The organism is Litorimonas haliclonae (assembly GCF_965138505.1).
In the GTDB taxonomy this organism is placed as follows: domain Bacteria; phylum Pseudomonadota; class Alphaproteobacteria; order Caulobacterales; family Maricaulaceae; genus Litorimonas; species Litorimonas haliclonae.
Genome location: NZ_CBCSCO010000004.1, coordinates 114,557 through 282,098 on the forward strand (window position 1 = coordinate 114,557; position 167,542 = coordinate 282,098).

Consider the following 167,542-nt stretch of genomic DNA (forward strand, 5'->3'; position numbering starts at 1 on the left):
GTTGCGGCTCTCTCTGTCCTTGCGCCCTATTTGAATCTTGATTCCGAAGCCGAGCCGCCAACAGCAAGATTGTGCCAATTAGCCGGGCAGATTGAAGAGCGTCTTGGAAATATGTCGGATGCGCGCCTATGGTATGAGCGCGCAGCGACGGCGCCGCTTGAGGCAGATTGGTCTGATCTGGATCCCCAAAGCGACAGCTTTGATTATTCTGATGCGGATTGGCGTCGTCTGACCTTTAGCTTCGGCGAAACCGGAGCGCTTATTCATCCTCGCCACGAAGCAGGCGCCCCTCGACGTAGGCCCGGCCTGCCCGAGCCTCTCCCGTTGGAATCTGAAGCCGTCGTGAAACGCGATTTTGAGGATGTTACTCAAACGCCGCCGCGAACGATGCCGGAGACACCGCCGGGAGAGTCGACCAAAAAAGATTTATCCCAACGCCTGGACAAACTTTTGGATAAGCCAAAGGAATAGCGCAAATACGTTACGCCTAATTGGCAGCTGAATGTTTATTCGGCTAAAGAAGCCGTAAATTCGTCAAAGCCACTTTGGCGGTTTATCTCGGCAATGATGTTCGGCTGATCTGCGTAATGGGCGCTCATGGCCTTGTGATCCCGAATAAGCGCATCCATGTCGCCCAATACAATTCGTGACCGGATCAAACGGGCCCAGCCTTGCGGATTGTCAGGATCAGACTTTAAACGCTCTGCGAGACCTTCGACCATGGCGTTGATGTCCGGCATCTGCGTGGTGGCTTGCGGCTGCGGCGGAGGAGGCGACGGCGTTCCCAGCAAGGCATAGAGGCCAAGCGAAGAAGCTATAACGCCTCCCATCAAGAGTAATATCAATACAGGCTTTTTGTTTGAGCTGGTGAGCGGACCAATCAAAGCGAGGGCCGTTCCCAAGGCCAGTATAAGCAGGATGAGCCAAATCATGACGGCCGCCTTCCGACGCGTAGAAACCAGACTAAGCCGCCGAGCAACAGAAGAAACGGCACGGCCCACAATATGTAAGTATTGGTCTGTACAGGCGGCTTAAGGAGAACATAATCTCCGTATTTATCCCGCATAAAATTGATGACGTCCTCATTGCTATCCCCGGCTTCGAGTCGGCTGCGGACGAGCTTTCTCATGTCTTGAGCAAGGGGTGCGTCGCTCTCATCAATGGACTGGTTTTGACACACGACGCATCGCAGAGATTGGGCGATTTCACGGGCGCGGTCTTCTAGGACGGGGTCCGTGCTTGCGGCGGGCGCGGCCACTTGAGCCATAGCGGGCATCGCCCAAAAGAAAAAAAGGAGAAGAATGGCGCGCATCACTCAGCCTCTAATTTTTTCAGTAGCGGAAGAAAAGTCTTCTCCCAATCTTCGAAACTAATCGCGCCGGAATGTTTATAGCGGATGCGCCCGGTTTCGTCGGTCACGAAAGTTTCGGGCGCGCCGCTGACGCCGAGGGGAATGGCCAGCTCGCTATCAGGGTCAAAGACAATCACATCATAAGGGTCGCCGCGCTTGTCGAGCCAATCTCTCGCTTTCTCGCGGCCGTCGCGCCAGTTCAAACCGACTAAGCGGATGCTTTCGTCTTTGGTGATGTCCATCAAAATGGGGTGTTCGACATTGCAGGTGACGCACCAGGACCCGAACACATTGACCACACTAATTTGACCTTTAACGGTTTGTTCCGTCAAAATCGCGTCCGGGTCGTCAAGTGAACTCAGAGAAAACTCAGGAAAGGGTTGATCAATCAGTGCCGCTTCGAGACGCCGCGGGTCTTTGGTCAGGCTGATAGCCAGCGCGATCCCAAGGCCGATAAAGATGATTATGGGAAGAAAGCCGCGCATCATGTACTTGTCACCAATTCAGACTCCCTTACAGGGCGTTTTGCGGGCGAGCGCATACCTATCAAAGACAGAAACCCTGCAATAGACATGAGAAGCGCGCCGATCCAAATCCAGATAACGGCGGGATGATAATTAGCCCGCAAGATATATCCGTCTTCCGGTGTGCCTTCGCCGAGACCGGCAAATAAGGTGGCAGTCGGGCTGAACCGAAAACCCGCTTCCGTGGTGATCATTTCGCGCACTGGATAGAAGCGCTGTTCCGTTTGAAGGGTTTTTATCTCTCGGCCCCCTTTAGACACGCTGACTTCGCCCCGGCGGAAGGAGTAATTGCGGGTTTCCCCTCCTGTCACGTCCGTCAAGGTGAAGGTGTAACCGGCGACCTCTAGCGACTCGCCCGGTTTGACTCGGCCTATCGTATCATCGGCCCAGACGCTCATTGTGACCGCACCGGCGGTCAAAACGGCAACGCCGAGATGGGCGAGAGTGAAACTCATCAGGTGGTATTTGGCCTGTCTGGGCAGCGATGAAAGAGGGCCCTTTTTTCGGAAGGCTTTGAGTGCGCCATAAGCGAGGTAGGCCGCTAAGGCCAAGCCAAATCCGCCTAGAATGGAGCGTCCAAAAATATAGGTGAGGGCCATGATTGCCAGCGCGCCGAGACCGCTCAACAGGAGGAATTTTTTCAAGGTAGAAAGCGAATCTTTTTGCCATCTCAATAAAGGCGCGGCGCCCATGAAAATAATCAGAACCGCCATGATGGGCGCAAACGTCAGATCAAAATAAGGCTTGCCGACGCTGATCTTATCTCCGGTCACAGCGTCCATTATCAGCGGGTAGAACGTGCCGAGAAAAACCGTCGCCGTGGCCGTCGCAAGAAGAAGGTTATTCAGGACCAGGCCGCCTTCGCGAGACACTTGATCAAACTCGGCCCGCTGGACAAGGGTTTTGGCGCGCATCGCATAAAGCGACAGTGCGCCGCCTGTCGCCAAGAGGAGCAAAGCGAGAATGAAGACGCCGCGTTCCGGATCGACGGCAAAGGCGTGGACGCTGACCAAAACGCCCGAGCGAACAATGAACGTTCCGATTAGGCTAAGAGAGAAGGCGGTAATTGCCAAAAGGACCGTCCAATGCGCCAGGTTCTGGCGCCGTTCCATCACCATAATCGAATGCAGAAGAGCTGTACCAATCAACCATGGCATGAAGGACACGTTTTCAACCGGATCCCACATCCACCAGCCGCCCCAGCCGAGTTCGTAATAGGCCCAAAGTGAACCCATCGCGATGCCGAGGGTGAGAAAGCTCCAGGACAGTAGAGACCAAGGCTTGAGAGCTTTGGCCCAAGCTTTGTCAATCTTACCGGAGAGGAGGGCGGCAACCGCCATCGAAAAGGCCAGAGAATAGCCGACATAGCCCATGTAAAGAAGCGGCGGATGTATAGCGAGGCCGGGGTCCTGTAATATCGGGTTCAGGCCAAGGCCGTCCATAGGCGTTGGAAAGAGGCGTTCAAATGGATTGGAGGTGAACAAGATAAAGCCGATAAATCCGACAGCCAACATAGCTTGGATGGCCAAGGTTCGCGCTCGTAAGGCCGCTGGCAAGGATTTCGTGAAAACTGAGAAAAGAAATCCATACAGGCCCAACATCAGGGTCCAGAGGAGGATGGAGCCCTCGTGATTTCCCCAGACGCCGCTGATTTTATAGAGGAAGGGCTTTGTTGTATGGGAATGGCTTGCTGCCAGTTTGACGGAAAAGTCTGAGATCAGAAACGTATATGTCAGACATGCAAAGCTCGCGGCGAGAAGCGCAAATTGAATCCGCGCGGCCTGGTCGGCAAAGCCCATCAAACCAGGTTTTTCAGCCTTCGCCCCATATAGGGGAAGAGCCACCTGCAAGGCGGCGACTATAAGCGCCAGAATGAGGCAGAAATGTCCGATCTCGGCAATCATATCTGCCTTATAGAGATTTTAGGCGGCTTTGCCGTGCGACAAATACAGCTTAGACTATCGTCATCAGAGTCGGAAGCACCCAACCTTGGATCCAGTACAAGCCAAGGGCCAGAACGAGGAAAGCCATATCGAATCCACCGAGAGGCGGGATAACCCGGCGAAGCGGCATCAATATTGGTTCAACAATAGAGCTAATGATGCCGTAAATCGTCCCCATGACAGGATTTCGCAGATTCACCACGTTGAAGGCGATCAACCAGCTAAAGATCATGTAAGCAAACAAGATGATCAACAGGATCGAAATGGCCGGCGAGATGAAGAAGACTATAAGTGAGTCAAGAAATGACATAACTGGAGAACCTGTGAAGTGTGAAGGGCATATTTAAGGAGAGTCTAGATTCGGCACAAGTCGGCTTATGGAATCAATTCGCTCAGCTAGCGACACAAATGGCTTTTTACAATAGCTCCGGCTTTGCCCATATCAATACGCCCTGCATATTGAGATTTAAGCTGCCCCATAATCTTACCCATGTCTTTTAAGCAGGTTGCGCCGCTGTCCTCGACAAGTTGGGCCACAACGTCTTTCATTTCGTCCTCTGAGAGGGGTTTCGGCATGAAATCCCGGATGATGGAAATCTCTGTCTTTTCTCGCTCTGCGAGTTCCGGGCGTCCATTATCCTCATAGGTTTTTGCGCTTTCTTCGCGCTGCTTCACCATTTTGGAAAGTATGGACAGGATTTCTGAGTCGGATATCCCCTCGCATCTGTCTTCAGCACGCGCCGCGATATCGCGGTCTTTTATAGCGGCGCTGATTAATCGAAGGGTCGAGAGGCGCACCGTATCTTTGGCGCGCATGGCTGTTTTGGTTTCTTCGCCGATTTTGTCACGAAGGGGAGTGGCTGCAACGGGCATATAGGCTTTCACATATCAATTCGAAGTAAAATTCTAGTTCAAGTCTGGCGGTCAGTTCCATTTTTGCCGCAGAGCCTTATACTGCTTTACGCGCAAATGCCAACCCGCCCGACCACTGTGGATAATTTGGGTTATCCAGAAGGTAGCTGAACATTGTGGCTTGAAAAGAAGAAGTCCATCCTTAAAAGCCTTTGAAGTTTGGCTGCTTGTCAGGCAGGCCAACTAGGCAAAACACTGGGACCGAATAGGATTCGCTATATGGCTGATATTTTAAAACCGAAAGCCACAGCCGTTTTGGTATTTGAAACCGGAGACGTTTTTTACGGACAGGGCATCGGGACCCAAGGAGAAGCTGTCGGAGAGGTTTGCTTTAATACGGCGATGACCGGCTATCAGGAAATCCTGACTGACCCATCTTATGCCGCCCAAATTGTTTGTTTCACTTTCCCACATGTCGGAAATACCGGTACAACAGATGAGGACGAAGAAGCGACAACGCCGGCGTCCCGCCGCGCCGCTCGCGGAGCTATTTTCAAAGCCAATGTCACCCGAGCGTCGAATTGGCGTTCTGAAGGGGAGTTGGGCGATTGGCTGGAGGCCCGCGGGATAATTGGCATATGCGGAGTCGATACTCGCGCCCTAACAAATTTCATTCGGGTTCAAGGTATGCCAAAGGGCGTTATTGCCCATTCTGAGACCGGCGAGTTCGATATTGAGGATTTAACGGATAAGGCAAAGCAATGGGGCGGATTGGTCGGCGCGGATCTCGCTAGAGACATGATTGATGAAGAGACGTTTGATTGGCGGGAAGCCCGTTGGGTCTGGCCAAAAGGGCATGAGGACAAAGACGGCACTAAAAAAATAGTGCTGATTGATTATGGCGTGAAGAGAAACATTTTGCGGAACCTCGTTTCTTCCGGTCTTTCTGTTTCCGTTGTACCAGGAACGACCTCTGCGGAAGACATTTTGGCGATGAAACCGGACGGAGTGGTTCTTTCCAATGGTCCGGGCGACCCGGCTGCGACAGGAGAGTATGCGATCCCCGTTATCAAAGACCTTGTCGATGCCGATATGCCCATTCTCGGCATTTGTTTGGGACATCAGCTTCTGGCTGCGGCTTTAGGCGGAAAAACCATGAAAATGCCGCAAGGCCATCACGGCGCCAATCACCCTGTAAAAGATTATACGACATCCAAAGTCGAAATCGTCTCCATGAATCATGGTTTTGCCGTGGATCGGGATAGCTTGCCGGACACAGTCGAAGAAACCCATGTCAGCCTGTTCGATGGGTCAAATTGCGGTATCCGCCTTCGCGGAAAACCCGTCTTCTCCGTGCAGCACCATCCCGAAGCGAGTCCCGGCCCTCAGGATAGTTTTTATCTGTTCGAAAGATTTGCCGAAGCTTTGTAGCCGCGTAAGTCTATCTAAGCGACACATCACCATTCTGAATGAGGCTCTCCGCCGCTGCGAGAATGGCTTCCTTGGATGGTCTCGGCACGACACCTGTTAAAGAGGTCACGTAAGCCGCGTCGGCCTCGTGAAAAATACCCAAATCGGGAATAACGCTTTTGACGCGGTCGTCAAAAAGCCCGACCAATTTCACGACAAAATTTGGCATGTCTGATTTCGGTAGCTTCTTAGCGTCAGGATAGGCCTCTCTCAAAATTTCAGAAATTTCGCTGAGCCAGTATGTTTTCCCCGCCGCCATGAGCCTGCGGTGGCCTGCGCCCTTTGCCGTCATCGCGGCGACGTGAATGGAGGCGCAATCGCGAATGTCTATAATCGGGTAGGCGACCTTTGGGGTCATCGGAAAATCTCCGTTGAACATGGCCTTAAGTAAACCCAATGACGCGCCGCTATTATTATAATTGTCCGGCCCCAAAACTAAACCCGGACAAACCGTCGTAAGCTTTTCTTCTACGCCTTGGGCTTTGACATAGGACCAAGCCGAAAGCTCGGCGCGGGTTTTAGAAACAGGGTAGGCGGTTAGCGGTTTCCAGTCAGGATCCGACCAATCATCTTCAGTGATAACCATTTTCTTTCCGCGTCCAGGCTGGCCCATCATGGAAACGAGCGAGGAGGTCATGACGATACGCTCTGCGCCTGAGGAGAACCCATGTTCCAAAACACGTTGCGCCCCGGCTCTTGCTGCGGGAACCAAGGCTTCGCGGTCGGGCGGGGATTCAAGAGGAAAAGGAGAGGCGATGTGTTGGATAAACCGGCAGCCTTGTACCGCGTCCTCCCACCCGGCGTTTTTTTCTAGATCGGCTTCGACCAATTCCAGCCGAGACGTATCGGATCCATTGGCTTCTAGCGCATCGACGATTTTCTGGCCTTTATTTTTGTTCCGAACAGTGCCCCGAACGGCAAAGCCTTTTTCCAAAAGCTTGGCGGCGACGTGAGAGCCAATAAAACCGGATACGCCGGTAACGAGGACGGTGTCTGTCATAAATAAGCTCTAGAGTGAAATTTTATTGGGGCAGTTTTGATTATAGATATCTACGGCTTCAGGCATCCAGGTTTCAAAATCGTTTACTCGGGTTTCCGGACTGGGGTGGGTGCTCTGAAACTCGGGCGGCGTGGCTCCGCTCTGCGCGCCCATGCGTTCCCAGAGGCGAGGGGCCTCTCTTGGGTCATAACAGGCGCGGCTCATCAGGATTAATCCGATATAGTCGGCTTCCGATTCATGCTTGCGGGAAAAGGGTAGGGCGTAACCATATTGACTGATACCGCCAAACACACCCATGACGGCTTGCTGGGCCTGATAATCCATTCCGCCGGCGCTCACTGCGACGCCGGAGCCGACAATTCGCTGCATATTTTGTTGGGCCATACGTTCCGCGCCGTGATGGGCGAGGGCGTGGCCGACTTCGTGCCCCATAACCACCGCCAAGCCGTTTTCATTCTCTGCAATTGGAATGAGTCCGGTGTAAACGGCGGTATATCCGCCGGGCAGGGCGAAGGCATTGGCTTGATCGCTCTGGATGACATTAAACGCCCAATCAAATCCGGGATCTTCGTTGGCGGCCGCTTCTGCTATTCGCCTGCCGATTTCCTGAGTCGCGTCATATATCTCGCCTGACATCACTAAATTTTGGCGATTATCTGCGAGAATCTGCTCGTAAGATTGAAGGCCGAGTTGCATTTCCTGTTCCGGTTCCATCGTCCGAAGTTGCTGTCGGCCTGTAAACGGCACTTCTTCTTGGTTCGTAAAATAATAAATGCCCGCGCCAATCGCGAACAGGACCATAATTTGCCAGCGAAATCCGCCGCCGCGCCGAGACGTCCGTCGCCCCCCGAATTGATTTCTAAAAACCATGTGTTTGTCCTCAGTTCGTTCACATTCTATCACATATTTTGGCTTTGGTAATACTTGTATCGACGAGTTCATTTCTCTAAAGGGGGGCAATTTGGATTCTTACGCCGGATTCTAGACGTTCAACGCCGAAAGCGGGTCTTCGTTCATGCCTAAACGTACTGATATTTCTTCCATTCTGATTATTGGGGCAGGCCCCATTATTATTGGCCAAGCGTGTGAGTTTGATTACTCGGGCGTTCAGGCCTGTAAAGCTCTGAAAGAGGAAGGTTACCGCGTTATACTGGTGAACTCCAACCCAGCCACTATTATGACGGACCCCGGCATGGCTGACGCCACCTATGTCGAGCCCATCACCCCCGAAATTGTCGAAAAGATTATCGCGATTGAAAAACCCGATGCGCTGCTTCCGACGATGGGCGGACAGACCGCGCTGAATACGGCGCTCGCGCTGGAAGCCAGCGGCGCGCTTAAAAAACACGGCGTCGAGATGATCGGCGCGAAAGCCGATGTTATCGATAAGGCGGAAAACCGCGAACGCTTTGCCGAGGCGATGACAAAAATCGGTCTCGAAAACCCCCGCGCGACAATCGTGACCGCGCCTGACGGAGATATTCAAGCCGGCATCGCGAAAGCCATGGAGGCTCTCGACTTTACAGGGCTTCCGGCGATTATCCGGCCCGCTTTTACCATGGGCGGAACGGGCGGCGGCGTGGCTTATAACGTCGAAGAATATGAAGAGATTATCCGCTCCGGCCTGATGGCGTCTCCGACCCATCAAGTTTTGGTCGATGAAAGCCTGCTGGGCTGGAAGGAATATGAGATGGAGGTTGTTCGCGACAAAGCGGATAACTGCATTATCATCTGCGCTATCGAAAACATCGACCCGATGGGCGTCCATACGGGTGATTCCATCACGGTCGCCCCGGCGCTCACGCTGACGGATAAAGAATATCAGCGCATGCGCGACGCCTCGATTGCTGTGCTTCGCGAAATCGGCGTCGAGACCGGCGGCTCAAACGTTCAGTTTGGCGTCAACCCGGAAGACGGGCGCATGGTGGTGATTGAAATGAATCCACGCGTTTCCCGCTCCTCTGCTCTCGCCTCCAAAGCGACTGGTTTCCCTATCGCAAAGATCGCGGCGAAGCTGGCCGTCGGCTATACGCTGGATGAGCTGGATAATGATATTACGGGCGCGACCCCGGCGGCGTTCGAGCCGACAATTGATTATGTCGTAACCAAGATTCCGCGTTTTGCGTTTGAGAAATTCCCGGGCTCTGAGCCCATTTTGACGACAGCTATGAAATCGGTCGGCGAAGCCATGGCGATTGGCCGGACTTTCTCCGAGAGTTTCCAGAAAGCTCTTAGGTCTTTGGAAACGGATCTGACCGGACTGAATGAAGTCGAGATCGATCCAACGGGCGAGATGGATGCGGAAGAGCTCAAAAGCGCTATAAAAGCCCGTCTATCAATACTTGCGCCGGATCGCCTTCTCGTCGTTGCGCAGGCGTTCCGCCACGGATTTACGGTCGAGAAGGTGTTTCAATATACCAAAATCAATCCATGGTTCCTCCGCCAGATTGAAGCCCTCGTCAAAGCCGAAGAGTGGATCAGGCAAACAGGCTTGCCGAAAGACGCCGAAACATGGCGCGCCATTAAGTCCGAAGGATTCTCAGATGCGCGCTTGGCAGAGCTGACAGGGAAATCCGAAGAGGCGGTGCGTAAGGCTCGGCGGAAAGCCGGCGTTCGGCCCGTCTATAAACGGGTGGATACGTGTGCGGCCGAGTTCGAAGCCAAGACGCCTTATATGTATTCGACCTATGAAAACCCGAGCTTTGACGGCGTCGTCGAAGACGAAGCGCGCGTCTCGGACCGCAAGAAAGTTATCATCCTTGGCGGCGGCCCCAACAGAATTGGCCAAGGCATTGAATTTGATTATTGTTGTTGCCACGCCGCCTATGCGATGGCGGATGTTGATGTCGAATCTATTATGGTCAATTGCAATCCGGAAACGGTTTCGACGGATTATGATACCTCTGACCGGCTCTATTTCGAACCGCTTACGGAAGAAGATGTTCTCGAATTAATTATGACTGAACAAGAGAGCGGCGAGCTTCTCGGCGTGATTGTGCAATTTGGCGGGCAGACCCCGTTGAAATTGGCGGAGGCTTTGGAAGAAAACGGTGTTCCGTTACTTGGCACGAAGCGCGACGCGCTCGATCGCGCCGAAGACAGAGAGCGGTTCAAGGATCTCGTCGATACGCTTGGCTTGAAACAGCCCAATAACATGATTGCGCGCAACGCCAAGGAAGCCCAGTCTGCGGCAGATATCGTTGGTTATCCGCTTGTCCTTCGTCCGTCCAATGTCCTTGGCGGGCGCGGCATGGAGATCGTCGATAATGATGCAGAGCTGAACCGCTACATCACGGAAGCGGTAAAAGTGTCCGGCAAATCCCCCTTATTGATTGACCAGTATTTGCGCGATGCCGTTGAAGTCGATGTGGACGTCATTTGCGACGGCGAAGACGTCTATGTCGCCGGAATTATGGAGCATATCGAAGAAGCCGGGGTTCATTCCGGTGACTCGGCCTGTTCGCTTCCGCCTTACACACTGTCCGGCGATGTCGTGGCAGAGCTTGGCCGTCAAGCCAAAGCGCTCGCTCTAGAGCTTGGCGTCGTCGGGTTTATGAATACGCAATTCGCGGTCAAGGACGGAACAGTTTATCTCATCGAAGTCAACCCGCGGGCCTCTCGTACCGTGCCATTTGTGGCGAAAGCTATCAATCTTCCGATTGCGTCCATCGCGGCAAAAGTCATGGCCGGACACAAACTCTCTGAATTTGATTTCTCGGTTCGTCCGCAAAAATATATTGCGGTCAAGGAAGCGGTCTTCCCCTTTGCCCGCTTCCCGGGTGTGGACACGGTGCTTGGCCCGGAGATGCGTTCGACTGGTGAAGTGATGGGACTTTCCGAGACTTTCGGTATGGCCTTTGCCAAGAGCCAGCTCGGCGGCGGCGTTGTCTTACCGAAATCAGGCACGGTCTTCATCTCCGTGCGCGAAGAGCATAAGCCAAAAATGGCGGAGCTTGCCCGCGAGCTGATTGAGCTTGGCTTCAAAATCATGGCGACAGGCGGCACGACGAAATATCTCCGCGAGCAAGGCATTGAAGTGGACTATGTTAAAAAGGTTCATGAAGGCCGCCCGCATATTGTCGATGAAATGAAAAACGGCCATGTGCAGCTGGTGTTTAATACCACGAGCGGGAAACAATCTCTAAAGGACAGTTTCTCTCTTCGGCGCACAGCCCTGACCCAGAAAATCCCTTACTTCACCACAGCCGCCGCCGCGCGCGCCAGCGTTGAAGCGATCAAGGATTTGTCGAAGGGCGATTACGAGGTGGAAAGCCTTCAGAGTATCGCGGCGGGCTGACCTCTTAAATTGATAAGCGTCCTTCGAGTGAGGCTAAGTCGAATGCCTTGAAAGGAGTTATTTAGAATCGCCACGCCTAAGTCACTTTTCTACGCAACAAACGTTCCCTTCATGAATTAGAAGATCAGCATGTGGTTATTCAAAGTTTATGGTATTGGAATTTTATGGAAGATATTATTCAGTGGTTCGCCACAATCACGGGAGTCGCCGCGGCTATTATGGTTGCCTCGAATATCTCGGCCAAAGTTTCGGGTTACGGATTTATTATCTTTACTGGCTCTTCAATTGCCTGGGTGACATTCGGCATTTTGGCTGGCGAACCGCCGCTCACAATACAGAATGTCGTTTTGACGATAATTAACCTCGTGGGCATCTACAGATGGCTTATAAGACCCGCGATGGGAAAGGGAAGCCCTTCTGAAGAGGGGTGAGCACCCGCCGCAACGAAGCAAAAGAATGAGTCGTCGTCGAGTTTATTTGTTTCACGTAATAAAAAAACGGATAAGCAAAAGCTTATCCGCTAAATTTTCATTCTGAGCGAACCCAGAGTTAAGCTCAATCTAAACTAGTCTAACATTTCCGCGAAGCTTTCGCCTGATTTAGCCGAGCTATGCGCTTTTTGTAACAGCTCTCTAGTCTGAGGAAGTAATTCGTCATCCTCTAACTTATCTTCAATTTTCTCTGCTAGATGCTCTTCGCCGTCGTCCAAAGCTGAAATTGCGGCTTTCTCGTCGTCTCTGAAAAGAGAAGAGAAACGTGTGAAACCGCGATGCACGGCCCCTGCCATACTGCCATCTTCTTCTGGGTCACCGCCAATTTTGCGGACATGCATTTGAATTTCTGCCACCAAATCACGGCGCTCCTGTTCGCGTCTCTTGAACTCCTGCTGTAGACTGTAATCGTCATCTGAGACTTCACAGCATGTCTCATAGCCTTGGCAACTATCGATCAGAGTTTTGGTGATTGAATTCAGGACTTTAATGTCGCGTTTACTCATGGATTTTTCTCCTTTGTGATTAATGCACGTCTCTGGCAATTGATGAGGCGTGTGATAAGAAGAGAATACCTGGGTTCGAATAGAGTTCCTGCGGCTAGGAAAAAATTCCATAACTCATGTTAACTTGCGACGGGTTTCACCCCAAAGCTTCGTAAAAATATCCAAGATTAAATCGAATATTCTTTTTTCGTCACGACATGGCCATAGCGCTGCACAAATTTTCGTTTGATGCGGCGCACCATATTGGTTTCATTTTCAGGTTTGAGGCCTTCGGCAATTATCAAGGCTTCGGTGAACCGTTTGGACGTCAGCGGCTTGCCGTCTTTCAACAAGTCCTTCGCCGTGACACCCGCGCACATATTCCATTCCGTACACATGTCGGACAAGAGTATATCTAAATCCGCTTCGAGTTCCGGATGACGGCGTCTTTCCCAAGCCATTTAAGTCTCTCCATGAGTGGCGTCAGCCAGTGATTTCACAAGAGCCAGAGTCGCGTCAGGGCCGTCTTCAAACAGTGTTCTGACAATCGCGGTTCCGACCACAACGCCGTCGGCATCCTCGGCGACAACGCGGGCGCGCTCAGGCGTCTTGACGCCAAAGCCGACCACAACGGGAAGTTTGGCCGCCTCTTTCACACAAGCGACTTGTTCTTTGATGGATGTCCCTTTTTCTTTATTGGCGACATTATTTGCGCCGGTCACGCCGGTCATCGACACATAATAAACAAAGCCTTTTGTCCCTTCGACGACTTTGGGGAGGCGCTGTGCGTTGGTTGTCGGCGTGGCGAGTCGGATGAGGGCCAAGTCATGGGCGTCAAACGCGGCGCGGAGCTCTGCGTCTTCTTCAGGCGGGAGGTCAACAATAATGGCGCCATCCACACCCGCGTCTTTGGCGGCCTCTGAAAACGCCTCGTAACCCATTTGGTGGATGGGATTACAATAGCCCATGACAATGATAGGCGTCGTCGTGTTCTGCGTTCGAAACTCTTTTGCCATTTCGAGAACGGATTTGAGAGTTGTGCCGGATTTCCGGGCGCGAATCCCCGCGTCTTCGATGACGGGACCATCGGCCATGGGATCGGTAAAAGGAATGCCGAGTTCAATAATATCGACGCCGTGTTCGGGCAGGGCGTTTAGCATTTTTTGCGAGGTTTCACGATCCGGATCGCCGCCCATAATATAGGCGACGAAAGCCGCCTTGTTTTGGGCTTTCAGGTCGGAAAAGGTCTGGTCAATGCGTAAGGTCATGGGAGGTGACCTAAAAGTTTTTATCCCGACTGACCAGACCTTAGTTTCCGCGATAAGCCTATCTTCGCAGAAGATTTTGCGTGTTTTGCAAAGACCTTACTGGTTGTCTTTGGGCCGGCTGCCCCGGGTAGACGTGCTGCGGCCTACGTTGTGCATCATTATGATAGGGTTGATAGGCTGGGCCATTTGTAGGCTGATAATGGGTAGGAATGTTTTGTGGCCCACAACACCCCACTATCGGACGCGCTGAAGTAGCTTGCGGTTTGGTTTGGCCGGGTTGTGACCCCCCGTAATAGGGGTTTTGGGGCGCCGAGGAGGCGCGGACCTCTCGCCGGGGTTGGGATTGGGGAGGCGTAGAGATCCGCATTTTTTGAACTTGTGAATTTTGAGACTGAGAGGAATTAGCCGCTAAATGAAAGGGTTGAGCAGCCTGGCGGGGCGCGGCATGCGGCGGCGCCTGAGAAATAACCTGCCGCGCGGCATTGGCGTCCAGCATATTAGAGGAGGCGCCGGCCCGCATGAGCTGCAGCTCCATCTGCAAACGGCTGATTTCCAAGTCATAAAGCCGGGTGCAATCCACGCGTTTGGGCCGCTTACCGAGCGGAACCGTAATGCGTCCATAGACCGACATAGAATCACGGTCGAACATATCATTTGAACCAATTACGCCGAGGTCGAAATTCGGCCCGCCCGATCCTACAGAGGACTGGCAAGAAATCCCGCCCGATCCGCGGACAATGTCCTGGCCCGTCACGTTCGGAATGGTTGGAAGGTTAAAACCGTTCTGATTGTAAGAACTAGAGGTGCTTGGCAGGATTATGGGGTTGTTGGCATTGTCTGGAATGACTTGCGCTGCGGCATTACCGGCACAGACCGCCCCGCTTAATAGAATTAGCTTAATCGCTGTGCTGAGACTTTTCCGCATACTTCCCCCCTATAGCTTTGTCCGATTCCGCCGAGACGTGGTGTGATGGTATTGCAAATATAAACAACGCGGTGGCTCTCGTGCCTGAACGGGATAAGCGCCGTTACGATGACCTTTTGATTGGGAGCAAGAATGCGATTCGCGTTGGACAGATAGATAGGTTCGATGAGGTGCCAATCAGACGAGTAAACTCTGACATTGGCCTTTTGAGGGCTGTCATAAGGGTTGCTGATTTCGATCTGGGCGACAAATTGTGAATTAAATCCACGGACTTCCTGAGTCATCGGGGCAACACTTTGCGCTGCCGCCGAGATAGCCAAACCGCCAAGAAAGCTGAGGGTCGCTGCCGAAAGGAGATGGCTTACGGAGCGACGCATCGGACCACCGTAATAAGTTCGTATGCGCCGCTTTCAAAGGCGCCAGATGTTTTTGTTGCTGTCGCATCAATCTCTATAGTCGTTGTACCGATGCCAAGGATGGATACCACCACCCCTAACAAGTTAGATAGGATCGTGCCGCCGGAGGCTGAATATTCGGCCTCGAAGACAGTATTTAAATCTGCGGAAGGAGGTCCAACGGAAAATCCGCTCGGACTGATGATTTCGATCGTGTTGCCGGGTCCATTCGTGACGACTGATACGCGGCCCCGTAGCCCGCCCGCCTCTTTTGAGGATAAGACTGTTTGATCCGAAGAGACGCCGAGAAGTCCATCATTTAAGACGACAAGCGAACAGCTATCATTAACAACGCCTCGAAAATTGACATTTTGATCCACCGCTGATGCGGGTACCGATAGCATGGCCGAGGCGGCTCCAGCCAGAATTATAAATTTTAACGGCTTCATATAGCCCTCCCGATTTTCACGCCCCCATCGTTGCGGAAGCAGACAACATAAGGTAGCATTTAAGGAAAACCTTAAAAATATATTACAGTCTAAGATTGTTTTTGGTATTATTGGGAAAGTAATGTCTAGCCAAAGAAAAAGGCTCCTCAAGTAGGAGCCTTTGGAAAAATTAATTTTCGGGGTGGAGGTTCAGCTACCCTCATGCTTCATGAGCAATTTGCTTATCGAGCGGCCTGTTTCACACCCTCGTAATGATGTTCACATGTTTTTCCGTCAAAGCCCATAATGAAAACAATTTGGCGATAATCTTTACGGGTCAGGCTAGGCAGGCGCGGTTCGTTTAGCGCTCGGTCTGTCCAAACGCCAACAGACATTGTGCGGTTGCAGCCCGTCGCGTCAGTTTTCAAATATTTCGTTTCGCCTTTCTTGCGGTGCGTTGGATCTTTTTTCCATCCAAGAGTTTCCATTTCGGCCATATATTTTCTGGCGGCGATATCGTGCAGACCAATCGGAAGCTCGGCCTTTAGTTTTTCGCAAGCGATCAAAAGAAATCCGCCGCTAAGCGTGAGGCCTTTTTGAATCCGCGAGCAGCCATCTGTGCGGGCTGTCTCGGTTTGGCGCTTAATATTGGTCAAACCCTTAAAGAGAAGTTCGCGGGGTTGGGTATCGAAAACCGGAGCCTTCAATCCCTGAAGGGCGGGACTATCTGTTAGATTTGTGCTGGGGGCGGGCGCTTCCGCTACCAAATCCTGAGCCTGCGCCGTAACGGTTGGCAAAGCTATGAGCGTTGCAAGTCCTAATCCGAGTGAAACAATTTTCCTTGAAACTTTCATGGAATATTCCCCTTCTGCTGCGCCAGGTTCCTGACACGTAACTAAAGACCGTCACCTTGAGGTGATTATTGTCTACCCTCACTTCTTTTAAATGAAATTTGAGGGCTAACGTCAATGACCCTCACAGAAGAAAGGTAAAGAAGGGTTACTATTCTTGGAAGAAATAACAGATTTTTCAGAGTGAATCTATTCAAGTTTAAACTGTTTAAATTGATTCCAATTGAATCCAGATTTTTCGACTAGAAGAAAGAGACCTTCAGCTGAACACAGCGAAGGGCAGGAATAGCAAAGCTATCCATCCGTCCCTTCGCTGATATGTTCGCCGAGCGCGTCGGCGATGGTGAAGACGTCCTTATCCCCGCGGCCGCACATATTCATAATGATTAGGCCTTCTGGCCCAAGTTCTTTGGCGAGTTCGACCGTGCGGGGTATAGCATGGCTGGGCTCTAGCGCGGGGAGGATGCCTTCGAGGCGGGCGCATTCCTGGAACCAATGCAGGGCTTCGTCGTCTGTCGCGCTGACATATTCGGCGCGCCCGATATCGTGCAGATAAGCGTGTTCCGGACCGATGCCGGGATAGTCTAATCCTGCAGAAATAGAATGCGCGTCTGCGATCTGTCCGTTTTCATCTTGCAGTAAATAAGTCCGATTGCCGTGGAGCACGCCCGGCGTACCGCCCGTCAGCGAGGCGGCGTGCAGTCCGGACTTAACGCCTTTCCCGGCGGCTTCGACGCCAATCAGGCGCACGTCTTTATGGGGGACGAATTCATGGAAGAGTCCCATGGCGTTGGAGCCGCCGCCGATACAGGCAACAACGGCATCTGGCAGTCGGCCTTCGGCGTCCATAATCTGCTCTTTTGCTTCGCGGCCTATGACAGCTTGAAAGTCACGAACCATGGCCGGGTAAGGGTGCGGTCCCGCGACAGTGCCGATACAATAAAATGTATCGCCGACATTTGTAACCCAGTCGCGCAGGGCTTCGTTCATGGCGTCTTTTAGGGTAGCTGTTCCCGAATGCACGGCCCGGACTTCGGCGCCGAGGAGGCGCATACGAAAGACATTCGGTTTTTGCCGGACAATATCGACCGCGCCCATATAGACAATACACTCCATGCCGAGGCGTGCGGCGACAGTCGCCGTGGCAACGCCGTGCTGTCCTGCGCCGGTTTCCGCGATAATGCGCTTCTTGCCCATGCGTTTGGCGAGCAGGAGCTGGCCCATGCAGTTATTGATCTTATGCGCGCCAGTATGGTTTAGCTCGTCGCGTTTGAAATAGATTTTAGCGCCACCCGCTTCTTCGGTCAGGCGCTCGGCAAAATAGAGAGGGGAAGGCCGGCCCACATAATGGGCCATGAAGTAATCCAGCTCTTTCTGAAACTTCGGATCGGCCTTTGCGTCTTCATAGGCTTTTTGAAGTTCCAGAATGGGCGGCATCAGAGTCTCGGAGACATAACGCCCGCCAAAGTCGCCAAAACGACCATTTTCATCGGGGAAGGGGATGTTCTCTGGTTTACCCATGGGAGTTGACCGCTTTCATAAAGGCTTGGATTTTGAACACATCCTTTACGCCCGGAGCGCTTTCGACGCCAGAGCTAACGTCCAGAATGGGTGCTTTTGTCCTAGATATGGCCTCTCTCACCGTGTCGGGGTTGAGCCCTCCGGCAAGCGCAAAGGTTTTTGGCGTGGGCGCGCGGGCAATGATATCCCAATCAATCGCGACGCCATGCCCGCCTCTGACTTGCGAGCCTTTAGGCGGTTTCGCATCAAATAAAACAAAGTCGACGATCCCGGCATATTCGCCCGCTGTCTTCATGTCTTCGTCCGTGACAATGGGAATGGCTTTGATAAGCCCGAAATCATATCGTTTTGAAATCTGCGCGAGCCGGTCGACTGTTTCGTCGCCGTGAAATTGAACAAAGTCAGGCGCAAGGTCTCGGGCAATTCTGTCCAAGAGGTGGTCATCGGCATTCACCGTGACGGCAACGCGCTTGGCGAGTCCCTTGGTCGGCGAGAAGAGAGGCTTGGCCTCTGAGACGCTAACGCGTCGGGGACTATTCGCTTCGACAATAAAACCAAGAAAACCTGCCCCCGCACTAATTGCATCTTGCACATCCTCGGCGCGCGTAAGGCCACAAATTTTGACTGTTGGGGAAAAAGAAAGGGAGCTCATCGAGCTCCCTTAGCATAGTCTTATTGGCTTGCCAGTCCTAGAACTGTCAGACGACAGAGCGTCCTTTAAAGGCCCGGATGATGAAAGAAATCACCAATAAGACGAGGAAAATGACGAATAAGACTTGAGCTACACCTGCCATTGCGCCTGCAATCCCAGTGAACCCCAATAAACCCGCAATGATAGCGAGAATGAAAAATGCGATTGACCAACCTAACATGTTGACCTCCTTTAAATTGTTATAAGTACCAAACGTCGTCCTCAAAGCTTGGTTCCGTGAGGCCCTCCCGCTCGAATGCTACAAATTATTAACCCTGTCGCCACACGCGAAATTAAGCCTTCTTTCCTAAAGACTGTTCCAAGACGGCCTGAAATCAAAAATGGCCCGGTATGTGAAAGTGAAGCAGGGTAGGCAGACGTGGCATTAGCTCCAAAATTACAGGCGCGGCAGAGTCAGCAGCTCGCAATGACGCCCCAATTACGGCAAGCGATCCAATTGCTACAATATTCCAATATTGAACTCGCCGAATTTGTTGAAGAGCAATTAGAGAGTAATCCCCTTTTAGAGCGCGGAACGGGAGACGAAAACCGGCGCGGGGAGCAAATTGCGAATACGCTGAAAGATGCGATGCGGGCGACAGTGGATAAGGACGCGCCTGCGGCGGCTGGTTCAGACCTAGACGCGCCGGACCACGCGGTTAATCCGGACTCAACTGCGGCGGATGTGGGCGGATCGGTCGATTGGTCACGTAACGATAAATCCGGAAGCTTTTCAGGCGGCGGAGAGTATGACGCGGCAGAAAATGCGGCGGCGGAAGTCAGCCTTGCCGATCACGTAACGGCGCAGCGGGCCCTCCTCAGATTGGAGCCGCGTGATGTACTGATTGCCGATTATATGATCGGGCAATTGGATGAGGCTGGATACCTTCGGATGAGCGTCGAAGAAATTGCGGAAAACCTCGGCGTGGGGACGGCCCGTATCTCTTCACTTCTGACGCAGCTCCAGACCTGTGAGCCGACCGGATTGTTTGCGAGGGATTTGTCAGAGTGTCTGGCGCTACAATTACGCGAGCAGGAGGCGCTGGACGCGCCGATGCAAGTCTTGCTCGGAAATTTGGAATTATTGGCCAAGCATGATCTGTCGAAATTGATGAAAATATGCGACGTGGGGCGGGACCGGATGAGCGCCATGATAGCCCGCATCCGGGACTGCGCGCCCAAACCGGGCGCCGAATATAGCGGGACAACCGCTCAGGTTGTCGAGCCGGATGTGTTTATCCGCGAAACGCCGAATGGGGGATGGGCTGTCGAGTTAAACGCGGACACTCTTCCGCGCGTGCTCGTCAATAATCGCTATTACAATGAAATACAAAAAGTGGGCGGCAAGGATGAAACGGCTCGGGAGTTTATTTCCGAATGTCACCAAAGCGCGAGCTGGCTTGTGAAGTCTTTGGACCAACGGGCGCGCACAATTTTGAAAGTGACGAGTGAAATCGTCAAACAGCAAGATGCGTTTTTCGCTTACGGGGTGGATCATATGCGTCCGCTCAAGCTTAAAGACGTCGCGGATGTAATCGATATGCACGAAAGCACGGTCAGCCGCGTGACCTCCAATAAATTTATGCACACGTCACGCGGCTTGTTTGAGCTGAAATATTTCTTCACGGCTTCTATCCCGTCGCTGGACGGCGGAGAAGGTCACTCGGCCGAAGCGGTGCGCAATAAAATAAAAATCCTCATCAGCGAAGAGACAGAGAAATCTGTCAAATCAGATGACAAGCTGGTCAAACTTTTGCGAGGCGAAGGCATTGATATCGCGCGCCGGACAGTTGCAAAATACCGTGAAAGCATGGGTATTCCGAGCAGCGTTGAGCGGCGCCGGATATTTAAATACGCGGTTTAACAAACCAATTGGTTGTCGGAGGGGCTAGGCCTCCACTTCACTCTTATCTTTAGGCGGCAATGGAAAGAACCCACTGGTGCGTTGAATATAGACTTTATAATTTTTTCGCTTGCCCATGTCCTTTTCGAGCAAATCTTTACCCGACACATTCGTCAGCAGATAGGTCATGATGATCGGCGCGAATACCGTCGCCCAGCCCCAGGGCGCTTCGCAAGCAACGAGCCAGATACCCCACCACATGCAGGCATTGCCAAAATAATTTGGATGGCGGGTATAGCGCCATAGTCCGGTGTTCAGAACAGGTTTGTCCTCCTGCGGGCCGTCATAATCCTTATGCTTTTTCATAAAGCGGGAAAGCTGCCAGTCGCCAATTGCTTCGAAAAGAAATCCGATGAGCCAGAGAGTCGCGCCAAGAAGCGCCAGCAGGTTTATATAGGCATTCGCATGGATATAAATTGTGTCTTCGCCGGATGTAACGACACGGCCTGCGACGTGGGTGGCCATCGCAACCCAGACCGGCGCGCTGACAATCATAATCAATAGGCCTTGTCCCCAATAGATTGAAAACAGACTTCTCAATCGCCACCCAGCTTCACTAAGTTTGGACCGTTTCCGCATGGCGACATAGCGCTTATCTTCGCCGTGCCCCAAGTTTCGAAGAGCCAAATATATCGTCAGGCGCGCGCCCCAAATCACGGGGAGTAAGCCTAAGAGCCAGAGGTAAGGGGTTCTCGGATTGGCCAGGTAAAGGCAAACTGCGCCGACACATAGAAACCCGAACCCCCAAAAGATGTCTACGAGGCTGGCATCTTTTACAGCAACGCTAACGGCCCAGAGCATAGTCAGTAATCCAAACACCAGCGCTGCGGCATGGAAGAAATAAACGAGAATATCTGTCAGCATGGCTCACCCCTTAAATTTTTATTGGATTAGTAGCGTTTCTTACGGGCTATGCAATGCCACGGTTTGGCCAAAAATGCCGAAACTAAGGCGGTCTATTGCCATACCCGCGCCATAGTCGTTTTCTATACCAAGTCCATCATTCACGAAACGAGGGTTGGACAATGCAGACGATGAGCTTAGTAAGGAACAAGGATTACTCACCGCGTCAGGTCAAGACGTCGGTGGACGGGTTGAGACGAGAGACCGCTATGGCCAAGATTTATCTGGTAGATGATGACGAGAATATTTTGACCTCTGTGTCAATGTTTTTGGAAGGGGAGGGCTATGAAGTGCGCAAATTCCATGACGGGGTGAGCGCGCTGGAGGCTCTAAAAGAATCCCCGCCCGATTTGGCCGTGCTGGACGTAAAAATGCCGCGCATGGACGGGTTAGAGCTTCTCCGTCGTTTGCGTCAGACTTCCAACCTACCTGTTATCTTTTTGACCTCGAAAGACGATGAATTTGATGAAGCAATCGGGTTCAACATGGGCGCGGATGATTATATCACCAAGCCATTCTCGCAACGTTTGCTTGGCGAGCGGATCAAAGCGGTCTTGCGACGTGCCTCTCTAACTTCCATTGAAATGCCGACCCCGCAAGAAGGCGATGACAAGGTCATTCGCCGCGGAAAACTCTTGCTTGATCCGAACCGTCATGCCTGTTCTTGGGATGGCCAAGCTGTTCGATTGACTGTTACAGAATTTCTTATTTTGGAAAGCCTGGCCAATCGTCCCGGTTACGTTAAATCCCGCGACCAACTAATGGACGCCGCTTATGACGACCAAGTTTATGTCGATGACCGAACGATTGATTCCCATATCAAACGCCTGCGCAAAAAATTCCGCAAGACTGATAAAAGTTTTGACGGTATAGAAACCCTCTATGGTGTCGGATATAAATATAAAGAAGCCTAAGGGGCAAGCGCCCAATGAAGACAAGAAACGGCCCGCGAAAGCGGGTCGGATGCGTTTACGTGAAAGACGCCTACGCCAAGGACGATTAGGCCCGAGGCGATCTTTAATCAGCTCTCGCTTGACGCGCGTTATCTTCGTTTCCAATTTAATCGGCTTGATCATTTTATTGACTGGCTCTCTGGCAATGAATCGATTCGAGGAAGGCTTGATCAATGCGAAAGTTGATAATTTGCGTTCCCTCGCTGCGACGATCACGACAGTTATCGGAGAGCAGGCAACCGGTAGAGGTTCTTCCGCCGAATTAGATGTTGCCGGAGCTAAACAGGTTTTGCGCGGTGTAAACACGCCGCAAGGATGGCGCGTTCGCTTGCATGATCGCTCCGGCGAAGTCGTTGCGGACACGACCAGCTTGGACGAGACCATTTCGGTGGGGGCATTGGATCCGATTATTTCCGAAATTCCGGAAGAGCCATTGCACGAACAATGGCTAGATAAAGCGAAGATCTGGTTTGCCGCGCGTTTAAATGATTTGCCTTGGCGAAAAGCAAATAGAAATAATTTGCGCCGAGATCTTCGGGGTGATGTGCAAATGGCCTTGACCGGCGATCCGATTATGGGGCCGCGATATGACGAAAACGATAATCTGATTGTGACGGTCTCTCTTCCGGTCCAGCGCGTACAACATATTCTGGGCGTCGTAACCGTCGAGAGCGATGATGTATCGGGTATTGTTAATGCCGAACGCCAAGCCCTTGCCCCGATCATTGGTTTGGCTATTTTGGCCACTATCCTGAGTTCTCTGGCGCTGACTTTGTTTATCACATTGCCGATGCGAAAATTGGCACGCGCGGCGGAGCTTGTCACTCGCAGCTCAGATAAACGCGACGCGATTCCAGACCTCTCAAGCCGCCGGGATGAAATCGGTGATTTGTCCAAAGTCATGCGGGAAATGACTCAGGGGCTCTATTCGCGCATTGATGACATTGCGAATTTCGCCGCTGATGTGGCGCATGAAATCAAAAACCCTCTGACGTCTCTGCGGTCGGCTTCGGATACGCTTCGCGTGGCCCGGACGGATGATCAGAGAAATCAGCTTATTGATATTATTCAACAAGACGTGTCCCGTATGGACAGGTTAATCACGGATATTTCCAAAGCCTCAAAAGTGGACGCCAATCTGGCACGTGAAACGGCGCAAACATTGGAGGTCGGCGAGATATTGCATAATATCACGGCCTTTTACGGTCAGACTCGTTCCGGTGAGGGGCCCAACGTGGTTCATAACAATCGGCTTCCCGAAGACGAGCCGGTTTATATCCGTGCGTTTGAAACACCCTTTGCTCAAGTCCTTCGAAATTTAATTGATAATGCTCTGACATTTTCACCTGAGGGCGGGGAGGTCCGGGTTTCAGCTGATATTGCTTCCCGAAAAGGGCGAGACCGCGTAATTATTTCTGTCGAGGATGATGGCCCTGGCATTCCGCCTGATAACCTCGAAACTGTCTTTGAGAGGTTCTATACCCAAAGGCCAAAAGGCGCCCAATTCGGGAGCCATTCCGGGCTGGGCCTCGCTATTTGCCGCCAGATTGTCAAAGCCCATAAAGGTCGGATCTATGCCGAAAATAGAAGTGCTGCCAATGGGGATGAAATATTGGGCGCACGATTTGCCGTTGAGGTGCCGCGCCAGAAACCGCGTCCTAACAAATAACCTGAATTTCAAAGGGATTTCCGGAATTTACAGTTTTTATGACAATTCTGTCATTTTCCGGCTTCACAGAGCGTTTTTAATTTGATTAGGTGAAGTTTCGATTTTCGGAGTATTTGCTTTGATTGGATTAGTCATAGTCACGCATGGACAGCTTGCCGTAGAATTACGGCGCGCCACCGAACATGTGGTCGGCCCTCAAGAGGCCGTTGAAACCGTCTGTATCGGCCCGGATGACGATATGGAGCACCGCCGCGAAGATATTGCCGGGGCGGTGAAAAAAGTCAGCCGAGACAAAGGCGTTATTATTCTGACGGATATGTTTGGCGGCACCCCCTCCAATTTGGCGATTTCCATGCTCCGCGACGGAGAGGTAGAAGTTCTCGCCGGGGTAAATCTGCCTATGTTGATAAAACTGGCAGAAGCTCGGCGTACATCCGGTTTGGACGAGGCGTCGCTTAAAGCCAAAGAAGCCGGGCAACGTTATATTGCTATTGCATCAAGAATTCTGGCCGGAGAGACGTAAAAGCCGATGGGGGCCGAGCGTGCTGATATGAGCCAAACGTCTCAAATCACTTTGACCCTGACGAATAAGCGCGGCCTTCACGCTCGAGCTTCTAACAAATTCATGGAAACCGTTTCGCTGTACCAGTCTCAAATCTGGGTGCGAAGCCATAATGATGTTTGCGCCGAACGGGTTGAAGCCGACTCTGTCATGGAGCTTCTCTTACTCGGATCAGCCTGCGGAGAGGAGATTACCGTCACCGCGCAAGGGCCGGATGCGCCCGAGGCTATCCAAGCCATTGCCGCTTTGGTAGAGAACCGCTTCGGAGAAGTGGATTAGAGAAGGTTTCTCATGCGGTTTTCAGGTTTAATTTCTGTCAGTTTGGCCGCGGCCGTTTTGGCGAGTTGCGGCAGTACTTCAAAACCCTTTGAACCAGCCAGCCAATATCCGCCTGACCCTTGGGTCAAAGGGTATTCGGCAGCGGATGACTGCATCGGCGGTGAAAAACTTGCCGCGCGGGAGTTTGTGATGCCGGAATACCCTTCACGAGCTTACCGAACGGGTCGACAAGGCTGGACGATTATGCGGCTTGATGTGGACGCCAGCGGCCAAACTCAAAATGTTGAAATCGAGCGCTCTGTTCCGGACGGCATGTTTGATAAAGCGTCGGAAGACGCCGTGGAAAACTGGACGTTCCAGCCGCCTGCAGACGGCGCGTTGGAGAATTGCCGGGTTTTGCTACGCTATCGCGCTGGGAGTGTGACACTCGGGGGGTAGATTGGTGTGAACTATTTCTTTTGATTTTGTCTTCTTTCAAAATAGTCACATTCATACCATTTTTTACGCTATAGCTTTTAAAAAACGAAACGACTCACAAACTGGATAACTTTTTTATGAGCCAAGATGAAATTCCTGCGCGTAAATTTTTCGGAACGGACGGCGTGCGCGGTCTAGCCAATTCTGACAAGATGACACCGGAAAGTGTAATGCGTTTAGGGCAGGCTGCGGGACGGTATTTCCGCAAGCGTGAAGAAAAAATTGGCTCCCGCCCGACCGTCTTTATCGGTAAGGATACGCGTCTGTCCGGCTATATGATTGAGCCGGCTTTGGTGGCGGGTTTTACATCTGTCGGTATGGACGTACGTCTTTGCGGGCCGATCCCAACCTCTGCGGTCTCTATTCTAACGCGCACCTTACGCGCTGATATGGGCGTTATGATTACAGCGTCGCATAATAAATATCACGATAATGGCTTGAAGTTTTTCGGCCCGGATGGACGTAAACTTTCTAATTCCGCCGAAGCTGAAATCGAAGCCCTGCTCTATGGATCCGATCTTCGATTAGCCAAGCCGGAGAATCTGGGACGTGCCAAGCGATATGAGGATATGCAAGCTCGATATATTGAAATTGCCAAGGCTACCTTCCCGCGTCGCATGCGTCTAACAGGCCTAAAAATTGTGCTCGATTGTGCCAATGGCGCGGCCTACCACACGGCGCCGGATACACTATGGGAACTGGGCGCAGAAGCGGTCATTCCTCTTGGCGTTTCTCCGAATGGTAAGAATATCAATCTCGATTGCGGCTCAACCCATACGGAATTGTTGTCTGAAACGGTTGTGAAAGAGGGCGCGCATGTGGGTATTGCGTTGGATGGTGATGCCGACCGCCTTATCATGTGTGATGAAAAAGGACGCGTTATTGACGGCGATCAGCTTCTCGGCCTGATTGGGTCAGGCTGGCATAAAAAAGGGCAACTTTCTAAACCCGGAATTGTCGCGACAGTTATGAGTAATCTCGGATTAGAGCGATTTTTCGAAGCGCAAGAACTTGACTTTATCCGAACGGATGTCGGGGATCGACATGTTTCGGCGCGGATGCGTCAAGATGGGTATAATCTTGGCGGGGAACAATCCGGTCATATTCTAATGCCGGACTTTACTCCGACAGGGGACGGAACGATTTCTGCCCTGCAGGTACTGGCCGAAATAATTCGTCAAGACAAACCCGCCAGTGAAGTGTTGACCGTATTTGACCCCGTCCCGCAACAGCTCAAAAATGTTAGCTATTCGGGAGACTCCCCCCTTAATAACCCGGTTGTGCAGTCCGCTATTAAAGACGCGCAAGAAAGTTTTGGAACGGAGGGTCGCATTTTAGTGAGAGCTTCTGGAACAGAACCAGTTATCCGTGTCATGGCCGAGGGCGATGATGAGGCAAAAGTCGAAAAACTTACGGATGGTATCGTAAGCGTGATAAAACAACAGGCTAGCTGAGAGGCCTATACACATTTAACCCGGAATAAGTCTTTCCAAGATTCCGCATATCTCTTATGGCTTGAGAACTTAACAAGCGGGCTTAATCGCGGGGCGAGCAGGAAAGACGCCAATACGCATGGATCAATCCATCACTCCTTATTTGATTGTGACACTCGGCGCGGTTCTTTTGGCCGTTCTTGCCGCTCTGTTTGCGTTGCGAGCGGCTCTTTCATCCGGAGAAGCTGGGCAAGGGTGGAAAGAGAGAGTTACAGAGCTCGATCGCCAGATAGGGGACTATGATCTGATATTTGGCGCGTACCCGGGTTTGGTTCTCGTATGGGACGAAACGGCGAAGCCGACCCGGCTGGAGGAAGACAATTTGTGGGGCGAGCCAAAAGTTTACGGCTCCCCGGCGGCCCTAGCCTCTATTTTACGATTTTCCGAAAAAGGGAAAGCTAAAGATTTATCGCGACGGATTTTAAACAGCCTGGCTGATCATAAGACAATTTCAAAAACTGAAAACGCGGTTACTCTGCGAGGGTATTTGGCCGGACTTCGCGAACGCGGAGAAGCATTTTCAGTCTCTATCTCTTTGCCAGAAGGAAACCTAATCGAAGCGGCTGGACGCGTGGCAGGGCGGCAGGTCGTTCTCTGGCTTGAGGATGTCTCAATACGCGGAGAGGATGAACGTGCGGCAATTTCGCGGTTTGAGACGTCGCGTCTGACATCCGAAAATGACCCCAAAGCCTTTATCGATATGATGGGACGGGCGCCATTTCCCATCTGGCGACTATCTAGTAGCGGCCAGATTGTCTGGGCTAACCCCGCCTATGTCGCGGCGGTCGGGGCGAAAGACCTGCGCGACCTCGTGAAGTCTCAAATTCATTTGGACGATGCCACGTCTCAATTGGTTCAGGACGTCTTGAGAACTAACCAAGCTCAGGAAGATGTCCGTCACCTTATTTTTAATGGGCAAAGGCGGGCTACGACGATTAGTCTGTTTCCAGTCAATGGCGGAATTGCGGGTATCGCTGTTGACGCCGCCGAAGCGGATAATTTGCGACAAGCGTTGACCCGCCATATCCGCGCGCATGACGAACTGCTCAATGCGATGGATGAGGGCATTATTATCTTTGGCGCAGATCAGAGCGTAAGCTTCCATAACCGCGCCTTACGCGACCTGTTCAAATTAGAGGAAGGCTGGTTCAAAGGTCGGCCTCATCATAGCGACTGGCTGGACTACCTTCGGGATAAAAACGAAATCCCGGCGCAGGCGGATTATCACTCTTGGCGCGAGAGCGAGTTATCGCTTTACACGGACTGGCCAGAGGAAATGCCCGAGGAATTATGGGGTCTGCCCGATGGCCGCACATTGCGTTTGGTGAGGATGAGGGACCCGCATGGCGGCATCTCGCTTCTTTTCTCTGATATGACCGACGCGATGACGCTCAAGAGTCAATTGGGAACGCTAATTGATGTTCAAAAAGCGACTTTGGATAAACTTTCCGAAGGCATTGCGGTGTTTGGTACAGATGGACGTCTAAAGATTCACAATTCCTCATTTGAGAAAATGTGGTCTCTCAGCGAAGAGGATTTGAAAGATAACCCGCGTTTCGGTGATATCGTGCAGCTCTGTATGCCGCTATATCATCAAAAAGCGTTCTGGCAGGATCTAGCAGGACGGATTACCGATCCCAATCCTGAAATTCGCCGCCATGTTGAGGGCGAAATTAAACGCTCTGACGATAAAATGCTGACTTGGTTGTCAAAACCCCTGCCAGACGGGGCGACTTTGGTAGCTTGGGAAGATGTCACCTCCGCCCGACGCGCCGAAGCGGCGTTGATTGAGCGCACCCAAGCGCTGGAAGAAGCTGATAGAATGAAGTCGGAGTTTGTTGGCCATGTTAGCTATCAGCTTCGAACACCGCTTACGACGATTTCCGGTTATGCCGACTTCCTTCAAAATGGCGGGGCAGGGGAAATGAGTGATAAGCAAAGCGAGTATGTCTTTGCTATACAAAGCGCGTCCGAAGACCTTGCGAAAATCATCGATGATATTCTCGATATTGCGGCCATCGAAGCCAACGTGCTCGATCTAGATTTGGGCGACGTCAATGTATTCGACTTGCTCGACAAGGCGTTGGATTATGTCGCCGTCAAAGCCGATGATACGAAAATTGCGCTCGAGCTGCGCTGTGACGAAGACATAGGCGTTATCCGGGCCGATGAGACACGCCTTAAACAAGTGGTACACAATCTACTCGGCAATGCGCTTCGCTTTACTAAACCTGGCGGGATTATTGAATTGGGCGGCAAGAAAGCGCCCGGCGGCGGCGTCATGATCTGGGTGAAGGATAACGGTGTTGGTATTCCAACCGAAAGACAGCCTCAAGTGTTCCAGAGCTTTGAAAGCTCTCGCGGCGGGGCGGGGCTTGGTTTAGCTTTAGTACAGCGGTTTGTGGCGCGCCATGGTGGTTGGGTAGAGTTGGAGTCTGCGGAAGATCAAGGTACTCACGTTACCTGCTACCTCCCGAAAGAGGCAGCTATAGACGGCGCCCATCCAGAATTATTTTCGGAAAACGCGGTTTGAGTCGTTAGAGTTGGAGAACCTACTGACTTTCAGGGGTGCTGACTTTAATCCCGTCAAGCTCTTCGCTCATTAGAATTTGGCAAGATAGGCGGGAGTTGTCCTGAACGCCTTCGGCAAAGTCGAGCATGGACTCTTCCATATCGTCTTTTTCTTTAAGCTTTCCGAGCCAAGCGTCATCCACGTAAACATGACATGTCGCGCAAGCGCATGCGCCGCCGCAGTCCGCATCAATCTCAGGCACCATATTTTGGACCGCGGCTTCCATGATGGAGGTGCCGGGTTTTGCCTCGACTTCGCGGGTTGTGCCGCTGTGATCCGTGAAGAATATTTTTGCCATGAAACGGGCCTTCTTGTCTGTTAGTCTCGGCACTTATCTAAGGGCTTGCCATGATAATACAACCCGTTATCAAAGACAGCGTGACAAGAATTACCGCCAAAAATGAACAGGAAATGCTCGTTTTGGGCGCGCGCATCGGGGCGGCTTTGCGAGCGGGAGACACAATTGCTTTGACTGGGGACTTAGGCGCAGGGAAGACTACCCTAACGCGCGGACTTATACAAGCGACGCTGCCGGAAATTGAGGTTCCATCTCCAACTTACACACTCGTTCAAACCTATGACTTTCCGGAATATGAGCTTTGGCATTGCGATCTCTACCGCTTGAAGCATCCGGATGAAGTCTTTGAAATCGGTTTGATGGATGCGTTCGGAGAAGCGGTTTGCCTTTTGGAATGGCCTGACAAGATTGGTGAGTATTTGCCGGAAGAAGCCTTAAATCTTCACATTCGATTTGACGGGGCCGGTCGGGTCGTGGAGCTCGGCCCGGAATGGGAGGATCGTCATGTCTGATCGCGCCGCTCAGATATCTACCTTTTTAAAAAATGCGGGATGGGGCGAGGCTTTGCGCGCTCCAATTCAAGGGGATGCCTCTACTCGAAGCTATGAGCGGTTGGAGCTGAAAGGGCAAAAAGCTGTCTTGATGAACGCGCCAAAACTCGACGAGCTTCCCGGAGAGCCAGAGGGCGCGAGCGTTGAGGCGCGGCGGCAGCTCGGCTACAATGCGTTGGCGAGACTGGCCGGGCCAAATATGGAAAGCTTTGCGTGTCTGGCAAATGAACTCGCTATTCGCGGGTTTTCAGTGCCGCAAATTTTTTCCGCAGATCTGGAAAATGGGTTTTTGTTGTTGGAGGACTTTGGCGAACCCGTTTTCGCAAAAGTTATCGGGCTGGACGCCTCTTTGGAGATGCCACTTTACGAAGCTGCTGTTGATACTCTCGCCGCAATCTATCGCTCGAGCTTTCCTGAAATCATGACGTTTAAAGATGTGAAATGGCGTGTCAGAGAATACGACACAGCCGCGCTCCTGGCGGAAACAGATTTATGTCTGGATTGGTATGTCAAAGACTTTGACCGCGAAATTCCGGGCGGGGCAAGAGACGAGTTTTACGGACTTTACGCAGAGAGTTTCAAATATCTACTCGCCCACGCCCCGGGGTTAGGGCTTCGTGATTTTCATGCAGAAAACCTTTTCTGGCTACCTGAGCGGGCGGGCCTCGCCAATGTGGGGCTGATCGACTTCCAAGATGCTTTGTTCGTTCACCCTGCTTATGATTTGATGTCTTTGATCACCGATATTCGGCGGGATGTTTCGCCCGATTTGAAAGACCATTTAATTAGGCGGTTTTGCGAAAAATCTGGCCTCAAAGATGATATTGATTTTCGCGCAGCCTATTCTGTGTTGAGCGTGCAGCGGGGAACGAAACTGCTTGGGTTTCCGGTCCGCGCCGATTTGAAATTTGGTAAACCGCAATATCGGGCGCTCTTACCGCGGGTGAAACGCCATCTTCAAGAGGATTTAAATCATCCGGCTGTCGCACCGATCAGGGCTTGGTTTACCCAAAACTTACCCGAGGTTTTGCATGATTAAAACAGCAATGGTTATGGCGGCGGGGCATGGCACGCGGATGCGTCCGCTCACAGATGACAGATCCAAGGCGATGGTCGAGGTCGGCGGAAAGCCTCTGATAGATCACATGCTGAACCGCTTAGCTCAGGCGGGGGTGGAGCGCGCCGTGGTCAATGTTCACGCCCATGCCGATCATTTGGAAGAATATTTGAAAAAGCGCACGGACGGGCCTGAGATTATCATTTCAAATGAGAGAGAGCAGCTCCTTGAAACCGGCGGCGGTGTCGTAAAGGCGCTCCCTTTGCTAGGCGATGAGCCGATTTTTATTTGTAATATTGATGCAGTTTGGGTGGAATTTGAGCCGGTGCTGAAATCCCTGATGTCAGCGTGGGATCCAACCTTGATGGATGAGCTTCTCTTGCTTGCACGGCGCGATATGTCACTCGGTCATGACGGGGCCGGAGATTTTGATTTAGCAGAAACCGGACATGTCTCTCGGCGTTTGGGAGAAACCTCGAAATATTACTTTTCCGGTATTCAAATTTTCAAGCCATCGCTCGCCAAACCCTTTCCTGAGGAGAAATTTTCGCGAAATAAAATTTGGGATACGACTTTGAAAACCTTCGGGCTCTTCGGAACAGTTATGCCTGCCTTCTGGATGCATGTTGGAGATCCCAAAGCCAGACAGGGCGCCGAAGCAGTATTAAAACAGGCGGCAAAAATGGATGCGAAGCTAAGAGGCGCAGGCACTTGAGTCTGCAAGGGGTTTATAACATGCCGTCGGGCGTGCCTTTCCTCCGGTCATTGGCGGAGGGCTTGATGACCGAATTTGGTGAGCAATTGTCCGATGCCTTGATATTATTGCCTACTCGTCGGGCCGTGCGTGGATTGACGGATTTGTTCCTGCAGCATTCGCGCGAAAAAGGGCAGGGCGTTATGCTTATGCCGCGCCTGAATACTTTGGCTGATATTGACCCGAACGAACCGCCATTTGAGCCAAGCGATGTGGCGGGGCTTGTTCCGCCAGCCATTGACGGCACTCAGAGGCGATTTGAAATGGCCAAAATTGTGGAGCGGTTTTACCGCCGCGCTTCTGATATGCCGCTTGACGCGGCAGCGGCTTTGGCCTTGGCGGACCCTCTCTTGACGATATTGGATGATGCGGCCTCGGAAGAAACGCGAATTTCAGACCTGGCTGAACTGTCCGACATTCAGGCTTTTGCAGCGCAGCATTTTCAGCATGCGGCTGAGCTTTACAAAATTATTCAAACTTATTGGCCGGAGCGCCTTCGGGAATTGGACGCTCTAGAGCCTAAAGCCCGGCAAGTTGAAGTGCTGGATAAGCTGACAGGGCAATGGGAAGCAAGTGCGCCGAATTATCCCATTATCATTGCAGGATCCACCGGAACGCTCGGCGCAACGGCGCGGCTCATGGCCTGTGTGTCGCGCTTGCCTAAGGGCGTCATTGTCCTGCCCGGTTTGGACAACAGCCCCGAGCGGTCTTGGGACAATGTTGCCGAACAGCATCCGCAAAATTCGCTTAAAAACCTTTTAGGGGAATTCGGCTTGGACCGCGGGCAGGTTTCAAATTGGCCGCATATTAGCGGCGTAGAAAAGCTGCAAAAACCGAAACTGGCGGCGCGGCGGCTACTTTTGGCCGAGTCCCTTGTGCCTGTTGATAATACAGCGGACTGGCTTGAGCGCATCGCCACCATACGCCGCAACGCGCCGGACACGGAACCATTTGTCGATGCCATGGATGGTCTGTCAGTCTTGGAAGCAGCCAATGACGAAGATGAAGCGCTGACAATCGCGCTGCTCATGCGCGAAACATTAGACGCCGAAGGGCAGACCGCCGCACTGGTGACGCCCGATCAGGGGTTGGCGCGCCGGGTCAAAGCACGTCTGCGCCGATGGAAGGTCAATGTCGATATTTCACAAGGCGAACCGCTGGAGGAAACCGAGGTAGGGGGCTTTCTCACCGCAATTGTCGATTTGCTTTCTGACCCGGAAAGCCCTGTGGCGTTGGCTGTTTTATTGAATCACCCTCTCACCCAACTTGGCCAAGGTCACGGGGTTGCAAAAGGAGAGTGGCAAAAACTTGAGAAACGCCTTTTCCGTGGGGTAAGGCCAAATAGTGAAACCGTAAAGGAGAAAGACGAAGCTCAATTAATTGCGCGTGTACATTCGGCTTTGGGCGCGTTGATGGAGTTAGGGGAAAATGCTGCCGTAGAGCAGTGGGCGCAAAAATTGAGAGACGTCGCAATAGAGATTGCCTCATCAGGTGAGATTGATGGAGCGACGCTGTTGAATGAGGCAATTGGCGGACGTGAAGGGGAAGCTATCCTTCAATCGCTCATCGACTTTGGTCATAATCTGCCGGATATCACTGCGTCCGGTCTGTCCCGCCTCCTAGCTGTTCTTATGCGGGGTAAAGTGGTTCGTCCCCCTTTTGGGACGCACCCAAGGCTGTCAATTTTGGGGCCATTGGAAGCGCGAATGCTAAGTGCAGACCGGATAATTCTCGGGGGATTAAACGAAGGTATTTGGCCCGCGACTCCGAAAGTAGAACCGTTTCTATCCCGGGCGATGAGAAAATCTGTCGGGCTGTCCCTGCCGGAGAAACGCTTTGGGCTTTCTGCGCATGATTTTGCTGAACTCGCAGCGCATCCGAATGTGATTCTCACCCGCGCCAAACGCAGCGGCGGCAGCCCAATGGTTGCTTCGCGCTGGCTATGGCGTTTGCAGACATTGTTGCGCGGCGCGCTGGGGCAAAAGCGGGCAGAGGAATTGCTGGGCGCCCAAGATTACTATCTTCAACTTGCGCAAGCGCTTGATAGCGTCACCCCTGACGAGATTAAAAATTCACAAATTGAGCAGCCCAAACCCGCCCCGCCTGTCGAAGATCGCTGGGCCTTTGCCAAAGGACGGCGCGTATCCATCACTCAGGTGAAAACCTGGATACGGGATCCATATACGATCTTTGCCAAACATACGCTGGGCTTAAAATCTCTTGATCCCCTGGATGCGTCATTAGGAGCTGGTAACTTCGGCACGGCGATCCATGATGGATTAGAGCAATTCCTTCGGGCGCACAAAGAAGATTGGTCTGCGCAGGGCAAAGCCAAGCTGATAGAGTTTTTTAGGCACGCTTTCGAACAAAGCGGATATGCCGATTTCGAAATTGCGAAAGAAGCGAGCCGGTTCGAAGCGGTTGCGACCGAATTTCTAAACTGGCTAAGGGAAAGACAGACGGCTGGGTTTGATGTGTGGGCCATTGAATGTGAAGCAAAGCATTATATCAAAGAGCTTGATTTTACGCTGAGCGGTAAAGCTGATTTGATTGAGCGCCGCCCGGATGGCTATGGCGTTATAGATTACAAAACCGGGGCGCCGCCGACGGTAAAGGTTGTAAAAGCCGGATTTGATCCGCAGCTCCCGCTTAGTGCGTGGCTTTTATCCGAAGGTGGATTTAAAGGGGTCGATAAGGGGCAAACGGTGCAGTTGGGCTATGTTCGCATTAAAGGGTCCAATGATGATTTCTCTTACCAGACCCTGACGGCGCCGGAGAATAACAAAGGCCTTTCTGCCGAAGACTATGCAGATGAAGCGATAGAGGTTTTGGAGAAGCTTGTCCGGGCGTATGATAACCCGGAAACGATCTATTACTCTCAACCCCGCGTGCAATTTACACATGATTATGGCGAGTTTGATGACTTGGCCCGGCGGAGTGAATGGGCGTCACTCGGACGGGATTACAGCGCATGACCCTCGCTTATGAAAAAGCCGTATCCGCGCAATCTGACGCCGCAGATCCGCGCCACACCCGGATGGTGTCGGCCAATGCAGGTTCCGGAAAAACCCGCGTTCTGGTGGACCGCGTTTCTCGAATATTGTTGCAAGGCGTCGAGCCTGAGAAGATCCTTTGTCTGACTTATACCAAAGCCGCGGCCACAGAGATGCAAGACCGTTTGTATGACAAGCTTGGTGACTGGTCGATTATGGGAAAAGAGGCATTGAAAGCCGAGCTGCAAAAGCTCACTGGCTCTGATGTGCACCAGGTGGGCAAAGCGCGAAATCTCTTCGCCAAAGCCTTGGAGACTCCAGAGGGGCTAAAGGTTCAAACCATTCACGCCTTTTGTGAACGGGTCTTGTCACGCTTTCCGATTGAGGCGGGCATTATGCCGGGATTTGAGCCGATTGAAGAAGCCGAGATTGCTCAATTATCCGCCGAGGTCCGCGCGCAGATATTAAAAGACGCGATGGCGGAGCCGGACGGAGGGGTTAATCAGGCTTTGCAGACTTTGAGTGTCAAAATGGCCGATCAAACGCTCGAAGGCCTATTCACTTGGATGAGCCATTCGGCGGAGAAAATAAAACGCTGGGAGGCCGCCGGGGGCGTTCAGAGTCTAGCCGGTGTTTTGGGACTCGACCCTTCAGAGACGAAAGAGAGTTTGGCGAAAAAGTTTTGGCAAGAGACGGATGAGGAAATTCTGACCGAGGCTATTCCAGTTTTAAATAATGGTTTAATCACTGATCAAAAAGTAGCGACGCGTATCAAGGAAAGCCTTGAAATCTCAGACCCGGTCAAAGCGTTTTATCATTATTCCCAAGTTTATCTGACAACGCAAAACACCCTTCGAAAATCCCCTGTGACCAAAAAAACTATGGAGGCCACACAAGATTATTTTTCTTCTGAAGGCGCGGAGGCGGAACGCGTCGTCACTTGTTTGGACACGTTTAATGCGGCTGATGTTCTTACCTTGACCAAAGCCATCTATACCCTCGCGAGGCCTTATAGCACCCTTTATGCCGAGGCGAAGCGCAAACGCCGGGGTCTGGATTTTAACGATCAGATATTGCTGGTGCGAGATCTTTTAAGCCGGAAAGATGTCTCCGATTGGGTGCGCTATAAACTCGACGGCGGGATTGAACATATATTGCTGGATGAGGCGCAGGACACGTCCCCCGAGCAGTGGGATATTATAAACAGTCTCTCGGAGGCGTTCATACAGGACAACCCGGACCGCGATTCAAAAACGCCGAGAACCCTATTTGCGGTGGGCGACGAGAAGCAGTCTATTTATGGATTCCAAGGCGCGAAACCTGAACAGTTTCTGGACGAAATCAGACTTCGTCTGATCGGAGAGGCCAAGCAAATTCGAATGGCGATGTCGTTCCGATCCGCGCAGACTGTGCTGGATGTCGTTGATGCGTTTCTACACGCGCAGAATGGACGGCAGGCCATGTTTGATGCCGCGTTCCCGCCTGGTGCGGACATCGAAAATCATGCGGCGTTCCGGGAAGATCAAGGACAGGTTGAATTCTGGCCGCTGTCAATGAAACCCGAAAAAGGCGAAGATAAAGCACCTTGGGATACAACCCCTGTCGACGAAATGAGCGATAGCGATGAACGCGAAGTTCTGGCGCGGGAGCTCGCCATAAAAATCAGGGACTGGCTGGATGAGGGCGAGCCAATTTATGATCGTGACGAAAAGCTCGTTCGCCCTATGCAGGCCGGAGATATCCTTATCCTCGTTAGGACGCGGGGCGGAGGGAGTAACTCGCTTTACGATGCCATTATTCGTCATCTTAAACGTCAATCTATCCCGCTGGCAGGGGCGGATAGACTTAAACTCGCCGACGCCATGATCGTCAGAGACCTTTTGGCGCTGTCCCGTTTCACCTTGTTGCCGAGTGATGATTTGTCTTTGGCAGAAGTATTAAAAGGCCCCATTTTTAGTCTTGATGATATGGCGCTTTTAGATCTGGCCAGGGGACGCGGAAAAAGAAGCCTTTGGTCTTCGGTCAGGTCACGTGATGACACTCTTGCCGGAGTACTTAATCATTTTATTTATCTGGCCGGAAACCTCTCGCCTTATGAATTTTACACCGCCGTTTTGGATTACGTGGATGAGAACGGGGAGAGTCTGCGGAAGAGGTTCTTCAAGCGCTTGGGGCTGGAATCGCGCGAAGCCTTAGATGTATTCCTGACGCGCGCCATGGACCATCAGCAGAAGGGCGTGCCAAGCCTGCAGTATTTTGTTCGCGCTTTTGACGATGATGATGCCGACGTGAAACGCGATATGGACGCCGCCAAAGGACTTGTTCGCGTTATGACGGTGCACGGCGCGAAAGGTTTGGAAGCGCCCGTCGTTATTCTGCCCGATACAACTCAAACTCCGAAATTTAAGGACAGTTTCATTTCCCTGGAGGAAGGGTTTTATCTCAAACCGTCTCAAAATGATCTGCCTGTCGCGTTGGAGCCGAGCTTTAATGCCGCTAAGGCCAAGCAAGAGCAGGAACAACTCCGTCTGTTATATGTGGCGCTAACCCGCGCTGAGAGCCGCTTGGTCATTTGCGGATTTCAAAGTGGTAGAAGCGCCGAAAAGCCCATAGAAGACGGCTGCTGGTATGACTGGATGGGCCGGGTCTTTGACGGATTAGAAACGCAAGTGGTCGAGACCCCTTTTGGCGAAGGTAAAGTGTTCGGCGGGCCCCCGGTCGCGGCGCAAGCTATTGAAAAACTGCCTTCGGAAAAAGCGATGTCGATACCGCTCTGGGCATTGCAGCCTGCGGCCGAAGAAGAGCGCGTTCGCAAACGCCTCAGCCCGTCACATTTACTTGCCAGCGCAGAGACCTATAGGAACGAACCTCAGACGAGAGACAGATTGTTGCCTCGTCATCGAGGGATCCTCGTTCATCAGCTTTTGGAAGTGTTGCCGAATTTCGAGAAAAGTGAGCGCGTCTCAAAAGCTAAAGCTATCTTGTCGGGCTATAACCTCATGACGGAAGATGAAAAAACGGAATTGCTTTCTGAAGTTTTAGCCATTCTGGACACATCCGAATTCGCGTTTCTTTGGACCCCAAATAGTCGGGCCGAGGTTAGTCTGGCAGGGCAGGTTTCAATAGACGGTGAGGATATGGATTTCAGCGCGCAGATCGACCGGCTCTGCGAGCAAGAGGATCAAGTGCTGATTATTGATTATAAAACGAACCGCCATATACCGGGATCCCAAGATGAAATTGACCCTGTTTATATGGGGCAGATGGCGGCCTATCGAGAGCTCGCGCGCACAGTATACAAGGATAAAAAAATTGAGTGTGGTCTGCTCTGGACGTCTGGACCGGAGTTGATGTGGCTGGGCGAAGACAAACTTGATGACGCCTTGACGAAGATAGGGTCGCTTCCTACCTACGATGAAGACACAGATTTTATCAGCCCTTAGGAGTATTGCTCATGGCCACCGTAAAAGTATCCGATTCCAGTTTTAAAGCCGACGTCATTGATGCCAAACAGCCTGTTTTGGTTGATTTTTGGGCCGAATGGTGTGGCCCGTGTAAACAAATTGGCCCCGCTCTGGAGCAAATTTCAGACGATATGGGCGACAAGATCAAAATTGCGAAAGTTAATATTGATGATGACCCTGAAACGCCCGCCAAATTCCATGTGCGCGGCATCCCAACTCTGATGATTTTCAAAGATGGGCAGGTTGTTGCCACCAAAGTCGGCGCGATGACAAAAACCAAACTGCAAGAGTGGGTGTCTGAGCACGCCTAAGCTTTGCTTTAACCTCAATTTCTGAGCCCCCGGTGACCGCCGGGGGCTTTTTTATTGCGATATTATTAGAAGGATTTGACAGGGAACATTTGAAGAGCCGCTCCGTTACCTACAGCAGAGGAGATAACATTATGCCTGATTCAGATTTGAACGTTATGGCCGTTGATACGGCTATTGATTCCGATGGTTATGCGCCCGGTATTGCCCAGCCCACGACATTGGACGAAATCACAGATATTTATATGGCTGAAGGGCCGAAAGAGGAGCGTCTCGCCCAATTACGTGATATTCGCCAAGAAATGGTTGCTCGTAACAATGCCGATAGTGAAGCGGGTTTTGCCGAATTGATTGCCGAAATTGACCGGGGCATCGACTACTTAAATGGTCGAGCGGAAGGCACAGCGACGCCTGCTTCCCTTGAAAATAAAGATACTGCCGTTGATCCAGAAAATCTTTAACCCCAAAACTATTAGATTTAATCTATAAACAAAAAGCGAAAACCTTATGCCTCAACTTCTAAACCCCAAAAGTAAATTGCCCAACCTAGACGTCCCATTGGTCGAAGGCGGGCAGTTCAATCTTGCAGATGCCAAACCAGAATATTTTCAGTTTATCGTCATTTATCGCGGCGTTCACTGTCCGAAATGCAAAAACCAGCTTCAAGAAATTGACGCCAAAGTCGCAGATATTCGAGCGGACGGAATGGATGTTGTTGCTATTTCAATGGACAATGAAGAGCGCGCCAAAAAGGCGGTCAAAGAGTGGGAATTGGAAAATTTACCGATCGGGTATGGCTTGTCTCTTTTGACGGCAAAGGAACTCGGGCTGTTTTTATCGGATAGTATTTCCGACAAAGAACCCAAAATATTTGCAGAGCCCGCCTTTTTTGTAGTGAAGCCTGACGGGACTCTTTATGCTGAATTTGTCCAGAATACGCCTTTTGGACGCCCGGCTCTTGACGAAGTCTTGTCCGGAATGAAATTCGCGGCTGAAAATGACTACCCAACTAGAGGGACGTCTGTCGCGTAAAAGGCGGATCAACTTTTAAGGACTTCCCCCGCCAAATAGAGCGAGCCGCATATTAGTATACGCGGCGGCGTTGGGGATTGCCCTGTCGTTCCATCTGACAGGGCTTCTCCTGTTTCTATAGCCAATTCAACCGCGTCAAATATGTCGTCTGCAACGAAGCCGAGCATATTTCGGCTCGTGGCAAGTTCTTTTAACGTTTCCGGTGCGAGGGAGTCGTGGTCTGGAATACTGATACCAATGACGGCACTGGCCAGACCTTCAAAGGCGTCCAAAAACCCACCAATATCCTTATTGGCGAGCATTCCTGTAATTAGGATGAGCGGACGCTCCGTTGTCTGCTCAAGCTCTGCCATAGCGTTCGCTACTGCGCGAGCGGCGTGGGGGTTATGTCCCCCGTCCAGCCAAAGCTCAGCTCCGGCTTCATGTGCCATTTCTGCGTAAATGCCTTTTGTCAGGCTTTGAAGGCGGGCCGGCCAGACGGCCTTTTGCAAACCTGCGGCAATTGCCTCGGCTGGCCATCCAAGGGTGCGCGCGACCATAACCGCAAGTCCTGCATTGCGGATCTGATGTTCGCCGCGTAGCGCTGGTAGGGGCAGATCCAGCATCTCTTCGTCTTGTTCGAATATCAAACGGCCATGTTGCCGATATGCGCGATAATCCTGTCCCCAGATTTTAATATCGGCTCCGGCTTTCCGGGCTTCGGCATCTAAAACAGCATTCACAAGGTCGCTCTGAACGCCGCAAATAACCGGGGCATGCGATTTCATAATTCCGGCTTTTTCGCGGGCAATTCCCGCCAAATCCCGACCTAAAAACTCGGCGTGATCGTAATCAATCGGCGTGATGGCGCAGCAGGTTGGGCGAATGACATTTGTGGCGTCATAGCGCCCGCCAAGTCCCACTTCGATCAAGGCAATATCTGCGGCGCTTTCTGAAAAGGCGAGATAGGCGGCGGCGGTTGTGGCTTCGAAGAAAGACAGAGGCGCTCCGGCATTGGCTTCTCTGACGCGGGTCAGTACGTCTACTAAAGACTCATCCGAGATTTCCTCTCCAGACACAACGATACGTTCACGGAAATGAACGAGGTGGGGGGAGGTGTAGACATGGGCTTTTAACCCCGCAGCCTCTGCCATGGCGCGGAGGTTCGCAACCGTAGAGCCTTTGCCGTTCGTGCCCGCCACATGGATAATCGGGGGCATTTTGCGTTCGGGATGACCGAGCTTGGCCAGAACGGACTCAATTCGGTCCAGGCCGAGGTCTATTTTTTTAGGATGCAGGGCGCGAAGCGTGGCAAGTGCTTGCTCAACACGGTTGTCAGTTGGCTCCTGAGAAGGCATTTTAGGCGTCTTCAGTCTCGAATTCAGGCTCTGACTTCATCAAGACGCCCAGAATTTGCGCCAGTGTTTTACGAAGGTCATGGCGATGCACGACTTTGTCGATCATGCCTTTTTCTTCGAGATATTCCGCGCGTTGGAACCCTTCGGGCAATTGTTCGCGAATTGTGTCTTCAATAACGCGCGGGCCGGCAAAGCAGATAAGCGCGCCCGGCTCAGCCAAATGAATATCGCCAAGCATAGCGTAGCTCGCGGTGACGCCGCCCGTGGTGGGATCGCACAGAACAACAATATAGGGGAGATTGTTCTCACGTAATCGTTGAACCGCAATGGTTGTTCTTGGCATTTGCATCAAGGACAGCGCGCCTTCCTGCATCCGGGCGCCGCCAGCGGCTGTAAAAACCACAAGAGGGAGTTTGTGTTCGACGGCGTAATCCGCGGCGCGGATAAATCCTTCTCCTGCTGCCATGCCGAGTGAACCGCCCATAAAGGCGAAGTTTTGGACGAGGACGACGGTTTGGAGTCCGTGTATTTTGCCGACCCCAATCGTCATGGCGTCATCATCACCTGTTTTGGCGCGGGCTTTTTTTAACCGGTCTGTATATTTCTGATCGTCTTTGAATTTCAGAGGGTCTCTCGCCACGTCTGGCACGGCGACTTTTTCATATTGGTCGTCATCAAAGACCTGACCCAAACGTGTCTTGGGGCCAATGCGCATATGATGACCGGCAGGCGTAACATGGAGTAGTCCAGGCAAGTCGGCAGAGAAAACCATCTCTCCGGATTTGGGACATTTTATCCAAAGATCATCGGGCGTGTCCTTTTTGGAAAAAATGGATTTTACGCCAGGCGGAGTGAGTTTTGTAAGCCAATTCATAAGCAGGACTTTTGCCTTTCTTCACGCCGAGTAGCAAGGGGCCGCTGCGGTTTATCATGGGGTAAAAACATCCGAACGCGGCACCCGCTTATCCGAACGCGGCTCTGCGAAGCAGAGGTAGTAAGGATGCGGCGATATTTATTGTAAACTGACACGACCCGCCACCTTCGGTGTCGGCGCTACATTGTACTCAATCCCCCGGATTGATTACGGACATTGCGCGTCTCCGGCAGTCGCACTCACCGGGTTTATTTCAGCCCGACACTGCACGGTACGGCAGGCAAGCACACCATAACAGGCCCGGCACAGTCGGATGTGTTATCATCCAATGCTCAACCTCGCCGTCCCCTGAACCAAAACCTGACGCGTTCCTGTCCGTGTTCAGAAGAACGAGTTTCAATATACCCCCAAAATGGAAAGTGCGGATCTATCTCTTAATTTTTTTGTAAAAGGTTGAAGGGATTGAGGTTTTAAAAGGGATGATCGCGGAAGGGCATTAATTAGACCACAAATATTGCTTCAATGCCCCCTTAGGGGGCGATGCGGACTTTAAGCCCAATGATTTGTTATGAGGGTGTGATTATATATAAACTCTTCACACCCTCAGATAAATTTACTATTCTTGGATATGATTATAGATGCATGGGCACAGCACCCGACTTTGAGACACGCGCAAGACCCAATTTTTGCTTCACTTCATAGATGGAATAAAACTGAACCGCCAAAAGAGGAGATTCCTCTTTCTCTAACCATAGCCGCGATGGATGCGGCGAAAATTGAGAAAAGTTTGATATCTGCATGGCAGGCCCCCGGTCGGGACATGATTTCCAATGATGAAGTCGCCAGTTTCGTAAAAAAATACCCTGACAGGCTAATTGGCGTTGGCTCAGTCGATATATCCAAGCCTATGCAGGCGGTTCGCGAAATAAAACGCTGTGTAGAAGACTTAGGTTTCAAAGCGATACGAGTATTGCCGTGGTTATCTGAGGCTCCGCCAACAGATAGACGGTTTTATCCTATTTATGTGGCGTGTTGTGAGATGGGCGTACCATTTTGCACTCAAATTGGCCATACGGGTCCTCTCATGTCCTCTGAAGTCGGTCGCCCTATTTATTTGGACCAGGTCGCATTGGACTTCCCCGAACTGGTCATTGTTGGGGGACATATCGGGTACCCGTGGACACAGGAAGCGATTGCCGTGGCGACGAAACACGAAAATGTATTTATTGACACATCAGCATACACAGCAAAACGATATCCCGAGGAACTCATCGCATTTATGAGAGGTCATGGAGCAAAGAAGGTACTCTTTGGGACGAACTACCCTATGATTTTCCCCCAAAAGGCATTGGAACATTTAGATCGTCTTGCCTTGAGTGATGAAGCCAAAGAACTCTTTCTAGGCGGTAACGCTAAACGCGTGTTCAAAATCTAAAACCTTAAGGTCCGTTCTGGGACTTGTTGTTATACAAGTCAGCAAAGCTCTGACCTCCGTCACTTTTCCTTCCTGAGAATTTCCCAAGCTTAGTCCTTGGCTTCGAAAAATAAACCTCTCCGCGTCACAGTCGCCGGTCTTCCACGTTTGGTGGTAGGCGCGACAGTCTGTACCCTTGAAGGCCGCAGCTCCCATCTTGTAGGAGTTGGATGTCTGGAGGGGATTTGCACCCGCCTTAAACGAAGAGTCATTCGATGGAATTTGACGCCTTATTACTCTCCCGTCTGCAATTTGCCTTTGTCATTGCGTTTCATATTTTATTCCCGGCCTTCACGATCGGATTGGCGGCATTCCTGGCAGTCTGTGAGGGGCTGTGGCTGAAAACGGGGAACGAGACTTACAAACGGCTTTATCTTCACTGGGTGAAAATTTTCGCTCTGGCGTTTGCTATGGGCGTCGTCTCAGGCGTGGTGATGAGTTACCAATTCGGCACGAATTGGGCGGTCTTTGCCGATAAAACCGGCAGCGTTATGGGGCCTCTCTTGGGGTATGAAGTTCTGACAGCTTTCTTCCTTGAGGCCACATTTTTGGGCGTGATGCTGTTTGGCTGGAAAAAGGTCGGACGGGGCCTGCATTTTTTCTCGACCTGCTGCGTGGCGGTCGGGACATCGATTTCAGCCTTTTGGATTCTGGCGGCCAATAGCTGGATGCAAACGCCGCAGGGCTTTGCAATGGATGACGAGGGTAAATTTTATGCCACAAGCTGGATGGAAGTTATTTTCAACCCCAGCTTCCCGTCCCGTTACGTTCATATGATGCTGGCCGCGTTCATTACGACGGCGGCCGTCATTCTGGCGGCCGGGGCGTGGCAAACGCTCCGTAGACACGACCAAAAACCCACCCGTTGGCAGATGCGGATGGCGGCGGGGACTTTGCTTGTGCTCATGCCTTTGCAAATCATAGCGGGACATTGGTCCGGGGAGGTGGCGCATCATTATCAACCGGCCAAAGTTGCGGCGATGGAAGGGTGGTGGGAAACGAAATCCGCCCAGGATACTGTCTTATTTGCAATTCCCGACGAAGAAACTCGCAGTAGTAAATATGAACTCGCCATTCCCGGTTTAGGGAACACGGTTATGGGCCTGCCTAAGGATGAGGTTATCCAAGGGCTGAATGACTTCGACGGGGATCATCCGCCCGTCTTTATCGTATTCTGGGCTTTTCGAATAATGGTGGGTTGCGGGCTCGTTTTATTAGGTTTGGGGGTTTGGGGCTGTTTTAAATGGATTCGCGGAACCATAGATAAACCAGGTCTGTTTCACTGGCTTGCCGTGCCCGGCGGAATGCTTGGCTTTGTTGCGGTCATTAGCGGTTGGGTCGTGACCGAGGTCGGGCGTCAGCCCTACACGGTTTATGGCTATTTACGAACAGAAGACAGCTTATCGCCGGTCAGCGCAGCCGAAGTTGCGACGTCGCTTCTGATATTTATTGTCGTTTACGCCATTATCTTTACGGCGGGCGTCATTTATATGTTGCGTATCGCAACCAGTGGATTTGACGATAAGGAAACGGATCGGCCTAAGACAGAGCGCCGCGCACCTGGTACGCCAATGGGATCTGTCGATGATATGGGCGAAAAAGAAAACTCTCCTGCGGGAGAGGGCGATGTCTCCAATGCACGTGAAAATGTGTCAAAGCATGATGAAGATTAGGAGAGTATAATGGAATTTCTCGATCTCCCTCATATCTGGGCCGTCTTTATCGCTATTGCCGTCATGCTTTATGTTGCCTTTGACGGTTATGATCTCGGCATTGGCATGTTGACCGCTTTTGCTTTTTCCGATCAGGAACGAAATATGATGACGGCGACGATCGAGCCGTTTTGGGACGGGAATGAGACTTGGCTTGTGCTCGGCGGCGGAGGTTTATTCGCGGCCTTTCCATTAGCTTATGCCATCCTCATGCCCGCTTTTTATCTTCCCATTTTGCTGATGTTAGCCGCTTTGATCTTCAGAGGCGTGGCGTTTGAATTTAGGCACAAGGCCGTTCGAAAACGCACGCAGAAATTCTGGAATGCCGCCTTTGCTTATGGTTCCTTAGTAGCGACCTTATCGCAGGGACTCATTCTAGGCGGGTTCATCCAAGGCTTCACTGTCGAAGGCCGTGCGTTTGCCGGCCACACATTTGATTGGTTCACGCCATTTTCTGTTCTGGTCGCCCTGTCCATGGTGGCGGGCTACCTTTTGCTCGGCACGACTTGGTTGATTTTGAAAACAGAGGGCGAATTACGTGACGGTTCTATTAAATGGGCGAAACGTAGCTTGATTGGAACTGTGCTCGGCATGGCATTGGTGAGCTTTGCGACATTATCGATCGATCCGCGCGTTACGGCAAAATGGGGCGTGTCCATGGCCGCGATTGACTTCAGTAAGGCAATTTACATGTTGCCAATTCCCTTGGCCTGCGGCGGCCTTATGGTGTGGCTCTGGAAAGACCTATTTTCGAAAAAGGCCCCTGATTGGCGGCCTTATCTTTTGGCAGTAGGTATCTTCCTGACCGGATATGTCGGGCTTGGGGTTAGCATATTCCCTTACATCGTGCCGTTCGAGGTGACTATTTGGGAAGCTGCGGCACGGGACAATGCCTTGATGCTCTTATTTATCGGCGCAGCTATTATGCTCCCGATTATTCTGGCTTACACGGCCTATGTGCACAGCCTCTTTTGGGGGAAGGTGAAAGAGGGAGACGGCTATCATGGCTAAGTCACCCTTCCGGCCTGTCGAACCTCCGAAAAAAGGAGAGGTTCAAGCGCCGCTGGCCAAACGATTGGGATGGTTGATTGTGATGATGGTGGCAGGTGTCACGGTAGTGGCAGGCGTTGCCTACGCGCTTAGAAAACTGCTCTTTTTACATATATAATTGAAGTGGCTGCAATTAAACCACAAGAGACCAATTTAATGTCGTGCCTGCATGGAACGGGATTATATCTGTTTCGCCCAAAGTTAGTTTTTCGGGGACTTTAGAGGCTTTGCGCTCAAGAGTGATTTTTTCTTCATTGAGCGGTAGACCGTAAAATCTTGGCCCGTGCTCAGAGGCGAACCCTTCAAGTTTGTCGAGCGCGTCTTCCTCTTCAAAGGTCTTGGCATAACTTTCGAGAGCGTAAGGCGCATTGAATATGCCGGCGCAGCCACAGGCGCTTTCTTTTGCGGCGACCGGATGAGGAGCCGTATCTGTTCCAAGGAAAAACTTGGAAGAGCCGGAGGTAGCGGCCTGCCTCAAGGCCAAGCGGTGGATTTCCCGTTTGGCAATGGGGAGGCAGTAATTATGCGGATTAATTCCACCTTGGAAAATCGCATTGCGGTTTATTTCCAGATGATGCGGCGTAATCGTCGCCGCAATATTGGCGCCGTGGGAGTTTACAAATTCGACGGCTTCCGTGGTTGTGATGTGTTCAAAGACGATTTTTAGCTCCGGAAAATCTTTGATAACAAGCGCGAGCACGTCTTCGATGAAGCGCGCTTCGCGGTCAAAAATATCAACATCACTATGGGTGACTTCGCCGTGGACAAGAAGCGGTAAACCGATTTCCGCCATTATCATTAGAACGGGGTAAATATTCTTAATATCTGTGACCCCCGCTGCCGAGTTTGTCGTCGCGTTTGCGGGGTAGAGTTTGGCAGCGGTAAAGACGCCTTCGTCGGCGCCGCGCCGGATTTCTTCAGGGTCCATATCATCCGTCAGATAGGCCGTCATAAGCGGTTTGAAATTCAGCTTTTCATCAACGGCTTCCAGTATTCGGGAGCGATAAGCGCGCGCGGCATCGACTGTCGTCACAGGCGGCGTGAGATTTGGCATGATAATCGCGCGCGCAAATTGCCGCGCTGTGAAATTGACAACATCACCCAGCATATCGCCGTCGCGTAGATGCACGTGCCAGTCATCAGGGCGGCGGATTACAAGGCTTTGGATCATGACGGGTTTCCAGGCAGGTTTTTGAAACGGCGTGTTGACTAAACAGTCAGGCCGCGACCTAGCACCCAATGAAGCTTTCGGGAAGGTTTAATCCCAATCTTTACGTCGAAGTTGTAAGAGAACGGCGCCATTTTCGTCTATGAGCGACATCGACAAATGGGTCGCTTTATATTGGCGTGTGTTCTGGACGGATTGTAGAAAATTCGACTCTGCGTCCATCATCCCCTGGCAAAACTTTTTCGTCGAAGCGAGCGGCCCGAAGGTCAGCGCTTGACCGTCTTGAACATAAGTGCCAAAAAAATTATTGCAGCCGCCAAAGCCTCTGACTTCGCCTTTGGACTTAAAAGCAATATATTGGGTGCTGTTTTCAAAGCCCCATTCTGACCCAGCAAGGCTTGTCAGCGGTTGGGTTTTTTGCGCGTTCGTAACAACTTTGGCGCAGCCGACAACGGCCATCGCGCCAATAGCCAGCGGCACGATCGGAGGAAAGGCCCGAGCAACGCGGTAAGCGACCATTGCAGTTTTCAGGGTGTTTGACAGGGCCATATTATACTCCGGGAATGGTCTTTAATAATCTCTATAGGGGTCGCCGAGCATGGCCGCAATGTGCCGTCCGTTTTCCGACAGAGCTGCGACGTCTACACTTACATTTCGGCTGCACTGATCGTGCCTTTGTTGTTCCTGATAATATCCGGCGTTAAAGGCCCGGACCATTTGGCGTTCGGCTTCGGGGTTTCCGCGGGATTCGATAGACATAACTTGAGACGCGTAATTTCGCCATTTCTGGTCGCCTTGCCCGAAACACAAAGTGCGCAGATAGTGGAGCTGACCCAGGTTTTTAGAAAGAGCTTCGACAAGCGAAGTCATTGTGACCATGGACGCTTCAATGCGCAATTCGGCTTCTTCACGGGCTTTTCGGGCTTCTTCTTTGAGCTGGGCTTCAGTCGCCGCGCTCGATTGAGCTTCTTGAGCTATTGCGGGCGCGCTCAGCGAGAGCGACAGCAAGGCGGATATGAGTAGGACGCAACGCATATCTATAGCTAACCTGAATCGCGGGGACTGCCCAAAGGTTTCTTCAGTGAACCCTTTCGTCTTCGGGCTTCTCTTGCCGTTTCAATCACTTTTCGGGTGGCATCCCACATTCCCAGATCGTCTAGACCTTCTGTTGGCATAAATTCAGCATGGGCGGCGTCGTCTCCGGCAACGACGTCTCCGCTAACCCATTCGGCGACGTAATCATGAAGGATGTAATCCGTGCCTTCGAAATGAGCGGGCAGGGTGAGAACTTTCGGCCCTAAAGCGGCTGTCACCCCTGTTTCTTCTTTTAGCTCACGTAGAGCGGCCTCTGCCTCTGTCTCCCCCGCTTCAATGCGCCCGCCGGGCAGGGACCAGTCGCCAAGGCGCGGCGGCTTTCCGCGTTTGATGAGCAGTACGTCCTCGCCGCGAAAACATATCACGCCTACGCAATCTACTGGAGTTTGTTTCGTCATATCTCTTTGCCGTAATGCCCTTTTCAAATCATTGTCGGCTTGCCTATAAGGTCCTATGTGCGGACGCTACACACTTTCCGGAAACTTAGCCGAAATTAGGGCCTGTTTTAAGGCCGAAGAAAGCCTGACCGAAGATTGGAACTGGTCGCCCAAATATAATATTTCTCCGGGCATGGTTGTGCCGGCCGTCGCCTTTGACGGGGGAAAGCGCCGCAAAGTCGTGCCAATGCGCTGGGGCCTGCATCCGCATTGGCGCAAGGAGCCGCCCGAGGGCCGTCCGCTCTTTAATGCGCGGGTGGAAACGGCCGCCGAGAAAGCCAGCTTTCGCACGCCGTTTCGCCACCGCCGCGCGCTGATCCCGACAAGCGGCTGGTATGAATGGGACGGGGTTGAAAAGCCTAAAACGCCGAATTTCATTACCGAGGACCATGACGATATGTTCGTCTTTGCCGGACTGTGGGATAAATGGCGGGTGGATGAGGGGATAGAGCTGCTGTCCTGCACGATACTCACCACCGCCGCAACGGGCCGCGTCAAACATCTTCACCACCGAATGCCGGTGCGTCTGCCCCTGGAGAAATGGGATGATTGGCTTGATCCCGACTCTAGCCCTGAGAAAATCTTAGAGCACATGAGAAGCGGAGAGGATCTGGTGTTTTGGGAAGTGGATAGAGCCGTTAATTCCGGCCGCGCGGAAGGCGCGGAGTTGATAAAGAAGGCAAATGCGGCCTGAGATATCTGGCTAACTGTTTTCGTCTTTGGATGGCGTATTCGTGACCGGATTGCTCGTCTCTTTTGGATGAACGACTTCATCCATTGCCTGTTTTTCATCTGTGCCGATGGCTTTGAAATCGGCGACGGCGGCGCCTCTTCGGCCCAGAGGCCGGGCCGGGCCGCGCGTTGAGTCAGCAATGGTTTGACGTTCCAGCTCTGCATTTAATTCCGCGCCAAAGATGATGACATTCGCCGTGAGCCAGAGCCAGACGAGCAAGATAACCACGGCGGAAAGACTGCCATAGGTGGCGTTATAATTGCCGAACTCGGAAACGAATTTTGAAAATCCGTAGGAAATGATGAGCCAAGATATAGTGGCAACCGTCATGCCCGGATAAATCCATCTTTTCCGGGCGGGCCGGCGCGACGGGCCGAAGCGGTACATCACGCCTACGGCAAACCCGAACACCAAGACGAGTAAAAGCCAAGGCAAGGTCAAGGCGACAAAATTCACTATCCCGTCGAGGTAAAGAAACCTCAGAACCGACGGAATGCCGACAATAACGATTAGAGATATCCAGATAAAGACAAAGCTGCCGAGCGTCATTAATCCGGCATAGAGATAAAACAGAAAGAAATTGCGTTTTTCGATCTCGTGATAGGCAATATTCATCGCCCGCATCATGGCGCGTATCCCTGCGCCAGCGGAAAAGACAGCGACGGACAGAGAAATGATAATGCCTATACCGACGGCTTGATCGGGCGCGTCCAAAACAGTCACAATCTGCTTTTGGATAACGTCAAAGGCTTCGCCCGGCATCAAGGCTCGGACGGTTTCAGAAATCTCGTCTATATCGCCGGGGTTGGCAAAAAATCCAAAGAGGGAAATCGCCGCTGAAATAAGCGGAAAGACAGCGAGCAGGGAGAAAAAGGCGACGCCCGCCGCGACAACAGTTATGTTATCGCGCTGGGCCGAAACAAAGGTGCGTTTAAGAACCGTCCACCAATCGCGATAAGAAAATTTAAGCGGGCTGTCTTCGCCCGTCTGTTCGAATTTCAGAAGTTTATCCGGGCTGCGGTCGCTGACTTCCATTTACCAATTTCGCTTATGACTTTTTCGGCGGTTGAGGTCTGGTAAAGACCAATTCCGTCTCTGAGGAAAGCGATTTATCGAATTTATAGTTTTCGAGATCGAACGCCTTTAAATCCTCTGCCTTGTCGATGCGGTTTTGCATGATCCAGCGCGCCATGAGGCCGCGTCCGAATTTGGCGTAATACATCAAATGCCGTGTCTCACCGTCTTTGATATTCAGGAATTTGGCCTCAATCACGGGTTTGTCCAGCGTTTCCTTATCGACCGCTTTGAAATATTCATTCGAGGCGAGATTGACGATGGTATGGTCGTGATGGCCGTTGAGGTCTTCGCGAAGTTGCTCCGCGAGTTTGGTGTCCCAAAACTCATAAAGGGATTTTCCGCGTTTAGTTTTGAGCTTCGTGCCCATTTCGAGGCGGTAAGGCTGTATCGCGTCCATCGGGCGGAGCACGCCGTATAGGCCGGAGAGAATACGGAGGTGTGTCTGCGCGTAGTCGAGATCGTCATCGGACAGGCTCTTGGCTTCCAGCCCCCAATAGACGTCGCCGTCAAAGGTCAGGCCTGCGGGCTGGGCGCTATTGCTCTGGCCGTCGAGATTGAAAGACCTGAACCGGTCCACATTTAATTCCGCCAGATTATCGGAAAGATGCATCAGTTTTTTAAGGTCGGCCACGGATTGCTTTTTGGCGACCTGAGCCAGTTCGCGCGTTTCGTCTTCGAAACGGGGCCGCGTAATTTCCAAGCCGGTTTCCGCCGGGTTTTCATTTAACTTTTTTGCAGGGGAGAGCAGGGTAATCATATCTATCCTTTCCTCATAACGCCTGTTCAGGGTGTCCGAACACGTCCGCGTGGGTTTGTGATGTTCTTGATGTAGGAATTTACACTACGGGCGCAAGGGGGAATTGGTTTCAACAAAAAACAACACCCCCGCTCATCCTCGTAAAGCCGCGATTTTGGCTCAGACTGGATCCCCGCCTTCGCGGGGATGAGCGGGAGGAGTTGAGACGTTTAAATCATAACCCGCGGGTTCATGATCCTATCCGGGTCTATCGCGTTTTTGATCGATTTCAGGAGCCAGATTTTTGTGGGGTCGGCGCGTTCGGCAAGATCTTCGCGTTTCATGATCCCGATGCCGTGTTCGGCGGAAATGGAGCCTCCCAGTTCATCAATAATATCAAAAATGGGTTGGGAGAGGTCGTCCCATTTTTCTAGGAACGTCTTTTTATCCGCGTCTTTGGGTTGGGCGACATTATAGTGGATATTGCCGTCGCCGAAATGGCCAAACCCGACCGGGCGGCAGCCGGGGGCGACCTCCTGACATTTGGCGTCAGCCAGTTTGAAAAACTCCGGAATTTTATCAATCGGCACGGTGATATCATGTTTAACTGAGCCGCCGAGGAATTTCTGCCCCGCGCTCATATGTTCGCGGATGGAGAGAATTTCCTCGGCCTGTGTTTCGTTTTGCGCAATCACCGCATCAAGGACTTTCTCGGCTTCGAAAGCTTTGCCGAGAATGGATTCGGCAAGCGCCGCGCCTTCTTCTTCGCTATCGACTTCCCAGTCACAAAGAAGATACCAGTCGTACTCGCTTTCAAACGGGTCGCGGACGGCGTCGAAATTATCGACCACGGCGCGGTAGCCAATAGACGGCATGACTTCGAACATGGCGAGCCTTCCGCCGGCGCGGAAATCCTCCAGGAGCGAGACGGCGGTGGCGACGCTGTCCAAACCGATGAGGGCGCGCTGCACATAGGCGGGTTTGGGATAGAGCTTAAGCGAGGCCGCCGTGATAATGCCGAGCGTGCCTTCCGCGCCGAGGAAAAGACGATTCAGATCATAGCCTGTATTGTCTTTGCGCAGATTGGTCAGCCCGTTGAAAATATCGCCATTGGGCAGGACCGCCTCGACGCCGAAGACCAGCTCTTTGGTGGTGCCGTATTTGAGGACATGATTGCCGCCCGCATTGGTCGAGAGAACGCCGCCGACCGTGCAGCTGCCCTGGCTGGAAAGCGTCATCGGGAATTTGCGATTGGCTTCATTCGCCGCGTCGAGAACATTTTGTAAAATCGCGCCGGCCTCGACAATCATATTGTTCGAAGTCGGATTTATTTCGCGAATTTTGGTCATTTTCTTGAGCGAGATAAGGACTTCGCCTTGAGGGGTGTTGCCGCCGACCAATCCTGTATTGCCGCCCTGGGGCATGATGGCGATTTTATGCTTGGCGCAGATTTTGACAGCCTGCGAACATTCCTCCGTCGTGCGCGGGGTGAGCATGAGCGGGGTCTTGCCGAAATATTTATCGCGCCATTCCGTCAGATGGGGCTCGATTATATCTTCGTCTTGTGTCCACGCACCGTCGGGGAGGGCAGATTTAAGGGCGTCGATTTTTTCTTCATCAGTCATGTAATACCAAATGGCTTGAGAGCGGAGAGAGGTAAAGCCCCCTCCCGCAGAAGTCGGGGCGGGCTTTCGGCGAGGCTGACGATCGTCGAAGCCTCTTCCATGGGGCAATCTTCCAAGAGGAGCATGTCGTCGACGTCATATCCGAGGGATTTTGACGCCTGGGACGCTTGGGTTGGAGCCGGCTCCCCCGAGCGGTTGGCGCTGGTCAGCGCGACAGGATATTCAATCTTGGCAAAGGTGATTTCTGTCCGCCAAATGGCATCAGGGCATCTTATGGCGATGGTCGGCGTACCGTCAGGCGCGGTGGAATAAAGTTGGGGTGCCAGACGGGTAAAAAGGGACGGGTCACGCGCGGGGAGAACCAAGGTCAGAGGGCCGGGCCAGAATTTCTTGGCCAAGCGTTTCGCAAGGCGGTCAAAGGTGACATAATTTTTGGCGGCGTCCATTCCGCTGACGCAAAGGGCGAGAGGTTTGTCAAAATCCCGTCCTTTGATCGCGTAGAGGCGGTTGACCGCTTCGGGACGGTCCGCGCGCGCCGCAACGCCGTAAACCGTTTCCGTCGGCAGGATGACAACCCCCCCCGAATGCAACACATTCAAAACTTCCGCGCGCGTGCCCACTTTACTGAGCCTCGTTAAACTCGGCTTCGATGCGAAGCGAGATTTTATCGCCTATATTTCCAAGCGTGATGAGGTAGTCCAGTCCGAATTCAGATCGCATAAACTCTCCCTGCGCCGAGAAACCTAAGGTCTCGCCGGGGTGACCAAAGCTTTTACCGACCCCGTTAAACGTCGCGTTCAAAGTGACGGGTTTGGTAACTCCCCTCAAAGTGAGATCGCCCGTAATTACCCCGGTTTTTTCTCCGGTGACCTGGATAGAGGTCGAGGTGAAACGGATTTCCGGGTAGTTTTTCGCATCCAGATATTTGCTGTCTGTTGCGATTGTCGTGTCAAACTCCGGCAGGCCGGTATGAACGCTCATCGGGTCGATGATAACATCGACGCGGCTGTTTTCAGGCGCCTCAGGAACAAAGTCGAGCGCGCCAGAAATTTTATCAAAGCGCGCCGTATATTGAGAAAGTCCGGCGTGAGACAGCGACCACACTACGCTGGCATGGGTGGGATCAAGCACATATTCGCCTTGCCGCGCGGCCTGCGGAGAAGGGTCGGGGGGTGTGGCGCAGCCCGCCACAAGCAGAAGCGCGAAAAAAGGTATCAGAAACGGTCTCATAGGGTCTCTTACTCTTGATATCCTGACAATGAAATATCTTTCACGGTACTGATATATCCTCAATTCTGACTTGATAAGCCGACCGCCACGCGGCATTGCCTATGCGATGACTCAGAAGGCTGATAACATAGATATGACGACCCAAGCGACAGAGAGTGCGCCGGAGAAAAAAAGCCGGAATTTTGGTCAATGGATCTGGTCGGAAATTAAATTTTTTCTGGGCCTGTTTAGCTTTGTTCTAGCCATGCTGACCTTGGTCTGGGGTCATTTCAAAATCCCCAGTGAGAGCATGCTGCCAACGCTTGAGGTCGGCGACCACCTTTATGTTTCGAAATTCGCTTATGGATACTCGAAACATTCTCTTCCGTTTTTGTTACACAAATTACCTTTGCCCGAAGGTCAGGTTTTTTCTCGATTGCCCAAACGCGGCGATGTGGTTGTTTTTCGAAATCCAAAAAGCGGTCAGATCATGATTAAACGCATGATTGGTTTGCCGGGCGACCAAGTTCAGGTTTCGGGTGGGCAGCTCTATGTGAATGGGCAAAGTGTCGGACGTGACAAAGCAGATAGCTATCTGTTCCGGGAGCATAAGGGCCGTGTTGTCGGCGTGGAGGTTTACCACGAAAAACTTCCGGGTGAAAAAGATAGCCATTTAATCTATGAAAAGACGGATCAAGGGCCTTTAGATAATACCGAGGCTTTTAATGTGCCGGAAGGACATGTTTTTTTCATGGGCGATAACCGCGATAATTCGACCGATAGCCGCGCCCCCGAGGGCCCGGGTTTTGTACCGCAGACCCATCTAATCGGCAGGGCCGATTTGATGATGTTCTCTTTCAAAAGGTGCGAGGCCGAGGAAGGCCTACGTTGTCCAGGTATTCGCTTTGGTAAAAAGCTCTAATCCTTGGAGTCTGAGCAGGATATCCCGCAAACGCGGTCACGCCAGGCTCGCTCTGTAAATACGCTCGTCATTGCACGGCACGGTAAACCGTCCTTGTCGCGCAAGGTCTATATGACGTGGCAAGGCTATCGCGATTGGTGGATCCGATATGATGAAGGCGGCATTGTCCAGGGCCAGCGCGTCCCGCCCAAGCTTTTATTTTGGGTCAATCAGGCAGACCTCATCATCGCTAGCCCGTTGAAACGAGCGATAGAAAGCGCCGAACTCGCCGCCGGGCGAGAGGTCGATATCATAGACGACCATCTAATCGAGGCGGCGCTGCCGTCGCCGCCCCTTGGGAAGTTCAAAATGCGGCCCAAAAGTTGGGGCACCGCCGCGCGGATTTTCTGGTATTTCGGTTGGTCCGATGGGCTAGAAAGTCACACAGAAGCCCGAGCGCGTGTTGAAATCATGTGTGACCGCTTAGCGGACTATGCTACGGACGGAAAAATTGTCTATGTCTCCGCCCATGGGTGGATAAACCGAATGCTTAAAGGCTCACTCATAAAACGCGGCTGGAAAATGCGCTCGCAAAACGGCGATTTGCATTGGTCTTTCCGCCGCTACGAACGCCCTATAGATTACGAGGAAAAATAATGGCCGAAACTAAAGCCGAGAAAACGATCAAAGATTTGTCTTTCGAAGACGCGCTCAAAGAATTGGAAGGTATTGTTCAGCGGCTCGAACGCGGCGACGCGCCGCTTGAGGAGAGCATTACCATCTATCAGCGCGGCGCAGCGCTGAAAGCCCATTGCGATGCCAAGCTGAAAGACGCGCAGATGAAAGTCGAAAAAATTGTTCTAGACGGAAGCGGGAAGGTCAGCACGGAAAATTTTGATGAGTAAAATAGGGTGACTCTAAATAAAACCCAGATACGCCGCCGCTCTATTTTTAATGCACGCCGCCTTCGTCGGGATCTAACCAGTGCAGAGCACAAACTTTGGTTGGCGCTAAAGGGTAGGCGTCATGATGGCCTTAAATTTAGACGCCAACATCCCGTTCCTCCTTATATTTTGGACTTTGCCGAGAGAAAGCTGAAGCTCGCTATTGAAATTGACGGGGCTACTCATTGGACGGATGAGGAACAAGCTCGTGATTTGAAACGGACAAATTTTCTTGAATCCAAGGGATGGACAGTCATTCGTTTCTTAAATGGAGATGTGTATGAAGGTCTTGAGGATGTTTTAGAAATGATTTGGTTGAAAGCTATAGAATTGAGAGATGCAAATAAATGAAATTCACTGATTGTCTCTTCTCCCCATTTATGGGGGGAAGTGGCCGGAGACGCAGTCGGAGGTCGATGGGGGGGCTCTTTCTACTTGGTGTAGAGCCCGAGAATGGCCCCCCCATCCCCCGCTTCGCGCGGACTTCCCCCCGCAAGCGGGGAGAAGAGGGAATATGACCGATAGTTTTTCATTCAAATCCCAAATCGCTTTTGTAGCCGGACAGATTGAGACGGCGCTTGAGACACACCTGCCTCAGCCTGAAGGTGAACACGCCGTCGTGGCCGAGGCCATGCGCTATGTTGCGCTCGGCGGCGGGAAACGTTTGCGGCCTTTTCTGGTTGTCGAGACGGCTCGCATGCTCGGCGGAGATATTGAAAACGCCCTTATCGTCGGGTGCGCGCTGGAATGTCTCCATGTTTACAGCCTTGTCCATGACGATTTGCCCTGCATGGACGATGATGATTTGCGCCGCGGTAAGCCGACAGTTCATAAAGCCTATGATGAAGCGATAGCCGTTTTAGCCGGTGATGGGTTGCTGACCCACGCATTTGCTTTGCTTGGGTGTGAAGATGCGCACCCTGATCCCTCAGTGCGGGCAAAGCTTGTCTGCGAACTCGCGCAAAAAGGCGGGGTTTCCGGCATGATCGGTGGGCAGGTTATTGATATTACCGTGTCAGAATCTGACCGGGATGAAGCGCTCATCACGCGCTTGCAGGCCATGAAGACAGGGGCGTTGATTGACTTCGCTGTGAAGGCAGGCGGCATTGTGAGCGGCGCGGATGACGCCACGCTCAACGCTCTGTCAGCTTATGCCCGCGATATGGGTCTCGCCTTTCAGATTCAGGACGACATCCTTGATGTTGAAGGCGATGCGGCTTTGATGGGCAAAGCGGTTGGCAAGGATGAAAACCTTGGCAAAGCCACGTTTGTGTCACTCTTGGGTCTTGAAGAGGCGAAAGAAAAGGCGAAAGCATTAGGAAAGCAGGCAAAAGGTCACCTTGCCCCGTTTGGCGAAAAAGCGCAGACCCTGAAAGAGACTGTAGATTTTGTGCTCCAAAGGCAGCATTAAGGCGTATCTAAAGTAAGGCTCGGGCTTGGGTGGATGCCCTGACCGAGTAGACAGAAAGAAATGAATTAAATGGTGAACACACCACTTTTGGACACAGTTAAATTCCCAGCCGATATGCGGGAGTTTTCTTGTGAGCAATTAAGACAGCTGGCCGATGAAGTTCGGGCCGAAGTTATTGATGCAGTCTCCGTCACCGGGGGACATTTGGGCGCTGGCCTCGGCGTGGTCGAGCTAACTGTTGCAATTCACCACGTCTTCAATACCCCGACGGACAAGCTCATTTGGGACGTTGGTCATCAATGTTATCCGCATAAAGTTCTAACGGGGCGGCGCGACCGGATGCGCACTATCCGTAAGGGCGGCGGTTTGTCCGGATTTACGAAGCGCGCAGAAAGTGAATATGACCCGTTCGGCGCAGCTCACAGCTCAACTTCTATTTCTGCCGGAATGGGATTCGCCACGGCCCGTGATTTAGACGGCCGCGATGGACATGTGATTTCGGTGATTGGCGACGGCTCCATCACGGCGGGCATGGCCTATGAGGCGATGAATAATGCGGGCGCCACGGATTCCCGCCAGATTGTCATCCTGAATGATAATGATATGTCGATTGCCCCGCCCGTTGGCGCGATGAGCCATATGCTGGCCAAGATGGTCAGCTCCGGCGGTTATCAAAAACTGCGCGGCGCGGGGAAAGCCTTCGTCAAAGACGCGCCTCGTCCCATTAAATCCACGGCCCGCAAGGCCGAGGAATATACGCGCGGCATGTTTATGGGCGGCACCTGGTTCGAAGAGCTGGGGTTTTATTATGTAGGCCCGGTCGATGGTCACGACATAGACGCGCTCGTGTCCGTTCTGGAAAATGTCAAAAACATGAAAGAGGGACCGACCCTCATCCATGTCGTGACGCAGAAGGGCAAAGGCTACGCGCCGGCTGAAAATTCCGCCGATAAATATCACGGCGTCAGCAAGTTTAACGTCGTTACCGGCGAGCAGAGCAAATCTATTCCGAACGCGCCGAGTTATACCGCGGTGTTCGGAGATCAGCTGATCAAGCAGGCCGAAAAGGACGAAAAGGTTGTCGGTATCACAGCCGCCATGCCAGGCGGGACCGGGATGAACGTTTTTGGTAAGGCTTTTCCCGATCGAATGTTCGATGTCGGAATTGCCGAACAACATGCCGTGACTTTTGCGGGCGGACTTGCCGCCGACGGATTCAAGCCGTTTTGCGCCATTTACTCGACTTTCCTGCAACGCGGATATGACCAGGTCGTGCATGATGTAGCCATCCAGAATCTGCCCGTCCGCTTTGCCATGGACCGCGCCGGACTAGTCGGCGCAGACGGCCCGACCCATGCCGGGTCTTTCGATATTGCCTATCTGGGCTGTCTTCCGAATTTCACCCTGATGGCGGCGGCGGATGAAGCCGATCTGGCGCGTATGGTCGCCACGGCGGTCGCCCATGATAGCGGCCCGATCGGGTTTCGCTATGCGCGCGGAGAAGCCACGGGCATTGAAATCCCTGAAAATCCAGAGCCACTCGAGATCGGCAAAGGCCGCGTCATGAAAGAAGGCTCCCGCGTGGCTATCCTGTCTTATGGCACACGTCTGGCCGAAGCGATGGACGCGGCGACCCAGCTTGATACTTTAGGGCTGTCCACCACGGTCGCGGATGCCCGTTTTGCCAAACCTTTGGACAAAGATTTGGTGCGCCGACTGGCCGATGAACACGAAGTTCTGATCACCATCGAAGAAGGCTCTGTCGGCGGTTTCGGCGCCTTTGTCCTGCATGAACTTGCGGAGTCCGGGCGTTTGGATAACGGTTTGAAAATCCGGACGATGACCTTACCGGATTACTTCATTGATCAGGACACGCCGGCCAATATGTATAAAGAAGCAGGCTTGGATTCAGACGCGATTGTCGAAACTGTGTTCAAAGCGCTCGGCCAAGAATTTAATGCGCAGATGAATTTGGCATAGGTCTCTCTGCTATGAGAGCCGACCAATATCTCGTCAGTCAGGGTCACTACGACTCCCGCGCCCGGGCGCAATCGGCCATCAAAGCTGGGAAAGTGACGATTGACGGCGTCGCGGCTCGTAAAGCCTCTCAGACAATTCCTAAAGGCGCAAAGGTCATCGCCGAAGCTGAACACCCATGGGTGTCTCGTGGCGGGTTGAAGCTTGTCCATGCGCTTGAGGTTTTTGGGGTCGAACCAGATGGTTTACATTGCCTGGATGTCGGCTCTTCGACGGGCGGTTTTACGCAGGTGTTATTAGAGAGAGGCGCGGCGAGGGTTTGCGCCGTCGATGTCGGGCAAGGGCAGCTTCACAGCTCTCTGCATAATCACCCCCGCCTCATATCCCTTGAAAATCAGGATGCGCGCGAATTGACGAAAGACTTAATTGGTTTCGCGCCAGACCTTATTGTGTGTGACGCAAGTTTTATCGGCCTGTCCAAAGTTCTCGAAATTCCGCTTTCCCTGGCCGCGCCCGGCGCGGCGCTCGTCAGCTTGGTTAAGCCTCAATTTGAGGTGGGGCGTGACGGAATTGGTCGGGGTGGTTTGGTGAAAAGCGAAGAGCTCGCCTTACAATCTTTAGAGAACGTGAAAGCTTGGCTGACCGGAATAGGATGGACCGTGAAAGGCGAGGATGTCTCGCCCATTAAAGGCGGCTCCGGCAATACGGAATATTTGCTCTGGGCGACGCGGCTATAACGCCTTTTCTAGATTATAATTGATACAACCCGGATTTCCTTCTATCGCATGGCGCAGGGGCCGCTAAGGGACGCATGGCGACGGGGAATGATTATGAAAAGACCAAATGGTTTTGGCTTGGCCTTACTGATTGTGTTTCTCTTTGCAGCAGCGACTTTGCGGCAATTAAGTGTCTCTCCACCCGATATTCAATCCGATCATGTTTTTGATACGGCGGAGGCCTTTACCCGGCTTGAACGCTTACTTGATGATGAAACGCCCCATCCCGTCGACTCGGACGCAAATGATGAAGTGCGCGAAAGGCTCGTTGCCGAGATCACGGATTTAGGGTTTGAGCCCATTATCCGGGACGACTTTATCTGTAAGCCCTACCCCAATTCCGCGAGTTGCGCACGCGTTCAGAATGTTATGTTTTGGCTAAACGAGCCGGGCCCTGAAGCCGTGATGATTGCTTCGCATTACGACTCTGTGCCCGCAGGGCCGGGGGCAAGCGACGACGGAATTGGCGTCGCCGCCAGCCTTGAAATCGCCTCTGTTTTGAAAGGGCGTGATCTTGCCAAGCCTGTACTGGTTTTAATGACTGACGGTGAGGAGACCGGACTTATCGGCGCGCATTCTTTTGTCAAAAAAGACCCCTTTGCCTCTCTCATCGGGTCTGTTGTGAGTATGGAAGCACGCGGCGTGCGGGGGCCCGTGGCGATGTTTCAGACGGGCACGCCGAATCAACGCGACATTCAAGCTCTGAAGACAGATATTCGAAAACCGCTGACGAGCTCTCTGGCGGCGGCGGTTTACGATATTATGCCCAGTGATACGGATGTGACCGAGTTTTTACCTCTGGAGCCTGATGTCGCCAATTACGCCGTCGGGGAAGGCGTGGCCTTCTACCATACGCCCGGAGACAATCTGGCGAATTTGGACAAACGGTCTTTATTTCATATGGGCGCTAACGGATTATCCGCGGTGGAGGCCTATCTCGAAACGCCGATGGATGATTCTGAGGGACAGTGGCTCTATACGGATATTTTCGGCTTTTTCATCCTGTCTATGCCCCTAATTGTGGGGATGGGTTTAGTCGCCTTCGGCTTGCTGGGCGCTATCGTGATGTTTGTCAAATCTGATAGAGACGGCGGCGTGCGCGCCTTTTTCTTCCCGCCCGCCGCGCTCCTTCTTGGGGCAGGTTTGGCGATCGCTTTGACATTTGTAGTGGCGAGTATCCGGCCCGAGGCAAGCTTTGCTTTTGCGCAGCCTTGGGTGCTACGCGCTGCGCAAAGCGCCGCCGGTTTACTTGGAGCGTTTTTAGCTTTGAAATTTATGGCTCGCAATGTGTCGGGTCTTCGACTGGCATCGGCAGGATGGGTTTGGTTCGCCCTTTTCGGCGGCCTCATGAGCGTATATTTGCCGGGCGGATTGATTTTATTTGCTCCGCCTCTGGCTCTTATAGCCTTGGCCGGACTATTGTCATTTTTAGGTGCGAGGCTGGTAGCGACCTTACTCTCGGTTTTGGCAGCAATTACTTTCCTTGTGATAATTTTGCCCGCTTCCGCTTTCGCAGAAATTATGTTGTTTCTCGAATACTCTGCGCCACTAACAATCTTATATATCTTCTGCTTTATTTTTCTCGCGCCGCTTTGCCTCTCGGAGCGACTGAAGCGTCAACCTCTGGGCTGGGCTCCGGCTGTTGGTCTGGCGGTAGTGAGTTTAGGTTTTCTAATTTGCGCAATATTTGTTCCGGCCTATAGCCCAGAGTCCCCGCAACCGCTTTCGATTGCGCATGTGGAGAGTGAGGATGACGGGACGTCTCAATGGGTGTTTGGCAAGCGCGATCCGTTGCCAAAGACTATGCGCGAAGTTACGCAATTTAACACGTCACCCGACGACCCTGATGAATTATCGGCTCAGGCACCTGAAATATCGACTGAAGGGATGAGGCTGAATGTTATTCGAGATAGCGTGAGGGCAGACCGGCGCACTGTTACTCTAAGGATAGACGCCCCTGAAAGTGACCGAATCTATCTAGGACTCCAAGGTTCGGCTGAGACAAAATTTGTGTCTCTAAATGGCCTCGAGATAGAAGGGCAAAAGCAAAATATAGTTTGTTCAGGACGAAGCTGTCGAAACCTCGAACTTAATGTGCAGCTTCCGCTTGGCGCTAAGCTGACAACATTAGGCGTTTCTACGTCTTATTTCGGTTTGGGGCCGGAGAGTCGAGACTTACTGGAAGCTCGCCCGGATTGGGCTATGCCCATTCAGCTTGGCGATCGACGCATAAGATCCAAAACGATTGAATTGGTTGCTCAGCCCTAGCGGCGTTTCTATGTGCAAAAGAAAACCCCGCCTGAGCGGGGTTGATAGCTTTGTTTAGTGACGACCGCGACGCCCGTGATGGCCACGGCGACCGTGATAGCCGCGATTGCGATAATGTCCGCGATGGCGATAATGTCCGCGATGGCGATAGTGATGCCCGCGTGGACGGTAATGACGACCGCGATTGTAGTAGCGACCCCCACTATTCAAATTAATTGAGAGTGAGGTTCCCGAACGCGGATAATAGGAATTATAGTAAGGCCGCGTATAGGTTCTGGTGTAGGTCGTCCGATAGCCCGGATTGTAATAGCCGTTATTATATGTCGTTCGTCCATAATACCCGGTGTTCGAATTGTAATAGCGACCATTATTATAATAGCCGTTATTGTAGCGCACATTGCTACGACGGCCATCGCTCGCAATTGCTGCGCCTGCAACGCCGCCAATAACAGCGCCTAAGACTGAGCCTTCAGTTCTAGCCCCATTTCCGGCGACCTGGCTACCAAGTACCGCCCCCGCAACAGCGCCAATTCCAGCGCCGACCAGTTGGTCATCTCCGTTAGAGCCTTGATGGTAGTGGTTATAGCCATTGTCATGAGCCGAAGCGGCAACAGGTGCCATTGCGACGGCCGCAATAGCGGCGATAGTGAATCCAATTTTAAAACGCATGAGATACTCCTTTGATTGTCGTTTTCGACGAGCCTCTCCCTAAATAACCCGACATCAATTGCCTTTAATCTACACAATCAAAGATGAACGGTTGCGGAACGAATTGTTAAACAAGATTACAATTGAGTCATGAAAAAGGCCGCTCTCCTGTTGAGAACGGCCATAAATCGCCCCGATTTTAATTGTGTTAGTGATGCTTTTTGCAGCGTCCTGAGTCATGATTATACCCGATCAAATCGCCGTTTCCATCGTAGCGTTTGTGACTGTCAGCGTAACAATAAGTTTGCGTCTGAGGCACATGTCGGACAATTGGCGTCGGCTCTACGATAACCTTCGGAGAGGCAAGACAGGTTCCGTCGCCTTGATCAGATGTTCCGGCGGGGCAGTGTTGCGGTATAACAATTGGGGCCTGGCCATAAACTGTTTTCGCAGGCTCCAAACATGTCCCGTCACCTTGGTCAGTCGTGCCGACAGGGCAGCTTTGCGGGATCACAATAGGGGCTTGACCCAAAACCGTCTTTGCAGGTTCTAGGCAGGTACCGTCGCCCTGATCGGACGTTCCGGCCGGGCAATGTTGTTCGATAACAATCGGCGCCTGTCCAAGAACCGTTTTGGCGGGTTCAAGACAAGTTCCGTTACCTTGGTCCGACGTTCCGGCCGGGCAATGGGATGGAATGACTGTCGGGGCAGGTTCATAAACAGTTCGCGGCGGGGTCATGCAGGTGCCGTCCGCTTGTTCATAGGTACCCTGAGGGCAATCTGCTTTTACGACAACTCTTTCCTTACGAATAATTTCGCGCTGAACGCGAATCTTCGGAGCTGGGGCACAAGGCGACCCGCAAGAGGGAGCGTAGGGCGTGACCGGAATGACCGGCCCGGCAACATATTCTCCGCGATGATATGTACCCGGAGGCGTCGCGAGGACGGGACCTGAATTCAGCCCTGTCAGCGGACCATAAAACGGGCCGGAAGCGGGCGTACCGACGCCGTGTGGCGAGGTCGGGATTCGTTGGAAGCGTGAAGCACTGCCGCGATAGGTTGTCGGTATGCTCACCTGTCCTGAATAGGATGAACCTCGATACGTTGTAGGAATGGTGACGCTTCCGCCTGTGTAAGCCGTCGGCGCATATGGCGCAGGACCATAAGAGGCCGTCGCCCCGGTATAGCCGCCGCTATAGCCAGCGCCGCCATAGCCAACGTCGTAAGTGCTGCCGCCATAGACATTGCCGGTATAGGCTGGGCCGTTATAACGCGGTTGGGCTGTTCGGTTGGCAAGACTATAACCCGCAACGCCGCCTAGAACGGCTCCAATGGCGGTGCCTTCTTGGCGCTGGCCAGATCCCGCGAGATTAGAGCCGATAGCGCCCCCAATACCGGCGCCAATCGCTGTACCCGCCAAATTCCGGCCATTAAATCCCGGATTGAATTGCCCAGCATAAGGGTTTCCTGCATAGGTGCTGCGGCTATTGCCGTAAGCCGCGCCGGCGAGGCCGCCTGCTACGGCGCCAATGGCCGTATATTCATCGCCTTGTCCATTTGGCGCGATGTTAGAGCCGATGACGCCGCCAAGTCCCGCGCCAACCGCGCCGCCGAGAAGCGTGCTATTGTCCAGATTCCCGATGAGCTGAGCTTGAGCCGAAGCAGGGAGTAAGGCCAGCGTCAGCAATGTCGCTGTCCCTGTCAAAAATGTAGTACGAATCTGCGTCATCTCTTTAACTCCCAAAAAGCGGACGTTCTGTGCCTGTCAGGCTGTTTCAGTCCGGGCATTGCGTCTCATGTGGAAAGGGAGATGCAAATTTCGCGCCTGTTACAATCGGAATAGCGAGTTTTGCGAGGCGAGACAAAACTAATCGCTTATCAGGCGAAAAGATTGGTTAAGTTGCCATAAAAAAGCCCCGGCGTAATGCCGGGGCTTTCTCTTCTGACCCCGCCCCTTCTACTGACGGGGAGAGGAAGTCCTAGTGATGGCTATAACAGAGGTTACGTGAGTTTCCGTGATAGTGACCGCGGCGATAATCATTGCGGTGACTATAGTGACGACCATTTCGGCGGATATCTTTCAACTGATCCAGCTCACGGCCAACCTGTCTAATGCGGCGGTCAATCCAGCGGCTCCGGTCATAACGATTGCGACGTTTTAGTCGGTCCCGTTCGGCGCGAAGGGCTGCGATTTGTCGGTCAATGTTACCGTAACTATTATAGTGACGGTTATTATGACGGTAATTCCTATTACCGCGTCCACGATGAGCCACATTCACAATAGCGGGCTGATAGCCATTATCGTAGCCATAATCTGCCGTCCGGTAGTTATTATTACCTTGTTCACGGCGACATTTTACGCTCTCATCACCTAATCCGGCACCTGCAGCGGCTCCAAGAGCCGCGCCGAGAAACGCACCTTCATTCCCGTTACCACGGGCAGCAACTTCGGAGCCCACAACCCCGCCCAGGACTGCGCCTATGACTCCGCCAATAACTTGGGCTTCATCATTTTTCTTCTCGCAGCGATAGTCATTTGCGGATGCAATTGCCGGTAGAGCAGTAAAGGCAGTCGCGGCAAGGGCGACTGCAGTCAATGTTTTGGCTTTGTTAAATAAGGCCATGTTCAGTCTCCTGTCTTCAGTTGCGGCGGGCGAAATGCCTTTGCCGATGAATACAGGTATAGAAGGGCGGCTCTGAACTGACCCTGAGCCGAGAATTCAGAAATGGTTCAGAAAGATGGAAATGAAAGAAAAATGGTCGAAAAAACCCAGTAATAGCTAGGATAAATGGGCGTTTAAAAACTTACCGGCGAGGTCGAAAGCGTCTGTAGAGGCCGGTAAAACATCGTCGAAAATCTGGAAAACGTGCGGAACATTGTCCCAAAGCTGTAAAGAGACGGGGGAACCTGCCTCTTCCAGTTTAGAGGCGAATCGGATGCAATCATCGCGCAAAAGCTCGTCATAGCTGGCTTGTATCAGGGTGGGCGGCAAATTCGAAAGATCGTCAAAAACCGGCGAAATATCGGGGTCGCATGGGGTGAACCCGGTCTGCTTTTTCATCCCAATGAGTAAAAGCGGACGCGGGATTTTGAGGAGCGGGCCGACCAAAGGGGTTAACATTTTATCCTTGCCCAGATTGGATTTAAAACTGTCTCCTGACGCCGTTGAATCGGTATTTGGCGAAAGCGTGTATATGGCGTCGGCTTGGCGTAAACCGTGGTCACGAGACCAATTGGCGATCATATGCGCCAGATTGCCCCCCGCGCTGTCGCCAGAGATGGCAAAACTTTTTGCCTTAGAGAGGCCGTCCGGGCCATTATCCAATATCCATTTATAACAGGCTTTGGCGTCATCTATGGGCGCGCTTCTCGGGTTTTCGGGCAGGAGACGGTAATTCGGAACAAACACAGCCGCTTTGGTGCGCTTGGCCAGATTAACCGAAATGGCGCGGTGGCTGATATCACTTCCGGCGGTAAAGGCCCCGCCGTGATAATAGAGTATGCGTTTGTCAGGATCATAGCCTTCTACCAGAGTCCATCGCCCCGGGACGGTCAGGCCGTCCATCTCGACAACATCGTCGCGATATTCTGCTTTCAGATCCGTACGTCTCAGGCCGGCCTCATCAAATCTTCTGCGCTTGGCATCCCATCCGCTCTTTGCGGCAGCCGACACAGCTGGTTTGACGAAGTTTTCTTCCAGATATTCATCAATAATTTTCATCGGCTTTGAATCCGGATCGACATGGAAGTCCGGTTCGGCATCGCGATCATATTTTTTAAGGGAAGGGCCGCCGAGCGACCTCATTTTGCCTTTGTAGGCGAGAAACAATCCGGCGCCGACAACTGTGGCGCCGCTAAGCATGAAGAGATGAAACATAGGTTTTAACTAAGGCTAAAATAAAAGATTGCCAGATTTAACTCTGAACGCACGACATACATTTTGCTTGGCGCTAAGACGCGCCGCTAGTGCGTGTTGGCGCACCTAAGCCTTCCTGATGCGCCGCGGCGAGAAGCGCGTCCATCGTTTTATCCTTGAGAGGGTATTTAAATTTCGCCCCGGCGAAATTGGCATTTTTCCATTGTAGGCGACAGCTATGCCAGGCTCCGTCCAGTTCCAGACTAAGTTTGGCGCGTTTGCCTAAATATCCGTCATGTTTGAATTTTAAACCCTTTTGGGTGATATCGATGACGGTCATTTGGTAATAATGTTTCCCGATTTTGAACTTGGTCTCTTGATGTATCAGGTGTCGATGATCTCTGGCGCGCGAGCGTTTGGAGTATTTCCGCCAGCCATAAATCAAGACAATGAGAGACAGAGCCATCGCGATAGACAGGAAAGGATGTCCCTGAATGTCGAGTTTTGGCCCGTTACTTATGGATTTTGCCAGAGTGCGCGTATTGGCTTTTTCATTTGAGAGCGTTTCGCTGGAGGAAAAGGTGCTCGGCGTCGCACTCTCGGACCCTGTAGAAGGGAGGCTCCTGCCTGCCTTGACTACGCTCTCGCCCTCCATAGGTGATGCTAAGGTATTGGCAGCGTCATTATTCGTACAACCCCAATACCGATTGAGCGTTAAGAGGCTGTCTGCAATCAAGGCAGGATTCGTCGTGTTCAAAATCTCTTGGGCAACGTCATCATACCCCGCCTGCGCACTCTCAACCGCCCTGCGTAGGGCAGAGACGTGCAGAAAAAGCGCGCGGTCTTCTTCTGGAAATGCCTCGCGGTAGGACGCAGGTTGCAGGGCAGGCAGAGAGATTTGAGCTACAGTGTTTTTCAGGACAGGAATATTTTGGGAATACTGCCGAAAAGACGTGTCGCTCTGTATATCGCGAAGAATGGAAACCGTTTGCAGAACATTATCTACTCCATCACAGCTCGGCGTTGCTGCGGCAGGCTGAAAACAACCCATGAGCAACGCAAAGCAAAGAATGAAACGGCGTATCAACATGAGACTAGATTAGGCCCATTTGGTTAAATTTGTTGATATAGAATTGTGACTGCCCGGAGGTTTAACAGTCGAATAAGGTTGTAAATAAATTTATCCCACTTGACCGCGATGCCTCAATTTATGATCTGCCAGCACGACAGCCATCATCGCTTCGGCGACGGGTACGCCGCGTATGCCGACACAGGGGTCGTGGCGGCCTTTGGTCTGGACGTCAATCTCTTCGCCTTTCGAGGTTACGGAGCGCGTTTTTTGCATCATAGAGGAGGTCGGTTTGATGGCGACGCGGCAGATGATTTCGTCGCCATTGCTAATGCCCCCTAAAATGCCTCCGGACTTATTCGTAAGGAAATCCGGGCCGTTTTCTCCGGCGCGCATTTCGTCGGCATTTTCGACGCCGCTCATGCCGGCCGTCGCAAAGCCGGCGCCGATTTCCACGCCTTTGGCCGCGTTAATGCTCATCATCCCCATGGCAAGGTCCGAGTCGAGCTTGCCATAAATCGGGGCGCCCCAGCCGGCGGGCACGCCGGAGGCGCGGATTTCAAGGAGCGCGCCGACGGAATTGCCGTCTTTGCGGACGCTGTCCAGATAACCTTCCCACTCTTTGGCGGCGGCTTCGTCAGGACACCAGAAGGGGTTTTGAGAGGTTTGATCCCAGTCCCAATTGTCTGGATTGATTTTCTTTTCGCCGATCTGCACGACCGCGCCTCGTATTTGGATGTCGCTGCCTAGAACCTTGCGGGCAATCGCGCCAGCAGCGACGCGATTGGCGGTTTCGCGGGCGGAGCTACGACCGCCGCCGCGATAGTCCCGAATGCCGTATTTGGCGTCATAGCTCATATCGGCGTGGCCGGGCCGGTAGCGGTCTTTGATCTCTGAGTAATCGCGGGAGCGCTGATCGGTGTTTTCTATCAACAGCGAAATAGGCGTCCCGGTGGTTTGGCCTTCAAATACACCGGAGAGGATTTTCACGGCGTCAGGCTCGCGGCGCTGAGTCACGAAACGTGACGTGCCAGGACGGCGTTGATCGAGATAGGATTGAATATCAGATTCGGTTAGGGGAAGGAGAGGGGGGCAGCCGTCTATGACGCAGCCAATGGCAGGGCCATGGCTCTCGCCCCAGGTCGTAAATCGAAAAAGATGGCCGAATGTATTATGTGACATAGGCGCGTCTTAACGAGGTTTTTAGAGCCGGGCTAGTCTTAACGAAAGGCGATTTCGGGAACGATATAGCGTTAAATGGGTTTAATCTTCAGTCCATGATGGGCTGAACTGACCTAACCCTGACGCAAATAGAGAGAGATTTCATGAAACATATTTTAACCGCAACCGCCGCCCTTTCGCTTGCATTCGGTTTGAGCGCCTGTGCCACAATGAAAGATAAAATGGGTATGGATGGCACTGAAGCCTGCGCCGCCAAGAGTTATGCCGTGTTCTTTGACACGGGAAGCGCCGATTTTGACGAGTCCGCGTCTGGCGTTCTCGACAATATCGCAACGGCTTATCAAGGCTGCGATCTGGCCCAACTTGAAATTCTCGGTTATGCGGATTCTGTTGGGACGAGTGAAGCCAATCTGGAGCTTTCAGATAATCGCGCTGAAGCCGTTCTAGCCGCTCTAGAGGAACGAAACGTGCTAGCCAATCGCGTCCGGATCGTCCCAATGGGTGACAGAACCGCGCCTATGGAAGGCGAACCAAATCCATTCGAGCGCCGCGCTGTCGTGCGTCTAAACTCGGATTTTTAAGAGACTATCGTATTAAAAAACGGGCTCAAGGGCCCGTTTTTTATTTAATCCCGTTCTCAATTCGGTTGTCTGTTTAAAAGGCTCTCGCCCCGGCTCTGACGCGGATTGACTGCGGCGCTGGCGGAATGAGAGTTTCGTAAGCGGCCTTCGCCTGAAGAAATGCCTGCATATTTGAATAAGGGCTGTCAGGATGGAAAAACTTGGCTTTTTTGCGCCAGGCGGCTCTAATATCGGCTTCGCGGGCGCCCATCGGAAGTCCTAATGTCATCATAGCTTGCTGGCGGGTCATTAACGGAGCCTCCTTTATCTTTTTATTATCCCTAACAGAGAGTTTATATGTGACGGGAAGTGGTTAATAACGCCTTATAGAGCATGGTTAATTTTACTCTTCCCGAAGAATAATTTTGATAATTTCCTAACTTTCAGGAATACTGCCTGCACTGTTGATTTAAGAGGACTGAAAAGCAACCATGGCCCCGTCTGATACTGTCATCCCTGCCACGCCTTCGGATAAGAAATATTCCGAAACGGAGAGCCGCGACCTGAGTTGGATAGAAGCGGCGGACCCTATTGCACTTTCCAAAACTTGGCTGGCCGAGGCGGCGGAAACCGAGCCGAATGATTCCAATGCCATGTCTCTTTCAACCGTCGACGAAAATGGTCTGCCGGACGTTCGTATTGTCTTGCTCAAGGGCTTGGATGAACGGGGATTTGTTTTTTATACAAATGGAGAAAGCGCCAAAGCCGAGCAGCTACGCCGCGGCAAGGCAGCGTTATGCTTACACTGGAAAAGCCAGAAGCGTCAGCTACGGGTGAGGGGCTCCGTCAGTCCCGTTTCAACCGAAGAGTCCGATGCCTATTTTGCACAACGTGCCAGAGGCTCTCGCGTCGGAGCTTGGGCGTCGGATCAATCCCGCCCGGTTGCGGATCGTCAAACCATGGTTGAGCGGGTTGAAGAGGTGGAGCAGAGGTTTGGCGGAAGAGATGTGCCGCGTCCGCCGCATTGGTATGGTTGGCGCGTCAGTCCAGACGTGATCGAATTTTGGCAGGACGGAGCTTTTCGACTACATGACCGTATTGTCTTTACACCCTCCAAAGAGGGTTGGACTAAAACCCGACTCTATCCATAAGGCGAAGAGATGGAAGGCTTCTTTGTAATTCTAATTTTTATAATTGCCGCCTTTAGTATTTTGTTTGGCAAGGACGCGGGCGCAAAGTTGTCGGCGGGACGTAAAAGCGAAGCAGATAACATTCCGGCCTCCCTCCGGGCAAAGTGGGACGCCGAGGACGAGACTACGTCTGGGCAATCGGAACAAGTTACGTCTCATCACGCATTAAACCCTCAAGCCCGGAGGCCGGGCTTGGAGCGCGATGAACGAGAGCTAAACGAAGAAACTGAGCGACAGACGCGGCGCGACGATCACAGGACGAAAGCCCAGAGAAAAGCTATGGCGAAGCTTGGGCGGGGCGAACCACGCGATCAAAACCCGAACCGTCGTGATGATTGGGGCCGGCGCGGACATCTGAGCGGCGGTTGGGTAACACCGGCTATTATCAGCCTGCTGAGCGCTGGGGCTGTCGCGGCCTTGTTTGCCAGCAGCTAAAGCCCTACAGAAACTAAAAAGGAGGTCGTATGACCCAAAACGATAATTCGGCCCCGGGAGAAAATCAGGCTCCTAAAAGAAAACCCGCGCAGCAGACGTCGATGTCTGTTCCGCCGCCCAAAGAAACCGGACGTAAGCGCCGTAATATTCGCAGATGGGTTTTGCGTGTGTCACTGGCTCTGACTATTCTCGGGCCGCTGATTTTCATCGTTGCAGCCATTGGCTATAAAATTGGTCTGTTCAGCCTCGGGTTTAGTCTCGGAACCCTGACGCGCGGTATCGGCCCCAACATCCTAATCGCCGGACTGATTGTATCTGTCTTGGCTCTGATTTTGGCTATTGTCGTCAAGCCGAAAAAAGGCATCGCTATCGGCATAATTGGCATTTTGGTGCCGGTCTTGGGGATGGGATACGCCATTCAGGTGAAAAACAAGGCGCAGCGCTTGCCCTTTATTCATGATATCACAACGGACACGCAAAACGTCCCGCAATTCGGAGCGGAAATTATGGCGGAGCGCGCGGGAACCGAGGGCGTTAATACAACAGATTATGCCGGGAAAATGGCCCGGTCTCAGGACGCGCAGGGAAATCCGACAGAATCTCTTGTCTCCGTGCTGCAAACGCGGGGCTATCCGGATATCCGCTCTATTGTCGTAAGTGATGATAAAGAGGCGGCCTTTGCCAAGGCGGAAGCTGTGGCGCGGCAAATGGGTTGGAAAATCAAAGCCACAAATTCCGATGCCGGAACGATCGAGGCGACGGACACGACATTCTGGTATGGCTTCAAAGACGATGTCATCATACGCCTGCGCAATTCAGAAGGCGGCGGCACTTTGGTGGATATTCGGTCAATTTCTCGGGTTGGCGGCTCAGACCTCGGGAAAAATGCCGAGCGAATTCATGACTTCCTCGACAGAATGAAGGACGCTTAGGCGGGGCGGTAGCTCTGCTTTAGCCCGTCCGGCCCGTCGGCTTTAACCCGTCCGTCTTGGCGCATGTGAATGAGATGCGACAGGACGCTATGGGCGGCGGCCGGATGTAAGCGCTTGTCGATATTCGCATAAAGTTTGCCAACAATTTCGAATATGTCTGTTAGACCGCTCTCTACAGCTTCGGCGATTTGCATTTCGCGGGCCATGCGATGGTCAATATAGGCTTTTACAAAAACATCGACATCCGTAATGGCCGGGCCGTGGGTAGGGCGCAATATATCAAAGTGACGGTCGTAAACGCGGCGAAGGCTGTTTAAATAATCTCCCATATCCCCGTCGGGCGGACTAACCACACTTGTTGACCAGCCCATGATATGGTCGCCAGAGAAAAGCGTATTTTCTTCTTTAAGGGCATAGCAAAGATGATTGGAGGTGTGACCGGGCGTATGAATAGCTTCAATCGTCCACCCGTCGCCATTGATGATTTTGCCGTCCCGGATTTCTACGTCAGGCTTAAAGGAAAGATCATCTCCGGCTTCGAGACGCACCTCGCCGCCTTGGGGTGGCCGGGGCTGAAGGCCGTAGCCATACACCTGACAATCATGCGCCTCGGCCAGAGGTTTAGCCAAGGGAGAATGGTCAATATGGTGATGCGTCACCAGCACATGGGTAACATTTCGTCCGTCTAAGGCTTTGTCCAGCGCCGCTTTGTGCGCCGGTGTGTCTGGACCCGGATCGATGACGGCCACATTTTTGTCGCCAATAATGAAGACGCCTGTGCCGGTATAGGTAAAAGGACCAGGGTTATCCGCCACAACGCGCTGAACCATTGGGCTGAGTTGATCGCAGCGCCCATAGTCAAAATCATAATTGCGAATAAATGGAATCGACACCGATTTTCCCCTTTAATGGGTTTCTAGGTCAGGCGGGTAATGAAAATCAACCGCCTCGCGTAAAGCGAGCCCCAGCATCTGTGTTGACCTTAATTTATCTTTCAATGGCAAAGCGAGGGGGGGTCCCATATCTGTTTTATTCACATCGACAATGTAAATTTTGCCGCTCTGAGCATCCCGTAAGATATCCAGACCGCCCCAGTCCAGTCTCATTTTTTGACAAAATTGTGAAATCAGCGTTTGTTCTTTGGACGAGAGATAGTCCTGTGTTTTGGCCAATCGGCACCGACTGTTCATATTGGCAAATCGGGACGCGACCGGACGTTCTTTTAAATAAATCAGAGGAATTTTCCCGAATATTGTGACGGCCCGCATATCCAAAACCGTCCCCTCCAGCGTTTCGGTCTGAATGAGCTTTTGATAAACCCAGCCTTCCTTTGGCGTGCAATTTTCTGAGCTGACATAGCCGTCATGCCGCCCGTTTATTTCAGATTTACAAATAAAAGGCGGCGGCGATGTGCGGGGATTAACATGTAGGGGATAGCCAAAAACCTCTTCGAAAACGGAAGCCACCTTGCTCTTGCTAATATCAAGGCAATCGCGGTTCAGCCCGGCGGGGACGTCGCCTTCTTCATTCAAATAGGTCTGGTCTTTAAAGTAGACGTGAATATCCGCTTTTGCCTCCGGACCTTGTGGATCGAGCCGGGCCTGACGCATGGCCCCCCAGAGAAGATAATGCGGCTGCACCTCCCGTGGGTGACAAGCCACGTTACGAAGCGGTTTTTTAGCGGAGGGAGCCGTTTTCCGCTCCGCCCGGTAATATTTCCACCAATTCCGTAAATCCAGAAACAGGGCTAAATTGAACGGAACAAAAGTCCCCGTCTCACGAACCCAAACGCCGCGGATCGACCATTTCAAGTCAGACGGTTTCATGCGGGGAGGGTTAGCGGACGCGTTTTACCCCGACAGCTGCCCCGCTCCCATTGATCTGTAAGAGGAAACTCCCCAAGGACGCTTTTCGGATGTTAGCGACATTGGGTTCAGATTTGGACGCTCTAGGAATCCTTATTCTTTTCGTTCCCGTCTGTTCCCAGACTTGGCCGTTTTCTAGGAAGAAACGGTTCTTTTTATAGCCGAACTCTTGAACGGTTCTGATGTTGACGGCAATTTCGTCTACACTTGACCGTTCCACTGTTTCTTTAACCTTCTCCATTGGTCGCTTCGTAGCGGAGGCGGATTGCACTGAGTTTTTAGTGACAGGTTCGGTTAAATCATTGCTCTTAGGCTTGTTTCCGCCTCCAAAAATTTTTCCAAGATTTGGCAAGGAAGGAATACTAAAGCCAAAGGAGTCTTTCTCAACTTGTTCGATTTGCGACTTTGAGACAGTAATCAAGTCTCCAGAACTTTGGGCCTGTTCAAATTTGCCGACGGCGGCATCGTAACAAGCTAGGCGTTCCATAGAATCCGATTTATCGCGGCAGGCGAAAACAGCCGATAACTCATCTGCTTCTTGGGAAATCGAGTTTTGCCCGTAAGCATTTCCAGAAAGTACAATGGTAAGAAAACCTAAACAGGCCGTGCTTGAAAGAATATGACGTGGAAAAGAGGGCATTTAGAATATCCTGAGTTTTAATCGAACAGTATGTTTTAGCTTTAGGGGAAAATTTCCGAGGGGAATAGTCAATTCGCAGTGTTTCAAGGATAAGTTGCAACCTAAAACACCAATATTTCTCAATCTGTTAAAGAAGTTTGAATAAAAAAGGGGCGGCAGGTGACAATTTTGCAACAGTCTGGGGAAAAGTACGGGTTTTCTGTATTATTGTTCATCTTCCCTATTGAGTGTTGTGGATTAATGATTTTTAACCTGAGGTCACGTGCGGATTCGTCCGCAATAAAAATATAACCAGTTCGAAGGGGTTCATTAATGAACATTTTAGACAAAACCCGTCTGTTACAGACCTCCATACTTAGTACGCTCATAATGGGCGCGGCTATTCCAGCTTATGCTCAGGTTACTGTCCCAGATGAAGATGAGACGGAAACAACGACGGCTGAACAGATTGAAGCTCAAGAGCAAGCAATCGAAGATGAATTTGCAAGTGAAGGTGACGAAGTTGTTGTTACGGGTTCGCGTCTTCGCCGGAACGAGTTTACATCTGCTTCACCATTGCAGGTCATTGACGGTGAATTGTCTCGCGACCTCGGTTTGGTCGATGCGGCTGATTTGTTGGGCCAGACAACTGTTGTTCAAGGTCAACAAATCACAACAAGCACATCAACGTCTGCCGGACTTTTGTCTGATAGTGGTCCAGGGTCTGCGACAGCGTCTTTGCGTGGTCTGAACCCCGGCCGTACTTTGGTGTTGGTTGACGGTCGTCGTCTAGCCCCTGCGGGTGTTCGCGGCGTTCCAAGCGCACCAGACCTTAACTTGATCCCAGGCACTTTGATTGAGCGCGTTGACGTTCTCCTTGATGGCGCCTCATCTGTTTATGGTTCTGACGCCGTTGCCGGTGTTGTTAACTACCAACTTCGCCGTAATTTCGAAGGTCTGCAACTTGATGCATATGCAACAATGCCAGAGCTTGATGGCAATGCGGGTCACCAAGAAGTTTTCTCTGCAACAGCAGGTGTAGCCGGCGATCGCGGCTTCATGAGCTTGGCTGTCGAACACAGCCGGACAGACGGTTATAACGAGCGTGCGCTTGAGGATTTCTATGCGCCCTATGGCGGTGGATGTTTGAGCCGTGTCACTCAAGGTGGCGGCGGAACAGGCACAATTTATGAGCCCGATTTATGCTCAGGTTCATTCGGTGCAGGTTCTATTAGTAGCTCTGGCTTAGGCTTTTTGGCTTATCAAGATGGCGCCAATATCCCAGGCTTGCCAGCCAACTTTGCTCCAGTCGCAATCACAGGCGGACTTATCCAGCCGGATAACGTCGATGGCCAGCGCCTCCTTCTCTTCCCAGAAGAGCTAGATGCAGCATTTGCCCCTGATTTCCAGCGGACATCTATCTTCGCTTATGGTGAGTATGAAACTGGCTTCTACGGCGATATGACGGCATACTTCGAAGCTTCCCACGCCATGCGTGAGACAGAGACGAATACAGCTGGTCAAGGCGCGATTGAGATGCCCGAAGATTATCTGTTCAACCCATTTGGAAGCGACTCGACTGTATTCTTCCAGTCTCGTTTTATTAATGACACGAATGTGGCTCAAACACGCTTGATCGGTGGTCTGAAAGGCGACCTGCCCTTCATGGAAAAGGCTGGCCTCGATAACTGGAACTATGACACTTACGTCAGCTATTCCAAATCTAGCGGACAGGACAGTGTTTCGGGCATTCCTTTCTTCCCGCGCCTAGAGCAAACCATCAACAATACACGTTTCGATGCCGCCGCGGGTGAAGCTGTTTGTGACCCTCGCGCCGTTCCAGGTGAAGGCCAGGTCGCAGAATGTCGTCCTCTTGATTTCTTGAGCCCGACTTTCTTGTTCAGCGGTGAGTTTGATGATCCATTAGATACTGAATATCTGTTCCCGAACCGTCTGACTGACACTGTCGTCGAGCAAACTGTCTACTCCGGTTACATCAATGGTGATTTGTTCGAAATCCCTTGGGGCGGCACGGTTCAGGTCGGTTTTGGTGGCGAACACCGTACAGACCGTATTGAAACACGGACCTCTCTCGCGGGTGATTTCTTGGGCTTCTTTAATGACCCGGGTTCAAACGGTGAGCGTAAGTTGAGAGAAGTCTTCGGCGAAATCGAAATTCCTCTTGTCGTTGATCAGCCTTTGGTAGAGTCTTTGTCTCTTAACCTTGCAGGTCGCTACACAGAGGAATCTAACTTCGGCTCTGCGGAAACTTACAGCATCAAAGGTGTTTACGCGCCGACAGATTGGCTGAGCTTCCGGGCGACCTACGGCACATCCTTCCGCGCACCAAACCTAGGTGAGCAGTTTGGTGGTCGTGTGACAGGTTTTGCGGATCCGGCTGACCCATGCCGGACACCTGGTATTGCGGTTCCATTTGGTGACTACGATAATGACCCAAGCACGCCGGAAACTCGGGAATATGTCGCGTCTCTAGATACACGTGATCCAGCTGTTATTCAAAACTGCTTGAACGGCGGCGGTCCTTTCGGTCTCGAGGCAACTGATCCATTCTCACTTGGCATTCGTGGTCTGGGAACTCAAAACCCAGTCTTCCTTGGAGCTCCAACTCGTATCGCAAGTGGTTCGAACCCGAACCTTCTGCCTGAGACTTCAGACGCTCTTTCTATCGGTGGTACATTCGACCAACGTTGGACAGATGCTTTTGATCTTCGCTTAGCGATCAGTTACTTTGAAATCACAATTGATGACGAGGTCGACTCACTTACAGCCAACACAATCGTTAACCGTTGCTACAACTCTCCAGGTCTGACTGACCAAACTTGTCAGTTTATTACACGTGACCCACGCGTCGCGGGTGACCCTGGATCAGGTGAAGTTAGCTTCGTTTCTGCTCTGAACCAGAACCTGGGTCAGCAAGTGGTTGAAGGCATCGACTATAACGCCGAGTTTGGATTTGATTACAAACCATCCTTCCTCGACTCTGCTTTGGATTACAGACTTATTGCTCGCGCAACGCAGTCTTTGAACCAAACAGAAGAGCAGTTTGTTGTCGACGGTATTCTTCTTGACCGTAACGACGGTGAGTATGGTAACCCAGAATGGCGCATCACTGCGACCAACACTCTGCGTTACAAAGACTTCTCCTTCTTATGGCAAACACGCTATCTTGATAGCATGGTTGAAAACTATCTAAACGAAGATGAGTTCTCTACTGGTGGTTTGGCTGGCGACGTTGATGTAGATCCCGTTACATCAGGCTTCAGTAACTGTGTTCAAACAGAAGGGGCTCGTAACTCATCTGGTGGGTTTAACTGCTTCCAGTTCGACGGATTGGACGATTACTTCCTACACAGTGCGTCTGTGGCTTATTCAAACGATACGCTTGTTCTTCGCTTCGGTGTAAACAACGTCTTTGATAAGGCTCCGCCGCTAACTGATAACAACAACCTCTCTAACCTCGGCGGTATCGGTTACGATATCGGTGGACGGACATACTTCGCGAACATCTCGAAGAAGTTCTAGGTTGATACTTCACTCCCCTCGCGGGAGTGAACATAAGTCTTCTAAGCCGCGCCCTTTGGGTGCGGCTTTTTTTACGGTGCAAAGGGACGTGGAAAGAACTTATCGCCGATTGCGTGTTGGGTCTTTGAAAACTGTCTGTTGAATAATAGCGCAGCCTCATCATGGCTGAGTTATCGAAACGACACGGACACTCTATCGAATTTAGTCCTCAGATCGTGAATGAAGGCACGAGTTTAGGGCTTTCTGGTAATATATAAGGGGGTGCAGATTAAGCAGTCATCATGATTGTCGCGGCCATGATTGCAGCAGCTGGGCTGGTGAAGGTACTTCGCGCAAGGCAAGGGTAGCCCGATGGTAGGTATCGCCTCTACCTATACAGGTTAGACGCTTGGCCCATTGGGAGTCGACTGCCACACTTCTAGTCAGTCTGACACATTGAGCAATTGGAGTAATCCTAAGTGCAAAAATGACCCTATAACCTTTTGACGGGCACGCACGGTTCAGCCCTCCAAAGGCGTTTAAGGGCCTCTCGACGGCGCAAGCATTCAGGCTTAGGTTTATTAAATCAAGCCCTTAAAAAAGGCGCCCGAGGCGCCCTTTTAAGAGGATTGGTATTCCGGAGCTCCGCCAAGCTTATTTTATCTCCGGCAACTCCGCTTTCATTTCCTGCCCCACACGGCTTGAGTTCCGCGCTCGCAGAGCGGCTTGAACTTCGGGGAGGGCGGTAATTTTGCGCAGGGCCGCAATATCGCTTTGCATTTGCGCCGTGCCGGTGAAAAGCTTCTCGAGCTGCTCAGCCGGTGTTAAGGCACGAGGAAAGCGTTTGAGACGAATTTCTTCGTCCGGTTCAACGCCCGCTAGCTCTTTGGCAACATCGACAGCCTTCATAAAGCCGCCCAGTTCGTCGACTAGGCCGAGTTCTTTGGCTTGCTCGCCCGTCCAGACGCGGCCTTTAGCGATATCGTTGACGCGGCTTAGCGGAATATCCCGTCCCAGAGCGACGCGGCTCGTGAAATCTTCATAAATATCTTCCAATTGCCCGTGATAGGCTTCGCGCTGGGAGTCGGTGAACGGCGTATCGGCGGAAAAAGCCCCCGCATATTCGCCGCCGACTCGGATTCCCTCGATATTATAGCCCACCTTCGCAAAGGTATCTTCCAGAGCGATCTTGCCGCCGTAAACCCCTATAGAGCCTGTAATTGTCGTGGGGAGGGCGACAATTTTATCCGCTGTTGCGCTGATATAATACCCGCCAGAAGCCGCATACTGACCCATGGATATCACCACGGGTTTGCCGGCTTCCTGCGCGCGCTCCGCAGCGGCGAGAATTTGATCCGAAGCAGCAGGGGACCCGCCAGGGGAGCTGACCCGGAAAACAATCGCTTTTACATTTTTATCCTCGATAGCTTTATCAAAAGCTTCGGCTAAAGTGTCGCCGCCAATCGTGACGGATCCGCCAAAGGGGCCGCCTGAGGAGGATGGACCGGGCAAAATCGGGCCCTGACCGCCGATATAGGCTATTGTTGGGCCCGTAAACGAAGAGCTAGGTGTGTAATCCTGAATGGGTAAGAACACGGAATCTTCTCCGCCCGCCTTAAGTTTTACATATTCTTTAACGGCTTCGATGTGACCAAGCTTGTCGACCATGCCCGCCGCTAATGCATCTTCGGCGCTATGCGGGGAAGAGTTCAGGACGGCTTTGGCCGCGTCGACATCCATATTCCGGTCTTGGGCAATATGAGCCAAAGCATTGTCATAAAGACTGGTCAGATAAGTTGTCGTGGCTTCGCGATGTTCGTCGGTAAAACCTGTTTGCGTATAAGTGTTGACGGCATTCTTATACTCGTAGAATTGCTCGAACTCAGGATTGGCGTCCAGTTTTTGCATGACGCCGCCGAAAAATTCTGTTTCAGAATAAAGTCCTGAAACCGCGAATCCGGTTGTATCCTGCATCCAGACTTCGTCCGCCCCGGCCACAGTCATATATGGAAAGAGGGTAGGTGATTCGAATCCCTGGGCGTGAGCAACAACAAATTTACCGCTGGATTTGAAATCGAGAATTGCCAATCGCAGTTCCTCGGCGCTCGCCGGGGCAAGGCCGCCGCTGTCTGCGCGAATGAATAAGCCTTTGATCCGGTCATCTGTTTTGGCGCCGTCCAGGGCCCGCACGATTTCTACCACCCCGTTAGAGGGTCCGAATAAACTTTCTCCCAATCCGTGATCCGGAATCCCGTCTCGCATATCAAGGCTTAGAACCTGATCTGGTTTTGGTTTCATGGACTCGCCTGCGGCCCCGAGCAGACCCAAGCCGACCAGTAAAAGAATCAGGAGAAAGAAAAAAGCAAAGAGACCGACAACGACACCGATAACGGTGATAAAAAATTGGCGCATAGGTGTATATCTCGAATAAATTTAGAGTGGGCCTGACACTCACTATAATAGAAGAGAGGGAACACTGACAAATTATTTGTTGTTATTCGATAAAATAATCACAGTCAGGCCATTATTTGTCCGGGCGGAAAGGAATACTGAAGAAAGAGGCAAAATCCCGTTGCAAAATCATTTCCCTCCTCTTAGAAGGCGCACTTCTGGTCGGCAGGGTCTTTTAATGGGGCGTAGCCAAGCGGTAAGGCATCGGGTTTTGATCCCGTGATCGTTGGTTCGAATCCAGCCGCCCCAACCACCGACCCTCCTTTGTAATTGTCGCAAAAGTTTCTTATCCAAATCTGGAACGAAATGCTCTGACTGTGAGTAGAGCTTGTGGATTTCGTGCAACTATTATATTGTAATGTTATCACAAGAAAAATATGGTTAATATCAACAGGACGTTATTTTAAAAGTCGAAAAAAAAATCGATTTTCACAGCAATGTAACCATTGATTAAGGTCTGAGGCGCGTGTAAGCGAACAGTCCAAACCTGCGTTAGCCCCGAAAAGAGGGCGCGGAAATGAATATTGGAGGACATGCGTGGTGATTTCTAAGGCCGCTCGTAAAATGTTATTTGCCAGTGCTGCTCTGGGTCTGATGACCGGAGGGTTTGCGCTTAGCGCGACTGCCCAGGACGCAACAGAAGACACAACGGAAACTGCTCTCCCAGCGGCGCCGGCCGTTGATCCGGCCGATGCATATTCCAGAGTGTTGCAGCAAATCGCTGACACTCAAGCGAGTACGGATCAGCGCCGTCTTTATTTACAGAAACAACAAGAACAAATCGCCTCTCTCCGGGCGCAGCTCGCGTCAATGGATGACACAAAGGCCGCTATTCGTCCTTTAGTCGTTGAGATGGCCGCGTCTGTTGAAAAAGAAATGGTCCAGGACGTGCCATTTAAAATCGTTGAGCGCTTTGCCCGCCTTGATCGTCTGAAAGAAGACTTAAGCGATGAGTCAGCTCCGATTTCAAGCTTGTTCCGTCAAGCTATCAATCTTTATGATGTCGAAGTTCTCTCTGGTAACTCTATCGAAGCCTATAGCGGCGACCACCCGACTGAGCCGGGCACGCGTTTGGCGGCTTGCGACGAAGATATAAATAGTTCCGAATGTGATCTTCCGGATGAAGTCCGCGACGAGCTTCCGGAAGGCGCTACTCAGGTGGAGCGTGAAGATTTGCGCGATAATCTGAAAGATGGCGCTTATGTGCATTTTGGCCGCCTTTCTCTCATCTATTTGCAACATGACAGTTCAGAAGCCTGGCGCTGGGACAAGCCGACAGAGGCTTGGGTGCAGATGTCTGGCTCAGATGTTTTGGACGCCCGCCGGGCGGTTCGAATTGCACGAGGTGAAAGTGCGCCGGGGGTTATTCTCTCTCCGATCCGGATTGATGGGTAAATTGAGATAAACAGGATTCAACCGCTCCGTAGTGGTCAGAATAAAATGAAAAGCAGACTTGGAAGGACACCATGTTAAAAACTTTAATTGCCAAGCGTCTTATGCTTGCCAGCGCAGCGGGGCTGATGATGGCCGTGCCGGCGCAGGCCCAGCTCGAAAGCGCTATGAGTACAGCGAAAGCTTCAACCGCGGCCAGTGCCGCATCGCAAAGTCGCGTAGAAGATTCCGATGATGCGGCCGATTCGGCTGCGCGTGAGTATCGGGCGGTTTTGCAGCAGAAGGACAATATCGCGCTTTTCGTAGCGCAGCAGGATATTTATCTTCAGTCGCAAAAATCTGAAATTCAGTCTCTCCAGCGTCAGTTGGGAACGGTTGAGTCTATTAAGCAGGGCATGGCGCCTATGATGCTTCGGATGACTGCGCAGCTCGAAGATGCCATCAATGCTGATCTGCCTTTTAATATCAATGAGCGGAAAGCTCGGATTGAAAATGTGAAGTCGATTTTGTCGGATCCGGATGTGTCCCCGGCGGAACAATATCGCCGCGTTCTCAATGCCTATAAGATTGAAGTTTCTTACGGTCAGGGTATCGACAGCTACGAAGGCGCCCATCCAACGCGCCCCGGAAATGTTGTTAACTTCATCCGGTTTGGCAGGACCTCGCTAGTTTATGTGTCTAAAGATGAGAGCGAAGTTGCGAAATATAATGCCGAAACAGGCGAGTGGGACGTCTTGGGTGGTGCAGATGCGTTGGACATGCGTCAAGCCATTCGGATTGCACGAGGCGAAGCTGCTCCAGGCATCGTTTATGCCCCTGTCACTATCAGAAATTAAGCCGAGGACATCAGAACAATGAGTATGACTATGAAATTTTTCACAAAAGCCACGGCGGCCGTTATCGGTTCTGCTGTGATGCTGTCCGCCGTTCCGGCGACAGCGCAAATTAGCTCTGTTGATGATCTGCTGAGTAAGGTCCGTCAGGATGCTGAACGGGTCGAGCAGGAAAACCGTCAACGCGAAGCCACATTCCGTGAGCGTCGTGACCAGCAAGAAGCGCTTTTGGCGCAAGCCCGGAGCGAGTTGAACGCTTTGGAAAATCAAGCGGCAGTTGTCGAGCGGACTTTCGACGGCAATCGTGAGGTTATTGATGGGTTGAAAGCTGAACTTCGCGCCGCACAAGGTGATTTCGGTGAAGTGTTTGGTCTGGCCCGCGGTAAAGCTGGCGAGTTTAAAGCGCTTCTTGATAGCTCTCTGATTACGGCGCAATATCCCCGCCGTACGGAAATCCTGGGCACAGTTTCAGAATCCGAAGCGCTGCCAAGCAGCCAGGATTTAAACGCGATTTATGAGTTGATGCTTCAGGAGATCCGGGCTCAACGCGAAGTCGCAACATTCCAGGCGCCTGTTGCCAATGTGAATGATGGCGCTGAACAAGCCGTTACGCGGGTTGGTCCTTTTGCTATTTTCACGGCTGATGCCGGGAACTTCTTGGATTATAGCGCTCCGACAGAAGAGGGTAATCAAATCCTTCTTAGCAAGCTGCCTAAGCAGCCTGGTGGCCAAATTCAATCTGCAGCTGACGCTGTAACGAATGCCTCTGCCGGTGATTTGGTTTATGCCCCGCTTGATCCAACTCGCGGCGAATTGCTGAAGTCATTCGAGCGTGTGCCGGATGTTCGTGAGCGTATTTCTTACGGCGGAACAATTGGTTACATCATTCTCCTTCTTCTCGCGATTGGTGGTATCTTTGGTATCTTGAATATTATTCGCCTCTTCCTCGTAAAAATGGCCGTTTCCGGTCAGAAACGTAAGGCGCAGCCGTCTAAGTCCAACCCATTGGGCCGCGTGATGATGGCTTATGATTCTTCTAAGACAAAAGATGCTGATACAGTTGAGTTGAAACTGGACGAAGCTATTTTGAAAGAATCGCCTAAGTTTGAATTTGGTCTGAACCTTCTGAAACTCTTTGCTGGTATCGCACCGCTCTTGGGTCTCTTGGGTACCGTTACAGGTATGATCAAAACCTTCCAAGCTATGATGATCTACGGCACAGGCGATCCCCAGTTGATGGCCGGCGGTATTTCCGAAGCGCTTGTAACAACTATGTTGGGTCTGATTGCGGCTATCCCGCTTCTCATCCTCCACAGCTTCTGTTCTTCCCTTGCTCGCTCCATCCAGGGCACGCTTGAGGAGCAAAGTGCAGGTATCGTGGCTCGCCACGTTGAGACCCGCACGACAGGCGGAACAACCGCTGTATAACTAAACCTTCGAAGGTCGCGGAGGTGAACTCTTCCGCGACCCGCTAAGTTTCCCAAGTTTGAACTTTCAGGTGCTCTATGTTTGCTAATGTCTTTAACGGTCTCCAGGAATTTCTCGCCGCAGGCGGACCCGTTCTTTTCTGGATTATGCTGGCGACCCTCGCCATGTGGACTTTTATTGTCGAACGCTTTGCTTATTACCTTTTCGCTCACAAGCCGATGAAGGAACGCCTTTTGGCAGAGTGGAACGCACGATCAGACAAAACGTCCTGGAAGGCTCACGCCATACGCGATGAGATGGTCAGCCAGATTAAAGAGCGCACAGACACAAATGTGGGGATTATTAAAACCCTCGTGGCTCTGGCGCCCCTTTTGGGACTGCTCGGAACCGTAACGGGGATGATTGAGGTGTTTGATACCATGGCCCTTTCCGGATCTTCCAACGCCCGCCTAATGGCCGGCGGTGTGTTCAAAGCCACTATCCCGACTATGGCGGGTATGACAGCGGCTCTTTCCGGACTGTATTTTTCAACTGTGTTGCCTCGTAAGAGTTCACGGGAAACGGCCCGCTTCGCTGACGACCTTCAGGTCGAGTAGCCCTAAAGATAAGAGGATTTTATGAGACGCGGACGTAAACATAACTCCGACGAAGCTGATGTCGATATGACCCCGATGCTGGACATCGTGTTCATCATGCTCATCTTCTTTATCGTGACTGCCACATTTTTGGACGAGGACGGTATCGATCTGACGCAGCCCCCGCCTCCACCTGAGGACCTTCCTCCTCCACCGGATCAGCCTCGCGCGATTACCGTTTTTGTTGACGCCCGAAACCAGTGCTCTGTCGATCAACGAAGCACAAGCTGTGACCGCGTCACGCTCGCTGTTGAACGCCTTTTGGCAGATAAGCCGGGCGCCAGTGTTATCCTGCGGATGGACGAGCGCTCCAAGCATGAAATTCTGGTTGAATTAAAAGACGGGTTGGATGCCGGTGGACGTCCGACAAAAATTGAAATCGTAGAAGCAAACGCCGGAGCTTAAAGCTCCGCAATTGCCAGTGCGCGATTTATATAGGTCGATCCAAATCCAGCTTCTAAGGATAAATTCTCAGGAACGGATTTGCATCTACCACGTAAATGTGATAAGGTAACAATATGTCAAGACGCAGTAGAGTTTCGGTTCCAGAAGAAGATACAGAATTGAACATGACACCCATGTTGGATGTTGTTTTCATTCTCTTGATCTTTTTCATCGTGACGTCGGTTTTTGTTAAAACGCCGGGGATTGACCCCACAGAGCCGGTCGCGACAACGGATAAAGAGTGGAAGCCAACTATCCTGATTGCTGTGAATGCGGCGAATGAAATTTGGATCGACAAGAGACCTTACGACATCTCAGAAATTCGCCCCGTCGTGACAGCTATCCGGGATGAGAGCCCGAAAGCTCAGGCCATTATCAAGGCCGACCAAGACGCTGAAGTTGGAACGGTTATGGCCGTGCAGGATCTCATGCAGGAACTTGAAATTAATACGCGGGTCGGCACTGAGTAAGCTGGTTTTTGAGTAAGGAAGGACGTTATTATGGGTAATATTTTACGATGGGTCATTGGAGTTCCCGTCGCGGCAATCGTGACAGTTGGGCTTTTCATCCTAATGACGGTTCTTATCTCTGCCGAGTTTGAACCAGAAGAAAAGGTCGAAACCGCGACGTTTGAAATCAATCCTAAAGTGGAAGATATCAAAGTTATCGAACGCGAGACTCAAATTGATCAGGTCAAAAAAGTTGTTACGCCGCCGCCGCCGCCTATGATTGAGCGGGCTCAGGCCGACAAGCCGACAGAGCGTATTGCGTCTCTCGAAGGAGCTGTTCCAGAATTTGAAACCCCTCAGATTGACCGTCAGAGCTTCAAAATTGCTGTTTCCGACCGCGACGCCCAGCCTTTGGTTCGCATCCCGCCTATTATGCCTACTCGCGCGGAAAAATCCGGTCACTGTAAAGTCCGCTTTGATGTGAGCCCAGAGGGACAACCCTTCAATGTGACGGCAACTTATTGTACGCAGAGCGTTTTTGAGCGTGCGTCCATCAAATCTGTCGAAAAGTGGAAGTACAACCCGAAAGTCGTTGAGGGCCGTAATGTCGCCCGTAGCGGTGTTGAGAGCCAGATTACATTCCGCCTGACAGACGAGCGCGGCAATATTATCCCTGAGTAGGTCGGTCTTTCCGTCTATTCAATTTGGGTTCGGTCAGACTTGAACCCGCAAAATACGGAAGGGCGGTAACCTGCCCTTCACAACGCCTACTAGTTCTTCGGAACCGTGGTCGTCGTAATAAAACGAGCTAATGCTTTAAGGAGAACGTGATGAGCCTATCACTTACAAAAATGATCCGGAATGGGTTAAGCGCCAGTGCTTTTGCGTTGGCAACTGTAACCATGGTCGCGGCTGTTGCGCCGATGACAGCTCAGGCTCAGGACAATAAAGAACAGCCAGAAGAAGGCCGCCAGTTCGGCGCCGAAGCGGGCGCTTTGGTGAGTGAAGCTAATGAGCTAACCACTGCCAATCAGTTTCAGCAATCTATTGCAAAACTTAACGAAGCTTTGGCTTTGCCAGACCTCAATCCTTATGAGAAATCCATTATTTATCAGGTCCAGGGGACCAACTATTACGAACTGAATAATTATGGTCAGGCCATTCAAGCGTTTGAAAATTCTATTAGCGCCGGTGGTCTTCTTCCGAACGAGGCTTCCAGTCTCCGCGTGAACATTGCTCAGCTCCTGATTGGTAACGAGCAATTCGCCGAAGGCGCGACCATGTTGGAAAATTATCTGGCTCAAGGCGGTCAGGAAAAGCCAAAATATGTCGAATATATCACTCAAGCGTGGGTTCAGGCCGAAAATTACCAGAAAGCTCTGCCGTGGGCGGAAAAGTGGTTCAATAATTCGAACCCGAAAGAACGCAAGCATTTCGACCTTCTGAACTTCCTTTATAATAACTTGAATATGCCGGCTAAACAGGCGGATATTGTCAAAGAGATGATCAATCGCTGGCCTCAGGAAAAGCAGCTCTGGGAAGCTTGGGCGTCTATGTTGGCCAATGGCGGACGGGAGCAAGAGGCCTTTGAAGTGACTAAAATGCTTTACCTTGGGGGAGCCTTATCTACTGAACAGGATCTCATGAAAGTTGTTCAATATTACAGCTTTTACGATATGCCCTACCAGGCGGCTGAGATCCTTGAGCGCGAGATAGATGCGGGCCGGATCTCGCAAGATTCCGATAAGCTTGTTCAACTCTCTAACCTTTATCGCCAAGCTCGTGAGTATAAACGCGCTATTCCTGTGTTGGAGCAAGCGGCGGCTAGCTCGGGGACGGCTAAGCTTTACGCCGATCTAGGCGAAGCGCTTTATAATGAAGGCCAGTGTCAAGAGGCTGAGACCGCTTTCAAAGAAGCTATTAATCGCGGATATGACTCCGGTAAGTCTTGGATGCTCATCGCGACGTGCCGCTATGAGACAACGCAAACTCAGGAACGTCTGAGCTGCGCTATGTCCCCGGAAGAAATGAACAATGCGCCAATCACCCGGACCCGGGCGTCAGCCATTGATGCGTTTTCTAATGTTCCGGCCTCGTCTCGTGAAAACCGTAATGCTAAAAAATGGATATCTTTCATTCGCGCAGAACGGGATGCGCTAGAGCGCCGTTGCGAATTTGAAGCCAATATCGAAAAAGAATTGTGCTTCCAGAAAATCAAAGGCGCGTATGACAATGAAATCTTTGCGGGTGAATTTGAACTCGAAGACGAAAGCTGTTTGAAGTTCAAGCCGGAGTATGACGCGAAGTATATTGTCAAAACGACGGGTTAAACTCCGTAACATATTAGACTATATTCAACCCGGCCCTTGTGGCCGGGTTTTTTATTTCAGACTTTAAGCCCCATCCCGTCCGACACAGGCCAGAGCAAAGGCATATTCGAGCGCCGTTTCTTTCAGCGAGTCATACCGGCCGCTTTCCCCTTGATGCCCAGCTTCCATATTTGTTTTGAGCAAAATCGGCGCGTCGCCCGTCTGGTATTCGCGCAATTTGGCCGCCCATTTCGCGGGCTCCCAATAAGTCACGCGGGGGTCGGTAAGACCCGCCGTAATCAGGGTGGGCGGGTAAGCTCGGCTCTCGACCTGATCATAAGGCGAATATTCTACGATCTGGTCATAAGCGTCCGCCTCTAAGAGGGGGTTGCCCCATTCCGGCCATTCCGGAGGGGTGAGGGGCAGGGTTTCATCTGACATCGTGTTTAGGACATCTACAAAAGGCACAGCGGCGATCGCTCCGGCAAATAGCTCGGGCGCTTGATTAAGGGCGGCCCCCACGAGCATCCCTCCGGCAGAGCCGCCATGGGCGACAAGCTGGCCTTCGCGGGTATAGCCTTGTTGGCAAAGACCCCGTCCGACATCGACAAAGTCATTAAAGGTGTTTATTTTTTTCTCCAGCTTTCCGTCTAAATACCACTGATAGCCTTTGGCCATCCCGCCGCGTATATGGGCAATGGCGTAAATGAACCCGCGGTCGACGAGAGAGAGGATGGTCGTTCGAAAGGCCGCCGGAATAGTAATCCCGTAAGAGCCATATCCATAGAGCAGAAGGGGCGCTGTTCCGTCTGTCGGTGTATCGCTCCGGCGTAAAAGCGTGACGGGAATGGTTTCGCCGTCGCGGGCGGTGACGTTAACCCGTTCCGTTTTATAATCTGACGGCTCATGTCCGCTTGGTACCACTTGGGTTTTGACGAGGTCGCGCTGCCGCGTGTCCATATTATAGGCAAAAACTTGCGACGGGGTCGTGGGGGAGGCGTAAGAAAAATAAAGCCTATCTGTGGCGTATTCATATCCGGACATCAAACCCAGAGAATAGGCGGCCTCGTCCATTGCGAGGCTGTGTTCCTCGCCGTTTTGCATATCGCGAATGACTATTCGGGGGAGGGCGTTTTCACGCTCTAACCTGACGAGGAAGTGCTCAAATGTTTCTACCCCTAAAATCAGCGTCCCGGGTTTATGGGGGATGAACTCGGCCCAATTTTCGGCGGGGCCTCTCTCTTCGGCGACTTTGATCTGAAAGTCGACGGCGCCATCCGCATTGGTGAGGATATAAGTTCGCCCGCCTTGGTCATGAAGGCTGTATTCCAGACCTTCGACACGCTCGGCAAAGCAAAGAGCGGGGGCTTTGGGATTGTTGGCAGGAACCCGCCAGATTTCAGACGTGGTATGATTATGCGCGCTGATTTCAATATGGGCCATATCATCAGAGGAGCCGACGCTAACGAAAAAACCCGGATCGCTTTCCTTATAGATGAGTTCAGGCTCGCTTTCAGCGTTGAAAATATCCTGACGGAAGACAGCGTAGGGACGCTGATTATCGTCACGCTCGACCCAATACAGCGTGCGAGAGTCATCGGCCCAAACCAAGGCTCCGGCGGCTTGATCAATCTTTGTGACGATCGACTCTTCGTCAGCTTGGTTTTTGCCGCCCAGCTTACGCAGAAACACCTGATAATTTTCTGACCCCTTGCCGTCGACTCCGTAAGCCAGCCATTCATGGTTTGGACTGTGAGAGACAGAGCCAAGATCAAAATATCCGGGATAGGATTTAGAGAGGGTTTCCGCGTCGAGCACAATCTCTGATTTTTCGAGAACGGTATCGGATAGGATAACGGGCGACTCAGGGTTTTCTTGCAAGATGCGAGCGAAAACGCCGTGTTCATCTCCCGTTCGGTAATGGTGAAAATAGGCCCATTTACCATCTGGCAAGGGCGTACTGGCGGCTTCGGGCTCCAGCCGGGCTTTTAGCTCTTCAAAAACTTTCTTTTTCAAGGTTTCATAAGGAGTTAGAACAGCTTGGGTGTAGCTGTTTTCAGCCTCAAGATGGGCCTTAATTTTTCCGTTCAACTTGGACGGATCCCGCATGACTTCTTGCCAGTTCTCATCCTTCATCCATGCATAGTCATCAACCCGGCGGCGGCCGAGCTGTTCTCTCGTTACCGGTTTTTTTTCTGTTTTCGGGGGCAGGGCAGTGGATTTGAAAATCTGAGGCATAAAACAGTCCATTTCTTTTGTCTTCTCGCCTAGACAATGCACGCGGGAGCTTCAACTGCGAAGCGTGTTTGGGCATAGAATTTGGCAGATACTAGGAAACCATACAGGCTCAAAAATAGTCACGCTTGGTTAACAGGTTTTGACTACTCTTATGGGCAAAGCATTACGTTGCAGAGATTTTTACGGCCAAGAGTTTGCAGCCAGGGTATTGCAAAAAGGGCGCAGGAGATTTTTCGTTTATGGTATCCATGCCGGCACAGTCGCGCAAAATGCGCTCTGACCTACCGCCTCTCAAAGACGCGGAGTCCGGCACAATATTGCAGGAAGTGGCGCCAATCTCGGATGAGGGGAATACCCGTCGCCAACTCGCCAAACGCCTGGCCGATGTTATCTGTATTCCCGCCAGTCAGCTCACGCCTCAAGAGCGCCATATGGCCGGGGACGTCCTCGTGGAGCTATTACGCGATGCCGATATCGATGTTCGCGAAAGTGTCGCGAAACGCCTCGTCATGCTCAATGAGGCCCCGCGCACTATTTTGGTTATATTGGCCAAGGATGACATTCGGGTAGCCAAACATATTTTGGAAAATAGTTTGTCCCTGTCGGATAGCGACCTGATTCAGGTGGCTCAGAAAGTCTCGGGCGAACACCGCAAAGTAATTGCGCAGAGACGAAAGCTCTCTGATTCTGTTGTGGATGCGCTCGTTCAGTTCCTTGAAGAGGACGTGGTCGAAACCCTTTTGAAAAATAATGGCGCGGAATTTAGCGAAACGGCTTTGCAGCGTATCCTCACCATGTCTCGAAATTACGCACCTTATGTAAGTTTGCTCAACCGGCGCGAAGAGCTCCGACCCAGCCACGGGCTGACAATGTTTTGGTGGGCGGATCGATCAACCCGGCGCCGTATTCTGCATCGTTTTGCGGTCACGCGGGCTGTGTTGCAGGAAAGCTGTAATGATCTCTTTGCCGACGCGGCGAAAGAGGGCTGGCAGGATGCAGGCGTGCGAAAAGCCCTGCAGTTTGTCGAACGCCGCCAACGCAACCGCGCCGCCATCGCCAGAAGTGATTATGAAGGTCTGGAAGCGGCTATTGAAATTGCCTCGGCTCACGGCCTGACCAAAACTTTGATTGAAGAAATTTCGTATATGTCCGGTATTAAACCGGCAACGGGCGCCCAGATCCTGACCGATATGGGCGGAGAGGCCTTGGCCGTTCTTTGTAAGTCGACGGGTTTGAAACGCGACATGCTGGAGAAGCTGTGGCGTGCCGTGTACCGTCCGCCAGAGGACGAGATGGAACAGGAACACCCGCACCTTACCCGGGTTATTGAAGCCTATGATGTGATTTCAACAGACAAGGCTCAAACCGTTCTGCGCTATTGGAATTGGTCGCTGACGTCTTCTCTGAACGAAGATGTTTTACGATATATCAAAAATGGCGTGATTCCCCGCGAAGAGGAACATGGCGCCGCTGCGATTACAGCGGCCCTCGTCTTTGGGCATCGAAAGGGCTAGCAAAACCGTTTTTGCGGGGCCTGCCTTACTAATCCACAAAACATTTGCACTCTTTGGCAGTGTTTATCCTTTAAATGCCGAATTTGGCCCTTTAAGACGACACTAAAGGGGGTGGATTGGGACACCCTATAATCTCGGGTGAGGAGCGCTAAAGAGCGTGTTGCGGTATAGTCTTTTATTGATAATTGCCTTGGCAGCCACTTGGCTGACCTTATCCGGCTATTTCACCCCAATTTTGCTGACGCTCGGAACGATCTCAATCGGAATTGTTCTGGTGGCTTGCTATCGGATGAATATTCTTGATCGGGAAACTGCGCCTTATCTGTCTATGCCTAAAACACTCGCCTATTTTGTTTGGCTCTTCAAAGAAATCATCAAAGCAAATGTGCAGGTTGTCCGCGCCGTTCTAAAACCGGATATGGTTGTTTCGCCGACCATGACAAAAATTCCTTATTCGCAGAAGGTGGACCTCAGCAAAGTCATGTTTGCAAACTCGATTACCCTGACGCCGGGTACAGTGAGCGTATTGATGGAAGAAGATCACATCTTGGTTCACGCCTTGTTGGGCGAAATGAGCGCGCCGGAAGATTTCCGCGAAATGGGAGAGCGTGCGTCTAGCGCCGTTGGCGAGACCGCGAATCATACGTCAGAGGCCCCCTCATGAGTGTGGCTTTAGGATATATTTTTCTCGGCGCGGCGTTTCTCATCATTGTGTCTATGGTCATGATGCTCGCAAGGCTCATTGGCGGACCCACGCTTTATGATCGCCTGTTAGCCGTGAACTCTTTCGGTACGAAAACGGTTCTCTTTCTTTGCGTGTTCTGCTTTATTATTGACCGCCCGGACGGCGTTGATATCGCCTTGCTTTACGCGTTGATGAATTTCATCGCGACAATCGCGGTTCTGAAATTTTTTAATTACAAAGCCCTGAATGTCGGCCTGATCGCCAGACCAGACGTGGAGGCGGACGAATGAATGTTTTTCTCATGATTCTAGCTGCCGCCCCAGCCGCCGCAGAGTTGGCGGGCCAATCCGGGCCGCAAATAGAGTGGCTCTACTTGTTACGGTTTTTGCTGACGACAGCGTCGTTGATCGCCGGGCTTTTCTTTGTACTGGCCGGGACTTTGGGTGTGTTGCGATTGCCTGATTTTTACACCCGTCTTCATGCGGCTGGTATGACAGATACGCTAGGCGCAGAGCTCATACTTCTTGGTTTGATAATTCAATCCGGCTTTTCACAGCTCACGTTGAAACTCATGCTCGTTGGATTCTTCCTTTTGGTGACAAGCCCGACGGCTACACACGCGGTTGCCCATTCAGCCTATAAGGCCGGCGTGAAACCCGTATTGGGCCGTTTCCGCGCGCCGTCTTTGGATGGGGAGGAAAGCTAATGTTTGCCAGCGCCTCGTTCATGCCTCCCACTATTCTTCTTGATATCAGTCTTTTGGCGATACTCGTCATTGTTGCTGTGTCCATTGTCCGGATGCGGAGCCTGTTCGGTATCGTGATGTTGCAGGGGGTTTATTCTCTCGTCAGCGCAGCCTGGTTTGTCAGTTTGGATGCCGTGGACGTTGCCTTTACCGAAGCCGCGGTCGGGGCGGGCGTCTCCACAGTTCTTATGCTTGCGGCGATGCTCCTGGCGGATCGAAAATCAGCACCCGTGCCTTTGTCTCGTCAATGGGGGCCACTTTTGATTGTGATCTTTGTCGGTATGGCCATGTTCTACGCTATTGGCGATATGCCCGCTTACGGCGATGCCAACTCACCCGCCAATAGCTATGTCGGTATGGAGTATATGGCCAAAACAGCTGAAGAAATTCATATTCCAAATGTGGTGACCGCCGTCCTTGCGAGTTACCGAGGATACGACACCTTTGGCGAAACAGTTGTTATCTTCTCCGCGGGCCTTGGGGTTTTATTACTTTTGGGATTGAACGGGAACGCCGGACGTTGGCATGCCGAATGCAAAGGTCAGCGGATTTCAAGACCGTCTGCCCCCTCTGCCAGCACTGAAAAGAGCTCCAAAGAAAAGGCCGAATCTGAAACGCCGCCGACTAGGGCGGCCGCGAAGAAGGCTCCCGCCAAGAAAGCCTCAGCCAAAAAGGCCGCTACGAAGAAAACAACGTCTAAGAAACCAATTAAGGGAGGGGCAAATGGCTAAATCAAAAACCCGTCCTTCTAAGCCATCTGAAGAAGAGATGGCGCCGAGAGACCCCCATGTTTTGCTGCGGGTCATGGCGAAATTCCTTATCCCGCTTATCGCGCTTTTTGCGCTCTATGTGCATTTCCACGGCGATTATGGACCCGGCGGCGGGTTTCAGGCCGGCGTGATTTTTGCGGCCTCTATTATACTTTATGCGCTGATCTTCGGACTCGATGCGGCCAAGCAAGCTTTTCCGCCTAGCTGGATTAGAATTGGAATGACAATCGGAGTTCTCCTTTACGGCGGGACGGGCGTCGTAACATGGCTCCTTGGCGGAGAATTTCTGAACTACGGCGTTCTCGCCCATGAGCCGAGCCATGGCCAGCATTACGGAATTCTAGCCGTGGAGCTGGGCGTGTTGGTCACCGTGACCACTGTTATGATCGCGATTTTTTACGCCTTTGGATCGCGTCAACCTGAAACGTCCGAGGAAGATTGGTAATGCTCGCCGATATTTTCGAACAATATAATTATGCGATTGTCATTATTCTGATGATGACGGGGCTATATGTCGTGTTTTCTTCCCGTAACCTCATAAAAAAACTCGTAGGTTTGTCGATATTCCAAACCTCCGTTTTCCTACTTTATATCACGATTAGTAAAGTGGCCGGGGGACAACCGCCCATTTTGGTTGAGGATCATGGAAGCGATTCCGGCGAACAGGGGCACGGCGCCGTTGACGCCGCTCACGGCGGCGCTGCCGATGCGATAGAGCCAGGGGCGGAAGCCTCTGAACAGGCGGCGGCAGCCGTGGCGCAAGCTGCGGAGGCCGGGGAGGTCATTTATTCTAACCCGCTGCCTCATGTTCTTATCCTGACCGCAATTGTGGTGGGCGTGGCGACACTGGCGATTGGATTGTCTTTGGTTGTGCGTGTCCGCGAAGTTTATAAAACCATTGAAGAAGACGAGATAGACGCTTTGGATTATGCCTATAATCTCGAAGGCACAGGTCCTTCGCCTCTCGCCCCTGACGCGGGAGCGAAATCATAATGGATCTCAGTCTTTATATGCCCGAATGGCTTTTGACCCATGGTCCGGCTTTTCTCATAATCCTGCCGCTATTAATGGCTGCCATTACGGCTGTTTTCCCGGGGCGCAAGCTCGCTTGGTGGACGACAACTTTTGTCACTCTTATTCTGGCTGTTAGCGCCGTTGCCTTGGCGCAATTTGAAATCGCCAATGGCATGGATGTTTATGAAATGGGCGGATGGGCACCGCCGCATGGTATTTCTCTAAAGATTGACGCGCTCTCTGCCCCGGTTCTTGTCTTGATTTGTGCAATGGCATTGGTGACAATGGTTTATGCTATGCCGGCGACTTTGGCGGAGATTGAGCCAAAAAAACGCGCGCCTTATTACGCGGCCTTCCTGTTATGCATGGCAGGCCTATTGGGCATGGTCGTTACGGAAGACGCTTTCAACGTATTCGTCTTCCTCGAAGTGAGCTCCATCTCGACCTATGTTCTTGTTGCTTTGGGATCGAGCCGCGATCGCCGCGCTTTGGTGTCAGCTTATAATTATCTTATTTTAGGTTCTATCGGCGCCACTTTCTTCGTCATTGGTATCGGCTTCCTTTATATGGAAACCGGCACGCTCAACATGGCGGATATGGCGCGTATTCTGACCGAGCTTGACGGCGGGTCTCGGGTTTCCATGGTCGCTTTCGGATTTATTATTGTCGGCCTTGGCCTGAAACTGGCCATGTTCCCGCTCCATACTTGGCTACCGGGCGCTTACGCTTATGCGCCAACCCAGGTGACGGCGTTCCTCGCTTCGACGGCAACAAAAGCCGCGCTTTATCTGCTGCTACGCTTTACCTTCTTTGTCTTCCATCCGGACTTCGCTTATGTCGACGCGGTTCTGGTCTTCCTCATATTTGGTCTCGGTATAATCGGAATGATCTTTGCCTCGCTACAAGCCATTTTCCAGACCGATGCGCGCCGTATGCTGGCTTATTCTTCGGTCGGGCAAGTCGGATATATGTTGCTGGGCATCGGCATTGCAACAACCGCCAGTCTTAGCGCCGCCTATCTTCACCTTATCAATCACGCGGTCATTAAAGGCGGCTTGTTCCTCGCTCTCGGCGCCATGTGGTATCGCTTTGGGATTACCCGCGTTGACGATTTCAGAGGACTTTCCAAAACAATGCCTTGGACTATGGGCGCGTTTACGCTTTGCGGATTCTCTTTGATTGGCGTACCGTTCACCGCTGGCTTCGTCTCCAAAGTCGCCTTGGCCCAATCTGCCGCCGCCGGAGGGTATTGGTGGGCCGTGGGCTTCATTATGGTCAGTTCCATTCTCGCCGTTATATATGTCGGGCGGGTTCTCATGGTGGCTTATTTCCGCTCTCCGCCAGAAATTGACGGCAAACCCTGCGTTAAAAACGAAGCTCCGCTTATGATGCTCGTGCCCATGTGGGCGATGGCGCTGCTGTCCATTGCGGTCGGAATGAATATTTTCGGGGCTTCTGACATACTCGTGGGCGCGTCGGAACGGGCTGCGTCCTTACTGACGGGCGCAACCTATATCGGAACAGGAGGGTAAGACATGGCTTTGTCTCCTGAATTTGCTTTGCTGCTCTTACTGCTCATTCCGCTTGCCGCCGCCGTACTTATCCCGTTCGCGGGAAAGTGGCCGAATATACGTGAAGCTATTACGCTTATAGCGGGCGTCGCTTTACTTGGCGTGGTTATCTATCTCTGCCGCGAGGTCGCTGCAGGCGGACGACCAGAACTCTATTTGGGCCGGTTTGCTGGCTTCTTTGAAGTCAAATTTGTGCTCGAACCTTTGGGCGCCACCTTCGCGGCTATTGCCAGCTCGCTCTGGATTGTGAATTCGGTTTTCACCCTCGGTTATATGCGGGGGAATAATGAAAAACATCAGACACGGTTTTATATGTTTGTCGCCATTGCCATTGCCTCAGCCATGGGGATTGCGGCGTCTGGCAATTTGATTACGCTATTCATTTTTTATGAAGCCCTGACTATTTCGACCTTCCCGCTTGTTTCGCATAAGGGCGATGCCAAAGCCCGTAAGGGTCTGACCATTTACGCGCTCATTTTGATGGGCACGTCGCTGGCTCTGTTGCTTCCGGCGATTATCGGCACCCAGGTCATTGCTGGCACAACCGATTTCCAGCTGGGGGGAATCTTCCCGCCGGGAACCTCTCTGCTCGCGACATCCATCCTGCTTTTCCTATTTGCTTTCGGCATTGCCAAAGCGGCGCTTATGCCAACACATCCTTGGCTGCCAAACGCGATGGTGGCGCCGACGCCGGTTTCCGCGCTTCTACACGCCGTGGCCGTTGTGAAGGCCGGTGTTTTCACCATGCTAAAGGTCGTGGTCTTTACGTTCGGCCCGTCTCTGGCAGCAGAAACTCCCGCCTCGACCACATTGTCATGGATCGCCGCTATATCCATCGTGCTCGCCTCTGTTATCGCTCTGCGTCAGGACAATCTAAAAGCGCGTCTGGCTTACTCGACGGTGTCGCAGCTTTCTTACATCACCCTCGGCGCTATGCTCGCCACGCCCCTCGCGATTTTGGGCGGCGGCTTGCAAATCGTCATGCATGCTTGGGGTAAGATCACGCTCTTTATGTGCGCGGGCGCTATCTACACGATTTCCCACAGAACCAAGATTTCGCAATTGGACGGGTTGGGCCGCACCATGCCTTGGGTCTTCGGGGCCTTTCTGGTGGGCGCCGTTTCCATTATCGGCATCCCCCCCGCAGGCGGATCCTGGCCGAAATTCTTCTTGATGGCCGGGGCGCTGGATAGCGGTAAAGGGATTTTGATTGCGGCGCTGATTGCTTCGTCGATTTTGAATATCATCTATCTTGTGCCGATTGCGGTCCGCGGATTTATGAAGCCGCCCGCAGATGTCGCCGCCGACGCGATTATCGCCGAAGAGCAGAAGAAACATATTTGGGTCATCGTTCCGCCTGTCTTCACGGCGTTGGGCAGTCTGGTGCTGTTCTTCTTCGCCGGAGATATTGCCGAATTCCTGACACCGATTTTGGGAGGGCTGTCATGAGTAAGGACTCCGCAAACCCGAAAGTCCAAGAACATGCGGCAGAAGGCATTCACCCCGCCGCGAAACCCTTCCTGTTTCTGGTGGACGATAAGTTTAAACGCAATTTTTTATGGTTGCCGCTGGCCGGCATTATCATCACCACTATTTTGGGCGTGATGCACCCGTTAAAGCATCCGGCGCCGTGGGACATTATTCCGGGCTCTTGGGCTGTCTTCGGATTTTTAGCCTATTCCTTTATCGTCTTTATGGCGCGTCCTCTCTTTAAACTCTTAAGCCGCGACGAGAGCTATTACGGGGAGGGCGGATTGCCTGATCCTTATGTCAGCGCCGAAGGACATGATGAGTCCACTTCTGATAAGTCCGTCAAGACGGGGGACAAATCATGATTGATCTAATGAACATCAATCCCGGCCTCTGGATTATTCTGGCCGGACTCGTCTGCGCCTTGTTTCCTAAAACAGATGGCACGCATTTCATTCGGAAATTCTTTTTGGTCGCTGCCCCGGTCTTTGCCGGTTGGCTTATCTTTCAGATGCATTCTATCGAGCCGGAATATATTCGCGGCGTCCTGAATTTCGCAGGGATAGAGCTTACTACGCTCCGAATTGACGGCCTGTCGCTTGTTTGGGGCTATCTCTTCTGTCTGGCGGGATTGATAAACGGCATATACGGCCTGCATGAAAAATGCCGTATCACGGATAGCTCCGCTCTCATCTATACGGGGGCCGCCGTTGCGGGGGTTCTCGCTGGCGATATGATCACTCTTTTCATTTTCTGGGAAGTCACAGCGATTTCGTCCGTGTTCCTCGTCTGGAAAGGCGGCGAACATGCCTATGCGGCGGGTCTGCGCTATCTGGCCATACATGTCTTTTCAGGTGTCTTGCTCTTGGCCGGGGCCGTTATGGTCGCTGAGAGCCGGGGCGGGGACTTCACCTTTAACTTTATCGGACTGAATACGCCCGGTGGCTGGCTCATGATGATTGCTATGGGCATCAAATGCGGCTTTCCGCTCCTCCATAACTGGATGCAGGATGCCTATCCGAAAGCCTCTATTACGGGCACCGTTATCTTGGCGTCTTTCACAACCAAGTTCGCCATTTACGCTCTGGCGCGCGGTTTCGAAGGCGTAGATATCCTTATTTGGGTCGGGGCAATCATGACCTGTTTCCCGGTCTTCTTTGCGGTGGTGGAAAACGACCTTCGCCGCGTCTTGGCCTACTCACTGAACAACCAGCTCGGCTTCATGGTTTGCGGTATCGGGATTGGCGGCGCGCTCGCCATGAACGGGGTTGTGGGACAGGTCTTTGTTCATGTTATCTTTAAAGGCTTGCTCTTTATGTCTATCGGTGCAGTCATGTACCGGACAGGCACGGCCAAAGCGTCAGAGCTTGGCGGTTTGTTCCGCTCTATGCCATTTACTGCTGTGCTCTGCCTTATCGGGGCAGGCTCTATTGCGGCGTTCCCGCTTCTCGCCGCGTTCGTAACTAAAGCCATGATCCTCGCCGCCGCGCTTGAAGAACATCTCTGGGTGCCGTTTGCGATGATGCTCTTTGCCTCTGCCGGTGTGATGGAACACTCAGGCATCAAAGTGCCGCACTTTACCTTCTTTGCCCATGATAGCGGACGACGCGTCAAGGAAGCGCCTTGGAACATGCTTGTCGCCATGACTCTCGCCGGGATACTCTGTATTGTTCTCGCGTGGCCGTGGGGCGGATATGAGCTTCTCTACTCGCTAATGCCGTTCGAAATGGAAGCCTATAAGCCTTATACTTGGGATCACGTGGTCTTCCAGTTGCAGCTCCTCTTTGCCGCTATCTTTGCCTTTACCTTGCTCAAACGCTACGGCGTCTACCCGGCTGAGCGGCGGTCCGAGATTATCGATTCCGATTGGCTTTATCGCCGCTTAGGTCTGAACATGGCGTTATGGACCTCCGATATGTGGGACAGGCTCAACATGCATGTGAGCCGCCTGCAGAAGCGCACGATCGGCAAGGTGGGGCAGAAGCTCTATCAGATGTTCAGCCCTGCCGGCGCGATGAGCGAAGCGGCCCCGTCCGGCCTTCCGGCGGTTCTTACGGCCGGGACGTTATTCGTCACTCTGATCGTTATCTATGTCCTCGGCTCCTAAGCTCCCAAATTCTGAAAAGCCATCCGGGGACGACCTGTCTCCGGAGTTTCTTTTGACGCAAACCTCTAAAATTGCGGCGGCTTATCTGTCTCATAACGCGGTCGAAGCTAAAGCTATTCCGGATTTGCTCGGTTCAATTTATGACGGGTTAATGGAGGCCGCCTCACAGGCGGATGACGGGCAGGACGAAAAAGACCTCGTTCCCGCCGTCCCAATTGACGAGTCGCTCAAAGATGACGTGATTATATGTCTGGAAGACGGACAACCCTATCAATCGCTGAAACGTCACCTTCGGGTGAAATATGGAATGAGCCCCGAACAGTATCGAGAGAAATGGGGCCTCCCGTCCGATTACCCCATGGTCGCCCCGGCCTATGCCAAACGCCGCTCCGAACTCGCCAAACGGACAGGGCTGGGGAAGAGTCGTCCCTGATTTTTCGCCGTCATTTTCCTGTTAAATTCTCAAACTAGAATCTCTATCAAAAGTCGAATCGGAACCGATTCAAAAAACCGTGCTTTTTTGGGATAATTCCTGAAAATATGGTTAACAAATGGTTGCCGCTGGGACTCTCTTTTCCAATAAAGGCTCCAGAACTGGAATAAGGGCTGGTTCGGGGGAGAGTTTCGTGATCAAGGGTAACGCATTACGCCATCAAATGGTGCTTCCACAGCAACAGAAGATTTATGACTACTGGCGCTCCAAATGTGTCGGTGGTCAGCTCCCTACTCGTGACGACATTGAGCCTCACGTGATCGGCAAACAACTTCCCACCACGACCATTACTGAGGTTTGCGAGGGCGCAGAACGCTTTCGTATTCGTCTGGCCGGAACGGGTTTCTGGAATCTGTTCGATAGCGAAATTCAGGGCCGCCACATAGATGAACTCCCCCTGGGGTGCCGCATAGAATACTGGCAGCGCGTGCTCAGAAATGTGGTGCAAAATAAACGGGCCTATGCCGGCGTCACCCGGCCAGGCACGCCAAATGGGTCTCATCTGGCGCAGTTTTGGATTCGGATGCCGTTGTCCGAAAATGGGTCCGACGTAAACATGATCCTCGGTTATGATCATTTCGTCAAGATGGAACGGGCGGCGCGGTCAGAGACCGATCAGAATAAAGTTTACGCCTGATATCAATAGCTTAGTTTATTCTTCACGGTCTTTTGGACTGACGGATGTTGACATTTTGTTCTTTTATATAGGAATATAATCCTCACTTATGATTTTTGGGCTATACTGCCTTCAGTCATGACCGGAGGATTGAATGAGACGCCCACCCCATCCCAAAATTATAGCTCGTCAAACCCATCAGGCCGGACTCGTTATTGCGGCGGTTGCGCTCGAATTTGGTGTGGCCGAGCCGGATTTTATTGACCCGCCCAAGGCGACTCCGCATCTGCGCTTTGCCCGACAGATTGCGATGTATCTTATCAATACGGTGTACGAGCTGAACCCCAGCCATATTGCCCGTATTTTCTCGAAAGACAGATCCACTGTGACCCATGCGTTTAAAGTGATTGAGGAAAGCCGAGAAGATCCTGTTCTGGACATGAAGATTATTCATCTGGAAAACTTCCTGAGGCAGGCCCCAAAAACCGTGCCTCTGAAAGCGGAGGCCGCCTAAATGTTGAGCCCACATCAAGTTCAAATTCTACGTCGGCTAACTCACCATAAAGCGGTTATTTGTGTGACCACGGGCTGCGACGCTATGCCGGCGAAACCCTTGGGGGATAAGCGGAAGCGCCCGCTTTTCTGGGTACCTGTCAAAGACATGCAGGCTTTGGAATCCTACGGCGCATTGGAACTCCACAAGGACGGCTACCGCGTCGCCAAATCGGCGGAGCGGCGCCTTAAATATGGCCGCGACGGTACCGCAAAAAATCAGCACTACAGCCTCGAAGAGCGAGACGTTTACATTCAGGGCGGCGTGAAGCGCAAAGCCGCCGTCAATACACGTTTGACGACGCTGGACCGTCTGGCACGGCGAACGGATTATGACGGACGGCCTTTACTGGACGCTCCGCTGATTGAAGCGGGAGAACGCTTCACATGCGATTATCACGCCTCCGGCCATGGCCTAACCGCGACGCAGCGCTATGACATAGCGGGCGTGGAAGAAGGCGGACATAGCAATAATGCCGAGGATCAATTTATCCGCGCCGCAGACGCCAAAGCCAGAGTGCAAGAGGCGCGCGAGGCGATGGGGGCAGGTCTGGACGTGGCGGTTGTTGCGGTGTGTTGTCTGGACCAATCGTTAGAGGCTGTCGAACGCGCGGAGAGATGGGCCAGCGGTAGCGGCTTGACGGTATTAAAGCTCGGCTTGCAAAAGCTTTCTGCTCATTACGGAACGGTCGCAGGCGTCAAACGCGGCGCCTCAAAGCCGGACCCTCTTCCTGATCCTTATCCTTATGCTGAAAGAAATGTTCATGCCCGAACCAAGACACATGCCCGCAGAAAATGAGACATTGCTGTTTGACGCAGGCGCCCCGCAAATAGCTATTTTACGCTTGCTGGATGAAATGAACGTCGTGGCCGAAATGGCGCATGAGGAGGTGGGAGACCCAAGCTCCGCCCGCCAGACAGCCGAGACGCTCGATAAGATCGCCCGCTCCATGAGTAGCACTCTGAAATGCCTCTCTGATCTCCAAGCCCAAAATGAGCGCATCCGGAAAGCCGACGAAGAGAAGAAGTTCACGCGATATGAAGACCTTCCCCCGCCTAGTCCCGAAGATCGAAGACGCTTCCTGGAACGGCTCGATCATCTCGTCGCTGAGATCGAACCTCTCTCCGACGAAGCTGCTGCTGCTCGTTTGGAGTCTCTCCGGAAATGACCCTTTTCAGTTTTTCAAAAACTGGGAAATCTGGCAGCGCGATGATCAACGTAACGATACGGACTGGTTAATCTGGCTGCTCCTCGGGGGACGCGGATGCGGGAAAACCCGAACCGGGGCCGAATGGGTTCGCCGGAAAGTCTTTGAAACGGGCCGTATCGCTTTAGTCGCCCCGACTCTGGCCGATGCCCGTGAGGTTATGCTCGACGGGGAAAGCGGTCTTCTGAATATTGGATACCCGATGGAACGTCCCTCATATTCCCCGTCTCGCCGCCGCCTTGATTGGCCCAATGGCGCGGTGGGGTATTTATTTTCTGCTGAAGACCCGGACAGCCTACGCGGCCCGCAATTCGGGGCGGCGTGGGCGGATGAGTTCTGCGCCTGGAGCTATCCCGAAGACACCTTATCCAATCTGCGGTTTGGGCTACGGGTGGGCACGCACCCCCAATTGGTCATCACCACAACACCCAAACCTATTCCAGCCTTGAAATCGTTAATGTCGGCGTCGGGACTAGCTGTGAGCCGCGCTAAAACCGGGGCCAATTCCGCAAACCTGTCTCCGGCTTTTCTCTCCGCGATGGAGGATAGCTATGGCGGGACCCGTCTGGGGCGACAGGAACTGGAAGGCGAGGTGTTGTTTGACCGCGAAGGGGCGCTCTGGTCACAAGGCATTTTTGAGACCTGTCGTTTCAACGGCGCTATTCCGCAGCTGGACAAAATAATAGTGGCGATTGATCCGCCGGTTACGTCCGGGGCGCGTTCGGATCAATGCGGACTTATCGTAGCGGGCGCACAAGGCGAGGGGTCAACGGCGCGGGCCTATGTGCTGCATGACGGCACCGTTCAGGGATTGTCCCCGACGGATTGGGCCAAAGCGGCTATTTCTCTTTATCATGGCTGGGGCGCAGACGCTCTTTTGGCCGAAGTCAATCAGGGCGGGGAGATGGTCAAAACCATTCTCCGCACGGTTGACCCCAATATCCCTATCAAAACTGTCTTTGCCCATAAAAGTAAAGCGGGCCGGGCAGAGCCTGTCGCGCTGCTCTATGAACAGGGGCGCGTGTTTCATGCCGGGCGATTTGATGCGCTAGAGGCAGAGCTACGCCAAATGGGAACCAAGGGCCGCCAGAAAAGCCCTGACCGCGCCGATGCGCTCGTCTGGGCGTTAACCCATTTACTAATCGATGGACGATCCGACCCGATAATACGGCGGACTTGAGACTGATTCTATTGACTATTTTGTCAAAATTTCAAAATCCTTAAAGTCTCCTTAACCCTACTCCTTCACATATATGGCGAATTTAGCTACCTATTTTTGATGGCTGTGGGGACTGGAATATGGATAAAATTGCGAAGCGGACAATGAAGGAGACGTTGGAGGAAAAGCTCGGACGTACCACCTCTCAACTCGGCGAGCTCAACCGCGAATTAGCAGCGCAAATGATTAAGCTTGCGGCGCAGACCAATGATACGACCCCGCTGATTCAGGCGGTCGAGGCGCTCAACAAAGCCAAGACTTACTATAAAATCGATACCGCCCCGAAAGAAGCGCTGATTGTGCAATGCGCTTTGGCGGATACGCTTTTGAAACTCGGCCAGAAAAACCGCGACCGCGCGGCGCTTGAAAGTTCTATCGAAGCGTATCGCCGGGCCATTACCCTGGCCTCTCTCGTTGGGGACGAAACCCGGCGGCAAGATCTAAAAATAAATTATAAACTCGCCCAAACCCTGACCGGACGCCATAAAAAAACTCCGTCCCTGTTTAAGGTTGCGTAAAATAGAAGCTTTTCAGAGGCTTACAAGAAAAACCAAGAGAATGATCCGCACTTAGCGGTTCTGGGGTATAAACACCTTATCGCCGGAATTGCGCGTTTGCATACGCGCCGCCCGAAAGGATAAGCCCCATGTTGAATTTTTTCAAACCCGCTGCGGGTCGCAGCGGGTTTTTTGCTGCGCCGAAACCATTGCCGCCTGAATCGAAAGCTGCTCAGCCTCTCATAGCTCTGCAGCTATCGTCAGGCGCGCATTGGACGCCGCGTAATTTTTCTGCCCTGTGTCGCGAAGGGTTTGCCCGTAATCCCATCGTCTATCGCTGCGTTCGCTTAATTGCCGAAGCGGCAGCGAGCGTGCCTTTAAAGGTAGAGGGAAACAAAACGGCCTCAGAGTTTCTGACGCGCTCCCCGCTCATGTCCAGCTCAACGGAAACATTGGAGGCTTTCTACGGCTATCTTCAACTTTCCGGAGAGGCTTATCTGGAGGCGCGGATGAGAGACGGCGTCCCTAGTTTTCTGTCCGCCCTAAACCCCGTCGCCGTGACGCCGCTCCAAACGCAGACAGGCGCCGTGGCGGCGTGGGATATCGACACCGCAGGAGGGGACAGCCGGCGTCTACGTCATGACCTGGCCTCAGGCCGATCTCCTCTTCTGTCCATGTGCCTCTTTAGTCCGCAGGATTCAGTCTCGCCCTTGCAAGCGGCGGCGCAGGCGGTGGACCTCCATAACGAAGGCGGGCGTTGGGCGAAGGCGCTATTGGAAAATTCCGCGCGTCCCAGCGGCGCGCTCATTTACAAAGGCGCGAGCGGATCGGAGCATCTTACCGAAGATCAATTTGAACGGCTGAAATCCGAATTGGACACAGGCCATGCCGGGGCGCGCCATGCGGGCCGACCCCTAGTGCTGGAGGGCGGCCTTGATTGGAAATCCATGAGCCTGTCGCCGACCGATATGGATTTTATCCAGGCCCGCCGCGAAGCCGCCCGCGAAATCGCGCTCGCCTTTGGCGTGCCGCCTATGCTCCTTGGCCTGCCGGGCGACAATACTTACGCCAATTACCGCGAGGCCAATCAGGCCTTCTGGCGGCAGACGATTATTCCGCTTGTCCGCAAGACATCGGACGGCCTGCAAAGCTGGCTCCGTCCCTGGTTTGATGAGGCCCTCACGATTTCCCCTGATCTCGAAAAAGTCCCGGCCTTGTCCGAAGACAGAAACACGCTCTGGCAAAGGTTGACTGCCGCCACCTTTCTCTCTGACGCCGATAAACGCGCGCTTGCCGGATTATCCCCTGAAGGAGGCGCGGTATGAGCCAGAACAAAGCCTATTCTTTCAATCGCACGGTCACGCTCGGCATGTTGATAACCCTGTCCATTCAAACGGCGAGCGGTCTGATCTGGGCGGGCGGGGCGAATGCGCGGCTTGAAGCCGTGGAGACACAACTCGTCCTGCGTCAGCCCTCTCTGGAACGTCTTGCTCTGCTCGAAGGGCAGATGGATATGATACGGGAAAGCCTTGGCCGGATTGAGCGGCAAGTCACTCTCAACGCCATTGAAGCGGAGCGCCCGAAATGAGCGCCTCCCTTCGTATCAGCGGCTATGCCAGCCTGTTTAATCAGACGGACTTATCCGGCGACGTCGTGAGCCAAGGCGCGTTTGCTGCGTCTATTCTGGCCCTCCCGGACGGCCGATTGCCAATGTTATTCGGTCATGAAACCAGTGCGCCCATTGGAGTTTGGGACCGGGTGGTGGAAGATAGAACCGGACTTTTCGTCTCGGGACAATTAATCGGCGGCTCGGGAGAGGCGGATCGAATAGCCACCCTCATTCGTCAGGGCGCGGTCTCTGGCCTGTCCATCGGATACCGCGTTCGACGCTCCGGCCGAAATCAAACCGGGCGCCTCCTGACAGAATTGGATTTGTGGGAGGTCTCGGTCGTGGCTTTTCCCATGCTCCGCAGCGCGCGGATTACCCAAATTGACGATCTTCTACCCTCACATAAAGGAAACATGGCTTATGCCTGATTTAGAAACGAAGCATTTAAAAGCTGATTTTGCCAAAACATTCGAGGCGTTCAAATCAGCCAACGACGAGAGACTGGCGGCGCTGGAATCCAAATCCTCGGATGGTTTACTCGACGAGAAGGTCGCCCGCCTCAATGCGGCGTTGGACGCGCAATCCAAACAAATAGACAATCTGTCGATGAGCCTGTCCACCCCGTTGCAAGGCGGACGAAACAACAATGAAGCCAAATCGGCTTGGTCCTCTTTCATCCGAACAGGCGACGCCCAAGGGCTTGCCTCGCTTGAAGGCAAATCTCTCTCCAGCACGGATGGGGAGGGCGGCTATATCGCTCCGCCGGAAACAGAGAGCCGGATTGACCGGGCGCTGACGGAAAGCTCGCCTTTCCGCGCTATCGCGTCTGTTCGGCGCATTGGGGCCGGCCTGTTTAAAAAACCGGTTTCGTCCTCGGGCGCGGCGTCCGGCTGGGCCGGTGAAACCGATGCCCGGATTGAAACCCAGGCGCCGCAACTCGAACTGCTCGATTTCCCGGCGGGGGAGCTTTACGCCATGCCCGCTGCCACACAGGCGCTGCTGGATGACGGCGTCGCCGATGTCGATCAATGGCTCGCGGATGAAGTGCGTGACGTCTTTGCCGCGCAGGAAATGGCGGCGTTCGTTAATGGCGACGGAGTGAATAAACCGCGCGGCCTTCTCGATTATACCCAAGCCGCCAATGGCTCGCAAAGCTTTGGGGAAATCGGCACAGTCAGCACGGGAACAGCCGGGGCGTTCGATTCCACTGCCCCCGTCGATGCTTTGCTTGACTTAATCTATGCCGGAAAAAGTCGTTACCGCGCCGGGTCTAGCTTTGTCATGAACCGGCGCACTGTGAATGATATTCGCAAATTCAAAGACGCGGACGGGAATTATATCTGGCAACCCGCGACCGAAGCCGGGCAGCCGTCGACGCTCCTTGGCTATCCTCTGGTGGAGGCCGAAGACATGCCGGATGTGTCCAGCGGAGACGCCGCTATTGCCTTTGGTGATTTCCGACGCGGCTATCTGATTGTGGATCGTCAGGGCGTCCGCGTCTTACGCGACCCTTATTCAGCCAAGCCTTACGTCCTGTTCTACACGACGAAACGCGTCGGCGGCGGGGTGCAGGATTTCGACGCGATTAAGCTGCTCAAAGCCGCAGCGTAACTTACTTCCAGTCAATTTTAATCTTCACAAGGTCGCCCTCCGGGCGGCCTTTTTTATTTCTACCCATAGGAGGACATTTTGATAACCGATATAATGCCCCCGCCGATTGAGCCTATTACGCTTGAGGCGGCCAAACTCTTCTTGCGTCTGGATGACGACGCGGAAGACACTCTCATTACAGACTTAATTCAAAGCGCGCGGGAGCAGGTGGAAACACTCTGCCGTAAAACCCTGATAGAGCGGCCGCAACGCGTGAGTTTTGCGTCGCCGTTTAACCGTATTCTCTATTTGAATATTGCGCCGATAAAATCGGTCACGGCGATGACACTTCATTTGGAAAATGGAGGCGAAGAAGCCGTGTCTCTGGACGGTTTGAAAATAAATTTCCGCGCGACGCCGGCTTCGATTCAAAAAGACACTTTAGGACTTTGGAGTTGGCATCACCGCCCCGAAATCAAAGCAATCACCGTGGATGTGGTCGCGGGATATGGCGAAAGCATTGACGATATTCCCATGCCGCTGCGGCAGGCCATGCTCCTGCTCATCGGGCAGGGCTATGAGCATCGCGCGGGCATAGACATGCCGGGTATTCCCATGATGGTGGACGCGCTGGTCATGCCTTACCGGAGCCTGAAGCTATGATCGGGCAATTACGTACGCGGTTAGGACTTTACGCGCCCTCTGTGGTCGCGGATGACCTTGGCGGGACCGTCACGACATGGAGTTTCCAACGCGCCCTCTGGGCCGCCATTACGCCCAAGACACTCTCGGAAACGCGCGAGAATGGTCGGCTCAGTGTGACCCAAAGCTATCAGGTGACGATCCGCTATCGAGCCGATTTTCCGAAGCGGGCGCGATTGATTTGGGGCGATAGAATTCTGCGCGTCATTGCGGCGTCTGACCCCGATACGCGCGGAGAACGTCTCCACCTTATCTGTGAGGAGGAACGGCAATGAGCCAGGATATGATCGCCAAAGCGGTTCATTCGGCGCTCTCGCAAAACACGGGGGTTCAAGATGCACTCGGCACGCCGCCACGACTTTATGACAGCGCACCGGAGGATCCAGTCTTCCCATATCTCAGCTACGGCGCGATGCGCCGCGAGGATGTCGGCGGAGACGCCACCCCGCTTTGCTTACATCAGATGACGCTTCATCTCTGGTCGCGATATGCGGGAAGGGCAGAAATTCTGGGGCTGTTGGCACAGATCGAAACGGTTGTGACTGACCAAGACGCTCTATCGGCACATTTATCACCGGACACTCTCGTCAGCGCCACTGCGCTTTATTCGGATATTTTACGCGCGCCGGATGGACGAACCCATCACGGCCTCTTGCGCCTGTCTTTCCTCACTCAAGCCCTCTGATTTATAAGAAAGGAGCCTTCCATGAGCGCTCAACGCGGACGGGATATGCTCGTCAAAATAAAGCAAAACGATGAGAGCTATGTCACTCTCGCTGGATTGCGGACGAAAGCTCTGCGCCTAAACGCGCGGGTCGTCGATGTGACCGATAGTGATTCTGCCCAAGGGTGGAAAGAACTCTTGCCGAATGCCGGGGTCAAGTCCGCAGAGGTGTCAGGGCAGGGAATATTCCGAAATGAGGCTTCGGCTGCGCAAGTCAGGCAAGCTTTTTTCGATCAAGACGCTCTGGATTTAAGGTTTCTTTTGCCGGGCTTTGGTCAAATTGACGGTGCGTTTCTAATCTCGAACCTATCTTATTCCGGCAATTATCAAGGCGAAGCCGGATTTAACATTATTCTGATGAGTGCGGGCGCGCCCGTTTTCAACGCGCTATGACCCCGCATACTCGAACCGTCTCTCTGGACGGTAAACCTTATTCTCTTCGTTTCACTCTGGCGGCGTTGGCTGTCCTCTCTCGCCGTCTGGAGTGTCCGGGGCCAAAGGCACTGTCCCGCTGCCTGCAAAGCCCCGATCGACCCGCGCGACTATCCACCGCGCGGGTCCTGTTGGCCTGTCTGCTTTCTCCGGATTTCCTGCCGCCGGGGGAGGCGGACAGCGTCGCCTTTAAGGCCAGTGAAACAGAACTGGCCGAGGCGATGACCGTCATGGCGGAGATGATTGAGGAGGCGTTTAAGAGTGTCTGAGAAACTGAATTGGCCGTTTGAGGTCTGGCTCCGATTAGCGGTTTTACAGATGGGCCAAACGCCTGAAACTTTCTGGTCGATGGAGGTGATTGATTGGCTGACCCTCTGCAAGAAAGGCGAAGGCCAAGGTTTATCGCTTGCTGATTTTGAGGTCTTACAAAAACAATTTCCCGACAAGGAGGGGACGCATGACGGACGCAAATAGAGCGGCTGAGGCGGTTTCCAATTTCGATATTGAAGGCGCAGCTGACGCCGCAAATGACATGGCGCAGGCATTTGAGAAGGCGGGAGATCGTATCTCTAATGCGTTGGAACGTGCGGCAAGAAATGGCGAGTTTTCGTTGTCGAATATGGCGGAATCTATCACGCGGGATCTGGCGAGACTGGCGGTGCGGGAATTGATTTCTGACCCCCTTCAAACCGTTTTTAGTAACGCCATTCAGTCGGTCGCTGAGCAAAGTTATTCCTCTAAATCCACGCCTGTAAATGTGACGATGAATGTGTCCGGCGTCAGCTCCCCATCGGAGTTCAAGAAGTCGGAAACACAGCTCGCGGCGGGTCTGTCTCGTGCGTTAAACCAAGGGCGAAAGCTCCTTTAAATTTCTTTCGTAAAAGATCAAAATATGACGGAATTTCACGACGTCCGCTTTCCGATTTCGCTTGCTTTTGGGGCGAGTGGAGGGCCGGAGTTCATCACACAAATCACGCAGCTTTCAAGCGGACAGGAGTATCGCAATGCCCCGCACGCTCTCCCCCGCCGAAAATATGATGCAATCGCAGGGGTGAAGTCTCATGAGCAACTATCTGAAATAATGGAGTTCTTTGTATCACGAAAAGGCAGATTGCACAGTTTTCGTTTTTTCGACCCCTTTGACAATCGTTCCTGTTCTATAGAAAGAACGCCTTCACCCCTCGATCAGACCCTTGGGCAAGGGGATGGAGAGACAACCAAATTTCAACTCGTCAAAGACTATGATGGCCTCACGCGTCCTATCACAAAACCTCTTGAAAATTCGGTTGTGATTGGCGTCGATGGGCAGTCGGTTTCACCGCCTGACGTCGCCATAGATTACCTGACAGGGGTCATAACTTTTGTCTCGCCGCCGACACCCGGAGTCGTTCTCACAGCCGGCTTTTCTTTCGATACGGTCGTCCGGTTTGATACCGATTTTCTTGATATGACCTTGGAGGATTTCGGCGCGGGGCAGATGCGCAGCTTGCCTATGGTGGAGCTGCCTTATGCGTGAACTTTCTCCAGAATTAATTAATTCCCTTTCTCAGTCTGTTACGACTTTTTGCACGGCTTGGAAACTGGAACTGAAAGACGGACGCGTCTTTGGCTTTTCAGAACATGACCGCGACCTCGTCATTGACGGCGTGACCTATTTCGCCGGGTCGAGCCTGACGGAATCCGAAGCTGAACATCGTCTTGGCTTTGCCTCTGACAACGGCGCGATTGAAGGCATATTGGATGCGGTCTCAATTTCAAAAAGCGATATCACGGACGGTATTCTGCAAGAGGCCAAACTGTCCCGCCTGAAAGTCAACTGGCAGGACCCAACCCAATTCGTTGTGGTCTCGGTTGGGGAGCTAGGGCAAGTGACAACGCGTCGCGGTCATTATGAAATCGAATGGCTCGGCCTTTCCCATAAGCTCGGCCGGTCGACGGGCCGCGTATTTTCAAAAAAGTGTGACGCTAGCTTTGGCGACGCGCGTTGCGGGGTGGACGCATCGCAATTTCCGGACGGAACAGTTTGTCCGAAAACCCTTGAGGCCTGCCGCCATCAATTCGGCAATGTCATTAATTTTCGCGGTTTTCCCTTTTTGCTCGGCGATGACGGACTTTATTCCGGCCCCAAGGAAGGCGCGCGCAAGGATGGCGGCTCGCGTTATAAATGAACGACATTCAAAGGCGCGTCCTTACAGAGGCCAAGCGCTGGCTCGACACGCCCTATCAGCATCAGGCGAGTGAATGTGGGGCGGGGTGCGATTGTCTGGGCCTTATTCGCGGGATTTATCGCCGCCTCTATGGCGGGGAGCCCGTGGCCCCGCCGCCCTACACGCCGGATTGGGCCGAAGAATGCGGCGAAGAGACGTTGCAAAAGGCCGCGCGAGACTGGCTGGTAGAAATCCCGAACGCTCAGGCCCGCCCCGGCGACGCGCTTCTCTTTCGCATGAGCCCGGACGCGCCCTGCAAACATATCGCCATTCTTTCTGCGCCGAACATTATCACTCATGCCTATTGGGGCCGCGCCGTGGTGGAGAGTTTCTTTGTTCCCTATTGGCAACGCCGTTGGGTTCACAGTTTCCGTTTTCCTGAGAAAGACGTTTCATTATGACCACACTTGCTGTGACCGCCGCCAATATTGCGGCCAATACCGCCGCTCAGGCTGCCACCGCGTTTGCGCTATCCACGGCCAACCGCGCCATATCCCATATTTTCGATAATCGTGTGTTCGAAGGGCCGAGACTTGAAAGCCTTCATGTGCAGACCTCGCGGGACGGCGCGCCTATGTCGCGCGTTTACGGGCGGGTCAGGCTGGCCGGGCAGGTGATTTGGGCGTCGCGTCTGCGCGAAATCCGGACAGAAGAAGAAGTTCAGAGCGGCAAGGGCGGCGGCCCGACCCGTACGACTTACAGCTATACCATGAGCTTTGCCGTAGGACTCTGCGAAGGCGAAATTCTGGGCGTGGATCGCCTCTGGGCGAATGGAGAACCGCTGGCCAGCGCAGGCGTCACGATGCGGGTGTATAAAGGGACATCAGATCAAATGCCCGACCCGATTATTAGCGCGATTGAAGGCGGCCCTGTTCCGGCCTTTAGAGACACGGCCTATATTGTGTTCGAGGATTTTCCGTTGGATGGCTTCGGGGCGCGGCTGCCTCAAATAAATGCCGAAGTCATTCGGGTTCCCCCTTCGCAGGGCAATCAACAAAAAATGGAAAACTTGGTAAAATCTGTGAGCCTGTTACCGGGGTCTGGTGAATTTGCCTATGCCACGCAAATTATCGAGGAAACGCCAGAGCTAGGCGTTTCGCGTCCGATCAATATGAACAATCTCTCCGGTCAGGCGGATATTCTGCTGGCGCTGGATCAGCTCGAAGATCAGCTCCCAAATTGTAGTCATGTGTCCATTATAACGTCCTGGTTTGGGACGGATCTTCGATGCGGTGAATGTGAAATTCGACCCGGTGTGGAACGGCGCGACCGGATTATACCAAACGGGCAATGGCAGGTCGGGACTGATCCCCGCGGCCAAGCCTATCTGGTCTCTTCAGATGCCGAAGGCCGCCCGAATTTTGGCGGAACGCCGTCAGATGAATCGATTTTGCAAGCTATCCAAGCTCTCAAACAGCGTGGTTTCAAAGTCACGCTTTATCCCTTCATTCTGATGGATATTCCAGATGGCCCGAGTCCCTTTCCTTGGCGAGGGCGGATTGCTTCCGAAAACGGGACGGACGGCCATGCCGGAATTGCGGCGCAGGTCGCGCAGTTCTTTGAAGGGCCAAATGGCTTTCGCAATTTCGTTCTGCATTATGCGGATCTGGCCCAGCAAGCCGGAGGCGTGGACGGGTTTGTGCTCGGCTCTGAAATGCGGGGCCTGACGACTCTGCGTGGAGAGCGGGCAGGCGGTAAATCGACTTACCCGGCTGTTACGCATCTCGTTAGCCTGGCGTCGGAGGTGCGCGCGAGAATTGGGTCTGACGCCATGCTGACTTACGCCGCAGATTGGAGCGAGTATTTTGGACATCATCCACAGGACGGGAGCGGCGATGTTAGCTTCCACCTAGACCCGCTCTGGGCCAGCCCCGATATCTCGGCCGTAGGGATAGACGCCTATTTCCGGCTCTCGGATTGGCGGGAGGGCGCGCATCTAGATCAGAATTTGGCGCGTGATATTTATGACCTTGCCTATCTTCAAAGTCAGATTGAAGGCGGGGAAGGCTATGACTATTTCTATGGCTCTGACGCTGACCGGGACGCGCAAATACGCTCTTCGATTACCGATGGCGGGGCAGGAAAGCCCTGGGTGTTTCGGTATAAGGACATTCGAAACTGGTGGTCGCAGCCGCATTTCGACCGCGTCGGCGGCGTCGAAGTTGCGCAGCCCACGGCGTGGCAGCCGCAATCCAAACCTATAATTTTTACGGAAATTGGGTGTCCTGCCGTGCATTTCGGCGCGAACCAGCCCAATGTGTTTTATGACACCAAGAGCAGCGAAAGCCGCTTGCCGCATTATTCTAATGGCGAGCGGGACGACCTTATTCAACGGCGTTATCTAGAGGCCTTTATCTCCTATTGGGACGACCCCGCCCACAATCCGATATCGCCCGTCTATTCCGGCCAAATGATCAACACAGATCGAATGAGCGTCTGGACTTGGGATGCGCGCCCCTTTCCCGACTTTCCGGCGAGAGACAACGTCTGGTCTGACGGAGAAAACTGGCAGAAAGGGCATTGGATTGCCGGCCGAGTAGGGCTTGTCACTCTGGCAGATATTGTCCGCGATATCTCCGCACAAAGCGGTTTGCTTGATATAAACACTCAAGGTCTGAACGGTCTTGTCCAAGGCTATCACATTGACCGGCCTATGAGCGCCCGCGCGGCGATTTCGACGTTGAGCGAACTATATGGATTCAGCCTGGCCGAGCGGGCAGGGACGGTTGCTTTCTTCTCCCTTGGCGAGGGCGAAGTGCGGACACTTACGCCCTACGACTTGATGGACCATATCGACGGCCCAGTCACGCGAAGCTATGCCGACCCGGCTGAGAGCTTACGGGATGTGAGATTGCATTTTATCGACGCCGGAACGGAGTATCAGCTTGGCCTTGCCTCCGCGCGTGATCGGCTATCCGAAACAGAACGAATTTTGGATATAAATGCGCCCGTTGTCATGGATCGGAGTTTCGCAAACTATCTCTGTGATAATTTGATGGAGCGGATAGAGAGCCAGAGTGAAAGCGTGCGCTTTTCTTTGTCGCCGCAAAACCTGACATTGGAGGCGGGGGATCGCGTCAGGCTACCGAATATAGGGGGTGTTTGGCGTGTTGAAGCTTTGGAGGGGCAAGTCGTACAGGCCAAGCGGGATGTCGCAAGTCCTGTAAGTGCGCTTCAGGGGATGACCCCGGATGCCCACGACCCCATAATCTATCCCGGTCGGCCCGTTCCGATTTCTCTCAACCTTCCAGCGCCTTTTGTGGGTCTCGCCGTCGGGGCCTTGCTCTCACCTTTTAGCGACACTGTGATAGAGGCTACGGGAGAGAGCGCGGAGCTTCGGGCGCCTCTACGCCTCGGCGCGTTACTCACGGATATTCCGTCCGGCCCCAGCGCTTACTTTGACCGCGCCGCAGAATTTGAAATCCTCATGGCGGGCACAGGCCTCAACAGTAAATCCGAAGACGCCGTCCTGTTAGGGGCCAACCGCTTTGCCGTCGAGACGCCGCAGGGCTGGGATTTTTTGCAAGCCGCCAATATGACTTTGATTGGGCCAAACCGATATCGTTGCGACACTATTTTGAGAGGCGTGGGCAGTGAAGGCTATAGCCGGCAAGGCGTGACGTCCGGGGCGCGAATTGTCTGGCTGGACGCTGGCGTCCAAGTCTTGGACATCAACCCCGACTACATAGGGGAGGCCGTGTCCTTAACGGCCATAGCCAATGAGAGACAAAGCGCCCCCACAGAGTTTGAATACGCCGCGAGCCACCTCAAACCGCTCAGCCCCGCCCATCTCACGGCTAAACGCGATGCGGGCGCTCTTGTTATAAACTGGATTCGCCGCAGCCGTGTAGACGCGGATAGCTGGCTAGGGGAAGTGCCTCTAGGCGAAGGGAGCGAACGCTATCGTGTCCGGCTATGGGACGGTGAAACGCTGATTGAAACCGCAGAGGTCACCACCCCGAGCTATCAATCCATGGCCCCAAACCTCACCCACATAGATGTCTCGCAAGGCTCAGATTTAGTAGGATGGGGCGCGACAGCAAAACTTCTGATTTCTGCGAGCTAAGCCATTGAAAACGCCGCCGTTCCGCTTACATTCCTATCATGGCAAAAAACCCTTATACTTTATTGGGGGTGAAGAAAGACGCGACCAAGGCCGAGATTAAAAAAGCTTACCGGACGCTCGCGAAAAAACTTCATCCTGACACGAATAATAATGACCCCAAAGTTGCGGAGCGCTTCAAGGAAGTGACGGCGGCCTATTCCCTGCTGTCCAATGACGATATGCGCAAGCAATATGATACGGGTCAGGTCGATGCATCCGGACAGCAGCAAAATCCCTTTGCAGGCGGCGGCAATCCCTTTGGCGGGGGCGGGCCGCAGACAGGTTTTGGCGGTTTTGGCGGCTTTGGCCAAAGGTCTCGCCGCGGCGGTGGCCAAGACGATATGGCCGACTTATTTTCCTCACTCTTCGGGATGAATATGGGCGGCATGCAAGGCGGCATGGAACGACCGCCCATGCGTCCCCAGAAAGGCGCGGATGTTCGCTATAAAATGCAATTACCTCTCCTAACCGCGCTGGAAGGCGGTACAAAATCCCTTCAGGGCGGACTAAAAGTAAAGTTGCCCGCCGGCGTTAAAGACGGTCAGGTCTTGCGCTTGCGCGGTAAAGGACGTCCGGGCGTCAATGGCGGCCCGGCCGGTGACGCCAAGATAGAAATTACGATTAAGCCGCATAAAAACCTGCGACGCGAAGGCGATGACCTGCATCTGGATTTACCCATAACGCTGTCAGAGGCGGCAAAAGGCGCGAAAGTTGATATTCCCATGCCGCAGGGCACAGTAAAATTGACGATTCCGCCAGGAACGAACTCCGGCAAGCGCTTTCGGTTGTCGGGAAAGGGGGCCGCAAAAGGCGATCTCTACGTCACCACACGCATCAAATTAACGGATGCGGAGCTTGCGGCTTTGCCGACCATGGCCAAAGACTGGCCGGATATGGGCGGGGCTGACATTCGAAACGGATTGCTCTAAGCATTAATCGCTCGCCTGAATCAGATATTCAGATGTTATTCAGGCTTCTATTGCTAAACAGGGCGCATGATGACGTTACGGTCCATATTGATTACTGCGACGGCGCTTTTTATGAGCGCTGGAACAGCTATGGCTGCGCCGCTATTGCCGAGCCAGAAGGCCGACTTAAAGGCTCCGGCGGCCGCGCCAGCTAAGCAATCGCCGACCTACGTAAAATTTGCACAAAATCGTATCTCCGCGTCTCAGGCCAAATCCATTGCCCTATCGCGTGTGCGCGGCGGCGAGTATGTCGACCTGCGTCTGGTTGGAAATACCTATATCGTGCGGGTACGGGCGCCGGGGGGAAGAATTATTGATATTCGTATTGACGCCCGGACAGGCCGGGTGAAATGATAGTCTCTGTCACGTTCGACCCGACGTGACACCGCTTTTAACTATAGGTTTTTCATGCGCGTATTAATTGTTGAAGACGATCCCGATTTGTCACGCCAGCTCCGCACGGCGCTAAAAGATACCGGTTATGCGGTCGATGTGGCCGATAATGGCGAAGACGGCCACTTCCTCGGCGACACCGAACCTTATGATGCCGTGATACTGGATTTAGGTCTGCCATTGATTGACGGCGTCTCTGTTCTTCAAAAATGGCGCGCGGACGGGAAGAAATTTCCCGTTATGATTCTCACCGCGCGCGACCAATGGAGCGAAAAGGTTGCCGGTTTTGATGCTGGCGCGGATGATTACGTGACCAAGCCATTCCATACCGAAGAGCTTATGGCCCGGCTCCGGGCTTTACTGCGGCGGGCTTCCGGGCACAGCACGGACACGATTGATATTGGCGAGCTGTCTGTCGATAACCGCTCGGCGCGCGCCTTTGTCAACGGGATGGCGATTAAGCTGACAAGCCATGAATTCCGGTTGCTGGCCTATATGGCGGCTCACCAAGGCCGGGTCATTTCCCGGACGGAACTGGTCGAGCATATTTACGAACAGGATTATGACCGCGACTCCAACACAATCGAAGTGTTTGTCGGCCGTTTAAGACGTAAGATTGGCACGAACCGTATCGAAACTGTCCGTGGGCTCGGATATCGCCTGATCGATCCGGCCTCCGAAAAGGCTGAGTAAATTACGGCCTTCTTGCGCAAATTTAGTTTCAGTCTATGCCTGACCTCATGACCACGACACGCCATCCCCGCTCTCTCGTAACAGGTCTTGTGCGCGGGGCGGCGATGTGGGCGGTTCCTATACTGATTATTTCTGCCGTGGTGTTAACCTGGCTATACCGAACCACGACCTATCGGATTTTTGACGACCCCCTTGATAGCGCCGTCACTTCTTTGATTGCGTCCGTTGATGTGGATGCAAACGGGGCAGTTGCTGTCTCGCGGGAGCCGCTGGATCCTCGGTATCAACGCGCTTTATCTGGTCGTTACTGGCTTATCGGCCAATCCAATGGAGAAGCGCGCGCGCCTTTAAGAATCCTTGCCGCCTCTCGCTCTCTTTACGGCGAGAGTTTGGTTTTGGAGCCTCCGGTTTTAAGAAACCTAAAATCAAATATGGGAGAAGCCGTGCGCGCCTCCAGCCGGGGTGTAGACACGGGGGAAACCCTTCGTATCGTGGCGCGTCAGGTTATTTTACCTGGAACAGAACAACCCGTTATCGTTTTGGCCGGAGCTGACAAGCGCGCGGCCACGCGGGATATTCAGAGGTTTGCTGTAACGGCTCTCGCGCTCATGGCGGCGCTTTGCCTGGCGCTCATATTTGCTGTTTATACTCAGGTACGTGTGGGTCTAAGCCCGCTCTTCACACTTCGTAACAAAGTGGCAGATGTCCGCGAAGGCAAATCCGCGCAAGTGGAGGGGGTGTATCCACCTGAAATTGCCCCTTTGGCCGAAGAGCTGAATAGCTTGATTAGTCACAATAAGAATATTGTGGAGCGCGCCCGGACTCATGTCGGCAATTTGGCCCACGCTCTGAAAACCCCTTTGGCGGTCTTGCAGAATGAAGCTCAAAGCGGGCCTCAAACGCCGTCAGCGCTCGTCGCGAAACAAACCGAGATTATGCACCAGCAAGTCGATCACCATCTTCGCCGCGCCCGGGCGGCGGCAAGAGGTCAGTCCATCGGCGTCACAACGCCTTTGGCAGATGTAATTGACCCCCTAATGCGGACTTTGCCGCGCATATATCGTGACAAGGATTTGTATATCGATGTCGATACAGAAACCGCTCTGGTCTTTCGCGGGGCAAAGCAAGACATAGAAGATATGGTTGGCAACCTAATGGATAATGCGGCCAAATGGACGAAAACAGATATAAAGGTCAGAGCTGAAACGGATAAAAACCGCTCTGATATGATGCGGATCATCATTGAAGACAACGGCGCAGGACTTGATCCCAAAGAATATGAAGAGGCCTTGAAACGCGGCGCGCGTTTGGACGAAGCCACGCCGGGCAGCGGTCTGGGGCTAGCGATCGTCGATGATCTCGCCCGTGCCTATAAAGGACAATTTCACCTGTCCCGGTCTGAAATGGGGGGCTTGCAGGCAGAGCTGATTTTGCCCAAAGTCGGCGCGTCATGACAAAACCTCCTATAGCTCTTGAAGACAGACAACAAAGCGGCGCGCGGCGTTTTTCGCCAAGTGCAGGCCGCAATAAAGAGGTCATTGCGCAGCAGCTGAAGACGATCTTGCCGCCCGAAGCGCATGTCCTTGAAATTGCTTCCGGCACAGGGGAGCATGGACACGCCGTTTGCGCCAGTCGCGACGATATTAGCTGGCAATATTCCGACCCGGACGCTGAATCCCGCGCGAGCGAAGATGATTGGCGCCTAGAGAGTCCGATGCAGCTGCGACCTTCGCTTCCGCTGGATATGACGGCTCCGGATTGGTGGGGCGGCCTCCCGGATTATGACGCCGTATATTCGGCAAATATGATCCATATTGCCCCGCTGGAAGCCTGTGAAGGCTTAGCTTTAGGCGCAGCCCATATCCTTAGAGAGGGCGGCGTGGTTGTCCTCTACGGCCCGTTTCTCGACGAAAGCCGCTCGGCCCCGTCAAACCTGGAGTTCGACAAAAACTTGAAGGCCCGGAATCCCGCTTGGGGCGTGCGAGAGCAAGCTCTTGTTAAGCATATCTTTGCAAAGGCCGGGTTTAATGGGCATCGCCTGATTGAGATGCCCAAAAACAATCACATCTACGTTTTTTCTCGCGATTAGGCCTTAACAAGCGAGCTTTCCTCAGTTCATGACTTCCTTGTCATGTTTTGGACATGTTCCTGATAGTCTATTCCCCCCATGGTGGGGCCAAGCTGGAGGATTCGAAGAGTGTTTTTGCACGACCTTTTGACATCACGAAAAATGCTTTTATGCGCAACGACTGCCGCTGCGCTGGTATCTGCGCCTGCTTTGGCGCAACAGAGCGATCCGAGTGAAACCGCGCGAGTTGCTGAAGCGATCAATAACAACTCAGCGCAGACCGGGCAAAATGAAGCTAAGAGGTTCACCCCCCTACGAGATCAAGGAACAACGGATCAGGCCAGCCCTCAAAATAGCGCCGCTCAGAAAATGTCGCCTCCGGCGGAACTATCCTCCACAGCGAGAGCGCTGACGCCGCAGAACCTCATGGATATGCCAGTCTCTTCACTTCCGTCCATTGCAGACCTTGTTGAGAATGTCAGCCAGTCCGTGGTCAATATTATCGTCCGCACTGAAAGCGGAGAAACGACTTCTGAAGGGCAGGGCTCTGGGTTCATAATCTCTGACAAGAACGAAGTCGTGACGAATTATCACGTCATCGAAGGCGGTAATACGATCAATGTAGAGTTTAATGACGGGCAGGTTTATCCGGCCCGCGTTCTCGGCACAGATGAAGAAACGGATCTCGCGCTTCTTCAGATAAAAACTCAAGAGAAGATACCGCATCTAACGTTCAAACAGGATGGGGACGTTAGAGTCGGCGATTGGGTCGTCGCGATCGGAAATCCGTTCGGCATCGGCCAATCCACCAGTCTGGGCGTGATCTCAGCTATTGGACGCGAGCGTGTGGATAGCGGCAATTATGTTGATTACATTCAAACTGACGCCACAATTAACCGCGGAAATTCCGGCGGCCCGCTCTTTAACCTGGACGGTGATGTCGTTGGCGTAAATTCCGCTATTTATTCCCCAACCGGGGCCAGTGTCGGTATCGCTTTTGTGATTCCCCACGGCACAGCAGAACAGGTGATAAGCTCTCTTCGAACGGACGGTCGGGTGCGGCGCGGCTATCTTGGCGCGGCTTTGCGCGACGCCGAGTTTGAAATAGAGGGTCAGCCCGGTATTTTTAAGGCGGGCGCTCTGGTCAATAGTGTCGTCCCGGGAAGTCCGGCTGCTCAATATGGATTACAGGTGGATGATATTATTCTTCGCGTGAACGACGAGGCCGTTCGAAACGCCGTCGAGGCGACGCGAGTCATCGGCAAAATGAATCCGGGCGATGTCGGACGGTTCATTTATGAGCGGGACGAAAAAACCTATGCCTTAAATATTTCTATTACCGAACGTCCCGACAAACACGAGGTCGAAACGGCAAAAGCCATTACGCAAGGCATGCCGCCGCCGGCCCCGAAAGAGCCGAGCCGTGGCACAATCAATGTAGATACGGGCTTGCAAGTCCTTGATATTTCATCCGAATTTCGAAATGCGATCAAAATGCGCTCTGACCAAGTCGGAATTTATGTCGAATCTGTCACGCCCGGCAGCGCCGCTGAGAGCGCTGGATTCAAAATGGGCATGGTACTTCTCGAAGCTGAAAGTGAACCTTTAGCGGAGACAGACGTTTTGCGCACAGTGGTATTGAATGCCAAGCTGGATGAGAAAGAAAGTATATCCCTCCATGTCCGACTAAAGGACGGAGGAGAGACCTACATGGTTTTGCCATTATGAGAACAAATTTTGGATGAGACCATATTTGGGTCAAATTTAGTAGAAAGAATGAAAACTGAAAGTCTGGGGGACTAGTGGAGAAAGAAATGAGAATACTCGTTGTCGAAGATGATGAAGTTGCAGCTGAATATGTCCGAAAGGGCCTTATGGAAGCTGGTCACGTCGTTGACCTCGCCCCTGACGGCGATTTGGGTCTCGAAATGGCTAAGGCGGCAGATTATGACGCCTTAATACTCGATCGAATGCTGCCCAAGCGGGACGGTCTGGAACTGTTAGGCGATTTGCGCGAAGAGGGTGATGCAACGCCCGTGCTGATCCTATCAGCGCTTGGCGAAGTCGACCACAAGGTCGAAGGCCTTCGCGCAGGCGGAGATGATTATCTGGCCAAACCCTATTCCTTTACCGAGCTTCTGGCGCGGGTAGAAGCGATTGGCCGCCGATCTGATCCGAATGCCGCTGTGACCAAGCTTAAAGTCGGAGACCTGGAAATGGACCTTTTGGCCCGCACGGTTCGCCGTGACGGACAAAAGATCCTGCTGCAACCCCGCGAATTCCGTTTGCTGGAATGCTTGATGCGCAATGCCGGCCGGGTTGTGACCCGCACTATGCTTCTCGAAAAAGTCTGGGACTACCATTTTGACCCCCAGACCAATGTGATCGACGTTCACATTTCGCGGCTTCGCGGAAAAATCGACAAGGAGTTCGATGAGCCTCTGCTGCATACTGTTCGCGGCGCGGGTTATCGCTTGCAGGTCTAATGGCCGCTCTTTAAGCGTCTGATTGTGATTGACGCTATCCAAAAACTGCTGCGGAATACGATGTTCCGCTTGTCCTTATTAGGCGCAACGTTGACGATGGTCAGCGTTGCCGCTGCCTTGGGGCTTGTCTATTATTCCATGATCGAGTCCGAGCTGCGACGCGTGGAGCAATCCAATATCGATGAAATTGCCGAGCTTCAGAACCTTTATGACGAAGGGGGTTTGGCCCGCGTACGCGCCGCGAAGGCCGCTGGGATTGTGCCGCAAGGTCTGTCTCCGGAAAGCGATGAGTTCAAACAACTCTATGATCGCGGCGGGATTACCGCCGTAGAACGCGCCGTAACGGTCCGGGGCGCGAGCTATGAAGCGCTTTATTTTCTGCAAGCCCGCCGTCAATCCCAAGTCCTGATACGGGGAAATATTCTGGGCCAAGGCGACCTTCTGGCCAGTGAAGCCATTGCTCAAGATGAGATCAACAGTCGCGGCTTTTCAAAAATTCAATTTTTATACTCTGACCCCAATTCAGATTCAGAAGATTTTATTGATCGACGGGCGCGGGGGATTGTCGGGAATTTAAAACTGGGTGAGGATAATGTTGCCGCCATTATTGTCGGACGGGACGTGGAAGCCATTTCCAGAACCGGTGACAGAATTCGCTCAACACTTGTCCCCGCCCTTTTGCTGGCGGCTATTTTGGGTCTCATATCCTCTTGGTTTGTATCGCGCAGTTTCGCCGCGCGGGTGGAGGCTTTTAACCGGCTGGCAACAGATGTGCGCGCGGGTAATTTAGACAGGCGCGCGCCGCGAAATTACTCCGAAGACGAGATGGACCTTCTGGCGGAGCATTTGAATTCCATGCTCGACCATATTGACCGCCTCATGCAGGCGATGCGCTATGCAGGGGATTCTATTGCTCATGACCTTCGCTCTCCGCTCACCCGCTTGCGGACGCGGCTGGAAAGCGCCGCCGTTGAATTAGGCGACACGCCGGAAGCCGACATACTTTTCTCGGCGGCCGAAGATGCCAGCGAACTTCTCACGACTTTTGACGGCGTATTGCGTATTGCCCGACTTGAGGCGGGGGAGCGGCGCGAGCTTTTACAGCCGACGGATCCTAAGCCCCTATTGGATGATCTAGCCGAGCTTTATGAGCCGGCTTGTGAGGATGCGGGACTACAATTTTCCGCCGATATTGCCAAAGGCACCGACATTCTGGCCGATAGAGGTCTGTTATCTCAGGCGGTCTCAAACTTGGTTGAAAATGCCATCAAATATACACCCAAAGGCGGCCGCATTCATCTTGAACTGCGTAAGACCCGCAATGGACGGGTCACGATTTCGGTGACCGATGACGGCCCAGGCATCCCGTCAATAGATCGGGAGCGTGTAAAAGAACGCTTTGTTCGTTTGGATAAGAGCCGAACTTTGCCGGGCAGCGGTCTCGGTATGGCCCTTGTCGACGCCGTGGCCGATTTGCACCGTGCGGAGTTTACTCTGGAAGACGGATTTGACGACCGGGGCACGCTCGGATTGAAGGCGAGCCTTGTGTTGCCGCGCCGCCGTCCCGGTTTGGGAGCCGATGAAGGCAAAGCTAAATCCTCAGGGAAAGTCTAGTTTTAAAACCTAAGCCGCTGAATCCCGGTAAGGGTTGGGCAGTTGCGGAGGCGCAGATTGCGACCGTTGAGGCGCTTGGCCTTGAGCTGGATTGGTCATGGGCGGAGGCGAGGGATTAACTTGGACAGGCGGCTGTGATTGCGAAGGCTGTGTGTTTTGTGCGACGGCAGATTTAGTCTCGTCCATTCGGGCCTCACCGGCAGATAGAACAACAGCAATGTCATTTGCCAATTTTGTAATCTCGCTGCCGACTTCTGTTGGATCAGGTTTTTCCTGTTTTACGGGCGGGCTGGACGGTAGAGTAAAGGTAACAGTTGTGCCTTCGCCCAGCGTGCTTTCCATGCTGAAATTCCCGCCATGGAGTTCGACGAGGGATTTCGATAAAGCGAGACCCAACCCGGTGCCTTCATGTTGACGGGAATGCTGGCTGTCGATCTGTTCAAATGGCTGCGCCAGACGCTCAATATGTTCTTGGGAAATGCCGATACCGGTATCGGTCACGCGGACGATGAGCCCGGCTGATTTCGGCTCGACCGCAATTGTCACAGATCCGCCTTCAGGCGTGAATTTAATAGCGTTAGTGATAAGGTTGAGCAGAACCTGCTTAACCGCCCGAGGGTCCGCTTCAATCTCTTTGGCAGGCTTTTCTTCGAAGATAAGTTTCAAGCGATTTTCATCCGCCCGGCCCCTGACAATACGAATGACCTGTTCAACCATGTCGTTAATTTGGAGTTCCTCAGTATTAAGGGACATTTTACCGGCTTCGATTTTGGACATATCAAGAATGTCGTTGATCAGGCTGAGCAAATGTTGTCCCGAAAACAGGATGTCATTGACATATTCTTTATAGCGAGCATCGCCGAGCGGCCCGAACAGCTCTTTTTTCATAATGTCCGAAAAGCCGTTAATGGCGTTGAGAGGCGTCCGAAGCTCATGGCTCATATTGGCCAAAAATTCGGATTTAGAATGGCTGGCTTCTTCGGCGCGAATTTTTTCTTGTTCGTAGTTTTCCGCCAATTCAACAATACGGATTTGGGATTTACGCAAGACGCTGATGGTTTTTTCTAGCGCGTCCTGATTAACCTGAAGCTCTCTTTCGCGGGAGCGAATGGCGGTCACTTCTGTGCCGATACTCACGCGCCCGCCATCATTGGTGAAGGTTTCGGAGTAGCGGATCCAGCGGCCATCCTGTAATTCCATCTCGTTGCCTTCGGCGCGTTCGGTCACGCTGACCACATTCTTCATACCGTTATACTCCACGGTCGCGTGGTCGATACCGACTTGAAGCTGACCGGGTTGGAAATTGAAGAAACTTTCAAACCGTTCATTCCAGATCAAAAGCCGGTCGGATTGGTCCCAAATCACGAAACTATCCGTCATAGATTTCAGGGCGTCAAATAGACGGGTCTCAGCCGCTTGTAACCGGGCCTGAGCGCCGCGCATTTCAGTAATGTCCAGCGCCATCCCAATAATGATTTTGGCATGGTCTGACCCCCGGACCGAAGGGCGTCCGCGGCACGCCATATAAATGGGGAGGTGAGCGAGGCCAAGTTCAACATCAAAATCACCGCTGACATGGCTGCGCCGAATAGCGGCAAATAAACGCTCTCTGTCGGCGGGCGCAAATAGGCCTAGAAATTGCGCCATCGACAAGGTTGTATCGACCTTAGGCATGTTGAAAACACTCGCCAGTGAAGGACTCAAATAGGCCGTGTTTTTAGCTAGGTCTATTTCCCAAACCCCGCCTTTTGACCCGTCAACGGCCGCTTGATAACGCTGAATCGCGACTTCGTCCTCGTTTTGACGTTGCCGAAGTATATCCATCTGGCGCATCAACTGGCTGGCAAGCATCCAGATCAGCCATCCCATGCCCAGCAAGAGAAGCGCGAATAACATCAGGTTTTCTTTTAGGCCTGAGGCAATTCCGCGGGGTTGGATATCGATAACCGACAAAAAGGATTTAGGGACGGGGGCTGTACCTAACCAGACCTTTGAACTTCCGGTTTCAAACGGGATAAGAGATGTCTCTTCGGCATTTTTCGTCAAACCGGCCAAGCGCTGTGCGTTGATATTATATACGGTGAGCGCATCGGCAGAGGTCACATTCGCACCGCCATCAATGACGCGTCCTCCGTCCATAATCAGCGCGGCATTTGCGGACAGTTCTCCGATAAAGGTTTGCGGCGCCATAGCTGTGAGGAGAAAGACGTCATTTCTCCGGCGAATTATAACGGGAATAGCGGATCCATTCTCGGCGACGAGAGAGAGAATCTGAACTTCGCCTGTGGGGTAATTGCGGGAGTCCAGCTGAGCAACCAGATCGCCCAGCGTCCCGGCTTTGGCCATTGCCGTTCCGTTAGCGTCGACCATGGCAACCCCGTCAATCATCTCGCGCTGGGAAATGAAATTAACAATCTGCTCCGGTGTGCCTTCACTGAAAAGGGCCTGATCGATCCAGGCAATTTCTGTATCAATCCGCCGGGACACATCTGTGGCCTGATTGCTTAGGGACTGAGAGAAGCTGATTTGGGTTTGTTCGCTAAAACGCTCATTATCGTAATAGAATTTTGTCAAAGCCAGAATCGCTAGGAGCACAAAAAAAGCCCCGACAGCAAAGAGAAGACTCTTTAAGGACGCCGTTCCGCCGACCCGATCGGAAATTCGGTCGATCCCCTTTGTAAAGGCGCCGCCTTTGGACGTATCTAGTCGCTGAGACGGTTCCGTATCAGAAGGCACGCGAGACCGTAGGTGAGCTGGTTGAACAGGGTTCTGAGGCGAAGGGCCTAGGCGTTGCCGCGTATGAGGGGGCGCAGCGGCGGGCTGGCTTTGAGGTCTTTGAGCTTGCGCGCGAGGGGGGTGAGATCCGGCAGCACGTTGATCAGCAGGGTGTTGACCGGCCACAGTTCGTCGCTGGGCCGCGTCCTGACCGTTTGGCTGCGCATATTGCGTTTGTCTTGAAGACCCTCTTTGCACTCACTTCCCCCGAATCACGCTTAAAACGCTAAAGATAGTCGTAAGAGAAGTCGAACAAAACGTGGTTAATTTTTCATTTACCTTGAAGAAAAAAGAGTAAAAAACTGTGTTTAGAGTCAATTTTAAGTTTTTATCCGGGTTTCAGGCTCTGGCCGCCCAATCGCATAGCCCTGAGCAGCGTCAAACCCCATTTCCATCACGAAGTCTTTTATCTCGGGGGTTTCGACGCCTTCCGCGATAAATTTGACATCCAGAGCCTCCCGTAGAGATAAAAGGGCCTCTAAAATGGCGCGATCTCGCATAGAATTCAAACTGGCGGTCACAAACCCGCCGTCAATCTTGAGCCAATTGGCGGGAAGGGCGCGCAGATACCGAATAGAGGCCGCGCCGGCGCCGACATCGTCAAGGCAAACCGGGTGCCCTCGGGACTTTAGGTCTGTGAGCAAAGTCTCTGCGAGGACGAGATTGTCCATGTCCCAGCTTTCGGTCAGCTCTATAATGAGCTTGCTTGGCGAAGCTTCTAACGCTGTTAGGCAGGCCGTGACCGATCCGCGAAACGTTTCTTTATCAACCGACGCACCCGATAAATTAATGGCGATGCCCGTCTCTTGGGGGTATTCGTTCAAGACCAAAATCGCTTGCGCGAGCATGGAAAGATCCAAATCCCGGATTACGCCGCTCAGTTCCGACGCCCGGATAACGCCTTCGACATGTTTGTCGTGATCAAAACGCACGAGCCATTCATGATGGTGAATATGGCCGTCTCTCAAATCAACAATAGGCTGTCGTAAAACAGTAAAACGTTGCTCGGAGACATGCTCGCGAAACCCATCTACGGTTCGGATTTCGGATATGCGGCGAAGGTTGTCCATCCCCATGGCTTAGCCTGAATCTCCTAAGAGAGCCTTACCAAGACATGAAGGAATCTAGGCCAAATCAGACCTAACCAGCGCCAAGAGTTTTTGATGCAATCTCTAGTGTATTTTTGGACGGCTCCGCGGCAATGACGCGGCGTAGCTGCTCTTTGATTTGGCCCTGCCTCTGGTCATCTAGCTTGCGCCAAATTCCGTAAGCTCCCACCAGGCGCGCCGCAACTTGTGGGTTTCGGCTATCCATATCCAAAACTTGCGCCGTAAAGAAGTCATAGCCGCTGCCATCTGGCGCGTGGAACAAATTGGGGTTTGCCATAGCGAAACTCCCGATTAAGGCTCGAACGCGGTTCGGGTTTCTGCGGTCATAGGCTTCATGTTCTGTCAGCCCTACGAGAGCGGACACGCCTTCGGAATGATGGCGCATCCCTTGAACGGAAAACCATTTATCCATGACCAGCGGGTTGGATTTCCATTTCTCATAGAAATTCTCCATGGAGGCGTTAACCCGTTTCCCGCCAAGCTTTGTCAGCGTCATCAGGGCCGCCAGTTCATCTGTCATATTAGTGGCTGTGCCGAGCTGTTCTGTGGCAAGGCCAGCTGTTACGGCGTCGCGTCCTGACGCTAACAGAGAAAGGCAGCGATTGCGCAAGGCTCTCCGGCCCGCCGACTCAGCATCCGGGCTGAAGGACCCGTCATCGGACAAGGCATGATAGCGTTTGAGTAGATCGCTTCGCAGCCGGTTTCCAACTGCGCGGGAGAGCCAATCTCCCGCCAGATAAACGGCAATGGGATCGGATTTGTCCAGCGATTGAAGGATTTCTGCTGTACTCGGCGGCGTTAACGCCAAAGCCTTGAAACTATTGTCGAAATTGTCGTCGTGGAGCGTGTTTCGTAGGGCCTCACAATAATCCCGAAGCGCGTCATCTGTTTCGGGCATAACTCCGGTTTCAAGCGCTAAGGCCTGTGTGCCGATAAGTTTTCGGGCCAAAGTCTGACCGGCTTCCCAGCGGTTAAACGCATTAGGGTCTTGAGCCATCAATCGCAGCTGATCTTTGGAGGTTTGCTGTGATGACAATATCACAGGCGCGCTGAAGTCCTGCAAAACCGAAAGCGAGACAGCTTCGTCAAAACGGGGAAGGGAGACTGTGTTTTCTTCTGTGGTCAGGACAGTCATTTGCGGTTCTGTGAGGGGACCATTATCTCCGATTGCTTGCCATTTTATTGGCAGAACGACAGGCAATTTCTCGTTTTGGCCAGGCGTCGGCTTGGTGTTTTGGGAGAATGTAATCCGCGTGCCTTGGACCGGGGTTGTCAGAGACTCGTCGACCGCGACGGAGAGTTGCGGCGTGCCGGCCTGTTCGTACCAGCGCATGAATTGCGAGAGGTCTTCGCCTGTTGCTTGTTCGAAGCATTCTATGAATTGTTCAATCGTCGCGGCGGTGCCGTCCAGCATTTCAAAATAAAGATCCGAGCCTTTGCGGAAATCTTCGGGGCCCAATATAGTTTTGAGCATGCGGATGAGCTCGGCCCCTTTTTCATAAATTGTCGCCGTATAGAAATTATCGATCTTCATATATTCAGTCGGGCGGACAGGATGAGCGAGAGGGCCGGCGTCTTCCGGGAATTGACGGCCGCGAAGCGCGCGCACGTCTTTGATGCGCTGTACATCTGCGCCGCGTTGGTCGGCAGAAAACTCCTGATCGCGGAATACGGTAAAGCCTTCTTTCAGGCAGAGTTGAAACCAGTCGCGGCACGTAATCCGGTTGCCGGTCCAGTTATGAAAATACTCATGTGCGACAACGGACTCAATCCGTTCAAAATTCATATCTGTTGCAGTTTCCGCGTCGGCCAAGAGCAGAGACGAGTTGAAGATATTCAGTCCCTTGTTTTCCATGGCGCCGAAATTGAAATCACGGACAGCGACGACCATAAACCGGTCGAGATCATATTCGCGCCCATATGTGTCTTCGTCCCACTTCATGGCCCGTTTCAGGCTGTCCATGGCATAATCCGCGCGGGGCGCATCACCGGGGTCGACATAAATCGTTAGCGGAATGTCCCGCCCGCTCATGGTCGTGAAGCTGTCTTCCAGAATATCAAACTCTCCGGCCACCAGCGCAAAGAGGTAGGCCGGTTTGCGGAACGGGTCTTCCCAGACGGCGTAATGACTTTTTCCGCCCTGGGACTCGCCAGACTCCACCATATTGCCATTGGCCAAGAGGTAAGGGTAGTCTTTCTTCGGAGCTTTCAGGCGAACCGTGAAGACAGACAGGACGTCTGGGCGGTCGGGATAATAAGTGATCCGCCGAAAACCTTCCGCCTCGCATTGTGTGCAAAAGCGCCCGCCGGAAACATAGAGACCCATGAGTTTAGAGTTTTCGGCGGGATTACAGACAGTTTCGATCTCCAGAACGCATTCATCCGGCAAGTCTTTCAGGACAAGCTCCGTTTGGGTGAGGGTATAATCGGCGCGTTTAAGAGTCTTCCCGTCCAGCGTAACGGATTTTAACAAAATATCTTCGCCGTCCAGATGAAAGTCCCCACCCGACACTCGAGTCAGAGCCAGCTTACTCTTCACCCGTGTTGATTTGGGTTTAAGATCAAAGTCTAGCTCCACGCTATCAATTTTGAAATTTGGCGAGGTATAATCCGCAAGGCGTGTAGGTTGTGGGGACTCTGCGGGAAGGGTTTCAGGGCGCATGGTTATCTCTCTCTAGAACTCCCATTAGATGTGACAATGCGTAGCGCGGGTTTCAACCGCAGAGTATAATTTATTTGCATTCCTAGCGCCCCTCCTGAAAAAGCGGCTTATGAAAAATACCTTCAACTGTAGTATTCTTTTAATCTGCTCCGCTGGGTTATTAACGTTTGGCGCTCAGGCGCAGGAAGAAACGGAATTAGGCCAGAGCACATTGGCAGAGCTGTCCCGTATCGAGCGCCCGGTGGCGCCCGAGAATATTCCTTATGATTATACGGTTGATTTTCAAATCAATGAGCCTGGGGACGACGCTAGCGACACACCTTTTACCGCAGTTTTAACGATCAGACCGGCGCTCACTGGGGACGAGCGCGTGACAGTCATCTCGCAATCGAATGACGAGCGCCCTGAGGCATTAAAAGAATTGCTGACGAAAATAACGTCTTTAGAGACTTCGCAAGCGGATCTCGCAAAAGAGTTTTGGTGCGAGGATGATGACAACGGTTTATTGTCGGAGGACTTCTCCGGGGATGACTTTACTGTCGTCAGGGAGACAGAAACCGAGGTCGTCCTTCGCCCGGATATCCAAAAATTAGCAGAGATAATGATGTCATCGGACGATTTTTTGGAAAATGGTGACGGTGATCGAAAGATTATTAAAAAGCTCCTAGACCGTCTTGACGGAGAATTCACCCTGTCCAAGCAGGACGCTCACTTGAAACATTTTAAAATCTGGATGACCCGCCCAATGAGGGTCAAGCTTATCGCCAAAATCAAAGAGCTGGAGTTGACGCAAAGCTGCGCTATCGCTCCGAATGGAGTCGCTTATAAAAGCGCCACCTCCATGCACCTACGCGTCAAGGCCTTGGGGACATCCGTGGTCCAGGATATGAATATCGTCGTACGAGATTTGAAACCTATCCCTGGATAGGACGCTCAAGCGGTAAAGACATATGCATGTTTAACGCTATATTTACCTGAAAATTACGCGAAATCCTTACGCTAAACCTAAACAGAACCTTACCGAATGCGAACTAAGTTTACCTGATTATTATTTTACTTGGGGCTTACATTGCTACTTTCATTTCTCTCGTCGCCAAATCGATCTGATGGCGCTCAAACTAACCCTTCGCAAAACGCCGGACCTCCGCCGAAAGCCGACCCTGCTCCAGATGCAGCTTCTGAGACGGAAAATAAGGCTACGCCACCTGAAGACGCCTCCAGCGCTCCGGTTTCCGAAACGAAGGAGCCATCCTCCAATGTCAACGAGTCTAACAAAGTAACCGCATCTGAAAAGAGCCAGCCAAGCTCTGAAGAAACGCTAACGCCACCCAATCGATATGACAGTATGGAAATTGAAGAGCAGTTTCGCGCTTTTGCGGAAAATGCTGATACGCAAATCAATTCTGACTTCTCCACCATCGAAACACTCTTTGGCGAACCCACAGACCTCTTTACTCTCGATCTTGCTGATTCCGACAAAGGCGAAAAAGACATAATCGCATCTATCTATGACGCGCGGCGCGTTGATACTGAGATCAGTAGATCGGTCGAGAAAACTCTTTAAACCAAGAATCCTACTCACGCTGGACCACTGGCCCGCTTCTCACCATGGAGCGGGCTTTTTTTTGAGCGTATCGGCAAGGTGAAAATTTAATCTTCAGCCAACAAAAACGCCCGGCACACTGAAAACAGAGGTGGACTTTGAGCCTTTATCGCGTATGGAGCGCGCAAACTCTCAATGACCGGAAATACCATGTCAGACTCTATCGAATTTTTGCGCAATGTCGCTATCGTGGCTCACGTTGACCACGGCAAAACAACTCTTGTGGACAAGCTTTTACGGCAGTCCGGAACGCTGGACGAGCGCGGCGCACGCGAAGAACGTGTCATGGATTCCAACGATATTGAAAAAGAGCGCGGCATTACGATTCTCGCCAAGAATACAGCCATCGGCTGGAAAGCTCCGGATGGTCAAGATTGGCGCATCAACATCGTCGACACACCGGGACATGCGGACTTCGGCGGAGAGGTCGAGCGCGTCCTGTCTATGGTCGACTCTGTTGTCTTGCTCGTTGACGCTGTCGAAGGCCCAATGCCGCAAACAACATTCGTGACGAAAAAAGCTCTGGCGCAGGGCCTCAAGCCTATTGTCGTGGTCAACAAGGTTGATCGCATGGGCGCCCGTCCGGATTGGGCCGTGGACCAGACCTTTGATTTGTTTGATCGCCTGGGCGCAACAGATGATCAGCTCGACTTCCCCGTTGTTTATGCCTCAGCGTTGAACGGATGGGCCTCTCATGAGGTCGAGACCGAGGGCGAAGACATGACGCCGCTTTTCGAAGCGATTGTTCAAAACGCGCCGGTGCCGGATGTTGACCCGGACGCGCCATTGCAGCTTCAGGTCTCTGCGCTCGATTACAATTCCTATACCGGCGTTATTGGCGTTGGCCGCGTCGTACGCGGAAAAATCAAACGCAATCAACAGGTCGTCGTCGCAACGCCGGACGGACAAACCCGCAAAGCAAAAGTTCTTTTGCTCTATGGTTTCATGGGCCTTGATCGCGTCGAGATGGAAGAGGTGTCTGCCGGGGATATTTGCTGTTTCACCGGTATCGATAAACTCGGTATTTCAGACATGATCTGTGATCCGGAAAATGTAGAGCTACTGCCTGCCTTGAGCGTGGACGAGCCGACCATTTCCATGACGTTTCAAGTTAACGATTCTCCGTTTGCGGGACGCGAAGGCAAATATGTCACCTCTCGAAACATCAATGATCGTTTGGAAAAAGAGCTGATCCACAATGTCGCCTTGCGCGTCGAACAGCTTGATGAAGCCGATAAGTTTCGCGTTTCGGGCCGCGGCGAACTTCATCTTTCTATCCTTATCGAAAACATGCGCCGCGAAGGATACGAACTCGCGATTTCCCGCCCGCAGGTGATCAACAAGGAAATTGACGGCGTGCTTTGCGAGCCGTGGGAAGCCCTCACCATTGACGTGGAGGAAGATCACCAAGGCTCCATCATGGAGAAACTCGGCGAGCGTAAAGGCAATCTCAAAAATATGGTGCCGGACGGGCAGGGGCGTGTGCGGCTTGATTACGAAATCCCGACACGCGGCCTCATTGGTTTTCGGTCAGAGTTTATGACGCTGACCTCCGGGACTGGCCTCATGTATCATAACTTTGAACAATATGCGCCGCGTTCTAAATCCACCATCGGAAGCCGCCAAAAAGGCGTGTTGATTTCAAACGGTGCTGGCAAGGCCGCTGGTTTCGCGCTCTGGAACCTACAGGACCGCGGTAAAATGTTTATCGGGCATGCGGAAGATGTCTATGAAGGCATGATCATCGGCATTAACGCGCGCGACAATGACTTGGTCGTCAATGTCCTGAAAGGCAAACAGCTTACCAATGTACGGGCGTCAGGAACGGATGAAGCCGTTGTGCTTACGCCGCCGATTAATTTAAGCCTCGAATACGCTCTCGAATTCATCAATGATGACGAGCTGGTCGAAGTGACACCTGAAAATATCCGCGTTCGCAAAAGATATTTGCTCGAGCATGAACGTAAAAAGGAAAGCCGCCGCAGAGAGGCGATGGAAGGCTAGCCTTTCATTTGGTCTCGGCGGGGTATTGCTCACCAGCTATTCCGCATTCGACACTATTTTATTCAAGCCCTCTGACGTTCAGGGGGCTTTTTTGCATCAGTAAACAGCCTCATCTGCGGCGCTATTGAACGCATTCGGGATTTGTGCGTTATATAATAACTGTTCATGAAGCGCTCAGCTTGGCTATGCTAGACACTTGCCGAAGGGACGTTTCAGAACCGAGAATTAAGTCAGGATGATAGATATGAAAAACCTTATAATCACGACAGTTGCGGCGTTGAGCTTGGTGGCCTGTGCTACAGGGCCGTCCGCATATGGGCCGGCGGCGAAGTCGGACAGTCTGGGATTTCAGAATACCAAAATTGAAAGTGACCGCTTCCGCGTCAACTATACGGGCCGGTCTGCCGAAGAAGCTCAAGATTATGCCCTTTTAAGAGCGGCAGAGATTGCCTTGGCTGAGGGATATAGCCACTTCCGAGTGCTTGGCGGCGAGACCTATACAGGGCAACGTCCTTCCAGCACCTCGACGAGCGTCGGTGTCAGCAGCGGACGGGGATATTATGGTAGCGGCACTTCAGTCGGTGTCGGGTTGAGTTTGAACGCTCTTGGGAGCGCGTTTAGCGGCAAGAAAATTACAAATTCAATCGAGATCAAATTAATGAACTCGGCGTCCGACCTACCAAACGTCTATGACGCAAGTCAGGTTCAAGCCAATATTCAGCCTGAGGCGTTTCAATAGACAGCTTTAAAACTGGCGGGGCTATATAAAGCGAACGGTAATGCGTTCCAATCCTTCCGCTCCGCCGGACAATTCATCCCCAATTATGACAGGCCCAACACCTGAGGGCGTGCCTGTATAAATGAGATCTCCGGGTTGCAGGTCCATATCCGCTTTTAAATGCTCAATGATTTCCTCAACCGACCAGATCATGTCTTTTAAACAGGCATGCTGGACGATATCTCCGTTTTTACGCAAGACAATGTGAGCCTTCGTCAAATCGACATCCTTTGCGAGCGTCAACGCCGAGCAAGGTGCGGATTGACGAAAGTTTTTCGCGCGGTCCCAAGGCCCGCCTTTGGTTTTCGCACTTGTTTGAAGATCACGTCGCGTCATGTCGATCCCAACGCCATAAGCGTAAATTTCAACGCCCGCCGACCCATTTTCCTCCTTGGATTTTGACGGTCCGAGAGCAACGACCAGCTCGACCTCATGATGTAGATCAGAGGTGTTGGGAGGGTATTTTATACTTTGTCCGGATTCCACGACCGTTTCAGCCGCTTTGGTAAAGAAAACCGGTTCACTGCGGGTTTCCTTGGCTGTCTTTCCGTCGCCGCCCATTTCGGTGATATGATCTGCGTAGTTCTTGCCTACGCAGTAGATCCGCCGCACTGGAAAACGGCTTTCTTGCCCCATGATTGGGAGCGTGACAGGAACGGCAGGCGGGAAGGCTAGTTTTGTCATGATCTCTGGTCGGTCTTTCTTTTTATCTCTTTACGCTATGCGATTTCGACTTCGTCTCAATGGATTGTCAAACAGGCAAGGCTGTCATAGCGTAGTCAGAGTTTAACATAAAAGGTTGTTATGCGTATCGTCGATATACCGATTGAAAAGATTTATGTTCCGGCGTCCAAGAAAAAGACGTTGGACACTTCAAAAATTGAGCCTCTCGCGGAAGATATTCTGGAAAACGGACTGAAAAGTCCAATTTACGTGCGCCTCGGGAAGAATAGATATGTCCTTCAGGAAGGGTTGCACCGCGTAGAGGCGATGAAACTTCTGGGGGAAGCCCTGATCGACGGTCATATCGTTCAAGCCAAAAAAGCCTGATCCTCTTTTACAAACAATAAAAAACCGCCCTGCGATGTGCAGGGCGGTAAATCTTTGCAGATTATTTATCCATCAACTCTTAGAGTTTTGGAGTAATGTCTTCGTCGATATCGGCATCGATGTCGCCATCAACATCCGCATCTAGACCGTCATTGTCGAGGTCTGTATCCAGGTCTGTGTCCAGATCGGCACCTGTATCTAGGCTTGTTTCAGGGTCGATAGTCTCGACATCTGACTCAAGCTCGAGGTCAGAGTCTGTCTCAATGCCGACTTCAGCGTCATAGTCTTCACTGGTTTCAACGGCACCCATTACGTCGGAAGATTCTTCCGTTGTGATAGTCGCGCTATTTTCCTTTTCGGCAAGTGCGCTTGTGTATTGAACTTCAGAGAAGTTGTCAGCGCCTTCAGAGATATCATAAAACTTAGACGTGATGTCTGATGTTGTATAATCTTCCATTCCAGGAGCTTCCGTGAACTCTGTCATGCTTACTTGGCCGTCAGCGTTTGCATCAAGCTCGGCAAAAGTTGGTTTGTCACCACCTGCATAGGCAGCAGATGCGCCTAGAACAGCTGATAGAGCTAAAGCGATAGAAGTAGATTTTAAATAGGTCATAATAAGTCCTCTTTCTGTTTACCCAGCACCATTAAGCGATGCTTGTTACGGCATCCGTTCGTCGTGATGCTTGTGGGATAAATGCAGGAAAACCGAAATTTGTTTCGTTACAAAACAGCATAACTCGTGGCAAGAATAAGGCAGAGTCAGGCCGAAATTGGGCGCGTTCTCTAAGGCGTTGAAATATAATTATAATTCAGGACTCAAGGGCGACGTTCGATCAGTCGGCACGTCAAAAAACTCCTAATATTTCTTCGGAACGAAGTCTTTCTGTGTGGGAACGACGCTTAGTTTTCTCAAAATACGTCTTACCGACACCTATATTAGGTCGGCTTTCCCTCTTTCAGAACAAGAGTTGGAACCCTGTTTAACCCTCATTTTGCAGTTTTTCTCTCAAAATCTTCCGGTTTACCTTCCCTACGGCCGTTTTGGGGATGCTATCGGTGAAGATTATACGGCGAGGCTTCTTGTATGATGCGATCTTCTCCGAAGCGTGGGAAATAAGATCTGCTTCAGATGCCTGATGGTCGGGCCGTAGAACAATAAAGGCGGTCACGGCTTCGACCCATTTAGCATCTGGCGCGCCGACCACGCAGGCTTCAAGCACGTCGTCATGTTCCATAAGCACGTCTTCGACTTCCCTCGGATAGACATTATATCCGCCCGACACGATCATGTCAGAGGTCCGGTCCCGCAAAAAGAGAAAGCCTCTTTCGTCAAACACGCCAATATCCCGTGTGTGAACCCAGCCGTCCGCATCGAAACTTTCTCTGCTGAGGTCCGGGGCTTTGAAATATCCGGCGGCTGAGGAGGGCGACCGCACTAAAATTTCGCCCGGCTCACCTTGGGGTGCCTCTTTCCCTTTTTCGTCAATGAGGCGAAGCTCGACATCTACGGCAGGACGTCCACAGGCGCCAAGTAAATCCCCGACATGGTCTTCGGGGCGAAGAACGGCCAAGGCTAAGGGCGCTTCGGTTTGCCCGAAATATTGCCAGAACTTATCCTGCCCAAATATATCAATCGCGCGTTCTATAACCGTGCGGGGCATGGGCGATGCGCCGTAAATGATATGATTGAGGGAGGACAGGTCATGTTGGTCCATGTCCGGCTGCTCCAGAAGCATATGAAGCATGGTCGGCACAAGATTTATAGCGGTGGGTCGATAATGGCTGATAGCGGAGAGAAACTCCTGCGGGACGAAACCGGATAATATAATGCTCCGCCCTCCACGTAGCCATAGAGGGAGAACGAAGGTCCCGCTGGCGTGGATAAGCGACGCCGCGTGCATCATGGCATCGCTCTGCGATATCGGAAACAAGTTCAAGAGGATATTGCGGCAAATGGCGGCGAAGGACGCCTGAGTATGTTGCGCCGCTTTCAAGACGCCAGTGGTGCCTGAGGTATAGAGTGTTAAAATAATGTCGTCCGGGGCGGCCTCAATCTGGGGGGGCGTCCCATCTTGGTCAGCGGCGATAGCCGCAAGGTCTGCGGAGTCTGGAAGAGAGACACCCAGGCCATACGCCGAAAGACTTGGGATTTTTTCGACAAGCTCTGCAGCGCGCTCTGCCAGATCCGCACTGAAAATCAGGATGCCGCATTCAGCTTCCGTCACCATCCGCGCATGCTCTTCCAAGGAGAGCCGGGCGTTCAAGGGAACTCTGTTCACTCCGGCCTTAACGCAGCCGAAATCCAAAGGAACGCTTACCAGGCTGTTATTTACCAAGAGAGCGACACGCGACCTATGGTTCGCTCCGACGAAGCTCAACGCATGCGCTAATTGGTTGGCTTGATGATTGACCTCGGCAAAGCTTAGCTCCCGGTCCTCAAACACAAGGGCGACGCGATCCGCATTTAGCGCGGCTCCACGTTCGATAAGGTCAATTGTGAGAGGCCCTAACTTGCTCATATGTTTCGTCCGTATTCAATGGGTCTATTTAAGAGTTAAAGTTGCCGTGGCGTCCGGCGCCGTCCACAAAACGTTTTGCGCCGGATTTTCCTTCTGCTGCAACTATGGGCGCGCCGAGCTGGCCTTCCTGCCGGAGGGCGGCGTCCAGTGGCATGTCCCATTGACGATAGGCCGAGTGGCGATCCGCCAGCATACATTGTTGAGGAAAGGCCGCGATCTCTTGCGCCAGTTTTTCCGCCGCTTGGCGCGATTCTCCGTCCGGCACGACGCGATTGACCAGTCCCATCGATAAGGCTTCGTCGGCGTCGACAGGGCGCCCCGTTAGTATCATGTCCATAGCCCGGCCCATGCCGACGAGGCGGGGCAGCCTTACCGTTCCCCCGTCAATGAGCGGGACGCCCCAGCGGCGACAAAATACGCCAAACACGGCCGATTTTTCTGCCACTCTCATATCCGCCGTCAGCGCGAGTTCCAGGCCGCCGGCCACGGCATAGCCGGACACCGCGGCGATGAGGGGTTTCGACAAGGCGAGGCGGGTAGGCCCCATAGGCCCGCTGCCGCCGCCATCCGGATCAAGTTCATGCGCCCGGTCTTCATCCTCTAGCGCGCTAAGGTCAGCGCCCGAGCAAAAGGTCCCGTGTGCGCCCCAGAGGACTGCTACCTTCTGAGTGTCGTCTTTCTCAAAATCGAATACTGCGCCGCGAAGATCAGCGGCCATCGGGCCGTCAACGGCATTTCGCTTGTCCGGTCTGTCCAGAATGATTGTCGTGACAGGGCCATCCCGTTCAACAGAAATGTAAGAGCCTGGCCTCATAATGTTTATTCTCCCCATTATAGCTTTTCTAAGCACACCCCTTGTAGGAATCTCTAGGCCAAAAACCAGATATATTTGTGAATAGCGGCGATGGAGCTGCTGGGTTTATCGCTTGTTTACCGAAATGGGATATTTAAATGACCCTATGCGGTACTTACTTTGCCTTTTATGTCTCTGGTTCAGCGCGGCGTCGGCTCATGCTTTCTCTGCGGATGACATAGTGGAAGCGGCGCGGGAACGCACGCGGGCAGAGGTTCGCTATGACCCGAAATATGTCGTTTTAGCTTATCCCGGGGGAGACGTTCCGGCGGATACCGGCGTGTGTACGGACGTTATCATCAGAACTTACCGCAATGCTTACGGCTTTGACTTCCAAGAAGCCGTCCATGAGGATATGAAACGTAACTTCAGCGCCTATCCCAAGAATTGGGGCCTAAAGCGCGCGGATAAGAATATTGATCATCGCCGCGTGCCTAATCTGGAAGCTTTTTTGAAGCGTCAGGGCGCGAGCCTTCCCATCACAAAAAAAGCCGAAGATTATCAGCCAGGCGACATAGTCAGTTGGCGGCTGGGCGGACGCCTTCCGCATATAGGCATTATTTCGGATAAGAAATCAGAGTGGGGAACGCCGCTCGTCATTCATAATATTGGCGCGGGTCCAGTCGAAGACGACCTTTTATTCAATACCGATATTAATGGCCACTTCCGTTTCGCGCCGAAATAGGCTCTCCAATAAAACCGCTGATTACGTCTCAGGGAATAAGAGGTCGGGGTTTTTCATCGTTTTGATCTCAAGAACATTATCGTTTGGATCAGCGATGAAGAATGTTTCCTGCTCATATTTATCGCCTTTGAATCGGCGGTAAGGCTCATCAATGTACTCAAGACCCGCCTCAGCGATGCGCTCTTTAACGCCGTCAAAATCTTTCTGCGTCAGATGAATACCGAAATGAGGCACTAGAACAGCGCCCATATCAACGTCGTGGCGAACATTGGGGAGCTTCTCTTCGCTTTGATGCAAGGTAAGTTCATTGCCCCAGAAATTGACGTCGACCCAACGGCCCTCTTCTCCGTTACCAAGGGAGCACCCCAGTATGTCCGTGTAAAATTTTACAGTGGTGTTCAGATCACCAGCAGGAATAGCAAGATGTAAGATACCAGACATGAATTTTCCTATCTCTTCTTATTTAAACGTCCTAAGGCGCCAAAGCGCTCCGCATCCCACTTCATATTGTCCCCGTGCGGTGATTATTCAATATGTTGGCTGCAGAGGTTATAATATGCGAATTTACCAAAAAAATCCGAATAGGGGGCATAATTTGCCAAAAATTGGCGCGAGAAGGGCTGCTCTTGGAGGTGATGATCTATTGTTAGAGCGTAAATTAGGGATACACCCGACAATATATAGGGAAGGCCTGACCGTCACCTTCCGCTCGACACATCGTCGCACTCGCACGAAATGGGTTGAACCGCCCTGAAGACTGAAGTCTATACGCCCCGCCTTTCAAATCACGATTCATTGCTCCTTAAACCCGAGAGGATTCATGCCCTTTTTCCGTCAAACCCTTTTATATTCGTTGCTCCCCTACCTTGCGATGTCCACGGCGCAACAAGCCGCCGCGTCGCCGGCTGAGCACGCAGATACCCACGCCGTTGGGAACGAAGCCGAAGACCGTCATGACGAGGAAAACGGACATAAAGACGAAGATGAACACGGTCATCACGATGGAGGAAATCACCAAATAGACGAAATCGTGGTTCAGGCAACGCGGTCCGGCCGCGCGGTAGAGAATGAACCCTTCCGGGTCGAAGTCATTGCAGGAGAAGAGATCCAAGAAAAAGCGCTCATGCGGCCCGGTAATATTTCCATGTTGGTCGCGGAAACTGGCGGGGTCAGAGTGCAGACGACCTCTCCGGCCCTTGGGGCCGCGAATATCCGCCTCCAAGGGCTTTATGGGCGCTACACCCAGCTCTTGAGCGACGGTTTGCCTCTTTATGGGGGACAAGCCGCGTCTATTGGATTGCTACAGATACCGCCGACCGACCTGTCTCAAGTGGAGGTGATTAAAGGGTCTGCGTCGTCCCTTTATGGCGGCTCTGCGCTAGGCGGCGTTATCAATCTAGTATCGCGGCGTCCTGGCGACGAACCGGCAGGTGAACTGCTCGCCAATTTCACAACGCGGGATGGCCAGGATTTGACGGGCTATGCGGAAACGCCGCTTAGTGATGAGTTTGCAGTATCTCTGACCGCCGGAGCTCACAGGCAGACAGAACAAGATCTAGACGATGACGGATGGATTGATATTGCGGGTTATGACCGCCTAACAGCGCGACCAAGACTGTTTTGGGATGGGGCCAATGGCTCAAACCTATATGCCACAATTGGTCTTATGACAGAGCAACGGGAAGGGGGAACCTTACCCGGCGAAACCGTCCCAGACGGAACGCCTTTCCGTCAAAATCAGGATACGACCCGTGTCGATGGCGGATTTATTTCTGAAACGCCCGTTTCCGATACGCTCACACTTAACCTTCGCGGCTCGGCAATGGTGCAGGATCACGAGCACCGCTTTGGCGACGTGCTCGAAGACGACCGACATGAAAGCTACTTTGCAGAAGCCTCTATTGCAGGCGGATGGGGCCGCACAAATTGGGTGGCGGGTTTGGCCTATCAGTCCGAAATTTTTAGTTCGGATACATTTCCCGCGTTCGATTTTGACTATGACGTTCCAAGCCTATTCGCGCAGCTTGATCACGATATGACCGAGGACTTCTCTTTCTCCCTCAGCGGACGAGTCGACGAACATAGCGAGTTCGGCACGCAGCTCAGCCCGCGAGTGTCCTTGCTATATAAGCCATCCGATTGGACCATCCGCGGATCTTATGGTCGCGGGTTTTTCGGGCCCACGCCTTTCGTGGAGGATATAGAGGCGGCGGGTCTGTCGCGGCTTGAACCCCTGCAAGGACTGGACGAAGAAACGGCCGAAACGGCGTCGCTTGATATTGGGTATCGCCGCGGGTCCATTGAAACCAATCTCACCCTGTTTGGCTCTAACGTTGACGGGGTGACGGAATTGGAAGCTTTTGCGTCGACAACCGGCGGGTCGCTCGACCGCGTTCGGCTGGTGAATGCTGAAGGGGAATCGCGCATTCGCGGCACCGAGCTTCTGTTTCGTTATTTCTGGAATGATGTGAAGCTTACGGCCAGCTATCTTTACTTGGATGCCACAGAGCAGGGTCCGTTTGGGGAACGACAAGAAATCGAATTGACGCCGCGCCATTCTGCTGGGTTTGTTGCCATGTGGGAACAACATGGCAAAGGTCGGTTGGGATTTGAAGCGTACTACACCGGCAAGCAGAGATTGAGCGGCAATCCTTTCCGGGATGAAAGCAAACCCTATCTCCACCTGGGATTACTGGGAGAAATCACAATTGGAAATACAGGCTGGTTCCTAAACGCAGAAAATTTACTGAATGTGCGCCAGACTAAAGAAAATCCTCTTGTGTTGCCTTCCCGCGCTCCGGACGGTCAGTGGACGACTGACATCTGGTCCCGAAATGACGGGTTCATCCTAAATGGCGGCGTGCGCTTAAAATTCTAAGCGTTTGCTTGCGAATTTGAAACATTCGCTTCCGGGTTTGGGCGTATATTGGTAAATCTCTTCCAAATCGGTTACGTCTGAATACAGAACGTCCGAGGAGGTAAGGTTATGTTTGTTGCAGGTTACTGGTGGAGAGTGCATCCGGGCAAAGAAGAACAATTCCGCGCGGCGTGGCGCCAAGGGACAAAGCTCATACAAGAAAAATACGGAAGTCTGGGGTCTCGTCTTCATCGTGACAAGGACGGACGTTTTATTGGTATTGCGGAATGGCCGGACGAGGAGACCTGGCAAAAGGCTTTTGATGCCAAGATGGCCTATGATGATCCCGAAACGCGCCAGGCTTTCGTAGAGTCTGTCGCTGATACGGCAGATGAGCCGTTATTACTCATGCACGTAACGGACGATTTGTTGGATCGGTAAGGCTAGGCGAGCTTGCCGAGCCGAGGCTGCCATTTCACGGCGCCACGCTCTGTCGGCCCCGAGCAACCTCAAGCCACCAAACGCCCTGACATTTGTTCCATCGATGTCATCACCGAGAGACGTCCGACGAGGCCGAAGTGAGAGGCACATAGTTTTGTAGGAACAGATGCGGAGCCTCAACGTATTCTAAATCATGGTAGCTGATTCAAAATCCAAGCCCCGGACTAAATCTGAGCCTGAAAATACTTCGGCTGAGCAAGCGCGCGGCGGTGAAATTATTCTGAAAACCAAAAGGCGGCGATTGATTTTTCTCGGTGGTCTGATCGGAATTGTTCTTCTCGCGATCATCTTGAGAATAGCAGGCTTATTCTAAACCCACACGAGAAGGGCGCTTACGCAAAGCCCCGTTTAATCTGACAATCTACCATCCCGCTTTTTTAAAATTTTTACGATCCGGTTATAAACGACTTCGGTGAGAATAACGGTGTCGTTGCCGGTTGTATTTACGAACTGGATCACGACCGTGTCGATATCTTTATGGTAGTGCGCTCGGCTTGAATGGCCCAATACCCAACCCGTGTGTCCATATTCGTAAATGGACGAATAAATTTCCTGCTCTCTTTCGCTAAATAATGTGCCGTCGTTCAGCGCTCTGAGAAAAATTCCAACATCTTCGGCGGTTGCGACAAACCCTTGATCGAGAGTTTTAAAATCGGTGTCATATCCGATGTGATAGCCGCTCATTAACGCTTCGGGATCTACATTTTTTACGGAGAAAAACGTTCGACTTAGACCAAGGGGGGAGAGGATTTCCTCCCGAATGTAGTCTGTGTGCTCATAACCGAGCATTTTGGTCATTATCATTTCGAGCAAAAGATAATTTGTATTCGAATAGGTGTACTCACTGCCAGGGCTAAAATCTGAAGGCGTGTCTAGAACAAAGTCCAAGACATCGACTGTGTCTTTCGACCAGTCGAAATCTTCGTGGTCTGTAAAATTCGGGATGCCGCTTCGGTGCTGGACGAGCATACGCAAGGTAATCTGATCGGCGTATTCGATACGTTCAGCTAGTGACGGTAAATAATGCGCTAAGGTTTCATCCAAAGAAAGCCGGCCCTCTGCCACAAGCTTTGCGACCGCTGAGGCATTATACAATTTTCCTATACTTGCAATTTTGAACAGAGCGTTTGGATCTGCGGGAATCTGGCGCTCTTTATCATGCCAGCCCGCGGCAAAAAATTCGGCCTCTTCCCCATCGTGTTGGACGTACACGATTATTCCATCGACACCTTGATGAATTGCGGCGTCAACTTGCTCCTGCACAGTCTCGGGCAAAGGCGCCAAATAGTGAATAGCCTCCCGCCACGGCGCAAAGATCAATATGCTCCCTACCGTCAAGAAGGCCGCCGCTATTCTCAAAGTCAATTTTAGTCTGGTTCTCATTTTTTCGCTTCCCCTTAGCGAATATTTGCGGCCTCAGATTATTTTACCCACTAAGGCGATGCGGTGTGGACGGCACTTTCTTGGGCGACAATCGGCGTTTGATTGCGGCCTTCTGGAAGAAAGCAGGGCAGGGACCAGAATAGTACGCGATAGCCTCCAATATTCGCCCCGTCGACAGTTCCCGCTCCGTTCCAGATGGTAACGTGGCCCGTAAAACCAGAATTTGGAAAGTCCATGAGCACGATTCCGGCGGCGTTGGGCAGGTCAAAACTGTTTGCTGAGCCGTCAGTGATTGCCAAATCAGGCTTGCCATAGGTCTTTGTCAAGTAGGTCTCCATATCGGCGATACGGTAATAATATTGGTCTTTGTTCCCGCCGCTCACTGTTTTGGGTCTTTCGCGCGGAATTTTATGGCCTGCCTTGTTCAGCATGTAGGAAACTCTAACCGCGCAGGCATTTGTCCATCGGCCCTGATCAAAGGGAAGGGTGCCATTGACTTCTACCAATCCGCCGATTTCGCCCCAAATGCCTTCCGGTCGGTCATAGAGATAGTTTTCCCACATAACCTGCAGGTTCGGACGGTGTTCAAGGTGTCCGTCTGCGGCTATCGGTTTACTGCAGACAAGTGGCATTTCCGCGCCATATACCAGTTTTTTGTATTTTGGTTTTTCCGATTCTACCGGGGCAGTAACAGGCGTTTCTCTCGGCTGGGACATGGCTGGTGTCTGAGCGCTCGGCCCTGCCTCGGTCTTCGCAACTGTTTGGGGTAAAGTTTCACACGCTGCCAGCGTAAGCGCTGTCGCAATCCCAAGACATAAATTCTTCATGATTTTTCGCTCCCCTAACCCACGGGGAGCTATATCAGAGAGTCGCCGAGCATGGCAAAGCCAAACGTCAAAAAGCACCCTTCTTAAATTATGCTGGCGGAAAACGCTATTTTATCTATAATATTCTCATCATAAGGCAGAACGAGGGGCAATTCTGTGCAAGATGATTTAATTGACCGGATATACGAAGCGTCTTTTATTCCGGAAAACTGGCCAGGGATATTGGACGATCTGGCCGGAATGACCGAGGCGAAAGGCGGGTTGTTATTCTCTGCGCGCGACAAGGTTCTAAGCTGGACGACCTCAGACAATCTTGAAGATGTTTTTCATACCTATGTGAAAGACGGGTGGTTTGCCAGGTGTGACCGCCGCGTCTGTATTATGGGCAAAGCCCATGATTCCTTCTTAATTGAAAACGATTATTGGTCACCGGAAGAGTTCGAGGCCAATCCGATTTATCAAAATTTTTTCCGCCCAAGGGGGCTCGGATGTTCTGCCGGAACAGGGCTATTGCTCCCGACAGGGGATAGAATAGTTTTTAGTGTTGAGCGGACATTGGACCGGGGGCCGATGGAAAAGCCATTTGTAGAGCGGCTAAACGAACTTCGCCCCCATCTGGCTCGAAGCGCCCTCATCGCGGCGAGACTGGGCTTGAAGAGCGCGACCGGAGCCAGCGAAGCTCTGACCAAGCTTGGGTTACCAACGATTTTGCTCGACGCCGATGGGGCGGCCGTTGAAATGTCCAATATATCGGAAGATGTAGCGGCGCACTTGGTCATTGGCGCGCAAAACAAAGTCGGATTGAAAGATAAACAGGCCAATGATCTATTTTCGAAATCCCTGCAAACCTTGCACTTGCATTCAGATACGAATGTCAATTCTTTTCCTTTGCGCGCCGGCGACACTCAAGCGGCGATGGTCGCACATATTCTGCCGATCAGCCGCTCCGCGCATGATATGTTTGCCAAAAGCTACGCCATATTAGTTTTAACTCCGGTGGCAAAAAAGAGCGTTCCTCCGGTCGAGCTCGTTCGCTCTCTCTTTGATTTGACCGCGTCGGAAGCGCGCGTCGCCCGCAAGCTAGCGGCGGGCAAGTCCGTTGAAGAAATTGCCGAAGACGGCGGCGTGGCGCTTAGTACAGTCCGGACGCAGCTTCGTCAGGTGATGGAAAAGACGGGATGTTCCCGTCAGGCGGAAGTGGTCGCTTTACTCGCAAATCTTGCCTTGCAGAAGTGACAGCTTCGCCCGCACGTCTCTACGTCAACGCTCCTAAAAATGTACGAAACTTCAATAAAATTTTGATTTATCATCTAAATTGATGATGCCGCTCCGTGGCTCTTCGGATTTACTCCCTCTATCAACATTATTTCTGTTCTGGAGGGCAAAATGAAAACATCATCACTTCTTATTCTAGGTCTGGCCGGGCTGTCGCTCAGTGCGTGCGGGGCCACCTCGGGCGGCGTAGCGCAATCTCTCGCGCAGCAAGCGGCCATGCGCACGGTGACGCCTGCGCCTGCGCAAGCCGTCTCGGCGGAAAGTGAAGTCACGGCGGATCCGATCATCGTCGCGGATGCAAAATGCGAGACCATTGCTGCGAAAATGGCCGAAGCCGATACGACTATCGCGAACTCTCAAGCCATCATCGCCAAGGCAGGGCAGAGCAATGTTGCAGGTCAGGCCGTTGCGTCAGGCGCATCAACGGCGGCCGTTCATTCTGGCGCGGCTGGGGCACTAGCTAAGGTGCCGTTTGGAGGATTTTTTGCCAAGGCGGCGATGGACAAAGCTGCGAATTCCGGTCGGAAAAAGGCCGCAAAAGCTCAAAAAGAGCTGGATAAAGCTGTGTTACGCAAAGCGAAACTCTCTGGCCTCTATGCGGGGCGCAATTGCGAAGGTTAGAGAGCCCTAACGGGGCGCAAGGCGGCAGATAGATTTTCTGTCTGCCGCCTTTCCCCGCTGAAGGAGTGTGAATTTTGAAAGGGTCTGGACGTGACGAATTTGATGGATAAGGTTTTTATGTCGATGGGTATGGACGGCAAAGAAATCAAAGACATTCAGATACGCGGCGCATTATATATTGGCATGATTTTTATGATCGGCCTGACAAGTGCATTTTTGATTTTGGCGCTTTTTCACTAGGTCCCTAGCTTACATTTCTTTTTTAAATCGAGGCATAAAAAAACCCGCTGTGAGGCGGGTTTTTCTTTGCGTATTTCGCGAAGACTACTCTTCGGTCTTAGGCTCTTCCGCGTCGCCGGCGTCCGTCTCCGGGGCCTGGAACTCTTCCGGAGCGTCGCCTTCAAACATGTTGACGGCGGCTTCGGCGCGTTCTGCGGCGCTCTGGGCGGCGTCGGCTTTGGCTTCTTCCTGTTCCATACCGATCACGTCCTCGCCTTTGGCTTGACGTTCGGCTTCGTCTTCGGAACGGGCCACATTGACGGTGATGTCAACGATGACTTCCGGGTGAAGGCGGAGCTTGATCTCGTGAATGCCGAGATATTTGACAGGCTCAAGCACAACCATGCTGCGCTTCACGCCTTTGTCTTTCAGCTCGTCCGCAATATCACGCGCCGTCACAGAGCCGTAAAGATTGCCGGCGTCACCAGCCTTACGGATAAGAACAATTTGCTCGCCTTCGAGGCCCTTGCCTTGTTCGGCGGCTTTCTGGCGGGTTTCTTCATTGCGTTGCTCGAGATATTCACGCTCGGCTTCGAAACGGGCCAAGTTGATTTTCGACGCACGCAGAGCTTTTTCCTGCGGCAAGAGATAGTTCCGGCCATAGCCCGGCTTAACGGAGACAACATCGCCCATCATGCCAAGGTTTTCAATTTTTTCGAGTAGGATAACGTCCATGATGTCTCTCCTTACTTCACTTCATAGGGCAAGAGGCCCAAAAAGCGGGCGCGTTTGATGGCGCGGGCCAGCTCACGTTGTTTCTTACCGGACACGGCAGTGATGCGTGACGGTGCGATTTTGCCTTTTTCAGACATATAGCGCTGCAGCAATTTCGGATCTTTATAATCGATCGTCAGGCCATTCTCGCCGGAGAAAGGGCAAACTTTGCGGCGACGGCGAAAACTCGTGCGGCTTGGCAGGTTTTCAATTTTGATTTCGTCTTTTGCCATTTTCTAATCCTCCTTATTGCGACGCTTGCGCTCTTCGCGTTTTTTCATAATCGGGGACGGATCATCAGAGAACTCATCCACGCGGATTGACATATAACGCAATACATCTTCGTTGATGCGGTGCTGACGCTCAATTTCGTGAAGCGTATCAGCTGTCGCGTTCAGCTTGAGCATAGAATAATGCGCTTTGCGGTTTTTTTGCATGCGGTAAGCCAGATTACGCAAACCCCAATATTCGGCACCTTCAACGGTTCCGCCGGCGTTTTCGACTTTTCTGGCAACATTTTGAACAAATTCTTCGACCTGGTTCGAAGAGATGTCCGGACGTGAGATAATCACGTGCTCGTAGAGAGACATAACAGTCCTTCATTTTGGGGACGCGGCGCCGGGCATTTCGTGAAGGCGAAATCCCAACGATGGCTCTGAGAGCAAAGCCCGACCCCATGTCAGACAAAAAGCAAACAGACCGCATCCGGTGAAGCGCGCCTTATAGAGGGGAATGCGCGCCGTGCAAGGGGGAAATGCGGTTGTTTGGGGCTTTGGAAACGGCGGCGAAAGCCAAAATCGATCCCGTGAATCGATTTTAGTCGGAAAAGGCCACGGCAGTGGCTTGAGGCCGTTATGGGGGCGAAGGAGACATTAGGTGAGCGCATTAGATCGCCTAAATTAAGTCGCTTATCGATAGGGTTAGTATATTGTCAAAACGCGCATTTCTGTGTTCACGTTGGGAGGGCGTCAATCTTCGGCAAATCTTCTAGCTCTCGTTCCCAAGTCGCACGGCTTGCGAAACATATGTGGGCGTCGGGGCGTACATCGATAGGATTATCTAAGCTTCCGGCTGGTACGACCAATAGAGTACCGTTTATCTGGACACTCGGAACGGCGGAGCCGCATGTGGAACAGAAGGATTTTGCATGTAGCGTGTATGGTACAACATAATCTTTGACGTTTGCTACGCCAGTTCGCCAGGTGACTTTTGCTGTTGAAGAGAAAAGGTTTGCCCCATGAGCGGAGCCAGTGCCTTTTTGACATCGTCCGCAGTGACAGAGGAAGAACTGTTCGAACGCTAGACTTCGAATTGCACCTCGCCGCAGAGACAAGATCCTTTGTGGGTTAACTTCATCATCTCGCCTTATGCTTATCGTAAAAGGGTATTCTTAAGGTAAGACAGCGCTGATAGCGAGCTTCATGAGGACTTCAAAACCAAGTATTAGATGAGAGACATACAATCGCCCAAAGTAAGACACTGGGCTAAGGTCCGCTTTGGGGATGAACCCGCCTCATTGAAATTGTGGGAAAGTTTTGAAGAAGTCCCATATTGAGCATGGAGAGACGGGTGTAGAGGAGGTTTCTCTCCACCTTTGCAAACAAAACTCCCCCGCAAACGGGGGAGGCAAATCAATTTAGATTTTATAACTGCCAATCGGCAGAGGGATCCTACCAACGGCGCTCTAGGTCGCGCAACTGATCGAGTTCATCGCGGATTTGGTCGCGTTGATACCGCACGTCGCTCGTATAAGGCGCGTTTGATAGACGGCGGTCTTCGTCTTCCAAATAGCGGATGCGGGTTTCGACGTCGCGTTCGCTATAATAGGTCCGGCCATTAATGGTATAGCCTTCTGGGCTATCGGCATAGGGGTCATAGCGCGGATCTTGATAGCGCGCGTCCAGATATTTGCCGCAGCTCTTATTGGCAATGGCGATACCTGCTGCGGCTCCGCCTGCTGCGCCAACGGCTGCGCCTGTTCCGCCGCCTTCAACTTCATTGCCGACCACTCCGCCGACCACGGCTCCGATACCGGCGCCGAGGAGCTGGCTATTCCGGTCGCGACGAGCACATTCTATATAGGCCGGCGTCTTGCGGTAGCGTTGTCCCTGATATTCGACATAGGCGTCATCATTATATCCATATCCACGGTCATTATAGGGATCATTATATCCGCCGGAGGACGCGCAGGCGCTGAGGGCTGATCCTAGAATTAAAACGGGAAGTAGCTTTTTCATGATAATCTCCAATTGTGGCGGACCGCCTTTTGCGAGCGTCCTAGAAAACAGAGAGGCGGTGCGGGATTGCCATACTGTAAGCAGAGGGCAATACGCAGCGTCCTGTTGGGGATATAATCCGCGAGAGCAATCTGGGTTCCAAATATCGTTTAAATCGGTTGGTGGAGGCTATTCCTATTCGCTCGCCGACGCTGAGACCGTCGTCATGATGGAGGATGTAACGGGTGGGATTTGCTCCCTCTAAACGCGCTCACCCCGCCCTCGCTCTGCGTACCCTAAAGGGCAATCGGGTAATCCATATGGTGAAGGTTCGGCTAAATGAGGTATTTCAATCACACCTAACAGTCGCCTCTTGCGCCGAACTGAAAATTCTTACTTGTCGAAACAGCACCGCATGGATTGCTCGATCCAATCGCGTCGCGAGACTTCATCTCGCTTTGGCTCATAGGGCAATGACGGAGAGGGGAGTAGGGATAGATTGGACTGTTAGAGAAACTGCAGCTGCATCCTCACTACCTCTGCTTCGCAGAGCCGCGTTCGGATGGTGAAGGCGGCTTAGGCCGCGTGACTACAAATAGTGCCACGAGCAGTAAACACACCCCCTGCACGACAATCGCCCAGACCGGGAGGTGGAAGACAAACGCCAGACCAAAGGAGACCCCGATTGAAATGATGGTTAGGATTTTGGCTTTGGTCGGGATTGCGCCGTGCTCATGCCAATTGGATATCATTGGGCCAAAAACTTTATGCGCCATAATCCAGTCATGCAAAGCAGGGGAGGAGCGGGCAAAGGCATAGGCCGCGATGATCATGAAAATGGCCGTCGGCAGCAGCGGGAGAAACATGCCAATCGTGCCGAGCGCAACGCAAGTCGTGCCAAGGCCGATCCAGAGCCAGCGCCTCGGGGAAAACCGTTTCATGATAGGACTGTCTTCAACATGATGACTTTGCCTCTACGGCTTTTAACGCAGAACTTCACCAAATCTTTTCAGAATTTTTCGGACGGCGCGCTGAGACATAAATTTCAGCAGAGGCATCACCATGATTGAAACCTGCCTTCCGCTTCGTTAGACCCTCGCTATGACCTCACTTTCCGATAAAAACATTCTTGTCACCGGCGCCTCTCGCGGCATTGGCGCGTCGCTTAACGCTCTATTGTCCGAAAGAGGCGCGACTGTCATTCCGCATGCGAGCGGGCCAAGCGACAACACCGATGACAGCTTTATTTACTGCGACCTAAGCGAGGCAGGCGCAGGACAAAAACTGTTCAATATGGCGCTGGAGAAGCATGACCGCATCGATGCCGTGATTAACAATGCAGGGGTTTATCTGCCGTCCTCCCTCGTGGGAGATGACTGGGATAGCGGATGGGACCGCACTATGGCGGTCAATGTCCGCGCCCCGGCCGATATCTGCCGCGCCGCCATTGCGCATTATCGCGAGACAGGCGGTGGACGCATTATCAACATTGCCAGCCGGGCCGGACAGCGCGGCGACGGCGTGGATCAGGCCGCCTATGCGGCCTCCAAGGGCGCGATACTTGCTATGACCAAGACTTGGGCGAGGGCGCTTAGCGGCGAAAATATGCATTTTTACGCCATCGCGCCGGGATGGGTCGAAACCCGCATGGCCCCAAAAGACATCGAAAACCGCAAAAAAGCTGTAACCGAAATCCCGCTGGGACGCGTCGCTCAGCCCGAAGAGATTGCCGAATTTGCGGCCTTTCTGCTCTCCGATGCTTGCCCGTCTGCCGTCGGCGCGACATTCGATATCAACGGCGCGAGCTATGTGCGTTAATGGCTGAGGCCCGCCGCATTCTCGGCCTCGACCCGTCCCTTGTGGCCTGTGGGTGGGGCGTCATTGACGTGCGGGGGAATAAGGCCTCTCACGTCGCCCACGGCGTTATCCGCCCGCCCAAGAAGGAACCGCTCGCGAGCCGTCTGGATTTTCTCTTCAAAGCCATCATAGACGTAATTGAAAAACATCAGCCGATGGAAGCCGGGGTGGAAGAGGCGTTCATGAAAGATAATGCGATGAGCGCGCTCAAATTAGGGCAGGCGCGGGCCGCCTGTATTTTAGCCTCTACATCCCAGGGGCTTGGCGTTGGCGAATACGCGGCCCGTCTGGTCAAGAAATCCGTGGTCGGCACAGGCGCAGCAGACAAAGCCCAAGTTGCGCATATGATGAATATCCTGCTGCCCGGGGCCAAGGTCAAAGCCGGCGACGCTGCCGACGCCCTGGCCATTGCGCTGACCCACGCCCATCACAAGCGGCTTTAATCGAGCGTATCGGTTTGGCGCAGGCGCGGGAAGAGCTTCGCCCATAATGCGGCGACCCCGATGGCCGCAATTCCGCCGGCAGTGACGGTAAAGACGGCGCCGTAAACCGCCGCCATTAATCCGGCCCGCGCCTCGCCCAACTCATTCGACGCGCCGAGGAAGATGGAATTAACCGCATTCACCCGCCCCCGCACATGGTCAGGCGTCCAGAGCTGGAGGATAATTTCGCGAATATAAACGGACACCATATCAAACGCCCCAACGCCCATCAGCGCCAGAATAGATAGCCAGGCCACCGTTGAAAATCCAAAAATCGTGGTCATCAACCCGAATAAAGCGACCGTTACAAACAAAAGAACCCCTGCATGTCGCTTGATCGGAAACGCAATGAGCAGGGTAATCATGATGACCGCGCCCAGGCCCGGCGCCGCCCGGAGAAGTCCCAAACCTATCGGCCCGACTTCCAGAATATCGCGGGCGTAAATCGGCAGAAGCGCCACCGCCCCGGCCAGCAGGACAGCAAACATATCCAGAGAGATCGCGCCCAACACAATTTTCTCTTTCCAAATATAGCTAAATCCTCCGATCAGAGTGGAAAGTGAAGTCCCGCCTTTCTCAAATGTTTGAGGGGGCTTAGGAATGGAAAAGATAAGTATTGCAGCCACGGCGTAAATACCGGCCGCCGTTCCATACGCTATCGGACCGGACACGCCATAGAGAAGCCCTCCGGCGACGGGGCCAAAGATAGAGGCAAGCTGCCAGGAAGAGGTGGTCCAGCCGACCGCATTTGCGAAATCCGCCCTTGGCACCAAATTAACGACGAGTGATGACGAGGCAGGGTTATGAAAGGCGCGCGCCACGCCGAAGACACCAAGTAAGGACAGAACCCAAACCGGACGAAATTGTTGCGTCAGAGCCAAGTAAAGAATGGCTCCGGCGCAAGCCATCTCGACGATGATAGAAGACCCCATCACCATTCGGCGACCCAATTTATCTGAAGCTAATCCTGTCGCGATGACGAGTAAGAGCGCAGGAGTGAATTGCACGAGACCGATTAGGCCGAGCAGAAGCGCGTTTTGTGTTTCGTCATAGATTTGCCATCCTACCGCAACTGACACAGTTTGAGTGGCGAAAGACGTCAGAAAACGCGCGCTGAAATATTGCGCGAAAGATCGATGTTTGAATGCTGCAAAGCGGTCGTCGGTCATGGCGCGGCCTTATAGATATAAGACCGCAAATTGAACGCTTATTTTGACCTATTTATTTACGCGGAGGCAGATAGGGCTCTGGCTCGGGCGCCGGAGGATAGTAGGTTGGCGGCGGAGGTGTATAAACAGGGGGCTCCGGCTCTGGCTCCGGTGCGGGCGGTACATAAACCGGCGGCTCTGGTTCTGGCTCTGGCTCATATACAGGCGGCGGCGGGGGAGGGGGCGGAAGATAGGTTGGCGCGGCAACCGGGACGCAACAAGGCACACAGCACGGGTCAGGCTGTACATATCCGCAATCTGAATGGCCTGTCTCGCATCCTTCAGAGCCATACCGAGTCGACTCATATGTTGCGACAGTCTCATGTCCGCCTTCGTAACCCGCTCCGTATCGGCTATTGGCCGAATGGGTTGAACAGGCGCTCACCGCAAGACTGCCGAGAACGGCGACAAGAGCAAATCGAGAAGGATGAATGCGGCGCATAACGAATCTCTCTAAATAAAGTTATCAACAGAGTGGCAGAAACCACTTAAAGCTTTGCTAACGGCTTTGCCTTTGCGTTTACCGCGCGAATCCTTACAACTCGAAACATGATTCATTTTATGGTTTTTTTCACATGATCGGCATGATTTCAGGGGTTTGCCTGATGGCGGGGACAGGCGAGGCGATCGTGGATTGCTCGGGCGTCGGCTATTTGCTGCAATGCGGGTCCCGCACTCTGGCTAAACTGTCGGAAGGTGAGGCTACGCGCCTACATGTTGAAACCCATGTGCGCGAACAGGCTATTACCTTGTTTGGGTTCCATTCAGAGGAAGAACGGGCCTGGTTTGTTCGCCTTCAATCCGTGCAAGGCGTGGGACCGAAAGCGGCGCTTGCGATTTTGGACATTCTTTCCCCCGGCGAGATTTTATCTGCCGCGTCATTGGAAGACAAAACAGCTTTTTCTCGCGCCTCGGGTGTCGGGCCGAAATTGGCGACCCGAATTGCGACAGAGCTGTCTGGCAAACCCGCCCCGACAGGACGAGGGTTTCAACCAGCCTTTACCGCCCCGTCCGGCGAGACCGGAACAGAAAGCAGCCGCAATGAAGGCCTGTCCGATATGGGCCTTCGTAATGACGCGGTCAGCGCGCTCGTCAATTTGGGGATAGGCCAGAGCGACGCTTTGAGAGCTGTAGCGCAAGCTTATGCGTCTTTTGATGACGATCCAAATATTGATACGCTGATCCGGGTCGCGCTGAAAGAACTGGGAAGTTAGGCTCAATTATGGAACCGGAGTTCTGGAATGAAACATGGTCAAATCGGGACATCGCCTTTCATAGCGCAAATGTGCATCCCTTTCTGGCGGGCCAACTATCCACTCTATCCCTCCGGTCGGGGGCTCGAATGTTTCTGCCCCTGTGCGGGAAAACTCTCGATATTCATTGGCTTTTAAAACAAGGGTTTCAGGTCGTCGGCGTCGAATTGGTCGAAACGGCGGTGCAAGAGCTATTCGATGAACTAAAAGTGACTCCAGAGATTATTGAGGGCGGAAAGCTGAAACTATACCGCGGTGACAATATCGATGTTTATGTCGGCAATATCTTTGATTTAAGCTCTGCCGAAATAAAATCCGTAGACGGCGTTTATGACCGAGCGGCTCTCGTGGCGCTGCCCGAAAAAATGCGCAAAAATTATGCCGATCAAGTCATGAGGTTAAGCGGTTCTGCGCCTCAGCTTCTTATTACATTTGAATATGATCAGGCCGAAATGGAAGGGCCGCCTTTTTCGGTCACGCGCCAAGCATTGAACCGTCTTTATGGCCAGACATATGAAATTGAGCGGCTGACCGGACGCAATTACGAAAGATTTGAAAATGTGTCTTCAAAAGTTTCCGAAGTCGTTTGGTGTCTGACATGACCGAAGACCGTCTTATATCGTCCGAAGGACAGCTCGGGGATGGGCACGACCGCGCCCTCCGGCCTTTGTCTTTCGTCGATTTCGTTGGACAGAAAAGCGCGATTGCGAATTTGCAGGTCTATGTCGAGGCCGCCCGGCGCCGCGCCGAACCATTGGACCATCTTTTGCTTTCCGGCCCTCCGGGATTGGGTAAAACGACCTTGTCGCAGATTGTTTCCCGAGAGCTTGGCGTGAATTTCCGGGCTACATCCGGCCCGGTCATTTCCAAAGCGGGCGATTTGGCGGCTTTGCTAACGAATCTCGAGCCGAATGATGTGCTTTTCATCGACGAAATTCACCGTCTCAATCCGGTTGTCGAAGAAGTGCTTTATCCGGCGATGGAGGATTTTGAACTTGATTTGATTATTGGTGACGGTCCGGCGGCGCGGAGCATCAAAATTGATCTTGCGCCTTTTACCTTGATTGGCGCGACAACACGAGCAGGGCTTCTCGCCACGCCCCTACGGGATCGCTTTGGTATTCCGGTACGCCTCGAATTTTACGATACGGACGACCTGACCTCTATTGTTGCTCGGGCAGCGGGCAAACTCGGACTGCAAATGAAACCGGATGGCGCGCGGGAAATCGCGAGGCGGGCGAGGGGAACTCCGCGCGTGGCCGGACGTCTCTTGCGCCGGGTCCGCGATCTCGCCGAACATGAAGGCCATACCGTGATTGACGCCCCTGCTGCCGATCAGGCGCTGCGGCGCTTGGGCGTGGATGATATTGGATTGGATAAGCAGGACATGCGCTACCTCCACGCGCTCGCCGAAATGTTTGGCGGCGGCCCTGTCGGGGCGGACACATTGGCGGCGGCATTGTCAGAGGCGCGGGACGCATTAGAAGATGTGATCGAGCCTTATTTGATACAGCAGGGGTTTTTACAACGTACGCCGCGCGGACGGGTCGCTACGCCGCGCGCCTATGCACATCTAGGCCTGGCCCCGCCAAAACAGCCCCCCGCGCCGAGTTTATTTGACGGAGGCGAAAAATGACAGAGCAATCCCATCGGGAAGAGCCTACAATGGGGTGGTTTAAGGGACGTGAACATCACTACCCCATCCGCGTTTTCTACGAGGATACGGATTTTACCGGGATAGTCTATTACGCCAATTACCTCCGATTTTTTGAACGGGCTAGGAGCAGCTATTTCCGCCTTGTGGGATTTAATCATTCCGATTTATGGGAAGCAGAAGACCCGCTCGCTTTCGCAATTAGAAAAATAGAGTTGGATTATAAAAAGCCCGCCCGGATTGATGACCACCTAACTATCGTTACCACTTATGACCGTTTCAAAGGCGCTAGGCTCTGGGTCAGCCAGGCCTGCTATTGCGGGGGTGACCTACTCGTGACCGCCGTCAGCGAAGCCGCGAGTATCACGCCCGCAGGACGCCCAAAACGCGCGCCAAAATGGATGGTGGAAAAATTAGCGCCTTATTTGGAAAGCTAGCGTTTACCGGACTAAGTACCAAAAAAGAATATAGTACATTCAAAGGCTAGAAAAAGACTTCAAGATGACTCAACGCGATAAACTTTTCCTCCTCCCGCCCGGATTTTTAGACAATTCCCGAAGGGAGTATTGTCCGGAATGCGCCGAAGTCTGGGGACTTTTGTCGTATTTCCCCGCGATCAAAGAGAGCCTAGAAATTTCCTATCAGCCTATCGCGAAACCGCGCGAGGATATGGCCGCACAACTCGGCGAGAAGAACCAGAATTGCCCAACTCTGCTTTTACACACTGACAGCCCGTCATATGAAGATTGCGGAATAATGCAGATGAGCGGACATCGGTTCATCAATAATGCCCGCGATATTGGGCGGTATTATGCCCATCGTTTTGGCACACCTTTTCCTCGAGGCTAAGCCAACTCTTTATATGAACTAAAATCAGGAACCGGCGTTATAAGTCTGAGGACGTAACTTATGACACTATTTCGGCGCGCAATTTTGGGCTTGGCTGTTTTTTTGGCGATTATCCTGCTGTTTGCCTTGTCCATGACGTGGTCGAAAATTGCGACCCCTGTGGTCAATAAGGGGCTCAATTGGTGGGGGCCGGAAAATAGCCGCGTCGAGAGAGCGCGATTGCGTTTTCCTCAACTCTATATTCTGTCTGTTCAATCCGCAGATATCGGTAGTCACGGCAATATTTCCACTGCCGATTTGAGCTATAATCCATTTGGGGTTTTGCCTGGCCTAGCGTGGCTTCCCAAGGTTGAAGGCGGGGACGGGCGTTTCGTTATTCCGCCGCGCGACCCAGAGGCCAAGCCCGTTGTGTTGGACATTCGAAATATCATCAACAAAGTTCGCCTCTCTGGGATTGATATTATTTTCAAAGACAGAGACGGGCGAGATAGGGCTTTGGCTGTGTCTTCGGCGGTCGGATCGGTTCGCTCCGGCGAGATAACTGTTTCTGCAACGGGCGGCGGTGCAACAATCGAAATTACGGGGGCCCGCGATGATACCAGTGCCGGTATGCTCGGCGGAACCTTGCGGGTGCGCGGTGACAACGTGAAAGATATCGCCGCCTTGGCCGGGCTCGCGGCGCCGGATACGCCGCCCTATGACCTCTCCATAGACTATAGCCTTCGCGGCCAGACAGCTGATCTGGATATTAGAAACGGTACGGTGGGCGATAGCGATGTTTCAGGTCCGATGTCGGTGAATTTTGCGGGTGACGTTCCGGTTCTCGACGCTAATTTATCGTCTCAAAATCTTGACCTGGACGACCTGGGTATTGTCTTCGGTATTCCGGTCGGCACCGGAGAGGGCGAAACCGTTGGCGCAGAGCAGCAAAAAGCAAAGCAAGCGTTTGAACAGTCCGATCGCATGATTCCCAATGTGGAAATCGACTTTGATCGTTTAGACAATATTGACGGGCGTATCCAGTATCAGGCGCAATCCGTCAAAGCCGCCTCGGTGAATATGACAGGATTGGCTCTGGATATAAATATTGACGGTCGATTAGTGGAGGCTAGGCAGATTGAGGCGTCTTTCCCACAAGGCCAGCTGCAAGCCTATGTGACTCTAGACGCAGGGCAATCTCCGGCTAGGGCGGATGTGAAAGGGAATTTGGATAATATCACGATGGAGGCTCTGGCGCTGTCGGGTTTGGCGCAAGGCAATATAGAAGGCGATTTCGAATTTACGACTTACGGAAATAATTTTCGCGACGCGGCTGCAAGTGCGACGGGCGATATCGCGCTTTGGTCAACGGATTTTAGACTAATTTCTATTGGATCAGAACTGATCGGTCTCGACTTAGGTGAAGCTTTTATGCTGCTTTTGGCGGGAGAGGAAAAGACGGATTTCACCCCGGCGCGCTGCGTCGCCTTTGCCGCTCAGCTAGAGCAGGGCGTTGGCGTTATAGAGCCAGGCGTGATTGATACCGCTGATAGCCTAATCCTCTTGGATGGGTCGCTTAATTTCAAAGATGAGACAATTGATGTGGATGTCCGCGCCGATGCCAAAGATGCGTCTTTGGGCAGTCTATTTGGTGATATCTCACTCGGCGGAAGTTTCCGGGATCCGTCCGTTTCTGTCATTAATGAAGAAACAATATTGCAAGCGGGTTTAACGGCTTTGCTTGGGGCGTTAACCGGACCTTTGGCGGCGCTTCCCTTCATTGATACGGGTGATGCCAAAGACGCGCCCTGCGGAAACCTAATGGCGAGAGCGCAGGCAGCGGCGGACACACCGCCTGCGCAGTGATTAGAGTGTGCCCTAGAAGGCTTTCTGCCAACCTACTGTGACGACGCTATCCGTTTCAAGTTGAGGGCCGTTTAGATTCCGGTAAATTGGAACGCCGATTTCCAAAGCAAGCCGCTGGCCGCGAAGCCATCCGGTTTGTCCGGCGAGATTGACGCCGAATAAGGCTTGGATTTGCTCACCGCCGTGATTAGCCGGATCAGCGGTTTGGACGGGCGCCATAATAGCCGCGTCTGATCCGGAGATATCGCCTTGAGATGACGCTTTCAAACGTCCGGAAAACGAAATCCAGTAATCCGGCTCATAGGCAAGCCATGCCGTTGCCTCGACCCGACTTCCAAACTTATAGCCTTCTTTGTTTTTCTCGAGCGGAACTCGAGCAGAGGTTTGAGCTCCCCAGCCGAGCTTGTGCGCGCGTCCGGAGTACGTCAGAGCCGGCTTGAAATCGAACGTGCCCGAGCCGAGCTGCATAGGGTAAGGGAGACGCGGTGAGGGAGTTCCGCCCATGGGAGTCAAGATTTGATCGGTTTCAGTATTTGATCCCGTTGGAATGGAAACCCCCAAATTGAGATTTATCTGACGCGTCTTAGAGGTCCCGTCATCCAGACCAATAATCGCCGCGACAGTTGTATCGCCAAACCCATCGGACTTTGTGTTGAATTCGCCCAGAACATTTGTGCCCATACCGCCCTGAAAGGTTGTGTGGTCCATATCATTAGTTAGATAAGACCCCATACCCATCAAAGTGATGCGGTCGGTTACCCCGTACATGGCGCCGACCATGTGCATATCCATTTTCATCTTTTCCGGCACAACCCGCAATGTTGGTGGCTGGCCTGGAGCGCCAAAAAAGCTATTGGGAATGGTCGTGGCAATGGTTTCGGGAGAGAGTTGGGCGGTGCCGTCGCGGGAGCCGTCCATATCCATCGTCATATAACGATAAGATATCATGACTTCGCCTTTTTTATGGCGGTGATCTGCCATGACGCCAATCGGGGCGTGATCCATCGCATGTGGAGCTGTTGTGTCATTTTCGTGCGCCGACACAGAGAGAGGGGCAGACAGCATAAGAGCTGTCCCTGCCAAGAGGGTAAGTTTTTTCATTTTGAGAATCTTTCAATAATTCAAGAGGCGCAAAGTTTGCGCTAAAAATAATTCAGAATGCGCGAGTTCTGCGCGGATAGATTTTATGAATTATTGAAAGAGTGGCGGGGCTCGGCCTCCGAGCGGCGGTCCCGTTGGATTGAAATAAAAACCGGTAAATGAAGAGAAATAGCTTGGATGAGCGCGAGGAAAATAAGCCGGAGATGCGCGGAAGACCTTTTGCGTCAGCAAACCAACAATCGTGATGAAACAGTCAGGGCAGTGGTGTTTGTTTTCCGTCTCTCCGTTTTTCTTTATCTCTCCGACAAGAGTCAAAAAATCCGTGAGATGTTCCTGCGCCTCAGGAGAGCTAGTCTGTCCAGAAGGATTGCAAATTAATCCGCCTACATTTGGGCTCGGAGACGCTTGAACCGTGCTGGCTAGAGAGGACCAAATCAAGAGCGCTGCGAGACAGGACCTGAAAGTGATATGAAGTCGCGTGAAAAACACAGCCCGCGATTTAGCGGTTTTTCGTTTTAAAGGAAGCGGTAACTTTGTCGCAAGGCAGCTTTGGCATCTCCGCACTTCTTCCTCTCTCGGCTCGACAAATTGAGCAAGGCGGATTAGGTCTATTTCCAGTAAACTGCCGAGGAAATTATGCGCGCTTTTTTGACTTTGATAGCTGTTATGATTTTCGCGTCCTGTACGCGCGTGGAAGATCACCAAAATCCCATGGCGGGTCTTGAAAAGCGCGATGGTTTTCTAGAGCTTTACATTCATGAGGAAGATAATCGTGTCCTCGTCAAACTGCCCAGAGCGGGTAAGGACGGGGTCGCTCTTCGCCTCATCCATACAGCGCGGCTGACGGCCGGGCTCGGTTCCAATCCGGTAGGTCTGGATCGGGGCTGGGGTGATAGCGGTAAAATTATCGTTTTCCGCCGCATGGGTAATAAAGTCATTATCGAAGCCGAAAACATGACCTATCGCGCTGGCCCGGAGAATCCTCTGGAACAACGCGCCGTTCAGGAAAGCTTTGCCCGCTCTTTTCTAGCTAGCGCCGATATTGTTGATGGTACCAAACGGATGGTTGATCTAACAGACTTCCTGACCAGCGATGTTCTTGGCTTAACCCAATATTTAAAAGATGGCGAACATGGTACGTTTACCGTCGCGAAAGACAGAACTTTGGTCGATACGAAAAATGTCTTCGCCTTTCCTGATAATGTAGAAGTAGATGTGTTTTTTACCCTGAGTTCCGACGATCCCGGACGTGAAGTGGCGACAACGGCCGCCAATGGAAAAGACGCAACCCTCATCCAACATCACTCATTCGTCCGCTTGCCTGAAGAGGGTTATACTCCTTTAAAATCTGACCCGCGTGCCGGAGCGATAGAAGAAGTGCATTATGATTACAGCGCTGCTTTGTCCGAACCGATCGAAACGCGTTTCGCGCGTCGTTACCGCCTTGAAAAAAACGAGGCCGGGGAAGTTATAAAGCCGATCGTCTTTTACATTGATAGCGGGGCGCCTGAGCCCATTCGCTCGGCTCTGATTGAAGGGGCCCGGTGGTGGGAAGACGCTTTCGAAGCCGCTGGTTATGAGAATGGATACCGAGTAGAAGTCCTGCCTGAGGATGCTCACCCCCTCGATATTCGGTATAATATTGTACAATGGGTCCACCGCCAAACGCGGGGCTGGTCTTATGGCGGCGGCGTATCCGATCCACGCACAGGCGAAATGATTAAAGGTCACGTCAATCTCGGCTCGCTCCGGGTTCGCCAGGACCGGATGATTTTTGAAGGTCTGGCCGGCGTATCGAAAACCGATAGCGGCGATATGGACGACCCTGTTGAGCTTGCTCTTGCCCGCATTCGACAGCTTTCCGCTCATGAAGTGGGGCACGCTCTTGGCTTTGCCCATAACTTTGCTGCCAGCACTTACGGCAAAGGGTCCGTCATGGATTATCCGGCGCCGGATGTACGTGTCACGAATGGACAGCTAGATTTTTCAAAAGTCTACGGCGTTGGGGTCGGCGTCTGGGATAAATTTGCCGCCACTTGGCTGTATGGGGATATGACTCTCACTCAACGGGACGAGTTGGTGCAGGACGCGCTTTTGAAAGGCCTCGTATATGTTGCAGATACGGATGCCCGCGCTGTCGGGACAGCGCACCCATTGGGCAATATCTGGGATAATGGCGCCAATCCAGTGAATGCCTTGAACGAAGCATTAGCCGTGCGCCGCATCGCGCTGGATAATTTCGGGCTTCGCAATATTCAGGACGGGCAGCCTGTTTCTGATCTGAACAAAGTAATCGTCCCGATTTACCTTTATCACCGTTATCAAACTGCGGCGGCAGGGAAACTTATTGGCGGCGTCTCTTTTAACTATGGCCTGAAAGGGGATGGGCAGTCTGTAATGGAAGTTGTCGAAACAGATCGGCAAAAGGAAGCTTTGGATGCCCTTCTGAAAACGCTTGACCCGGCTATGCTTGATTTGAAAGACGAAACCCTTGCCTTATTGGGGCCGTCATTGGCCAGCTACTCAATCGCGGATAGCGACCGGGAATTGTTTGAGCGCACCGCTTATCCGGCGTTCGACATTAGCAGCGCTGCTGACACGGCCGCAGCGATGACGTTTGACGTATTGCTTGACCCCAGACGGGTTGCGCGTTTGGTAGAATTTAATCGCCGGGATTCCTCGCAACTTGGTTTCACAGAGATGATGCGAACCATAGAGGACGCAGTGATGAAACCCGCCCCTCGCGACCGGACAGGGGAAATCGCTAAGGTGGTTCAGGCCCGTTATGTGTTCTCTCTGATGGATCTGAGCAATAGCGATGTCAGCCCCGGCATCAAAGCTCGTACCGATGCGATGCTCCGCCGCCTGCAAGATGACCTCAGTAAAAACGGGTCGGGGCATGGAGAGTGGCTTGTCACGCGTATCGAGGAACATCTCAATAAACCCGCTCCGGCGGCTCCGGAAGTGACAGAGTCAAAACCGCTCCCGCCCGGCGGGCCAATTGGCATGGGGGAGTTGGAGACGTGTTGGCATTGTTGAGCGGGTTTTTGAGACCCTTTTCGGAAATATCTTAGACCCATAAAAAAACCGCCTTCAGTGAGGCGGTTTTTTCTTATTCTTAGTTGCGAAGCGCTTACTTTTTGGCTTCGGCCTTTTTCATGTTCCGGCCGGTTGTCCGCTCTGTAATACGCGCAGACTTTCCGCGGCGCTCGCGGAGGAAGTAAAGCTTGGCGCGGCGGACTTTACCGCGGCGCTTAACTTCGATTTCTTCGACCAGCGGAGAGTAAAGCGGGAAAACGCGCTCTACGCCTTCGCCGTAGCTGATTTTACGAACTGTAAAGCTCTCTTGCAGGCCCGGGCCGGAGCGGGAAATGCAAACGCCTTCAAACGCCTGAAGACGTGTGCGTGTGCCCTCAGTAATACGAACCTGAACAACCAGTGTGTCGCCGGCAGAAAAATCAGGAATAGTTTTGCCTTCGGAGAGCAGGCGCTCTTGTTCAGCTTTGTTTAGTTTTTCAATCACGTTCATGACCGTCTCCTTTTTTGGCGTCCGCTGCGACATATATGTCCCATATGTCCGGGCGGCGAGCCTTTGTAATCTCTATTTGTTTATCGCGTCGCCATTTTGCGATCTTTCCGTGATCGCCGCTTAACAACACGTCCGGGATAGCCCGGTCTTTCCACTCCCGGGGCTTGGTATAGAGCGGATACTCCAACAAGCCCGTTTCAAAACTTTCCTCGTCTGCGCTTTCCGATGCGCCCAATACGCCGGGCAGCAACCTTACGCAGGCTTCGATCATGGCTTGCGCCGCAACCTCTCCGCCGGCCAATATGAAGTCGCCGATGGAAACCTCTTCCATTTGGCGGGCTTCTATCACCCTTTGGTCGAGCCCTTCAAACCGTCCGCAAAACACAATAAGACCCGGGCCAGAGGAAAGCTGCCTAACGCGTTTCTGCGTCAAAGGCTTGCCCCGGGGGGTCAGATAGATAAGCGGTCGGCCATCTCGGGCCACACTGTCAATTGCCGCATCCGCAACATCTGGTTTTAAAACCATGCCCGGACCGCCCCCCGCAGGGGTATCATCGACAGTGCGGTGTCTATTAGTGGAAAAATCTCGAATGTCCACTGTCTCTAACTGCCAAATGCCGCTTTTTTCAGCTCCCCCAATGATAGAGGCGCCCAAAACGCCCGGAAACGCGTCCGGAAACAGGGTCAGGGCGGTCGCGCGCCACGGATTTTCAGGGGAATCTGTCATAGAGGCTGGCTCATAACGACAAATCAGACAGAATCATAGTGGGGTCCCGATGTTTGGCGTCCCCAATGTTGCGGCTTGGGTCCTCAGAACCGCCTCCACCAAAACCTCTCTGCCGGGCGGTGTTGCCCGATAGACCGCGAGCCGTTCAGGGCTGAGGCCCAATCCCGGCAGGGTCTGGTTCCAAACCGCGATATAATTTGCCTCACGATCCGGGCGGGCTTTTATCGACAGCGTGTTGAGGAACTGCCGGACTTTCTCCGAAATGTCTTGCCGTAAGACGAAATTCTTGACCCCCGACGAGTCCACCGGAATTTTAGGCAGGACGGGCGCTGAGGCGCTAGGCGCAATGCCAGCCGGCGGGGCCGGCGGGTTGGAAAGGGCAGGGGGAGGTGAAAGCTGTTCACATGGCGCCTTGGCCAAAGACCGTTTGGCGGCGACTGCCCTGACAGATGAGAGGCGGCGAGCTTCAGCTTTTTCGCGTGTGCAGCGATGTAATGCCCGGGCGGCGTTTTGTAACTGACGCGCCCGCGCCAGGCTCTGACGAGACAGGAAATTGAGGTGGCGACGATTGAGGTTCTTGCGGGACATGGTCACCCTCCGAGCGCGGCTCTGCGAAAAAGGGTTGGCGAAGATGCTGCGGCTATTTCTCTAATAGTTGAATCCTTCCCGACCGTCATTGCCCGACTTGATCGGGCAATCCATGCGATGCTCTTTCGATGGGTGTGAATTTGTAGGTGGGCGTAGGAAGCGCCTGCACAGCGTAATTGAAACAGCCCATTTAGCCGAGGCTTCACCAAATGGATTACCCGATCGAGTCGGGTAATGACGAAGATTGAGAGTGAGGGGAGGATCATGATATTTCTCCATGCGAACGCTGCCACTGCCCATCGCGGGGTCAGCTCGTCGCTCTAAAATCCACCCCAACGCAGGTTGGGTTGGTGGGCGGCAACCTGCCACAAAAAAGTGGACAGCCCGCAGAGCTTCGGCTCCTGCCGGAGACCGAAAATGTAAAATGTTTCGCAAGAACCGAAGCTCTGCGGCAGCGATTTTATACCAGAGCGGCCTCTTGTTTCTCCGACAGTCGCGCTCACCGGGTTTATCTCAGCCCGACACTGCACGGTACGGCAGGCTCACACTCATGGCAGGCCCGGCACAGTCCGCCCGCGTCAACAGGCAGATGCTCAACCTCGCCGTCTCCTGCTCCGGTAGGTGACGTCTACCTGTCCATGAGCAAAAGAACGAGTTTAAATATAAGGGCAAATGGGAGAGGGAGGATCTATCTCTCGGATTTTTTGTAAAGGATTGAGAAGGTTGAGGCTTTTGAAAGGATAAGTGCGGACGGAGTTTTATATTGCGGATTAATCCTCCCCCGTTCACGGGGGAGGTGGGCGCGAAGCGCTCGGAGAGGGGAGCCGCATGTAACAAAGGGTAGCGTATTACGCTCCCCCCATCCCCTCGCATTCGCGAGGGACTTCCCCCGTAAACGGAGGAAGAAAGCATCATCGCCCTCCACACCCGTCATTCCCCGTTTGGCCCCTGCCGAAAGGCGCTTCATTTGCCGATCTGCGCCAAGCCGCTCAATCGCACAAACTGGACCCTGCCCTTGCCCTTTAGGGTACGCAGAGCGAGGGCGGGGTGAGCGCGTTTAGAGG

General features: G+C 52.6%; 172 protein-coding genes, 1 tRNA gene and 1 pseudogene (1 of these 174 only partly in view). 109 read left to right on the forward strand and 65 right to left on the reverse strand.

Annotated features, from left to right (window positions below):
• On the forward strand, positions 1–471 hold the end of the coding sequence (locus ACNA05_RS10185) for a heme biosynthesis protein HemY (protein WP_415811378.1). It extends 1,053 nt beyond the left edge of the window; only the last 471 of its 1,524 coding nucleotides appear in the window; its start codon lies beyond the left edge, outside the window; the stop codon is at positions 469–471.
• A gap of 35 nt (positions 472–506) precedes the next feature.
• Here the strand turns inward: ACNA05_RS10185 and ACNA05_RS10190 are convergent, their stop codons facing one another.
• From ACNA05_RS10190 to ACNA05_RS10215, 6 genes are all read right to left on the reverse strand, one after another.
• Positions 507–932: a tetratricopeptide repeat protein gene (locus ACNA05_RS10190; RefSeq protein WP_415811379.1), complete on the reverse strand. Its 426-nt coding sequence runs from the start codon at positions 930–932 to the stop codon at positions 507–509.
• A complete protein-coding gene (locus ACNA05_RS10195; RefSeq protein ID WP_415811380.1) occupies positions 929–1,312 on the reverse strand; it encodes a cytochrome c-type biogenesis protein in 384 nt (127 codons plus the stop codon). Before ACNA05_RS10195 ends, ACNA05_RS10190 begins: the two co-directional genes overlap by 4 nt.
• The gene (locus ACNA05_RS10200; RefSeq protein WP_415811381.1) at positions 1,312–1,839 is read right to left on the reverse strand and encodes a DsbE family thiol:disulfide interchange protein; all 528 of its coding nucleotides are present in this window, start codon (positions 1,837–1,839) and stop codon (positions 1,312–1,314) included. The genes ACNA05_RS10195 and ACNA05_RS10200 overlap by 1 nt, the downstream gene beginning before the upstream one ends.
• Positions 1,836–3,779: a heme lyase CcmF/NrfE family subunit gene (locus tag ACNA05_RS10205; protein WP_415811383.1), complete on the reverse strand. Its 1,944-nt coding sequence runs from the start codon at positions 3,777–3,779 to the stop codon at positions 1,836–1,838. The genes ACNA05_RS10200 and ACNA05_RS10205 overlap by 4 nt, the downstream gene beginning before the upstream one ends.
• A gap of 49 nt (positions 3,780–3,828) precedes the next feature.
• Positions 3,829–4,128: a YggT family protein gene (locus ACNA05_RS10210; RefSeq protein ID WP_415811384.1), complete on the reverse strand. Its 300-nt coding sequence runs from the start codon at positions 4,126–4,128 to the stop codon at positions 3,829–3,831.
• 86 nt (positions 4,129–4,214) lie between these two features.
• A complete protein-coding gene (locus tag ACNA05_RS10215; RefSeq protein ID WP_415811385.1) occupies positions 4,215–4,691 on the reverse strand; it encodes a GatB/YqeY domain-containing protein in 477 nt (158 codons plus the stop codon).
• Positions 4,692–4,949: 258 nt separating this feature from the next.
• On the opposite strand from ACNA05_RS10215, the gene carA reads away from it, so the two are divergent.
• On the forward strand, positions 4,950–6,101 hold the full coding sequence (carA, locus tag ACNA05_RS10220) for a glutamine-hydrolyzing carbamoyl-phosphate synthase small subunit (RefSeq protein ID WP_415811386.1): 1,152 nt from the start codon (positions 4,950–4,952) through the stop codon (positions 6,099–6,101).
• A 10-nt stretch (positions 6,102–6,111) separates the two neighbouring features.
• Here carA and ACNA05_RS10225 read toward each other — a convergent pair whose 3' ends face one another.
• Together ACNA05_RS10225 and ACNA05_RS10230 are read right to left on the reverse strand one after the other, a co-directional pair.
• Positions 6,112–7,140 carry an SDR family NAD(P)-dependent oxidoreductase gene (locus tag ACNA05_RS10225; protein ID WP_415811387.1) on the reverse strand — a complete coding sequence of 343 codons (1,029 nt, stop codon included), beginning with the start codon at positions 7,138–7,140 and terminating at the stop codon, positions 6,112–6,114.
• A 9-nt stretch (positions 7,141–7,149) separates the two neighbouring features.
• Entirely contained in the window at positions 7,150–8,010 is an 861-nt protein-coding gene (locus ACNA05_RS10230) for a M48 family metallopeptidase (protein ID WP_415811388.1), read from the reverse strand.
• A 145-nt stretch (positions 8,011–8,155) separates the two neighbouring features.
• Here ACNA05_RS10230 and carB point away from each other — a divergent pair, with 145 nt between their 5' ends.
• Both carB and ACNA05_RS10240 read left to right on the forward strand, forming a co-directional pair.
• The gene (carB, locus tag ACNA05_RS10235; protein ID WP_415811389.1) at positions 8,156–11,437 is read left to right on the forward strand and encodes a carbamoyl-phosphate synthase large subunit; all 3,282 of its coding nucleotides are present in this window, start codon (positions 8,156–8,158) and stop codon (positions 11,435–11,437) included.
• A gap of 164 nt (positions 11,438–11,601) precedes the next feature.
• Positions 11,602–11,868, forward strand: a complete 267-nt coding sequence (locus ACNA05_RS10240) for a hypothetical protein (protein ID WP_415811390.1) — start codon at positions 11,602–11,604, stop codon at positions 11,866–11,868.
• Positions 11,869–12,002: 134 nt separating this feature from the next.
• Here the strand turns inward: ACNA05_RS10240 and ACNA05_RS10245 are convergent, their stop codons facing one another.
• The 10 genes from ACNA05_RS10245 to ACNA05_RS10290 all read right to left on the reverse strand — a co-directional run bounded on the left by ACNA05_RS10245 (position 12,003) and on the right by ACNA05_RS10290 (position 18,673).
• Positions 12,003–12,434 carry a PA2169 family four-helix-bundle protein gene (locus tag ACNA05_RS10245; RefSeq protein ID WP_415811391.1) on the reverse strand — a complete coding sequence of 144 codons (432 nt, stop codon included), beginning with the start codon at positions 12,432–12,434 and terminating at the stop codon, positions 12,003–12,005.
• Between the two features lie 167 nt (positions 12,435–12,601).
• The gene (locus ACNA05_RS10250; RefSeq protein ID WP_415811392.1) at positions 12,602–12,874 is read right to left on the reverse strand and encodes a hypothetical protein; all 273 of its coding nucleotides are present in this window, start codon (positions 12,872–12,874) and stop codon (positions 12,602–12,604) included.
• Positions 12,875–13,681, reverse strand: coding sequence for a tryptophan synthase subunit alpha (gene trpA / locus ACNA05_RS10255; protein WP_415811393.1), 807 nt, complete (start codon positions 13,679–13,681; stop codon positions 12,875–12,877).
• Between the two features lie 58 nt (positions 13,682–13,739).
• Positions 13,740–14,606, reverse strand: coding sequence for a hypothetical protein (locus ACNA05_RS10260; protein WP_415811394.1), 867 nt, complete (start codon positions 14,604–14,606; stop codon positions 13,740–13,742).
• Positions 14,573–14,983: a hypothetical protein gene (locus ACNA05_RS10265; protein WP_415811395.1), complete on the reverse strand. Its 411-nt coding sequence runs from the start codon at positions 14,981–14,983 to the stop codon at positions 14,573–14,575. Before ACNA05_RS10265 ends, ACNA05_RS10260 begins: the two co-directional genes overlap by 34 nt.
• Entirely contained in the window at positions 14,968–15,450 is a 483-nt protein-coding gene (locus ACNA05_RS10270; protein WP_415811396.1) for a hypothetical protein, read from the reverse strand. Before ACNA05_RS10270 ends, ACNA05_RS10265 begins: the two co-directional genes overlap by 16 nt.
• A gap of 221 nt (positions 15,451–15,671) precedes the next feature.
• Positions 15,672–16,283 carry a hypothetical protein gene (locus ACNA05_RS10275; RefSeq protein ID WP_415811397.1) on the reverse strand — a complete coding sequence of 204 codons (612 nt, stop codon included), beginning with the start codon at positions 16,281–16,283 and terminating at the stop codon, positions 15,672–15,674.
• A 291-nt stretch (positions 16,284–16,574) separates the two neighbouring features.
• Positions 16,575–17,801 carry a tryptophan synthase subunit beta gene (trpB, locus tag ACNA05_RS10280; protein WP_415811398.1) on the reverse strand — a complete coding sequence of 409 codons (1,227 nt, stop codon included), beginning with the start codon at positions 17,799–17,801 and terminating at the stop codon, positions 16,575–16,577.
• The gene (locus ACNA05_RS10285; protein ID WP_415811399.1) at positions 17,794–18,453 is read right to left on the reverse strand and encodes a phosphoribosylanthranilate isomerase; all 660 of its coding nucleotides are present in this window, start codon (positions 18,451–18,453) and stop codon (positions 17,794–17,796) included. Before ACNA05_RS10285 ends, trpB begins: the two co-directional genes overlap by 8 nt.
• A gap of 46 nt (positions 18,454–18,499) precedes the next feature.
• On the reverse strand, positions 18,500–18,673 hold the full coding sequence (locus ACNA05_RS10290; protein ID WP_415811400.1) for a DUF1328 domain-containing protein: 174 nt from the start codon (positions 18,671–18,673) through the stop codon (positions 18,500–18,502).
• Positions 18,674–18,871: 198 nt separating this feature from the next.
• Between ACNA05_RS10290 and rpoN the strand changes: the two genes are divergently transcribed.
• Entirely contained in the window at positions 18,872–20,356 is a 1,485-nt protein-coding gene (gene rpoN, locus ACNA05_RS10295; RefSeq protein WP_415811401.1) for an RNA polymerase factor sigma-54, read from the forward strand.
• A 24-nt stretch (positions 20,357–20,380) separates the two neighbouring features.
• On the opposite strand, the gene ACNA05_RS10300 is transcribed toward rpoN, so the two are convergent.
• Positions 20,381–21,259, reverse strand: a complete 879-nt coding sequence (locus tag ACNA05_RS10300; protein WP_415811402.1) for a DUF1295 domain-containing protein — start codon at positions 21,257–21,259, stop codon at positions 20,381–20,383.
• 248 nt (positions 21,260–21,507) lie between these two features.
• Here ACNA05_RS10300 and ACNA05_RS10305 point away from each other — a divergent pair, with 248 nt between their 5' ends.
• From ACNA05_RS10305 to ACNA05_RS10335, 7 genes are all read left to right on the forward strand, one after another.
• The gene (locus ACNA05_RS10305) at positions 21,508–22,212 is read left to right on the forward strand and encodes a response regulator transcription factor (RefSeq protein WP_415811548.1); all 705 of its coding nucleotides are present in this window, start codon (positions 21,508–21,510) and stop codon (positions 22,210–22,212) included.
• 49 nt (positions 22,213–22,261) lie between these two features.
• Positions 22,262–23,920 carry a stimulus-sensing domain-containing protein gene (locus tag ACNA05_RS10310; protein WP_415811403.1) on the forward strand — a complete coding sequence of 553 codons (1,659 nt, stop codon included), beginning with the start codon at positions 22,262–22,264 and terminating at the stop codon, positions 23,918–23,920.
• A 118-nt stretch (positions 23,921–24,038) separates the two neighbouring features.
• Entirely contained in the window at positions 24,039–24,443 is a 405-nt protein-coding gene (locus tag ACNA05_RS10315; protein ID WP_415811404.1) for a PTS sugar transporter subunit IIA, read from the forward strand.
• A gap of 27 nt (positions 24,444–24,470) precedes the next feature.
• Positions 24,471–24,761 (forward strand): HPr family phosphocarrier protein, encoded by a 291-nt coding sequence (locus ACNA05_RS10320; protein ID WP_415811405.1) that lies wholly within the window; start codon positions 24,471–24,473, stop codon positions 24,759–24,761.
• Positions 24,762–24,773: 12 nt separating this feature from the next.
• On the forward strand, positions 24,774–25,199 hold the full coding sequence (locus ACNA05_RS10325) for an energy transducer TonB (protein ID WP_415811406.1): 426 nt from the start codon (positions 24,774–24,776) through the stop codon (positions 25,197–25,199).
• A 116-nt stretch (positions 25,200–25,315) separates the two neighbouring features.
• Complete coding sequence (glmM, locus tag ACNA05_RS10330; RefSeq protein ID WP_415811407.1) at positions 25,316–26,692, forward strand: phosphoglucosamine mutase; 1,377 nt, start codon at positions 25,316–25,318, stop codon at positions 26,690–26,692.
• Between the two features lie 118 nt (positions 26,693–26,810).
• On the forward strand, positions 26,811–29,264 hold the full coding sequence (locus ACNA05_RS10335) for a PAS domain-containing sensor histidine kinase (RefSeq protein ID WP_415811408.1): 2,454 nt from the start codon (positions 26,811–26,813) through the stop codon (positions 29,262–29,264).
• Positions 29,265–29,283: 19 nt separating this feature from the next.
• Here the strand turns inward: ACNA05_RS10335 and ACNA05_RS10340 are convergent, their stop codons facing one another.
• The gene (locus tag ACNA05_RS10340; RefSeq protein ID WP_415811409.1) at positions 29,284–29,601 is read right to left on the reverse strand and encodes a 2Fe-2S iron-sulfur cluster-binding protein; all 318 of its coding nucleotides are present in this window, start codon (positions 29,599–29,601) and stop codon (positions 29,284–29,286) included.
• 50 nt (positions 29,602–29,651) lie between these two features.
• Here ACNA05_RS10340 and tsaE point away from each other — a divergent pair, with 50 nt between their 5' ends.
• The 8 genes from tsaE to ACNA05_RS10380 all read left to right on the forward strand — a co-directional run bounded on the left by tsaE (position 29,652) and on the right by ACNA05_RS10380 (position 39,760).
• Positions 29,652–30,113, forward strand: coding sequence for a tRNA (adenosine(37)-N6)-threonylcarbamoyltransferase complex ATPase subunit type 1 TsaE (gene tsaE / locus ACNA05_RS10345; protein WP_415811410.1), 462 nt, complete (start codon positions 29,652–29,654; stop codon positions 30,111–30,113).
• The gene (locus ACNA05_RS10350) at positions 30,106–31,191 is read left to right on the forward strand and encodes an aminoglycoside phosphotransferase family protein (protein ID WP_415811411.1); all 1,086 of its coding nucleotides are present in this window, start codon (positions 30,106–30,108) and stop codon (positions 31,189–31,191) included. The genes tsaE and ACNA05_RS10350 overlap by 8 nt, the downstream gene beginning before the upstream one ends.
• Entirely contained in the window at positions 31,184–31,924 is a 741-nt protein-coding gene (locus tag ACNA05_RS10355) for a nucleotidyltransferase family protein (RefSeq protein WP_415811412.1), read from the forward strand. The genes ACNA05_RS10350 and ACNA05_RS10355 overlap by 8 nt, the downstream gene beginning before the upstream one ends.
• Before the next feature lie 65 nt (positions 31,925–31,989).
• Positions 31,990–34,938, forward strand: a complete 2,949-nt coding sequence (locus tag ACNA05_RS10360) for a PD-(D/E)XK nuclease family protein (RefSeq protein ID WP_415811413.1) — start codon at positions 31,990–31,992, stop codon at positions 34,936–34,938.
• Entirely contained in the window at positions 34,905–38,399 is a 3,495-nt protein-coding gene (gene addA / locus ACNA05_RS10365) for a double-strand break repair helicase AddA (protein ID WP_415811414.1), read from the forward strand. The genes ACNA05_RS10360 and addA overlap by 34 nt, the downstream gene beginning before the upstream one ends.
• An 11-nt stretch (positions 38,400–38,410) precedes the next feature.
• Positions 38,411–38,731: a thioredoxin gene (gene trxA, locus ACNA05_RS10370; protein WP_415811415.1), complete on the forward strand. Its 321-nt coding sequence runs from the start codon at positions 38,411–38,413 to the stop codon at positions 38,729–38,731.
• Between the two features lie 131 nt (positions 38,732–38,862).
• Positions 38,863–39,189 (forward strand): hypothetical protein, encoded by a 327-nt coding sequence (locus tag ACNA05_RS10375; protein WP_415811416.1) that lies wholly within the window; start codon positions 38,863–38,865, stop codon positions 39,187–39,189.
• A 46-nt stretch (positions 39,190–39,235) separates the two neighbouring features.
• A complete protein-coding gene (locus ACNA05_RS10380; RefSeq protein WP_415811417.1) occupies positions 39,236–39,760 on the forward strand; it encodes a redoxin domain-containing protein in 525 nt (174 codons plus the stop codon).
• An 8-nt stretch (positions 39,761–39,768) separates the two neighbouring features.
• Here ACNA05_RS10380 and ACNA05_RS10385 read toward each other — a convergent pair whose 3' ends face one another.
• Together ACNA05_RS10385 and accD are read right to left on the reverse strand one after the other, a co-directional pair.
• Complete coding sequence (locus tag ACNA05_RS10385; protein ID WP_415811418.1) at positions 39,769–41,097, reverse strand: bifunctional folylpolyglutamate synthase/dihydrofolate synthase; 1,329 nt, start codon at positions 41,095–41,097, stop codon at positions 39,769–39,771.
• A 1-nt stretch (position 41,098) separates the two neighbouring features.
• Positions 41,099–41,971 carry an acetyl-CoA carboxylase, carboxyltransferase subunit beta gene (gene accD, locus ACNA05_RS10390; RefSeq protein ID WP_415811419.1) on the reverse strand — a complete coding sequence of 291 codons (873 nt, stop codon included), beginning with the start codon at positions 41,969–41,971 and terminating at the stop codon, positions 41,099–41,101.
• Positions 41,972–42,599: 628 nt separating this feature from the next.
• Here accD and ACNA05_RS10395 point away from each other — a divergent pair.
• The 4 genes from ACNA05_RS10395 (at position 42,600) to ACNA05_RS10410 (ending at position 46,325) form a co-directional block, all read left to right on the forward strand.
• Positions 42,600–43,406 carry an amidohydrolase family protein gene (locus ACNA05_RS10395; protein ID WP_415811549.1) on the forward strand — a complete coding sequence of 269 codons (807 nt, stop codon included), beginning with the start codon at positions 42,600–42,602 and terminating at the stop codon, positions 43,404–43,406.
• A gap of 254 nt (positions 43,407–43,660) precedes the next feature.
• Positions 43,661–45,118, forward strand: a complete 1,458-nt coding sequence (locus ACNA05_RS10400; protein WP_415811420.1) for a cytochrome ubiquinol oxidase subunit I — start codon at positions 43,661–43,663, stop codon at positions 45,116–45,118.
• A 9-nt stretch (positions 45,119–45,127) separates the two neighbouring features.
• Positions 45,128–46,168, forward strand: coding sequence for a cytochrome d ubiquinol oxidase subunit II (gene cydB, locus ACNA05_RS10405; RefSeq protein WP_415811421.1), 1,041 nt, complete (start codon positions 45,128–45,130; stop codon positions 46,166–46,168).
• Entirely contained in the window at positions 46,161–46,325 is a 165-nt protein-coding gene (locus tag ACNA05_RS10410) for a hypothetical protein (protein ID WP_415811422.1), read from the forward strand. Before cydB ends, ACNA05_RS10410 begins: the two co-directional genes overlap by 8 nt.
• A gap of 15 nt (positions 46,326–46,340) precedes the next feature.
• Here the strand turns inward: ACNA05_RS10410 and pyrC are convergent, their stop codons facing one another.
• The 4 genes from pyrC to ACNA05_RS10430 all read right to left on the reverse strand — a co-directional run bounded on the left by pyrC (position 46,341) and on the right by ACNA05_RS10430 (position 48,868).
• Positions 46,341–47,378 carry a dihydroorotase gene (gene pyrC, locus ACNA05_RS10415; protein ID WP_415811423.1) on the reverse strand — a complete coding sequence of 346 codons (1,038 nt, stop codon included), beginning with the start codon at positions 47,376–47,378 and terminating at the stop codon, positions 46,341–46,343.
• A gap of 87 nt (positions 47,379–47,465) precedes the next feature.
• Positions 47,466–47,924: an META domain-containing protein gene (locus tag ACNA05_RS10420; protein WP_415811424.1), complete on the reverse strand. Its 459-nt coding sequence runs from the start codon at positions 47,922–47,924 to the stop codon at positions 47,466–47,468.
• 21 nt (positions 47,925–47,945) lie between these two features.
• Positions 47,946–48,410 (reverse strand): TIGR02301 family protein, encoded by a 465-nt coding sequence (locus ACNA05_RS10425; protein ID WP_415811425.1) that lies wholly within the window; start codon positions 48,408–48,410, stop codon positions 47,946–47,948.
• An 8-nt stretch (positions 48,411–48,418) separates the two neighbouring features.
• Positions 48,419–48,868, reverse strand: coding sequence for an NUDIX hydrolase (locus ACNA05_RS10430; protein WP_415811426.1), 450 nt, complete (start codon positions 48,866–48,868; stop codon positions 48,419–48,421).
• A gap of 55 nt (positions 48,869–48,923) precedes the next feature.
• On the opposite strand from ACNA05_RS10430, the gene ACNA05_RS10435 reads away from it, so the two are divergent.
• Positions 48,924–49,601, forward strand: coding sequence for an SOS response-associated peptidase (locus ACNA05_RS10435; protein WP_415811427.1), 678 nt, complete (start codon positions 48,924–48,926; stop codon positions 49,599–49,601).
• 9 nt (positions 49,602–49,610) lie between these two features.
• Here the strand turns inward: ACNA05_RS10435 and ACNA05_RS10440 are convergent, their stop codons facing one another.
• The 5 genes from ACNA05_RS10440 to ACNA05_RS10460 form a co-directional block, all read right to left on the reverse strand.
• Positions 49,611–50,675 carry a YihY/virulence factor BrkB family protein gene (locus ACNA05_RS10440; RefSeq protein ID WP_415811428.1) on the reverse strand — a complete coding sequence of 355 codons (1,065 nt, stop codon included), beginning with the start codon at positions 50,673–50,675 and terminating at the stop codon, positions 49,611–49,613.
• Positions 50,676–50,688: 13 nt separating this feature from the next.
• Complete coding sequence (gene yaaA, locus ACNA05_RS10445; RefSeq protein WP_415811429.1) at positions 50,689–51,474, reverse strand: peroxide stress protein YaaA; 786 nt, start codon at positions 51,472–51,474, stop codon at positions 50,689–50,691.
• A 209-nt stretch (positions 51,475–51,683) separates the two neighbouring features.
• The gene (locus ACNA05_RS10450; protein WP_415811430.1) at positions 51,684–53,078 is read right to left on the reverse strand and encodes an FAD-binding oxidoreductase; all 1,395 of its coding nucleotides are present in this window, start codon (positions 53,076–53,078) and stop codon (positions 51,684–51,686) included.
• Positions 53,075–53,671 carry an L-threonylcarbamoyladenylate synthase gene (locus ACNA05_RS10455; RefSeq protein WP_415811431.1) on the reverse strand — a complete coding sequence of 199 codons (597 nt, stop codon included), beginning with the start codon at positions 53,669–53,671 and terminating at the stop codon, positions 53,075–53,077. Before ACNA05_RS10455 ends, ACNA05_RS10450 begins: the two co-directional genes overlap by 4 nt.
• Before the next feature lie 28 nt (positions 53,672–53,699).
• Complete coding sequence (locus ACNA05_RS10460; RefSeq protein ID WP_415811432.1) at positions 53,700–54,308, reverse strand: YceI family protein; 609 nt, start codon at positions 54,306–54,308, stop codon at positions 53,700–53,702.
• A gap of 106 nt (positions 54,309–54,414) precedes the next feature.
• Between ACNA05_RS10460 and lepB the strand changes: the two genes are divergently transcribed.
• From lepB to ACNA05_RS10500, 8 genes are all read left to right on the forward strand, one after another.
• Positions 54,415–55,209 carry a signal peptidase I gene (gene lepB, locus ACNA05_RS10465; RefSeq protein WP_415811433.1) on the forward strand — a complete coding sequence of 265 codons (795 nt, stop codon included), beginning with the start codon at positions 54,415–54,417 and terminating at the stop codon, positions 55,207–55,209.
• Between the two features lie 3 nt (positions 55,210–55,212).
• Positions 55,213–55,845: a histidine phosphatase family protein gene (locus ACNA05_RS10470; RefSeq protein ID WP_415811434.1), complete on the forward strand. Its 633-nt coding sequence runs from the start codon at positions 55,213–55,215 to the stop codon at positions 55,843–55,845.
• Positions 55,845–56,093, forward strand: a complete 249-nt coding sequence (locus ACNA05_RS10475) for an exodeoxyribonuclease VII small subunit (RefSeq protein WP_415811435.1) — start codon at positions 55,845–55,847, stop codon at positions 56,091–56,093. The genes ACNA05_RS10470 and ACNA05_RS10475 overlap by 1 nt, the downstream gene beginning before the upstream one ends.
• Before the next feature lie 6 nt (positions 56,094–56,099).
• The gene (locus ACNA05_RS10480; protein ID WP_415811436.1) at positions 56,100–56,483 is read left to right on the forward strand and encodes an endonuclease domain-containing protein; all 384 of its coding nucleotides are present in this window, start codon (positions 56,100–56,102) and stop codon (positions 56,481–56,483) included.
• A 163-nt stretch (positions 56,484–56,646) separates the two neighbouring features.
• Entirely contained in the window at positions 56,647–57,543 is an 897-nt protein-coding gene (locus tag ACNA05_RS10485) for a polyprenyl synthetase family protein (RefSeq protein WP_415811437.1), read from the forward strand.
• 69 nt (positions 57,544–57,612) lie between these two features.
• The gene (gene dxs, locus ACNA05_RS10490; protein ID WP_415811438.1) at positions 57,613–59,523 is read left to right on the forward strand and encodes a 1-deoxy-D-xylulose-5-phosphate synthase; all 1,911 of its coding nucleotides are present in this window, start codon (positions 57,613–57,615) and stop codon (positions 59,521–59,523) included.
• Between the two features lie 11 nt (positions 59,524–59,534).
• Complete coding sequence (locus ACNA05_RS10495; RefSeq protein ID WP_415811439.1) at positions 59,535–60,257, forward strand: TlyA family RNA methyltransferase; 723 nt, start codon at positions 59,535–59,537, stop codon at positions 60,255–60,257.
• Between the two features lie 93 nt (positions 60,258–60,350).
• Positions 60,351–62,564, forward strand: a complete 2,214-nt coding sequence (locus tag ACNA05_RS10500) for a M28 family peptidase (protein WP_415811440.1) — start codon at positions 60,351–60,353, stop codon at positions 62,562–62,564.
• Positions 62,565–62,618: 54 nt separating this feature from the next.
• Here ACNA05_RS10500 and ACNA05_RS10505 read toward each other — a convergent pair whose 3' ends face one another.
• The 6 genes from ACNA05_RS10505 to aroC all read right to left on the reverse strand — a co-directional run bounded on the left by ACNA05_RS10505 (position 62,619) and on the right by aroC (position 69,320).
• On the reverse strand, positions 62,619–63,233 hold the full coding sequence (locus ACNA05_RS10505) for a glycine zipper 2TM domain-containing protein (RefSeq protein ID WP_415811441.1): 615 nt from the start codon (positions 63,231–63,233) through the stop codon (positions 62,619–62,621).
• Positions 63,234–63,420: 187 nt separating this feature from the next.
• The gene (locus ACNA05_RS10510; protein WP_415811442.1) at positions 63,421–64,941 is read right to left on the reverse strand and encodes a hypothetical protein; all 1,521 of its coding nucleotides are present in this window, start codon (positions 64,939–64,941) and stop codon (positions 63,421–63,423) included.
• Positions 64,942–65,191: 250 nt separating this feature from the next.
• Entirely contained in the window at positions 65,192–65,836 is a 645-nt protein-coding gene (locus tag ACNA05_RS10515) for a hypothetical protein (protein ID WP_415811443.1), read from the reverse strand.
• 156 nt (positions 65,837–65,992) lie between these two features.
• Positions 65,993–67,090: an alpha/beta hydrolase gene (locus ACNA05_RS10520; RefSeq protein ID WP_415811444.1), complete on the reverse strand. Its 1,098-nt coding sequence runs from the start codon at positions 67,088–67,090 to the stop codon at positions 65,993–65,995.
• A gap of 73 nt (positions 67,091–67,163) precedes the next feature.
• Positions 67,164–68,159, reverse strand: a complete 996-nt coding sequence (locus ACNA05_RS10525; RefSeq protein WP_415811445.1) for a hypothetical protein — start codon at positions 68,157–68,159, stop codon at positions 67,164–67,166.
• Positions 68,160–68,249: 90 nt separating this feature from the next.
• On the reverse strand, positions 68,250–69,320 hold the full coding sequence (gene aroC / locus ACNA05_RS10530; RefSeq protein ID WP_415811446.1) for a chorismate synthase: 1,071 nt from the start codon (positions 69,318–69,320) through the stop codon (positions 68,250–68,252).
• Positions 69,321–69,463: 143 nt separating this feature from the next.
• Between aroC and ACNA05_RS10535 the strand changes: the two genes are divergently transcribed.
• On the forward strand, positions 69,464–69,901 hold the full coding sequence (locus tag ACNA05_RS10535; RefSeq protein ID WP_415811447.1) for an OmpA family protein: 438 nt from the start codon (positions 69,464–69,466) through the stop codon (positions 69,899–69,901).
• 73 nt (positions 69,902–69,974) lie between these two features.
• Here the strand turns inward: ACNA05_RS10535 and ACNA05_RS10540 are convergent, their stop codons facing one another.
• Positions 69,975–70,190: a DnaJ domain-containing protein gene (locus tag ACNA05_RS10540; protein WP_415811448.1), complete on the reverse strand. Its 216-nt coding sequence runs from the start codon at positions 70,188–70,190 to the stop codon at positions 69,975–69,977.
• A gap of 181 nt (positions 70,191–70,371) precedes the next feature.
• On the opposite strand from ACNA05_RS10540, the gene pdxH reads away from it, so the two are divergent.
• From pdxH to ACNA05_RS10555, 3 genes are read left to right on the forward strand one after another with little or no spacing between them, the layout of a single operon-like run.
• Positions 70,372–71,031, forward strand: coding sequence for a pyridoxamine 5'-phosphate oxidase (pdxH, locus tag ACNA05_RS10545; RefSeq protein WP_415811449.1), 660 nt, complete (start codon positions 70,372–70,374; stop codon positions 71,029–71,031).
• Between the two features lie 9 nt (positions 71,032–71,040).
• On the forward strand, positions 71,041–71,505 hold the full coding sequence (locus ACNA05_RS10550; RefSeq protein WP_415811450.1) for a hypothetical protein: 465 nt from the start codon (positions 71,041–71,043) through the stop codon (positions 71,503–71,505).
• A gap of 29 nt (positions 71,506–71,534) precedes the next feature.
• Positions 71,535–72,437, forward strand: a complete 903-nt coding sequence (locus ACNA05_RS10555; protein WP_415811451.1) for a DUF1499 domain-containing protein — start codon at positions 71,535–71,537, stop codon at positions 72,435–72,437.
• Here ACNA05_RS10555 and ACNA05_RS10560 read toward each other — a convergent pair.
• The 3 genes from ACNA05_RS10560 to ACNA05_RS10570 form a co-directional block, all read right to left on the reverse strand.
• Complete coding sequence (locus ACNA05_RS10560; RefSeq protein WP_415811550.1) at positions 72,434–73,267, reverse strand: MBL fold metallo-hydrolase; 834 nt, start codon at positions 73,265–73,267, stop codon at positions 72,434–72,436. The genes ACNA05_RS10555 and ACNA05_RS10560 overlap by 4 nt on opposite strands.
• A 75-nt stretch (positions 73,268–73,342) precedes the next feature.
• Positions 73,343–74,263, reverse strand: a complete 921-nt coding sequence (locus ACNA05_RS10565) for a hypothetical protein (RefSeq protein ID WP_415811452.1) — start codon at positions 74,261–74,263, stop codon at positions 73,343–73,345.
• 10 nt (positions 74,264–74,273) lie between these two features.
• On the reverse strand, positions 74,274–74,942 hold the full coding sequence (locus ACNA05_RS10570) for a hypothetical protein (protein WP_415811453.1): 669 nt from the start codon (positions 74,940–74,942) through the stop codon (positions 74,274–74,276).
• Between the two features lie 312 nt (positions 74,943–75,254).
• On the opposite strand from ACNA05_RS10570, the gene ACNA05_RS10575 reads away from it, so the two are divergent.
• On the forward strand, positions 75,255–78,464 hold the full coding sequence (locus tag ACNA05_RS10575) for a TonB-dependent receptor domain-containing protein (protein ID WP_415811454.1): 3,210 nt from the start codon (positions 75,255–75,257) through the stop codon (positions 78,462–78,464).
• Between the two features lie 633 nt (positions 78,465–79,097).
• Here the strand turns inward: ACNA05_RS10575 and sppA are convergent.
• On the reverse strand, positions 79,098–80,855 hold the full coding sequence (sppA, locus tag ACNA05_RS10580) for a signal peptide peptidase SppA (RefSeq protein ID WP_415811455.1): 1,758 nt from the start codon (positions 80,853–80,855) through the stop codon (positions 79,098–79,100).
• A 218-nt stretch (positions 80,856–81,073) separates the two neighbouring features.
• Between sppA and ACNA05_RS10585 the strand changes: the two genes are divergently transcribed.
• The 9 genes from ACNA05_RS10585 to ACNA05_RS10625 all read left to right on the forward strand — a co-directional run bounded on the left by ACNA05_RS10585 (position 81,074) and on the right by ACNA05_RS10625 (position 88,405).
• Positions 81,074–81,147: transfer RNA gene (locus ACNA05_RS10585), tRNA-Gln, on the forward strand.
• A gap of 284 nt (positions 81,148–81,431) precedes the next feature.
• Positions 81,432–82,289 (forward strand): DUF3450 family protein, encoded by an 858-nt coding sequence (locus ACNA05_RS10590; protein ID WP_415811456.1) that lies wholly within the window; start codon positions 81,432–81,434, stop codon positions 82,287–82,289.
• A 71-nt stretch (positions 82,290–82,360) separates the two neighbouring features.
• On the forward strand, positions 82,361–83,122 hold the full coding sequence (locus tag ACNA05_RS10595; RefSeq protein ID WP_415811457.1) for a DUF3450 domain-containing protein: 762 nt from the start codon (positions 82,361–82,363) through the stop codon (positions 83,120–83,122).
• A 30-nt stretch (positions 83,123–83,152) separates the two neighbouring features.
• Positions 83,153–84,547 (forward strand): MotA/TolQ/ExbB proton channel family protein, encoded by a 1,395-nt coding sequence (locus tag ACNA05_RS10600; RefSeq protein ID WP_415811458.1) that lies wholly within the window; start codon positions 83,153–83,155, stop codon positions 84,545–84,547.
• Between the two features lie 77 nt (positions 84,548–84,624).
• Entirely contained in the window at positions 84,625–85,143 is a 519-nt protein-coding gene (locus tag ACNA05_RS10605) for a MotA/TolQ/ExbB proton channel family protein (RefSeq protein ID WP_415811459.1), read from the forward strand.
• A gap of 21 nt (positions 85,144–85,164) precedes the next feature.
• Entirely contained in the window at positions 85,165–85,587 is a 423-nt protein-coding gene (locus tag ACNA05_RS10610) for an ExbD/TolR family protein (protein ID WP_415811460.1), read from the forward strand.
• Positions 85,588–85,700: 113 nt separating this feature from the next.
• The gene (locus ACNA05_RS10615; RefSeq protein WP_415811461.1) at positions 85,701–86,096 is read left to right on the forward strand and encodes an ExbD/TolR family protein; all 396 of its coding nucleotides are present in this window, start codon (positions 85,701–85,703) and stop codon (positions 86,094–86,096) included.
• Positions 86,097–86,126: 30 nt separating this feature from the next.
• On the forward strand, positions 86,127–86,756 hold the full coding sequence (locus tag ACNA05_RS10620) for an energy transducer TonB (protein WP_415811462.1): 630 nt from the start codon (positions 86,127–86,129) through the stop codon (positions 86,754–86,756).
• A gap of 149 nt (positions 86,757–86,905) precedes the next feature.
• The gene (locus ACNA05_RS10625; RefSeq protein WP_415811463.1) at positions 86,906–88,405 is read left to right on the forward strand and encodes a tetratricopeptide repeat protein; all 1,500 of its coding nucleotides are present in this window, start codon (positions 86,906–86,908) and stop codon (positions 88,403–88,405) included.
• Positions 88,406–88,468: 63 nt separating this feature from the next.
• Here the strand turns inward: ACNA05_RS10625 and ACNA05_RS10630 are convergent, their stop codons facing one another.
• A complete protein-coding gene (locus ACNA05_RS10630) occupies positions 88,469–90,622 on the reverse strand; it encodes a S9 family peptidase (RefSeq protein ID WP_415811464.1) in 2,154 nt (717 codons plus the stop codon).
• Between the two features lie 239 nt (positions 90,623–90,861).
• Here ACNA05_RS10630 and ACNA05_RS10635 point away from each other — a divergent pair, with 239 nt between their 5' ends.
• From ACNA05_RS10635 to ACNA05_RS10835, 41 genes are all read left to right on the forward strand, one after another.
• Complete coding sequence (locus ACNA05_RS10635) at positions 90,862–92,136, forward strand: DUF2336 domain-containing protein (RefSeq protein ID WP_415811465.1); 1,275 nt, start codon at positions 90,862–90,864, stop codon at positions 92,134–92,136.
• A 157-nt stretch (positions 92,137–92,293) separates the two neighbouring features.
• Entirely contained in the window at positions 92,294–92,800 is a 507-nt protein-coding gene (locus ACNA05_RS10640) for a Na+/H+ antiporter subunit E (protein ID WP_415811466.1), read from the forward strand.
• A complete protein-coding gene (locus ACNA05_RS10645) occupies positions 92,797–93,111 on the forward strand; it encodes a monovalent cation/H+ antiporter complex subunit F (protein ID WP_415811467.1) in 315 nt (104 codons plus the stop codon). The genes ACNA05_RS10640 and ACNA05_RS10645 overlap by 4 nt, the downstream gene beginning before the upstream one ends.
• Complete coding sequence (gene mnhG, locus ACNA05_RS10650) at positions 93,108–93,527, forward strand: monovalent cation/H(+) antiporter subunit G (protein WP_415811468.1); 420 nt, start codon at positions 93,108–93,110, stop codon at positions 93,525–93,527. The genes ACNA05_RS10645 and mnhG overlap by 4 nt, the downstream gene beginning before the upstream one ends.
• Complete coding sequence (locus ACNA05_RS10655; RefSeq protein WP_415811469.1) at positions 93,527–94,297, forward strand: DUF4040 domain-containing protein; 771 nt, start codon at positions 93,527–93,529, stop codon at positions 94,295–94,297. Before mnhG ends, ACNA05_RS10655 begins: the two co-directional genes overlap by 1 nt.
• Positions 94,290–94,781: a Na(+)/H(+) antiporter subunit B gene (locus ACNA05_RS10660; protein WP_415811470.1), complete on the forward strand. Its 492-nt coding sequence runs from the start codon at positions 94,290–94,292 to the stop codon at positions 94,779–94,781. The genes ACNA05_RS10655 and ACNA05_RS10660 overlap by 8 nt, the downstream gene beginning before the upstream one ends.
• Positions 94,781–95,329, forward strand: a complete 549-nt coding sequence (locus tag ACNA05_RS10665) for a cation:proton antiporter subunit C (protein ID WP_415811471.1) — start codon at positions 94,781–94,783, stop codon at positions 95,327–95,329. Before ACNA05_RS10660 ends, ACNA05_RS10665 begins: the two co-directional genes overlap by 1 nt.
• On the forward strand, positions 95,329–96,882 hold the full coding sequence (locus ACNA05_RS10670) for a monovalent cation/H+ antiporter subunit D family protein (RefSeq protein WP_415811472.1): 1,554 nt from the start codon (positions 95,329–95,331) through the stop codon (positions 96,880–96,882). Before ACNA05_RS10665 ends, ACNA05_RS10670 begins: the two co-directional genes overlap by 1 nt.
• Positions 96,883–96,885: 3 nt before the next feature.
• Positions 96,886–98,370 carry a proton-conducting transporter transmembrane domain-containing protein gene (locus tag ACNA05_RS10675; protein ID WP_415811473.1) on the forward strand — a complete coding sequence of 495 codons (1,485 nt, stop codon included), beginning with the start codon at positions 96,886–96,888 and terminating at the stop codon, positions 98,368–98,370.
• The gene (locus tag ACNA05_RS10680; RefSeq protein WP_415811474.1) at positions 98,367–98,756 is read left to right on the forward strand and encodes a hypothetical protein; all 390 of its coding nucleotides are present in this window, start codon (positions 98,367–98,369) and stop codon (positions 98,754–98,756) included. Before ACNA05_RS10675 ends, ACNA05_RS10680 begins: the two co-directional genes overlap by 4 nt.
• The gene (locus ACNA05_RS10685; protein ID WP_415811475.1) at positions 98,753–100,498 is read left to right on the forward strand and encodes a Na(+)/H(+) antiporter subunit D; all 1,746 of its coding nucleotides are present in this window, start codon (positions 98,753–98,755) and stop codon (positions 100,496–100,498) included. The genes ACNA05_RS10680 and ACNA05_RS10685 overlap by 4 nt, the downstream gene beginning before the upstream one ends.
• Positions 100,482–100,931 (forward strand): Ros/MucR family transcriptional regulator, encoded by a 450-nt coding sequence (locus tag ACNA05_RS10690; protein WP_415811476.1) that lies wholly within the window; start codon positions 100,482–100,484, stop codon positions 100,929–100,931. The genes ACNA05_RS10685 and ACNA05_RS10690 overlap by 17 nt, the downstream gene beginning before the upstream one ends.
• A gap of 193 nt (positions 100,932–101,124) precedes the next feature.
• A complete protein-coding gene (locus ACNA05_RS10695; RefSeq protein ID WP_415811477.1) occupies positions 101,125–101,628 on the forward strand; it encodes a PAS domain-containing protein in 504 nt (167 codons plus the stop codon).
• A 133-nt stretch (positions 101,629–101,761) separates the two neighbouring features.
• On the forward strand, positions 101,762–102,121 hold the full coding sequence (locus ACNA05_RS10700; RefSeq protein ID WP_415811478.1) for a helix-turn-helix domain-containing protein: 360 nt from the start codon (positions 101,762–101,764) through the stop codon (positions 102,119–102,121).
• On the forward strand, positions 102,122–102,958 hold the full coding sequence (locus ACNA05_RS10705; RefSeq protein WP_415811479.1) for a DUF6456 domain-containing protein: 837 nt from the start codon (positions 102,122–102,124) through the stop codon (positions 102,956–102,958).
• Positions 102,924–103,328: a hypothetical protein gene (locus tag ACNA05_RS10710; RefSeq protein WP_415811480.1), complete on the forward strand. Its 405-nt coding sequence runs from the start codon at positions 102,924–102,926 to the stop codon at positions 103,326–103,328. Before ACNA05_RS10705 ends, ACNA05_RS10710 begins: the two co-directional genes overlap by 35 nt.
• A 76-nt stretch (positions 103,329–103,404) precedes the next feature.
• Positions 103,405–104,547, forward strand: coding sequence for a DNA-packaging protein (locus tag ACNA05_RS10715; protein ID WP_415811551.1), 1,143 nt, complete (start codon positions 103,405–103,407; stop codon positions 104,545–104,547).
• Between the two features lie 119 nt (positions 104,548–104,666).
• The gene (locus ACNA05_RS10720) at positions 104,667–105,104 is read left to right on the forward strand and encodes a hypothetical protein (RefSeq protein ID WP_415811481.1); all 438 of its coding nucleotides are present in this window, start codon (positions 104,667–104,669) and stop codon (positions 105,102–105,104) included.
• 128 nt (positions 105,105–105,232) lie between these two features.
• Positions 105,233–106,408: a phage portal protein gene (locus ACNA05_RS10725; RefSeq protein WP_415811482.1), complete on the forward strand. Its 1,176-nt coding sequence runs from the start codon at positions 105,233–105,235 to the stop codon at positions 106,406–106,408.
• A complete protein-coding gene (locus tag ACNA05_RS10730) occupies positions 106,405–106,671 on the forward strand; it encodes a hypothetical protein (RefSeq protein ID WP_415811483.1) in 267 nt (88 codons plus the stop codon). Before ACNA05_RS10725 ends, ACNA05_RS10730 begins: the two co-directional genes overlap by 4 nt.
• The gene (locus ACNA05_RS10735) at positions 106,668–107,120 is read left to right on the forward strand and encodes an HK97 family phage prohead protease (RefSeq protein ID WP_415811484.1); all 453 of its coding nucleotides are present in this window, start codon (positions 106,668–106,670) and stop codon (positions 107,118–107,120) included. The genes ACNA05_RS10730 and ACNA05_RS10735 overlap by 4 nt, the downstream gene beginning before the upstream one ends.
• Positions 107,113–108,303 carry a phage major capsid protein gene (locus tag ACNA05_RS10740; protein WP_415811485.1) on the forward strand — a complete coding sequence of 397 codons (1,191 nt, stop codon included), beginning with the start codon at positions 107,113–107,115 and terminating at the stop codon, positions 108,301–108,303. Before ACNA05_RS10735 ends, ACNA05_RS10740 begins: the two co-directional genes overlap by 8 nt.
• A 78-nt stretch (positions 108,304–108,381) precedes the next feature.
• Positions 108,382–108,945, forward strand: a complete 564-nt coding sequence (locus ACNA05_RS10745; RefSeq protein ID WP_415811486.1) for a head-tail connector protein — start codon at positions 108,382–108,384, stop codon at positions 108,943–108,945.
• Positions 108,942–109,259 (forward strand): phage head closure protein, encoded by a 318-nt coding sequence (locus tag ACNA05_RS10750; RefSeq protein WP_415811487.1) that lies wholly within the window; start codon positions 108,942–108,944, stop codon positions 109,257–109,259. The genes ACNA05_RS10745 and ACNA05_RS10750 overlap by 4 nt, the downstream gene beginning before the upstream one ends.
• Positions 109,256–109,669, forward strand: a complete 414-nt coding sequence (locus tag ACNA05_RS10755; RefSeq protein ID WP_415811488.1) for a DUF3168 domain-containing protein — start codon at positions 109,256–109,258, stop codon at positions 109,667–109,669. Before ACNA05_RS10750 ends, ACNA05_RS10755 begins: the two co-directional genes overlap by 4 nt.
• Positions 109,670–109,690: 21 nt before the next feature.
• Positions 109,691–110,101, forward strand: coding sequence for a phage major tail protein, TP901-1 family (locus tag ACNA05_RS10760; RefSeq protein ID WP_415811489.1), 411 nt, complete (start codon positions 109,691–109,693; stop codon positions 110,099–110,101).
• A complete protein-coding gene (locus ACNA05_RS10765; RefSeq protein ID WP_415811490.1) occupies positions 110,098–110,409 on the forward strand; it encodes a hypothetical protein in 312 nt (103 codons plus the stop codon). The genes ACNA05_RS10760 and ACNA05_RS10765 overlap by 4 nt, the downstream gene beginning before the upstream one ends.
• Positions 110,402–110,614 (forward strand): phage tail assembly chaperone, encoded by a 213-nt coding sequence (locus ACNA05_RS10770; RefSeq protein WP_415811491.1) that lies wholly within the window; start codon positions 110,402–110,404, stop codon positions 110,612–110,614. The genes ACNA05_RS10765 and ACNA05_RS10770 overlap by 8 nt, the downstream gene beginning before the upstream one ends.
• Positions 110,598–111,008: a phage tail tape measure C-terminal domain-containing protein gene (locus ACNA05_RS10775; RefSeq protein ID WP_415811492.1), complete on the forward strand. Its 411-nt coding sequence runs from the start codon at positions 110,598–110,600 to the stop codon at positions 111,006–111,008. The genes ACNA05_RS10770 and ACNA05_RS10775 overlap by 17 nt, the downstream gene beginning before the upstream one ends.
• 24 nt (positions 111,009–111,032) lie before the next feature.
• On the forward strand, positions 111,033–111,656 hold the full coding sequence (locus ACNA05_RS10780) for a phage distal tail protein, Rcc01695 family (protein WP_415811493.1): 624 nt from the start codon (positions 111,033–111,035) through the stop codon (positions 111,654–111,656).
• Positions 111,649–112,308 (forward strand): DUF2163 domain-containing protein, encoded by a 660-nt coding sequence (locus ACNA05_RS10785; RefSeq protein WP_415811494.1) that lies wholly within the window; start codon positions 111,649–111,651, stop codon positions 112,306–112,308. Before ACNA05_RS10780 ends, ACNA05_RS10785 begins: the two co-directional genes overlap by 8 nt.
• On the forward strand, positions 112,305–112,748 hold the full coding sequence (locus ACNA05_RS10790) for an NlpC/P60 family protein (protein ID WP_415811495.1): 444 nt from the start codon (positions 112,305–112,307) through the stop codon (positions 112,746–112,748). Before ACNA05_RS10785 ends, ACNA05_RS10790 begins: the two co-directional genes overlap by 4 nt.
• Positions 112,745–116,413 carry a baseplate multidomain protein megatron gene (locus ACNA05_RS10795; protein ID WP_415811496.1) on the forward strand — a complete coding sequence of 1,223 codons (3,669 nt, stop codon included), beginning with the start codon at positions 112,745–112,747 and terminating at the stop codon, positions 116,411–116,413. Before ACNA05_RS10790 ends, ACNA05_RS10795 begins: the two co-directional genes overlap by 4 nt.
• 38 nt (positions 116,414–116,451) lie before the next feature.
• On the forward strand, positions 116,452–117,381 hold the full coding sequence (locus tag ACNA05_RS10800; RefSeq protein ID WP_415811497.1) for a DnaJ C-terminal domain-containing protein: 930 nt from the start codon (positions 116,452–116,454) through the stop codon (positions 117,379–117,381).
• A gap of 69 nt (positions 117,382–117,450) precedes the next feature.
• Positions 117,451–117,774 (forward strand): PepSY domain-containing protein, encoded by a 324-nt coding sequence (locus ACNA05_RS10805; protein ID WP_415811498.1) that lies wholly within the window; start codon positions 117,451–117,453, stop codon positions 117,772–117,774.
• A 54-nt stretch (positions 117,775–117,828) separates the two neighbouring features.
• A complete protein-coding gene (locus ACNA05_RS10810; RefSeq protein ID WP_415811499.1) occupies positions 117,829–118,506 on the forward strand; it encodes a response regulator transcription factor in 678 nt (225 codons plus the stop codon).
• A gap of 47 nt (positions 118,507–118,553) precedes the next feature.
• Positions 118,554–119,960, forward strand: a complete 1,407-nt coding sequence (locus tag ACNA05_RS10815; protein WP_415811500.1) for a sensor histidine kinase — start codon at positions 118,554–118,556, stop codon at positions 119,958–119,960.
• Entirely contained in the window at positions 119,957–120,595 is a 639-nt protein-coding gene (locus ACNA05_RS10820) for a DUF938 domain-containing protein (RefSeq protein WP_415811501.1), read from the forward strand. The genes ACNA05_RS10815 and ACNA05_RS10820 overlap by 4 nt, the downstream gene beginning before the upstream one ends.
• A 114-nt stretch (positions 120,596–120,709) precedes the next feature.
• Complete coding sequence (locus tag ACNA05_RS10825) at positions 120,710–122,302, forward strand: trypsin-like peptidase domain-containing protein (protein WP_415811502.1); 1,593 nt, start codon at positions 120,710–120,712, stop codon at positions 122,300–122,302.
• Between the two features lie 86 nt (positions 122,303–122,388).
• A complete protein-coding gene (locus ACNA05_RS10830) occupies positions 122,389–123,060 on the forward strand; it encodes a response regulator transcription factor (RefSeq protein WP_415811503.1) in 672 nt (223 codons plus the stop codon).
• A 24-nt stretch (positions 123,061–123,084) separates the two neighbouring features.
• A complete protein-coding gene (locus ACNA05_RS10835; protein WP_415811504.1) occupies positions 123,085–124,674 on the forward strand; it encodes a sensor histidine kinase in 1,590 nt (529 codons plus the stop codon).
• A gap of 9 nt (positions 124,675–124,683) precedes the next feature.
• Here the strand turns inward: ACNA05_RS10835 and ACNA05_RS10840 are convergent, their stop codons facing one another.
• From ACNA05_RS10840 to pepN, 4 genes are all read right to left on the reverse strand, one after another.
• Positions 124,684–127,410 carry a PAS domain-containing sensor histidine kinase gene (locus ACNA05_RS10840; RefSeq protein WP_415811505.1) on the reverse strand — a complete coding sequence of 909 codons (2,727 nt, stop codon included), beginning with the start codon at positions 127,408–127,410 and terminating at the stop codon, positions 124,684–124,686.
• Between the two features lie 47 nt (positions 127,411–127,457).
• Positions 127,458–127,616: a hypothetical protein gene (locus tag ACNA05_RS10845; RefSeq protein WP_415811506.1), complete on the reverse strand. Its 159-nt coding sequence runs from the start codon at positions 127,614–127,616 to the stop codon at positions 127,458–127,460.
• 153 nt (positions 127,617–127,769) lie between these two features.
• Positions 127,770–128,525 carry an EAL domain-containing protein gene (locus tag ACNA05_RS10850; protein WP_415811507.1) on the reverse strand — a complete coding sequence of 252 codons (756 nt, stop codon included), beginning with the start codon at positions 128,523–128,525 and terminating at the stop codon, positions 127,770–127,772.
• Between the two features lie 64 nt (positions 128,526–128,589).
• Positions 128,590–131,220: an aminopeptidase N gene (pepN, locus tag ACNA05_RS10855; RefSeq protein WP_415811508.1), complete on the reverse strand. Its 2,631-nt coding sequence runs from the start codon at positions 131,218–131,220 to the stop codon at positions 128,590–128,592.
• A 109-nt stretch (positions 131,221–131,329) separates the two neighbouring features.
• On the opposite strand from pepN, the gene ACNA05_RS10860 reads away from it, so the two are divergent.
• From ACNA05_RS10860 to ACNA05_RS10875, 4 genes are all read left to right on the forward strand, one after another.
• Positions 131,330–132,148, forward strand: coding sequence for a hypothetical protein (locus ACNA05_RS10860; protein WP_415811509.1), 819 nt, complete (start codon positions 131,330–131,332; stop codon positions 132,146–132,148).
• A gap of 141 nt (positions 132,149–132,289) precedes the next feature.
• Positions 132,290–132,784: a hypothetical protein gene (locus ACNA05_RS10865; RefSeq protein WP_415811510.1), complete on the forward strand. Its 495-nt coding sequence runs from the start codon at positions 132,290–132,292 to the stop codon at positions 132,782–132,784.
• A gap of 189 nt (positions 132,785–132,973) precedes the next feature.
• Complete coding sequence (gene typA, locus ACNA05_RS10870) at positions 132,974–134,827, forward strand: translational GTPase TypA (protein WP_415811511.1); 1,854 nt, start codon at positions 132,974–132,976, stop codon at positions 134,825–134,827.
• A gap of 244 nt (positions 134,828–135,071) precedes the next feature.
• Positions 135,072–135,566, forward strand: a complete 495-nt coding sequence (locus ACNA05_RS10875) for a CC0125/CC1285 family lipoprotein (RefSeq protein ID WP_415811512.1) — start codon at positions 135,072–135,074, stop codon at positions 135,564–135,566.
• A gap of 21 nt (positions 135,567–135,587) precedes the next feature.
• Here ACNA05_RS10875 and ACNA05_RS10880 read toward each other — a convergent pair whose 3' ends face one another.
• Positions 135,588–136,289 carry a fumarylacetoacetate hydrolase family protein gene (locus ACNA05_RS10880; protein WP_415811513.1) on the reverse strand — a complete coding sequence of 234 codons (702 nt, stop codon included), beginning with the start codon at positions 136,287–136,289 and terminating at the stop codon, positions 135,588–135,590.
• 120 nt (positions 136,290–136,409) lie between these two features.
• Between ACNA05_RS10880 and ACNA05_RS10885 the strand changes: the two genes are divergently transcribed.
• A complete protein-coding gene (locus ACNA05_RS10885; RefSeq protein WP_415811514.1) occupies positions 136,410–136,655 on the forward strand; it encodes a ParB N-terminal domain-containing protein in 246 nt (81 codons plus the stop codon).
• Between the two features lie 79 nt (positions 136,656–136,734).
• On the opposite strand, the gene ACNA05_RS10890 is transcribed toward ACNA05_RS10885, so the two are convergent.
• The 3 genes from ACNA05_RS10890 to ACNA05_RS10900 form a co-directional block, all read right to left on the reverse strand.
• Positions 136,735–137,268, reverse strand: coding sequence for a hypothetical protein (locus ACNA05_RS10890; protein ID WP_415811515.1), 534 nt, complete (start codon positions 137,266–137,268; stop codon positions 136,735–136,737).
• A gap of 367 nt (positions 137,269–137,635) precedes the next feature.
• On the reverse strand, positions 137,636–139,174 hold the full coding sequence (locus ACNA05_RS10895) for a class I adenylate-forming enzyme family protein (protein WP_415811516.1): 1,539 nt from the start codon (positions 139,172–139,174) through the stop codon (positions 137,636–137,638).
• Positions 139,175–139,202: 28 nt separating this feature from the next.
• Complete coding sequence (locus ACNA05_RS10900; RefSeq protein WP_415811517.1) at positions 139,203–139,988, reverse strand: crotonase/enoyl-CoA hydratase family protein; 786 nt, start codon at positions 139,986–139,988, stop codon at positions 139,203–139,205.
• A gap of 145 nt (positions 139,989–140,133) precedes the next feature.
• Between ACNA05_RS10900 and ACNA05_RS10905 the strand changes: the two genes are divergently transcribed.
• The gene (locus ACNA05_RS10905) at positions 140,134–140,712 is read left to right on the forward strand and encodes a DUF1287 domain-containing protein (protein WP_415811518.1); all 579 of its coding nucleotides are present in this window, start codon (positions 140,134–140,136) and stop codon (positions 140,710–140,712) included.
• 21 nt (positions 140,713–140,733) lie between these two features.
• On the opposite strand, the gene ACNA05_RS10910 is transcribed toward ACNA05_RS10905, so the two are convergent.
• Positions 140,734–141,153, reverse strand: a complete 420-nt coding sequence (locus tag ACNA05_RS10910; RefSeq protein WP_415811519.1) for a VOC family protein — start codon at positions 141,151–141,153, stop codon at positions 140,734–140,736.
• 379 nt (positions 141,154–141,532) lie between these two features.
• Here ACNA05_RS10910 and ACNA05_RS10915 point away from each other — a divergent pair, with 379 nt between their 5' ends.
• Entirely contained in the window at positions 141,533–143,590 is a 2,058-nt protein-coding gene (locus ACNA05_RS10915; protein WP_415811520.1) for a TonB-dependent receptor domain-containing protein, read from the forward strand.
• A 108-nt stretch (positions 143,591–143,698) separates the two neighbouring features.
• On the forward strand, positions 143,699–144,010 hold the full coding sequence (locus ACNA05_RS10920) for an antibiotic biosynthesis monooxygenase family protein (protein WP_415811521.1): 312 nt from the start codon (positions 143,699–143,701) through the stop codon (positions 144,008–144,010).
• Positions 144,011–144,418: 408 nt separating this feature from the next.
• Here the strand turns inward: ACNA05_RS10920 and ACNA05_RS10925 are convergent, their stop codons facing one another.
• Together ACNA05_RS10925 and ACNA05_RS10930 are read right to left on the reverse strand one after the other, a co-directional pair.
• The gene (locus ACNA05_RS10925) at positions 144,419–145,453 is read right to left on the reverse strand and encodes a serine hydrolase domain-containing protein (RefSeq protein WP_415811522.1); all 1,035 of its coding nucleotides are present in this window, start codon (positions 145,451–145,453) and stop codon (positions 144,419–144,421) included.
• A 50-nt stretch (positions 145,454–145,503) separates the two neighbouring features.
• Positions 145,504–146,280, reverse strand: coding sequence for a type VI secretion system amidase effector protein Tae4 (locus ACNA05_RS10930; protein ID WP_415811523.1), 777 nt, complete (start codon positions 146,278–146,280; stop codon positions 145,504–145,506).
• A gap of 156 nt (positions 146,281–146,436) precedes the next feature.
• Between ACNA05_RS10930 and ACNA05_RS10935 the strand changes: the two genes are divergently transcribed.
• The 3 genes from ACNA05_RS10935 to ACNA05_RS10945 all read left to right on the forward strand — a co-directional run bounded on the left by ACNA05_RS10935 (position 146,437) and on the right by ACNA05_RS10945 (position 148,416).
• Positions 146,437–147,516 carry a helix-turn-helix transcriptional regulator gene (locus tag ACNA05_RS10935; protein ID WP_415811524.1) on the forward strand — a complete coding sequence of 360 codons (1,080 nt, stop codon included), beginning with the start codon at positions 146,437–146,439 and terminating at the stop codon, positions 147,514–147,516.
• Positions 147,517–147,666: 150 nt separating this feature from the next.
• Entirely contained in the window at positions 147,667–148,176 is a 510-nt protein-coding gene (locus ACNA05_RS10940; RefSeq protein WP_415811525.1) for a hypothetical protein, read from the forward strand.
• A gap of 90 nt (positions 148,177–148,266) precedes the next feature.
• A complete protein-coding gene (locus ACNA05_RS10945) occupies positions 148,267–148,416 on the forward strand; it encodes a hypothetical protein (protein WP_415811526.1) in 150 nt (49 codons plus the stop codon).
• An 84-nt stretch (positions 148,417–148,500) separates the two neighbouring features.
• Here ACNA05_RS10945 and rplI read toward each other — a convergent pair whose 3' ends face one another.
• The 6 genes from rplI to ACNA05_RS10975 form a co-directional block, all read right to left on the reverse strand.
• Complete coding sequence (rplI, locus tag ACNA05_RS10950; RefSeq protein WP_415811527.1) at positions 148,501–149,130, reverse strand: 50S ribosomal protein L9; 630 nt, start codon at positions 149,128–149,130, stop codon at positions 148,501–148,503.
• 11 nt (positions 149,131–149,141) lie between these two features.
• Entirely contained in the window at positions 149,142–149,402 is a 261-nt protein-coding gene (rpsR, locus tag ACNA05_RS10955; protein ID WP_415811528.1) for a 30S ribosomal protein S18, read from the reverse strand.
• A 3-nt stretch (positions 149,403–149,405) separates the two neighbouring features.
• A complete protein-coding gene (gene rpsF / locus ACNA05_RS10960) occupies positions 149,406–149,759 on the reverse strand; it encodes a 30S ribosomal protein S6 (protein ID WP_415811529.1) in 354 nt (117 codons plus the stop codon).
• Between the two features lie 362 nt (positions 149,760–150,121).
• Positions 150,122–150,502, reverse strand: coding sequence for a GFA family protein (locus ACNA05_RS10965; protein WP_415811530.1), 381 nt, complete (start codon positions 150,500–150,502; stop codon positions 150,122–150,124).
• A gap of 337 nt (positions 150,503–150,839) precedes the next feature.
• Complete coding sequence (locus ACNA05_RS10970) at positions 150,840–151,406, reverse strand: hypothetical protein (protein WP_415811531.1); 567 nt, start codon at positions 151,404–151,406, stop codon at positions 150,840–150,842.
• A 512-nt stretch (positions 151,407–151,918) separates the two neighbouring features.
• Positions 151,919–152,326, reverse strand: a complete 408-nt coding sequence (locus ACNA05_RS10975) for a YbaN family protein (protein WP_415811532.1) — start codon at positions 152,324–152,326, stop codon at positions 151,919–151,921.
• Between the two features lie 160 nt (positions 152,327–152,486).
• Here ACNA05_RS10975 and ACNA05_RS10980 point away from each other — a divergent pair, with 160 nt between their 5' ends.
• Complete coding sequence (locus ACNA05_RS10980; RefSeq protein WP_415811533.1) at positions 152,487–153,203, forward strand: SDR family NAD(P)-dependent oxidoreductase; 717 nt, start codon at positions 152,487–152,489, stop codon at positions 153,201–153,203.
• A complete protein-coding gene (gene ruvC, locus ACNA05_RS10985) occupies positions 153,203–153,685 on the forward strand; it encodes a crossover junction endodeoxyribonuclease RuvC (protein ID WP_415811534.1) in 483 nt (160 codons plus the stop codon). The genes ACNA05_RS10980 and ruvC overlap by 1 nt, the downstream gene beginning before the upstream one ends.
• On the opposite strand, the gene ACNA05_RS10990 is transcribed toward ruvC, so the two are convergent.
• On the reverse strand, positions 153,682–154,893 hold the full coding sequence (locus ACNA05_RS10990) for an MFS transporter (RefSeq protein ID WP_415811535.1): 1,212 nt from the start codon (positions 154,891–154,893) through the stop codon (positions 153,682–153,684). The genes ruvC and ACNA05_RS10990 overlap by 4 nt on opposite strands.
• A 30-nt stretch (positions 154,894–154,923) precedes the next feature.
• Here ACNA05_RS10990 and ACNA05_RS10995 point away from each other — a divergent pair, with 30 nt between their 5' ends.
• The 7 genes from ACNA05_RS10995 (at position 154,924) to ACNA05_RS11025 (ending at position 160,533) form a co-directional block, all read left to right on the forward strand.
• On the forward strand, positions 154,924–155,376 hold the full coding sequence (locus tag ACNA05_RS10995; RefSeq protein ID WP_415811536.1) for a hypothetical protein: 453 nt from the start codon (positions 154,924–154,926) through the stop codon (positions 155,374–155,376).
• Between the two features lie 140 nt (positions 155,377–155,516).
• Entirely contained in the window at positions 155,517–156,146 is a 630-nt protein-coding gene (gene ruvA, locus ACNA05_RS11000) for a Holliday junction branch migration protein RuvA (protein ID WP_415811552.1), read from the forward strand.
• Between the two features lie 8 nt (positions 156,147–156,154).
• A complete protein-coding gene (tmpT, locus tag ACNA05_RS11005; protein ID WP_415811537.1) occupies positions 156,155–156,787 on the forward strand; it encodes a thiopurine S-methyltransferase in 633 nt (210 codons plus the stop codon).
• The gene (gene ruvB / locus ACNA05_RS11010; protein WP_415811538.1) at positions 156,784–157,821 is read left to right on the forward strand and encodes a Holliday junction branch migration DNA helicase RuvB; all 1,038 of its coding nucleotides are present in this window, start codon (positions 156,784–156,786) and stop codon (positions 157,819–157,821) included. The genes tmpT and ruvB overlap by 4 nt, the downstream gene beginning before the upstream one ends.
• Positions 157,818–158,276 carry a YbgC/FadM family acyl-CoA thioesterase gene (locus ACNA05_RS11015; RefSeq protein WP_415811539.1) on the forward strand — a complete coding sequence of 153 codons (459 nt, stop codon included), beginning with the start codon at positions 157,818–157,820 and terminating at the stop codon, positions 158,274–158,276. The genes ruvB and ACNA05_RS11015 overlap by 4 nt, the downstream gene beginning before the upstream one ends.
• A gap of 64 nt (positions 158,277–158,340) precedes the next feature.
• Positions 158,341–158,688 carry a DUF3088 family protein gene (locus ACNA05_RS11020; RefSeq protein ID WP_415811540.1) on the forward strand — a complete coding sequence of 116 codons (348 nt, stop codon included), beginning with the start codon at positions 158,341–158,343 and terminating at the stop codon, positions 158,686–158,688.
• A 60-nt stretch (positions 158,689–158,748) separates the two neighbouring features.
• On the forward strand, positions 158,749–160,533 hold the full coding sequence (locus ACNA05_RS11025; protein WP_415811541.1) for an AsmA family protein: 1,785 nt from the start codon (positions 158,749–158,751) through the stop codon (positions 160,531–160,533).
• Between the two features lie 12 nt (positions 160,534–160,545).
• Here ACNA05_RS11025 and ACNA05_RS11030 read toward each other — a convergent pair whose 3' ends face one another.
• Positions 160,546–161,634 (reverse strand): transporter, encoded by a 1,089-nt coding sequence (locus ACNA05_RS11030; RefSeq protein WP_415811542.1) that lies wholly within the window; start codon positions 161,632–161,634, stop codon positions 160,546–160,548.
• A gap of 636 nt (positions 161,635–162,270) precedes the next feature.
• Here ACNA05_RS11030 and ACNA05_RS11035 point away from each other — a divergent pair.
• Positions 162,271–164,673 carry a zinc-dependent metalloprotease gene (locus tag ACNA05_RS11035; protein ID WP_415811543.1) on the forward strand — a complete coding sequence of 801 codons (2,403 nt, stop codon included), beginning with the start codon at positions 162,271–162,273 and terminating at the stop codon, positions 164,671–164,673.
• 97 nt (positions 164,674–164,770) lie between these two features.
• Here the strand turns inward: ACNA05_RS11035 and rplS are convergent.
• From rplS to ACNA05_RS11050, 3 genes and pseudogenes are all read right to left on the reverse strand, one after another.
• A pseudogene (rplS, locus tag ACNA05_RS11040) lies at positions 164,771–165,163 on the reverse strand (50S ribosomal protein L19); the annotation flags it as partial.
• On the reverse strand, positions 165,150–165,890 hold the full coding sequence (gene trmD / locus ACNA05_RS11045; RefSeq protein ID WP_415811544.1) for a tRNA (guanosine(37)-N1)-methyltransferase TrmD: 741 nt from the start codon (positions 165,888–165,890) through the stop codon (positions 165,150–165,152). The pseudogene rplS and the gene trmD, both read right to left, overlap by 14 nt.
• A gap of 33 nt (positions 165,891–165,923) precedes the next feature.
• Complete coding sequence (locus ACNA05_RS11050; RefSeq protein ID WP_415811545.1) at positions 165,924–166,478, reverse strand: hypothetical protein; 555 nt, start codon at positions 166,476–166,478, stop codon at positions 165,924–165,926.
• Positions 166,479–167,542: the final 1,064 nt, after the last annotated feature.

Coding starts and splice junctions, on each gene's coding strand:
- ACNA05_RS10410 (WP_415811422.1), top strand. CDS start 46,161: ATGGCTAAGTCACCCTTCCGGCCTGTCGAACCTCCGAAAAAAGGAGAG.
- ACNA05_RS10620 (WP_415811462.1), top strand. CDS start 86,127: ATGGGTAATATTTTACGATGGGTCATTGGAGTTCCCGTCGCGGCAATC.
- ACNA05_RS10885 (WP_415811514.1), top strand. CDS start 136,410: ATGCGTATCGTCGATATACCGATTGAAAAGATTTATGTTCCGGCGTCC.
- ACNA05_RS11020 (WP_415811540.1), top strand. CDS start 158,341: ATGACTCAACGCGATAAACTTTTCCTCCTCCCGCCCGGATTTTTAGAC.
- ACNA05_RS10670 (WP_415811472.1), top strand. CDS start 95,329: ATGGATCTCAGTCTTTATATGCCCGAATGGCTTTTGACCCATGGTCCG.
- ACNA05_RS10430 (WP_415811426.1), bottom strand. CDS start 48,868: ATGACGAAACAAACTCCAGTAGATTGCGTAGGCGTGATATGTTTTCGC.
- rpsF (WP_415811529.1), bottom strand. CDS start 149,759: ATGTCTCTCTACGAGCACGTGATTATCTCACGTCCGGACATCTCTTCG.
- ACNA05_RS10595 (WP_415811457.1), top strand. CDS start 82,361: ATGTTAAAAACTTTAATTGCCAAGCGTCTTATGCTTGCCAGCGCAGCG.
- ACNA05_RS10645 (WP_415811467.1), top strand. CDS start 92,797: ATGAGTGTGGCTTTAGGATATATTTTTCTCGGCGCGGCGTTTCTCATC.
- ACNA05_RS10665 (WP_415811471.1), top strand. CDS start 94,781: ATGCTCGCCGATATTTTCGAACAATATAATTATGCGATTGTCATTATT.
- tmpT (WP_415811537.1), top strand. CDS start 156,155: ATGGAACCGGAGTTCTGGAATGAAACATGGTCAAATCGGGACATCGCC.
- ACNA05_RS10565 (WP_415811452.1), bottom strand. CDS start 74,263: ATGAAACCGTCTGACTTGAAATGGTCGATCCGCGGCGTTTGGGTTCGT.
- ACNA05_RS10925 (WP_415811522.1), bottom strand. CDS start 145,453: ATGAGAACCAGACTAAAATTGACTTTGAGAATAGCGGCGGCCTTCTTG.
- ACNA05_RS10300 (WP_415811402.1), bottom strand. CDS start 21,259: ATGCTGACAGATATTCTCGTTTATTTCTTCCATGCCGCAGCGCTGGTG.
- ACNA05_RS10990 (WP_415811535.1), bottom strand. CDS start 154,893: ATGACCGACGACCGCTTTGCAGCATTCAAACATCGATCTTTCGCGCAA.
- ACNA05_RS10975 (WP_415811532.1), bottom strand. CDS start 152,326: ATGAAACGGTTTTCCCCGAGGCGCTGGCTCTGGATCGGCCTTGGCACG.
- ACNA05_RS10230 (WP_415811388.1), bottom strand. CDS start 8,010: ATGGTTTTTAGAAATCAATTCGGGGGGCGACGGACGTCTCGGCGCGGC.
- ACNA05_RS10245 (WP_415811391.1), bottom strand. CDS start 12,434: ATGAGTAAACGCGACATTAAAGTCCTGAATTCAATCACCAAAACTCTG.
- ACNA05_RS10760 (WP_415811489.1), top strand. CDS start 109,691: ATGAGCGCTCAACGCGGACGGGATATGCTCGTCAAAATAAAGCAAAAC.
- ACNA05_RS10425 (WP_415811425.1), bottom strand. CDS start 48,410: ATGCGTTGCGTCCTACTCATATCCGCCTTGCTGTCGCTCTCGCTGAGC.
- ACNA05_RS10690 (WP_415811476.1), top strand. CDS start 100,482: ATGTCCTCGGCTCCTAAGCTCCCAAATTCTGAAAAGCCATCCGGGGAC.
- ACNA05_RS10525 (WP_415811445.1), bottom strand. CDS start 68,159: ATGTTGATACGCCGTTTCATTCTTTGCTTTGCGTTGCTCATGGGTTGT.
- ACNA05_RS10605 (WP_415811459.1), top strand. CDS start 84,625: ATGTTTGCTAATGTCTTTAACGGTCTCCAGGAATTTCTCGCCGCAGGC.
- ACNA05_RS10500 (WP_415811440.1), top strand. CDS start 60,351: ATGAAAAGACCAAATGGTTTTGGCTTGGCCTTACTGATTGTGTTTCTC.
- ruvA (WP_415811552.1), top strand. CDS start 155,517: ATGATTTCAGGGGTTTGCCTGATGGCGGGGACAGGCGAGGCGATCGTG.
- ACNA05_RS10260 (WP_415811394.1), bottom strand. CDS start 14,606: ATGCGGAAAAGTCTCAGCACAGCGATTAAGCTAATTCTATTAAGCGGG.
- ACNA05_RS10380 (WP_415811417.1), top strand. CDS start 39,236: ATGCCTCAACTTCTAAACCCCAAAAGTAAATTGCCCAACCTAGACGTC.
- ACNA05_RS10675 (WP_415811473.1), top strand. CDS start 96,886: ATGGCTTTGTCTCCTGAATTTGCTTTGCTGCTCTTACTGCTCATTCCG.
- ACNA05_RS11025 (WP_415811541.1), top strand. CDS start 158,749: ATGACACTATTTCGGCGCGCAATTTTGGGCTTGGCTGTTTTTTTGGCG.
- ACNA05_RS10775 (WP_415811492.1), top strand. CDS start 110,598: ATGACGGACGCAAATAGAGCGGCTGAGGCGGTTTCCAATTTCGATATT.
- ACNA05_RS10680 (WP_415811474.1), top strand. CDS start 98,367: ATGAGTAAGGACTCCGCAAACCCGAAAGTCCAAGAACATGCGGCAGAA.
- ACNA05_RS10980 (WP_415811533.1), top strand. CDS start 152,487: ATGACCTCACTTTCCGATAAAAACATTCTTGTCACCGGCGCCTCTCGC.
- ACNA05_RS10520 (WP_415811444.1), bottom strand. CDS start 67,090: ATGTTTCATCTCTTCATGCTTAGCGGCGCCACAGTTGTCGGCGCCGGA.
- ACNA05_RS10705 (WP_415811479.1), top strand. CDS start 102,122: ATGTTGAGCCCACATCAAGTTCAAATTCTACGTCGGCTAACTCACCAT.
- ACNA05_RS10820 (WP_415811501.1), top strand. CDS start 119,957: ATGACAAAACCTCCTATAGCTCTTGAAGACAGACAACAAAGCGGCGCG.
- yaaA (WP_415811429.1), bottom strand. CDS start 51,474: ATGATTACCCTGCTCTCCCCTGCAAAAAAGTTAAATGAAAACCCGGCG.
- ACNA05_RS10880 (WP_415811513.1), bottom strand. CDS start 136,289: ATGACAAAACTAGCCTTCCCGCCTGCCGTTCCTGTCACGCTCCCAATC.
- ACNA05_RS10340 (WP_415811409.1), bottom strand. CDS start 29,601: ATGGCAAAAATATTCTTCACGGATCACAGCGGCACAACCCGCGAAGTC.
- ACNA05_RS10805 (WP_415811498.1), top strand. CDS start 117,451: ATGACGTTACGGTCCATATTGATTACTGCGACGGCGCTTTTTATGAGC.
- ACNA05_RS10275 (WP_415811397.1), bottom strand. CDS start 16,283: ATGAAAGTTTCAAGGAAAATTGTTTCACTCGGATTAGGACTTGCAACG.
- ACNA05_RS10700 (WP_415811478.1), top strand. CDS start 101,762: ATGAGACGCCCACCCCATCCCAAAATTATAGCTCGTCAAACCCATCAG.
- ACNA05_RS10740 (WP_415811485.1), top strand. CDS start 107,113: ATGCCTGATTTAGAAACGAAGCATTTAAAAGCTGATTTTGCCAAAACA.
- pyrC (WP_415811423.1), bottom strand. CDS start 47,378: ATGATCCAAAGCCTTGTAATCCGCCGCCCTGATGACTGGCACGTGCAT.
- ACNA05_RS10800 (WP_415811497.1), top strand. CDS start 116,452: ATGGCAAAAAACCCTTATACTTTATTGGGGGTGAAGAAAGACGCGACC.
- carA (WP_415811386.1), top strand. CDS start 4,950: ATGGCTGATATTTTAAAACCGAAAGCCACAGCCGTTTTGGTATTTGAA.
- ACNA05_RS10550 (WP_415811450.1), top strand. CDS start 71,041: ATGGAAGGCTTCTTTGTAATTCTAATTTTTATAATTGCCGCCTTTAGT.
- ACNA05_RS10305 (WP_415811548.1), top strand. CDS start 21,508: ATGGCCAAGATTTATCTGGTAGATGATGACGAGAATATTTTGACCTCT.
- ACNA05_RS10710 (WP_415811480.1), top strand. CDS start 102,924: ATGCCCGAACCAAGACACATGCCCGCAGAAAATGAGACATTGCTGTTT.
- ACNA05_RS10200 (WP_415811381.1), bottom strand. CDS start 1,839: ATGATGCGCGGCTTTCTTCCCATAATCATCTTTATCGGCCTTGGGATC.
- ruvC (WP_415811534.1), top strand. CDS start 153,203: ATGGCTGAGGCCCGCCGCATTCTCGGCCTCGACCCGTCCCTTGTGGCC.
- pepN (WP_415811508.1), bottom strand. CDS start 131,220: ATGCGCCCTGAAACCCTTCCCGCAGAGTCCCCACAACCTACACGCCTT.
- ACNA05_RS10875 (WP_415811512.1), top strand. CDS start 135,072: ATGAAAAACCTTATAATCACGACAGTTGCGGCGTTGAGCTTGGTGGCC.
- ACNA05_RS10600 (WP_415811458.1), top strand. CDS start 83,153: ATGAAATTTTTCACAAAAGCCACGGCGGCCGTTATCGGTTCTGCTGTG.
- ACNA05_RS10845 (WP_415811506.1), bottom strand. CDS start 127,616: ATGCGCAGCCAAACGGTCAGGACGCGGCCCAGCGACGAACTGTGGCCG.
- ACNA05_RS10420 (WP_415811424.1), bottom strand. CDS start 47,924: ATGGCCCTGTCAAACACCCTGAAAACTGCAATGGTCGCTTACCGCGTT.
- ACNA05_RS10385 (WP_415811418.1), bottom strand. CDS start 41,097: ATGCCTTCTCAGGAGCCAACTGACAACCGTGTTGAGCAAGCACTTGCC.
- ACNA05_RS10625 (WP_415811463.1), top strand. CDS start 86,906: ATGAGCCTATCACTTACAAAAATGATCCGGAATGGGTTAAGCGCCAGT.
- lepB (WP_415811433.1), top strand. CDS start 54,415: ATGACTCAGAAGGCTGATAACATAGATATGACGACCCAAGCGACAGAG.
- accD (WP_415811419.1), bottom strand. CDS start 41,971: ATGAATTGGCTTACAAAACTCACTCCGCCTGGCGTAAAATCCATTTTT.
- ACNA05_RS10570 (WP_415811453.1), bottom strand. CDS start 74,942: ATGCCCTCTTTTCCACGTCATATTCTTTCAAGCACGGCCTGTTTAGGT.
- ACNA05_RS10190 (WP_415811379.1), bottom strand. CDS start 932: ATGATTTGGCTCATCCTGCTTATACTGGCCTTGGGAACGGCCCTCGCT.
- ACNA05_RS10195 (WP_415811380.1), bottom strand. CDS start 1,312: ATGCGCGCCATTCTTCTCCTTTTTTTCTTTTGGGCGATGCCCGCTATG.
- ACNA05_RS10860 (WP_415811509.1), top strand. CDS start 131,330: ATGAAAAATACCTTCAACTGTAGTATTCTTTTAATCTGCTCCGCTGGG.
- tsaE (WP_415811410.1), top strand. CDS start 29,652: ATGATAATACAACCCGTTATCAAAGACAGCGTGACAAGAATTACCGCC.
- trpB (WP_415811398.1), bottom strand. CDS start 17,801: ATGGGTAAACCAGAGAACATCCCCTTCCCCGATGAAAATGGTCGTTTT.
- ACNA05_RS10655 (WP_415811469.1), top strand. CDS start 93,527: ATGTTTGCCAGCGCCTCGTTCATGCCTCCCACTATTCTTCTTGATATC.
- mnhG (WP_415811468.1), top strand. CDS start 93,108: ATGAATGTTTTTCTCATGATTCTAGCTGCCGCCCCAGCCGCCGCAGAG.
- ACNA05_RS10375 (WP_415811416.1), top strand. CDS start 38,863: ATGCCTGATTCAGATTTGAACGTTATGGCCGTTGATACGGCTATTGAT.
- addA (WP_415811414.1), top strand. CDS start 34,905: ATGGGCGTCACTCGGACGGGATTACAGCGCATGACCCTCGCTTATGAA.
- ACNA05_RS10475 (WP_415811435.1), top strand. CDS start 55,845: ATGGCCGAAACTAAAGCCGAGAAAACGATCAAAGATTTGTCTTTCGAA.
- ACNA05_RS11050 (WP_415811545.1), bottom strand. CDS start 166,478: ATGTCCCGCAAGAACCTCAATCGTCGCCACCTCAATTTCCTGTCTCGT.
- ACNA05_RS10575 (WP_415811454.1), top strand. CDS start 75,255: ATGAACATTTTAGACAAAACCCGTCTGTTACAGACCTCCATACTTAGT.
- dxs (WP_415811438.1), top strand. CDS start 57,613: ATGGTGAACACACCACTTTTGGACACAGTTAAATTCCCAGCCGATATG.
- ACNA05_RS10850 (WP_415811507.1), bottom strand. CDS start 128,525: ATGGGGATGGACAACCTTCGCCGCATATCCGAAATCCGAACCGTAGAT.
- ACNA05_RS10215 (WP_415811385.1), bottom strand. CDS start 4,691: ATGCCCGTTGCAGCCACTCCCCTTCGTGACAAAATCGGCGAAGAAACC.
- sppA (WP_415811455.1), bottom strand. CDS start 80,855: ATGCGCCAATTTTTTATCACCGTTATCGGTGTCGTTGTCGGTCTCTTT.
- ACNA05_RS10320 (WP_415811405.1), top strand. CDS start 24,471: ATGAGCCAAACGTCTCAAATCACTTTGACCCTGACGAATAAGCGCGGC.
- ACNA05_RS10240 (WP_415811390.1), top strand. CDS start 11,602: ATGGAAGATATTATTCAGTGGTTCGCCACAATCACGGGAGTCGCCGCG.
- ACNA05_RS10270 (WP_415811396.1), bottom strand. CDS start 15,450: ATGAAGCCGTTAAAATTTATAATTCTGGCTGGAGCCGCCTCGGCCATG.
- ACNA05_RS10890 (WP_415811515.1), bottom strand. CDS start 137,268: ATGACCTATTTAAAATCTACTTCTATCGCTTTAGCTCTATCAGCTGTT.
- ACNA05_RS10355 (WP_415811412.1), top strand. CDS start 31,184: ATGATTAAAACAGCAATGGTTATGGCGGCGGGGCATGGCACGCGGATG.
- ACNA05_RS10930 (WP_415811523.1), bottom strand. CDS start 146,280: ATGAAGAATTTATGTCTTGGGATTGCGACAGCGCTTACGCTGGCAGCG.
- ACNA05_RS10750 (WP_415811487.1), top strand. CDS start 108,942: ATGATCGGGCAATTACGTACGCGGTTAGGACTTTACGCGCCCTCTGTG.
- ACNA05_RS10970 (WP_415811531.1), bottom strand. CDS start 151,406: ATGAAAAAGCTACTTCCCGTTTTAATTCTAGGATCAGCCCTCAGCGCC.
- ACNA05_RS10325 (WP_415811406.1), top strand. CDS start 24,774: ATGCGGTTTTCAGGTTTAATTTCTGTCAGTTTGGCCGCGGCCGTTTTG.
- ACNA05_RS10310 (WP_415811403.1), top strand. CDS start 22,262: ATGCGTTTACGTGAAAGACGCCTACGCCAAGGACGATTAGGCCCGAGG.
- ACNA05_RS10205 (WP_415811383.1), bottom strand. CDS start 3,779: ATGATTGCCGAGATCGGACATTTCTGCCTCATTCTGGCGCTTATAGTC.
- ACNA05_RS10250 (WP_415811392.1), bottom strand. CDS start 12,874: ATGGCTTGGGAAAGACGCCGTCATCCGGAACTCGAAGCGGATTTAGAT.
- ACNA05_RS10535 (WP_415811447.1), top strand. CDS start 69,464: ATGAAACATATTTTAACCGCAACCGCCGCCCTTTCGCTTGCATTCGGT.
- ACNA05_RS10810 (WP_415811499.1), top strand. CDS start 117,829: ATGCGCGTATTAATTGTTGAAGACGATCCCGATTTGTCACGCCAGCTC.
- ACNA05_RS10635 (WP_415811465.1), top strand. CDS start 90,862: ATGGTATCCATGCCGGCACAGTCGCGCAAAATGCGCTCTGACCTACCG.
- ACNA05_RS10920 (WP_415811521.1), top strand. CDS start 143,699: ATGTTTGTTGCAGGTTACTGGTGGAGAGTGCATCCGGGCAAAGAAGAA.
- trpA (WP_415811393.1), bottom strand. CDS start 13,681: ATGACCTTACGCATTGACCAGACCTTTTCCGACCTGAAAGCCCAAAAC.
- glmM (WP_415811407.1), top strand. CDS start 25,316: ATGAGCCAAGATGAAATTCCTGCGCGTAAATTTTTCGGAACGGACGGC.
- ACNA05_RS10780 (WP_415811493.1), top strand. CDS start 111,033: ATGACGGAATTTCACGACGTCCGCTTTCCGATTTCGCTTGCTTTTGGG.
- ACNA05_RS10610 (WP_415811460.1), top strand. CDS start 85,165: ATGAGACGCGGACGTAAACATAACTCCGACGAAGCTGATGTCGATATG.
- trxA (WP_415811415.1), top strand. CDS start 38,411: ATGGCCACCGTAAAAGTATCCGATTCCAGTTTTAAAGCCGACGTCATT.
- aroC (WP_415811446.1), bottom strand. CDS start 69,320: ATGTCACATAATACATTCGGCCATCTTTTTCGATTTACGACCTGGGGC.
- ACNA05_RS10785 (WP_415811494.1), top strand. CDS start 111,649: ATGCGTGAACTTTCTCCAGAATTAATTAATTCCCTTTCTCAGTCTGTT.
- cydB (WP_415811421.1), top strand. CDS start 45,128: ATGGAATTTCTCGATCTCCCTCATATCTGGGCCGTCTTTATCGCTATT.
- ACNA05_RS10265 (WP_415811395.1), bottom strand. CDS start 14,983: ATGCGTCGCTCCGTAAGCCATCTCCTTTCGGCAGCGACCCTCAGCTTT.
- ACNA05_RS10900 (WP_415811517.1), bottom strand. CDS start 139,988: ATGAGGCCAGGCTCTTACATTTCTGTTGAACGGGATGGCCCTGTCACG.
- ACNA05_RS10440 (WP_415811428.1), bottom strand. CDS start 50,675: ATGGAAGTCAGCGACCGCAGCCCGGATAAACTTCTGAAATTCGAACAG.
- ruvB (WP_415811538.1), top strand. CDS start 156,784: ATGACCGAAGACCGTCTTATATCGTCCGAAGGACAGCTCGGGGATGGG.
- pdxH (WP_415811449.1), top strand. CDS start 70,372: ATGGCCCCGTCTGATACTGTCATCCCTGCCACGCCTTCGGATAAGAAA.
- ACNA05_RS10510 (WP_415811442.1), bottom strand. CDS start 64,941: ATGACGCAGATTCGTACTACATTTTTGACAGGGACAGCGACATTGCTG.
- ACNA05_RS11035 (WP_415811543.1), top strand. CDS start 162,271: ATGCGCGCTTTTTTGACTTTGATAGCTGTTATGATTTTCGCGTCCTGT.
- ACNA05_RS10795 (WP_415811496.1), top strand. CDS start 112,745: ATGACCACACTTGCTGTGACCGCCGCCAATATTGCGGCCAATACCGCC.
- ACNA05_RS10830 (WP_415811503.1), top strand. CDS start 122,389: ATGAGAATACTCGTTGTCGAAGATGATGAAGTTGCAGCTGAATATGTC.
- ACNA05_RS10210 (WP_415811384.1), bottom strand. CDS start 4,128: ATGTCATTTCTTGACTCACTTATAGTCTTCTTCATCTCGCCGGCCATT.
- ACNA05_RS10515 (WP_415811443.1), bottom strand. CDS start 65,836: ATGGCCTTATTTAACAAAGCCAAAACATTGACTGCAGTCGCCCTTGCC.
- ACNA05_RS10395 (WP_415811549.1), top strand. CDS start 42,600: ATGATTATAGATGCATGGGCACAGCACCCGACTTTGAGACACGCGCAA.
- ACNA05_RS10630 (WP_415811464.1), bottom strand. CDS start 90,622: ATGCCTCAGATTTTCAAATCCACTGCCCTGCCCCCGAAAACAGAAAAA.
- ACNA05_RS10905 (WP_415811518.1), top strand. CDS start 140,134: ATGCGGTACTTACTTTGCCTTTTATGTCTCTGGTTCAGCGCGGCGTCG.
- ACNA05_RS10540 (WP_415811448.1), bottom strand. CDS start 70,190: ATGACCCGCCAGCAAGCTATGATGACATTAGGACTTCCGATGGGCGCC.
- ACNA05_RS10895 (WP_415811516.1), bottom strand. CDS start 139,174: ATGAGCAAGTTAGGGCCTCTCACAATTGACCTTATCGAACGTGGAGCC.
- ACNA05_RS10335 (WP_415811408.1), top strand. CDS start 26,811: ATGGATCAATCCATCACTCCTTATTTGATTGTGACACTCGGCGCGGTT.
- ACNA05_RS10940 (WP_415811525.1), top strand. CDS start 147,667: ATGAAAACATCATCACTTCTTATTCTAGGTCTGGCCGGGCTGTCGCTC.
- ACNA05_RS10660 (WP_415811470.1), top strand. CDS start 94,290: ATGGCTAAATCAAAAACCCGTCCTTCTAAGCCATCTGAAGAAGAGATG.
- ACNA05_RS10290 (WP_415811400.1), bottom strand. CDS start 18,673: ATGTTAGGTTGGTCAATCGCATTTTTCATTCTCGCTATCATTGCGGGT.
- ACNA05_RS10360 (WP_415811413.1), top strand. CDS start 31,990: ATGACCGAATTTGGTGAGCAATTGTCCGATGCCTTGATATTATTGCCT.
- ACNA05_RS10435 (WP_415811427.1), top strand. CDS start 48,924: ATGTGCGGACGCTACACACTTTCCGGAAACTTAGCCGAAATTAGGGCC.
- typA (WP_415811511.1), top strand. CDS start 132,974: ATGTCAGACTCTATCGAATTTTTGCGCAATGTCGCTATCGTGGCTCAC.
- ACNA05_RS10505 (WP_415811441.1), bottom strand. CDS start 63,233: ATGCGTTTTAAAATTGGATTCACTATCGCCGCTATTGCGGCCGTCGCA.
- rpsR (WP_415811528.1), bottom strand. CDS start 149,402: ATGGCAAAAGACGAAATCAAAATTGAAAACCTGCCAAGCCGCACGAGT.
- ACNA05_RS10790 (WP_415811495.1), top strand. CDS start 112,305: ATGAACGACATTCAAAGGCGCGTCCTTACAGAGGCCAAGCGCTGGCTC.
- ACNA05_RS10815 (WP_415811500.1), top strand. CDS start 118,554: ATGACCACGACACGCCATCCCCGCTCTCTCGTAACAGGTCTTGTGCGC.
- ACNA05_RS10225 (WP_415811387.1), bottom strand. CDS start 7,140: ATGACAGACACCGTCCTCGTTACCGGCGTATCCGGTTTTATTGGCTCT.
- ACNA05_RS10285 (WP_415811399.1), bottom strand. CDS start 18,453: ATGAGCTCCCTTTCTTTTTCCCCAACAGTCAAAATTTGTGGCCTTACG.
- ACNA05_RS10555 (WP_415811451.1), top strand. CDS start 71,535: ATGACCCAAAACGATAATTCGGCCCCGGGAGAAAATCAGGCTCCTAAA.
- ACNA05_RS10755 (WP_415811488.1), top strand. CDS start 109,256: ATGAGCCAGGATATGATCGCCAAAGCGGTTCATTCGGCGCTCTCGCAA.
- ACNA05_RS10560 (WP_415811550.1), bottom strand. CDS start 73,267: ATGGTTCAGCGCGTTGTGGCGGATAACCCTGGTCCTTTTACCTATACC.
- ACNA05_RS10765 (WP_415811490.1), top strand. CDS start 110,098: ATGACCCCGCATACTCGAACCGTCTCTCTGGACGGTAAACCTTATTCT.
- carB (WP_415811389.1), top strand. CDS start 8,156: ATGCCTAAACGTACTGATATTTCTTCCATTCTGATTATTGGGGCAGGC.
- ACNA05_RS10350 (WP_415811411.1), top strand. CDS start 30,106: ATGTCTGATCGCGCCGCTCAGATATCTACCTTTTTAAAAAATGCGGGA.
- ACNA05_RS10615 (WP_415811461.1), top strand. CDS start 85,701: ATGTCAAGACGCAGTAGAGTTTCGGTTCCAGAAGAAGATACAGAATTG.
- ACNA05_RS10720 (WP_415811481.1), top strand. CDS start 104,667: ATGGATAAAATTGCGAAGCGGACAATGAAGGAGACGTTGGAGGAAAAG.
- ACNA05_RS11030 (WP_415811542.1), bottom strand. CDS start 161,634: ATGAAAAAACTTACCCTCTTGGCAGGGACAGCTCTTATGCTGTCTGCC.
- ACNA05_RS10485 (WP_415811437.1), top strand. CDS start 56,647: ATGACCGATAGTTTTTCATTCAAATCCCAAATCGCTTTTGTAGCCGGA.
- ACNA05_RS10400 (WP_415811420.1), top strand. CDS start 43,661: ATGGAATTTGACGCCTTATTACTCTCCCGTCTGCAATTTGCCTTTGTC.
- ACNA05_RS10915 (WP_415811520.1), top strand. CDS start 141,533: ATGCCCTTTTTCCGTCAAACCCTTTTATATTCGTTGCTCCCCTACCTT.
- ACNA05_RS10735 (WP_415811484.1), top strand. CDS start 106,668: ATGAGCGCCTCCCTTCGTATCAGCGGCTATGCCAGCCTGTTTAATCAG.
- ACNA05_RS10460 (WP_415811432.1), bottom strand. CDS start 54,308: ATGAGACCGTTTCTGATACCTTTTTTCGCGCTTCTGCTTGTGGCGGGC.
- trmD (WP_415811544.1), bottom strand. CDS start 165,890: ATGACAGATTCCCCTGAAAATCCGTGGCGCGCGACCGCCCTGACCCTG.
- ACNA05_RS10495 (WP_415811439.1), top strand. CDS start 59,535: ATGAGAGCCGACCAATATCTCGTCAGTCAGGGTCACTACGACTCCCGC.
- ACNA05_RS11015 (WP_415811539.1), top strand. CDS start 157,818: ATGACAGAGCAATCCCATCGGGAAGAGCCTACAATGGGGTGGTTTAAG.
- ACNA05_RS10685 (WP_415811475.1), top strand. CDS start 98,753: ATGATTGATCTAATGAACATCAATCCCGGCCTCTGGATTATTCTGGCC.
- rplI (WP_415811527.1), bottom strand. CDS start 149,130: ATGGACGTTATCCTACTCGAAAAAATTGAAAACCTTGGCATGATGGGC.
- ACNA05_RS10730 (WP_415811483.1), top strand. CDS start 106,405: ATGAGCCAGAACAAAGCCTATTCTTTCAATCGCACGGTCACGCTCGGC.
- ACNA05_RS10910 (WP_415811519.1), bottom strand. CDS start 141,153: ATGTCTGGTATCTTACATCTTGCTATTCCTGCTGGTGATCTGAACACC.
- ACNA05_RS10450 (WP_415811430.1), bottom strand. CDS start 53,078: ATGACTGATGAAGAAAAAATCGACGCCCTTAAATCTGCCCTCCCCGAC.
- ACNA05_RS10725 (WP_415811482.1), top strand. CDS start 105,233: ATGTTGAATTTTTTCAAACCCGCTGCGGGTCGCAGCGGGTTTTTTGCT.